The following is a 229,158-nucleotide window of genomic DNA, read 5'->3' on the forward strand; positions in this document are numbered from 1 at the left end:
AGGGCCGCGCGACGCCGACCCGAGCGGAGCAGGAGGCAGCTCGTCGCCGCCCCTGGTCGCCAACACGAAGGAGGCCAAGGCAGCCGCCAAGGCCGACCTCAACGAGCGGCGCGCCCGTGCCCAGGCCGGAATGGCGGCGGGCGAGGAGAAGTACCTCCCGGTGCGCGACAAGGGTCCTCAGCGCCGCTGGGTGCGTGACTACGTCGACGCCGGCTGGCACCCCGCCGAGTTCGTGATGGCGGTCATGGTGCTGGTCATCCTCGCCTCTCTCCTGCCGTCGAACATGATGATCTCGTTCTATGCCTACCTCGTGATGATGGGGTATCTCGTCATCGCCATCGGCGGCATGGTCCTCCTCGCGATGCGGGTCAAGCGCAAGGCGGCCGCGAAGTTCGGCAAGGAACGTCTCGAGCGGGGTCTCGGCTGGTACGCCGCGATGCGCGCCCTGCAGATGCGCTTCATGCGCCTGCCGAAGCCGCAGGTCAAGCGCGGGCAGTACCCCGACTGACCAGCCCCTGTTGATCTCGCGGCCCCAGAACGGGCCGCGGTAGAGGAACGCCGTGTAGCCCTGCACGAGGGTCGCACCGGCATCCAGACGCTCCTGGACGTCGGCCGGTGTCTCGACGCCGCCGACGGCGATCACGCAGAACTCTGCAGGGACGGCCTCGCGCACGACGCGCAGGACCTCGATCGAACGCTTCTTCAGCGGCGCGCCCGACAGTCCGCCGGCACCAGCGGCTTCGACCGTCGAGGCATCCGTCAGCAGGCCCTCTCTACTGATCGTGGTGTTGTGAGCGATGATTCCCGAGAGACCTTCGGCGACGGCCATCCGCGCGATCGCCGTGATCTCCTCGTCAGGAAGGTCCGGCGCGATCTTCACGAGCAGCGGCGTACGACCGGACGCCTCCTTGACGGCCCGCAACAGCGGGGCGAGGGTCTCGACCGCCTGCAGCCCGCGCAGGCCCGGAGTGTTCGGGGAGGACACGTTCACCGCGAGGTAGTCGGCGAGCGGGGCAAGGCGCGTTGCCGAAGCGACGTAGTCCGCCGTCGCATCCTCGACCTCCACCACACGACTCTTGCCGATGTTGACGCCGATCACCGTGTCGGGAGCGCCTCGGCGGAGACGCGCGAGGCGACGCGCCGCAGCGTCGGCGCCTGCATTGTTGAAGCCCATCCGGTTGATGACCGCCCGGTCGGCGATCAGCCGGAACAGACGTGGCTTCGGATTCCCCTCCTGGGGATCGCCGTCACCGTGCCGACTTCCACATGCCCGAACCCGAGCGCCGCCAGACCGCGCACACCGATGGCGTTCTTGTCGAAGCCCGCAGCGACGCCGAACGGCGACGGGAAGGTCAGCCCGAGCGTCTCGACGCGCAGCGAGGATCCGGAGCCGTCAACGCACGCGTCGCCCAGGAGAAAGGCGGCGCACCGAGCACGCGGATCACCGCCATGCCGGCGTGGTGAGCGAACTCGGGGTCGAAGCGCGAGAGGACAGCGCGGAAGAGCAGCGGATACATCACTGCCAGATTACCGGTCGACGGGCTCCTGCTCGGTGTGGTCTGCGCGCAGGTCGGTGATCGCCGCTTCGAAGTCCTCGAGCGAATCGAACGCCTGATACACGCTGGCGAAGCGCAGGAAAGCGACCTCGTCCAGCTCACGCAACGGACCGAGGATGGCAAGACCGATCTCGTTCGCATCGAGCTGAGAGACGCCGGTCTGACGCACGGCCTCCTCCACCCGCTGCGCGAGGATCGCCAGGTCGGCCTCTGTCACCGGTCGCCCCTGACACGCCTTGCGCACACCGGAGATCACCTTCTCGCGACTGAACGGCTCCATCACGCCGGAACGCTTGATGACGTTGAGGCTCGCAGTCTCGGTGGTCGTGAAGCGCCCTCCGCATTCCGGGCACTGACGACGACGCCGGATCGAGAGACCGTCGTCGCTGGTGCGCGAATCGATGACGCGGGAGTCGGGATGACGGCAGAAGGGGCAGTGCATCTGACAGATCCTACGCGGTGAACCGCGCCTCGATCGCCTCGCCGTGCGCGGGGAGCACCTCGGCATTCGCGAGGGCGACCACCCCGTCGCGCACCTCGAGAGCGCGGCGCGGTCGTAGGTGATGACCTGCTGCGGGCGCAGGAACGTATATGCACCGAGGCCCGATGCGTAGCGCGCCTGACCCCGGTCGGCAGCACGTGGTTGCTGCCTGCCATGTAGTCGCCGAGACTGACGGGCGTCTGATCCCCCACGAACACCGCTCCGGCGCTCGTGAAGGCGGAGGCGGCCTCCTCCGCGTCTGACAGGTGCAGCTCGAGGTGCTCCGGCGCATAGGCGTTACTGAACGCCGTGGCCATCTCCCTGTCATCCACGAGCACGATCGCCGACTGCGGTCCGCCCAGAGCTTCGCCCACGCGTGTGCTGTGACGGGTTGCTGCACCCTGCCGCTCGACTTCGACCGCGACACGAGACGCGAGTTCCGGAGAGTCGGTGACCAGCACGGCCGAGGCCTGCTCGTCGTGCTCGGCCTGGCTGATCAGGTCGGCTGCGACCAGCCGCGGGTCCGCGGTCGCGTCGGCGACGATCAGGATCTCGGTCGCTCCCGCCTCCGAGTCCGTGCCGACGACGCCCGCGACAGCGCGCTTGGCGGACGCGACGAAGTTGTTCCCCGGCCCTGAGACCACGTCGACCGGATCGAGACCGATCGACGCCACCCCCAGGCGAGAGCGCCGATCGCCCCGGCTCCTCCCATCGCGTACACCTCGGTCACGCCGAGCAGGCCGGCGGCCGCGAGGATCGTCGGGTGGATCCGGCCGTCGCAGTCCGCCTGCGGCGGAGAGGCCAGCGCGATGCTCTGCACTCCGGCGACTTGCGCGGGGACCACGTTCATCACGACGCTCGATGCGAGCGGTGCCTTCCCACCGGGGATGTAGACCCCCGCACGGGAGACCGGCTGCCACCGCTGCAGAATCCGTGCGCCGGGACCGATCCCGGTGGTCTGAGGAGCCGGCACCTGCGCCTCGGACCCGCGACGAACCCGCTGGATCGCCTCCTCGAGCGCGGCGCGCACGGCGGGGTCGACCGATGCCAGGCCTCGGCGATGTGCGCGGCGGGCACGCGCACATCATGACCTCTGACGCGATCGAACTGCTCGGCCTGCTCACGGAGGGCGGCCTCCCCGTGGACGCGCACGTCCTCGACGATGCGGGTCGCGGTGTCGAGCGCCGCGGCGGCGCCTGCGCGGCGCGCGGAACGGCGGCGAGCATGTCGGCGGGCGAGAGCTCGCGCCCCCGCAGATCGATCGTGCGCATTTCAGCCTTTCGTGATGTCGGAGATGTCGTGGAGGTAGCCGATGCGCCCGTCATCATGTCGAACGACGTACGCCCCTCCACGATCCTCGATCACGAGAGCCCACGCGCTCGGCCCGATACGGAACAGCGGTTCACCGCGCTCGTCGTGCACGTCGCGCTCGGATGGTGCGAGGATCCAGAACGGCTGAGCGGCGACGGCGGCCTCGCGCGGATTCGTGGCATCGAGGTCGGGACCGGCGAGATCCTCCACCACGAGGGGCTCCGAGTCGTCTGCGGCACCGGCGGCCTCGTACGTCGCCGCCGTCTCCAGCAATGACTCGATGCTGCCCGTGTCGGAGACGATCTCGGGTTCCTGCCCCGGGAACGCCGGGAATAGGCGGGCACATACTCCTCGTCGGCCGTCGACGGCTCCGTGCCGAGCCCGCCACCGGACGCGTGCGCCGTGAGGGGCACCTGGTCGGCGAGGTCGAGCCGGGCGATCTCGTCGGTGGCCTGTCGACCGGACGACTCGACGTCGAGGTCGGCGCCGGGGGCGCCGTACCCACCATCGACGATGACGTCGGTCCGTTCGTCTTCTGACTTCTCCGCTTCCTCGGACGAAGACGCGGGAACGGACTCGATGCGCGGGCGCGGAATAACGGGGCGGACCGGATTGGCGTTGCGGTGGGCGAGCGTGACGAGACGCCCGTGGAAGTCTTCTTTCACCCCGGGGATGATGGGCGCGAACACCGTCAGGACGACGAGCGCCACGGAGAGGACGAACATCGCCACGCCGTTCCAGGGCAGCGTCCAAAACCCTGTGGCGATGACGCCGGAGATCGCGAGCCACACGCTCCCCGCCCACACCACCGCCGCGACGGAGAAAGCGACCGAGGCGAACTGATCGATGCCGAGAGAGCCGACGCGACGGATGCCGTCCGGCGAGAACCGACGCAGCACGAGCAGGAACACCGCGACCGTCGGCACGGCGATCGGGAGTATCCACTGGATGCCGAGGCCCCAGAGCGAGACTCCCGCTGTCAGGGGGAAGAAGGAGAGGATGAACGAGACCAGCCACACGCCGACGATGAGGAGTTCACGCAGAGTGAATCCGAGTATCCCGAACTCCGGAGTCACCTCCTCGTCGTAGAGGACGCCGTCTTCGTCGCTGAAGATAGAATCTTCCAACTCCGTGGCGGGAGAATCCGTCTCGGGAAGGTCCGGCTCGGGGATGTCCGTGCTCATGGGAGGTCCTTTCGTCACCGTGCTCGACGGGGGGAGATCGTCGTGCTGCCGACGGCTCACGATCCTACCCGCTCACCCGAGACAGCTGGGGCCGAGCAGCGACTTGAGGTCACCGAAGAGGTCGGCGGAGACCTTGACCGGCATCGGCACCTCGAAGACCTTCGCGGTGCCACCACGATGCACCCGGAGCAGCACCTCGGTGTCACCGTTGTGACGGCGCAGCACCTCGGCGAGTTCCGTCATGACGCGCTCGGTGGCGCGCTGCTCGGGGAGCACCAAGGCAAGCGGACCGGCCGCGTCGAAGGAGCCGATGTCGGGCGCGAACGCGGATTGCGCATGCAGATTGAGTCCGTCGTCGCGCCGGGACACACGGCCGCGCACCGCGAGGATGGCATCCTGCTGCAGTGTGTGCTGGAACTCCGTGTAGGTCTTGCCCATGAACATCACGGTGACCTCGCCGTTGAAGTCCTCGACGGTGATCATGCCGTAAGGATTGCCGCTGGCCTTCGCGACGCGGTGCTGCACGCTCGTCACGAGCCCCGCGACGGTGACCTGGTCGCCGTCCTGCAGGTCCTCGGAGTTGTTGAGGTCATGGATCGAGATCGACGCGTGCTTCGCGAGCGGAACCTCGAGTCCGGCGAGCGGGTGATCGGACACATAGAGGCCGAGCATCTCGCGCTCGAACGCCAGCTTGTCCTTCTTGATCCATTCCGGACGAGCAGGCACCTTCGCCGGCGCCGCCTCCTCCATACCGTCGTAGAGGCTGTCGAAGTCGAACCCGATGGCACCCTGGGCCTCGTTGCGCTTGCGATCCACGGCCGCCTCGACCGCGTCCTCGTGCACCTCCATGAGTGCCCGACGGGTGTCTCCCATCGAGTCGAAGGCGCCGGCCTTGATCAGCGACTCGACGGTGCGCTTGTTCGAGACGTGCAGCGGCACCGTGTCGAGGAAGTGATGGAACGACGTGAAACGCTCATCCTTCCGCGCCTGCACGATGCCCTCGACCACGTTGCTGCCGACGTTGCGCACGGCGCCGAGGCCGAATCGGATGTCGTCGCCGACGGCGGCGAAGAAGTTGATCGAGTCCGAGACGTCGGGCGGAAGCACCTTGATACCCATGCGGCGGCACTCGTTGAGGTACAGCGCCATCTTGTCTTTGGAGTCGCCGACACTGGTCAACAGCGCAGCCATGTACTCGGCCGGGTAGTGCGCCTTGAGGTACGCGGTCCAATAGGACACGAGGCCGTACGCAGCCGAGTGGGCTTTGTTGAACGCGTAGTCGGAGAAGGGCAGCAGGATGTCCCACAGCGCCTTGATCGCCGCCTCGCCGAAGCCACGTTCCTTCATACCGCCCGCGAAGCCCTCGTATTGCTTGTCGAGCTCGGACTTCTTCTTCTTTCCCATCGCTCGACGGAGGATGTCTGCTTGACCGAGGCTGAACCCTGCGACCGCCTGAGCGATCGCCATGACCTGCTCCTGGTAGATGATGAGGCCGTAGGACTCCTGGAGGATCTCGGCCAGCGGTTCGGCGAGTTCGGGGTGGATCGGGGTGATCTCCTGAAGTCCGTTCTTACGGAGCGCATAGTTCGTGTGCGAGTTCGCCCCCATCGGACCCGGGCGGTACAGCGCGATCAGAGCCGAGATGTCACCGAAGTTGTCGGGCTTCATCAGTCGCATGAGCGAGCGCAGCGGCGGGCTGTCGAGCTGGAAGACGCCGAGGGTGTCGCCGCGCGCGAGCAGTTCATACACGCCGGGATCGTCGAGTCCGAGGTGCTCGAGATCGAGCTCTTCGCCACGGTTCGTCCGGATGTTGTCGAGCGCGTCGGAGATGATCGTGAGGTTGCGGAGCCCCAGGAAGTCCATCTTGATCAGCCCGAGCGACTCGCACGACGGATAGTCGAACTGCGTGACGATCTGGCCGTCCTGCTCCCGCTTCATGATGGGGATGATGTCGAGCAGCGGGTCGGACGACATGATCACGCCGGCGGCGTGCACGCCCCATTGACGCTTCAGGCCTTCGAGACCGAGCGCGCGGTCGAAGACCGTCTTGGCCTCGGGATCGGTCTCGATCAGCGCACGGAACTCGCTCGCCTCTTTGTACCGGGGGTGTGCCGAGTCGAACATGCCGTCGAGGGGCATGTCCTTTCCCATGACGGGCGGCGGCATCGCCTTGGTGAGCCGCTCCCCCATGCTGAACGGGAAGCCGAGGACGCGACCGGCGTCTTTGAGCGCCTGCTTCGACTTGATCGTGCCGTAGGTGACGATCTGGGCCACGCGCTCGGAGCCGTACTTCTCCGTGACGTAGTCGATGACCTCGCCGCGGCGCCGGTCGTCGAAGTCGACGTCGAAGTCGGGCATCGAGACGCGGTCGGGGTTCAGGAACCGCTCGAAGATCAGGCCGTGCTCGAGGGGGTCGAGGTCGGTGATCTTCATCGCATACGCGACCATGGATCCTGCTCCGGAACCACGGCCGGGACCGACGCGGATGCCGTTGTCCTTGGCCCAGTTGATGAAGTCGGCGACGACCAGGAAGTACCCGGGGAAGCCCATCTGCAGGATGATGCCGGTCTCGTACTCGGCCTGCTTGCGCACCTTGTCGGGGATGCCACCCGGGTACCGGTAGTGCAGCCCCGTCTCGACCTCTTTGATGAGCCAGCTGTCTTCGGTCTCGCCGTCCGGCACCGGGAACCGCGGCATGTAGTTCGCGGACGTGTCGAACTCGACTTCGCAGCGCTCGGCGATCAAAAGGGTGTTGTCGCAAGCCTCGGGGTGATCGCGGAACAGCTGCCGCATCTCGGCGGCGGTCTTGATGTAGTACCCGTCGCCGTCGAACTTGAAGCGGTTCGGGTCGTCCATGGTGGAGCCCGACTGCACACACAGCAGTGCCTCGTGCGCATCGGCCTCGTGCTGATGTGTGTAGTGCGAGTCGTTGGTCGCGACCAACGGGATGTTCAGGTCTTTCGCGAGCCGGAGCAGATCGGTCATCACCCGGCGCTCGATGGAGAGACCATGATCCATGATCTCCGCGAAGTAGTTCTCTTTGCCGAAGATGTCCTGGAACTCTGCGGCTGCCGCCCGTGCCGCGTCGTACTGCCCCAGTCGGAGCCGCGTCTGCACCTCGCCGGACGGACACCCCGTCGTGGCGATGATCCCCTTGCCGTAGGTCTGGAGCAGCTCGCGGTCCATGCGGGGCTTGAAGTAGTAGCCCTCCATGCTCGACCGGGAGCTGATGCGGAAGAGGTTGTGCATGCCTTCAGTGCTCTGGCTCCACATCGTCATGTGGGTGTAGGCGCCCGAACCCGAGACGTCGTCGCTCTTCTGATCGGGTGATCCCCACTGCACGCGCGTCTTGTCGCTGCGATGGGTGCCCGGGGTCATGTAGGCCTCGAGACCGATGATCGGCTTGACCCCGGCGTTACGCGCCGCGTTGTAGAACTCGAACGCGGCGAACGTGTTGCCGTGATCGGTCACGGCGATGGCAGGCATGCCGTATTCGGCAGCCGCCTGAGTCATCGCGTTGATCTTCGCCGCACCGTCGAGCATCGAATATTCGCTGTGCACGTGCAGGTGGACGAAGGAGTCGGATGCCATGTCTTCGAGTCTAAGGCGGGGCCCCGACACCGGAGGTCGGTGCCGGGAGCCTCGCAGACCTCACCCGCCCTGCGGCGCGGAGTCGACGACCGAGGTCAGCACGGTCGTCACAGAATCCACCGTGTCTCCGGCGGGCCCCCCGTCGCCGTAGTCCTCCGCGATGGAGGAGACGAGCCCCTGTGCGGTGTCCACGGCGATCGTGGTCGTCCGGTGACCGTCGACCACGTACCGCAGCGTCGCCGTCGAGCCGTCGTCTGCGAGCACCTCGAACCCCGGGATCAGAGCAATCGCGAGGAAGAAGGCCGATCGCAGATCCGCCGGCATCAGGTTGATCGCCGAGGGGTCGGAGAGCCCGGCCACGAGCCATCGGTCCGCTTCCTGGCCGGTCATCCCCGACTGCGCACGCAGCCAGTCGAGCAGCTCCTGCGGCTGCCTCGGCATCTCGGCGTAGTACGGACGATATCGGTCGGCCAGATAAGGCATCGGAGGCTCATCCCCTCCGACCGCAAGATACTCCCCACCGGGAAGGACCTCGATCCGGTCACGATCCACACCCTTCGCGCCCGGCCACGAGGACCACTCCTGCGCCGCCTCTTCGCCGCGGGCGCCGAACGAGTCGACGACCTCCGCATGTCCCCAGTCGTAGAACCAGTCGCCCGCCCGATCGGCCGGGACGTAGAGCACGCGGGTGTCGCGCACCCGCACAGCGGCATCGCTGTCGTCGCGAGAGGCGTTGAACGCGAAGGTGTTCTCGTCGTCGTCCTCGGCCCAGTCCGCCCTCCAGTACTGCACGTGTTCGCCGACGGTCTCGATGCGCAGATACTGTCCGGTGACCAGAGTCGTGTCCTGCGCGCCGAATGTGACGGCGGATGCCCGTTCCAGCACCTCGGCCGCCGCGGCATCGGGAACACGCGGAGGCGCCAGCACGGATCCCACCACGATCGCGGTCACCGCCGCTCCCGCGACCAGCCCGCCGAGACCAACCCCGGCCCAGGCCCGGCGTCGCGATCGAGCCGATCGCCGCGACCGCGCGCCCCGCGCCATCTCCCGCGTCAGCGCGTACCTGGCTGCGCGGACGTCGTCGTCATCCACGCGGGACTCGTGTGCCCCGAGCTCACGAACCTGTTCCATAAGCGGCATCGCTCTCCTCCTTCTTCATCCAGGTCAGGCGGGTGGCACCCCGCGAACCGGGCGGCGCGAGTTGTCGACGCACACGATTCAGCCGAGACCGCACCGTTCCCACGGGCACACCGAGGGCATCAGCGATCTGCTCATAGGTGAGGTCGCCCCAGGCGTGCAGCAGCAGCGTGTCTCTGTCCCTGGCGGCGAGTGCAGCGATCCGCGGTGCGAGCGCCCGCAAGGCGGCGTCGGCGTCCATTCGCGCCTCCGACGCGGTCTGCGGCGGTTCCGCCACGACATCGGCCGAGGACGAGGCCTCGAAAGCGCGCCATTGGCGGGCCTCAGCGGCTCGATGGTTCTTGACCACACGCGTCGCGATGCCGAGAAGCCACGGTCGAGCAGAGGCCCAGCTCCGATCGAATGCGGCCCTCCGCCGGAACGCGACGAGGAATGTCTCGCTGAGGACGTCGTCCACGGCGTCCGAGCCGATGCGTCGGCGGATGTATCCGCCGACGGGGCGGACGTGCCGCTCGAAGATCTCGGAGAATGTTCCGGGGTCGTCGATCGACCGCTCGATGATCTCGCTGTCGGTGCTCACACTGAGTATTGGGCGAGGTCGCGGAAACGGTTCACGCTTTTCTCGAAGACTTCTCGGATGCCCGGAGGTCGAGCCGCATCAGCACACGAGGGAATCCGTCGAGGACCGATCCGGTGTCGGCGACCTTCTCGAACCCGACTCCCTCGAACAGCGCCCTCGTGCCGACGTACGCCATGGTCAGATCCACCTTCTTCCCCTCGTTGTCGACCGGATATCCTTCGATCGCCGGCGCCCCGCGCTTCTTCGCATATGACACGGCCCCCGCGATCAGCGCGTGCGAGATCCCCTGCTTCCGGTGCCCCGGCCGTACACGGAGACACCACAGCGACCAGACATCGAGATCGTCGACGTGCGGGATGAGCCGGTTCCGCGCGAAGCTCGTGTCGCGTCGCGGATGCACCGCCGCCCATCCGACCGGCTCATCACCCAGATACGCGATCACACCGGGAGGCGGGTCCTGGTGACACAACTCGCGCACGCGATCGGCACGAGCAGTCCCTCTCAGCGCCACATTCTCCTTGTTGCCGATGCGATAGCTCAGGCAGAAGCACACGTTCGACGTCGGCTTCTTGGGCCCGACGAGCGCCGCGACGTCGTCGAACTCGGTTGCGGGGCGAACCTCGATGTCCATGCGAACAGTGTCGCGCATGTCGCCGACACCGCACGCGGGTGTGCCGGGTCAGTCGCCGCGCAGCACGTCGAGCGCGTGTTGGAAGTCGTCGGGATACGGGGACTCGAACTGCACCAGGTCCCCCGTCGTCGGGTGAGTGAAGGCCAGCTGGTGCGCATGCAACCACTGGCGTGTGAGTCCGAGGCGCGCGGACATCGTGGGGTCGGCGCCGTACAGAGGATCCCCCACGCACGGGTGCCGGTGTGCGGCCATGTGCACCCGGATCTGATGCGTACGTCCGGTCTCGAGGTGGATCTCCAGCAGCGAAGCGCCGGGGAACGCTTCGAGGGTCTCGTAGTGCGTGACCGAGGGCTTCCCGTCGGGGACGACGGCGAACTTCCACGAGTGGTTCGGGTGCCGTCCGATCGGCGCATCGATCGTCCCGGCCAGCGGATCGGGATGCCCCTGCACGACGGCGTGGTAGATCTTCTCGACCGTGCGCTCCTTGAAGGCCTGCTTGAGGACCGTGTACGCGTGCTCGGACTTCGCCACGACCATGAGGCCGCTCGTGCCGACGTCGAGTCGGTGCACCACGCCCTGGCGCTCCGCAGCGCCGCTGGTCGACACGCGGAAGCCTGCCGCGGCGAGGGCGCCGACCACCGTCGGGCCCTCCCATCCGACCGAGGGGTGCGCCGCCACCCCGGTGGGTTTGTCCACCACGATGATGTCGTCGTCGTCATACACGATGCCGAGCTCCGGCACCGCGATCGGGACGATCCTGGGCGCCTCCTTCGGCTGCCATTCGACCTCGAGCCAGCCTCCGCCTCGGAGACGATCCGACTTGTCGAGGGTCACTCCGTCGAGCCGTACTCCCCCGGCGGCCGCCACGTCTGCCGCGAAGGTCCGGGAGAACCCCATGAGCTTCGCCAGCGCGGCATCCACCCGCGTGCCGTCCAAGCCGTCGGGAACCGGCAACGATCGGGACTCCACGTTCAACGGCCTCCTGCTGCGCGTCCCGCACCCTCCGGAGGCGAGTCATCTCCCCCGATGCGGTCGGTCGCGTCGGCCTGGGCATCCGCGAACTCCGCATCGGCCTCGGTGGCGACAACCGCGGCCTCCGCGGCGGCCTCCGCCTCCTCATCCGTCTCGACGACGGCGTGATCGCGTTCGCGCGTGCCGTCGAATCGCAGTCCGAAGACCACGAGCAGCGCCACCGAGATCATGCCGGTGACGATGAAGACGTCTGCCACATTGAAGATCGCCGGCATCATCCACGGCATCGAGATCATGTCGACGACATGGCCCACCGGGAATCCGGGCTCGCGGAGGAGACGATCGGTGAGGTTGCCGAGAACCCCGCCGAGCAGGCAGCCGAGCACGACCGCCCACAGTCGGGACTTCAGACCGAAGGCCTTCCAGATGATCACCGAGGCGACGACGGCCAGAGCGATCGTGAAGATCCAGGTCACCTCGGAGCCGAGCGAGAACGCCGCACCGGGGTTTCGCACGTAGTACAGCTGAAGAAACTCTCCGAGCACGGGAACCGGCACCTGAAGCGGGAGGTTCTCGATCGTGAGGTACTTCACAAACTGATCGGCGGCCAGCACGACCGCTGCGAGAATCGCAACGATCGCACCGGCCGCCGACCGACGAAGGGGACGGCGTCCTGACAAGAGGGCGCCTTACAGACCGATCGCGGAGACGGGTGTGGAGTCCGTGGACGCCGACTTCTCGTCGAGATCACGGAGCTGGCCCTCGATGTAGCCGCGCAGCTGCGAACGGTAGTCGCGCTCGAAGTTGCGAAGCTCGGTGATACGAGCCTCGAGCGTGTTGCGCTCCCGCTCCAGGCGTGCCGACTCCTCGCGCTGCTTGGCCTCGGCCTCGGTGCGGATACGTGCGACCTCGGTCTCGGCCTCGGCGATGAGGGCGTTGCGCTTGGCCTCACCTTCGGCCACGTGCTCGTCGTGAAGACGCTGCGCGAGCCCGATGATGCCGGCGGTCGCGGTGGCGGAGCCGGTCGGAGCGGGCTCGGCGGGCACCTCGGCGACGGGGGCCGGAGCCTCGGTCACGGCGGGTGCGGCCGCAGGTGCTGCAGCCTCGGGCGTCTCGCCGGACTCGTACGCGGCCAGCTTGGCCTTCAGCTCGACGTTCTCTTCGAGAGCCTTGCGCCACTCGATGACGATCTCGTCGAGGAAGTCGTCGACCTCGTCCGGGTCGAAGCCGTCCTTGAACCGGACGTGCTGGAACTGCTTGGTGACGACGTCATCCGGGGTAAGTGCCATGAGTGGCTCCTCTTTCGATGAGTACGAATGCCAGTATCGATGTATGGCGTGGTCGTGATGTGGCGCGAACCCGGGGCGCGCACCTGGGTGCCAGCATAGCCCCCGCGCCTCGGCGTCGCGATGTCACGACACCCAGACTGCGTGAACTCGACCGGTGGATTCCGGGCGTTTCGCCGGGACTTCAGCGGATGAAGAGTCTCGCGACGTTCATGAGGATCAAGACCACCAGCAGTGTGAGCGTGAAGCCGAAGTCGAGCGACAACGAGCCGATCCGCAGCGGAGGGATGATCCGCCGGAAGAACCGGATGGGCGGATCGGTGACCGTGTAGACGGCCTCAGCGGCGACCAGCCCGAATCCCTTCGGACGCCACTCCCGATTGAACATCGGGATGTAGTCGAGGATCAGGCGCGCGAAGAGCACGAAGATGTACAGAAGCAGCACCAGGTGGATGATGCTCGCGATGACCGAGACCAGCTGCACGGCTTACGACTGGTCGAAGCCCGCAGACTCAGCGTCTGCGTGTGCGATGCCCCCATGACCGGACACAGCGATGTTCTCGGGCGAGAGCAGGAAGACCTTCGAGGTCACGCGCTCGATGCGGCCGTACAGCCCGAGGGAGAGACCACTCGCGAAGTCGATGAGTCGGCGCGCGTCGGCGTCGCTCATCTGGGAGAGGTTGATGATGACGGGGACGCCCTCGCGGAAGCTCTCCGCGATCAGCTGCGCGTCGCGGTACTGCTTCGGGTGGACTGTGAGGATCTCGTTCACGGCTCCTGCAGAGGGCTGGCGGACGGCGACGGGGCGACGCAACGGCGTGACGGGGGCCGGTGCCGGCTCCTCACGTTCACGATCGCGCTCGCGGTGGGCGCGGGCCGGAGCCTGCGTCTCTTCTTCGTAGACCTCTTCCTCATCGGCGAGGCCGAGATACACCATGGTCTTCTTCAGCGGGTTACCCATCGTGTCCTCCGGTTCGAACGTTTCGGGCTGGTCTTTTCACAGGTTAACCCCGGTCGGGCCGAGGGCCTGTGATTGCGGAGCCGATCCGCAGGTGTGTCGCGCCGGCGGCGATGGCCTCGGCGAAGTCTCCGGTCATGCCGGCAGAGATCCAGTGTGCGGACGGGTCGATCTCCCTGACCACATCGGCCAGTTCCCGCAGACGCGCGAAGGCGGCGGCAGGTTCCTCATCCAGAGGCGCGACGGCCATCACACCGCGCAGACGCAACGAAGGCAGTGACAGGACGTGTTCGGCGAGGGTGCGCACCTCGGAGGGTTCGGCTCCTCCTCGACCATGATCCTGCGTGAGGTTGACCTGGACGAGCACGTCGAGCACATCGTCGCCGGTAGCCGCTCTGTGCAGCGCATCGGCGAACCGTGCGCGATCGACGGAGTGCACCACATCGGCGCTGCGTCGGATCGCCCCCGCCTTGTTCGTCTGCCCCTGGCCGATGAAGTGCCAGGTCATGTCGAGGGCGGCCAGCTCCGCCTGCTTCGCCGTGAGCTCCTGCTGGCGGTTCTCCCCCACCTCTCGGACCCCGAGCGCGCGCAGATCACGCACGAGCGATGCCGGGTGGAACTTCGTCACCACGATGCGGGTGATCTCCTCCGGTGCCCTGCCCGCGTCCCGCGCGGCGACGGCGATGCGCTCGTCGATCGCCGTCAGCCGCGCGGCGAGATCTATCGACCCCGACCCGCCGACCGTGGAGGTCACTTCAGGAATTCGGGGATGTCGATGTCGTCATCCGCGAAGGCCGGCTCGATGCTCGTGGTCGGCACGCGCTGCTGCACGGGCTCGGCCGGGGCGGTCTCGTTCTTCGCCTCGTCCTCCTCCGGCAGCGCCACCTCGGGAAGGGTCGTCGCGGAAGGGCGCGACACGACCATCGGGTCCAGACGCAGCGAGGGCTCCCCGCCGTCGAATCCTGCCGCGATCACGGTCACACGCACCTCGTCGCCGAGGGTGTCGTCGATGACCGTACCGAAGATGATGTTCGCCTCCGGGTGAGCCGCTTCCTTGACGAGGTCGGCGGCATCGTGGATCTCGAAGATGCCCAGGTTGGATCCACCCTGGATGGAGAGGAGGACTCCGTGCGCGCCCTCGATGGATGCTTCGAGGAGCGGCGACTCCACGGCGAGCTCGGCTGCCTTGATCGCGCGATCGGCACCGCGCGCCGATCCGATGCCCATGAGCGCGGAACCCGCTCCCTGCATGACCGACTTCACGTCGGCGAAGTCGAGGTTGATCAGACCGGGCGTCGTGATGAGATCGGTGATGCCCTGGACACCGGCGAGGAGGACCTGGTCGGCGGTCGCGAAGGCCTCGATCATGGAGATGCCGCGGTCGCTGATCTCGAGGAGACGGTCGTTCGGCACCACGATGAGCGTGTCGACCTCTTCCTTCAGCTTGGCGACGCCGGCTTCCGCCTGGCTCTGGCGACGACGACCTTCGAACGAGAACGGCTTGGTCACGACGCCGATGGTGAGGGCTCCGATGGACTTCGCGATTCGTGCCACGACAGGAGCGCCACCCGTTCCGGTGCCACCACCTTCGCCGGCGGTCACGAAGACCATGTCTGCCCCGGTGAGGGCCTGCTCGATCTCCTCGGCGTGGTCCTCCGCAGCGCGGCGACCCACCTCGGGATCAGCACCGGCTCCGAGGCCGCGAGTGAGCTCCCTGCCCACGTCGAGCTTCACGTCGGCGTCGCTCATGAGCAACGCCTGCGCGTCGGTGTTGACCGCGATGAACTCGACTCCGCGGAGACCGAGATCGATCATGCGGTTCACGGCGTTGACGCCGCCACCGCCGACGCCGACGACCTTGATCACGGCGAGGTAGTTCTGGTTCTGGCTCATGGCCGGCCTCCGATTATTCGAGCCTGAAACGGGTGAACCTTAAACCTCAACTAGAGGTGTAAAGTATTTCCCGGTATTGCGTTCTCTTTGATCGAAGGTAAGCGCCGCCTGCCTGCGCGCGCGCAACCACATGGGCGTGTCGCGCCATTCCCCGAGAAACCCGGCGGCGTCCGTCACCGAAAGGCGTCAGCCGACGACCGCGACGTCGGGTGAGGTCACGTCGATCGATGCCGCATCCGGGTTCTTGACCATCGCAGCAGAGAGCGTGAGCGCCTTGAGCGCCGACTCCTCCGCACTCCCCCAGACCACCGTCATCCCGGTGCTGAGGGTCAACGTGACGTCGTCCGGCGTCGTCGCCCTCACCCCGCTGAGCGTCGCGCGGATGTCATCGGGGAGCGAGCGCACCACGAGTCCGGCACTCTGGAACGCCTTCGAGTCGACACCGCCGTCGATGTCGATCAACGGTTGCCCCGCCGGCTGCTCCGCCGTGGTGGAGAGGGCTACCCCTGCCGCATCCACGAGGGTGTACCCGGCGCTCGAACGGATCACTCCGACCGGGGTGCGCTCGACGATCCGCACCGTCAGGTCGTGGGGCGGACGCGCTTCGAGCGCGTACGTCTCGATGAGCGGGAACGCGAGCAACGAGGCTTTCACCTCGCTGGTGTCGACGAGGGCCAGCGGCGTGCCGAGCTGATCGCTCAGAGCCGCTTCGACCGCGGCGGGATCGAGGCTCGCCGCTCCCACCACCGTGATCTTCTGCACGGCGAACAACGGGCTGTAGGCCGCGGCGACGCTTCCGCCGATCAGGACCACGACGGCCCCGATGCCGCCGAGCCAGACGATCCTCCGTCGGCGGGACCTCTGGGTGAAGCGGCGGATCTCCGAGCGAAGGGCCTTGCGTCTGGCCCGCGCCGCGCGCCAGACGTCCCTGGTCGACGTCGGTTGCGTGCCGTCCGGCGACGCCGCGTCCGTCGACGAGACGTCGGCGCTCGCGTCGTCCTGCAGGGCGCTCTGGAGCGTCGGGACCTCGTCCGCTGCGCCGGCGCCGCGTCGTGGCGGACGCGTCGCCTCCGGCGCGGCCTCCTTCTCCGGGTTGTTCGGAAGCGGTGCAGGCCGACGCATCGACTACGCCCCGTCGGTCCGGCGCAGCGACTCCAGAACCTGCGGGATGATCTGGTAGACGTTCCCGCACCCGAGCGTGACGACGTAGTCCCCCCTCGCGTGCGACGGTGGCCGTGTAGTCGGCCGCGTCCTGCCAGTCGGCGACGTAGTGCACGTGCGACGGGTCGCGGAAAGCACCGCTCACCAGTTCGCCCGTGACGCCGGGGACCGGGTCTTCGCGCGCACCGTAGACGTCGAGCATCACGGTGTGATCCGCGTACTGCTCCAGGACGTCGGCGAACTCCTGGTACATGTGCTGCGTTCGTGAGTACGTGTGCGGCTGCTGGATCGCGATGATCCGACCCGCACCCGCGATGCTGCGCATGGCTTCGAGCGCTGCCCGCACCTCGGTCGGATGATGGGAGTAGTCGTCGTACACCGTCACGCCGCGTTCGATGCCGTGCTGCTCGAGGCGGCGCACCGTCCCGGCGAATCCTTCGACCGCTCGGACGGAGTCGGCGAGCGGGTGACCCAGCGCGAGGAGCACCGCGACCGCTCCCGCGGCATTGATCGCGTTGTGCACCCCGGGCACGGCGAGCTGCATGCGCACCTGCTCCGCCCCATGGCTGATGGTCGCCGCGACAGGGCCGGCCGCGACGACGTCGGTCACCCGTACATCTGCGTCCTCCGCCTCGCCGAACGTCAGCACACGGGGTGGGAGAGCCCGGCGCCGACCCTGAGGGCTCCGGCGTCGTCGCTCGAGATGACGACGGCCTCGGAAGCGGCGTCGGCGAACCGAACGAACGCGTCGTGGAAGGCCTCATCCGAGCCGTAGTGATCGAGGTGGTCGGGGTCGACGTTCGTGATCAGCGCGACCGCGGTGTCGTACAGCAGGAACGTGCCGTCGGACTCGTCGGCCTCGACGACGAACAGGTCATCGGAACCTGTGGCGCTCGAGGTCCCGAGCTGTTCGATGACCCCACCGTTGACGAAGTGCGGGTCGGCACCGAGTTCACGCAGCGCGGTGACGATCATGCCCGTCGAGGTGGTCTTGCCGTGCGCTCCGGCGACCGACACGAGCCGACGTGTGCCGATCAGCCAATGCAGCGCCTGGGAGCGGTGGATCACGTGCAGGCCCTTGGCCTTCGCCGTCACGAATTCGGGGTTCTCGGGCCAGATGGCTCCGGTGTGCACGACCGTGTCGGCATCGCCGAGATACGCCGCGTCATGACCGACGTGCACGGTCGCGCCGGCCGCGGCCAGCGCGCGCAGGTTGTCGCTGTCGGCGCGGTCGCTGCCGGAGACGCGGATGCCCGCATCGAGGAACATCTTGGCGAGACCGCTCATGCCGGAGCCGCCGATGCCGATGAAGTGTGCGGAGGTGATCGTCTCGGGTATGGGGAGGGAGAGGTCGGGTCTGATCATGTCCGCTTCAGTCTACTTTTCGTTCCGTCGAGGCGATCGCACCGGCGGCACCCAACGCGCGGTCGATCAACGAGATCACATTCGCGGTGCCGTTGCGGGTCCCCGCGGTCTCGGCTGCCGCGGCCATCCGATCGATCCGTTCCCGGTCTCCCAGCAGAGGGATCACGATCCGCCGAACGGCATCCCCGTCGAAGGAAGCGTCATCGAGGAGCTGAGCGGCTCCCGCGGCCACCGCAGAGGCCGCGTTCAGACGCTGTTCGCCGTTGCCGACCGAGTACGGCACGTAGAGAGCGGGGATTCCCAGGGCGCTGACCTCACTCACCGTCGCCGACCCCGACCGCGAGACGATGAGGTCTGCGAGCGCGAAAGCGAGGTCCATGCGGTCGACGTAGCGCCGCAGCGCGTATCCCTCCACCCCGGATCGGGCAGGTCGCTGCGCTCGCCGGTCACGTGCAGCAACTGCCATCCGGCTTCCAGAACGTCCCGCCAGGACCCCGCGATGGCGTCGTTGAGTCGTTGCGCGCCGAGCGATCCTCCGAAGACCAGCAGGACGGGGCGATCCGCGTCGAGGCCGAAGTACGCCGCAGCTTCGGCCCGCGTCGCCGCGCGATCGAGCGCGATGACCTCCTGGCGCAACGGCATGCCGACGACCTCGCTGCCACGCAACGGCGTGCCCTCGAACGCGACGCCGACGCCGGCGGCACGGCGGGCGCCCAGGACGTTGGCGAGTCCGGGCTTGGCGTTGGCCTCGTGCACCACGAACGGCACGCCCTCACGACGGGCGGCCACATAAGCGGGCGCCGAGGCGTACCCACCGAAGCCCACCACCACATCGACATCGTGGGCGCGGATGTGCGCACGCACTTGCGATATGGCGCGGCGGAACTTCAGCGGGAAAGCGGCAGCCTGCCTGTTCGGACGGCGGGGGAAGGGGACCTTGTCGACGATGAGCAGTTCGTATCCGCGCGCGGGGACGAGTCGAGACTCCAGTCCCTCTGCCGTGCCGAGCACGAGCACAGCCGCATCGGCATCGCGTTCACGGAGGGCGTCGGCGACGGCGAGCAGGGGGTTCACATGGCCGGCGGTGCCACCGCCGGCGAGGAGATACGAAGTCACCTGGTGACCCTACCCCGGCCGGCTGACTGCTTCTCGGTCACGGGAATCGTGCGCGCGAAGGCGAGCAGGACACCGCACGCGATGAGCACGGCGAGCAGGGCCGTGCCTCCTTGGGACATGAAGGGAAGAGGCACACCCATCACCGGGAACACGCCGATGACGACGCCGATGTTCAAGACGGCCTGACCGACGATCCACACCGTGATACCACCAGCGGCGACGCGGATGAAGGCGTCCGGCGTCTTCCGGATGATGTGGAAGGCGCCGACCGTGAAGAACGTGAACAGCGCGAGCACGACGATGCACCCGATGAGTCCGAGTTCCTCGCCGACGATCGCGAAGATGAAGTCGTTGCCCGCGGCGGGCAGCCAACCGTACTTCTCCTGCGAATTGCCGAGGCCCAGTCCGAAGATGCCCCCGGACGCCATCCCCCAGATGCCGTGGATCGACTGGTAGCAGTCGGTGTCGTACAGGGCCATGTTGTCGCAGGTCGCCGTGATGCGGCGCATACGGTCCTGGCTCGACAGCGCGTAGGCGAGCACCGCGGCGACGCCGAGCACCACCGGGATGATGAACAGTCGGAGCTTGACCCCTGAGAAGAAGAGACACCCGAGCAGGATGAGCACCAGCACCATCGCGGTGCCGAGGTCCTTGCCCGCGAGCACGGTTCCGATCGCCAGAGCACCGACCGGGATCACGGGGATGAAGACGTGGTGCCACGTGCCCAACATCGCCTGCTTGCGCAGCAGCACGGCCGCGATCCACAGGGCGAGGGCGAGCTTGAGGAACTCGGAAGGCTGGAGCGTGAAGCCGGCGATCTGGATCCAGTTCCGGTTTCCGCCGTCCGCGATGCCCAGCGGCGTGAACACGAGCAGTTGCAGCGCGACGGCGCCGAACAGCGCCGGCCACGCCATCTTCTTGAGGAACGCGACCGGCGTGCGGCTGATCAGGAACATGAGCGGGACCCCGAGCAGGGCGAACACCCCCTGGCGGAGGACACCGCCCATCGGGTCGTTGCCGCTTGCCACGGCGGTCGCGCTGGTGGCGGACAGCACCATCACCAGGCCGAAGAGCGTCAACAGCAGGGCGGTGGACGCGATCAGGAGGAACTCGGTCGACACCGGCGTGAACCGGCGGCCGAGCGAGACCCTGGCGGCGAGTCCGCCGGACTCAGAACGCGGAGGGCGGGACACCTGCGTCATCGGCGCTCCCCCGGTCTATCCAATTCCGCACCGCTTCCGCGAAGCGATGCCCTCGATCCGCGTAACCGGTGAACTGGTCGAACGACGCCGCAGCCGGGGCCAGCAGGACTGTGCCCTCGCCTTCGACGATCCTCGACGCGATCTCCACGACCCGGATCATGACCTGATCAGTCTCGCCAGCATCGACCTCGAACACGGGGACCGTCGGCGCGTGTCGCCGGAATGCCGCGACCACTTCGGTGCGCTCGACGCCGATCACGACCGCGGCACGCGCCGTCCCGCCGACATCGGCGACCAGATCGGCGATGTCGACGCCCTTGAGATCTCCGCCCACGACCCACACCGCACCGGGGTAGGCCCGCAACGACGAGGCGGCGGCATGCGGGTTCGTGGCCTTCGAGTCGTCGACCCAGGTGATGCCGCCGAACCGTGCGATGACCTGGATGCGGTGGGCGTCCAGCTGGAACGACTGCAGCGCATCGTGGATCGCCTCCGGCTCCACACCCAGCGATCGTGCGAGAGCGCTCGCGGCGAGGATGTTCTGCACGATGTGCGGAGCCGCGAGCCCCGCCTCGTCCAGAGCAGCGACCGTGGTGAGTTCGAGAGCGCTGCGCGCGCGGTCGTCGAGGAACGCGCGGTCGACCACGAGCCCTTCGACGATGCCGAGGTCGCTCGGGCCGGGGATGCCGAGGTCGAAGCCGATCGCCCTGGCCCCCTCGACGACCTCCGCCTCCTCGACCATGAGCCGTGTGGCCTCATCCGCCTTGTTGTACACGCAGGCGATCCGGGTGTTGCGGTACACGACCGCCTTGGCGTCGCGATAGGCCTGTGCGCTGCCGTGCCAGACCAGATGATCGTCGGCGAGGTTGAGGCACACGGCCGCGTACGGGAACAGCTCCCCCTCGGGCCGCGACTGGCCGAGGTACCAGAGCTGATGGCTCGAGAGCTCGACCGCCAGGACGTCGAAGCCTCCAGGGTCGCGTACGGCGTCGAGCACCGGGACGCCGATGTTCCCGCATGGTGCGGCCCGGAGTCCCCCCTCCACGAGCAGTGCGGCGGTGAGCTGAGTCGTGGTCGTCTTGCCGTTCGTCCCGGTGATGAGCACCCAGTCGGCAGGCGTGCCGTCGGCGCGGAGGACCTTGTCGCGCACCCGCCACGCGAGCTCCACGTCACCCCAGATCGGGACCTCGGACTCCTGGGCCCAACGGATGATCGGATGCGACGGCGAGAAACCGGGAGAGGCGATCACCACCTCGGGGTCGAAGGCCGACAGCGCGGCGGGGACCGCGGCGAGGGGACCGAGTTCGAGCCGGGCACCGATCACGGGGACCAGACGCTCGTACTCCTCTTCGGCGGACTCGCTGAACACGAACACATCGGCCCCGAGCTCTGCGAGCGTGTCAGCCGCGGAGAAGCCGGTCATCGACAGCCCGAGCACCGCGACTCTGAGCCCGCGCCAGTCGGCGTGCCAGCTGGTCAGCCCGGCGATGCGCTCAATCGACACGGGTGAGCCATTCGACGTAGAAGAGACCGACGGCCGAGACCGCCAGCAGGCCGGCGATGATCCACATGCGCACGACGATCGTGACCTCCGACCAGCCGCGCATCTCGAGGTGGTGATGGAAAGGGCTCATGAGGAACAGGCGCTTGCCGCGCGTGATCTTGAAGTACGCCCGCTGCAGGATGACGGACCCGGAGGACAGGACGAACACACCGGCGATCACCAGCAGGAGAAGCTCGGTGCGGGTGAGGATCGCCATCGCCGTGATGACGCCGCCGATCGCCATCGAGCCCACGTCGCCCATGAAGACCTTCGCCTTGGGGGCGTTCCACCACAGGAACCCGATCAGGCTTGCCGCGAACGAGGCGGCGATGATCGCGAGGTTGAACGGGTCGCGCACTTCGTAGCATCCGCCGAGCGCGTCGGGATCGCCGCCGATGCAGGGCTGCTTGAACTGCCAGAAGGCGATCACGCTGTAGGCGCCGACGACGATGACTCCGGCTCCAGCAGCGAGCCCGTCGAGGCCGTCCGTCAGGTTGACGCTGTTCGACGTCGCGACACCGATGATCGAGATCCAGACGAGGTAGAGGATCCACCCGAGCACGATGCCGAAGGCGAACAGGTTGAGCCAGGTGATGTCGCGGAAGAGCGAGATCGACGCACTCGCCGGCAGCTGCCCCCACTTGTTCGGGAAGTTCAGGGCGACGATGCCGAAGGGGATGATGACCACCAACTGGCCGATCACCTTGCGCCAGCCCGACAAGCCGAGGCTGCGCTGGCTGCGGACCTTCATGTAGTCGTCGATGAATCCCACTGCGCCGAAGCCGACCATCAGCCAGATCACCAGGATCGCCGAGAGCGCTGGTACCTCGCCGCTGACGTAGACACCGGTGAAGTAGCCCACGATCGAGCCGACGATGAAGATCACGCCGCCCATCGTGGGGGTGCCGCGCTTCGCCTCGTGGCTCGGGTTGTGGACGGACTCCGGGGTGCGGATGACCTGCCCCCAGCCCCACTTCCGGAAGAGTCGGAGGAAGACGGGAGTCAGGAACAGGGTGAAGGCGAGCGAGATCGCCGCCGCCATGATGAGTGACCTCACGAGAACAATTCTCCCAGACGATCGCCGAGATGCCTGAGGCCCACGGAATTGGATGACTTCACGAGCACGCGGTCGCCGTCGCGGAGTTCGCCGCGGAGGTACTCGTACGCCGCATCCTGATCGGGCAGATGCACGGCCTCGCTGTCCCACGACCCTTCGCCCACCGCCGCAAGATACAGACGACGCGCCTCAGGACCCACGACGACGATGCGCCGGATGTTGAGCCGGACGGCGAGCAGACCGATCCGGTCATGTTCCTCGCCCGCACTCTCTCCGAGCTCGCTCATGGCGCCGAGGACCGCGACCGTGCGCTCCTCGGGGCCGGAGATCTGCGCGAGCGTGCGCAGTGCCGCCGCCATCGAATCGGGGCTCGCGTTGTAGGCGTCGTTGATGATCCGGACGCGGTCGTTGCCGAGGGGCTGCATCCGCCACCGTTCCGCGATCTCCACCGTCTCCAGGCGCGCGACCGCATCGGCGGGCGCGACCCCGAGCACGACCGCGGCGGCGATCGCTGCCAGGGCGTTGGTGACATGATGCGCGCCGAGCACCTGCAGCCGCAGGGGCAACCGCTTATCCGCGACCTCGATGGTGCATGACGTACCGGCCGCCGAGACCGTGACGTCGGAGGCCCGCACCGCGGCGGCGGGGCTCTGTCCGAAGCCGACCACGTTCAGCCCGCGGGCGGTCGCGAGTTCCTGCATCGCAGACACCCGGGGTCGTCGACGTTGAGCACGGCCGTGCCGGGCACGCGTGCAGCCGAGACGAGCTCGGACTTCGCCTTCGCGGTCGCCTCGATTCCTCCGAACCCTCCCGCATGCGCCAGGCCGACCATCAGCACGACGGCGATGTCCGGCTCGACGAGGCCGGCGAGGTGCGCGATGCTCCCCGGACCCGCCGCCCCGAACTCGCTCACGAGGTAGCGGGTGCTCTCGGTGACCCGGAGCATGGTGACGGGAGCGCCGACCTCGTTGTTGTACGACTTCACCGGGGCGACGGTCTCGCCCTCATCCTGCAGGATGCGCGCGAGGAAGTTCTTGGTGGTGGTCTTGCCGTTCGATCCGGTGATGCCGATGATGCGCAGGCCGCCACCGGCCCTGACCCGGGCGACGACTTCACGGGCGAGATCGGCGAGCGCCGCGACGGCATCCGGGACGACGATCTGGCTTACGGGCACGTCGACGACGTGCTCGACGATGGCCAGCACGGCTCCTGCCTCGACAGCGGCGCCGACGAAGCGATGCCCGTCCGTCTCTGCGCCCGGCTTCGCCACGAAGATCGATCCGGGGACCATCGAGCGCGAGTCGGTGTCGACGACACCGTCCACGACGGTCTCGGCCGAATCATCTCCGGCAACGCGCAGATCACCGCCGACAGCGGCGGTGATCTCAGCGAGCGTCAGGGCGATCATTTCATCTCCATGCGCGGCTCTCGCCGACTATCCGAACTTGGGAAGGAGCGCGTCCATCGGGACAGAGGACGGCATCACGCGATAGGTCTTCATCACCTGCGTCATCGCCTTCTGGAAGGCGGATGCGGTGGCCGCGGACGATACAACCTTAGTCGGCTCGTCGAGGGTGACCACGACGACGTACTGCGGGTCATCGACCGGAGCGAACCCCACCATGCTCGTGTAATACACCCCGGCCTTGTAGCCGCCGTTCCCGTCCGACACCTGCGCCGTACCGGTCTTGCTGGTCACGCGGTAGCCGGGAACCTGGATGCGATCGGCGTTGCCACCCTGGACCGCCACGTTCTCGAGCATCCGAGTGAGCTCGGCCGCCGTCTGCTCCTTGATGATCTGCTCGTGCTTCGGCTTCTCGGGCGTCGCGACCGTGCCGTCCTCGGCCGTGCAGGATTCCACGAGCGACAGGTCGATCTTCTCGCCGCCGTTCGCGATCGCCTGGTACGCGCCGGCGAGCTGTGCCGCCGTGACCGAGTAGTACTGGCCGAAGGTCGTGGTGTACAGCGACTGGCTGTCCCACTCGCTGACGGGGTGCAGCAGACCGCCGACCTCCGAGGGGAAGTCGATCGTCTTCTGTCCCACACCGAAGCGCTGCAGGTAGTCGTATCGCACCTCGGGGCTCACCATGGTGCCGAACTTCGACAGCGCGACGTTCGACGAGTCGATCAGTCCGCCGGCGAGGGTGTAGTTGTATGCCGGGTGGCTGAACGCGTCGTTGATGACAGCGCCGTTGGGGAAGGTCTCGCGCGATGCGGCGCTGACCGTGCTGAGCGGGGTCAGCCCGGCGCCTTCGATCGCGGCAGCGGCGGTGATCGCCTTGAAGGTCGATCCGGGTTCGAAATCCTTGTGGAAGATCTGGCTGTATCGCGTCTCGGGTGTGGACGAGTCGAGGTCGTTGGGGTCGAGGGAGGGCCACTCCGCTGCCGCCCTGATCTTGCCCGTCTTCACGTCGACGACCGTCACGGTGCCGCCCTTGGCCCCCTGCTTCTGGGCCTCTTCGCCGATCATCTGCTGCAGGTACCACTGCAGGTCGCTGTTGAGGGTCAGCTGCACCGAACCGCCGTTGACCGCCGGCACCGTGCGCTCGCTGCCCGGGATCACGACGCCGTTGGCACCGGTGCGATAGGACTCCTCGCCGTCGGTCGGTGCGAGGCAGCCCTCGCCCAACTGCTCGATCCCGGCCTGCGCTGCCCCCGAGCTGTCGAGGAATCCGAGGATGTTTCCGGCGACCGCACCGTTCGGGTATACCCGGGTCTCCCGGCCCTCCATGTGCAGGTAGGCGAGGTTGTTCTCTCGCTTCAGGTCGCGCAGCTCGATGTACTGCTCGGTGGTGAGGGACTTCTTGAGCGGGGCGTACTGACTCTGCGAATCCTTCGCGAGTGCGTCGCTGACGAGCGCGCGGACCTCGTCGCCCGTCTGTCCGGTGATGGCCGCGATCTTGTCGGCGGCTTCAGCCCAGGGCAGTCGAGGATCGTTCTCTTCGAGCTGCATGATCACCTTCGGACTGAGCTGCGCGTCGTAGACCATCACGCTCGATGCCAGAACGGTGCCGCCCGAGTCGACGATCGAGCCCCGCTGTCCCGAGATCGTCTCGCCGACGCCGATCTTGGTCAACGATTGCGAGACGTGCTCGTCGGCGCTCACGACCTGGATGTCGACCAGTCGCACCACGAAGGCCGCCAGCACGGAAAGGATGACCGCGAGGGCGACGACGGTGCGTCGCCGCGGACCGCGGGTGGCTCGTGTCGTCATGGGATCTCTCCGTCGATCGTGTTCGGCTCAGTGGGTGGAAGGGCTCGGAAGCCCGTCGGTGATCGCCGGCGGGAGTTCCTGGGTCGTCTGTTTGGTCGCTCCCTCGTCGGTCGTGGTCTCCGCGGGCGGAGGCTCGACGATCAAGGAGTTGCTCACGGCTCCCACGCCGACGGGGTTCACGGTCGACGTCCAGTCCGCACCCGCACCGGTGCCGAACACGGCACCGTCGCTGAGGCGCAGGTACGACGGCGACCCGGCCACCACCATCCCGAGGCCTGCGGCGCTGCTCGCGAGCACCTGCGGCGAACTGAGCCCGGTGAGCTCCTCTTGGAGCGCGTGCGTGCGCAGGTCCAGTTCGCGCTGCTGGGAGGAGAGCCCGGCGAGGGTGAAGGAGTCCTGCGTGATCGCGAGCGACAGCCCGACCTGCGCGGCGCCGATCGCCAGCGCCCCGGCCAGAGCGACGAGGGCGTACGCGAGCTTGGGCTTGCGGCGGACGGCCGGTCGCGTGACGGGCTGCAGACGCCGCTGCGGCTCGCGTGTCGGCGCGATCGGCTGTGTCGGCTTCCGTACGACGGCATTCAGGCTCATGCGCTCTCCCGCAGTTTCTCGGCGGCGCGCAGGCGCACCGGGATCGCGCGCGGGTTGCGCGCGCGCTCGTCGTCATCGGCGAGTTCTGCGCCCTTGGTCAGGATGCGGAAACGCGGAGCGTGCTCGGGGAGCTCGACGGGGAGCCCGGCGGGTGCGGTCGAGGCGGCAGCCGCCGCGAACGCCTGCTTGACCAGACGATCCTCGAGCGACTGGTACGACATCACCACGATGCGCCCGCTCACCGCGAGGGCGTCCATCGCGGAGGGGATCGCGTCGGCGAGAACGTTGAGTTCGGCGTTGACCTCGATGCGGAGCGCCTGGAACACGCGCTTCGCCGGGTGACCGGCGCGCTGAGCGGCGGCGGGCGTCGCGGCGATGAGGATCTCGACCAGCTCGCCCGAGCGTGTGATCGGCTGCTTCTGGCGCGCGTCGATGATGAAGCGCGCGTACCGACCGGCGAGCTTCTCTTCGCCGTAGCGCTCGAAGATGCGTCGCAGATTGCCCTCGCTGTATGTCGCGATCACGTCGGCGGCGGTGACGCCCTTCGTCTGGTCCATCCGCATGTCGAGCGGAGCATCCTTCGAGTAGGCGAATCCCCGCTCGGCCTCGTCGAGCTGAAGGGAGGAGACGCCGAGGTCGAAGAGGACTCCTGCCGCGCCCTGCGCATGCAGCCCGATCTCGTCGTACACGGCGTGGACCAGGGTGATGCGGTCACGGAAGCGGGCGAGCCGCTCCCCCGCGATGCGCAGCGCGTCGGTGTCGCGATCGAGCCCGATCAACCGGATGTTCGGAAAGCGCTCCAGAAGGGCCTCCGAATGTCCGCCCATGCCGAGAGTGGCATCCACGAGCACCGCTCCGTCCGCATGGAGGGCGGGGGCGAGCAGCTCGACGCAGCGGTCGAGCAGGACGGGGGTATGGATGTCGCGGAGGTTCATGATCCTTCTCGGGGTGACCGTGGGCTCTGATCCCCCTCCGCTTCTCGACCCGGCACCGGGGAAGTGTGTCGGGGCGGGAGCGGCGGGGCATCACAGCCACGGTCAGAAGAGTCCCGGAATCACCTCCTGCTCGAGGTCGGAGTAGGTCTCCTCGCCGGCGGCGAGGTAGGCGTTCCAGCTCTCGGCATCCCAGATCTCGGCGTGGGCGCCGACTCCGGTGACGATGAGCTCCTTCTGCAGTCCCGCGTACTGGCGGAGGTGCGCGGGGATGGTGATGCGGTTCTGACTGTCGGGCATCTCCGCACTCGCACCGGAGAGGAACAGACGCATGAAGTCACGCGCTTGCTTGTTCGCGAGCGGCGCCTGACGGATCCGCTCGTGCATCGCCTCGAACTCGGCCGTGCTGAACACGTAGAGGCACCGCTCCTGGCCTCGGGTGACGACGATGCCGCCGCCGAGGTCTTCGCGGAACTTCGCGGGAAGGATGACCCGTCCCTTGTCGTCCAGCTTCGGAGAATGCGTACCCAGCAACATCGGCCATCACCCCCTCTGCGTCCGGCCAACTCGAGGTTGCGCCCCACTTTACTCCACTTTCCTCCACTTACCTACGACCAATCGGCCGCGGACATGTGGGTACGCCGAAGAACACTCCCAAGAACCGCAGAATTCCGCGGTGGAGCGTGGTGGAGGACCAGTGGAGGGAATCCGTGGTCAATGCGACGAAGGGTTAACGACAGAAGCCCGGATGCTCAGCATCCGGGCTTCTGTCGTTAAGTTCTGTGGGGATCAGTGTCCGTCTTGGCGTCGGTCCCATCGGTCGTTCATGCGATCCATGAACGAGGCGGATTCCTGTCGCTTGGTCGTGGAGCGCTCACGGGGCTCCGCCGGGCTCGATCGTCGCACGGGCGTGACGGCGACCATGACACCACCGAGCATCGCCGCGAATCCGATGACGCCGACCACGATGCCCCAGACGCCACCGAGGATCACGCCGGCCACGAGGCCGCCGACCCCGGCGAGCAGGAGCAGAGCACCGTAGACGAGATTTCGGTAGCTCAGTGCGCGATCACCTGACGGCGCGCTGACGACGTCGGCATCATTGTGGAGGAGATGGCGTTCCATCTCATCGAGCAGACGCTGCTCCTGTTCGGAGAGTGGCATTTCGTCCCCCTCGGGTATCGTGCCTTCCAGTGTACGCGCGCCGAGGCGTCCGGGGCTAGCCGTAGGCCCTCCCCATCCTTTACGTATGCTGGGAGTCGTGCCGTCTCCCTCCCCTGTCCCCGGCGCCGTCGCCGCTCGTCTCGACCACTTCCTCGCACGCATGCGAGAGGAATCCTCGGATCACGGACCCGACGCCGCCGCGTTCCTCGACGCCGCCGCCGCGACGCTCGAGGGAGGCAAACGCCTGCGCGCACGCTTCTGCCATGCCGGCTGGCGAGCCGTCTCACGTTTCGACGACCGCCGCGCGACCGAGAACGACGTCCTCTGGGACATCTGCACGTCGCTGGAGATCTTCCAGTCGGCCGCGCTCGTGCACGACGATCTGATCGACAACTCCGACACTCGCCGCGGCCGCCCGGCCGCACACCGTGCCCTCGAGGAGTCGCACCGCTCATCCGGGTGGTCAGGCGATGCCGAAGCCTTCGGCCGCGCCTCGGCTGTCCTGCTCGGCGACCTCCTCGTCGCCTGGAGCGACGACCTGCTGGAGTCGGCGCTGGACGGGCATCCGCACGCGCGAGCGGTGCGGTCCGAGTACGCGAAGATGCGACGGGACGTGACGACGGGGCAGTTCCTCGACATCGCCGAGGAATCCGCATGGAGCGTCAACGATCCGCGCAGCCACGCCGAGCGGGCGCTGCGAGTGGCGTCGCTGAAGTCCGCCAGGTACAGCATCGAGCAGCCGCTCGTGCTCGGAGGCGCACTCGCCGGCGCGGACGCGGATCAGCTCGATGCCCTGCGGCGCTTCGGGCACCCGGTCGGTATGGCGTTCCAACTGCGCGATGACGTCCTCGGCGTGTTCGGCGATGCCGCTCTCACGGGGAAGCCCACCGGCGATGATCTTCGCGAGGGCAAGCGCACCGTGCTCGTCGCCCTCACCCGCCAGGAGCTGGACCCGTCTGCGCGGAATCTCCTGGACGAGATGCTCGGAGATGCGGAGCTGACGCCCGCGCAGGTGTCGTCTCTGCAGGCGACGATCACCGACTCCGGCGCTCTCGACCGGGTGGAGACCATGATCGCGGACTACGCGCGAGAGGCTGACCGTGCCCTCACGGGCACCCGACTCGACAACGCGGCGGTAGGCGAACTGCGCGAGCTCGCCAGAGCAGCCACGGTCCGTTCCGCCTGAGGACCGCTCGCGTCAGGCGAGGGTGCGCGCGAGGCGGCGGACGGCGCTCTTGTGTCCGGCGAGCAGCGAATCGATCGGCGAGCGGCCGAGGCTCTCTTCCTCCGTGAGGAGCCAGTCGATCAGTTCATCGTCGGAGAAGCCCGCGTCCTGGAGCACGATGATGGTTCCCCGCAGCGAGCTGAGCGGATGCCCGTCGACGATGAACACCGCCGGCACCGCGAAGACGCCGCTACGACGGGATCCGACCAGGTAATGCTCATCGATCAGGCGGCGCACGCGACCGAGGGGCTCATCGAGCACCTCGACGAGGTCGGGCATCGTCAGCCACTCGACAGCAGCGGCGGAGGGGGTTCCGGCAACGTTCTCAGACACGATGCCACTATGTCACCTCCTTCCTGTCGTCGCATGTCGACGCTCCAGTCACATCCTTCACTCGCGTCACTTCTGTTGACTTCTGTTTACATCCGTGTCAGCGTGAAGTGCTCGAAAAGGGGGCCAGCCTTGACTACCAAGACCGCCGCACGTCGCACGCGAAGTGTGCAGATCGGCCTGCCAGCGGCCGTGCTCGGCGCCCTCGCGGCGTCTCTCACCGCTGTGCCGGCCACCGCGTCCACCACCGCCACCGACCTCCGTGCGGTCGAACGGGACCTCGCGCCCGTGCGCTTCGTGCCCACACAGACCGCACCATCGAACTATGTCGTGCAGCCCGGAGACACCATCTCGTCGATCGCAGCGAGGTTCGGGTTGCGCACTGCGGACGTCCTCGCCTGGAACGGCCTGTCCTGGCGCTCGGTCATCTATCCCGGCCAGGCCCTGACGCTGAAGACGACGTCGGCACCTGCGCCCGCACCGGCTCAGGCCCCCACAGCGAAGACACACACGGTCGTCGCGGGTGACACCGTCTTCGCGATCGCACAGAAGCACGGCACGACGGTCGACGCCGTGCTCGCGGCGAACGGGCTCACGCGCGCATCGGTGATCTACCCCGGCCAGACCCTCGCCGTATCCGGCTCATCGACCGCACAGGCGGCTGCCCCGGCGGCCCCTGCCGCCGCAGCGGCTCCCTCGCCTGCTGCAGCTCCCGCCGCCGCTGCTGCACACACCGTCGTCGCCGGCGACACGCTCTTCGCCATCGCACAAAAGCACGGCACTTCGACGAAGACGCTCTTCGCGCTGAACGGTCTCGGACCGTCGTCGATCATCTACCCGGGCCAGAAGCTCATCGTCAAGGCGGCGCCGACCCCCGCGGCGGCCTCGTCATCGACCGGGCAGCGTTCGGCCACTCTCTCTGCCGAGCAGGCATCGAACGCCGCTCATCATCCGGGTCGGACGCGAGCTCGGCGTCTCCGATCGCGCCATCGCCATCGCCCTCGCGACCGGCATGGTCGAGTCGGGGCTGCGCAACCTCGACTGGGGTGACCGCGATTCGCTGGGGATCTTCCAGCAGCGCCCCAGCACGGGATGGGGAACGCCCGCGCAGATCATGGACGCGGAGCGCAGCGCGCGAGTGTTCTACGGAGGGCAGGGCGACCCGAACGGACACCTCACTCGAGGACTCCTGGACATCCCCGGCTGGGAGAGCATGCCCTTCACCGCCGCAGCCCAGGCCGTGCAGATCTCGGCCTATCCCGACAAATACGGGCAGTGGGAGACGCAAGCATATGCCTGGCTCGCCGTCTACAGCTGACGACATTCTGAAAACCCGCCGGAGCGAGGGGTGAGCCGCTCCCCTGTCTTTCAGGCAGTTCTCCATAGAATTCTGACGTGACGACCAATCAGCAGGCCGACCCCCTCATCGGGCGGCTTGTCGACGGCCGCTACCGCGTGCGCGCACGTATCGCCCGCGGCGGAATGGCCACGGTCTACGTCGCCACCGACCTCCGCCTCGAACGACGCATCGCCCTCAAAGTGATGCACGCGCATCTCAGCGACGACTCCGCGTTCCAGAGCCGCTTCATCCAAGAGGCCCGCGCGGCAGCCCGCCTCGCCGATCCCCACGTCGTGAACGTGTTCGATCAGGGGCAGGACGGCGAACTCGCCTACCTCGTCATGGAGTACCTGCCCGGCATCACGCTGCGGGAACTGCTGCGCGAGCAGAAGCGACTGACCATCCCGCAGACCATCACGATCATGGACGCCATCCTCGCGGGGCTGTCCGCTGCCCACAGGGCCGGAATCGTGCATCGTGACGTCAAGCCCGAGAACGTGCTCCTCGCCGAAGACGGACGCATCAAGATCGGCGACTTCGGACTCGCGCGCGCCACCACAGCGAACACGGCGACCGGACAGCAGCTGCTGGGCACCATCGCCTATCTCGCCCCCGAGCTCGTGACCCGTGGCACGGCCGATGCCCGCAGCGACATCTACGCGCTCGGCATCATGCTCTACGAGATGCTCGTCGGCGAGCAGCCGTACAAGGGCGAGCAGCCGATGCAGATCGCCTTCCAGCACGCCACGGAGTCGGTGCCACGCCCGAGCGTGCGCAACCCCGCAGTCCCCGAACAACTCGACGAGCTCGTGCTGTGGGCCACCGAGAAGTCACCCGACGAACGTCCGGACGACGCGCAGCAGATGCTCGATCGGCTGCGCGAGATCGAACGCGACCTGGGGATCGCCCCTGTCGCTGCCAGGGCCACCGCCCCGCAGCACAGCTCGTCCGACTCCGGCGACCTCACCAAGGTCATGCCAGGCACCATGGTGATCGCCGACCCTGCTGCTCCGGCGCCTGCCGCGCTCGACAACGCCACGCTTCTCCGTCGACGCGCGGCGAAACGCCGCGCGCGCGGAGCGTTCCTCCTCACTCTCGTCCTGCTGCTGGCCATGCTCGCCGGCGGCGTCGGCTGGTGGTTCGGCTCCGGCCCCGGCTCCCTCGTCGCGGTGCCCGGCGTCTCCGGTTCCACGTACGACGAGGCCGCAGCCGTGCTCGTGGATGCCGGCTTCGTCCCGACACAGAAGGACGAGTCGTCGGTCGACGTCGAAGCCGGTTCGGTGATCGAGACCGACCCGGGAGAAGGCACCCGACTCGACAAGGGGACGACCGTGACGGTCATCGTGTCGTCCGGGCCCGCCGCACACGACATCAGTGCGGTCGCCGGTGTCGCCGTCGAAGACGTGCGAGCATCCCTCGAAGCCGCCAACCTCCAGATCACCGACGACGAGGAGTACTTCGGCGACCTCGACGCCGGCAAGGTCATCAACGTGCGGGTCACCCCGCGCGACGGCGGGGACGCGTTCGCGTGCGCCGAGGGGTGCACGGTGCACGAGCAGGACACCGCGACGATCCAGGTGTCCCTCGGGCCGGTGCCCGATGTCAGCGACCTCAGCGTCGCCCAGGCGACGGACGCCCTCACCGGCAAGCGACTCAAGGTCAATCCGGAGAACCTCTACCAGACCAGCGACAGCATCGGGAAAGATCGCGTCATCGGGATCGCCGACCGATCCGAGGCCGGGGCCTGGCGACCCGGCGAGACCGTCCAGCTCATCGTCTCGCAGGGACCGCCGTTGTTCGACGTGCCCGACGTCTCGGGCATGACCCGCGACGAGGCGACCGGCGCCCTGAACGATGCCGGATTCAAATGGGCGTATACCAGCGGCACAGGCCTCCCGGACTCGGTGTGGGACCTCTTCGCCAACGAGAACACGAAGGTCGAGTCCTACAGCCCGACCGATGCCCAGCGCAAGGGCACCACCATCACCCTGACGATGAGCTTCTCCGGCTGACGGCGGACACACGAAGAGGGGCCGGAACAGTTGTTCCGGCCCCTCTTCGTGTGTCTCTGGGTGTCTCAGCGCTTCTCGAGCTCCTCGGCGACGAGGAAGGCGAGTTCGAGCGACTGCATGTGGTTCAGACGCGGGTCGCACAGACTCTCGTACCGGGTCGCGAGGGCGGCCTCGTCGATCTGCTCGGAGCCGCCGAGGCACTCGGTGACGTCGTCACCGGTGAGTTCGACGTGGATGCCGCCGGGGAACGTGCCAACGGCGCGGTGCGCCTCGAAGAATCCGCGCACCTCGTCGACGACGTCGTCGAACCGCCGTGTCTTGTAACCGGTCGGCGTGGTGATGCCGTTGCCGTGCATCGGGTCCGTGACCCACAGCGGCTGCGCACCTGAGTCGCGGACGGCCTCGAGCAGCGGCGGCAGGGCGTCGCGGATCTTGCCGGCTCCCATGCGGGTGATGAACGTGAGACGGCCGGGTTCGCGCTCCGGATCGAGCTTGTCGATGAGCTCGAGCGCCGTCTCCGGAGTGGTCGTCGGTCCGAGCTTGACGCCGATCGGGTTGCGGATCTTGGAGAAGTAGTCGACGTGCGCGCCGTCGAGCTCACGGGTGCGCTCCCCGATCCACAGGAAGTGCGCCGAAGTGTTGTACGGCGTGTCCGTGCGCGAATCGATACGCGTCATCGGACGCTCGTAGTCCATGAGCAGGCCCTCGTGGCCCGTGAAGAACTCGACGCGCTTGAGTTCGTCGAAGTCGGCTCCCGCGGCCTCCATGAACTTGATGGCGCGGTCGATCTCGGCCGCCATGCGCTCGTAGCGCTGGTTGGCCGGGTTCTGTGCGAAGCCCTTGTTCCAGGAGTGCACCTCGCGGAGGTCGGCGAACCCACCCTGCGTGAACGCGCGGATCAGGTTCAGCGTCGACGCGGCCGTGTGGTACCCCTGGAGCAGCCGGCCGGGGTCCGCTGTGCGGGACCCTTCGGTGAAGTCGTAGCCGTTGACGATGTCGCCTCGGTAGGCCGGCAGCGTCACCTCGCCGCGGGTCTCGGTGTCGCTCGAACGCGGCTTGGCGAACTGCCCGGCCATGCGTCCCATCTTGACGATCGGCATCGAGGCGCCGTACGTCAGCACCACGGCCATCTGCAGCACCGTCTTGATGCGGTTGCGGATCTGCTCGGCGGTCGCACCGGCGAACGTCTCGGCGCAGTCGCCACCCTGGAGGAGGAAGGCCTGGCCTGAGGCGGCGCGCGCGAGGCGGTCGCGGAGGTTGTCGACCTCACCGGCGAACACGAGCGGCGGCAGGGCCGCGATCTGACGGGAGACGTCGGCGACGCGGTCCGCGTCTGGCCACTGCGGCTGCTGCTTGATGGGAAGCGAGCGCCATGCATCAAGGGCGTCGATGTGGTGCGGGAGCATGCGTTCCAGCCTAGTGGTCGCGAGAACCGCGCAGACGCGCGTGCGAGGCTATGTGACGCGGGCGGGGAGGCGGTCTTTCACAGTGGAGGCGTAGACGTCCTCGTAGGTCTGCTCGCCGAGACGCTGCAGAGCGACCATGATCTCATCGGTGACCGATCGCAGGATGTAGCGGTCGTTCTCCATCCCCGCGTACCGGGAGAAGTCGAGCGGCTCTCCGATCACGATGCCGACGCGGACGATGCGGGGCAGTCGCTGACCGATCGGCATCGCCGTGTCGGTGTCGACCATGATCACGGGGATGACCGGGACCTTCGCCTCGAGGGCCATCCGGGCGATGCCGGTGCGGCCGCGATAGAGCTTGCCGTCGGGGCTCCGGGTGCCCTCGGGGTAGATGCCCAGCAGGTCGCCGCCGCCGAGCACCTGGAGCCCGGTATTGAGAGAGGCTTCGGACGCCTTGCCGCCGGAGCGATCGATCGGGATCTGGCCCGTGGCCTTCATGAAGAACTTCGTCGCCCAGCCCTTGACACCTCGGCCGGTGAAGTAGTCGCTCTTCGCCAGGAACGACATGGAACGGTCGATCACCAGCGGCAGGAAGATCGAGTCGGCGAACGACAGGTGATTGCTCGCGAGGATCGCCGCGCCACTCGCGGGCACGTTCTTGCGCCCCACGATCCACGGGCGGAAGACCGCCTTGACCACGGGCCCGATCACCACGTACTTCATCAGCCAGTAGAACATCGAGGTGAAGTCTAGCGCCGCCGCCGTCGTGCGCCTCGGTGCATCCGTCGCCACTCGCATACGAGCGACCCAGTCTCACCCCCGGCGCGACCGGGTTCCATGCCCTAGACTCGAAATCGCACCCCCGCCCGACCGGTACCGAAGGAGCTGCCGTGGTCCAGTTTGAAGTCCCCGCGATCGTCCCCGCCGATCCCGACGCGAACGTCGCCGACCTTCTCGTCAAGCGCGTGGAAGCCACGCCGGATCGCGCGCTGTTCTCCGTGCCCGAAGGAGACGGCTGGCGCGACATCTCCGCCGCCGACTTCCAGACGGCCGTGATCGCGCTCGCGAAGGGCTTCGCCGCCGCAGGCATCCAGCCGGGAGAGAAGGTGGGCTTCCTCGCCCGCACGACCTACGAGTGGACGCTCGTCGACTTCGCCCTCTTCTACGCCGGCGCGGTGATGGTGCCGATCTACGAGACCAGCTCCCCGTCGCAGATCCAGTGGATCCTCGAAGACTCCGGGGCGATCGCGCTGATCGTGGAGTCTCCTGAGCACTTCGCCAGGGTCGACGAGGTGCGCGGAGACCTCCCCCTCATCCGCGAGGTGTGGCAATTGCACCTCGGCGCGATCGACACCCTCACCGCCCAGGGCGCGTCCGTGTCCGACGACGAGATCCAGCGGCGTCGCTCCCTCGCCGTCGGGTCCGACATCGCGACCCTCATCTACACCTCGGGCTCGACCGGCCGCCCGAAGGGCTGCGTACTGACCCACAGCAACTTCGTCGAGCTCTCCCGCAATTCCGCGAAGGCTCTCGACGCGGTCGTCCAGACGCCCGGCGCCTCCACGCTTCTCTTCATCACGACGGCGCACGTGTTCGCCCGGTTCATCTCCATCCTGGACATCCACGCCGGCGTGCGTACCGGGCACCAGCCGGACACCCGTCAGCTCCTGCCGGCACTCGGATCGTTCAAGCCGACCTTCCTGCTCGCGGTCCCCCGCGTGTTCGAGAAGGTCTACAACTCGGCGGAGCAGAAGGCCGAAGCAGGCGGTAAGGGCAAGATCTTCCGCGCCGCCGCAGACGTCGCCATCGAGCACTCCAAGCTCCTCGAGCAGGGCAAGAAGATCCCGTTCGGGACGAAGCTGAAGTTCGCCCTGTTCAACAAGCTCGTCTACAGCAAGCTCCGGGAGGCGATGGGCGGCAACGTCGTGTACGCCGTCTCGGGCTCCGCTCCCCTGGGCTCCCGTCTCGGTCACTTCTTCCACAGCCTCGGCGTGGTCATCCTCGAAGGCTACGGCCTCACCGAGACGACCGCGCCCGCCACCGTGAACCTGGCGGACAAGTCGAAGATCGGCACGGTCGGCCCCGCGCTCCCCGGCGTCGGCGTCCGTCTCGCCGATGACGGCGAGATCGAGGTCCGCGGGATCAACGTGTTCAAGGAGTACTGGAACAACCCCGAAGCCACAGCCGAAGCCTTCAGCGAGGGTGGCTGGTTCCACACCGGCGACATCGGAAGCTTCGACTCCGAGGGGTTCCTCACGATCACCGGCCGCAAGAAGGAGATCATCGTCACCGCCGGCGGCAAGAACGTCGCCCCGGCCGCGCTCGAGGACCCGATCCGCGCCAACCCGATCATCGGTCAGGTCGTCGTGGTCGGAGACCAGCGACCGTTCATCTCGGCCCTCGTCACGCTCGACCCGGAGATGCTGCCGACCTGGCTCGCGAACAACGGCCTCGACGCCAAGATGTCCCTCGTCGACGCCTCGAAGAACGCCGCGGTGCGCGCCGAGGTGCAGCGCGCGGTTGACACCGCGAATGCGCACGTCTCCCGTGCGGAGTCGATCCGCAAGTTCACGATCCTCGACTCCGAGTGGACCGAGGCCTCGGGGCACCTGACGCCGAAGCTGTCGATCAAGCGCAACATCATCATGAACGACTTCGCCGACGAGATCGCCGCGATCTACGACGAGCCCGTCGCCACGACGAACGTCGCCATCGGCGGCTGACCACTCCGAGCATGAGGAAGGGCCCCGCGCGAGCGGGGCCCTTCCTCCTGCGTCCTTCGTGCGCGGGCGTTCAGAACCAGGAGCTCTCCCGCACCTCGCGCATGGCGACCTTGCGGGTCTCCGGATCGAGCCGGGCCAGGAACAGCGTGCCGTCGAGGTGATCGGTCTCGTGCTGCAGAGCCTGAGCGAGCAGGCCCTCGCCTTCGAGCACCACGGCGTTGCCGTCGAGGTCGATGCCCTCGACTCGGGCCCAGGGGTGACGTTGCGCGTCATGCCAGAGCCCTGGAACGGACAGACACCCCTCGCCCGTCGGCTCTGGTTCTCCGCGCACCTCGGTCAGCACCGGGTTGAGCACGTAGCCGATGTCTCCGTCGATGTTGTAGCTGAACGCACGCAGCGCGACACCGATCTGCGGAGCCGCCACCCCGGCTCGACCCGGCAGCTCGACGGTGTCGACGAGGTCTGCCACCAGCGCACGCACGCCCTCGTCGATCTCTTCGATCGGCGCACACACCGTGCGCAGAACCGGGTCGCCGAAGATGCGGATCTCACGCACCGCCATCAGGCGGCCTTGGCCCGCAGGCCTTCGACCAGCAGCGCAGCGAGCTCACGCGCCGCGATACGGGTCTCGGGCAGCAGACTCGCGAACACGATCGTCCCACCGCCCGCGATCTGCGGATCGTAGGGAACACGGACGACGCTGCGCGCACGAGTGGCGAAGTGCGCCTGCAACTCGTTCAGACGCACGAGCGGCGCCCCGGAGTCGACTGGTTCAGCACGACGATGGCCTCGCGCGCCTGCTCCGCATACCCGTTGGTCTCGAGCCACGTGAGCGTCTCGGATGCCAGCCGCGCCTCGTCGACGCTGAGGCCGGAGACGATGACGATCTGGTCTGCGAGATCGAGGGTGGCCGACATCACGGAATGCACGATGCCGGTGCCGGTGTCGGTCAGGACGAGCGAGTAGTAGTGCGCGGCGACGCCGGCGACGTCACGGTAGTCGCTGTCGCTGAAGGCTTCGGCGATGCGCGGGTCCGCGTCAGAGGCGAGCACATCGAGACGGGTCGCATCCCGCGCGACGATCGCGGAGATGTCGTGGTATCCCTTGACATCGTCGTGGATGCGCACGAGGTCGCGCACCGACTTGCTGTGGTGCGGGCGGACGATGCGCTCGGCGAGCGTGCCTCGATCGGGATTGGCGTCGACGGCGATCACTCGATCCTCACGCGCGTCGGCGAGCGCCATGCCGAGCAGAGCGGTGATCGTCGTCTTGCCGACGCCGCCCTTGCGGGACAGCACAGGGACGAAACGCGCCCCGCCGGCGAGTGGGGCGGCGATCCTCGCCGAGAGCGCCTTGCGCTCGCGCGCGCGCCGACCGTCTCCGATGTTGATCCGTCGACCGGACACCGCGTACAGGAAGTGGCTCCACGTACCCTCCGGTTCGGGCTTGGCGAGCCGATTCGGGGCGAGCAGACGATCGGCGGTGAGCAGATCGGCCGATTCCCTCGAGGACTCCCCGAGATCATCCAGGCGCTTGGAGGTGAGCGTCACGTCCGTACGCGCCGCGACGCGAGCGGAGGGGGACACGGCGGACGTCGTCTTGTCGGGAGTGGACACGGGCCGGTTCTCCTTCTCGAGGGGTGCGCGCGTGCGCGCGCGCGGCGGGCGTCGACTCGACATCGGCGTTCGCCCTGGCGAGGAAGCGTGCAGCAGCCTCCGCTTCTTCGGACTTCTCGATGTCGTCGCCGACAGTGGGCGGTTCCGGGTCGTCGACCACCTCGGCATCGACGACCTTCTCCGACGACGCGCCTACGATCGGCGTCTCGACGGATGCCGGCTCCTCGATCACCGTCGCATCGACGATCGTCTCGTCTGTCTCGGATTCGTCGCTCACGGATTCGTCGAGAGCGACATCATCGAGTGCGACATCGTCGATGACGGTCGCGTCGGGGTTCTCTCCCGCTGAGGACGGTGTCGTCTCCGGCTCCTCGACTGCGTGGGCCTCTCCCTCGACCGACTTCTGCCGGATCGGCGCGGCCGATGAGAGGACCGTCGCCGACGGCGCGGACTTCTTCGTCGGTTCGACGACGCCCGGGGGTCGATGACGAGATCGCCGACGACCTCGCCCTCGACGACGCCGTCGTCGGCGAGGTCATCGTCGTCGTCCATCGGCAGCGTCACGCTGACCTGGGCGGTCCCGCCGAGGATGCCTATTCCTGCCGTGTCGAGAGACGCGGCTTCGTCGAGCACCCCCAGCGGGTTGTCGTCGGGGTCGATGGTGTTCTTCGGTGTCACGATGTCGCTCCAAGCCTGTGCGAGCCTCGGGTGCGCACGTCGTGCGCAGGCCTCGCCCGCACAAGGTTAGTGCGCGGGACGGATCACGACCAAAAGATCTCCGGCATCCACCTGCTGGGTCTCGGCGATCGCATGACGTTCGACGACACCGTCGACGGGAGCCGTGATGGCGGCCTCCATCTTCATCGCCTCGATGGAGGCGACGGGTTCGCCTGCGCGGACAGCCGCTCCCACCTCGGCCTTGAGCGTGACCACGCCGGAGAACGGAGCCGCCACCTGACCGGGGACCGATGTGTCCGCCTTCTCGGCCTCGTGCGCATCGACGACGACCGACCTGTCCCGCACGAAGACGGGCCGCAGCTGCCCGTTGAGCGTGGTCATCACGGTGCGCATGCCCTTGTCGTCGGCATCGCCGATCGCCTCGAGTCCGACGTAGAGCTGAACGCCGCGATCGATCTCGATCAGGTGCTCCTGGCCTGCGACCAGACCGTAGAGGTAGTCGTTGGTGTCGAGCACGGAGAGGTCGCCGAACAGCTCACGCCGCTCCGCGAATTCGGCGCTCGGGCCCGGGAACAGGAGCGTGTTGAGCCGCGTCCGTCGTTCGGCGCTGGTGCCGGCGAGTGCCGCCTCGTCCTCGGCGGTGATCTCGGTGAGACCCACCCGGACGGAGCGCCCAGCGAGCACCTTGCTCCGGAAGGGCTCTGGCCACCCGCCCGGAAGGTCTCCGAGCTCACCCGCCATGAACCCGACGACCGAGTCCGGAACATCGTACTTCTCCGGGTTCGCCTCGAAGTCGGCCGGATCGGCCCGCACCGCCGCGAGGTGGAGAGCGAGGTCGCCGACGACCTTCGACGATGGCGTGACCTTCGGCACGCGCCCGAGGATCCGGTCGGCGGCTGCGTACATGTCTTCGATGAGCTCGAAGTCGTCCGCGAGTCCGAGCGCCTTCGCCTGCTGCCGCAGGTTCGACAGCTGACCGCCGGGGATCTCGTGGTGGTAGACGCGCCCTGTGGGTCCCGGAAGCCCGGACTCGAAGGGGGCGTACTGCCGTCGCACCGCCTCCCAGTAGGGCTCGAGGTCGGAGACGGCGTCGAGCGCGATGCCGCTGTCCCGGTCCGTGTGCGCGAGTGCTGCGACGAGGGACGACAGCGACGGCTGACTCGTGGTCCCCGAGAGCGGTGCGGAAGCGGCATCCACCGCGTCGACGCCGACCGCACTCGCCGCAAGGAGCGTCGCCAGCTGTCCGCCCGGCGTGTCATGGGTGTGCAGGTGCACCGGGAGGTCGAATCGCTCACGCAGGGCCGCGACCAGCGTCGCGGCGGCTGCGGGGCGGAGAAGGCCTGCCATGTCCTTGATCGCGATGATGTGCGCGCCGGCCTCGACGATCTGATCCGCGAGGTTCAGGTAGTAGTCGAGCGTGTAGAGGTCTTCCGCAGGATCGAGCAGATCTCCGGTGTAGCAGAGCGCGACCTCCGCGACCGCTGTCCCCGTGTCGCGGACAGCCTGGATCGCAGGGCGCATCTGCTCCACGTCGTTCAGCGCGTCGAAGATCCGGAAGATGTCGACGCCGCTCGCAGCCGCCTCGGCGACGAAAGCCTCGGTGACGGCGGTCGGGTAGGGGGTGTAGCCGACCGTGTTGCGCCCGCGCAGCAGCATCTGGATCGCCACGTTCGGCAGTGCGGCGCGCAACTTGTCGAGACGCTCCCACGGGTCTTCGCCGAGGAAGCGCAGCGCGACGTCGTAGGTCGCCCCGCCCCACGCCTCGACCGAGAGGAGTCCGGGCGTCAGGCGCGCGAGGTACGGGGCCGCCGCGACGAGATCCTTCGTGCGCACCCGTGTCGCCAGGAGCGATTGGTGGGCGTCGCGGAACGTCGTGTCCGTGATGGCGAGGGCCGTCTGCTCCCTGAGGCTGCGAGCGAAGCCTTCGGGGCCCAATTCGAGGAGTCGCTGCCGTGAGCCGGGCAGCGGCACGGTGCCGAGATCGACCGACGGGAGCTTCGAGGCGGGATCCGCCAGGCCGGGGTGGGCCCCGTGCGGCTTGTTGACGGTGACGTCGACGAGCCAGTTCAGGAACTTCGTCCCCCGGTCTTTCGAGACCCGGCCGCGCAGGAGTTCGGGACGCTCATCGATGAAGGAGGTGCTCACGTCCCCGGCGATGAACGCGTCATCCTCGAGGAGAGCCTGCAGGAACGGGATGTTGGTGGACACTCCGCGGATGCGGAACTCGGCCAGCGCCCTGCGCGCGCGTGCGACGGCCGCCGGGAAATCGCGACCACGGCACGTCAGCTTCGCGAGCATGGAGTCGAAATGCGGACTGATCTGCGCACCCTGATGCACCGTCCCGCCGTCGAGGCGGATACCCGCACCTCCGGGGGAACGGTAGGTGGTGATCTTGCCGGTGTCCGGCCGGAACCCCTGCGTCGGATCCTCCGTGGTGATCCGGCACTGCAGCGCGGCTCCGCGCAGGTGCAGATCATCCTGCTGCAGCCCCAGATCGGCGAGGGTCTGGCCCGCTGCGATCCGCATCTGGCTCTGCACCAGATCGACGTCGGTGACCTCTTCGGTGACCGTGTGCTCGACCTGGATGCGCGGGTTCATCTCGATGAAGACGACTTCACCGGTGCGCTCCCCCGCCGTCTCGAGCAGGAACTCGACCGTGCCGGCGTTCTCGTACCCGATCGATCGAGCGAAGGCCACCGCGTAACCGTGCAGAGCGGTGCGGACGCTGTCGTCGAGATTCGGCGCGGGGGCGATCTCGACCACCTTCTGGTGACGCCGCTGCACCGAGCAGTCGCGCTCGAACAGGTGCACGGTCTCGCCGGTCTTGTCGGCGAGGATCTGCACCTCGATGTGCCGAGGGCGCACGACCGCCTGCTCGAGGAACATCCGCGGATCGCCGAAAGCGCTCTCCGCCTCCCTCATGGCCTCGGCCAAAGCGGGTGCGAGCTCACCGAAGGTCTCGACGCGCCGCATACCGCGACCGCCACCACCGGCGACGGCCTTGGCGAACAGAGGGAAGCCGATCTCCTTCGCCTGTGCGACGAGCGCATCGACGTCGCTCGACGCCTCGGTGGACCGGAGCACGGGGACGCCCGCCTCGACCGCATGCCGCTTCGCCTCGACCTTGTTCCCCGCCATCTCGAGAACATTCGATGGGGGGCCGATGAAGACGATTCCGTTGGCCGCCGCCTTCTCCGCCAGCTCGGGATTCTCCGAGAGGAACCCGTATCCGGGGTAGATCGCGTCGGCACCCGACTCGAGCGCGACGCGGATGATCTCGTCGACGTTCAGGTAGGCACGGACGGGATGACCGCGCTCGCCGATCTCGTAGGCCTCATCGGCCTTGAGCCGATGCACCGATCCGCGGTCTTCGTGCGGGAACACCGCGACGGTCCGCGCCCCCACTTCGACTGCGGCACGGAATGCGCGGATCGCGATCTCGCCGCGGTTCGCCACAAGGATCTTCTGGAACATGCACACCTCTGGGAGCTCGATGCGCAGCGTTTTCGATGCGCATGGGGCGGGGCTGAGTGTTCCCCCAGCCTAGGGGAAGGTAACGTGGTGTCCGTGCACGTACTCAGCGTCAGCTCTCTCAAGGGGGGCGTCGGCAAGACGACCGTGACACTCGGGCTGGCCTCAGCGGCTTTCGCCCGAGGCGTCCGGACTCTCGTCGTCGACCTCGACCCGCAGTCCGACGTCTCCACCGGGATGGATATCCAGGTGGCCGGACGACTCAACATCGCCGACGTCCTGGCGAACCCGAAGGAGAAGGTGGTCCGTCAGGCCATCACGTCCAGCGGCTGGGCCAAGGTGCACCCCGGAACGATCGACGTGCTCATCGGCAGCCCGTCGGCGATCAACTTCGACGGCCCGCATCCCAGCGTCCGCGACGTGTGGAAGCTCGAGGAAGCGCTCGCCTCGGTCGAGGCCGACTACGACCTGGTCCTCGTCGACTGCGCCCCTTCGCTGAATGCACTCACCCGCACTGCGTGGGCTGCGAGCGATCGCGTGATGGTCGTCACCGAACCCGGACTCTTCTCGGTCGCAGCCGCCGACCGTGCCCTCCGCGCCATCGAGGAGATCCGCCGCGGTCTCTCGCCCCGACTCCAGCCGCTCGGCATCGTGGTGAACCGCGTGCGGCCGCAATCCATCGAGCACCAGTTCCGCATCAAGGAACTCCGCGACATGTTCGGCCCGCTCGTCCTCTCGCCGCAGCTCCCCGAGCGCACCTCGCTGCAGCAGGCCCAGGGGGCCGCGAAGCCGCTGCACATCTGGCCCGGCGATTCCGCTCAGGAGCTCGCGGCCGACTTCGACTCGCTGCTCGACCGCATCATCCGCACCGGCCGGATCCCGGTTCCGGAGTCCGGTCCGCAGAGCTGACCGCCACGTCGCGCGAAAGGAACGGCCATCCTCGATGAGGATGGCCGTTCTGCGTCTGTGGTCCCGGTCAGGCGGAGCGCTTGGCGCGACGAGCGGAGAGCTCGTCGACGGGGTCGGGAGCGGTCGCGTCGAAGGCGACGAGCGTCGACTCCACTTCGCGGAGGACCTTGCCGACGGCGATGCCGAAGACGCCCTGACCACGGCTGACCAGGTCGATCACCTCATCGTTCGAGGTGCAGAGGTACACGGATGCCCCGTCGCTCATCAGAGTCGTGCCGGCGAGGTCACGGATACCGGCGCGACGCAACTCTTCCACGGCGGTGCGGATCTGCTGCAGGGAGATACCGGTGTCGAGGAGGCTCTTCACGAGCTTCAGGACGAGGATGTCGCGGAAGCCGTAGAGACGCTGCGATCCGGAGCCGTTGGCGCCGCGGACGGTGGGCTCGACCAGTTCGGTGCGCGCCCAGTAGTCCAGTTGGCGGTAGGTGATGCCGGCGGCTCGCGCCGCGACAGCGCCGCGGTAGCCGACCTCGTCATCCATGGCCGGGAGACCATCCGTGAAGAGGAGTTCGGGCACGAACCGCGGGTCGCCTGCGAGCTCATCCGCATTCATCTGAAATCCTCCCTGGAACGGTTATCTTCCACGGTAGAGCAGTGCCGTGGCACCGGCAACGACATCCGCGCGACCGCGAAGGTGTGTCGCAATCAGTTCGTTACGAAAGCACTCGGGAGAGCGCGTCCTTGACGAAGAGAGCGCGCACCTCGTCGATGCGCGACGCCAGCTCGGGGCCGAGTTCGCTCGCCTTCGCCCGGGACGCGGCATCCGTGCGACGCAGCAACGCCGACATCGCTGACTCGATCAGCGCGACCTCCCGCCCGCTCCCTGGCGCAGTGAACGGAGGTGCCGCGGCTCGATGCCGTGCCTGTCGAGCGCGACCAGGCCCCGCAGCAGCTTCACCGTCGCCTCCGGATATGTCTCCTGCGCGGTGATGACACCCGTACTGATGGCGTCGTTGAGCAGTTGCGGTCCGGCGCCGGCCGCGGCGAGCAGTTCGTCGCGGCGGTAACGGCGAACGGCAGGAGCGATCGACGGCGGCGGCGCGAGAGCGGCAGCCTCCCCGCCCGCGGCGGCCTCATCGAGTTGTTCACGGATGACGCTCAACGGCAGATAGTGATCCCGCTGCAGGGTCAGGCCGAGACGCAGCCGCTCGATGTCGGCCGCAGAGAACTTGCGATAGCCGGACTCCGTGCGAGACGGGCTGACGATGCCCTGCACCTCGAGGAAACGCAGCTTGCTGGAGGTCAGATCGGGGAACTCCGGGGTGAGCCGAGCAAGGACCTGGCCGATACTCAGCAAGCCCGCGGACGCGGAACGTTCGCGGGCGGGAGTAGCCGCCATCAGTCGTTCGCCGCCGCGCGATCGCGAGGAGAGGCGAAGAAGTTCAGACGGAACTTTCCGACACGCAGTTCCGAGCCGTCGACCAGCACGCTGCGGTCGACACGTTCGCCGTTGACGTACGTGCCGTTGAGCGAGCGCTGATCGATGATCTCGAAGGTCGACCCGGTGCGGGTGATCTCGGCGTGCCGACGCGAGACGGTCACGTCGTCGAAGAAGATGTCGGCCTCGGGGTGTCGTCCGACCGTGGTGACGTCGGTGTCGAGGAGGTAACGCGCACCGGCGAGGGCTCCTGAACGGACGAGCAGCAGCGCCGATCCCGCCGGCAGGGCGTTGATCGCCGACTGCTCGACATCGGTGAGTTCCACCCCGAACGGCACGAAAGACAGGTCCGAATCGTGTCCGAACGTCTGCGTCACGTCGTGTTTCTGCTCACCGGAACGGTGGATCGCGGCTTCTCCGGCCGGTCGGCTGTCGCTGTCTGTCACTGTGCCCTCCTGATTGTCCAGACTAACGGATGCCGAGCCGGTCGCGGGAGGCCGCTTTCACACTCAGCCGTCACATACCGGGTATTCATAGGCTGGAGTCGTGAAGACCAAAGCTCTGCGCCACCCGGCCGCCCCGATCGCTCTCGCCGCGACACTCCTCGCCGCGTTCTTCGTGCTCCTGTCGCCGCTGCCGGCGTCCGCGCACGACGCCCTGGTGTCGTCATCGCCCTCCGCCGACGAGGTGATCGAGACCGTGCCGACCGACCTGACGCTCACCTTCAGCGCGAAGCTCATCGAGGGCGAGGGAGCGACCGAGGTCGTGGTGACCGCCCCTGACGGCACCTCGGTCGCCGACGGCGCCGCGACCGTCGAGGGCGCGATCGTCACGCAACCGCTCACCGCGAAGGGACCGGCCGGGGAGTACCACGTGATCTGGAAGGTCGTCTCCAGCGACGGACACCCCACCTCCGGCGAGTACTCCTTCACCGTCACGGTCGGCGACAGCGGCACAGCCTCTCCGACCGCCGCGCCGACCAGCGCGGCACCGACGCCGGAGCAGTCCGCGACCACCGAGCCGAGCACCGCGCCGACCGCCACCACGGCGCCCGATCCCGAGGACGCGGACGGCGGCTCCGCGTGGATCTGGATCGTGTCGATCCTCGGTGTCCTGGTCGCGGCGGGAGCGGGGACCTGGCTCGCGCTGCGCGGTCGCGGCGGCCGATCCGCGACCGATTCCGACACCCCATCGGAGCGATAGGCTTAAGGCATGCCACACTACGACGTCGTCATCCTTGGTGCAGGTCCTGGCGGATACGTCGCTGCGGTTCGCAGCGCGCAGCTCGGCCTGTCCACCGCGATCATCGAGGAGAAGTACTGGGGTGGTGTGTGCCTCAACGTCGGCTGCATCCCCTCCAAGGCACTCCTGAAGAACGCGGAGCTCGCGCACACCCTGAACCACAAGGCGGACTTCTTCGGTATCTCCGGCGAGTTCACGATCGACTACGGCAAGGCGTTCGACCGCAGCCGCGTGGTCGCCGACGGCCGCGTCAAGGGCATCCACTTCCTCATGAAGAAGAACAAGGTGACCGAGTACGACGGCCGCGGCACCTTCACCGGCCCGAAGGCGATCTCGGTCGCCAAGGCCGACGGCACGACCGAAGAGGTCACGTTCGACAACGCCATCATCGCGACCGGTTCCAAGGTCCGTCTGCTTCCCGGCGTGCAGCTCAGCGACAACGTGGTGACGTACGAGGAGCAGATCCTTTCCCGCGAGCTCCCCAAGTCGATCGTCATCGTCGGCGCGGGCGCCATCGGCATGGAGTTCGCCTACGTGATGACGAACTACGGCGTGAAGGTCACCATCATCGAGTTCCTCGACCGCGCGCTCCCCAACGAGGACGCCGACGTGTCGAAGGAGATCACCAAGCAGTACAAGAACTACGGCGTCGACATCCTCACCTCGACCAAGGTCGAGTCGGTCGTCGACAACGGCTCCTCCGTCACCGTGTCCTACACCGGCAAGGACGGTCAGCAGTCGTCGATCGAGGCCGACAAGGTGCTCATGTCGGTCGGCTTCGCCCCGAACATCGAGGGCTTCGGACTCGAGAGCACCGGCGTCAAGCTCACCGAGCGCGGCGCGATCGACATCGACGACCACATGCGCACCAACGTCGAGGGCATCTACGCGATCGGCGACGTGACCGCCAAGCTGCAGCTCGCCCACGTGGCGGAGGCGCAGGGCGTCGTCGCAGCCGAGACGATCGGTGGCGCGGAGACCCAGACCCTCGGCGACTACCGGATGATGCCGCGTGCCACCTTCTGCTCGCCGCAGGTCGCCTCGTTCGGACTCACCGAGCAGCAGGCCAAGGACGAGGGGCGCGAGATCAAGGTTGCGACCTTCCCGTTCATGGCCAACGGCAAGGCGCACGGTCTGGGCGAGCCCGTCGGCTTCGTCAAGCTGATCGCCGACGCCGAGCACCTCGAGCTCATCGGCGCCCACATGATCGGCCCGGACGTGTCGGAGCTGCTCCCGGAGCTGACGCTCGCCCAGAAGTGGGATCTCACGGCACTCGAGCTGGCGCGCAACGTGCACACGCACCCGACGCTGTCGGAGGCACTGCAGGAGGGCTTCCACGGCCTCGCCGGCCACATGATCAACTTCTGAGCCGCCGTCTTCTCGAAGGCCCGGTCCCGCACCTCGCGGACCGGGCCTTCGCTCGTCAGAGACCGCGCATCGTGAGGAGCCCGGCGGTCCATCCACGCAGCGGCGCCGCCCCGAGCGTGCGCATGAGCAGCTCCCTTCCCCGCACGACCGGAGCCGATGCCGGGGCCCCCATCGACATGTAGAAAGCCGAGCGACGCTGGGCCTTCGCCGCCGACCTGCGCACCTGGCGATCGAACCCCGACAGGTCGGGAGCTCGTGACGACAGCGCGCGTGCGAGCTCCGCGGCGAGGCGCACGGCGTCCACCCACCCGAGGTTCATCCCCTGTCCGCCGATCGGGCTGACCTCGTGTGCCGCATCGCCCACGAGGACCACCCGCCCCCGGTGCACTCGCGTCGCGCGATGCTGCGCGGCGACGAAGGAGGCCGGCTCCGCTCCCTCGTCCACCTCGAGCACGGTCCCCGTGCGCTGCGCGATCGCCGCGCGGAGACCGGCGGCGGTCCGAAGATCTTCCGCTCCCTCGCGCACGACCCATCGGCGACGCCCGCCCGGAAGCGGGAAGGACTCGACGAGGCCTTCCGGCTCGCAGTGCAGGACGGCGCGGTCACCCGGCATCGCCTCGGCGACGTCGAGCATCGCGTACGAAGCATGCCCCGCACGACGACGCCACCCGATGCCGAGATCGCCACGCAGACGACTCCGCACCCCATCGGCGACCACGACGACGGAGCACGTCAGCTCGCGGAGCCCGTCGGGGTCTCCATCGCGACCCGCACCTCGTCGACGGACTCGTGGACCGAGGTCACGGAGCACCCGGTGACCAGCGCGGCAGCCGAAAGAACCCGCAGACGTGCGCGGAGCAGGGCATCCGTCCGAGGCTGGGGAAGGATCAGGACCTCGCGGTCCGGCGCGAAGGTCAAAGTCGCCAGCGTCCGACGTCGGCTGCGCACCTCGCCGCCGCGGAGAGGCAGAGCCTCCGCTCGAACGGCTGCCCCGACGCCCGCGGCATCCAGGGCGTCCAACCCCGGCCGATGGATCCCGATCGCCCTGGTACGGTCGTCCGCCTCCGCACGACGTTCGCAGACGGCCACCCGCAGCCCCTCCTGGAGCAGCAGGCACGCCAGCAGGAGACCGACCGGGCCCGCGCCCACGATCACCACGTCATGCTCCGGCACGACCTCCCTCCCATCGGAGCTCCAGTCGCGCCGGCACGCCTGCGCGCACTGTCCATCCGGCCGGCACGATCGATGCGAGCTCGGCGACGGTGTAGGAGCGTCGGATGCTGATGAGGCCGTCTTCGCGGATGAAGGAGTCGGCGAGGAGGGTGCGCGAGATCGGCCAGGTCACGGCGGCGAAGAGCGCTCGAGCCGTCACACTCCGGGCGATGTCGTTGTGCGAGACCAGCCCGTCGGGGGCCGTGAGTCGCAGGGAATCGCTGAGCACCGTGTGGAGCTCGGCGTCGTCGAGGTGGTGGAGCACGTGATTGGACACCACGATGTCGTAGGTGTCACCGGCCGCGACCAGATCGGTCGTGAGAGCACGGCGGTAGCGCACGCCGGCGCCGCGATCATGCGCCGACGCCCATCGGATCGCGCGCTCGTCCGCGTCGAGTGCGGTGATCTCGGCGTCGAGTCTGTCGCCACGCAACCGCCACGCCAGCATCCGGCAGAGGTCTCCCCGCCCGCACCGACGTCCAGGATCCGCAGCCTCCCGGCTCGTGCGGCCCGCGGACGGATGTCGCGCCGATAGAGCGTGCCTGGACGGGACACCAGTGCGTTCACGAGTCCGAAGCGTCCGTACGTCCTCGCGAGCTTCCGGGCGTCGGCGTCGGGATCATCCATGAGTTCGCGGGCCCCGGCGTCCCGCGCCGTGAGGGCTGGACTCATGACCCGGTGGGCGCGACGACCGTCATCAGCAGCGCTCTCCGCCGTCAGTCCAGGCCCGAACGCCATCGCGGAGACCCTCTCCCCTGCGCCGGCGCCTTCGACCTCGAGGATCCGCTTCAGCACGAACAGCACCGTCGCGCTCGACATGTTCCCGTTCTCGCGCAGGACCTCCCTCGCCGGGTGCAGCTGGGTGTCGGTCAGATGCATCCGCTCCTGCACCCTGTCGAGGATGCTGCGGCCGCCGGGGTGGATGGCCCAGTGCTGCACGGCGGCCCCCACGGTTCCGGCCTCGAAGGCCGCCGCGAGCCCGTCCTCGGCGGCGTACAGCGGCCGGAGTGCGCCGATGATCGTCTCGCCGATGATCTGCGGAACCGCGGTCGAGAGGATCATCTCGAATCCGCTGTCGCCGATCGTCCACGCCATGTCCTTCTCGCCCTCCGGCGCGATCGCCGTGTGGAATCGATCCAATCGGAGAGCGGGCGTCGAGGAGGGCAGGTCGCGTGCCGTGACGATTCCGGCGGCGGCCCCGTCGGCGAACAGCGAGGAGGCGACGATCGTGTCCGGGTCCTCGGAGGAGCGCAGATGCAGGGTGCACAGTTCGACGCTCACCACCAGGACCACGGCGTTCTCGTCGGCCAGGCAGAACTGACGGGCCGCTCGCAGCGCCGGCATGGAGGCGTAGCAGCCCATGAAGCCGAGATGGAAGCGCTGCACCGCGTCGGACAGACCGAGGGCACGCACGATCTCGTACTCCGGGCCCGGAGCATGGAACCCCGTGCACGAGACCGTGATGACGTGGGTCACATCCTCGGGACCGATCGCGGGATCGGCATCGATGGCACGCCGAGCGACGTCGACGAAGAGCCTGGTCGCCTCTCGGGTGTAGAGCTCGTTGCGCGCCTTGGTGCCCGGGGCCAGCAGCAGCCCCGACCCACGGTCGAAGAAGACGGGGTCTGGTACCTCGGAGTCCAGGGACAGCTCGTCGATCACGGTGTGCCGCGTATCGATGCCCGAGACGTTGAACGAGGTGGTGACGATGCGCTGCGCCAACCTCCCGAGGTCGGGCTGCTGCGCGAAGACGTCGCGCACCTGCTCCTGCACGAGGACGGTGTCGGGGACGATCGTCTGCAGCGATCGAAGCACAGGCGGTCGGCTCATGCAGTCACTCAAGCACTCCCCGCCATGCCGGGGAAGGGGTTGCGCGCGACCGGGTCTCCGGTTAGAAGCCGAGGGCGCGGGCGAGCTTCGACCCGGATGCCGATTCACGGCCGCCGGCAGCCAGCACGGCCTGCTCGACCGCGTCGAAGAAGGCCGCGCGCCCCGCGTCGTCGGCGGGCGCGGCAGGACCGAGCTCCATCTCCCATTCCCGCCACTCGCGGCGCACTCCCCGGCGGAGATCGGTGGCGCGGACCCGATCGTCGACGAACTCGGCCACCACGCCGTCACCGCTCGTGAGCAGGTAGGCGGTGCGGTCGTTCTCGATACGGGCGAGCGGAGTGAGGGGCGCGGTGGTCCAGGCGGACACCGTCTCGGCGACCGCGGGCGGAAGGGCGTCTCCCTCGCCGAGCGGCCAGCCGAGTTCGAGCCTGCCGTCGCCCTGACGAGGCCCCTTCACGTGCCAGCCCTCGTCCGGACCGCCCGTGCGCCGACGCAGAGCCACGCCGGCGCGCGCCAGGGATCCGTCGTCGGTGTCGAAGTACCGGGCGTCGAGAACGCGGATCTCTCCGGCGGTGACGGCATCGACCCCGGGGATCGCGTTCCAGATCGGCAGAGGCGTCTCGATGTCGACGTCGTACTTGCGCTCGACCTCGACAGTACGGGACGGCTCAGTCATCGTCGAGCGTGAGGTCCTCGAGAGACTCTTCGAACCAGTAGTCGACCTCGGTGGGGCCGTCGTCCGCGCCGGTGTTCTGCGGTTCGCCGCGGCGGTTGTACACCACCTGCGTCTCGCTGTAGGGGACGATCAGCTTGTCGTCCGCATCGCCGAGGGGGATGATCTGCCCGTCCAGCGGGCCGCCGTGAAGCCGTGCGAGTGCCATGTGCTTCAGGGTAGCGCCGTCGTCGCGGTATCGGTGCGAGACAGGCGGATTCAGCCGAGGACGACGCCGAGAAGCGCCCCGACGATCATCCACGGTCCGAAGGCGATGCGAGTGGTCCGCTCCGCTCGACGCAGCAGGAGGAGCACCAGCGCATAGAGCGCACCCAGCACGAAGGCCGAGGCCGCACCGATCGCGAGCGACGGCCACCCGTGCCAGGCCAGCACGAGACCGATGACGGCAGCGAGCTTCACGTCTCCGCCGCCCATCCCGGAACTGCGGATCCCCCGCAGCAGTGCGTAGAAGCCACCGAGGATCAGCATGCCGAGAAGCGCGCGGACGCACGACCCGCTCTGCCCTCCTGCGAGGGCATCGAGTCCGATGAGCGCGAGCAGCGAGGCGAGCGTCGGCAGCACGATCCGGTTCGGCAGACGATGCGTGCGGGCGTCGATCACGATCAGCCATGCCCCGATGCCGATCAACGCCATGTGGGCGAGCACGACGAGGACGGACCGGATCTCCATCCCCGCAGAGTAGGAGATCCGCGATGCGCCCTCCGACCCCCTGTGGACAACGTGGCGCGATGTCCGATGTACGAACTATCGTCGTTCACACGAGTTGGTATATTAGAATATATCTTCGAGAAAGGATGCAGGGTGATCGGGCTCGACGCACTCACCTCGCTCTCTCCGGCGGGCGACTCCCGCGCGGGAGAGGTGCTGCGACTGCGCCGAGAGATCAGCCGGATGCAGCGGCGGCGCAGCGATCAGACCCTCCTCCCCCTCGACCCCGCCTTCTCCGCCCTGCTCCCGGAAGAAGGACTGCAGACCGGTACCTCCTACACCGTCTCCCCCTCTCCGAGTCTCGTGCTCGCCCTGCTCGGCGCGGCATCGCAGAAGGGCCTGTGGTGCGCCGTGATCGGCATGCCGACGCTCGGCGTCGAAGCGGCGGCCGCGTTCGGCATCGATCTGGCCCGCCTGATCCTGGTTCCCGACCCCGGAGAGCGCTGGCTCGCCGCGACCTCCGCGCTGGCCGAGGTCGTGCCGCTGATCGCCGTGCACCCTGCCACCAGGGCGCGGGACGCCGACGTCTCCCGGCTGAGCGCCCGGCTGCGCGACCGCGGATGCACCCTGCTGATCGCCGAATCCCCGGCACCGGGCGCTGGCCGCAGAGCGAGGGGACCATCCGTCTGCACGATCCCCACTGGCACGGTCTCGGCGCCGGGTGGGGCCTGCTCTCCGAGTGCACGGTGACGGTGACCGCGCAGACACGGCACAGCCCTCACCCCTCGAGCGTGCGCGTCCAGCTGCCGGGGGCCACGGCGCCGTCGAAACCGTGGCGGCGGAGCTCACCGCCCTGCCCCCGCTCTCCCCGAGGCCGCCGTTCCCGGCGAGCCCGCACCACCAGAACTCCTGCGCTGGGCGGAAGCCGGATGAACAGTCCGATCCGCGTCCTCGTCCTGTGGTTCCCCGACTGGCCCCTGCGAGCCGCTCTCGGCAGCGCACCCCCGCATCCGCCCACCGCGCTCGTCCAGGCGAACACCATCGTCGCCTGCACCGCCTCCGCCAGAGAGCACGGTGTGCGCACGGGTCAACGTCGCCGGGTCGCGCAGGGACACCTCTCGTCGCTGCGGGTGCTCCCCACGACGCCGACCGCGATGAACGTGCCTTCCTGCCCGTGCTGCACCTCATCGAGAAGCACGCGCCAGGGGTCACGCTGCTGCGGCCGGGGCTCGCCATCCTCCGCGCCAGGGGCATCTCCCGCTATCACGGTGGAGAAGCGGAGGCCGCCGACGCTCTCGCTGCCGTCCTCGCCGAAGCCGGCTTCCCCGAAGTGCGCATCGGCGTCGCCGACGGCCCTTTCACGGCCGAGATCGCCGCACGCGGTTCCTCTCCCTGCACGGTCGTCCCCCGGGAGGGGCACGGGACTTCCTGGCGCCGTACCCCGTGCAGGTGCTGCGCGACGAGCAGATCGTCGGCCTCCTCATCCGGCTCGGTGTGCGCACCCTCGGCGACTTCACCGCGCTCGCCCCGATCGACGTTCGCGACCGCTTCGGCGAGCACGGTGCGCGTCTGCACGCACTGGCCGCCGGCGCCGACTCCCGTCCGCTGACACCGCGCGCCCCTGATCCCGAGCTGGTGCGGGCCATCGAGTTCGACTCCCCGCTGGGCGGCGCAGACCAGGTCGCCTTCGCGGTGCGGCAGACAGCGGACGCGGTCATGGTCGCCCTCGGTGACGCCTCGGTCGTCTGCACGGAGGTGCGGATCGATCTGACCGACGACAACGGCGTGGTGTTCTCACGCTCCTGGTTGCACCCCACCTGCTTCGACGCCTCCGACCTGGTCGACAGAGTGCGCTGGCAGCTGGAGGCTCTGGCTGCGCAATCCGCGAAGGACCCGATCGACGAGGCGAGGGCTTTCGGAGGCATCGTCGCGGTGCGCATCGTCCCCGCCGCGGTCGACGATGCCGCCCACCATCAGCCCGGCCTCTTCGGCTCCGGTACCGACGAGCGCCTGCATCATGCGGTCTCTCGCGTGCAGACCATGCTGGGGCATCAAGGCGTGGTCACCGCCGCGGTGTCCGGCGGCCGTTGGCTCGCCGATCGTCAGGTGCTCACCCCTGGGGCGAGCGCGCGGTGCCCCCGCGCGACCCGGAGTCCCCTTGGCCGGGGAGCCTTCCCGATCCGCTGCCCGCCGAGGTGTTCCTGCCTCCGCGCCCCATCGGCCTGCTCGCCGCGAACGAGACCACGGTCGGCGTCGACGACCGCGGGATGCTCTCGGACGACCCTGTCCGCATCGAGGGAGCGGTCGTGCAGGCGTGGGCCGGGCCCTGGCCCGTGCACGAGCGCCGCTGGGCACCGGGCGGGGGAAGCGCGGACACCGACTGCAGATCGTCGACGACCGCGACCGTGCCTGGCTGGTCTTCCACACCGGAGAACGCTGGTGGGCCGAGGGGAGGTATCGCTGATGGGCTGGCACAACCCGCCCCTGTCCTGGAACGACCTGGAGCGCACCCTCAGCGGCGAGGAGTCGCCTCCCGTACCGCCGGGAGCCGAACCGCGGGGTCAGCGGACGGATCCTGGACCCGTGAGCCGTCGTCGCTCACGCACTCCCCCGCCGTGGCACGGCCGGAGGAGGCGGTTCCCTATGCCGAGCTGCACGCCCATTCGTCGTACTCCTTCCTCGACGGCGCCTCCTCTCCCGAGGACCTCCTCGCCGAGGCCGACCGCCTCGGACTGACCGCGCTCGCCCTCACCGACCACGACGGCTTCTACGGCGCCGCACGCTTCGCGGAACTGGCCGACCTCATGGAGAGCCCCCTGCAGACGGTCTTCGGAGCCGAGCTGTCGCTGGAGCTGCCGGCGCCTCAGCGCGGGCACGCGGATCCTGCCGGCGAGCACCTGCTCGTCCTCGCCCGCGGGATGGAGGGTTACCACCGGCTCTCGGGCGCGATCACCGCGGCACAGCTGCGCGGTGGTGAAGGGGCGTCCCGTCTACGACCTCGATGACCTCGCCGCGCGCGCCGGCGGCCACTGGACGATACTCACCGGATGCCGCAAGGGCGCGGTGCGGCGCGGGCTCGAGGCCGGCGACGGTCTCACCCCGCTGCGGTCCCTGATCGACCTCTTCGGCAGCGCGCACGTCGCCGTCGAGCTCTTCGACCACGGAGACCCGCAGGACACCCGTCGCAACGACGCCCTCGCCGAACTCGCCCGCCGGGTGCGGCTGCCGGTGGTGGCGACCAACAACGTGCACTACGCGACCCCGGCGCAAGCCCCCTCGCCGAGGCGGTCGCCGCAGTCCGCGCGGTACGCAGCATGGACGAGCTCGACGGCTGGCTGCCCGCGCACGGAGGCGCGCACCTGCGCAGTGGAGCCGAGATGTCGAGGCGCTTCGCGCGGTACCCCGGCGCGATCTCCCACGGACTCGAGCTGGCGGAGGCATCCGCGTTCCCGTTGCGACTCGCCCGACCGGCACTCCCCCAGCAGAAGGTGCCGGAGGGACATACGCCGATGAGCTGGTTGCGGTACCTGGTCTGGGAGGCCGTGCCGTCGAAGTACCCGAGACTGGACGACGACGGTCACCGGAGGATCGAACGCGAGCTGGACGTGATCGAGGAGAAGGACTTCCCGGGATACTTCCTGATCGTGCACGGCATCGTGGCCGAGGCGCGCAGACGCGGCATCCTCTGCCAGGGCAGAGGCTCGGCCGCGGCGAGCGCGGTCTGCTATCTGCTGGGGATCACCGCGGTGGACCCGATCCTCTACCGTCTCCCGTTCGAGCGGTTCCTGGCGACGACCCGCACGGAGGAGCCGGACATCGACGTGGACTTCGACTCCGACCGCCGCGAGGAGATCATCCAGTGGGTCTACCGGGAGTACGGCAGGGAGCGGGCGGCCCAGGTGGCGAACGTCATCCAGTACCGCCCGAAGAACGCGGTGCGCGACATGGCGAGGGCGCTCGGGCACTCCCCAGGACAACAGGACGCCTGGTCGCGGCAGGTCGACGGCTGGGGAACGGGGCTGGAGCCCGTCGAGGGGCATGACATCCCGGAGAACGTGCTCGCCTATGCGGGCGAACTGCTGAAGGCACCCCGCCATCTCGGCATCCACTCCGGGGGCATGGTCCTCACCGCGCGCCCGGTCGGCGAAGTCGTGCCGGTGGAGCACGCCCGCATGGAGGACCGCACCGTCATCCAGTGGGACAAGGACGACTCCGCCTTCATGGGGCTGGTGAAGTTCGATCTGCTGGGCCTCGGGATGCTCGCCGCCCTCCAGCACTGCTTCGACCTGATTTGGGAGAACACGGGCGAGGAGTGGCGACTCGAGACCATCCCCAAAGAGGAGCCCGCGGTGTACGACATGCTCTGTCGTGCGGACTCGATCGGAGTCTTCCAGGTGGAGTCCCGTGCGCAGATCGGCCTGCTCCCCCGACTGCAACCACGGGCGTTCTACGACCTCGCCATCCAGATCGCCCTCATCCGTCCGGGGCCCATCCAGGGCGGAGCGGTGCACCCGTTCGTCCGACGCAAGATGGCCAAGGACCGTATCGATGAGGAGAACAGGGAGCGGGCGCGGCGCGGCGAGGAACCGGTGGAGTTCCCCATCCCCTATCCGCACAGCGATCTGGAACCGATCCTGAAGCGCACGCTGGGCATCCCGATCTTCCAGGAGCAGCTGATCCAGATGGCGACGGCCATCGGCGACTGCACGGCGGACGAGGCCGATCTGCTGCGGCGCGCCATGGGGTCCAAGCGCGGCCTGGAGAAGATCGAGAAGGTGAGGGACAAGCTGTACGCCGGGATGAAGCGACGCGGGCTCATCGGTGACGCCGCCGACCGCATCTACGCGCAGATCCAGGCGTTCTCGAACTTCGGATTCGCGGAGTCGCATTCGTTGTCGTTCGCCCTGCTCGTCTACGCCAGCTCCTGGGTGAAGCTGCACTATCCCGCGGCCTTCCTCGCCGGGCTGCTGCGCTCGCAGCCGATGGGCTTCTACTCCGCGTCGACGCTCACCGCCGATGCGCGTCGGCATGGCGTGGAGGTCAGACGACCTGACCTGCACGCCTCAGGGGCGATGGAGACCCTGGAGCCGCTCGACGACACGGCGACGAACGGACCGACGGGGCGGGAGGACTGCCTCGACGATCCTCAGCCCCCCACACTCCGCTTCGACAGAGGGGCCACGGACGAGTCGGCGACCCATCGGAGGGACGGTCGTTCTGCGGTGCGACTGGGACTCAGCGGCATCCGCGGGATCGGTGTGCCGATGGCGGAGAAGATCGTCGCCGAGCGCGACGCGAACGGCCCGTACCGGGACCTGAACGACCTGGTGCGCCGGACGGATGCCACCGCCGCGCAGCTGGAGGCCCTCGCCACGGCCGGAGCCTTCGACTGCCTGGGGTTGGAGCGGCGGGAGGCGATCTGGCTCGCCGGCGCGGCGGCGGATGACCGGTCGCGCTTCCTTCCGGGGACCACGGTCGCCGTGCAGCCTCCCCTGTTCGCCGATCAGACCAGCTACGAGCGCCTCTCCGCCGATCTCTGGGCGACCGGGGTGTCGACGGACGACCATCCGATGGCGCACTTCCGTGAGGCGCTGCGTGCACGCGGGGTGCTGACCGCCGCTGACCTGCAGCGTCATGAGGTGGGCCGTCGGATCGAGGTCGCCGGTCTCGTCACCCACCGTCAGCGGCCGGCGACGGCTGCCGGCATCACCTTCGTGAACCTCGAGGACGAGAGCGGGCTGGTGAACATCATCTGCTCGGCCGGGGTCTGGAACCGCTATCGCCGCGTCGCCCGGGAGTCACCGGCGCTCATCATCCGCGGCATCCTGGAGCGGTCGGCGGAGGGGGTGGTGAACATCCTCGCGGATGGTTTCGAGGATCTCCGCACCGGTCTCACGCATCGCTCGAGGGACTTCCGATAGGCGGCGACGGTCTCACCAGAAGCGCTCATGCTCCACCGGCGCGGGGCGATCCGCCCCTCCCCATCGGTCGGCCTCGGCCTTGGCCGCATCCGCTGCCGCATCGGCCCCGCGCAGGGCGACCTTGGCCCCGGTGGCTCCCGGCCCGATCGGATCGACGAGCAGCGCGGTACGGGCACCCGATCCGCCGAGCGTGATCGTGCACTCCAGGACACGTCCGATCCAGCGCGAGACCTCGCCTCCCGGCTCTTCCTTGCGGCGGTACCGGATGCCGGTGTCGAGGTCGACGAGGGTGAGCACCACCGGCTCTTCCGTGAGGGGATCGACCTGCTCCGTCACCTCGACCCGGTGGCCGTGAGCGATGGCGACCTGTGCGGTGAAGACGAGCAATCTGTCCATGAATACACCCTAGGCACCTGCTCCTGGAAGGCAACAGGGCCTGCGCGGGAGTGACATTCGCAAATTTCTTTGTCCCCCAAATGGCGGACAAGCCGATTAAGCGATATTCTGCTCTCCGTAGCGGGGGCTACGAGGCTGAGGACTGGGGCTCAGCCGTGAGAGCAGCGAGATCTTCGCCGCCTCCCCGACCGTCCGGGTAGGACGGTGAGCCCTCTCGACGGCACCGTCTGGGGCGGGCCATCGGGAGGGCGTACCTCCCGCGACGCTCAGCCGGCCGACTCCGCGGAGCGGGGCGATCTCAGGCGTGTCCGTGCGCAGCGGCGACGACGGAGGCGGCGCGGACGTCAGTCCTGATCGCCCACGTGACCGGGCGCGGTGAGAGACAGCACCCGCTCGACGAATGCGGCGTATTCGCTCATGTAGTGCCGGAGGAACTTCTCGGTGCCGTCATCCTTCACCTCGCCGTCGTCGCCGAACACGTCGGGATCGAACGTGATGTACGCCTCCGGCGCATTGAGCTGCGGGGCGTTGAGGAAACTCAGCACGCTGCGCATGGACGACTGCATCACGGCGGTGCCGATGGCGCCGGTCGAGGCCCCGATGATCCCGGTGGGCTTGCGGGCGAAGGAGTTGTGCCCCCACGGTCGGGATCCCCAGTCGATGGCGTTCTTCAACGCGCCGGGGATGGAACGGTTGTACTCGGGCGACACGAGGAGCAGACCCTCGGACTGCTCGATCGCGCGCTTGAAGTCCGTGACCGCCGCCACCGGCTCCAGCTCGTCGTCGCGGTTGTAGAGCGGGAGATCGCGGATCGGGATCTCGACGAGCTCCAGGCTCGAAGGCGCCAGCCGCACGAGTGCTGTCGCCAGGATGCGGTTGATCGAATCGTGCGCGAGACTTCCGATGAGATAGCCGATGCGATGCGTCATGGTCCGTTCCGCGGGGAGGGCCGGTTGCTCGAGTGCCGTCAGCGTGGTCCCCGCGTCCTTCCATTTCCAGGATATCGCCGCCATGGGGGCTTGCCGCAAGGCCCCCTTCCTGGGGCAGAATCGACCCTCGCTCGTGCCATCCGCGCACGCGTGCGAAGGAGAGCAATGCCCATCGACCCCTTCCGTCTGCCCGAGAACCTGAGCGCGAAAGCCGCACCCGAGCTCCTCGACCCCGACCGCACACATCTCGCGCAGATCGCCGATGCGCTGGCGGCGCAGCGCGCCGACGTCACCCGGAGCCTGGTCGAGGCGCGGCACCAGGAGGCGACGTTCGGAGACGCCGCCGTGGACCGCGACCTCCGGATCCGTCGCCTGAGCAGCCGCCTCCGGGTGCTGGAGCGTTTCGGGATCGACATCTGTCTCGGCAGGATGACGAGGGTGGACGGTGAGGCCGTCTACATCGGCCGCGTCGGGCTGGCCGCCGCCGACGGCACCCGGCTCCTCGTGGATTGGCGCGCACCCGCGGCCGAACCGTACTTCGCCGCCACGATGGAGGACCCGCGCGGAATCGTCTCGCGACGACGCTACCGCTGGACATCCGGGCGTATCAGCGACTACTGGGACGAGGCCCTCACGGCGGCGGGGTTCGACGGGGCCGCCTCCCTCGACGACCAGTCCGCGTTCATCGCGAGCCTCGGATCGCACCGCACCTCGAGGATGCGCGACGTGCTCGCGACGATCCAGGCCGACCAGGATGCGATCATCCGCACGCCCTCCCCGGTGCGCTCGTGGTGGACGGAGGTCCGGGCACGGGGAAGACCGTCGTCGCTCTTCACCGTGCGGCCCACCTGCTGTACGCGCCGAGCCGCGCCTCACGCGGAGCGCCGGCGGGATGCTGCTGGTCGGGCCCAACGCGCACTACCTCTCGTACGTCGAGGACGTGTTGCCGAGCCTCGGCGAGGACACCGTGCGCCTGTGCACCCTCCGCGATCTCGTCCCCGAGGGCGCCACCGCCACAGCGGAGCCGGATCCTCGGGTCGCACGTCTGAAGGAGACTCTCGATCCCACCGCGGTGCTCGATGCGGTCGCGAAGCAGTTCGAGCGGCCTCCGCAGCACGCGATGCGCCTGGAATCGCCGTGGGCCGACCTCTGGATGAGCCGTGAGGAGTGGGCCGAGCTCTTCTCCCGCGCCGACCCCGCGGCGTCGCATGACGAGGCTCGCGACGAGGTCTGGGAGGAGATCCTGGAGCTGCTGGTCGATCAGGTGGACGACGAGGAGGTGCCGCCCCACGTCGTCCGGCGGTGGCTGCGCCAGGACGAGGAGCTCACCGGAACCTTCGTCCGGGCGTGGCCGCTGCTCTCCCCGACGTGGGCGGTGGCGCGGCTGTGGAGCTCGCCCGAGCTTCTGCAGCGGTGCGCGCCCGAATTGGGGCCGGACGACATCGCCCTCCTGCAGCGCGACGTCGCGGCGCCGTGGACCGACTCCGACCTGCCGCTGCTGGACGCTGCCTACCGCCGGATCGGCGATCCGGATTCCGTGCGCGCCCGGCATCGCCGCGAGGCCGTGATCGCTGCGGCGCAGGAGCAGATGGCGCACGTCGTGGATCATCTGATCGAAGACGACGACAGCGAGATGAAGGTGATGTCGATCCTCCGCGGTCAGGACGCCAGGAACGTGCTGCTCGGCGTCGACGCCCCGCCCGCCCTCACCCCCGATGAGCTCGCGGGGCCGTTCGGGCACATCGTCGTGGACGAGGCCCAGGAGCTCTCCGACGCGCAGTGGCGGATGCTCCTCGCCCGCTGCTCCTCCCGCAGCTTCACGATCGTGGGCGACCGCGCACAGGCCAGACACGGGTTCACCGAGAGCTGGGAGGCGAGGCTCGCACGGCTCGGCATCCGCGACATCCGGATCGCCCACCTCGGCGTGAACTATCGCACCCCGTCGGAGGTGATGGAGGTCGCCGCGCCTGCCGTGCTCGCGGCGATCCCCGACGCGAACGTGCCGACCTCGGTGCGCGAGAGCGGGGTTCCCGTGCGCCTCGGTGACGCGGCATCCCTCTCCACGGTCGTCGACGACTGGCTCGACGCGCACCCCGAAGGCGTGGCGTGTGTAATCGGCGACCCGGCCTACGTAGGGACGGCACGCGTGCGGTCGCTCACACCGGAAGGCGCCAAGGGGCTCGAGTTCGATCTGGTCGCGCTCGTGAGACCGGAGCAGTTCGGCGACGACGTGACCGGCGCGGTCGATCGGTACGTGGCGATGACGAGGACGACGCGCGAGCTCGTGATCCTCCGCTGAGCATCGGGCGACGACGCTGCTCGCCCCGCGGGACGCTGCAGGCCCCGCTCAATGTTAGTATCTGCGTATGGATGCAGGTAATAAGGTTTGCGGGATGGATCCGGCGTCGGAGTACGTGGACCTCGCGGCTGAGGTTCTCGGGATCCTCGCGGACCCCACGCGCATCAAGATCGTGCTCGCGCTTCGACAGGCCGACGAACTCCCTGTGAACACGCTCGCGGAGATCGTCGGGAAGAAGCCGTCCGGGGTGTCGCAGCACCTCGCGCGGATGCGCATGGTGCGCATGGTGACCACCCGGCACGAGGGCACGAGTGTGCTGTACCGTCTCACCGACGAGCACGCGGTCGCCCTCGTCGTCGAGGCGATCAAGCAGGCCCAACACGCCGTCGCGAACGGGCAGACGCCGCCTCACCACGCCGCGCCGCATCACTGACCTCCTCCTCTCCCCTTCCCCCACGAGCGAGGTGCTCGATGTTCGCCGTCCTCCGCAACCCGACCTACGCGAAGCTGTTCAGCGCGCAGATCGTCGCTCTCCTCGGTACGGGGCTGCTGACCGTCGCCCTCGGCCTCCTCGCCTTCGACATCGCGGGCGGTGATGCCGGCGTCGTGCTGGGAGTCGCCATGACGATCAAGATGGTCGCCTACGTCGCGGTCTCGCCTGTCACCACCGCCCTCGTCGCACGACTGCCGCGCAAGCCCGTGCTCATCGGCGCCGACCTCGTCCGCGCGGGCGTCGCCGTCTCGCTCCCGTTCGTCACCGATGCCTGGCAGATCTTCATCCTGATCTTCGTGCTCCAATCGGCCTCGGCGACGTTCACCCCCACGTTCCAGGCCGTGATCCCCTCCGTGCTGCCCGACGAACGCGAATACACCCGCGCCCTGTCGCTGTCCCGCCTCGCCTACGATCTCGAGTCGCTCCTGAGCCCGCTGCTCGCTGCCGCCTTGCTCACGGCGAGCAGCTTCCACACCCTGTTCGTCGGCACCGTGATCGGGTTCATCGCCTCGGCCGCCCTCGTGGTCTCCTCCCGGTTCCCGCACATCGAGGCTCCCCGGCGGCGCATTTCGTCGACCGCCTCACCCGCGGAGCGCTGGCCTACTGGTCGACGCCGGAGCTGCGCGGGCTCCTGGGCCTGAACCTCGTCGTCGCCACGACCACGGCGATGGTGATCGTGAACAGCGTCGTACTGGTTCAGGGCGACCTCGGCCGCCTGCAGACCGATGTCGCCCTGCTCCTCGGCGCGTACGGAGGCGGCTCGATGCTCGTCGCGCTCGGCGTCCCGCGGCTTCTCGACGCGGTGTCCGACCGTGTGCTCATGCTCGCCGGGGGATCGCTCTCCCGATCCTCCTCGCGGCCGCCGCTGGGGTGATCGCCTGGATGCAGGGCACGGCGCAGTGGGCCGCACTGCTGGTGTCGTGGCTGCTGCTCGGGGCGGCGACCTCCACGATCCTCACACCGTCCGCCCGCCTGCTGCGTCGCAACAGCACGGAGCAGAACCGGTCAGCCGTGTTCGCCGCCCAGTTCTCGCTCTCGCACGCCTGTTTCCTGGTCGCCTATCCCCTCGCGGGGATACTCGGAGCCGCGATCGGACTCCCCCGCCGTGGCGCTGCTCCTGGTCGGCATCGCGGTGCTCGGTGCGGCCTTGACGACCGTCGCCTGGAGGCGACCGGCGGTGCGGGTCGAGGGCGACCTCGACACCGTCCGCTAGCTACGGCCGCTCGATCCCCGGAACGTCTCGAGCACCTGCCGCGCGTGCACCGTGGGGTCGGCGGGCATGTCGCCGATGCCTCGCACCGTGGGGACCGCGGACACCGGCTCCCACAGCGCCGCCGAGTCTCCCGAGGCGAGAGCGAGGAGCGTCGCGGACGACCGTGTCGCGGGTCACCTGCTCGGCCGAGGCGCCGGAACGCTTCTGCCCGACGATGCCGTACATCTCCGTGCCGTGCACCGCGTGTGCGCCGTCGACGGAACCGACCGAGAGCAGGTGCGCCCGACCTCCCGCCGCGGCATGGGCGAGTGCGCCCCGCGTCTGCGGCAGCGTGAAGGAGTAGTCGGTGAGCAGAGCGCCGCGGACCTCGACGGGCGTGCGCCCCTCGATGTCGTATGCCGTGACGATCGCGCGCGCCCGACTTCGCGGAATGCGGTTCCTGGTCGCGAACTCCTCGACCAGGTTCTCGATCGTCCCCGGGTCGAAGTCCTCGGTCCGGTGCAGCACCCACCAGTCGGTCTCGTGCGTGGTGCTGCTGAACAGGATGTCGACGTCGCGGTGCCGTCCTGATTCGAGCACGCGCAGGGGATGGTCGTCGAGGATGCCGCCCGGCTGGTTCCGGTCGTCGACGATGGCGATGACGTCGTTGTCGACGCCGTGGGCGGCCCCGGGATCCGCCGACTGGGTCCTGCTCATCGTCTCCGCGAGCACGTGGGCGTCGATGGTCAGAAGCTGCTCGGGGGCGTCCTGGATCCCGAGCGCCGTGAGGACCGCGATGGCGCGTTCCTCGGCACCCCACGCGGGCACCTGGCGGGACGGCATGCCGGAGAACGCCGCGATGCGGTGGTAGAGCCCGTCGGCAGAGGGCGCGGCCAGCAGGCTGAGAGCGGAGAACGCCCCGGCGCTGTGACCGGTCACGGTGACGCGGGCGGGGTCTCCTCCGAAGCGGGCGATGTTCGCCTGCACCCATCGAAGGGCAGCGATGACGTCCTGCAACCCGAGGTTCGTGGCCTCCGCGAGGGCGCCGCCGTACTGCGAGAGGAAAGCGCGCCGAACGCGCCCAGACGATAGTTGACGGAGACGCCGATCGCGCGTCCGGTCGCGGCGAGCCCCGATGCGTTCGAGGTGGTCTGCGTGTTGGCGCCGAGCATCCATCCGCCGCCGAAGATGTAGACGACGACCGGAAGGGGTTCCGCTCCCGCATCCTCCGGTGCCCAGACATTGAGATTCAGGCAGTCCTCGCTGAATCCGGCATCGGCTTCGAGCCAGCTCGTGTCCCCCGCCTGCAACGGGGCGGGCCCTTTCCGGTCGTATGGCAGGTCAGGGTCGAAGGGCAGCAGGGAGGGGCTGCGGAAGCGTGCGGCGGTGGCGAACGGGATGCCCAGCCAGGAGCGCACCGGGTGTTCGTCGCTGAGAGTGGAGGGGATGTCGGTCATGAGTGAGTCCTCGTCGGGAAGGTCAGGGGTGGGTGGGCGCGGGGAGTCGTCCGTGCCGTCGGAGATCTCGGCGCGGAGGCGTGCCCAGTGGCGCAGGCGCTCGCCGATGGCGCGTTCGTAACCGGCGTCGGTCGGCTCGTAGAACGTCTCCCGGTCCATGTCGTCGGGAAAGTAGTCCGCACCGGAGAAGCCGGTTTCGGTGTCGGGGTCGTATCGGTAGCCCTTGCCGTAGCCGAGGTTCTTCATCAGCCGGGTGGGGGCGTTGAGGATATGCGCCGGCGGCGTCAGGGAACCGGTGCGTTTCGCTGCAGCCGAGGCCCTGCTGAAACCGCGATACACGCCGATCGACTTCGGCGCCGTGGAGAGGTAGAGCACGGCCTGGGCGATGGCGAGCTCACCTTCGGGGGATCCGAGCCGCTCATACACGTCCCACGCGGCGAGCGCCTGCTGGATCGCCTGCGGATCGGCCATGCCGATGTCTTCGTTCGCGAAGCGGGTGATGCGCCGCGCGATGAACAGCGGATCCTCGCCGCCGGCGAGCATCCTGGCCAACCAGTACAGGGCGGCGTCCGGATCGGAGCCGCGCATCGATTTGTGGAGCGCGGAGATGAGGTTGTAGTGGCCCTCCTGCGACTTGTCGTACAGCGGCGCGCGTCTCTGCACGGCCGCGGCGAGGGCCGTCGTGTCGACCGGCGCGGGGAGGTGCTGGATCTGCTCGATCATGTTGAGCAGGTATCGACCGTCGCCGTCGGCCATCGCGATGAGCGACCGTCTGGCGTCGTCGTCGTCGAGCGGGAGCGGGGCGCCGATGAGGTCTTCGGCGCGGCCGATGAGAGTCTCCAAGGCCGTCTCGTCGAGGCGTCTCAGCACGAAGACCTGGCACCGCGACAGGAGGGCGCCGTTGAGCTCGAAGCTGGGGTTCTCCGTCGTCGCACCCACGAGGACGATGGTGCCGTCTTCGACGTAGGGCAGGAACGAGTCCTGCTGCGCGCGGTTGAAACGGTGGATCTCGTCGACGAACAGCAGAGTCCCCTGGCCGATCTCCCGTCGCTGCTTCGCCGCCTGGAAGACCTTGCGGAGATCGGCCACCCCGGAGAACGTCGCGGACAGCGGTTCGAAGGCGAGCTCGGTCTGTGCGGCGAGGAGCCGCGCGATCGTCGTCTTCCCACACCCCGGCGGTCCCCACAGCACCATCGACACGAGCCGCTGCGCGTCGACCATCCGCCCGATCGGTGCATCGGCGGAGAGCAGATGCCCCTGACCGACGACGTCGCTCAAAGAGTGCGGGCGCAGCCGATCGGCCAGCGGGCGCGAGGCGTCGTCCGGCTCGAAGAGGGAGGGCTGTCGATCGTCCATCAGGGCTTCCCCTTCGCCGTCCGGTCGTCGGCGAGCGCGTAGGAGCCGTGCACGAGGTCTTCGATCAGGTCGAGATCGTGATGCGTCATCGGACACTCCTGCCGAAGACGGCGGGATCGACCGGACGCTGCGCCCGCGGCAGGTTCTCGACGACGAGCAGATACGAGTCGGTGACCAGGTCGTCGAGGAGGGGCTTCGGCAGGTCGCCGCCGGGGCGCACCGTGATCCAGTGCTTCTTGTTCATGTGGTAGCCGGGCGTGATGTCGTCGTACTGCTCCCGAAGAGCCTTGCTGTCTTCCGGGTCGGCCTTCAGGATCAGGATCGACTCGTCACCGAGGTCGGTGAGCATCAGGAAGACCTTGCCCCGGACCTTGTACACCTCCCAGTCGGGTCCGAACGGGTGCTCCAGCTCCGCGCCCGGCAGCTCCTGCACACGTGCCCTGGCCTGCTCCTGCAGTTCTTCGCCCTCCATGCGCTGTCCCTCCTCCTGGACTACCCTGAGATCAGGTACGTACCGGTGTACGCACTAAGTTGTGTACCAGTGTACGCACTGGGTCGGACAAAGGAGAAGGACATGCGTCGAGGGAGACCGAACGACCCCGGCCGCCGCGACCGGATCCTCGACGCCACGCTCGCCGTGATCAGAGACGACGGCATCGCGGCAGCCTCGTACCGAGGAATCGCCGCGCGCGCCGGAGTGCCGCTGGGGTCGATGACCTATTACTTCCCCACACTCGAGGGCCTCATCGTGAGCGCACTCGACACGACGCGCAGCGACCTCGAGCCTCGTTACGCGGAACCGCTCCGTCAGGCGCGCACACGCGCTGATGTCGTCGATGCGCTGGTCGATGCGACGATCGGAGCGACGAGCCCGTCCCTCGACGACATCCGTCTCTACGAGGAGATCCGTCACTACGGCGCACGGAACCCCAAGATCGCCGACGTCCTCCAAGCGGTCGAAGACGATGCCATCGTGATGCTCGACCGCGTCGTCCCGACCCGCACCGCGCTCGCGATCAACGCCCTGCTCTGGGGCTGGTGGAGTCACCGGCTGGCGCACGTGGACGGCACGCTCGACGAAGCCACGGTGCGCCCGTCCTACGCCGCGCTCCTGGCGCTGGCCGCCCCCGGTCACCCGTTCCACGAGAAGGAGAAGAACGATGCCTGAAACCATGCGCGCCATCCGGCTCACCGGTCCTGTCGACATCGACGGCCTCGTCGTCAGCGAGGTTCCCGTCCCCGACGTGCGCCCGGGATGGGTGCGCGTCGGCGTGCGGGCGTTCGGAGTGAACGAGTCCGAGGTCACGAGCCGTCGAGGCGAATCCGGTCCCGACTTCTCGTTCCCGCGGATCCTGGGCATCGAAGCGGTCGGTGTCGTCGATGCGGTCGGCGACGGCGTCGAACTCACCCCCGGCCAGAAGGTCGCCACCATGATGGGCGGCCTCGGCCGACGCATCGACGGAAGCTATGCGGAGTACACGGTGGTCGACGCGGCGAACGTGATCCCGTTCGACACCGAGCTGGACTGGGGTGTCGTCGGCGCTCTGCCCGAGATGCTGCAGACCGCACACGGCTCGCTCACCACCGGACTGGGGCTGAGAGCAGGCCAGACCGTCCTCATCCACGGCGGCACCTCGACGGTGGGTCTGACCGCCGTCGCGATCGCGCACGAACTCGGCGCCACGGTCATCGCGACCACGCGGAATCCCGACAGCACAGACCTTCTCGCGAAGGTGGGGGCAGACCACGCCCTCATCGACGACGACACACTGCAGAGCGCGCTCCGCGACATCGCGCCCGACGGTCTCGACGGGGCCCTCGAGTTCGTCGGTGCGACGGCCCTCCCCGCCACGTTGTCGTCGATCCGTCCTGGCGGCACGGTCTGCTTCGTCGGCGCGCTGAACGGCGCCTGGACCATCCCCGACTTCGACCCGTTCACGATCCCCACGGGTGTGCACCTCACCAGCTACGCCGGCGCGGCCGACGACCTCCCCGCCGAAGCGCTGGCCCGGTACCTGGGGGCCATCGAGGCAGGCACCCTGCACGTCGTGGTCGCCGGAGTCCATCGAGGTCTCGACGCCGTGGCCGAGGCGCACCGCGCCCTCGAGTCCCGCCGGCAGCCGGGAAAGCACGTCGTCGTGCTGGCCTGACCCGCGGACCTGCGCCACCGGGGAACCGCGGCACCGCGTCTCCGCGTCACCGGGGCACGGTACGGTGTTGCGCGTGACCGACCGTGAGACTCCCTTCGCCCCCGTCGATGCCGCGGCACCGGAGATCGCCGTGATCGGACCAGGCGCGATCGGCACGACGATCGCCGCCGCCCTGCATGAGGCCGGGCGCACGCCTCTCCTGTACGGACGCACGCCGCGCCCGGAGCTCGAGCTCCTCGCCGGCGACGACCGCATCACCGTGCCGGGGCCGGTGCGGACGGACCCGGATCAGGTGTCGCACCCCGCGGATGTCGTGTTCCTCGCGGTCAAGGCCACCCAGATCGACGGCGCAGCCCCCTGGATGGCGGCGCTCTGCGGGCCGGACACCGTGGTGTGCGTCCTCCAGAACGGCGTCGAGCAGACCGCCATGGTCTCCCCCATGTGCGGCGGGAGACGTCGATCCTCCCGTCCGTGGTCTGGTTCCCTGCACAGGCGCACGCCGACGGATCGGTGCGCCTGCGCGGGAGGCGAGACTCACCCTGCCCGCGGGCCGTGACAGCGAGCGGATCATCGAGGTGCTGCGCGGTACACGGTGCGCCGTCGACCTCTCCTCCGACTTCCTCTCGGTCGCCTGGCGCAAGCTCCTCCAGAACGCCGCCGCCGGCCTGATGGCGCTCACCGGGCGACGCTCCGGCATGTTCGCCCGCGATGATGTCGCCGAGCTGACCCGCGCCTATCTGCGCGAGAGCGTGCTCGTCGCCCGCGCCGAGGGAGCGCAGCTCGGCGACGAGGTCCCCGAGGAGATCCTCGCGCGCTTCCGGTCCTTCCCGGCCGACCTGAGCACATCGATCCTCACCGACCGCGAGGCGGGGCGCCCGCTGGAGTGGGACGTGCGCAACGGCGTCATCTCCCGCCTCGGCCGCGCCCACGGCATCCCGACACCGATCGGCGACATCATCACGTCGCTCCTCGCGGCGACGAGCGACGGGCCGGGCTGAGCCGAGAGAGTGTGCTGCCTTGGCGATTCCAGGCGACGAGAAAGTCCCGGAAACTCGAGAGTTTCCGGGACTTTTTGGTCGGGCTGACAGGATTTGAACCTGCGACCCCTTGACCCCCAGGTAGACGGTTCAACCCGAATCCTTGATTTTCCGGACGTCCCTGCTCCTCAAACGGCGTCATTTCACGTCATGGATGGCATGGTTTGCATGCATCAGGTCCCGGCCAGGTCCCGGCTCTTGATAATCGTCGACGATTTGGTCAGAGGTTTATGGAAGCGCTCGAAGCACCTATGCCTTCTCTATAAGGTGCGCCCAACACACATATCGAAGCAACGTTGTGCGGTGCGTGCAACTGGACGTGGCCGCACCGGGCTGAGGGCTCAGAAACTGTAGTCAGCCAGGTAGTCCATCACGCGGCGCATCGCACGGATCGCCTGTATCGCGTCGGGCTGCTCGACTCGCGTGTCGCCCTCGTGAACGGCGACGTGGCGCTTCCCGTAAAGGGCATCACCAGCGGCCTTGACGTCCGCGGGAGCATCGGCGAGTCGGCGCTTCACATCGGCCCCCCGTCCACCACAAGCCGTCTCGACAGCGAGTCGCGCGGAGAGTATGGCCTCGCGGTACCGGCCCATATCGAAGTGCATCTGCGCAGTACGCCCGTGCGCCTTGGGCGCTGACTCCTCCGTCAGCGCCCGGAACGCGTCCCGGTATGCGGTATCAGGAGTTGGGCCAAGCAAGTAGGTGAGTTCGACGCCATCCGTATACAGCACCACGTCGTACGAATCTGTGGCTGTGCCTCCGGAGACAAGGACGTAGTCGTCGAAGCCATCCTTCTGGTAGAGGTTCGCCATGTGTGTTTGGGCACCAGTGAAGTGCGGGCTGCTAAGGAATGTGAGCAAATAGTCCTGGTTCTTGCCGTACATCTCGATTTTCCGGCCGGTGATCTTCTCCCGAAGACGCAGTCCGAGGCCACCTTCCTCGGCGGTGTACTCCTCGATGTAGGCCCACACGGACGTCGGAGGAGATGCGATGTTCGCGGTTACGATGTCGACATGCACCGATAAGCGCTCGAACGCCACAGCGATCTCCCGAGCATTTTGCGTCACGATCGGCGCGGAGATGGCGATGTGCTCCGCACGACTCCGCGACTCCACGAGGCCGCCTCCATGCTCGTAACAGTCTCGCAGCAGGTTTGACAATGGCGCGAATGACCTGAACATCTCGTTTCTCGTCAGAACCCTCACGAGCCGTTGGGTCGACTTCTCGCGAAGGCGGAGGTCGGGCGCGCCAGCGGCATTCTCGAACCGCTCGATGTAGCACTTGACGATGCCGGAGCTCTGGGCGCTACGAGCTGTCACCTTCGCTGACCGCGCAGCTCGTCGCGTCTTCGAGCTTGATGAGCTCATTGCCATTCCCCACTCTCGGTTTTAGCTGGTTTCAAGAGTGGGCTCGGGAGCAAGCCGCAGTAGTGCGTCCGAAATTGATGAAAAATACTCCGGCGCCGCACCACGGTTTTTTCTAGGGCGCACCAGCGTGTATCCGTCAGTGTCCGAAAGAGAGTGGAAGTCCGTGCTCACCCTGCCTCGGGTGAGCAGGGCGATTTTTGGCCGGTCAATCGTCAGCAGCTTTCCACGAACCTTCTCTTCGAGAATGTGCTTACCGGTCGGATCGATTGCGAAGCACTCACCGTCAACCCACCACAGGAAATCTGGGTAAAAGGTGTTGGAGCTTCCAACCTTGACGGGAAGTAGCACCCCGTATCCGTCGCCGCGTGTCGGGTTCCGCATCCACACACCCCGTCCGAGGGAGTCCAGAGCCTTCGCGAACTCAAGTTCCTCGGTGTTGAATTGGTTCTGGGCGTATCGCGAGTGGATTGCGTTCTCGAACGAGTGGTACTTGTCGACGCTGGGCGTGTGTGCCGCAGGCGTCCAGGTTTCTTCGCCATGGATCTGGTTGATTACGAGCTCCACTGCGTTCTCGAACGCCTCTGCGATCGCGTCCGCACGGTCAGATAGCAGAGACTGCGCTGCGGACCCGGAACAGGCCCACTGATCGAATGCGAGACCAGTGAAGAGCTCGGGCTCGAGCAGGTGAGCGCAGTGGCGAGCGCGAAGCTGAACTCGGCGCCGGAGGTACTCGCCGTTCTTGCGACGCATGCTCGCAGCGATCTGTTCATAGCGTGTGGAATCGTCCTCACCGCGCAAGGAGATCTTCTGAATGCTCTTTCGCCCTCTCGCGAGGAGATCTTCATCTGCGAACGGCTGGCGCGACATTGCTTGGATCTTCTTCTTTTCGTCCTCGAGCTCCGCTTCGCCCAGCACATACTGCGGCAACGAAAGGGCGACCGGCAGGTCCGTCTTCAGAGGCACATCAGGCAACGGTTGCTTGCGTGTCTTAATGCGGATGGACGGGTTTGCGCCTGGATTCGTCTCATCGATGGCATAGAGCGCAAGCTCGGCCTTCAACCCGTCAACAATGCCTTCGAAGGTACGGTTCGGCACGCGGACAAATAGTGTCGAGGTGTTGAGTCGGTCGTCCTCGTAATGACGCGCCCCAGGCTGGCGCAGTGCACGACCGATGACCTGCGCGATACGGATATAGGAGTTGGACTCGTCGTCGAAGTACTCGATGTACGCTTCCGGATCGTCCCAGCCTTCCTGCAGCGCGCGATTACAGATGATGTGCGTGTGGTGAGGCTGGAGCTCTGCCAAGGATGAGACGCGGACAGCATCGTCTGGGACGACCTTCGTCTGCGTATAGATTGCGATCTCTTCGGCCGGAACGCCTCTGGCGCGCAGGTGTTCCCAGATAGCAACCGGGCGGGAGATGATCTCGTCTTTGGTCGGGTTAGAGCGCTCGACTATGTATAGCGCCTTCGGCGTGATGCTTGCGCCTTCAGCTGTGGCGGCCTGAGTAAGTTCCTTGTGCAGCGCCACCGTGGAGTCGAGCAGCTGATCGGGGTCCGAATCGAAGTTCTCGACCATGATCGTGTGCTTGAGTAGCTCGTTCTCAACCACATCGCGTGTACTCACGTGGTAGCGCGCGCGGTCGGCGATTTCCCGAGCACGGTCGTCCCCGTCAACGACCTCGGCGAATCGATCGAACTGTCCGCCACTCGGAGGTGTTGCGGACGCAAGCAGAAAGCCCACAGGTCGCAGTCCGATCAGCTGCTCGAGCTGAGTCGAGGTTTGATTGTGGCTCTCATCGTAGACAATCCAGAGCGGCCGCTGCGGTTCGGTGCGCAGCTGATCCCATGGCGATCGATCACCGCCCCAGTCGGTGTGGGGGCGGTGCATGTTGAGTCGTGCAGTCTCGCTACCTTCGGAGGCTGCGTACTCGACCTCATTCCAAGAGCCCACCGTCGTAACCCAAATCGTCAGGCCCGTCGTCGCCTCGAGGAGTTCTTCCCATTCCGATTTGCTGGGTCGCTCGCGAACAATCCTAGTTCCGGCCGGAAGCAGATGAGCATATTTGCCGTTGAGGTTGCGGTAGGTCTGATCTGCGACGGCACTCGACTTTGAAGTCCAGAGCACGATGCTTGGGCCGAGATCAGCAACAATTTTGGCGAGGATCGGCGTCTTTCCCGCGCCGGTGACTGCTTTCAGATGCCCAATAAAGGGAATCGGGGTCTTACCAAAGTAGAGTGGTCCATCTTCGGCGTAGTACTGAACCCAGTCCGCCGCAGCCTCGACAATCTGATTCGCAGCGTTCTCCTGAAACTCAAACAGGCGCATCGTGTTACTCACGCGTTGCTCGCCTCCAGCTCGGCTTCGATGTCTTCAGGAATCGCGTCCTCGATCTGCAATGCGGCCAGAATCTCATCCGGAATCTGGCAAAAAACGAAGGACTTCGTCTCGCTGATGTTGCATGTCGTGCCGTAGATGCGGATCGGAGTCTTGAGCCCAAGCGCCTTCGTCTCCGAGAGCGCCTCGTTGATGACGTCAGCGTTGACCTGGCTGTTAGTGGCGCCGCGCCAAACAAGGGCGAGAGCCTCGCCCCGCTGATTCGCCCCGATGACCCATTTCCTACCGTCGATCTGGCGGATGCCGGAACGCGTACCAGATCTGTCGGTCTGACAGATCACGGCCGTTATCTTGTCTTTTTCAAGTGTCAGGATGGCTTCGCGATCGAGCTGAGCACCAGTTGTCAGGAATGTGAATCCTGCATCGAAGCCGTCCGTTTCGATGGCGGACCGAAGACGACGCGCTACAAGGGTTCTCGCGTACGGGTCTTCCTCGCTACCTTCCTCAATCATGACGAACCGGCGGCGACCGCCGTCTTTGTCGTTGAGACTCATGACGGCATCGCCGGTCGTACCGCTGCCAGCGAAGGCATCCAGGACCAGAGCATCCTTTGAACCGGCAGCACCTACGAGAAGCTCAATCAGTTCGACCGGTTTCGCGTATCGAAATCCATCGAAGTCCTCACCGAAGAGCTGCTTGAGTCGGTAGCTTCCTGCACGCGCATCAAGGTCGATGACGCTTCGGAGCGTGCCTCGGAAGTCTTTCAGGTAGTCCTTCATCTGGACGATTTGCTCAAGCCGGCGCGGGAAGACGATACGCCCCTCGTCTATGTAACGCTGCATGGTCTGCGCCGGGAAGCGGTAGCCATTTGCCGGCACACGATAGGTACCTCGTGCCTTCACACTGTCGACGACCCCCTTCTTGGTGACCCCGTACTGGTAGCCACCCTTTTTCGGGTTATGCACGCGATACGCAACCTGGTACGGGCCGGCTTCGTCGAGGTGCGTGTAGCGGGCGAGTCGCCCAAGAGAATCTCGCCCGTTGGCTCGAACGAGAGAACCCCACGCCTTCGCGCGTTTGGCAGTGTCAGGCTCGCTCTGGAGGAGCTCTTCGAACTGCTCAAGCAGCGTCTCTTTCATCTCGTCGGCCGGTGTGGTCCAGGCTTTGGCGACCTGAGTTACGTTCTTGGCATAGCAGATGACGTACTCATGCTCGATCTGGATTCGCGAAGGATTGTTGTCGGCCGAGCCGCGCCAGGTGATCACGCCGATACGGTTCTTCTCATCGAAGATTTCATCCATGAGCATGAGTAAGCGGCCGAGCTCGATGTCGTTGATCGACACGAAGATCACGCCGTTTTCCGCCATGAGTGACTTCATTGCGACCAGGCGGGGAGCCATGTAGTTCAGCCACTTGGTGTGTCGCCCGCCATCAACGTTCGAGACATACTCCGAATCGCTTCCGTCTGCGTCTGGGTCTTGGAATCGAGCGTCGCTGTACCGGAAGTCATTGCCGCCGCGGTTGTATGGCGGATCGATGTAGATCACGTCCACGGACTCCGCGTACTGCGTTCGCAGGGAGACCATCACTTGCAGGTTGTCCCCCTCGATCACGAGGTTGCTGCCGCGGTCCGACTGGAACGAGAGTTCATCGTCACGCTCAAGGACGCGAGGCACCGGGATGAGCGACTTGTACGATCGACGCCCCTGCCAATGCAGGTGTAGTCCGGCTTCTTCGCGCACGGACTCGGTCTCCGGCAGGGCGTGGTCAGTCATGCCTCGATTCTCTCAGTCACCACCGACTTTCACGAAGACGCGTGTCGGACAGGCGAGTCGAGCTCAGGTCTCCTGCTCCTCTGGAGGATGAGCCTGCAGCCTGGGGTTTTTCAGGAGCTGACAGCCGAGGCCAGCTTGCGGGTCACGGCGAAGCCCTATTGAAGTGCGTGAAACGGCGGCATCGCCCGAAGCACAGACTGAGAGTGTCCGCTCGATATCGACCGGGGGCGATCGAGGGGCACTTGAGCTCCTCGAGATCAATGACGGTGAGTTCCCCGCGGCATTCCCGGATCAAACGGGCTGGTGCGGGATGACAGCTCAGGATTCATCTGCGTACCCAAGGAGCTCCTCATGTGGCGGCGAATCCTCGCGCCAGTAGGCGTTCGCGCCGTCCGGCTTCGTTCGGTGGCGCGCTGTTGTCAGGACGAGCTCATCCTTCGCCCGCGAGATAGCCACGAAGAACTCGGCCTTTACGTCGGCGTCCTTTTTGCCCCAGAAGAACTGGGGCTCAACGCCGAAAACGATGACCTTCTCGAACTCCATGCCCTTGCATTTGTGCACCGTCAGGATCCGGACGGCATCTTCTTCCGACAGCCGGTCGAGCGCGGCGACCGGCTCACCGTCGACCGCCAGCTCGCGCTTGAACGCACCGGCGGCTTCCTTGATCACGTCATTGAGCCGCGAGCCCTGCTGATACGAAGGCGACAGCGCATTGAGCGCCGGACGCGTTACGAACTTGAGGAACGAGTTGATGAGCGGCTTCCACGAGGCGTAGTCCGACGCGCCAAACCCGGTAGCGCGCACGGTCTGCCGTGCTCCACGCAGGATCGTTCGGAGCTTGCTGTCCAGGACGCCGTCAGCTTCTTCGATTCCGCCGCGCGTCACCACGCGCACCAATTCCGAGTACGCCTCGGGACGGCCGTCATCCGTAACGACCCGAAGGAAGTTGAAGATGAGGGCGGCAGCGGGCTCGGCGGTCAGATCCTGGGACTGCTGCTCGTTGCGGTACGGGATGCCAGCAGCGGTGAGACGCTCCCCCAAGACGCTCGTGATGAGGTGCGGCTGTTGCCGAGCCAGCACCGTGATCTCCCGGGTCGGCACTCCTTCGTCGAGCCACTCGCCGATCATCTCAGTGACCGCAGCTGCTTCTTCCTCGTCGGTGTCGAAGCGGAGCACTTTCAGGATGCCTTCTTCGCCTTCGAGGTCTTCGTCCGGGCTCGCGGCGGACGGGTCCATCTCCAAGATCATGCGGTTCTGCATCCGGCGCAGCCGAGGCTTGGATCGGAAGTTCTGATAGAGCTGCAGATCAGTCGCATCGAAGTCTTCGGCGAAGGTCGCCATGACACCTTCGAGTGCATCCGCGAAGCCCATGATGCGCTGCTTGGTGTCACCGACACCGATGAGGTGCACGCCGGTGCCTGCGAAGGCCTCTTTCAAGAAGGCGTACTGCGCCGTCGTTGCATCCTGAAACTCATCCATGAAGACGTGGCTGTACGTCTGCCGCAACGCGCCGCGTGCGTAGTCGTTCTTCTCGAGGATCTCTAGCGCGAGGGGCACGAGGTCATCGAAGGTGATCTGTTGGTTCTGGATGCGTGTGCGGGCATCGATCCGGTAGTCCGGGTTCAGCGCGTTCTGGCCTGTGAGGGCCGGACGGTAGTTGTCGATGAGGCGTTTGGCAAATGCGTGGAAGGTGAAGCTGTCGAAGCGGGCGGCGTACTGAGACCCGGAGCGTAGGCGAACGCGGGACTGCAGGTTGCGGGCGGCGTCGACCTTGAATGAGATTGCCAGGATGCGCTTCGGGTACGGGCTCGCTCCCGTGCGAAAGAGGAAGTCGGCGCGCTGGGCGAGAAGCTCTGTCTTGCCTGCGCCAGGGCCAGCGGTCACGACGACGTTCGCGTTGGTGTCGCGAACTGCTTTCAGAGCGTTCGGCTCGAGCTCCAGCCCGCCGACCGGTGTCCAGTCCTCTGGCTGAATCACTCGGGAAGCGCCTCGAGTTTGGCCTGCACGTCCGCGACCAAGCGTTGCAAGACTTCGGGTAGTTCCGCCAGGAGTGCCTCGTTAGTCAGCGCCGCCATCGCCTTGAGGTGCGACGCGGGCTTGCTCTTGAGATCGAACAAGCGGTGGTAGTCATCGAAGAGCTCGAAGGCATCCTCGGGCAGGTGGTCCTCGTTCGCGTGAGACTTGCCGAGCACAGCGGCGACTGTCTTCTCGTCGGGCGTTCCAACCGACTCCGCCCCGTATGCGTCGGGGAAGGCCTCGAGCATCATCAGGTCGAGGTCTACCGGGTGCGAGAAGTAGGCGCCCTTCTGCTCCAGCGCATAGATCGGGCCGTGACCGTCCGTGAAGCTCACGTCGTTGTAGACGGGGAAATCGACGACGTCGTCCCACTTCGAAAGCCCGTCAATCTGGGCGTCCGTGAAGTTACCGGGGTTGAGTTTGTTGTACTGCTTAAGCGCGTTGCTCACGCGGCCCCAGCCTCCTTGGTACCGGCCGGAATCCAGATCAAGCAGGGTGACGTGCGGGATCTCCAGTTCGTTCAATAGGCGCCAGAAGTGATTGACGTGGCGCCCACCCAGCGGGACAACGGAGACTGACGCGTCATCTTCCGCAACGCCAGCCGCAGCGAGTACGCGCGGTAGCACGATTTGCTCGCTATCGCCCTCACCGAGAACGACCAAGCGCGAGAAGTAGAGCTCCGGGAACGCCAATACCGCCTCGCGAACGTACTTCGCCGTTTCGTCGTTCTTGGCCGGTAGGACGATCCGACGCACCTGAGACTGACGATCACCGTCAAGACGGAGGAAACAGATGGCCTCGGGATTGACGCGGCGCAGCAGGGCAGGTGAGTGGGTTGCAATCAGGGCCTGCGAGTCTCCATGCTCCGCAGCCTTGCGGAGCTGCCGGACGATGCGACCGAGGTATTGCGGAGCAAGGCTGTTCTCTGGTTCCTCCAGCGCGATGATGGTGTGCACCGGCGGTCGGAGTCGGTGCTGATCGAAGGCAGTCTCCGTGCCGTTCAGCACCTCCCGCGCGAGCGACTGCCAGGCGAGCACGAGCGAAATGTAGAGCAAGGACTTCTGGCCATCGCTGAGCCGATCGAACGGCAGCGACGAACCGGCCGGAGACGGCGCGAACGAGACCGTCAGCTGACGCAGCACACTCTCCAGGTCGCCACTGCCGAACGCGATTGAAGGGTCGGTGAAGAAGGCGCCGGAGTGAAGCCCAGACCATTCCCCCGCAAGCTGCACGCCGATGCTTTTGACCGCTGCGTTCCCTGCAAGCGAGTCGGTGAGATCCTTCGACAGCGTGTCGAGCGTGGTGCGCTCCGCTGCCCAGTCGGCAGCGCGCAGCGCCCGTCCGACGAGCGAAGCGGTGGTGTAGGCGATGTGCTCAGCGGGATCGCGGCGCGCAGGCAGGTAGTGCACTTCGATGTTGGCGCGATCAAATCGGGACATATCAGCGCGCTGCGAAGGCGCCCCATCGATGTCAGCTTCGAGGATGTACTGGAGCTTCTCCTCGATGACATTGTCCGGAGCGATCGTGGCGGTAAGTCGGACGCGGATCCGAGGTACTCCGTCTTCAGTTGCGATGCGCATGTGCGCGAAGTTCGGCGGGACAGTCGGATGGTCGCCGTCCTCGCCCGATTCCGGGACCTCGATGTCGACTTCGATCCAGAGCTCGGGCCCATCTGCGTGCACCTCAGCAGCGGTGCGACCGGCGGCGATGTGGAAGTCGGAGTGTCGGATCTTGCGCTGCGTAGGTAGCGGGCTAAACAGTCGCGACAGCGCCTCGAGCACCGCCGTCTTGCCGGCGCCGTTCGGGCCAAGCACGTAGGTGACATCTCGCAGTACGATCGTGGTCGGCGTCGGACCGAACGACTGGAAGCCGGAAATCCGGAGGTGAGTGAGCTGCATCAGACGTCCTCGTCTCTCTGCACGCGCGTGGAGGGTCCTAGAACCAAGCGGGCAGCGGGTTAGTGCGGAAGCGCTTCATCCGGATGATCACGTCGAGCGCATAAATGGCGTTTCGCTCATTCTCCTTTGTGCCCTCCATGGTGAGGCAACGAACACGCCGTTCTCGCTCCGAGATGAGTCGAAAGCGCACGACCCACCGGAGCAGCTATCTCAGCTCGCCTTCCCGAACGCCTGCTCCAGGAACTCGGCGGTAGCTGGGTTCACGGTTTCGTTGCGGCGGATGTAGTGCTCCCTGGTGATCGCGGGGTCGCTGTGGCCGAGGAGCTCGGAGGCGAGCTGGAGTCCACCGATGTCGTTGATCGCGGTGGCAGCGGTGCGACGGAACCGGTGCGGGGTGACGTCCTCGATACCGGCTTGCTCCATGACGTCACGGAGCTGGCGGCGCACGTTGTTCGTCGTATGTGGTGTCCCGACACGAGTGGCGAATAGCAAAGTCTCCGGGCCGACGAAACGCAGGCTGCGGACCCGAGCACGGACTGCGCGCAGCGCGAACCCCGGGAGCGCGACACGACGGACCGATCGTGCGGTCTTCGGGTGATCCTGTCGATGTGTAGGTTCGCCCTTGCGGCTGACGATCGTCCCCGCAATACGGACCATCGGTACGGGTGCGTCGAGGTCGAGGTCGGTGAGGCGAATCGCGAGGACTTCGCCAATGCGGGCGGATGTGCCAAGCATGGCCTCGACGATCTGGCCGAGCTGCCCGTCGGGGCGGGGTCCGGCGAGGATGGGCCGCTTCTCCCAGTCGCGGATCGCGGTACGGATCGACGTGATCTCGTCCCAGGTGAACACGTCGGGGCTGCGGGTGGGCCTGCGCAGGCGTGAGACGTGGTCCATCGGGTTGCGTGGCAGAATTTCGTGCCGGACGGCGAGTCCGAGGGCGAGGCGAAGAACGACGCGGGCTTGGCGGGCACGGTTGTAACTCTGCTTCGCGAGTTGCTTGAGGAAGTAGTCGCAACGGGCCACGCCAATTTCACGGAGTGTGACGTTCTGAAAGTACGGAAGGACGAGGGTGCGCATGTTCCGCTCGTACAGCAACCGGGTCGTTCGGGAGAGCCGGTCTTCGAGGTCCATGTCATCGAGCCAGTAGGAAACGAGCGAGGGAAAGGAACTGTCGGCACTCATCCCGGAAAACCCCGGATGGAAAAGATCTCGTTCAGCGAGCTTCTTCTTCAACGCCCGGACAGCAGCGGGGCGCGTGTCCGCGGTGGTCTGAACATGGCGGCTCTTGCGGTCCCAGTCCCGGTAGCGGGTCCGCGCGACGTAACGGCTTCCGTTCGTCTGGGCGGTGGTGATCGCGCCGAAAGTACCTATTGGAGTGCGCGGTCTAACCACCAGCCACCGCCGTCACTGTCGTCGTTCCCGAATGGTGCGGGGGATCGAGCTCGCTGGGAAGTTGTATTGCGTGCATCCGTCAAGTCTGGGCTGCTCCCCCGGGCCGTTGCGAAACTGGGATGCTGGCAGACGGACACGCGCATCGTTCTTGTAACCGCGATCGCGAGGAGTACGAGGCTCCACGGTCCGAAGCGGAGGAAGTTGACTACGTTCCACGGGGCGAGGCAGAGCCAATTGCTCTAGTCCGGCTCGAGGAGTCCTCGCGCTAAAGTCGTCCGTCGACGGCGCTAATCCCTCGATCGCCAGTGCACGGCGGACGGACGAGCTCATCGCGATGGAGGAGGGAAGGACGGCGGGAGCTACTGTCGAGAGCGAATCGAGACGGCCGCCCGCCCGCGTGACGAGCGGCCACAATGTCAGACCTATATGAGAACATCTCGCCATGACTGAACTTGCGTACATGGTCCGTGAAGACTGGGGCCAGCACGGAACCGCCATGGTGTCGCAGAGCGCCGTGATTCGTGAGTGGCTTGGTGAAGCGCCCTATCTCTTCGCTGTGACAGATGTGAAGAAGTTCAGCTATGACGACCGGAGCGCCGATGTTGAAGCGGCCGAGTTTATTGCCCCCGCAGCAGGTGATCGCAAGGTCTTCAGCATCAGCGAGCTTTCCCGGCTCGATCGCGAGGACAAGGTCATAGACCATACCGCCGTTGTGTTGCATCCGTTCGAGCAGCGTGAGCTTGAGACCGTGCGCCGCGCTGTGGAAGCGGACTTGGTGGGAAGGTTGTTCGTCTTAATCTGGTCTCGACACGACATGGTGCGGATCTGGCTCGACGGGCTCGGGGCGACGAACCTGCACGCGGGCGAGAGCGTCGCGCCTGCCGATTCCCTAATGCTGGCTGCCGCCGAGATGATGCGGAACGAGGATTACAACGGGCTCAGTTCCAGTCGCGGTAAGGATGCTGTCGTGCAGCTCATTCGTGCGTTCGCAGCCGAAGGGTATCCGGTGGAGCCCGCCCCCTGGCTGCGCGCCTATTTCGCGGTTGGTGGTAGCTTCCGCCACGCCGAGTCGATCGAAAAGCTTGTCAAGGAGATGAAGGCCGGCACGCGGCATCGGGTGAAGCCGCGCTACCGTGACAACATCGTCGAGATCATCCGCGAGCAGGTCACCGCGAAGCGATAGCTTCGCCATGAGTAGACCATCACCGCCAAATCTGACCGTATGGGCGGTCGACGTTGAGGAAGCAGGAGCGATTCACCAATGGCGCTAACTCTCGGACCGCTGCTGCTCGACGCGGGAATCGACCCAGCTCGGGCTCTCGTGATTCGCCATGCCTTTGCGCAGGAGTCTGAGGAGAGCGGCCTGACGGGACTTCACGCGGACTCGACGCATGCGGAGATTCTCGAATACACGCGCAACCAATCCGCGGACACGAAGCGATTCCCGGCCGTACCGCCGGGCATGTGGGTGGTCTTCATCAAGGAAGGCGGCGACCAGGCGCGACTTTGGTCGGTCGTCGAGAACCGCAGTGAAATCGCGAACAATGGGATCATCCGAACGTTCGACGTGGTTGAGTCCGAGTTAATGGCGGACCTGCGAAACCGGCTAGTGATCGGGTGGCGATCCCCCCGCACCTGGCGAATTAACGCGACCACCGCAGCGAGCTATCCCGTCGTAGGAATTGCAGATGCCGAGCCGATCCCCTTCCCAGGTTTCGACCGGCTCGTCCTGAGTCATGCGCGGCTGCAAGCGGTGATGCGTGAGCACCGCTACGCGTCGTGGCGTACGGCGTTGGCTTCGGTCGTCGGCATATACCTCATCACCGACACTGACGACGGGCGTCACTATGTCGGCAAGGCGGATGGTGCAGAGAGCATTCGTCAGCGCTGGAACGCGTACGCGACGAACGGTCACGGAGGGAACGTCGAACTACGCAGGCTGGACCCGTCCAGCTTCCGGTTCTCGCTGCTGCGCGTGTTCGACCCGTCGACGCCCACTCGGGACATCGATGCGGCTGAAAGTCACTTCAAGGACGCTCTCGACAGTCGCCGACACGGCTTGAACCGAAACTAGGCATCACGTCCAACCGAACCGGCCCAGCTAGCTATCGCCGCCGCGGGGCTCCTCGTCAGCGGCCAAATTATCCGGGATCAACTCCGAATATTCCTCACGGATGAATGCCAGGCCCTCGGCGAGCGAGGGGTCGAACTCGAGAGAGCTGGTCACGAAGTCCAAGCGTCTCTTGTTCTCATCGATGATGTCTCGCCAGCGGCGCACGTACGCTCGCACGGTCGGACGGCCGGGCTTTTTGTCGGGTTCGAAGACCAGTCCAAGTTCGCGGTCGGATCCGATGATCGAGTTGTCCATGACACTGTCGTAGTCGGTGACCACGAGGATGACTTCCCAAACCGAGCGGTCGCTCGCGAACGCGGCGTTGTCGGCGACGACGTTGATGTAGTCCTCGATCTGGTTCCGCTCGGTGCGTCCAGCAGTGATGCCCGGCGCCTTCAGTTCGATCACGAGATGACGGATTCGGTCGTGTTCCTTTGCCTTGACGGCGAGGTGGAGATCTATTCGTCCACTCTTGCCGTCCCATCGTTTGACGGGCTCGGCTTTGCCTGTCGGCAAGCCTTCGAGCTTGAGGTGCGTCCGCAGCATCTGTGTGAGCCCTCGCTCACTGTTCATGAAGTGGTATTCCTCGCCGAAGATCCAGAGCTCGTGCTCGAGAATCTTGTGGAGGTGGTCGCGTTCGCCAACCTTCTTCGAGTCGTCTGGGTCGAAGAGCAGGTGCTCGAGCCCGGCGAGAAATTTCGTGCGACTTGTCACGAGGTTGGCGGCTCGGATCACACCTGCGAGCGTTGTCTCGCTGAGCAGCTTGGTGAGTGCCTGTCGATCTTGCTCGGTGAGGGCGACGAACTCGCTGACCAGCAGGGCCAAGTTCTCCGGATCAGTCTTCAACGCATCGCGAAGAAGGTTCAGGGTCAGCTGTGCTCCGTCTTTCCGCTTCGGGATCTGCGGCACGAGGGCACTAGACACGATGTCGAAGACAGCTCGCTCGGCCTTGTCGGCTTCAGTCGTAGGCTCCGCCTCGTACGGGTAGATACCCTTCGACTTCCACTCGTCGATTTGATCCCGACGGCGCGAACGACGCCGAGACGCGAAGTGCTCGCGGACCGCAGTCTTGGTGGCACGCCAAACGGCGCCGGCCGGGTCTGGAGCCATCTCGCCGAGTCCGAGCTCCGACAGCGAGTCGACGTCGAAGCCGTTCCAAGTGACGTAGGCCGAGTAGGCCGTCTGGCTCTCGAGTTCGGCTCCCGACATTTCGACGACGAATCGCTCCGCGTCCTCACCGAAGTAGATCGCGCGATGCTTGCCCGTGCGCCATTCGATGATGCGGATTGAGAGCGCAGCGTCCTGGATGACGTCGAGGCCCACTTCGACAGTGGTGTCATCCAAGATCTCGTCGCTCGGGTTGAGCTTCGAGCCGTCGAAGATCACCGTCAGCGAGTCGTCGTTGAGAAGCACTGGGGCGAAGTGAGACGTGAGCGTCGCGAGGGTCGTGTCGCTGAGGAGGGAGTTGAGGCTGCGGTCCTGTTCGTTCAGAGCTGTCACGACCGTGCCGGTCGTCGCCTCGGTCGAAGGTGAAGCTTCCCAACTGAAGGGCTCTGCCCGCTCCTTGGCACCCTCGATGACGACACGTTCTCTCTCGCCGGTCGTGTTGACGCTCTCGCTCGCCCACGTCACCCGTGAGCCGAGCGCGAAGGCGCGCAGGCGACCCTCGCCCAGCTTCCCGTGCAGGCCGCGCTTGTCGTTCTTGGAGCGGCTGGCGAGCGCCTTCCATGACCCGCCAATACGCCCGAACGTGGCTTGCACCTCGTCCGACGTGATTCCGTGACCGTCGTCCTCGACGGTCACACGCTCGATGGCGTCCATATCGGTTCGCGCCAACTGCACTCGAATAGTGTCGGCCTCGGCGTCGATGGCGTTCCACACAAGCTCGACGACCGCGCGAACGGGATCGCGCTCGCGCGCGAGGCGCGTGACTAGATCGCCGCCTGCTGACAGTGGAAGGTCCCTCACCAGACTCACTGTAGGGCCAACGCTCATGCTGAGCCCGTCGACTCAGTCAGTGAAGGGCGGCTCATCGCCCCACATACCGGAGGCGCCGCGATTTCCTGCACCACTGCCTCCGCGGTTCGCCGATACCGACGGGCTCGCGATCCTCGAGGAGTGCGTGGAGCGATAGACAATGCGCTCCCCCACGATCGTGCCCGCGTAGCGTCCCGAAGGGTCGAATACGTAGTCGCCCTTGATTTTGCCCACGTATGTTCCCGAGCGCGCAAACAACTTGTCACCGCTACGTCGAAGCGGACGGCCATTCTTCGTGTATAGGTCTGCCACGGGATCATTGTGCCCGGGACCTCCGACATTGGCCGACGAAGTGGGGAGTCTCGGTGCCACTAACCGAGGAGCAGAAGGAAGCCCGGGCCGCAAAGCGTCGGATGACGGCTGCGCTGAAGGAGGAAGCGCGAGCGAACGCCTCATCCCCCGTCAGCTCGCTACGAACGGCGCTCTCCATGAGGGCGCGCGGCACCCGGCCGGTAACCTCCTCGCCAGCCAACGCGAGAGCTGCATCGAAGAACGCCAAGCGCTCGGGCGGAGTCGCGCGTGCCTGCGGTACGGCGTCGAGCGAACCAGCTTGCTCCGAAACGGTCGGTAGTGATTTTCGGAACGTGAGAGGTTTCGGCACGGCGTGTCGACGTCGCCGCGCTGTGGACTTGATCGGTAAGTGGCGGTGTTCTGTGATCGCTCATTGGCGTGGTCGGGCGCGAAACCGTCTCGCATCCCATGGCTTTCGAGACGGATAGGTTACGAGACATGTGACCGACACTGTGAATCGCAGCGCTAGATGGCCGCGTTTTCACAGCACTATTTGGCACGCCGACACCTTGGCGGATCGCACCCAGATTGGGTTTACCCGATTCGGATAAACCCGGCTAGACCTCATAAGGCTGATTGGAATCGTGCCCGTAGGCCGATCCTTCAACGGGCACTTGGTTCTGCCCAGCTCCGTTGATGCCCGTATGACCACCGTCTTACGGGCGGTCGGATCGACAAAAAGCATCGTGAAATACGGGACAACGGTCCTACGCCTTTGCTGCTCAGAAATATGGTCGGCCGTCATGCCGCCCTTTTCGTTCTCCGGTCAGATTCAGGTTTCGATCCGGGATGTCTGAAGGGACATAGTGTCGTCATCCGATAGCGGAGTGCAGCTATGCCGGTCCGAGCGGGAATATGCACGTTACGGATGCGCCGGTGCTCGGTTGTTCGATAGTGACTGTACCGCGGTGGCGCTGGACGATTTCCGCGACTATTGCCAATCCGAGTCCGTAGTGGCGTGTGGTGCTGTCGACGTTCCGGCTGCTGACGAAGCGGTCAAAGGCTGTCGACGCGACCTCTGATGAGAATCCCGGCCCGTCGTCCGTCACGCGTACGATTGCATTCCCGTTCGACGCCGAGACGGTGACCGTCACCGCGGTGCGGGCGTGGTCAAGCGCGTTGGTCGACAGGGCGATCACCAGGCGCAGCAGAGCGGCGCGCGACCCGGGGATGATGATGGGTTCCGGGTCGCCCGCGCGGGCGAGGGAGATGCCACGCCGTCCTGCGTCGTCGCGGAGAAGCCCGACCGCATTCTCGGCGACAGTCACGAGGTCAACCGGGGTCGGTTCGACCACGGTTCGCGGGTCGGCGGCGATCAGGAGGTCTTCGAGAATCTCGGTGAGCGTCCGGGTATCGGTGACGATCTCGTCGACGGAGGCGGTGACGTCTGCGGGGAGCTCATCGCCGCCTCGGCGTTTCAATAATTGCGCCCGCGTGCTCAACAGGGTCAGTGGTGTGCGGAGTTCGTGGCTGGCGTCGGCGACGAAGCGGCGCTGCAGGGCGAGCGCCTCGGCCAGGGGCTGATGGCGCGGCGGGCCATCAGGTAGGCGGTGGCGAAGGCGAGCATGGCCGCGACGAGCCCGCCAGCGATCAGCGCGGTCGCGAGCCGGCCCAGCTCTTCGGAGCTCTCGTGCAGGTCGAGCGCGACCTGGACGAACCGGTCGTGGCTGCGGTCCCCGGTGGCCGAGGTGGTGAGGAGGAGGTAGTCGCGCCCGTCGACAGAGCGCTGCTCCTGCACGTCTTCGCCGCCGGCCGCTACCGACTGGATGGCCGCGGTGTCGAGCAATCCCTCCGGTAGGTCATCGGAGGAGATGAGTTGGCCCCCGGTGCGCGTGTCGACCAGGGAGAGGTAGGTGCCGCTCGGCGCATCCTGGGGCGAGTCGAGCCGAGTGGCCGCGACAAGTGCCCGCTGGTTCGATTCGGTCACGCTCGTGCTGACGATCAGGTAGACGAGCGTGCCGACGATCGCCAGGATGATTAACAGGAGGGCGGTGAATTGTGCGGTGAGCCGCAGCGACGCGCCTCTCAGGTCGTCGCCCATGCGCAGCGCTCTCACGGCAGCGGCCCGAGCCGGTACCCGATACCGCGAACCGTCTTGACGCTGTCGCGGCCGAGCTTCTTTCGCAGGTAGTGCACGTAGGTATCGACCACGCCGGGGTCGTCGGCGTCGGGGAACACGCTCGCGAGCAGGCTGTTCCGTTCGAACACCTGGTTCGGCCGGCGGGCGAGCCGTTCGAGAAGCTGCGACTCGCGCTCTGAGAGGGTCACGTTCTCGCCCTCTCGCGTCGTCACGGTACGACTCGCCGTATCGAGCGACCCGCTCACTAGTGCCAGAACCGGCACTGTGCTGCTGTGTCGGCGGAGTAGGGCGCGGATGCGGGCGAGCAGCTCGTCGATGTCGAAGGGTTTGGCGAGGTAGTCCTCCGCGCCCCGGTCGAGGCCCCTCTACGCGGTCGGCCGGGTTGCCGAGCGCCGAGAGCACGAGGGCTGGGGTCAGGATGCCGCGGCTCCGGAGACGGGTCAGCACGTCCAGCCCCTCCATCACCGGCAGCCCCCGGTCGAGCACGAGGGCATCGAACTCGTGCGTCAGGCCTTCGTGCAGGGCGCGCTGGCCGTCTCGGGCGAGCACGGTGTCGTAGCCCTCGGCTGCGAGCAGCTGCTCGAGCATCTGTGCCAGGCGCGCGTCGTCTTCGACGAGCAGAATACGTGCGCGCTCCGGCATGCTCGAAGTATAGGGAGAAGAGGGCGCGATGGTCATGCCGGCGTGAGCCCCTGGGCGCTATGCAGCCCTGGTGTCGCAGTGAGGTGCCCCGCGTAGTCGACGGTGATCGCCTCGATGTCGAAGCGGTTGAGCAGGTCCGGGCAGCGCTCGGGCCCGCCCGCGACGAGGGCGGTGGCGAGCACATCCGCGGTGACGATGTCGCCGGCGAGCACGGTCACCTGTCGGTAGCGCTGCAGCGCGCGGGGGTCGCCGGTGCGCCAGATGTGCTCGCCCCGCTCGGCGGTGCCCGAGGTGGCCAGGGCGATGCGCCTGCCGACGAGCTCGACGGCGCAGAGCAGCGCGCCCCGGTCATCGGGGTCGACGACGCCGGCGCGCCAGGGCAGGCCTTCGAGAGTGCCCCGGGTGAGGATGTCGCCGCCGGTCACGAGCATCCAGTCGGCTTCGCCGGACGAGTCGAGAACCCGTGCCGCCGCTTCCATAGCCTTCGCCTTGACGGTGCCAGAGAGGTCGATCACGCCGTCGGGGCGGTGGGGTGTGAATGCGCCGTCGGTGCTGCGCGACCAGTCAAGGGCCTCAGCGTACGCCTCGCGCAGCTCAGCACCGGTCCGGGTCAACGGCAGCTCCCCGCGGGCCACTCGGCTGATCTCGGAGTCGGGCCGATAGAGACTGAACCGCTCGTCGAAGGCGCGGAACGCCCCCTCGACCCCGTCGAGAACGGATACTGGGGCGGTCGCGCCGGCGAAGCGCAGACTCACCGTCGTGCCCATTGTGTCGAACACGTGCATGCCCACGGTTAGAGTCCGGCCTGGTCGAGGGCCGACTGGAGCGAGCTGAGGTAGGCGTCGCTGGTGTAGGTGGCGCCCGAGACGCCCTGCACATTCGCCGACTGCGCCGCCAGTACCTCTTGGCGCAGCACCGGCGCGGCCCGGTTGCTGATCGACACCGAGCGCTGATCTTTGTCGGTGAGCTGTAGCGCGGTGACATCGGTGATGCTGCCGTTCGCGACGGTGACTTGCACCTGCACGGCGCCGAAACGGGTCTGCACGGAGGTGCCGGTGAACGTGCCCGACGCGCCGTCCGATGCCGGGGCTGCGGCACTCTCGCTGCCGTTGGTGGCGGTTGGGGTGGGCGCCGGGGTGGCTGCCGCGGATGGCGTTGATCCGCCGCGCGGAGTCGCGGTCGTGGTGGGATCCGACGTCACGGAGCTGGCCGTCGTGGGGGCCGCCGCATCGGGAGCCGTCGAGGTCTGGCCCTGGGTGCCGAGCTGCCACCCCACGGTTAGCACGGCCGCCGACGACAGGATGCTGAGGGCCAGTGCGCGCGCCCTCACCAGTCGAACCTCTCGACGTGGATCTGGTCCTCGGGCAGCCCGGCCGCCCGGGCGTCGCGGATTACCAGATCGGCCCACGATTGCGGCCCGCACACGTAAAGGTCGGAGTTCAGCAGCTCAGGGAAAACCGTACCGATCGTGACCCCGTGGGCGAGTGACTCGGCTGACATCCAGGTGGCGAGGCCATGGGGTCGCGGGCCCATCATCGAGAAGACCGTATTGCCGCGCATGCTGCGGAGGGCGCCGACCTCGTTCCACAGGAAGCTCTGCGAGGGGTCGCTGCCGCGCAGCAGCACGGTGGCCTCGCCGGGGCGCAGCGTCGAGTGCTCGAGCATCGAGCGGATCGGCGTGATGCCGATACCCGCCGCGACCACGGACAGCTTCGGGGCCACCCGGTGCGCCTCGGTGAACACGCCGTAGGGGCCCTCGATCGACACCCGGGTGCCGGGGCGCACACGGGAGATCGCCGCGCTGCCGCTGCCGAGGTCGCGCACAGTGAGGCGCGCCGACGACGCCGTAGGAACCGCCGAGAAGGAGATCGGATGGGCGTGCCACCAGGTGGTGCTCGTCCAGAACCGCCAGATCGCGTACTGCCCGCCTGTCGTCTGCAGGCGGTCAAGGTCCCGCCCGGTGAGGTGGATCGAGACGACGCCGGGGGCGACCTGCTCGACACCGGTGACCCGGATTCCGTGGCGGGCACTGCGCAGCGCGGGCACCGCGAAGCGGAACATGGCGATGGCGCCAAACGCAAGGACGTATAGCGCGATCCAATAGACCCGCTGCACGGTGCCGTCGGCGAGCACGCCGCCGGCGCTCAGCTGATGCGGCAGCGCCACGAACACGGCCGCGTAGCTCAGCAGGTGGATGAGGTGCCAGACCTCGTATGAGAAGCGCCGCCGCACCGCGACGACCGAGGTGACCACGACGGTGATGAGCAGTCCCAGCCCGAGGTAGGCGAGCGCCATGTCTGGGCCCTGGAACAGGCTGATGGTCTCGGTGACGACGTTCGACCCGTCGGCCATCGCGGAGCCGACGGTGAGCAGCGCACCGTGGGCGAGGATCAGGTACAGCGCGGGCTTGCCGAGCTGCCGGTGGAACGCCATCGCGGTGTCCTGCCCGACCACCCGGTCGATCGCCGGGATCCGAGCGGCGAGCACGAGCATCACCAGGATGAGATCGGTGCCGACCAGGCCGGTCACGATGCCCGCGGCGGTCAGTGCGGTACCGAGGTCGCTGACGGTGTTCAGGCCGCCGTAGGCGAGCCACAAGGTCACGGCGGCGGCGACCGATGCCCAGACGAGGGCGATCATCGCGTCGGCCGTGCGCATCCGTCGCCGGCCGCGGATGCGCCGGGTGCGGTCGACCGGGTCGATTGTGCGGCGGGTGCGCACGGGGACGGTGGGTGCCGTTCTGAGAGTCATCGTGTTCTCGATTCGGGTGAGTGTCTTCTACCCTCCCTACAATCGTCCTGAATTCTTCCAGATTTCTTAGCCGAAATTCCCCGGGTCGCTTAGCCTCACCAACGTTGAAGTGCCGGGACATCGGTGCTTGAGTGAGCGCATGTCGACCGATGGATACACCGAACCCCCGCTACACGCCAACGAACCTCACCGGGGAGGCATCGCGCAGCGCCTCAACTGGCTGCGCGCCGGCGTACTGGGGGCCAACGACGGTATCGTCTCGGTGGCGGCGATCGTCGTGGGCGTCGCCGGAGCCACGAGCTCGACCGGTCCCATCCTCACCGCGGGCGTGGCGGGCTTGGTCGGCGGCGCAATCTCGATGGCGCTCGGGGAGTATGTGTCAGTCAGCAGCCAGAGCGACAGCGAGAAGGCCCTCATCGCGAAAGAGCGCGCCGAGCTGCGCGACATGCCCGCCGAGGAGCTCGACGAGCTCACAGCCCTGTACCGAGCCAAGGGCCTGAGCGAGAGCACTGCTAGCCAGGTGGCCATTGAGCTCACCGAGCACGACGCCCTAGCGGCGCACCTCTCGATCGAACTCAACATCGACCAAGACGATGTGGTGAGCCCCTGGCATGCGGCGGCGTCGTCGGCGGCGGCTTTCACCATCGGGGCAATCCTGCCAATGCTCGCCATCCTGCTTCCCCCGGCGGACTGGCGCATCCCCGTGACCTTCGTCGCCGTTCTCCTGGCTCTCGCGGTCACCGGCACGCTGTCGGCTACAATCGGCGGCAGCTCACGGCTGCGGGCCACGCTGCGAGTCGTCATCGGAGGAGCGCTGGCACTCGCGGCGACCTACGGGGTGGGGGTGCTCCTAGGAGCATCCGGAGTCGTCTGACTCCTCGGCCGTGAGGTATCGACGGGGCGTGACGGGTAAGCCCCGTCCGCGGCTCATGGCCGCTTCAAAGAATTCTGGAAGAATTCTTGCCCAGCCTTGAATCATGTTCGACACATTCTTTGGGCTTCCCCTGCATCCGTTCATCGTGCACGCGACAGAGGTGATCGTTCCGCTTGCTGCGGTCCTCGTCGTCTTGACGGCAGTCTGGCCCCGATGCCGTCGGTGGGCGGGATATCTGCCGCTCGGCGCCTCGCTGGTCGCGCTCGTTCTCGTTCCCCTCTCAACACAATCGGGCGAGCGACTCGAGGCTCGTGTTGGTGAGAACGATCTCATCGAAACTCACGCCAACCTGGCCGACGGACTCTTACCCTGGGTCATCGGTCTCGTCGTCGTAGCGGCCGCGCTGCTGTGGTGGAACATCCGGGAGAAGCGCGCGCGGCTCACAGCATCCGAGGAGGTTAAACCGTCGGTAGCTTCACGGCCTGGCCCCCGGTGGGCGCCAATCGTGCTGCTCGTTCTCGCCCTAGTGGTCTCGGGAGGAACGACCGTGCAAGCCATTCTCATCGGCCACAGCGGCGCCGCGGCTGTCTGGACCGAAGACATGAGCACGCCGACATCGGGAGGCGATGAATCAGACTGAGGTACCACGGCCTCGGACACAGAAAACCCGTCAGAATTGGTGCCCGATAGACGGTCGGTCACCGCGCGGCCCAAAGGCCAAATGGCGGCCACGCTGTGAATGCCGTCAAAAAGTGGCGGTGTTATCGCGCCGGTAAGTGTCAGCTCCGAGCTGGGGCGAGCTGACCGATGGGTACTGTCTCCTGACCCGAGGGAGGGCGGTTCCGTGGTGGGCTGCCGTAGGCTCCGAGCCATGCATTTGATCGCGTTGGGATGTCTGGCTATGGGCGTGGCGAGCGCGATTATTGGGGCAATGATCGGTGCCGACACCGTGTTCCTCTACATGTTTGTTGCGTTCTTCTGCGCGTCCGTCGCTGGTCAGTTGGCGCATCGGGTTCGCTCAGGACGGCTCTGGCCGGCTATCCCGTGGCGTGAGGTCGTCACCCTGAACTTGGCTACGCTCATGACGTTCGGGGCTTTCTATCTGGCGCTGGTTTGGATCCCTGCTTCCCTCGTTGCAGGGATCGAAGCGGCGTTTGCACCCTTAATCACACTGTTCATCGGCCTACGAGTTCGCAGGCGGGTTCCGGCGCTCACCTGGGTGCTTGCACTCGGTGTTCTCGCATGCTCGATTGCGTTCGGTGCGGCTCAGAATCAGGCCCTGGCCATCCCGGGACCTCAATACATCACGGGAGTAGCCCTGGCGCTGACAGCCGGGGCAGGGATGGCGGTCCTCGCCTTGGTTTCTCATCGGCTCGGGAAGCGTGGCGTGAGTGCGGCGAGCATCCTAGCCGTGCGCTATCACTTGGCCTACGTGGTCGCGCTTCTCCTGGCCCTTCGGGAGAACCCACTCAAAGTTGGTCTTCCAGACCTTCTGGGGTCGCTGGTTTGGATGGTCCCTCTCGGGATCGCGGCGGTTGTGCTGCCGCTCTTTCTCATCCAGTCGGGAATGATGCGCACGGACCCAACGTTGACGACGGTGATGATGGCCGGGCTGCCCGCTATCAGCTTCCTCACCGAGGCCATCCTCTTGGGCTCACGCACGACGGTCGCGTCATGGGCACTGTTGGTGTTGTTGGTCGCGCTCATCGGCACGTACGGGGTCATAGATGTGAGGCGCACTCAACCGCGCCTGTAGGAATTACGGTCGTCGTCGACAGAGCGCGCTGAGACTGGCGCCTAGGTTGCAGGGCCAGAGAGCGCACCGTAGACGAGGTCGATGACGATGTCCGGGTCGAGGGCCGCAGTGCATGGATGTTCACTCACTACTTCGGTTAGGAGTGCCGCTGCGGACGCGCGTCGATCTGCGATGAATCGGTCCCGGAGGGCGGTGGCAAGCTCGGGATCATGCTGGCTCGCCGCAACGAGGGCGACGAAGGGCCTGCGTGCGTTCGGCTCGTTCATCAATGCAGCGACTCGGTGCACCTGGGTGCGGAAGCGCTCTAACGCTGAACCGCTGGACGGGGCCCGGAGCTTCTGGCTGGTGTTCTTGCTCACTCCTGCTCGGATGGCGATCTGGTCGACGGTGAGCGCGGGAAGTCCCCCATCCGTCAGCAGTTCGCGGGCGGCACTCGCGTCAGCCTCGTGCAGTTCGACGTCACACAGTCCGACGAGGTGCAGGCCGGCGTCGACCACGCGGTGTCCTTATTCGGCGGGGTGGATGTGGTTGTCAACAGCGCGGAGCGCGGGTCCTTCGGTTCATCGGAGGAGACGCCGGATGCTGAGGTGAGAGAGCTGTTTGAGGTCAACTTCTTCGGCTCGCTTAACGTGATCCGCGCGGTCCTGCCAGTGTTGCGCCACCAGCGAGGCGGTCACGTGGCGCAGATCTCGTCGTTGGCTAGGGTTGCACCGCCTGCACCTGGCCTGGCGTCCTACTCCGCGTCGAAGTTCGCCGTTGAGGGGTTTGCGGAGGTGCTCGCGAAGGAGGTCGCGCATCTCGGTATCGGCGTGACGATCGTCGAGCCTGGCGACTTCCGTACGGGCTTCGGTGGTGCGCTGCGCGTGACCCCACCGGCGTTGCCGGACTATGCGGCGAGTGTCGGACGACCGGCGCAGGCGTTTGCGCAGATGGAACCGGCCGCCCTGGGCGATCCGGACAGGGCGGCGGTCGCGATCGTGGATGCGATCACCAGCGGTGACGCTCCGCTTCGCCTGCCGCTAGGAAAGGATGCGATCGACGGCATCGGATCCAAGCTCCGCGGCCAGCTTTCCGACCTGCAGGTTTGGGCCGCAGCATGTCGTCACATGTCGTCGTAGTGGGTCGACCGGCCATCGACCGCATGTCAGCGCAGGTCGTACCCCTCGTCCCGAGAGGCGAGAGGCGAGAACGGCCCGTCAGCCGCCATCCGGCGCGACGGCATGTCGGCGACGGTGCAACCGGACGCATCGTCCCTTAAGACTCGTGGACTCTGTCGGGCATGGCATACCGCATGACGAGGATTGCCGAAGACTTTTCGGCAATACCCCGGTACAAGTGAGGGCGATCGCCCTCGAAGCGATGGCTCTCGGTCGATCGGAGGTGCACGGTGTCGCCCTCGACGCCCACTTCGACGTGGCCGGTGATTACGGTCAGGACCTCGACGACGCCCGGAGCGTGGGAAAGCGAGTGACGTGTCTCCTGACTGATCGTCAATCGGTAGACCTCGACGAGCGCGGCGGCGTCGGCCCACCGATCAACGAGCAGCGCGTCGACGCTCTGGCCCGACGCGTGAATAGCGTCGGGTGCCCCCCGGCCAGGTGCATCGTCATCGACAAGCAGCTTGCTCAGGGGCAGGCCCAGACATGTTGCGATGGCGAACAAAGTGTCCAATGTGGGGTTCCTGAGCCCACGTTCGAGCTCTGACAGCGTGCCCTTGCCGAGACCCGTGGCGGACGCCAGCGAGCCGAGCGAGATTCGACGCGCGACGCGCGTGCTGCGGATGCGGGCGCCGACGGCCGCGGCCATCGTCTGACTCGCGCCACCGGGGCTGGGCTCTTGCGCTGAGGGCACGATCCGAGTGTACTGTTCCACAAACAGAACGAAGGAGTCACCGTGCCGGTAAGCCGACTACAGCACATCCCTGGGATCGGCGTGGATGTCATGGGGGACCGAGCGGATGCGTCGGCCGACGGCTCGTTGCTCCGACTAGAGAATCTCGACACCGACATCCGCCCCCCAGCCATCTCGCTGTCGCGCACGATCGAGGCCATTGGAGAGGACAGCGCCAATAGCTACTTGCCATTTCAAGGGGCGGTCGGCCTGCGGGTAGCGGCGGCTGCACACGTCGGACGCGCCGCGGGCCGCTCCTACGAGCCGACCACAGAGTGCGTCGTCACGGCAGGAGGCCTCAACGGCGTCCTCAACACGCTGCTCGCCGTCGTGGAACCGGGCGACGAGGTCGTGATCGTCGATCCCATCTACGCCGGCCTCATCAACCGCATCCGACTCGCTGGGGGCGTCCCGCGCTTCGTGCCCCTTGAAGCGACAAGCATCGGCTGGCGGCTCGACCCCGAGCGCCTGGCAGCAGCAGTCACCGACCGGACGGCTGCAGTTCTCATGATGTCGCCCGCGATGCCGACCGGTTCGGTGCTCGGCCGCGCCCACTGGGTCGCGCTGGCTCGAGCACTCGACCGATCCCGAGCGTGGCTCATTTACGACGCCGCAATGGAGCGCATTCGCTTCGACGATGCAGAGCACGTGCACCCCGCACGAGTGCCGGGACTCGCGCACCGCACAATCACGGTCGGCGCGGCGTCGAAAGAGCTGCGGATGATCGGATGGCGCATCGGCTGGGTAGTTGGCCCTGCCGAGATCGTCCACGACGTTAACCTCGTCGGGCTTAGCAACGTCGTGTGCCCCGTGGGAATTGCCCAGGAGGCCGTCGCCGCAGCCCTCACCGCACCGACGGCCGATGCCGACATGGCCCGCGCAACCTCGATCTGGAAGCGCCGAAGAGATCTGATCCTGCAGGAGCTCGACGGCTACGCAGTCATCCCACCCGACGGCGGGTGGTCCATGCTCATCGACGTCACCGCCCTCGATCTCTCCGCGGACACGGCAGTCAACCGCCTCTTCACGCGCGGTCGCATCGCAGCCACGCCCATGACGGGCTGGGGGCCCGCGGGCGAACGCTACGTGCGATTCGTGTTCGCCAATGAACCCATCGAGCGCCTCGGAGATCTCCGCACCCGCGTCGACGCGGCATGGGTGCGATGACCGCGCTCGCTCGAGTGCCCGGCCAGCTGCCCGCGTTCCCCGGCGCCATCACCCGCGCGGGCGTGATCTACGCCTCCGGCTGCGTCGACCCGGATGCGCTCCGAGGCGAATCGCGCGACGCTGAGCAGCAAGCGACGTGCGCCCTTCGGGTGTTGCTAACGACGATCCAGCAGGCCGGCGGTGATGCCGGCACGGTCCTCAGGGTCCAGGCTTTTCTCTCATCCAGCGTGGGCCTTGCCGCATGGGCGCAGGCGTTCGAAGCATGCTGGCCAGGCGCAGCTCCCACCAGGACGACCCACATCACCAACCTCGCGCTTCCCAGCCTCATGATTGAAGTCCAAGCCATCGCCGCCATCCACGAACCCTCCGATGGTTCAGAGCGGCTGACTAGACGAGGGCGCTTCGTGCACAGGATCCCACCTGTCGGTCCGGACCAGATCATCAGCGGCGACCGCTTGCGTGGCGCTGCATGACCGAACGAGTGTTCCGTTACAGAACCTGGCGGTTGCCATGGAGCAGCACCTGTCGAGCAGCGCCCGCAGGGTGCGCGATGCTCTCACAGCTTCGGCGGGTCGGAAGGGACCAGCATGTGACAAGACGCTTGGTACCGCCGCGTTGTTGCGCCCGCTGGCGACGCACCAGATCGCACCGCTCTAGGCGAGGACTCTGGAGAATCCGAGCCCCGAGGCTTTGCCTAGTCAGAGCCCAATCGGCTCCCTGAGCGACTCCGCGCTGAAGTCGTTCGCGTCGGATGCGGCCTCCTGCAGCAGATCGAGAAACTGGTAAAGGACGGCTGGTTCGAAGGTGGGGCGCGTTGCGACGAAGATCTCTCGGTAGAGCTCTTGCGACCGGGGCACGTCGATGATGCTGATCCGCTCGCCGCGCTGCAGTCCTGCGCGCACTACGGTCGCCGGGAGCAAGCTGACCGCCAATCCACTCGACACCAAGGTCATCGAGCAGTTCGGATCGGAGGTCTCAAACGAGATCCGAGGGTCGAAGCCCTGACCTTCCGCCCATTGCAGCAGCAGCCGCCGGTCACCGAGCGTCCGGTCGCCGATCGACCAGTCGCTCGCCTGGCAGTCGACGAACGAACGCCGCTCGGCGCTGCACGCGACGACCAGCATCGACTCTCGGGCGACCACTCGCGTGGAGAGCGCCTCGGACGGACGGGGGTCGTCGGTCTTGAGGTAGCGGTATCCCAGCAGCATGTCGAGGGCGCCCGAGTGGATAAGCGGCAACGCATCCGGCGTCTCCATCTCGCGCATCGATAGCGTCGGCAGCAGCCCCTCGAGGCGAAGTGCGTCCAGCACCTGGGGCAGTAAGTATTGGATCGCGGTCGCGTACGTGCCTAAGATCAACGTCGGCGCGTCGAGCTGCCCGACGGCGCGGGTGACGTCGCCAAACTCCGCGTGGGCCTGCAGCAGCGGCTTCGCCGCAGCATGGACAGCACGCCCCGCAGCGGTGAGCGCGATCCGGCTGCCAGGCTTCCTGACGAGCAATTGCGTGCCCAGCTGTCCCTCCAGGCCTTTGATTTGCTGGGTCACCGCCGATGCGACATAGCCGAGCTCAGCGGCCGCGGCCGCCATCGAGCCGTGCTCGACGACGGCGACATACGTACGAATCACCTTCGGGTCCCAGGATGGGTTCATCACACGTGAACTCTACCTTCTCGAAAGATCGCGGTGCGGTTACGTGTGCACGACCCAGGATGGAGTGGCAGACCTCTCCCGGGGAGGTGCGAGCGCCAGACGACGCAGCGATGAGGAGCACTCCGATGACCACGGACTCACCCACCTACGACATCGAACGACTGCGAGCGCAGTTCCCATCGCTCGATGCCGGCACCGCCTACTTCGACAGCCCCGGGGGAACCCAGACCCCAGCCAGCGTCGGCGAAGCCCTTCGGGCCACCCTCTCCCGCCCCCTCTCGAACCGCGGACACGTCACGGGGGCAGAGCGCAACGCATCTGCGATCGTCGCGAGCGCACGAGCAGCTATGGGCGACTTTCTCAACGTCGCCGACGACGCGGTCATCTTCGGTCGGAGCGCGACGTCGCTGACGTTCGACCTCGCGCGAACGATCTCGCGATCGTGGGGGCCATCCGACGAGGTCATCGTCACTCGACTCGATCACAACGCGAACGTGGCGCCGTGGCTACTGGCAGCCCGCACATCCGGAGCCATGGTGCGTTGGGTGGACTTCGACCCGTCGTCGGCCGAGCTCGACACCGCCGCGGTGGAGGCGCAGCTCTCGAGCAGCACACGCCTCGTGGCGATCACCGCCGCCTCGAACGTCGTCGGCACGCAACCGGACATCCCGGCGATCGCGAGGGCAGCACACGCGGTCGGAGCACTGGTGTTCGTCGACGGCGTGCATTACGCAGCGCACGCCGTCGTCGACGTCCAGGCGCTCGGAGCCGACTTCTTCACGTGCTCGCCGTACAAGTTCCTCGGCCCCCACCTCGGCGTCGTCGCTGGCCGACCCGAGATCCTCGAGCAGCTGTCGCCCGACAAGCTGCTTGTCTCACCCGACACCATCCCTGAGCGCTTCGAGCTCGGCACGCTGCCCTACGAGCTGCTGAGCGGCTGCACGGCGGCCGTTGACTTCCTGGCGCAGATCGCCCCCAGGGGCGAGACCCGTCGCAAGCAGCTTGAGGCATCGATGAGCGCCATCCACCGCCACGAGTCTGCGCTTCGCGTCGCGCTCGAGGAAGGGCTGCACGCCATGCCGCAGCTGACGATCCACTCTCGCGCTGCGCGCCGCACGCCCACCCTCCTCGTCTCACTGGCCGACGGTCGGGCGCGAGCTATGGCCGAGTTCCTCGCCGCGCAGGACATCAACGCGCCGGCCGGTCACTTCTACGCCGTCGACGCCTCGCGTCGGCTGGGCCTCGGGGACGACGGGGGCCTGAGGATCGGCCTCGCGCCCTACAACCATCGCGGAGACGTCGACCGCCTGCTCAACGCCGCGGCCGACTTCCTCACTGCCGCCTGACCGATCCGAAGGGCTGTCATGACCGACGATCTTCCCGCTTACGCAGAGCAACCGAACGAGTGGGGACGGTGGGGCGCAGAGGACGAGATCGGCAGGGCGAACCTCCTCGACGCCCAGCGCGTGCTGGCCTCCGCTCAGTCGATCGTGACTGGCGAGCGGTTCAGCTTGGCGCTGCCCATCGGCTCCCCGGGTGGCGACCCGCGCCTGCCGGGGCGCGGCGGGGCGCGGCACACCATGACGCAGTCCGCACTCGACTACGTCGACGGTCGCGCGCACCCCCTAGCTGGCGGCATGCAGTATGCGGACGACCGGATCGACGTCGCGTGCCACGGCACCACCCACATGGACGCGCTTGACCACGCGTTCGCCGCTGACACAAGTTGGAACGGCCGCACTGCGGATTCCGATGCGGACGGAGTGCACGGTGCCGACATCGCGGCGCTCTCCAGGAAGGGGATCGTCGGACGTGCCGTGCTCGTCGATCTCGCACGGGCGCGCGGCGTCGACGTCGTGCCGATGCACACCTCGATCACCGTTGCCGACATTCAGCACGCGCTCGCGCTGCAGCGGGTGGCGCTGAAGCCCGGCGACACGCTACTACTCCGCACAGGGATCTTCACCATGTTCTATGACGAGGGTCCTGCGCGCTTCTACGACGACTTCGCAGAACCCGGCCTCGTCTACGAACCCCGAACCGTAGAGTTCTTCCGCGAGCATGACCTCGCTGGTCTCGGAAGCGACACCATCTGCAACGAGGAGGCGCACAGCAGCACGACGCCCGCCGCGTTCCCGCTGCACGTGCTCCTGCAGCGGAATCTGGGCGTCATCTTCCACGAGGCGCTGTGGCTCGAGGACCTTGCCGCCTATTGCGCCTCGGAGCAGCGGTACTCGTCGTTCTACATCGCGGCCCCGCTGCATATCGTCGGCGGCTCTGGCGCACCGATGAACCCCATCGCGATCATGTAAGCGCGTTCCTTGACAGTCAGAAAACGAGGGAGAACACCCATGCAAGGCTCCATTGATCTACGACATCAGGAAACTCCAGCCGATTTTGCAGCGTCCATACGACCAGCAAACAAGGTGGTTGTCATCCTGCTGGAGGAACTTGCCTCGTGGCAAGAGCTGAATGTGACCTCTTTCTTGATCAGTGGGATAGCGACGTGCGACTCGGGCCTCACGGGCCGACCGTACGAGGACCAAGATGGGAACAGATACCTGCCGATGCTGCGCCAACCAGTCATCGTGATGACGTCAAATGCCAACCACTTGGCGACCATCAGATCGAAGGGGCTGCAGAGGGATCTGTCGATCGCTATCTATACCCGCGAGCTCTTCGCGACGAGCACCGACGAAGCAAACCGCGCAGCGGTCGCAAATGAGTGGGCGGAGCAACTCGACTTGGTAGGTGTCGCAATCTACGGGCCCCGCAACGCTGTCGACCGACTAACTAAGGGAGCCGCCCTCCACGATTGACCGACTAGACGGGCCGCAACACGCCCGTACCCAGCTCTATCTGCCGTCGTGCCAGACCACTTGCACTCGGATACCTGACGGAACTACTGTTCTGTTTACAGAACACGGAGGTTGCAATGGATCAGCCACTGTCGAGCAGTGTCCGCAGAGTGCGCGATGCCCTCGCAGCCTTCGGAGCGTCGGGAGAGGTGCGCGAACTGCCCGGGTCGACCAGGACGGCCGCTGACGCCGCAGTCACGTTGGGCGTCGACGTGGGTGCGATCGCAAATAGCCTGATCTTCCTTGCGGACGGCGAATCGCTCTTGGTGATGACGAGTGGTGCGCATCGGGTTGATGTCGAGGCTCTGGCGGCTCGCCTTCGGGTTGCTCGTATCCGGCGCGCATCTGCCCAACAGGTCCACGCAGCTACAGGACAGGCGATCGGCGGTGTGGCACCGGTCGGTCACCCTGCACCGATCCGAACGGTGGTCGACGAGGGTCTGCGCGCGCATCCGCAGCTGTGGGCCGCGGCTGGTACGCCGCATGCTGTCTTCCCAACCACGTTTGATGAGCTCGTCTCGATGACGGCCGGCGCCGTGCATTCGGTAGAAGCATGAGCCCCAAGTGCGACGCTCCGCTAATCGGGCGCCGCGCTCGGCAGCTACCCCTCTTCTAGACTCACTCACCCAGAAAGGCCATCATGTCTGACTCTGCACACAACCTGCAGGACGCTCTCTCGACAATCAACACGCACTGGCAACCCCGCCGGCTAACGAGCATCAACGACTACGAGCTGAAAGTGGTCAAGATGCAGGGAGAGTTCGTCTGGCATACTCACCCCGCGACCGACGAACTCTTCATGGTGGTTTGTGGCGAGTTGATCATCCAGCTTCGAGATCGCGATGTAGTTCTGCGCCCAAACGACGTGTTCGTCGTACCGAAGGGCGTGGAGCACTGCCCGAAGGCAGTCGAAGAGGTGCACGCGATCCTCTTCGAGCCGACTGGAACGGTCAACACCGGCGACGCCGGTGGTGACCGGACGGCGGAGTTCCTAGATATTGAACCCTCCTGACCGCCTGATCCCGTTCTCACCGCCCCCGAGGATGCGATCGCATTGCTAGGGGAACGAAGACGACGTCCACAATCGACCGTTCATGAGTCATCCGGAATTTTGGTCGGCCAGTTCGGCGAGTCGTGTCTCACGACCCGTGTCAGCAATCTATGTAAAACAAGCGGCGTTCACGTTACACTGAGGCATGGCCACGATCGGTTACGCCCGAGTCTCAACCCGAGACCAGAATCCCGACGGCCAAACGGATGCGCTCAATGCGGCGGGCTGCGACAAGATTTTCGTCGAGCACGCATCCGGCACCCTGGCGAAACGGCCGGCACTGACGGAAGCCCTCGGATATCTGCGCGAGGGAGACTCGCTCGTCGTGACGAAACTTGACCGGCTCGGCCGGTCGGTGAGAAACCTCAAACAGGTCGCGGACGAATTGCAACAGCGCGGGGTCGGTTTGAAGGCACTCTCGCAGGGCATCGACACGACGACGCCGGGAGGTCGCCTGTTCTTCCACATGCTCGCTGCGATCGCGGAGTTCGAACACGACCTCATCGTCGAACGCACCCACGACGGCCTCGCGGCCGCCCGCGCCCGGGGCCGAAAGGGCGGCCCGAAGTTCAAGATGACGCCAACGAAGATCCGGCAGGCCCGGGCGATGTACGACGAGGGCGGCCACACCGTCCAAGAGATTGCCGACACGTTCGGAGTGTCCCGGCCCACGATCTACCGGCACCTGGCCGAGCACGTCGAGCGGGCCTAACGAGGAATCATGGCGCACCTCAGCGACCGGCAGAAAGCCGAGCTTGTGCGCCAACACCAGGACGGGGTGCCCTGGACGCTGCTCGCGGCGCACTCCGGTGTCGCGGTGCGGACCTTGCAACGATGGGCCGCTCGGATGGAAACGGGACAGCTCTCACGGGCACCTCGCAGCGATAAGGGTTCGAGGCGCATCGACGCCGAGCTGGTGAAGGCGATTGAGGCGCTTGCTGTGCGGCGACCCGCGCCGACGATCGCGTATATCCACCGCCGCATCGGTGATATCACCAGGGGCCGAGGACTATCCGTCCCGGGGTACACCACGGTCCGCGAAATCGTGCACGCGCTCGACCCGGGCCTGACTGCTCTCGCGGACGGCGGGGACGCGGCCTATCGAGACAAGTTCGAGCTGGTCTACCGCCGCACAACCTCTGCGCCGAATGAACAGTGGCAGATGGACCACACTCTGCTCGATGTGATGATTCTCGATGACCGGCAGCAGGCCGTCCGCCCCTGGCTCACGATCGTGCTCGACGACTACTCACGAGCGATCGCGGGCTACGCGGTCAGCGTCTCAGCACCCACGGCCGAGCATTCCGCATTGGCGTTCCACCAGGCCATTACTCGGAAACGAAACCCGAAGTGGGTGGTGTCGGGCCTCCCGGACATCCTCTACAGCGATCACGGGTCCGACTTCACCTCGACCAGGATCGAACACGTGTGCCTCGACGTGCACGTGCGCTTGATTCATTCACGGATCGGCGTCCCGCAGGGACGCGGCAAGATCGAACGGTTCTACCGAACGATCACGACCGAGCTGCTGCCGCACCTACCCGGCTTCATCCCGCACGGCACCGGTGGATCGCCCATCACCGAACCCAGGTTGACCTTGCACCAGCTCGACGACGTTCTCGAGCGATTCATCGTCGACGAATACAACGAACGCATCCACTCATCGACGGGCGCTGCCCCGCACGAGCGATGGCGCAGCGACAGTTTCATCCCTCGAACACCCGCCCGCCCGGAAGACATCAATCTGCTTCTACTCACCGCAGCGACAACCCGCCGTGTGCAACGCGACGGGATCCGTTTCGCATCCACCCGATACATCTCACCAGTCCTCGCCGCATACGTCGGCGAAGACGTCACGGTGCGATACGACCCCCGCGACCTCGGAGAGATACGAATCTTCCACGACAACGCATTCCTCTGCCGCGCAATTGCCCCCGAGCGCTCCTCGGAAACCGTCTCTTTTGCTGATCTGCAAACCGCGAGGAACGCGCGGCGTCGCGCCCTGAAGCAGCAACTCCGCGAGCTCACCGCTCATGCGGGTTCCCTTCCCGAAGACACGCGCCACCAACCCTTGATCGCAACGATGCTCGACAGCACACCTGACCATCTCGCGACACCTCCCACGCGACACGGATTAAGGACCTACGCCAGTGACTGATCCAGACGCTAAGCCCCAGTCTCTTCTCTTCACGCCTGACGATGACGGACGCCGATTCCTCAACGGTCATTTCGACGAGTTCACCGATGCACCCCCGCCCCGCGCAGATACCTTGCCCACATTCGTGACCACACGTGAGCACCGACGCTTCGCCGAGTTCGCAGACACCGTCCGATCCCACCGCTACATCGGACTCTGCTACGGACCACCCGGCGTCGGCAAGACACGCTCCGCACGCAACTACGCCGGCACCGACGAATGGGAGCAGTGGTACCCGCTCTCCCGCAGCAAAGGCGCACTGCCACCCGTGCCCGAAGCGGTACAACGAAGCCGCACGGCGTTCTTCACACCCACCGTCGCCGCGTCCATCAAACAGATTGATCAAGGCCTGCCCCGGGCATGCCAGCACATCTCCTGGGCCATCGACTACGCCCAGCACGGGCACGTTGATCCTTTCGTGCACGCCGAGTCCCAACACAGCGGGAACACCGAACTGCTCATCATCGACGAAGCCGACCGACTCAAAACCGCCGGCCTCGAACAAGTCCGCGACTTCTACGACCGCCACCGGATGGGCGTCATCCTCATCGGCATGCCCGGCATCGAAAAACGGCTCGCCCGCTACCCCCAGCTATACAGCCGCATCGGGTTCGCTCACGAGTACCGGGCGCTACGCAGTGACGAGCTCACGGCCGTCGTCGCGCAGCGCCTCCCGGACCCCGACCCAGACGACTCCGGTCTCGCACACACCGCAGCTCTCGCCGCAATAGTCCGGGCCACCAACGGAAACTTCCGCCTCGCCGACAGGCTCGTCACCCAGATCAACCGCATACTCGACATCAATAGGCAGACGCACCTCATCCCTGAGGCCGTCGACGCTGCCCAAGAAGCGCTCCTCATCGGACGATAAGCGACGCGGTAAACACGACATTTTCTGGCGCAAGTCACAGGCCACGCAGTTGCTGACACTGTAATGCACGTACAACCCGCCCGATTAAATGCCCGATGATGGGACCATAACTGCAACACTGGTTCCATGACAGGAATAAGGGTCGGCTACGCACGAGTCTCGACCAACGGGCAAGACCTCACCGCTCAGCGCGAAGGACTCATCACCCTCGGCGTCGACCCCGAACACATCCACGTCGACCACGGCCTCTCCGGTACTAACCGGAGTCGGCCAGGGCTCCGCGAGGCGTTAGTTGCAGTCCGCGCCGGCGACACACTCGTGGTCACCAAGCTCGACCGGCTCGCACGGTCACTGCCCGATGCGCGAGACATCGCCGACGAACTCACCCGAAAAGGCGTCGCGCTCAGCCTCGGCGGATCACTTTATGACCCTGCCGACCCGGTGGGCCGGCTCCTCTTCAACGTGCTCGGAATGGTCGCCGAGTTCGAAGCTGATCTGATCCGCGCTAGAACGCGTGAAGGAATGGCGATCGCGAAGGCGGCCGGGAAACTCCGTGGGAAGCAACCCAAGCTCACCGCGACAAAGCGCCGTCATCTTCTTGCTACGCATGCGGCCGGCACGCACACTCAAACAGAGCTGGCGGAGCTGTTCGACGTTTCCCGCGCCACGGTCTACCGCGAGCTCCAACGAGCTCAGCCACCGAAAGCCGCCATTTAGCGCTGTGAGAATGCGGCCATTTATCGCTGCGACTCACAGTCGCCGCGCTGAACCTGGTCGACGTGCCGTAATCGATCGTTTCCGGCACGCCCTACTCCGGCTCGCAGAATCGAAGCTCGTTCCCGAACGGATCAATGATGGTCATCGTCGGCCCACCCGGCGCATCTCGGTCAATGCCCGGCCGAAGCTTGCCCGCAGCGCCCCTCGTTACGTGCGATCGGTAGTCGTCGAGGTTGCGGGTCGGCACCCAAACAACGGACCCAGGTGTGCCGTCCCCGTGGTGCTCGCTGAGGCCCAACGAGGTATCACCGCGACTGACTCCGAGGAAGGTCGGCAGACCAGGTTCGAATTGGTACTCGAAGTCGATCGTGAACCCCAGAACATCGACGTAGAACGAGCGGGCAAGGTCCACGTCGAACACGCGCAGGACCGGCATCGCTGGACCGAATCCTGGTTGCTTGTACTGTGCTGCAAGCTCGTTCCAGTCAGCGAAACCGAGGGTCCGCGACAGGAGGTCGAGACTCTGACCGTGGGACAGGTCGACGCCGTTCGGCAGGGAGTCGCGTAGCGATCGCGCGAGAGTCTTAGCTTCGTCAATGGTGAGAGGGATCACGGTTGCTCCTTGTTATCGAGCGGCCGTCCTGGTGCTCGCATTGCCAGAGTCGCCGTGCTCGAACGAGGATGCACGCGGATCGAATCGAAGCGACGCGTTCACCATGCCGAAGCTGCGAGCGGCGGGTACGTCAACCCACACCAACCCTAGCAAGACCCCTCATCCGAAACGATCAGTTCTGGCCGGATGTGGAGTCCCCAAACGCGGAGACCTCAGCGGCCCGCACGGTAGGCGAGGTAGCTCGACCCGCGCGGTGCAATTTCGTAGCCCTCGGGCAGGCTCCGGGTGAGTCCGAGTTCTTTGAGCTTGCGGACGTTGCGTTTGAAGGTTTCCTTGTCCATGTCGCCGCGCAGCGATTCTGCGTGCTGGCCGGGCCGCTCCTGGATGAGTCGGAGTGTCCGTAGTGCCCATGCGCCGTGAAGGGGGCGCTGATCGAGTCGCCGGAGGCGTCGGTCGATCTCGGTGCAGTCGTCCTCGGTGAGGGCGGCGTCGTTGCCCAGTTCTGTGCGCGGGTCGGGGCCGGCCGCTGCCAGCTCGATCCTGAATACGGGGTCTCCCTCATCGCCGCGAAAGGTTCCGACAAGCGCCTCAACCGAGGCCGCTCCGGCGGCCTCGGCGTCCCGAACGGTTATGTCGTGAGCGGCGACGATCGAGACGTCACCGATGGTCACCACCCCGGCTGTGCTGCGAAAGGTGGAGCCGGGTCGAACGCGGGGCTTCATCCACCGTCGAAAGGCGAGCGTGATGCTGCCGGCGGCGACGCCGGCCGCCACGCGGTCGGTCAGGATCATGCGCCAGGGGCGGCCGCGTACTCAGCCAGCGTGCGTAGGGGCCGGCCGAGTAGGTCGGTGGCGTCGGGCGTGGTGTGTGCGTTCGCGCCGCTCGCGATGACGGAGTAGAGCCCACTGAGAGTGTCGACGTACTCCGGGTGCCATCCCAGCGCCGCGGCAGATCGTCGGAACTCCTCATCGGAAACCGGCTCGTAGGCGGTGACCGGGAGCCCTGCCTGTGCGGTGATCGCTGCCGCCTGGGTGAATGTCAGGGCTTCCTCACCGGTGACGTCGTACTCTCGGTTGCCGTGGGTGCCCCTAAGCGCGGTGACGCTCACGGCGGCAATGTCGTTCGCATCGATGAAGCTCACTGCCGCTTCCCCCGCGGGGATGCGCAAAACTCCGTGGTTCGCCACAGCGAGGTCGCGCAGCGGCCCTTCGGTGAAGTTCTGATGGAACCAATTCGGGCGGACGATCGACCACTCGAAATCGCTCTCCTGCAACCTCAGCTCGACCGCGCGCTGGTCAACCTCGCTCGGAGCGTAATTCATCCCAAGTGCCGTCATGAGCACTACCCGGCGCACCCCGGCCTGGCTCGCGGCCTCGAGAAATGCTTGCGCTTGGTCTCCGATGCGGGCAACGGATCGGTGCCCGTCATCACCACCCGGCAGGACGAAGAACAACGCTTCAACGCCGCTGAGTGCCGGCGTCCACGTGGCCGGGATCGACCAGTCGAGAGGAATGTCACTGCGCCGCGTTCCTGCGCGAGCTGCGCGACCATCCGCGAGGAGCTGAGCGAGGACGCGGCTCCCCACCTTGCCCGTTGCACCCGTCACCAGAACGGTCATGAGCGCACCCCCAGCACCCCACGAAGCTGCGCATGAACCACTCCACGGTGAGCATCCGTCGCCTGGGTGTGCAGGGCTAGAACCGTGGGAACCATGCGACCATCCAGAGTCGCGATCAGAACGTCCACGATCGCATCCACATCGGTCACAGGAACGAAATCACCGGCACGGCTTCCTGCGTTGATCGCGTCAGCGAAAGGTGCCCGGTAGCGTGCGGCCAGCGTCTCGCTGTGACGACGTAGCTCGTCGTCGTGAGCTGCTGCACCCCAGAACTCCATCAACATCCGCCAAGCCCTGACAGGCGTGTTCAACCCGTAGTCAACCAGCGCTGACAACCGCTCCCAGCTCCCATCGGCCACCTGGCTGGCTGATCGCTCCATCGCCTCAACTTCCGAGGCCGTGGATCGCAGAAGCGCCTCGACCAGCATGTCTTCCCGGCTGCCGAAGTAGACCTGCAACGTGCTCACCGCGATACCACTCACCGCCGCAACATCTTTGAATCGCGTGCCCTCATAACCCCGCTCGACCAGCACGGTCACCGCAGCATCAAGAGCTGTCTCCCGCCGACGTCCCGTGCCGGCTCTCCGCTGTCGCGTCTCTACAATCGTCATGCATATACGGTATCACCGTACCGATTTTCGGTAGCAACGAATTTTGGGCTCAATCCTTCCCGTGCCTAAATGAATGCGAGTCGCATACACTTTGAGGATGAGTGCAGTAGAGACAGAGGCCGCGATCGGCCGGTGGCATGACGCGGTGAACAGCAAAGACCTGACGGCCGCCCTCGGCACCGTCACTAACCCAATCGTCATCAATGGCCCGAAGGTGGCCGGGCCGATCACCGATGAGGGTTTCGTCAAGTGGATCACTCGGTCAGGAATCACCCTGCGGCCGCGCTCGTATCACCCGATCACCGATCGGGTGATCGTCGTCGAGCAAGACGCTCAATGGCCGGCGGACGCGGAGCCCACACGGTTAGCGACGTTGTTCCGAGCCACTGGCGATCAGGTGTCGGCCGCGCTGCACTTTCCCGCGCTGCGGGAGGCGTTGGAGTTCGCCTACCTGTACACTGAACTTGCGGCCACAGAATGAGCGAGCCCGGGGCCGGTCGAGCACTGTTCTCGTTCGTGCGGCACTGGTCGCGACGCTGGAACGGAACCGCTGACGGCGAGCGTGCAGCTCGCGGCCGCGACGTTCTCGCGGTCGAGGCCGTCAACGCACTCTCGCACGGCAGCGACCCGACAGTGAATGACGTTGCGGCCGAGCTGGGGCTCGATCAGTCGAACGCTTCGCGGCTGCTGACGCATGCAGCGGAGGCGGGCTACCTGGCTCTCAGTCGCTCAGCGGTCGATCGGCGGCAGCGGACGGTCACCCTCACCGCATCCGGGCACCAGCTCCTCGCCGCGGCGCACGTATGGCAAGACAGCGTGTTTGAAGCACTCACGGCGGAATGGACCGACGGCGAACGCGCAGCGTTCGAACAGGCCATGCGCCGCCTGGTCGAAAAGTCACCCGACCTCAGCAGCTCCTAGACGATCGTTGATGGGTCAGAGCTGTAGATGTGCCTCGCGCACGAACCGGCGTTGCCAGGGAGTTTCGACCGCGTTGTGCCGATAGGCAGCGCGCACCCATGCCACGGCCTCATCGGCCGGCACCCCGTCGTATCGCGCGAGGATGGCCAGAGCGGTTCCCGTTCGCCCCGTACCGCCACCGCAAGCAATTTCCACCCTCTCGGTGGCCGACCGGTCATAAGCCTCTCGTAGGGCGGATAGTGCGCTCGACGGCTCTCTGGGTAGACGAAAGTCCGGCCACGCAATCCACTGCGATTGCCAAGTCTCCTGGTGCAGGCGGGCCGTGAGATACACCCCGAAATCCGGCGCGTTAGCCGCGTCGACCGGGCCGCTTCTCAGCCCGCGCCCGCGCACCAGTCGACCACTCGGCAAGGACACCACACCGCTCAGCCCAGCCGCCCACGGTTCCATCTGTACATCGTCGCATCGTCGATCGTTTGCGGGACGCCGCGGCGGTCCCGTACGATCGAAGGGTGCATTTGTTGTTCCTCTGACGGCTGAGTGAGGCCCACCGCGCTCGTTGAGTAATCCGAGCATGCGGCGGCCACTCGTTCTCGACCCTCCGCGGGTCGCCGTCATCCGCGCACCCTGACCGCCCTCACGTGGGCTGGCTGGTGCGTCGTCTCGAAGGATTCGAATGCTCACCCCGACCAACCATCTACCGGCGCGCCAGCGCGCCCAACTCATCGCCTCCGACGTCTCCGTGATGCGCGGAGCGACCCGTGTCCTCAACCATGTCGACCTCACCGTGACGCCCGCCTCTCGGCTCGCGATCGTCGGGGAGAACGGGCGCGGGAAGTCCACGCTGCTCCATGTGCTCGACGGCACGCTGGCTCCTGATGCCGGCACGGTGCAGCGCACCGGAACGCTCGCGGTCGCGGAACAGGAAATGTCCGCGGACGATGACCGCACCGTGGGCCAGGCCATCGCGGAAGCGATAGCCGAACCTCTCGCGGCCCTGGCATCGCTCGACGAGGCCGCCCGTGCGCTCTCGGCCGGCAGGGCCGGCGCTGATGAGCGTTACGCGGCCGCGTTGGAGCATGCCGAAGTGCTCGATGCCTGGGACGCCGAGCGGCGGGTGCGAATAGCGCTCGACGCCCTGGACGCCGAAACCGATCCGGCCAGGCTGCTCGCTGACCTCTCTGTGGGGCAGCGGTATCGGGTGCGCCTGGCGTGCCTGCTCGGTGCGGATCATGATTTCCTGCTACTCGACGAGCCGACGAACCACCTCGACCGATCCGGCCTCGAGTTTTTGAGCTCGCAGCTCCGAGCTCGTGCCGGCGGGGTCGTCATCGTCACGCACGATCGCGCGCTGCTCTCAGACGTCGCGGAAACTATCCTCGACCTCGACCCCACTCCCGACGACCGAGTGCGTATCTACGGCAACGGGTACGCCGGGTATCGCGAGGGCCGGCAGGCCGAGCGGGAACGGTGGGAACAGGAATTCGACAGGCAACAAGCCGAGCACGCCCGACTGCAGGACAGTCTCAGTTCCGCACAGAACAGGCTCGTTTCCGGGTGGCGGCCGGAGAAGGGCACCAACAAGCACGGCCGAGCGACCCGTGCTGGCGGGCTCGTGCAGAGCGTTCACCGTCGGCAGGAACAGCTCGAAGCGCACGCCGTCACCGTGCCGGAACCGCCGCTGCATTTCCGGTTCCCCGATCTGCCGACCAGGACGGGCGCGGTGCTGCTAAGCGCGGAGCACGTCAGCGTCGCCGGCCGCCTGGCGCATCCGGTGTCGTTCTCGCTCTCGCACCGCGGCCGCCTCGTCGTGACCGGCCCGAACGGGGCCGGCAAATCGACCCTGCTCGCCGTGATCGCGGGCGAGCTGCACCCCGATACCGGCTCGGTGCGGATGCCGCAGAGCGTCCGTCTCGGATTCTTGCGACAGGAGACTGATCTGCCGCTGCAACGGCGAGCGAGCGAGGTTTACGCCGCCCACGTCGACGCTCTCGTGGCGGCGGGGACACTCACTGCCGCCGAAGCGGTCGGGCTCTCGCAGCTCGGCCTCCTGCGCGCTCGGGAGTCGAGCAAACGCATCGGTGAGCTGTCGATGGGACAGCAACGCCGACTCGACCTGGCATTGGTGCTCGCGACGAAACCACACGTCCTGCTGCTGGACGAGCCCACCAACCATCTGTCGATCGCGCTCGTCGACGAACTCACCGACGCCCTCGGAGCGACGCAAGCCGCCGTGGTGCTCTCCACCCATGACCGGCAGCTCCTCCGCGACGTCGACGACTGGCCCCCGCTGCGCCTCGGCGCGATGACTGAGAGTGAGCCACGGGCATGAGCCGGAAGAACCCTGGCGCCCTTCGTGCGCTGCGACCCCTCGCGACCCGCGACTACCGACTGTTGTTCGCCGCCGTCGGGATCGAGGTATTCGGCACCGGCATGTGGACGATCGTCATGGTGTTCCAGGTGCTCGCCCTCAACGACAGCCCGCTGGCGTTGTCCGCCGTCGCCACGGGGATGAGTCTCGGCCTGTTCGCGTCCTCGATCCTCGGCGGAGTCGTCGCTGACCGGTTCTCGAAACGGCGCATCATCATCACCGTGCAGGGATGCACCGCCGTAGTGATGGCCGCCGTCGCGGCCCTGTCCCTCACCGGAACGATCGAGCTGTGGCACGTCGGCGTCGCCTCGTTCGCGATGGGGGCCGGCAGTGCGTTCTTCTACCCCGCCTACAGCGCCTATCTCCCCCAGGTGCTTCCGCCCGAACAGCTCCTCGCCGCAAACGGGCTCGAAGGTGCGTTGCGCCCCTCGATGGGGCAAGGACTCGGACCTGCGCTCGGCGGGATCATCGTCGGCGCGTTCTTCCCCGCGATCGGCGCTGTGATCGTGGCCGCTTCCTACGCGGTCGCCTTCGTCATCGTGCTCTTCCTGAGCCGACGCGACGAGATAGCCGGCCCCGCGACGCCTGCCGAGAAAACGAACGTGTGGGGCGACCTGCGCGCGGGCGTCCGGTACGTCGCCAGCACCCGGTGGCTACTCTGGACGCTCATCTTCGGATCATCGCTCGCCCTCATCATCCAAGGGCCCATCGAAGTTCTCCTGCCGTTCCTCACCCGCGACCGATTCGAGGACGCCGAAGCGACGTTCGGGATTCTCCTGGCAGCATTCGGGATCGGCGGCGCGGTCGGCTCGCTCGTCGTCTCCTCACTGAGACTGCCGCGCCGCTACCTGACGTTCATGATCCTCTGCTGGGGCGGCGGAACCCTCCCCCTCGTCGTGCTGGGCGTGGCCGACAACCTCGGGATCATGCTGGCGGCGCTGTTCGTCGTTGGCGCAGCGACCGGCGCGGGAGTCGTGATCTGGGGCACGCTGCTGCAACGCCTCGTGCCCGTCGACATGATCGGTCGAGTCGCAAGCCTCGACTTCTTCGTCTCGATCGCATTCATGCCCGTCTCAATCGCGATCGCCGGGCCGCTGTCGCTGATCTTCCCCGTGGAAACGATCTTCATCGTCGTTGGCGTCGTGCCGCCAGCATTGGCCGTCATAGCTCTGGCCGCGGGCCGGATGCGCAGCACCGAGCTACAACGCCCGCTCGACGCCTAGATCTAGACGGATTGTCCTGCTGCTCTTGTCCGGTGTAGCGCCCGCTGCGGACTCGCCCCGTGCATTGCGGCGTGAGAAACGACCGCAACGATTGCGGTTTCAGCCAGTCAACGTTTGCAGGCGGATAGTGATGTCGTGATGACCGAGAACTATCCGACGATAAACATGCGTCGAAGCTGGTAGATCATCACCATCCGATCGGTGCGGATCGCGCAACCATGAAAGCACCCGCACAAGTAGCCGTCATTGTCGCGGCCGTTTTCGGCCTACGATCGGCAACTGGTTCTGCGGACGTTGGGGCGTGTTCCGACGAATTCGTTCCAGGCCGCTAACGCTGGACGATGACAGCTGAGCGGGCGCGTCGTTCTTGCGACCGGGATCGCGCAAGGAGCACAAGGCTCCACGGCCCGAAGAGGATGAGCTTCAGCGCGTTCCACAGGGCGAGGAAGAACACGAGGTACAGCCACTTGCTCCACCCTTGTTCGATGAGTCCGGTACAGGTCACAGCGATCAGCAGGTAGATGACGCCGAGGAGCATCGCGGGGATGCCCCATTTGAGGCCGCGACGGGAGCGGAGCACGTCGAGGAGGATGTTGGTAGGCATCCATCTGCGGAGGAAGACGCGGGTGTGGACGCTGGCGTTCCAGAGCCGGTTCAGGAGCATGACGTGGGCCTCACTTTCGCACGCAGGACAACGGTGGTGTGGCCGGTCCTGAGTGGTTGAGTGCCCGAGGTACTTCTCGAACGGTCTGCCGTTCCCTGGTTCTGAGGGGTTGGCGCGTGGTTGCTCCTGCCACCGCCAGGATACCCAAGTGCTCAGCGAGAAGGAAGGGCGAGCACTTTGAGGCGCTCCAGCGCCACAGTGCTTAGAGGGTCGGCCCGTCCCGTCGCTGCGGGGTCTCTTGGGGCTCGCTAGCGTCCTGTTGAAGGCGGGTGAGCGTGGCTCGGGTGCGTTCGTAGTCGATGCGTTGCGCATCGTCGGCGGGTACAGGCCCCAGTGGGCGAGTCGAGGTAATGCCCCATCGGTCACGGTACGCAGCAACCGCACGGACCGCGACGATGCGAGCCTCGGCGTCGAGAACGTCGAGTCCTGCCGTCCAGGGAACAGGCTGTTCGAGCGCTGCTGTGGTGAGAGTGTTAAGGCGTTGGACCATGAGGTGTTCGCGTTCTTCGAGCGCTCGCTGCATCTCGAGATCAGTGATGCCAGTAGCTCGCGGGACAACACCAGCGATGAGCCCTGCGACTCGGCGAGCGCTGGGAGGGTAGGTGCTGGTGAGCTTTTGGATCCGGTACCGCAGCATCGACCCGAGATCATCGACCTCGTCGAGGTTCCCTGCGTGCACGACCCGTGGCATGAGGTTTTCAATGTCGTGGCCGGCGGCTTCGAGACGCCGCAGCTCGGTGGTCAGGACCCCGAATGACTCGGTCTGGACGAGTTCATCGACCGCTTCGGTGGTGAGGCCACCTTGCTCAAGCAGGGCGATCCATCGGTGTTGCTGAGCTTCTTGGGCGATGGTGTCGTATTCGGCAGCCAACTGCGCAAGCGACCCCCACGCTTCGTGCTCAGTGGTGATGGTGTCGTGGGCGGATTGTTCGGCACCGACGTGTTGCAGGATGCCGTAGAGGATGCTCCTGGCGGTCATCTGCAGGTCGTCATGGTGTTGATGTTCTTCGAGGTGATGTTGGTCGGCGGCGATGTAGGCGTGGTTGGATTCCCGGCCGCGAGTCATCGCGACGTAGAAGGACTCGCGGGTCATTTCTGGTGACGAGACGATCGCGTGCGCGGTATCGACCGTGGAACCTTGTGCGCGGTGCGCGGTGATCGCGTACCCCAGCTCGACATGTTCGCTCACGTACGCGGCAGGAAGGGTGATGGTGATGCGCCATTTGGAGTGGGCGCGTCGGACCGTGAGAGATCCGTCATCGTTCGCGCGGGTCACGGTCCACCGGTCGCCGTTCTTCACCCACCCTCGCCCCATCGCGAGTCGTCGGTCGTTGTTTCGGGTGATGACCAGGTCACCGCGGGAGGCTTCGTTCCCGTCATGGAGTCGAACGCCGTCGAGGGCGACGTCGCCTGCAAGGACTCGGTCGGTGCGGGCGCGGGTGTTGAGTTCGGAGACGGTGTCGAGGGCCTCAGCGATCAACACCGACGCTTTCCCTTCGGCTTGGTCGGCACGCCACGCCTGATATGCCTGCTCGAGGATGTCCTCATATCGGCCTGGAGCGATGCGATCGTGGTCGAGGTAGGTGTCGATGACGTCGGTGTCGCCGATGCGCAGTCCGAGGGAGGCTTGTTTCTCCCACTCTTTACGGAACCGCCTCACGTCGGTGAGCTCAGGGGCATCGTCCCGGTGTCGGACGAGCATCCCGAACGCACCACCCGCATCGACCGCCGCGAGCTGCGCCCAGTCGCCGATGAGGAGCACCTTCGCACCAGCCTGCAGGGCGTGGGTGGTGATGGTGTCGAGGGCGAGGGTTCCTGCGAGTGAGGCTTCGTCGATGATGACGAGTTGGCCTGATGTGAGGTTCCAGTTGCCGTGGCGGTGTTCGTGGAGCCACTTCGCCGTGTTCTCCGTCGAGATCCCCAGATCCCCTGCCAGGACATCCGCTGCCGCCGCAGACGGCGCGAGACCGATCACAGAACCGCTGCCGTGGCGTTTCTCCCACGCTCGCCGCAACGCCGACATAGTCGTCGTCTTCCCGGTTCCTGCTGGACCGACCAACACGTCGAGGGTGCGGGCGGAGACGCCGATCTTCGTGATCGCCCGCTCCTGATCCGGTGACAACACATGCCCGTCTCGGTTCCTCTTCCGCGCCGCCTGCTCGACCCACGTAAGCGGCACCGTCGGTGCGCTCCTGTCGTTCGACGCGGTGAGGAGTCTGTCTTCGGCGGCGAGCACCTGTTCGGATGAGAACACAGTTGAGGCTTTCGGGCGGAACACGCTCGATGCGTCCGCGCGGCGGAAGGTCAGCGGGCTCGACGCGAGCTCCGGCGGAGTCAACCGCAGCGATACGCGTTCCGCGGCGTCGACGATCTGTTCGGTGACGTGATCGCGGTCAGTCGCGGACGCGAACCGGAGTCCCATCGTCTGCCGGACAGCCTCCGCGTGAAGGTTCCATCGTTTCCATGTCGCCCGCCGGTCCCCCACCCGCGCCACCACGCCTTCGGCAACCTGATCAAGGTCGCCGAGCGGAATGTCGTCCGCGCGCAGCAACGGCTCCCCCACGCTCTCGGCCACGAGCGTTGTGGCCCACGTCGGAGCATCCTCACCGAGAAGCTCGGTCGCACGATCTCGCCACCCAGCGGTGAGGCTGCTCAGCGAGTGATGCTGCTTCGGGGGTCGAGTCTCCAATGTGGCTTGTTGTCGGAGCTGCCACAACAACTTCGGCGACGGCTGCCGCCCATGCTTCGTCACGTAGTCGGCGACGAGGCCGTCCTTGACCTGCTCGATATCGCGAGTGCGGGAGGAGAAATCGTCCATCAGCTTCTGCGGCACGCCGGCGATCTCCCACGCTGTCGACCGCCCAGCGCCACGCTCCCGCGCTTCCCACCCCACCCCGAGAACCTGGGTGAGGTGGTCGGAGAGGACCGCGTTGTAGTGCTCTGACAGCCCCGTCACCGCAGCATGAATCGCCCGGGAGTCGAGGGTCCGCCATTTTCCGTCATGAACGGCCTGAACACGGTTCGCGACGACGACATGTGTGTGGAGCTGCGGATCCGATGCTCTGGAGTCGTAGTGGTCGTACGCTGTCGCGATCACACCCCGGACTTCGACCTGGGCGACTGCGCCCCGCGGCCCTTTCGCGCCGATCCGGGTCATCGCGGCATCGCGCTCGAACAGCGCGATCACATCTTGGATCGCGACGTGATGCGCCTGGGCAATCAGTGCCTGTATCCCAGCGTCAGCGACCGCCCAGAGCGTCGAGACGGACTTCGGGACTGAGAACGTCAGATCGAACCCCGCCACCGGTGCGCCCGTCGGCTTCGCCGCCTCCTCGGCCTCGATCAGCGCGGTCTGGATCGCGCGCTTCTCGTCGGTGAGAGTGCCGGAGAGTTTCTCGACGCGACGATCGACACGTTCTGCGGTGGTGGCGAATTTCCGGTATGGACGACCCAGTTGCTCGCCGCTGTTCGGGTCCTGCCCGAACCCCATCAGACGCCGCAACTGCTCCTCGCTCACTGCCGTGCCCGCGGCCACGCCCCCGGGGAGCCCGACGAGCCCGGATCCTGTCCATGTGCCCGGTGGTGTCCCCGACTCGAGGTAGTACCTCGTCAGCGCAGAAGCGGCGTCACGATCCCCGTCGCCGGTGACGGCGGAGTTGAGTAGATACCGGTATCCGTCACCGGCGGTCATCACCCTGATGGAGACCGTCATATCCAGCAGGTACGCAACGACCTTCCACCGGACTACGCCGAAGAAGCGGTGCCTTTCTGCGTTTTGCAGCACGTCAGAGTGCCGCCAGTGAGCGATTGCCATGATCCGAGCCAGGCGTCAATTGCCTATCGAACGGTGTTCGGACAATCACCTCCACCGTGAAGGTGTGACGGGCCATGGAGAGCGGTGTCCTGGAAGACTGGTGATGTGGGCGACTACTGGAATCACAACACCGCATACCACGGGTGGATTCTCCGCACCGGCCTACGCGACGACGTGCGTGACGTGCTGGACGTCGGGTGCGGCGACGGATTCCTGCTGCAGCGCCTTGCACCGCACGTCACCACAGCCGTCGGCATCGAACCAGACGCGGAGACCATTGCGCGCGCACGCACCCGACTGCGCGACACCGAGAACGTTTCGCTGCAGTGCACCAGCTTTGCGTCTTTCCATCCCGGTGCTGCACGGTTCGACCTCATCACCTTTGTAGCGACACTCCACCACATGGAGCTTCAGCCGACGCTCGAGAAAGCTGCATCGTTGCTTCGCCCCGGAGGGCACCTGATGGTTGTCGGGCTCGCGGCGAACCACACCCTGGTCGACTGGATCCTCTCGGCAGCGACCCTTCCGCTCGTGAGGATCGGATCCCTCATACACCGCGAGACGGCGGACATCGGAGTCCCCATCGCAGAACCGCAGGAGAACCTCGTGGCAATCCGACAGATGAGCCGGGATATCCTTCCTGGACGCACGGTTCGCAGCGGGCTCTACTACCGGTACCTCCTTGCCTGGAAGAAACCCATCAGCACGTCGCTCACCAGACACGAGTAGCGACGGTCCAGAGGCATTCACGGTCCCATTCGATCGTTGATTGCCGATCGTGTGTGGGAGAAATCTGGCAGTGGGAATCAGCGAGGCCCGGGCACCTCGTGGAACTCTGATCTGGCGCGCGGGCGCTGACTCTCGCGTGGCATCCACGCTGGGGCTGTGTGGGCTCGACTTCGTCGGTGTGGCACGTACCTGCCGGATGAGCTTGTTCGTCGCACACGAGCGCGGACAGGCCCCGAACAGCAGGGAGCCACCGTCATGCCCGACTCCACCCCGACGCCCGCCGCACGCCTGACCGAACTACCCAAGCCGGTGTTCGCCGATGAACGGGCGACGCTCTATCTCGGTGACGCGGTCGAGCTCCTCGCGCTCCTGCCCGAAGGGAGCATCGACGCCCTGGTCACGGACCCGCCCTACGGGTTGAGCTTCAACGGGCAGGCATGGGATGACGCATCCGGGTTCCGGGAATCCCTCCCGCACATCGACACAAGTGCGATGAGTGCACCGGAGGTGTTCGAGACGTGGTGCACCGCGTGGGCTGCAGGAGCATTGCATGCGCTCAAGCCGGGTGCGTATATTGCAGCGTTCGGTGGTGCACGCACCTGGCACCGGATGGTGCGCGGGATCGAGAATGCAGGGTTCGAGATCCGCGACCAGATTGCATGGCTACACACCACCGGAATGCCCAAGAGCATGGACCTCTCGCACGCCATCGACAAGCACCACGGCACGCAACGCACCGACCGGGTCGTGCAGACCACTGATCATGACGGGGTGCTCGGCGCGACCCGCACGGTCCTGTCCAAAGGCACTCCGGTGACCGAGGACGCGCAGCGGTGGGAGGGGTGGGGTACGGCGTTGCGGCCGGCATTCGAGCCGATCATCATCGCCCGCAAACCACCCGAAGGAAACCTCGTCCGCAACGTCCTCAAGCATGGCGTCGGCGGGATCAACATCGACGACGGCAGGTTCGCTGACGGCCGGTGGCCGACGAACGTCGCTTTCGACCCCGGGCAGGCGGATGCGTTGGATGTGTTGACGGGGACGTGGCAGGGCGAATCACTGTCGCGGAAGTTCCCGATCTTCCGCCTCGACAACAAGCCCAACGCCAATGAACGCCCTCGCGCATTCGGAGTCTCGCACGCGACGGTGAAACCGCTAGCCCTGATGCGCTGGCTGATCACGCTCGTCACGCCGAGCGGAGGTGTCGTGCTAGAGCCGTTTGCAGGTTCGGGTACGACGATTGAAGCTGCTGTGCAAGCCGGGCACCGGGTGGTCGGAGCGGAGAAGGACGCATCGTATGTACCGTTGATCAGTTCGCGGATGCAGTGGTGAGCGCATCGGACGAATCCCGCAGCGGGGCGCCTGACGCGGGAGCATCACGCTGAGCCAGACGTTCGTCACCTCGCAAGCGGCGTCGATCATATGCACTTGGTGCACCCAACCATGGTCGCTGCGTGTCAATTCTTGAGCCACTCCGCCGTCCACATATCAGTGGCAACCTCTTGGGCGGTGTAGCTCTCAAGATAGGCCCGCAGTGCAGTGAGTCCGGGGTGCGGGTTGGTGTTAAGCCAGATCAGGGAGTGCGGATACACCGGTGTGGGGTTACGAATCCGGATACGCCGTAGGTCATGCTGCGTTGGCCAGAGGTACCGGTCATGGTCGCCTACCAGCGTCGCAAGGTTCGAAGAAGTGGATAGCTGATCCATGAGTGCTTCGTCTCCGAAGTGCGGACCTAAAGCATCGATTGACAGGCCAAATGCCCTCGCGAGTTGCGCGTAGAAGACGGCCCACTCACTGCCGTCAGTGATTCCTGGAACCCAGATGCGATGCCCGCCAAGCTGGCTGAGTTCGACCTCTTTGAAATTTGCGAGTGGATGGGCCGGGCCGACAAGTAGCTCGAGTGCCGAGTTGAGCGTAGGGCCGACTTCAACACCGATCGGCAGTCGCTTGCTCATATCGCAGGCGCGGAATGTTGCGTCTATCAGGCCATCGCGGACAGCTGCTACGGCACCTTCCGCGGTGTGCGAACCGAGGGTGACGACGTCAAGCGGGATCTCTTTGTTGCTTCGATAGAAGTCCTGAAGAACTACTGCCGGAGCGATACGTCGATGGACGACATCAACCCGGAGCGCTCGCGTCCCCGGCTGCACCGATTCGACCGCCCGAACTGCGATGCGGAGCAGTTCTCGGGCATGAGGCAAGAAGGCTTGTCCGTCGACCGTGAGTTCTGACCCGCGAGCCGCACGGTTGAACAACGAAACACCCAGCTCGCGCTCCAGTGCAGCTATGCGCTTCGAGACCGCTTGCTGGGTCACGTGGAGGTCCACCGCTGCCTCCTGGAACTGTCCCGCGTCGGCAGCTGCTACGAAGGTTCGCACTACTTCAACATCCACCCCCAAAGCATATCAACACAACTATTGGCTGTGGCTCGCCGCCTCCAGCGTTGTTTGCTGAACTCCATTCTTACTTGGTTCCATCGACATGAACAACAAACTGTTGTGGACAGGAGCCAGACCCGATGGCATCACAGGACTCATTCGTCCATTTGCACGTGCATAGCGAGTATTCGATGCTCGACGGCGCAGCGCGGGTGAGTCCATTGATCTCCTCCGCCGCGGAGCAGGGCATGCCTGCGATCGCGATGACCGATCACGGCAACGTGTTCGGTGCGTTCGATTTCTGGCGTGCAGCGACGGCCGCCGGGGTGAAACCGATCATCGGCACTGAGGCTTACATCACGCCGGGGACCGCGAGGCAGGATCGAACGCGAGTTCGGTGGGGTGACGGCACCGATTCGAGGGACGATGTATCCGGCAGCGGTGCATACACGCACATGACGCTCCTCGCGGAGACGACGCCCGGGATGCGCAATCTGTTCCGACTCTCGTCACGGGCGTCGATCGAGGGTTACTACTTCAAACCACGCATGGATCGTGAGCTCCTCAGCGAGCACGGCGCGGGGCTGATCGCGACGACGGGGTGTCCGAGCGGTGAGGTTCAGACTCGGCTGAGGCTTGGCCAGTACGAGGAAGCACGCCAGGCTGCGTCGGACTTCCGTGACATCTTCGGTGCGGAGAACTACTTCTGCGAGATTATGGATCACGGCCTCGGTATCGAACGGCGGATCATGACCGACCTGCTGCGGCTGGCCGATGAGCTGTCGCTCCCGCTGGTCGCGACCAACGACCTTCACTACGTCCATGCCGATGATGCCAAGAGCCACGCCGCCTTGCTGTGTGTCCAGTCCGGAAGCACGGTGGATGATCCAAAGCGGTTCAAGTTCGATGCTGACGAGTTCTACCTGAAGTCGCCGGCGCAGATGCGCGACCTGTTCAAGGACTTCCCCAGCGCATGCGACAACACTCTGCTGATTGCGGAGCGCTGCAACGTCGAGTTCGACACCTCGGCAAACTACATGCCCCGCTTTCCCGTCCCTGTCGGCGAGACCGAGGAGACCTGGCTGGTCAAGGAGATCCAGCGCGGCCTCGCGGAACGCTATCCCGACGGGGCAAGCGCGCAGGTGCGAGAGCGCGCCGAGTACGAGACCGGGATCATCCTCCAGATGGGGTTCGCCGGGTACTTCCTCGTCGTCGCGGACTTCATCGGCTGGGCGAAGGACCACGGCATCCGAGTCGGCCCCGGTCGAGGCTCCGGCGCCGGCTCAATGGTCGCCTACGCACTGCAGATCACCGGGCTCGACCCGCTGGTGCACGACCTGATCTTCGAACGCTTCCTCAACCCCGACCGTGTATCGATGCCCGACTTCGATGTCGACTTTGACGACCGGCGTCGCGGTGAGGTGATTCGCTATGTCACTGAGAAGTACGGCGACGATCGGGTTGCGCAGATCGTCACCTACGGAACCATCAAGTCCAAGCAGGCCCTCAAAGACAGCTCCCGCGTGCTCGGCTACCCGTTCAGCACCGGTGACAAGCTCACCAAAGCGATGCCGCCGACCGTGTCGGGCAAGGACATCTCGCTAGCGGGGATCTTCAACTCCGAAGATCCCCGCTATGCCGAAGCCGCCGAGATCCGCACCCTGATCGAATCTGAGGTCGACGCGAAAGCGGTCTACGAGACCGCGGTCGGGCTGGAAGGCCTGAAACGGCAATGGGGCGTCCATGCGGCCGGAGTCATCATGTCCAGCACCCCGCTGACCGACGTCATCCCGCTCATGAAACGAGAGCAAGACGGGCAGATCGTCACGCAGTTCGACTACCCGGCTTGTGAGTCACTCGGGCTGATCAAGATGGACTTCCTCGGGCTACGCAACCTCACCATCCTCAGCGACGCGGTCGAGAACATCCGAACCAACCGTGCCGAACAAATTTCCCTGGAAGACCTACCCCTCGACGACCCTGCCGTGTTCGAGCTGATGCGCCGAGGTGACACCCTCGGCGTCATTCAATTCGACGGCGACGCAATGCGTTCACTCCTCCGCCTCGCCCAGCCCGACCACTTCGAAGACATCACCGCCGTCGGCGCGCTCTACCGACCGGGGCCGATGGGCGCAAACTCGCACATCAACTACGCACTCCGCAAGACAGGGCAGCAGGAGATCACCCCCATCCATCCCGAGCTCGCGGAACCGCTCGCCGATGTCCTTGGCAAGACCTACGGGCTGATCGTCTACCAAGAGCAAGTCATGACGATCGCGCAGGTACTTGCCGGTTTCACGCTCGGACAAGCCGACCTGCTCCGCCGCGCGATGGGCAAAAAGAAAAAGTCAGAACTCGACAAGCAGTTCGAGGCATTCTCCTCCGGGATGAAAGCCAACGGGTACAGTTTGGAGGCAGTGCGAACGCTCTGGGACATCTTGCTCCCGTTCTCCGACTATGCCTTCAACAAGGCTCACTCCGCCGCCTACGGACTCCTGAGCTACTGGACCGCGTACCTCAAAGCCCATTACCCGGCCGAGTACATGGCCGCCCTGCTCACCAGCGTCGGGGAATCCAAAGACAAGATGGCGCTCTACCTCAACGAGACCCGGCGGATGGGTATCAAGGTTCTCCCACCAGACGTGAACGAGTCCGGTCGCTACTTCGCTGCCATCGGCGAAGATATCCGGTTCGGACTCGAAGCAATCCGCAACGTAGGAGGCAACGTCGTCGCCCAGATCATCAACACTCGTGAAGCCAAAGGACGATACGCCGGCTTCCATGATTTCCTCCGCAAAGCACCCATCGATGTCGCCAACAAACGCACCGTCGAATCGCTGATCAAAGCAGGGGCGTTCGACTCGTTCGAGCATCCTCGGCGTGGACTGCTGAGCATCCACAAAGAAGCCGTCGATGCCGTCGCCGGAATCAAACGACAAGAAGCTCACGGACAGTTCGATCTCTTCGCCGCCCTCGGCGACGACGCGGAAGACTCCTTCGACACTGAGATTCCTGATCTCCCCGAGTGGAACAGGCGCGACAAACTCGCGTTCGAACGAGAAATGCTCGGACTCTACGTGTCTGACCATCCACTTCGTGGACTTGAACAGGTGCTCTCCAAACGCGCAAACACTCAGATCGCTGCGCTCCTGGGGGAAGGTTCCCCGAAGGACGGCAAGTCGGTGACCGTTGCCGGTCTTCTGACCAACGTTCAACATCGCGTCGCCAAAGCGTCCGGCAACCCTTACGCCCTCGTCCGAATCGAGGACCTCGGCGGAGAGGTCAGCACTATGTTCACCGGAAAGACCTATCAGGCCTACTCATCAGCACTTCAGGCTGACTCCGTCGTGCTCGTCAGCGGGCGAGTAAGTCTCCGCGACGACGGGGTGACAATCCACGCCGACGGCCTTGAAGAAATCGAGTCGGCCGACCACATGCAAAATCGCCCCTTTGTAATCGTCATGCCAGAGCGAGCCGCAACGGAGACTCGCATCACAGAACTCCGCGAGATCCTCATCCGACACCCCGGCCAGACTGAGTCACGCCTCAAGCTAGTCAAGACCGACACCGCGTCCCTCTTCTCCTTGACGCCCTACCCTGTCACCGTTACCGCCGACCTATACGCCGAAGTCAAGTCGCTCCTCGGAGCAAAGAGCATCGAGATGTAGTCGAGGCATCGTGAGGGAGCCGTTCACCAAAGTCCTGCTGCCGGACGCTCCAATTACTCGACCTGATCTTTTCCCGGTGGCGGTTCGCCGTGCCACACATTCCGGTCCCACGGGCCGCGTCCTTTTCGCTGCGACGAAAGTAATGATGGTCAACGCGGGTGCGACCACGCTCAGGCACCAGTCCGGCGAGCTCAAGGCCGTCGAAGGCGACGTCATCTTGCTGCGACCTGGTCACTGGTATTCGGGAGACCCCTCCGGGACGGTGGTGACGACGACGGCCTACATCGACACGACCTTCCTTCACGAGCAGGCACGGTGGATACCCAAGTCCGCCGCGCCCGCTCTTCTTGGTTCTCTGAACAAATGCGGGTCGGATCCTGTCACGTTCCGCCTCTCACCCAGGACGCTTCCGCAACTAGAGTCCGCATTCCGAGTGCTGCTCGATATTCAGCAGCACGAGGTTTCGCCGCTCCGAAGCCTCAGTCTTGTTACCGGGCTTCTCGACGTACTTACCCAGTCGGATGCTGCGATCGGGGTCGGCGACGAAGCGGTACGGCGAGCAGTGGCGATCCTCATCGAACGGTTCGACCAGCCGTGGACTCTTGACGCTCTCGCCGTTTCGGCGGCGATGTCTCGATCACAGATCTCACGACTGTTTCGCAAGCACCTCCAGATAAGCCCTGCGGAGTTCCTGCGCCACGAGCGAGCGCGTCGCATGGCCGATCTTCTGCTTTCCAGTGGCCTTAGTGTCGAGGAAGCCGCTCGCCAGGTCGGATGGTTGGACGCCAGTCATGCCTCGCGTGCGTTCCGCCGCGTGTACGGGCTCTCTCCGCAGCAGTACCGACGAGCACACGAGCAATCTTCCTAGGCCGTCTGAGCGCCCACTATCGGGGGCCCACCTGACAGGTACGCCCCCGACGCGACCGCGCGCGGGGAACCTTGAGGGAAGGAATCTCATGAGCAGCATTGACCCTGACGAGGCAGCAGTATCGACGCCTGCTGGCACCACAGCACGCAGAGGTGCGACGAGCCTGCCGGGTGCGCTGTTTCTGGGGGTGATTGTGTGGGCTGATGACCCGGAGATTGATCCGACGGTGGTCGCGGACCGCAATCCGGTCGCCGTGGCGCGGGCGGTTGCAGTCACAATTCACGAGATGCTCGAAGACTCCGAAGCGTATGCCGGGGCGACGGAGTTCCTTCAGTCAAATCCTCCGCCGCAGGATTGGGTACTGCCCGAAAACGTAGATGCATGGTTGGAGGCGCTGCGGCAAGCGACGCCGCACCCGGCGTACTCGTTCCACCGAGTGCCTATGACCGGTGGTGCGGACGGGACGAACCACACGGCCGTGAACCGGTACTTGCAGCATGCTCTGCAGGAACGCGAAGCCGCTCTCACCGCTGACCCGTCACCGAGCACTTACGTCGGCCGGTCGACTGGAGGATATCTCGCCCGCTGACCCGATCGCGGGAGTTTGACGTTTCCACGCGTCTTCTTGATGTTTCGACGCGTCATCTCCCGGACGCCTCGACCTTGACGTGCTCCTGTGCGTACCTCTGGAACAGCACCACCCGTGCCAGCTGAGCGTTCGCGCGCGGTGCGTGTTCTGTCGATCTGTCTGTGAATGGAGGCCTTCATCATGTCCGACACCACGATCCCACCGTTGGGGTATTCGCCTGAGCCGCCCCGCCCGCACCGGGTGGTGGTTGAGTTCGAGGTCCTCGCCCGCACCCAGGCCGAGGCTCAACACATGGTCGATGAGGTGCTGATCGAAGACCTCGCAGGCCCTCCCGGTCAGCCCCGCACAGACGGCGACCGGGTGTTCGGTGAGGACTTCGGCGACGATGTCCCGCACATCCGTTCCTGGATACCCGCACCCGTGGCCTCGCCCGCCGCGCGGGTGCTGCCGCCGGTGGGGTGGGAGGCGTTCGAGGAGTCGGGGATCCCGGAGATTGTGGCGGAGATGTTCCCACCCGAACCGAGCACCGGTGACTTCCGCCTCCCAGACGGCACGCCCGACCGGGAGGGGTTTGAGGACGCGCACGAGCGGTGGCGCGACGAGTGTCTTTCGCTCGCTGTACAGGCCTCCCGCCTCCCGGACACGTTGGAACGGTTGGAGCGGGCCGAACGGGTCCGTGACGGCCTGGCCGATCTTCTGGAGCGGGAGCATCTTCCCGTGGAGCCGGTGAAGGAGGACTATCTCGTCACGGTTTCCCCGTCGTTCGAGGGCGAGTTTGAGGATCTGCGGTTCAGATCCGACCACGCCCAGTGGCGGTCCGAGTTCACCGCAACCGCGCTCCGACGCGAACACGCATTGGAGGGACTGCTCGCTGAGGGCGGGCCGCGGACGATGTTCCTTCCGGAGCGGTTTCACCGTGAGTGGGTGCCGTCGGATCTGATCGCCCTGCAGACCCTCCGCGTCCTCGTGGAACGGGAGAAGGCCGGGGAAGGCAGGCCGTTGTTGGACCGGCGGGAACGGGAAGAACTGGAGGCGATGTTATTCGCCGCCGACCCCGACGTCAGCGTTCCTGATCCGGATGATCCGGTCGGTGTGCCGATCTATGAGGGGCTGGCGTCGGAGGCGCATGCGTGGATCGTCCCCGGCGTCTACGACGCGACCGGGATCGACGGAGAAGGCCAGTTCCGACTCGTCGTGGGCCGCGTATCCGTCGGCGATGGGGCGACGGCATCGTCGGCGTTCCCACCCGTTGAGCATGACAGTGCCGTGGTGAACGAGATCGCCCGCATCCTCGAGCAGGACACCGAACAGCTCAACCCGGCCGTGGTCCTTGATCGGATCAACGCCGCAGTCCTCGCTACCGGTCGCACTGGCACCGCTCCCGGGGACATTCGCCCTCCCGAGCAGGCGCTGACCAGGCTGGAACGCGGGGCACTGCTGAGCGAGTTACTCGCGGAACGAGAGCAGCACCTGAGCACCGATCCTGACGGCCCCGAGCCGCCCTCCCCGGATCGTGATTCTGGCCGAAGCCTGTAGCAGAGGGCCGCCGTTGGCCGGTGGAGGCGGGTGCCGGTGTGTTTGACGATTTGGCGCATGTTCTTGACGAAACGGCGCATCCTGCCCCGGAACGCTCGTGGCGACCATGCGAGTTCGGGTAGGGGTTGAGGTTCAGAAGGGATGCTCAGAGCGGAGATTCTGCGGGCAGCACGGCTGCTGCCCGCACCTTCCCAGTGACACCGCGCACGAGCCCCGGCCCGTGCCGTGTACTGAAGGAGGTGCGCATGGTCATCACCGACCCCGAAGTTTGGCCGATGCCCGCGGAGCTTCCTGGAGTGCTCGCGCACGCTGCCTCCGTCTACACTGCGGCGGGCATCCCGGTGTTCCCGTGCGCGCCCGGTCAGAAGCGCCCGCTCACCGTGCATGGGTTCCGGGACGCCACCACCGACCCCGCGCAAATCGCCGCCTGGTGGGGACGGCATCCGGAAGCGAATATCGGCATCCCCACCGGGACAGTGATCGGCGTGCTGGACGTGGATGTACACGCCACAGGCAGCGGATACCCGATCCTCCGCACCCTGCAACGAGAGGGGCTGATCGGCGGGTGGGGGCAGGCCGTGCGCTCCCCATCGGGTGGACTGCACTTGTACTACCCGACAGCCCCAGACGCTGCTCAACGATCGTGGTCGCGGGGGCGGGCGCATGTGGACTTCCGCGGCACCGGCGGCTACATCATCGCCCCACCCTCCACCATCACCACCGACGACGGAGCCCGCTACTACGAGATCATTGCCCGGGGCCGTCACCCGCGCCCAGTTGACGCGGACACGATCCGTGAGCTGCTGACGCCCCAGCCTGAGCACCCGCCCCGCCGGCTCGATCCGTTAGCGGTGCGGGAGGTGGAGCATCTCGCGGCCTGGGTCGCCGCGCTACCGGAGGGGAACCGGAACGCGGGCCTGTTCTGGGCGGCATGCCGTCTCGCCGAGGCCGGCCTGCCCGAGCCCGACACTCTCGGGGTACTTGAGTCTGCCGCGTCCGCCGCCGGTCTCGAGCCGCGGGAGATCGCGAAAACGATCCGCTCCGCCCACCGCACAGCGATCGTTGAGGTGCCCGACGATCCCGTCGCACAGACTGCTCGCTCTTTGTCGGGGATCGGGAGGTAGCGGTGACCGGCCCGGCAGTGACAGCTCGCGCCCCGCGCGATCTGGACCTGAGCCCGGACGGAGCCCCCGTTGCTGGTGTGTCGCGGTTCGTGATCGTGCTCGCAGTCACCGGGACGATCCTGCTCGCCCTGGGAGCGTTCTGGCTGTCCTTCACCACCCTCCGTGACCTCGCCGTTCTCTCCGGGATTCCCGAGGGGCAAGCGTGGATGTGGCCGCTGATCGTCGATGGCGTCATCCTTGAAGCCACGATCAGTGTCGTCGCCCTGCGGGATTCCGCCCGCACCGCGAGGCGGTTCGCGTGGCTCCTGCTGGGCGCAGGTGCCGGAGTGAGCGTGGCGGCGAACATCACCCACGCGGTCGTCGCCGCCGATACCCGCGTCCCCGCCCTGATCGCCGCGCTGGTCGCGTCGGTGCCACCGCTGGTGCTGCTCGCGATGACGCATCTCACCGTCGAACTCACTCGCAACACCGCACCGTCTCCGACCATTCAGAAGCCGAGCATTCGACCACTGGTCCCTACCGAGAGCACGGTCGCAATGACCGAAACCCTGGATCGCTCCGAGCAGGACGCGATACCCAAGCCGCAGGAGATAACGGTGGCGGCGCCGCCGGAACTGAGCGTCACCGAACAGCCGTCGAGATCCCGTGGAGGAAGTGGGCAGCAGGGAGACGCGCGTGCTCGGGCGCTCGCGCTGAGTGCGGAGGGTGTGTCGAAGCGGCAGATCGCCGCGCAGCTGGGCGTGCACCCGACCACGGTAGGCCGATGGATAAACGCACCTGACCGGCAACAGGACGGAGACCCCCATGACTGACCCCACCACCCCCGACCACCAGCACGTCGACCACCAGCGCCTCGCGGATCACGACCAGCGGACGGGTGCGAGCAAGCACACCGATGCGCCACCGACATCGACGCCAACAGGGGCAGCTGAGGATGCGCGGGCATCGGAGTTCGCTACCCACGGCGATCCCACGCTCGTCCGAGGAGGAGGCGCCAGTCCGGTCTCGCCTCGTCCGGGCGTGCAGTGGGTGCGCCCCACCGATGTCGCCGCCCGCGCCGGGGCCGTCGTTCTGGACCGCGGTGCGGAGCTGAACACGCGCCTGCGTGATGCGGTCCTTGACGGGGTTCGTGAAGGGCGTGCGCAGTTGCAGGAGCGTCTGGTCCGCCGCCAGGAGGCCCTGGACCCAGATTCGAGCAGTCCGACAAATGCGCGGGAGCGTGTGGTCGGGAGAACGGGGGTGAGCCGGTGATCGCTGCCTGTCCCGGCACCACCCGAGTGCCGCACGACACCCACACCCCCTGACCACTCATCCAGCCGCTCCGGCTGCTCACTGTCGCACCGGACAGCACCGCACAGACCCGCGCACACTGGGCGGGTCTGGTGGTCCCCTCATGCCTCCGCACGGCCGTGGTACCTGCGGTGGGCGGTGCTCGGTGACCCCAATGGCGGAGTTCGTCGGGATGGGTGTCGCACCTATCTGTTGACGGATCTCATCACGTTTCAGGAGTCGCTATGAACCACCACCCAACCACACCGGCATCATCGCTGTCGCCGGACTTCACCACGAGCGAGGGGCTGCGCGAGCTGCTCACGGAATTAAACGAGCACAACGCCTGGGCGAACAGCCCGGTCGCGGCCGAGCTCATGGTCTACGCGACACGGAAGTATGCGCCGATCGCGAAGGCCTGGCACCGCACCCCCGACGACGCCGCCTACGAGGCGTTCCTCGCGATGCGGCAACCCACCACCCTGCGCGCGGATGATCCGTGGGCGGTGATCACGCGTGCGGTCGCGCTCGGCATCGCCGCCGAAGTCCACGCCGACCGCAACATGACCTCGCAGGACAAGGCCCGCCGTCCGTCGAAGAGGCCGGCGGAGGAGCCGATGCGGGCCGGGCACTACGAGGAGTTCTTCTACGACGTCCACCCCCACGCCCACACCCTGTACGCCAGGGGCGACGGCGGCGAGGACAGGTCGGTGGATCGGGTGATCCGCGCGACCTGCGTGTTCCTCGTCCTCACCGACTGGCCCGCCCGCCCCGTCGAGCAGGCCGTGGACTACATCGCCCACCGCATCACCGGCCTCTCCTCCGGCACCTCCGCACTGGAAATTGTTGCCAAGGAGCTTCACATCGCGATCCGTCTCGGCTACACCCCCGACGAATGGGCAAGCCTCGTCCGCCTGGTCGTCGGCACCAAGACAGGGAAACGGAAGGCCGGGGACTACGGGCTGTTCGCCCGGGTGCTGCTCGGTGACGATGTCGCCGACCTCCTTCGCGACGAGACCCTCGTGACAACCTCCCGCCGGATGGCGTCCATACCTGCCGGGCAGGAAGGCAACGGAGGTGCGTCATGAGTCGGGGTCATTTGGTGTTGGAGCATGCGACGGATCAGATCATCGATGGTCACTCCTACCGGCGTGATCTCGGCGACTTGGAGGAGTTGACGGAGTCGATCCGCCGGTTCGGGTTGCTGTCGCCGATTGTGATCACTACCGGCAACGTCCTCATCTCCGGCAACCGCCGCCTCGCCGTCATGCGCGCCCTCGGACACCGCACCGTGCCCGTATGGGTTGTGCAGGGAGTCTCCGACAAGCTCTCCACCGTCCTCGCGATCCAGGACGAGAACACCCTCCACAAGATGCTCACCCCCATCGAACAAGCAGAGCTCTACGAGGAACTCAAGCATCTCTACGCCGAAGAAGCTGAACGGCGGGAGACTGCGACCCGGTTCGGTTCCGAGACCCGGGATGAACGGATCGCGCAGGCCCACGATGCCGCACCACAGGGTGGAATGCACGGGGGTGTTGATTCAACACCCCCGCAGCAGACGAGCACCACGGGCGGTGGGAAGACGAGAGTGCAAGCCGCGAAAGCCGTGACCGGGCGGGACTCTCACTCGATGCTCGATCAGGTCGTGGAGCTCAAGCAGATCGCCGCGTCCGACAACGAGCATCCCGAGGTGCGGCAGGGCGCCGCCGAAGCCCTGCTCGAGTTGAACACGGATGGGAAGGTCAACGGCCGCTACCTGCGAGTGAAGCTCCTCCAAGCCCTGAACGCCCTGCAGCGGTGGGCACTCGACCCGGACGAGCCCGACGCAGTCCGAGAGGCGGCCGCAGCGGAGCTCGAGCTGGTGAAGGCGCAGGAGCATCCCAAGGATGCGATGAAGGAAGCTACCCGGGCGATTTCTCGGGTGGGGCAGTTGCGGAGGGATGCCGCCGCTCTCGCGCCGCGAGAGGGGTGGAAGGACGCGGACCCGTTGCTGCGACAGAAACACGCCATCCGCAAGCTCGTCGATCTGCTGCGCCGGGAACACGGCTGGTGGGACCGCTACAACCCCGAAGACTTCGGACGATACGCCGACGCCAAGCAGTGGGAACTCGTCGAGAGCTACATCACCGAAGCGAGCCGGTTCCTCGAGCAGGCCCGCACCGCACGAATGACCACCAGTGAGGACAGCGCTGATGCCGACGTATGAGGACCCGTCCCTGGACGCGGATGAGCTGGCGGAGGCAGCGCGCGGGCTCGCGTATGCGACCCGGCAGATCAGGACCCCGGAGGACACGTATGAAGTGCTCGGGTCATTGCATCTGACGTTGTCGCGGCTCCAGCAGGGGCTGCAGCAGCTCGCGGCCTGGCACGACCGGCATGCCTCGTTCGCTGCTACCGACAACGGTGACCGGGCTGCGGGGCACGATCACGCGGTCAAGGCCGGTGGCTGGTTGACGATCGCCGCTGCCTCCGCGGAGCAGGTGGTCCAGCTCGTGATGAAAGCTCACAGCGAGAACGGGCGGATCGCCTGGCAGCCCGAGGCCGCACCGACACGAACTGTGGGGCTCGCTGAAGCACTCGTGGAACGGGAAGAGGCCCTCGACTCCGAACCCCCAGCAAGCGGACACACCAACCAGAGCAGGGGCCTCTCGCGCTGAGAGCGGAACGGACGGCGGGCGGGCGGCGCACCTATCGGGTGACCCCGCCCGCCCCTCTATTGGAAGGCCCCACTTCATGTCTTCTCCTCACACCGACGACCAGCAGCGTCGTCGTCGCCGTCTGATCATCACCCTCACCGCGACCGGTCTCGTCATCGCGGTGCTCGCCGGTGTCGGCATCTACGGCCTCGTCACCGGCCCCCACGGCAGTGAGGATCCCGGGGAGCGCACACCCACCTCGTCCACGGCACCGCTCGACCCCGTCGACCCGACTGGGCAGCCGGGCGAGGCCGATCTGCCGGCCTTGCCGCGCACGAATAACCCCGAGACCTACGTGCGCGCGGTCGCTGTGGCGTTGTTCGACTGGGATACCTTTACCCTCCTGACTCCTGCTGATCACCGGGGTGTGTTGATCGAGGACGCGGACCCGTCCGGCACGGAGACGCCGGGGCTGATCGCGGACATGGACGGGTACTTCCCGTCGGCGTCGACGTGGCGGGATCTTGCCGAGTACCGCACCCGCCAACACATTGAGATCGACCGGGTATTCGTCCCCGCACAGTGGGAGGAAGCGGTCGCCGCCTCCGGCGGGCACATCACCGACGGCACGGTCGCGTACACGGTCGAAGGCATCAGGCACCGGGACGGCGTCTGGTACGACGACCCCGTCCAGAGCGAGCATGCGGTGGCGTTCACGGTGTTCATGTCCTGCCAGCCGGTGTTCAACCGGTGCCATCTGCTGCGCCTATCCGAACTCGACAACCCCCTCCGATAGGCCGGGGCACGGGATGAAGAAGCTCCTTGCTGCCGCAGCCACGTTTATGCTGCTCGCCCCGATGCTGGGGCTGCTCAGCATTGGTCTGCTCGTGAACCCGGCCGTCCTCAACCAGGGGAACTGCATCGCCAGCGGTGTGACCCTCGGGCCGATCCCGGACTCGCTCCAGGTGACGATGAAAGACGGGTACACGTTCACTCTCAACAAGCAGCAGCTCACCCACGCCGGGACGATGATCACCGTCGGAGCGAATACTCCTGGGGTGGGGCGGGACGGGATTTTGATCGCGTTGATGGCGGCGCTGACGGAGTCGACGCTGCGGCAGCTCGCCAATACCGGCACCTACCCCGAATCCGGGAGCTACCCGAACGACGGGAACGGCTCCGATCACGACAGCTTGGGTCTGTTCCAGATGCGCCCGCAGTCCGGGTGGGGCACCGTTGCCGAGCTCATGGACACCACGTATCAGGCGCGGGCGTTCTATGGCGGACCCGACGGACCGAACCATCCCTCACCGCGGGGGCTGCTCGATATTCCGGGGTGGCAGCAGATGGACAAGGGCGAGGCCGCCCAAGCCGTCGAAGTGTCCGCCTACCCGGACCGGTACCAGAACTACGAGCCCGTCGCCCGCACCATCCTCGACACCCTCACCCGCAACAACAGCGGCGGGAGCGGTGTGCCCGGGGACACGAACATTCCCGAGACGAGCCGGCTGGTGTTCCCACTGCCGACAGGCAGCTATGTGCACACGTCGTCGTTCGGGCCGCGGATTGACCCCATCACTGGTGAGGCGCGCGTGCACGCCGGAACTGACTGGGCTGCCGCTGATGGGACGCCGATCTTTGCCCTCGCCGACGGCATGGTCACCTATGCGGGGATGGTCGATGGGTATTCGGGGCAGATCACTATCGAGCACACCATCGGCGGCGAAAAGGTCGCGACGAAGTACATCCACATGTGGGCACACGGCATCCACGTCACCACTGGCGACAGGGTCACCGCCGGCCAACACATCGGCGACGTCGGCAGCAGCGGCCACTCGACCGGCCCGCACCTGCACTTCCAAGTCCACCCCGGCGGCGCGAACGCCCCCGCCGTCGACGCAGAACCGTGGCTCGCAGAACGCGGTGTCGAGGGCATCGACGCCCCGGTCGGTGGCGGGCCAGGCTGCACCAGCTGAGCTGAGCGGGGCCTGGCGGGGTGGGTGGCGCACCTGACCGGTGCCCACCCACCCCCGTTGTCGTGAGGAGAACCGTATGCCTGCCATCACCTTGGCCCTGCTACAGGCTGAGAACGTCTACCCCGATCTCTCCAGTGTCGGAGGCCGCTCCACCCTCATCGAGATCGTCGGCGCGCTGCTCACGATCGTGTTGATCGTCTCGGTGCTCATGCTCGTCGTCTCCGGGATCGTGTGGGCGGTGTCCTCCTCCGCCGGGAACCCGCAGACCGCCGCGAAAGGGAAAGTCGGTGTGTTCGTCGCCCTCGGAGCCGCCGCCCTCGCAGGTGCCGGAGTGGCATGGATGAACTTCCTCCTGAACCTCGGAGACACCCTCTGAGCCTGGTCGCACGTTCCGGCATCGCACCTGTCCCAGTGACCCCGCACGACCGGGTACGGGGCGATCGCTTGTGAAGGAGCCCATTCATGCTTGCCGTTCTCGACACTCTCACCACTCTCGCCGCGGTGTTGCCCGCGAATGTGGACATCACCCCGAACGACTCCGGGCTGCCCGGCATCGCCGCTCTGCGCACGGTCGTGGGCGCGGTGATGACGATCGGGCTGATCCTGTCCGTCCTCGCCCTCATCGTCTCCGCCGTCGTGTGGGGCTTCGGCGCCAACAGCAGCAACCCGCATCTGGCGTCGCGGGGGAAGGTCGGGGTGCTGATCTCCTGCGGGGCGGCGATCATTACCGGCGCATCGGTGACGCTGATCAACTTCTTCTGGAACGTCGGCCAGGCCGTCTCCTAACCACCACCATCTCGACCCGTAGAAGGGAGGGGTGTTGTGGCTGGTATCTGTGACGTCCCCATCATCAGCAACGTCTGCGACGCCGTCGGCGAAGGTGCAGCCACCCTCGTCGCTGCACCATTCGACTGGCTCGCCCAAGCGATCGGAGCGGCCGCGTCCTGGATCTTCCAAGGCGTGTGGGCGCTGTTCGACTCGACCACCCTGGTCGACATCACCGGGGCCGGCTACATCGGCGTGTACAACGTGATCTTCGGGATTGCGATCTTCGTCATGCTGATCTTCTTCTGCCTGCAACTCATCACCGGCCTCATCAGACGCGATCCCACCGCCCTCTCCCGCGCCGCCCTCGGATTAGCGAAGTCGGTGCTCGGGTCGTTCCTGGTCATCACATTGACCGCGACACTGCTCGAGATCGTCGACCAACTCTCGATCGGGATCATCCAGGCGACCGGGACGACGTTGGAGGAGATGGGCGGGAAGATCGGGGTCCTCGTCGCAGGTCTCACCGCGATCACCCTCACCGCACCCGGAGCCGGCGCGATCATCACCATCTTCCTCAGCTTCCTCGCGATCTGCGCGGCAGCAATCGTCTGGTTCAGCCTCCTGATCCGGAAGGCGCTGATCCTGGTCGCCGTCGTGATGGCACCGATCGCGCTATCGGGAGCGTCGTGGGATGCGACGAAGGGGTGGTTCGGGAAGTGGGCGTCGTTTGTGCTTGCGCTGATCTTCTCCAAACTCGTGATCGTCGTGGTGTTCCTGGTGGCGATCAATCAGGTCAACGCGCCGATCGATATGGACCTCAGTTCGATTGCAGATCCGATCGCGGGGATTGTGCTGATGTTCATCGCCGCGTTCGCGCCCTACATGGTCTACAAGTTCATCTCCTTCGTCGGCTTCGACATGTACCACGTCATGAGTGCGGAGCAAGAGTCGAAGCAGGCCATGAACCGGCCCATGCCCCTCCCCGGCAAGCCCGACGGTGGCGGGCCACAGAAGATCCTCGACGGCGGGGGCGACAGCAAGAACGATGGTGGTGGAGGGAATCCGCCGCCCCCGCCAGGGGGTGGGCCCAAACCCTCGCCGGGCGGCGGAGGTGGTGCCGGAGCGGCGGGGAGCAGCGTAGGTGGTGGCGCTGCCGGAGGCGGTGCAGGAGCGGGAGCCGGGGCGGGTGCTGCAGCGGCAGGTCCGGTCGGGATCGCCGCAGTCGCCGGGGCGAAGATCGCCAAGGGCGCAGCGGAGGCCGGCCCGAAGCTCGGCGACGCGATCGGCCGCACCGCCGACAGCCACGCCGGAGCCGCCAGCGAGGGGCAGGCCACGCCACCACCACCTGACCGGTCAGTGCCGCCCGCGCACCCCACCACGCCGGCGCCGAGCGCGCCTGCATCGAAGCCGCAGACCCCGCCCGCGAACAACAGCGGTGGTGGGCAGGCTCCGCCGCCGCCGAAGCCCTGACCGGAGAGATCCGCCACTGAAAGGAGGTGACGTTCCGTCATCTGGGCGGTGGCCAGTGAACAGCACACCCCGTGTGGTCAGAAACGACCTGACCCCAGGGGTGGTTCACGGGTCACCGCCCGCTGTGCTGTCCGTACCTGACCGGCGACCCCAATCCGTTCGCCTATTCAGGAGCACCTTATGGCCAGCACTGCGTCCACCCGCACCGAGTTCGAGCTGTCAGCGGTGAAGTTCTCCCGCCTCACCAAACGCGGGATCATCCTCGGCCTCTCCCTCCCACAAGTCATCGCCCTCTCCGTCGCGGTCGCCGTGTTCATCGCCTCCCTCTACACCGGAGGCCCCGCCGCGCTCTACACGTCCCCGATCTGGGGCACCGGCGCTGCCCTCGCCTGGGTACCGGTCGGTGGGCGGAAGCTCGTCGAATGGGTACCGATCACCCTGCACTGGGTGCTCCGGCAAGCCCTCCAGCAGACGAGGTATCGACGTCGGATTGTGAAGCCACGCCCTGCGGGAACCCTCGCGCTGCCTGGAGATGCGGCGCCGTTGCGTCAGTACGAGGATCCCGAGAGCGGGGCGGTGATGGTGCATGACCCGCACGGGCAGACCCTGACGGCGCTGGTGGAGGTGACCCATCCCTCGTTCATTCTGTTGGATCCGGGTGAGCAGGAGCACCGCGTTCACGCCTGGGGTCGGGTGCTGTCCGTTGCGTGCCGGTCCACCCGGATCGCCCGCCTCCAAGTCCTCGAACGCACCGTCCCTGACTCCGGGTCGGGGCTCGCGCAGTGGTGGGCGGAGCACGGCAACGACGACGATTCCTGGGTCGCGCGCACTTACCGGGAGCTCATCGACCGGGCAGGCCCTGCCGGGGAACGCCACATCTCCACCATCTCCCTCAGCCTGGACATGCGGGCCGCATCCCGCACTATCCGCACCGCGGGCGGTGGCCTCAAGGGTGCCGCGGTGGTGCTCAAGCAAGAAATGGAGACCCTCACCACCGCGCTCCGCACCGCAGACCTGAAACCCTCCGACTGGTACACACCAGGACAGCTCGCAATCATGCTCCGCAGTGCGTACGACCCCGCGATCGCCGCAACCCTGGAGCGCTCCGGGGAGATCGGGCAGGACCTCGCCATGGCTGGCCCGGTCGCGGTCGAAGAGACCTGGGACCAGCTGCGCTCTGACAGCGCGCATCACGCGGTGTTGTGGATCAGTGAGTGGCCGCGCTCACTCGTCTACCCAGGCTTCCTCGCACCCGTACTCCTGACCAGCGGGATCCGTCGAGCGTTCACGCTGCTGTGCGACCCGATCCGCAGTGATCAGGCGGCGCGGGATATTCGGAAGAAGAAGACCGAGTACATCAGTGATGCGGCGCAGCGGCAGAAGGTCGGGCAGATCGAAGACGCGCAGCAATCCGCCGAATACCAAGACGTGCTGCAGCAGGAAGCCGACCTCACCAGCGGCCACGGCGTCCTGCGCTACACCGGACTCCTCGCCGTCTCCGCACCCACCGCCGATGAGCTGGAAGCTGCAGTGTCGGCGATAGAGCAGGCAGCGATCCAGGCGTCGTGCGAAACCCGTCGCCTGGTCGGGCAGCAGGCACAGGCGTTCGTCGCGGCAGCCCTGCCGCTCTGCCGAGGAATCTGAGACATGAGGCGTACCTGACGGGTGTCACTGCACACTCCGTCGGAAGGCCACCCCTCATGGGACAGCACACCAGCCCGAAGAAGCTCCACTCCACCGTCCTCGTCGAAGACGGTACCGGCCGGAAGAACCGCAAGACCCGGGAACGTGCCGCCCGGCAAGTCATCGCCCGCGAGCACGCCGAGCAACGCGCCGCAGAGAAGGCGAAGCTCGCCGCGGAACGGGCAGAAGCGCGCTCGACGAACTACCTCCCCAGGGGTGGCGAGCCAGGTCCCGCGGGATTGCGGTCGTATCGGGGGTTTCGGGTTCCCTCGCATCAGGACACCTCGGCCGCGCTGCAGGGCGCGTACCCGTTCCTCGCCGAAGGCGGCCTCGGCTCCCAGGGCGTATTCGTGGGGCAGGACATGTACTCCGGCGGATCGTTCGTGTACGACCCGTGGGTGCTGTACCAGCGCGGCATCATCACCGCCCCAAACCTCGTCCTCGCCGGCATCGTCGGCAGTGGGAAGTCGTCGCTGGCCAAGTCGCTCTACACCCGCAGCATCCCGTTCGGGCGTCGCGTGTACGTCCCCGGCGATCCAAAGGGTGAGCACACGGCGGTTGCGGAGGCAGTGGGTGGGAAAGCGATCGTCCTCGGGCATGGCCTCTCGAACCGTCTCAATCCGCTCGACGAGGGCTACCGGCCCGGCGGGCTCACCGACGCCGAATGGGCGTCCACGGTTGCGTCGCGTCGCCGTGACCTGATCGGCGCCCTCGCCGAGACCGTGCTCGAGCGGTCGTTGTCGCCGCTGGAACACACGGTCATCGATATCGCCCTCCAGGCCGTGGTCGCCAGTAACGATGTGCCGATCCTGCCGATGGTCGTTGACCGCATCCTCACTCCCGACCCCACAGATGACGACCGCCTTGCCGAGGACGGCCGCATGGTCGGGCACGCCCTGCGCCGTCTCGTCTCCGGCGACCTCCAAGGCCTGTTCGACGGACCCTCCACGGTGACCTTTGATCCGACGTTGCCGATGATCACCCTCGACCTATCCCGCGTCGTCGAAAACTCCACCCTCATCAGCGTGCTGATGACCTGCTCGTCGGCATGGATGGAATCCGCACTGCTGGACCCGAACGGTGGGCAACGTTGGGTTGTCTACGACGAAGCGTGGCGGCTCATATCCCACCCGGCGTTGTTGAAGCGGATGGACGCGCACTGGCGGCTCGCCCGCCATTACGGGATCGCGAACCTGCTCATCTTCCACAAGCTCACCGACCTCGACAACGTCGGCGACCACGGCTCCGCCATGCGATCCCTCGCCAACAGCCTGCTGGCCAATGCGGAGTCGCGGATCATCTACCGACAAGAATCCGACCAGATCGGCACCACCGGGAAGACCCTCGGCCTCACCGGCACCGAGCAGAAACTCCTGCCGTCCCTGGGGACCGGGCAGGGGTTGTGGCGGATCAAAGAGTCGTCATACGTCGTCCAGCATCAGTTGCACCCTGATGAGCTGCGGGCCTTCGACACCACCCAGCGGATGACTCAGAATCCCCGCGAGTTCACGAATCCTGAGCGCTCCGGAGAGCTGTCTTGAGCGTAGACGGCCCCGCCTCGGAGCACCAGGGCTCGGACGATACGAGCAGCGTGTCAGAGGAGGAGCTGGTGCGGAACATGATGGCCCTCGATGACGGGTTGCATCGGATCGAGCAGCAATCCCAGGATCAGTTGATCCTGTTGTATGAGGATCCGGAGACGTTCGGAGCTGGGCATTTCGTGCTATATCCCCTGCACGGGTCTTCGCCGCGGTTCGCGATCGAGGAGCAGTACCCGCCCGGGGTCGACTGGTCCGATGAAGACCGTGTCCCGGTGTCCTGGACGTGGGCATCCGAAGCGCGGCTTCCACAGCCGGATGGGAGCTGGCCGTGGGTGACGCTCTCCGAGGGTGAAGTCGCCTCCGCCGACTACGAGACGCTGCTGCACATCACCGGTGGGTGGGCGGATGCGCTGTGCGAGCTCATTGCCCGGGAGGAAGCCCTCACCACCGCCCCCGTCGCAGACGACGGGGTGGGGCGTTCGGGGCCGGGTCGCACCTTCCTGGCATGACCCTTCGACGCCGTCGCCAGAACAGCAACCAGACACACCCCGTGGCCCCGAAATCGAGGTTGGTGGTGCCTGCGGTGCTGCCGCAGATTCTCCTCGAAGCCGTGAACGCGGACACTCTCGTCGTGACCGTGAACGGTAACCGCCTTGCCGCTACCCCGATCCGCCGAGACGAGATCACAGCCACGGTGACGGAGCTCGTCGGGCGCTTCGGATCACCAACCCGGGTGGAGGTGCGAGAGATGGACGGCAGCGTCCACGCAGACATCCTCACGCCACCTGCGCCGGAGCCGCGGTCGCCGTTCGCTCCACCAGAAGACGCCGCACCCGCACTGGTAGCACTGCCGAGCCTTCTGGAGTTCACCGCGGACGGGTTCGTCCCCGGTGAAGACGTCGCCCTCGCCCTGATCCTCCGCCACAGCTCGGCCGACCCAACCGGTGCCGCCCGCGCCCTCGTCGACCGCGGCGAGATCCCTCGCGTGAGGGGTGAGGTGATCTTGCTGGGGCGAATCTCTGGCACCGCCTCGGTGCAGCGCATCGACTGACCGCCCGCTTATCCGCTCGTCGTCGTACCTGTTGTCCTGACCCCGCGCGTGTGCCTTCTGCGGGATCAGAAAGGTGCCGACATGTCTGGTCCTGTGCAGGCGAAACCCGCCAACGACCTCTTCATCAACCTCACCCTCGGAGCCCTCATCACCGCCGCCGTGTTCACCGGGATACTAAGGGTCGCGGGCTCCGTGACCGCATTCCTCACCGGCCTGCCCGAACCGTCCGGCAGTTTCACCTCTTGGATCAGTGTCCTTGCCACCCCAACGGACCCCGGGACGGCGCTTGGCGCGGAAGGCTTGAACCCGTTCGTCTACTGGGCAGTCGTCGCCGTGGTTCTTGGCGTGCTCGGAACATCAGGCCTCTTCGTGGTTCGGGCGGTTCACCGTTCCCGGTCGAAATCGGACCCACACCGGCTCGCCGGGACCGCCACCGCCGCCGAGGTCGCCCGGGCCGCCTCCCCGAAGACCCTGGTGAAGAAGGCTGCGACGTTGCGGCCCTCGCTCACCGGAACACCCGCCCCGGAAGACGTGGGGTATCTGCTCGGTACCGGGAAAGGCGGGCAGATCTGGGCGACCGTCGAAGACTCGATCCTACTGATCGGCCCGCCCCGCTCGGGGAAAGGGCTGCATGTAGTGATCAACGCGATCCTCGACGCCCCCGGAGCCGTCATCACCACCAGCACCCGTCCGGACAACCTCACCGCGACCTTGAAAGCGCGCGCGAAGAAGGGGAAGGTCGCGGTGTTCGACCCCCAGCAGCTCGCCCCAGGGCTCCCGGCGGGGATGCGGTGGTCACCCGTGCGCGGCTGCCAGGACCCGCTCACGGCGATGATCCGCGCGAAAGGCCTCGCCACCGCCACAGGGTTCGGTGGCGTCCAGGACGCGGGGTTTTGGGAAGGGAAGACGACCGCCGCGATCCAAGCCCTTCTCCATGCCGCCGCTCTCGACGGTAGGAACGCGAAGACCCTGTACCAGTGGGCGCTGAACCCGACCCTCGCCGCCGACGCCGTAAGGGTGCTGTCGTCCCATCCGGGAGCGGCGGAAGGGTGGGCGGACTCCTTGGATGCGATGGTGCAGGCAGACCCGCGGACGAGGGATTCGATCTGGCAGGGTGTCTCCCTCGCGTTCTCTGCTCTTGCCGATCCCCGCGTCCTGGACGCGGTTTCCCCGGGGCCGGGTGAGGAGTTCGACCCTGAGGAGTTTCTCCTCGGCAACGGGACCCTCTACCTCCTCGCCACCGGTGCCGGCGCCGGCGCGTCGTCGGCGCTGGTGGCGGCGTTCATTGAAGACCTCGTCGAGTCCGCCCGGAAGATCGCCGCACGGTCACCTGGCGCACGCATGGACCCGCCTTTGTTGCTGGCGTTGGATGAGATTGGGAACCTTGCCCCGCTGCCGTCGCTGCCGACGTTGATGGCGGAAGGTGGCGGCACCGGCATCACCCCACTCCCGGTGTTGCAGTCCCTTGCCCAGGCGCGGGAGAAGTGGGGTGAGAACCAGGCGAACGCGATCTGGGACGCATCCATCGTGAAAATCATCCTCGGCGGAGCCTCCAACAGCCGAGACCTCCAAGACCTCTCCACCCTCATCGGCGACCGCGACGAAACCACCGACAGCATGACGACGGATGCCTATGGGGCGCACTCATCGCAACGGTCGATCCGCCGCGTCCCGATCCTCCCACCCGACGTCCTCCGCACCCTCCCGTTCGGCACGGGCGTGGTGATGCTCCGCACCGCCCGCCCCATCATCACGAACCTGCGCCCGTGGCCAACCCGCGCGGATGCCAAACAGCTCCGCACGGACCGGGGCGAGGTCGAGCAGGCGCTCCAAGGCGGTGCCCGATAGTACCGCCGGGGTGTTGGTCGTACCTGTCTGGTGAGCCCGCGGCTGCGGGATTGACATGGACATGTTGGGAGACATCACGATGACTATTCGCACGAAGGAATCCCTGTCGGGGTTCGTCGCGTCCGACCCGGAGCTGACGTTCACCAGCAAGGGCGATGCCCGCCTCTACGCCCGGATCGGGCAGCCCCAGGCACGGGTCGAAGACGACGGGACGTTCACCCCGTTGGAGCCGACGTTCACGGACCTGGTGATGTTCCGGCGCTCCGCGGAGCTCGCGCATGAGCAGTTCCAGAAGGGTGACAACTTCCTCGCCGAGGGCGAGACCCGCACCTACACCGGCAGCGACGGCACCGAACGAGAGCAGTTCGTAGCGTCCCGGATCGGACACGACAACAACATCACCCGCTACACCGTCGACCGCACCCCACCCGAACGAGACACCCCACAACAGGAGACCCCGATACGCGGTCAGATGCAGCAGGCCCTCGCCGACCGCGAAGGACAGCTCGACCCGGAACCACCCACCGCGACCAGCGCTGCGTCCGCGCAGCGCGACGCGGTCGCCCGATAAGCCGCGGGTGCGGCGACCAGCCACCCCACCACCACCACCGTGTGGTCGCCGCACCCGCCTCCTTCCTGCGCCGCATCCTTCGCGGCTCTCCTTCTTCGCCTCGCCACGTTCCGGGAGTTTTCTGATGACCACCAACAACCCCGCCCCACCCGACACCGAACCGCAGAGCTCGAGGCCGGCCGTGCCGGGGCCTGACTTCGATGGGATTGACCTGTCCGAGCTCCCCGCAGACGTCGCTGAGAAAGCGAAGCAGTTCGCGAAGCAAACGTTCCAGGCGGACCTGGCGAAGTCACTCACCGCGGTGGCACGCCCGATCAACTGGCGCACCCTCCCACCCGCCGACCTCGAGCACGAGCTTCTCGAGCTGAACGGATGGGTCGACTGGCTCCGCCACACCTACGGCCTCCCCGCACAAGTTGTCCCGCCGATGTGGCACCGCCACCCCGAACTCATCTGGGAACTGTCCGCCCTGCGCCAGCACTGGCTGTTCTGCTTCGACCCACAAGCCAAAGGCAACCAGGCCCTCGCCTGGCACCACGACTTCAGCGTCGCCCGCGAACGGCTACGGGACTGGGTCACGATCTCCGGCACCCGCCTTGACCGCGACCGCCCCACCCGCATCACAGTGTGGCCCGGCGGCGAAGCCGAAGACTGGACAGAACCCGACACCACCGAACGCCCCGTCGCGAAGCGCACGGACGATTTCCTCGCGTTCGTCGAGGAGCAGGTCAAGGCCCGGATTGCGGAGCAGGACGCGACGATCCGGGAAATCGTGAACATCGATTGGAGCGAGCAGTCATGACCGAACAGACCGGTGACGTCCTCGTTTCACCGTTGCGGGACAGCCGCGAAATCGCGGCGTTCCTGCGGGTGTCGGAATCGACGCTGTCGAGGTGGCGGGCCGAGAAGAAAGGGCCCCCGTTCATCCGGATCGGTGGGGTGACCAGGTACCGCATCGAACAGGTCGAGCACTGGCTCGCCTCCCTCGGCACCGATGAGCACGCCTGAACCGACCGCACCTCTGCCGGTGCCGCCGATCGGGGTGAAGGTCACCACCGACCTTGAACACCGCGCCTCGGGGATCCGTGCTCGCGCCCGCTGGATCGACCCCCACACCCGCAAACGGGTCACCCGCGCGCTCGTCGTCCCCGACGAGGACGCCGCCGAAGAGTTCTTTCAATACCTGCAGGCCTCCGCCGAACTCGGGATCGACAAACGCATCCTGTTCTCCGACTACGTCGAGATGATCGGCGACCGGTGGCAGCGGGGCCTGGACCCGACGTCCACCGTCGACGGCTACAAACTCGGACTCCGCCTCCGCGTCCTCCCCGCCCTCGGACATTTGCCACTGTCACAGATCACGGCCGGGATGATCGACCGCACCATCGACCAGTGGGAAACACTGCACTCCGCGTCGACCATCAAGAACACCATCGCGCCCCTCGTCCGCGTCCTCGACGAAGCCGTCCGCGACGACCTCCTGCCCAGCAACCCCGCCCGCAACCGGTCTAGACGCTCCCTCGGGAAATCAGCACTCAACCTGAAAGAGAACGAGCTGTCACCGCGCGTCCACGCGCTCAAAGACCTCGCGGAGCTCACGGCGCTGGCGGATCGGTGTGGGGAGGTGCATCAAAGCTATTCCGACTTCGTAATGCTCTGCGCTCTCCTCGCCGCCCGCGGCTCCGAGATCTCAGGCCTTCAAGTCGGCGACATCGACTGGGATCAACGGATCGTCACGGTCCGCCGCCAAACCTACCCAGGCGCAGGCGGGCTCGTCACCAAACAGACCAAGGGACGAGACATCCGACAAGTCCCCATCCTGCAAGCGCTCACCCCCGTACTTGAGCGCCTCACCGCCGACCGTGAACCCGAGGAACGACTACTGACCGGACCCCGCGGCGGCGTGCTCACTACCGCCTCCGTACGGGACGCAACGAAATGGGATCAGCTCGTCACCGACCTTGAACTGACGAGCCTCACCCGGCACGGCCTCCGTCACACCGGAGCCACCTGGCTCGCCGACGCCGGCATCCCCCTCCACGTCCTCCAAGGCATCCTCGGACACAAGTCCATCGAGACCACCCGCGGCTACCTGCACCCCGACACCAGACACCTCACCGACGCCGCTGCCCGCGCGAACGCGTTCCTCGACGGACAGGAAACCCCCACCCGCGAACCTCCTGCCAAGACCCATCGGACAGCCGCACCCGGGCGATGAAAACGGTCGCGGATCGACACGAAATCGGGCTCCAGGTCCCGGCCAGGTCCCGGCTCGTCACAACAGCCGCAGCTGGGGGTCTCGAAGGGCATCAGCCTTCACTGGTGTGATGCTTCCATAAACACCTCCGAAGAGGATTACGGAAACGACGAAGCCCAGGCGAGAAACATGCTCTCACCTGGGCTTTTCTGTCGGGATGACAGGATTTGAACCTGCGACCCCCTGACCCCCAGTCAGGTGCGCTACCAAGCTGCGCCACATCCCGTTGTTCACTTTTCAGGCTGAACCAGCCGCTACCGCACTTGACCCCCAGTCAAGTGCGCTACCAAGCTGCGCCACAGCCCGTTGTCCTTCGCTCTCGCGCAGGCAACTCCCCTATCTTAGCCGCATGTCGCACCCCTCCGCGAACCGAGCCGTTGCGGGTGTCGGACGCCGCGCGTACCGTCGCGTGCATGGTGACGATCACGACCGCGTTGGCGACGTCCGCTCGTTGGGATGACGTGCAGCATGCGCTCACGGGTGGCGGCGACGGCGCGAGCTGTCAGTGCATCTGGCCGGTGCTGAGCAACAAGGACTGGAATGCGACGACCACGGCGCAACGCACCGAGATGTTCCGCGAAGAGATCGCCGAGGGCCCGTCGCCCGGAGTCGTCGCCTATGTCGACGGCGAGGCAGCCGGATGGATCCGGATCGGCCCGCGCACCCGGCAGGCACGGGTCCCCCGCACGCGGATCATCGCCGCCGCATCGACCGAACCCTTCGACGACGACTCGGTCTGGGCGGTGACCTGCTTCGTCGTCCGCCGGGAGCACCGCGGAGCCGGGCTGAACCTCGACCTGCTCAAAGCCGCTGTCGAATATGCCAGAGGGTCGGGGGCGCGGCTCATCGAGGGGTACCCGGTCGACACGGCAGGCGAGAAACGGCGGACGAACGACCTCTTCCACGGGACGCTCGGCACGTTCCTCGCCGCCGGCTTCCTCGAGAAGACAGAGCTCAAGCCGGGGCGGAAGCTCGTGGCGCTCGACCTCTCCGCGTGAGCGGGTCGAGCACCCCACCCACTAGCGTGAGACCATGAGCGACACCCCTGCGACCATCGACGATCCCGAACTCGGAACCTTCTCCCGCGCCACCACCGAGCTCACCGACGGCACGGTGCTCACGCACGACTGGTTCGTCGGCACCTTCTCGGTCGAGGGGTCCGAACTGGAGCTCATGCTCGAGGGCGCGAATGCCGACGAGGTGGCGCCGCTGCTGCCCCGTCTGCGCGATGTCGTCTCTCGACTCGACATCCTCCGCCGGATCGCGACGGATGCCGTGGTCGCGAACTTCACGACGGGTGAGCCCGCGCCCCATGACCTCGACGACGGCGCGTCCGACCTCGCTGTCGAGACGATCGAGATCGCTCCGGACGGCACCGCGATCCTGCACCTGAACGACGAGTGCGGCGAGCACTTCCCTGAGGGATATTGGCCGGCGGCGCACCTGAACCTCGATGACACCGTCGACCAGGTCACCGTCGAGTCCTGAGCCCCTGACGACCGAGCCCGCATCCAGACCCGCCTCTCCCCCGACGCATGCCGAACCCGCCGACAGCCACCGCGAGCGACCGACCATACGATGAGGGGATGCCGCGCCGCACCACTCCCTCGCTGATCGCGTGGGCCTTCCTCCCGTATGTCGCGGCCTCCGTGCTGCACGTCGTCCTCCTCGCGGAGGGAAGCCCTCTCGCGGGTCCGACGAAGAAGTTGCTGCTGATGCCTCTCCTGGCTCTTCCGATCGTGCTGTCGGCCCGACGCCTGGGCTCCCGCGCCGCGCTGGTGCTGCTCCTCGCGGCGGTGCTCTTCTCCTGGCTCGGCGACGGCGCTGGCGCCTTCTTCCCCTCCGCTCCCGAGCTTCCCCTGATGCTGTTGTTCTTCGGCGTCGCCCATGTGGCCTACATCCTGCTGTTCGCCCGCCATCTCGCACGACGACGGATGCCGTGGTGGGCTCTGGTCTACGCGGTCTGGTGGGTCGCGATGATCGCCATCCTCGGCCCGCACACGGGCGGCCTGCTCATCGCCGTTGCTCTGTACGGTGTGGTCCTGGGGGGAACGGCAGCGTTCTCCGCACGGTGCACACCGCTGATCGCCGTCGGCGGGGCGTTCTTCCTCGCCAGCGACACGTTGCTCGCCTTCCGACTATTCCTGCCAGGCGGACTCCCGGCATGGAGCAGCCCCGCCGTCATGCTCACCTACACCCTCGGTCAGGGGCTCATCGTCGCGGGAGCCCTGATCGCCCTGCGCAGGAAGGCCGCCTGATGGATGCCGCCCGCGTCGACAGCTGGCTCTGGGCCATCCGCATCTACAAGACGCGATCCGCCGCGACCACCGCATGCCGTGCGGGGCATGTTCGGGTGAACGGCGACAGAGTGAAGGCCGCGCAGCAGGTCCGCATCGGCGACGAGCTGCGCGTCCGCATCGCCGGCTTCGACCGGATCCTCATCGTTCGTCAGCTCCTGGTCAAGCGCGTCGGCGCGCCACTCGCCGCTCTCGCCTATGACGACCGCACACCCGAGCGAGAGCCGCAGGCCGCACTCGGGCTCCGCGACCGCGGCGCCGGTCGCCCCACCAAACGAGAACGGCGCGACATCGACAAGCTACGCGGCCGCGACGATCCTTCGTACTAATATACCTATATGATTGGCCATTTTCAGAGGTAGGTTCGTAATTACGTTCTATCCTCGAGATATGGCCACGCGCACCGATCTCGACCTCGAATCCGAGGAGCGGCGACGCGTGCTGGGCGAATGGGCCGAGACGAGGCGGCAGATCGCCGTGCTCGAGGCTGAAGCGGCGGAGCTCCTGATCCGTCAGATCGCGATCCACGATGCCGACGTCGCGGCGAGTCCCTCGCACCGCGACGCGATCTACCGCTCGATGGTCGCCGAGTACTCCGCAGCGGGGCGCCTCTCGACAGGGTCGATGGACTTCGCCTTCGCCGACGCACGCGCTCTCGACGCCTATCTCCCCGCCGTCAGGGCTGCGTATGCGCAGGGCGCGATCAGCGTGGCGCATGTCCGAGAGATCGCCAGAGCGAGTGCGATCGTCAGCGAGGCCGTCAGGAACAAGGCCGTAGACGCGGCGGCGCTCACGTTGTTCGAGACCGCTGTTCTCGTGGTCGCCGAACAGGAGAACCCTGCGCGCACACGGGCGCACGCGCGACAGGTCGCCGCAGCCCTGGTGGGCGACACCCTGGTGCAGCGGCACCGTCGTGCCGCCGGGGAGCGCAGCGTGACGGTGAAGTCCCTCGACGACGGACTCGCCCTGCTCACCGCGGTGCTTCCCGAATGGATCGCGACCGCGATCGCCGACCGGCTGAGCAGGATGACGCGCGAGGTCATCCGCGCCAGAGCCGACCGCGAGATCGTGCCCCTGCCCTGGTGGGCGGACCATGACCACGACACCCTCGACCTCGCAGATTTCGCGCTCGACGATCCGTCGTTCGACCCGTACTCCGAAGCGGTGATCGCGAGCGTGGACGGCGACACGTTCACGACCGACCCGCACGTGGAGAACTATCCTGCCGATCAGCGCACATGGGCACAGGTGCAGGCAGACCTCTTCAGCGATCTCCTGCTCACGGCAGACCCGAGCGCGGTGCACGGCACTGACCTCGAGCATGTGCAGGCCCGCGTTCAGGTCACCGTCGCCGCGACCACGCTCGCCGGCGTCGACGATCGACCCGCCCAGCTCGACGGACACGGCCCCCTGCACCCCGACGTCGCCCGCGACCTTGCAGGACGCAACACCGGCTGGACGCGGCTCTTCCTCGATCCGAACGGCATGCTGATCGAGACCGACACCTACACCCCCACCGAGGGGATGCGTCGGTTCCTCCGTGCTCGTGATCAGCACTGTCGCTTCCCCGGGTGTCGGATGCCGGTGCACCGCTGCGACGTCGACCACACCCACGACCATGCCAAAGGCGGACGAACCCGCGTCGACAACCTCGGCCACCTGTGCCGCGCCCACCACACACTCAAGCACCCCGACGTCCCGGATCCGTACCGGTGGACGGCTCAACAGGAGCGAGACGGCAGCATCACGTGGCACAGTCCGCTCGGCCGCGCCTACACCGACCCGCCACCGCGCCGCGTGATGTTCGTCTGACCGACGCCACCGACGCGTGAGCCGTGATGACTCAGCCGCGATGATGACTCGGCCGTGGAGATGACTCGGCCGTGGAGATGACTCAGCCGTGGAGATGACTCAGCCGTGATGATGACTCAGCCGTGATGCCTCAGTGGTGCTGCTCGAGCAGGTCCCGCAGCCACCCGGCGGAGCGCACCTGTGCCGCGCCCGCGTCCGCGAGTCGCGCCTGAAGCTCACGATCGCTCGTGACGGCCACCACCGTTCGTCCGACCTGACTCTGGCGCGAGACCTCGGCGACGATGGCATCGTCCCCTCCGGCGTCGGCTCGGATGATCGACACGGGACTCGACTCAGCATCGATGCGGCGTGCCTGCCCCTCGACCACCATCGACACCTCGGGGAACCAGACGTCGCCCGCGAGGTCGAGCGCGTCCGCGGGAACCGCGAGCCCCGCCAGCCGCTCCCGCAGGCGAGAGGCCGCACCCGCACGGTCCTTCCACCAGCCGTCCGGCACCGAGCCGACGACATTCGCGGCATCGACCACGATGAGCGGTCGCACCTCGAGCTGCGTGCGCAGTGCCGGCCAAGCCGCACCGAATCCGGGGTGCAGCGGCCGGGCGTCGACCTCATCCACAGGCACCCACTCCAGCGCGACGCTCTCCGGGTCGCTGATCACCGGGTCGAAGCCCCTCTGCACGTCCGCGATGACGGTCGTGTACGACCAGATGCCGAGGTCGAGCACGCTCGTGAACCGCGCGCGCACCGCGCCGTCCGGCACGCCTGCCTCCTCCTGCGCCTCGCGGATGGCTCCGGCGATCGCACTCGCCCTCATGCAGAGCACCGCCGGGCAGACCCCACGTGCCGCCGAAGTGGCTCCACGACACCCGGTGCTGCAGCAGGATGCCGCGTGCGGGGTCGACGGCGAGAAGTCCGGCGGCGCCGAAGCGTCCCCAGTACTTCTCCCCGACGCGGCGACGACCCAGGCATCGCCCGGATTCCGCGGCCCGTCAGGGCGACGCGGCTCACCGGGGGCAGGAGGTACGACAGTCACCCCCACAGCCTTTCACAGCATCGGGGTCACGGCACCTCGGCGCGACATGTGCGGGAACAGGTCAGCGCTGGCGCTTCTCACGAACCCGCATGTTGATGACGATCGGCGTCCCCTCGAACGAGTACAGCTCGCGCAGGCGGCGCTGGATGAACCGGCGGTACCCGGGGTCGAGGAACCCGGTCGTGAACAGCACGAACGTCGGCGGGCGGGTCGACGCCTGGGTGCCGAACAGGATGCGCGGCTGCTTGCCACCGCGCAGCGGGTGCGGGTGCTCGGCGACGAGCTCGGCGAGGAACGCGTTGAACTTGCCCGTGGGAATGCGACGGTCCCAGTTCTCCAACGCGGTCTCCAGCGCCGGGACGAGCTTGTCGAGGTGACGGCCGGTCTTCGCCGAGATGTTCACGCGCGGCGCCCAGGCGACGTGCGCGAGGTCCTGCTCGATCTCGCGCTCGAGGTAGCGGCGACGGTCGGCGTTCTCGAGGTCGTCGTCGTTCAGACGGTCCCACTTGTTGAACGCGAGCACGAGCGCGCGGCCCGACTCCAGCACGAGGTCGATGATGCGCACGTCCTGCTCGCTGATCGTCTCCGACACGTCGAGCACGACCACGGCGACCTCTGCCTTCTCCAGCGCTGCGGAGGTACGCAGCGATGCATAGAAGTCCGCGCCCTGCGCCATGTGAACGCGCCGACGGATGCCGGCCGTGTCGACCAGACGCCACATCTTGCCGCCGAGCTCCACGACCTCGTCGACCGGGTCACGAGTGGTGCCGGCCAGATCGTTGACGACCACCCGCTCCTCGCCGGCTGCCTTGTTCAGCAGCGACGACTTGCCCACGTTCGGACGACCGAGGATCGCGACGCGCCGCGGTCCTCCGATCTCCTGCTTCGCGACGGCCGAGACCTCGGGGAGCTTCTTCAGCACCTCATCGAGCAGATCGGCGACACCGCGGCCGTGGATCGCCGACACAGGGTGCGGCTCGCCGAGTCCGAGGTTCCACAGAGCGGCTGCTTCGGGCTCCTGCCGGGCGTCGTCGATCTTGTTGGCGACGAGGAACACGGGCTTGCCGCTCTTGCGCAGCAGCTTGACGACGTGCTCGTCGGTCGATGTCGCACCGACCATCGCGTCCACCACGAAGAGCACCATGTCGGCGAGGTCGATCGCGACCTCCGCCTGGGCAGCGACCGAACGGTCGATGCCGCGCGCGTCGGGCTCCCATCCGCCGGTGTCGACGAGCGAGAAGCGCCGGTCGGCCCACTCCGCCTTGTACGTCACGCGGTCGCGGGTGACGCCGGGGTGTCTTCCACGACGGCCTCGCGGCGGCCGAGGATGCGGTTCACGAGCGCGGACTTGCCCACGTTCGGTCGTCCGACGATCGCCACCACGGGCAGAGCAGGGCTGTACTGGATGCCGTCCTCGCCGAGGGTGATCCCGGCGAGGAGCGCCGCATCCTCATCGTCGAGCTCGTAGTCGGCGAGGCCGGCGCGCAGGGTCTCCGCGCGCTGCTCGGCGAGCTGCTCGTCGATGTTCTCCATCTTCTCGGCGAGCTGGTCGGGGCCGCCTTCGTATTCGTCGTCAGCCACGGTGTGCTCCTTGGAGTCGTTCGATCACCGTGAGCACGGCGTCGATGGTCTGGGGGAAATCGAGTTCCGTCGAGTCGACGACCTCCACGCCTTCCGCGGCGTTGAGGAAATCGACGACGGCGCTGTCGGAGGCATCGCGCTTGTGAAGCGCTGCGGCGACGGCATCCGCGTTCTCACCGGCGAGTTCGCCGGCACGGCGGGCAGCCCGCACCTCGGGCGCCGCGGTGAGCAGGATCCGTACGGGGGCATCAGGGGCGACGACGGTCGTGATGTCGCGGCCCTCGACGACCACAGCGGGATAGGTCGCCTCGGCCACGAGCGTGCGGAACAGCTCGTTCACCTGCGCCCGCACTTCGGGCACGCGTGCCACGCCGCTCACCGCGCCGGACACCCGCGGGTCGCGGATGTCCTCCGTGATGTCGGTGTCGCCCACCCGTACGGTGCGGTCGTCGGGATCGAGGCCGAGACGCACCGGGAAGTCGGATGCCGCGGCGAGAACCGCATCGGCGTCAGCGGTGTCGGCACCGCGGTCGAGGACGTGCCAGGCCAGGGCACGGTAGGCGGAGCCGGTGTCGAGGTATCCGAAGCCGAGCGTGCGGGCGACGGCCTTGGACACACTGGACTTTCCGGACCCGGCAGGGCCGTCGATGGCGATGAACTTCGCCGCATCGGTCCCGTGACTCGGTGCGCTGGACGAGGTGGAGGTATCAGTCATTCGTGTTCCCTGCGATTCGCCAGCCGCGTTCCTGGAGCCCGGTGATCGCACCGTGCAGCGCTGCGGGATCGACGCTGATCTCTGCGAGACCGAACTGGGCGCCGGGCGAGTGCTCCAGACGGAGATCTTCGACGTTGACGCCGAGCTCACCGAGTTCGCCGAACAGGCGCCCCAGCTGGCCCGCGGTGTCGTCGACCATGACCACGAGCGTCTCGAACCGCTGGTTCTGACCGTGCTTGCCGGGAAGGCGCTCGACACCGTCGTTGCCCTGACGGATCGTCTCGGCCACGATGCGGCGCGCACCCGGGGCACTCGGCTCCCGCAACGCGGCTGCGACGTCGCCGAGGTCGGACGCGAGGGCGTCGAGGATCTCGACGACGGGGCCGGCATTGGCGCCGAGGATCTGCACCCAGAGCTCCGGGGCGGAGGCGGCGATGCGCGTCGTGTCGCGCACCCCCTGTCCGGCGAGCCGGAGCGCGCTCTCCTCGGCACCCGCGAGGCGGCCGGCGAGGAGGCTCGCGACCACCTGGGGCACGTGCGAGGTGAGGGCGACCGAACGGTCGTGCTCCTCGGGCGTCATCTCCAGCGGCATCGCGCCCACGTCGAGCGCGAGCGCCTCGACCAGAGCGAGGTCGGCGGCCTTCGTGTCTTCATCGCGGCAGACCACCCACGGCCGTCCGACGAACAGGTCTGCGCGGGCGGAGATCGCCCCTCCCCGTTCGCGACCGGCGAGGGGATGCGAGCCGATGTAGCGGGTCAGATCGACACCACGCGACTGCAGCGTGCGGAACGGCTCGAGCTTCACGCTGGCGACGTCGGTGACGACGGCCTCGGGGAAGCGTTCGAGCTCTGCCTGGATCACGTCGGCGGTGACATCCGGCGGCACGGCGACGACGATGAGCGAAGGCCGGTCGTCATCCGCGGCGATGCGCCCTGCCCCGTAGTCCACGGCGAGGCGCAGCTGCGCGGGTGAGGCATCCGTCAGCACGACGTCGATGCCCTTGGATCGGAGCGCGTGCCCGACACTCGCCCCGAGCAGACCGGCGCCGACGACGCGGACGGTGCCGGAGAGACGCGGCGCGACGGCGCCTGCTCTCCGCACCGTGGGCGCACTCGTCGTATCGGTCATTCGTTCTCCTGCTCGCCTGGCGCCTCGGCGACACCGGAATCACGGCGCGACAAGGTAAGAAGCGCGCCGAGTTCGATTTTACTCAGTTCCCGCGTCTTCCCCGCCGGGAGGGTTCCCAGGTGGAGCGGGCCGAACTGGCGGCGGACGAGTTCGGTGACAGGGTGGCCGACCGCGGCGAGCATCCGACGCACGATCCGGTTGCGCCCGGAGTGCAGCGTCACCTCGACCAGGCTCGACCCGCGCGAGGTGTCGAGCAGGCGCGCCTTGTCCGCGGCGATCGGTCCGTCCTCCAGGTCGATGCCCTTGGTGAGCTTCGAGATCGTCTGGGGCAGCACGGTCCCCTCGACCTTGGCGATGTACACCTTCGTGACCCCGAACGACGGGTGCGCGAGCACGTGGGCGAGCGCGCCGTCGTTGGTGAGGATCAGCAGACCGCTGGTCTCGGCGTCGAGGCGTCCGACGTTGTAGAGCCGTTCCTCGAACTGCTCCGTGAAGCGGCGAAGGTCGGGACGACCGTTCTCGTCCTTCATGCTGCTGACGACGCCGGTGGGCTTGTTGAGCATCACGTAGCGCTTGGAGACGTCCAGCTGCACGGCGGTGCCGTCGACGTCGACGAGGTCGTGCTCCGGATCGATCCGCCGCCCGAGCTCCGAGACCACGACGCCGTTGACACGGATACGCCCTTCGGTGATGTACTGCTCGACGACGCGGCGGGAGGCCACACCGGCAGCGGCGAGCACCTTCTGCAGGCGCACGCCCTCCGGTGCGTCGGCGGCGTCGTTCCCGTGCGGGGCGTTCATCGGATGGTCCCTTCGTCGAAGCCGTCTGCACCGTCGTCGAGCAGAGGCGAGATCGGGGGCAGCTCGTCGAGCGAGTTGATGCCCAGGTGCTGCAGGAGCGCGTCGGTCGTACCGTAGTTGATCGCGCCGGTCTCGGAGTCGGCGAACAGCTCGGTGATCAGACCACGCGCGAGGAGCGTGCGCACGACGGAGTCGACGTTCACCGCGCGGATGGACGCGACCTGGCTGCGTGTCACCGGTTGCTTGTAGGCGATCACGGCCAGTGTCTCGAGCGCGGCCTGCGACAGGCGCGCGGGGGCCTGCCCGCCGATGAACGCAGCGACGACGTCGTCGAGCTCTTCCCTGACGTACAGGCGCCATCCGCCGCCGACCTCGCGAAGCTCGAACCCTCGACGCGGGCCCTTGCCTCTACCGTCGTAGTCGTCGACGAGCATCTCGAGCGTCTGCCTGACGGCGGGCACCGGGGAGCCGACCGCAGCAGCCAGCGCCACCAGGCCGAGTGGTTCGTCGATGATGAGCAGGATGGCCTCGATGCGCTCGGCGAGAGGGATCTCGGTGGCCTCCTCGTCCGGGGTCGCCGCGTCCGGCGTCTCCTCGGCGGAAGTGCCCGTCATCTCATCGGTCATAGTCGGCCCCCAGGGTCGCGAGTGTCTCGTCCGACCAGGAGTCGGCTGCCCAGCGCAGCGTCAGCTCGCCGAGCGGTTCCAGTTGTTCGAAGGACAGCGCCGCGTGCCGATACAGCTCGAGCACCGAGATGAAGCGCGCCACGACGATGCCGGGCTCGGCGACGCCGGCGACCAACTCACGGAAGCTCAGCGACTCGGTGCCACGAAGCAGTGTGACGACGATCGCGGCCTGCTCGCGGATGCTGACCAGCGGCGCATGCAGATGATCGAGCCCGACGTGCGGGATCTCCTTGGGCGCGAAGGCCAGCAGCGCGAGCGCCGCGAAATCGTCTGCGGTCAGCGACCACACGAGCTCGGGCGTCTGACGGCGGTGCTTCTCGTCGAGCCGCACCGCTCGGACATGCCGCCGATCCTCACGCTGGAGGCAACGGGAGAACCACGCCGACACCTCTTTGAACGCACGGTACTGCAGGAGTCGGGCGAACAGCAGGTCGCGCGCCTCCAACAGCGCAACGGCCTCCGCATCGACCAGCTCGCCTTGCGGGAGCAGGCCTGCCACCTTCATGTCGAGGAGCGTCGCCGCGACCACGAGGAACTCGGATGCCTGATCCAGTTCTTCGTCGTCCTCGAGCTGTCCGAGGTAGGCGATGAACTCGTTGGTGACCGCGCTCAACGAGACCTCGGTGATGTCCATCTCGTGCTTCGAGATGAGGTTCAGCAGCAGATCGAACGGGCCGTCGAAGTTCGACAGGGAGACCCGGAAACCTGCGCTCTCCGCGGACGCAGCCTCGCCCGCGCTCTCCTCGAGCGTCGCGTCGACAGGACCCTCGCTAGGCGACGGCGCCACGGGCGACCAGCTCCCGCGCCAGCCGCAGGTATGCCTGAGCGGCCGCGTGCTCGGGGGCGAACTCGGTGATGGGTACACCCGACACCGAGGCGTCGGGGAACTTCACGGTACGACCGATCACCGTCTCGAGCACGTCGTCTCCGAAGGCTTCGACGACACGCTCGAGGACTTCGCGGGAGTGCAGCGTGCGCGGGTCGTACATCGTCGCCAGCAGACCGTCCATCGTGATGGAGGGGTTCAGCCGGTCGCGGACCTTGTCGATCGTCTCGATGAGCAGCGCCACGCCGCGGAGCGCGAAGAACTCGCACTCGAGCGGGATGATCACGCCGTGCGCCGCGGTCAGGGCGTTCACGGTGAGGATGCCGAGCGACGGCTGGCAGTCGATCAGGATGACGTCGTACTCCCCGCGACCTGCCGCAGCACGCGGGCGAGGATGGTCTCGCGGGCGACCTCGTTGACCAGGTGCACCTCGGCGGCGGAGAGGTCGATGTTGGCCGGCATCACGTCGAGACCCTCGACGCTGGAGTGCACGATGGCGTCGTGTGCGTCGCGCTTCGTGTCGAGCAGCAGGTCGTAGATCGTCGGCACGTCGTGCGTGGGGATCCCGAGGCCGGCGGACAGGGCGCCCTGCGGGTCGAAGTCGACCGCGAGCACCTTGCGACCGTACTCCGCGAGCGCAGCGGCCAGGTTGATGGACGTCGTGGTCTTGCCCACACCGCCCTTCTGGTTGCACAGCGCGATGATGCGCGCAGGCCCGTGGGACTTCAGCGGTTCGGGGATCGGGAACCCGTGATACGGGCGGCCGGTGGGTCCCATGGGGGTCTCGTCGGCCTTCTGCGCCTTCGCCCTGGACTTCGCCACTTTCTTAGCCACCGGTTCTCCTGCTCCTTCGTGCTTGGTCGATTGTACCGGGCAGCCCGTTCGGCGGCCGCCTCGGCGCGCGGCAGCCGGTCGCTCGGAGATCCGGATTCAGCGTGCGCGGGGGTGCGAGGTGGCGTAGATGTCACGCAACGTGTCGACGGAGACATGCGTGTAGATCTGGGTGGTCGCGACCGAGGAGTGCCCGAGCAGCTCCTGGACGACCCGGACGTCTGCGCCGCCCTGCAGGAGGTGCGTCGCGAACGAATGCCGCAGCGTATGGGGTGACACCTCAGCGGTGATCTGCGCCTTCTCCGCGGCTGCCCGGATCACCAGCCAGGCGCTCTGCCGCGACAGGGGCGCACCGCGCGCGCCGAGGAACAGCCGCGCCGATGCCCGCCCCTTCGCCGCGAGTGCCGGACGCACCCGGGTGAGGTAGGCGTCGACCGCGGCCCTGGCGTACGACCCGATCGGTACGATCCGCTCCTGGAGCCCTTGCCCCGCAGGCGCAGCACGTCTCCGTGGGCCACGTCGTCGACATCGAGTCCGATGGCCTCAGAGACGCGCGCGCCCGTGGCGTACAGGAGCTCGAGGAGTGCGCGGTCGCGGACGCCGAGCGGATCCTCCGGCGAGGGGGCTGCCAGGAGGCGCTCGACCTGGTCGATGGTCAGCGCCTTGGGGAGCCGACGCGGTGCCTTGGGTGGGCGCAGCCTCCCGCTGGGGTCGTCGTCCTCGATCCCCTCACGCGCCAGGAAGCGGTGCCACCCGCGGACGGACGACTGCAGTCGTGCCAGGCTCGTCGAGGCCGGAGCCGGGTCGGCCGAAGCGCGGTCGGCGACGAACCGGTCGATCACCGCCGGGGTCACGTCCGAAGTGTCGACGACGCCCTCGGCCGTCAGCCATTCGACATAACCGCCGAGGTCGCGTCGGTAGGCCGCGATCGTGTGCTCGCTCAGACCGCGCTCGATCGTCACATGACGCAGGTACGCGTCGAGAGCGCGGTCGAGCAGCATCCTCAACCCCGATCGCGCAGCCTCTGCGACGCCGCCAGCACGCCGATCGTGAGGATGCCGTTGCGCATCCGCCCGGCGAGGACCGCATCGACCGCGTCAGCGAGCGGGACCCACTCCACACGGATGTCGGCTTCTTCGTCCTCGCGGTCGTGCGCGGTCTCGGCCGCCGCGATACCGGTCGCGAGGAAGATGTGGATCATCTCGTCGTTGCCGCCAGGGGTCGTCCACGACGAGACCAGGGGCTCCCAGTGCGCGGCTGTGAGATCCGCCTCCTCCGCGAGTTCGCGGCGTGCGGCGGCCAGCGGCTCCTCCCCCTCCACGTCGAGCAGCCCTGCGGGCAGCTCCCAGTCGCGGTGGCGGATCGGATGCCGGTACTGCTGGATCAACAGGACGCGGCCCTCGTCATCGAGCGCGAGGATGGCCACGGCACCCGTATGGTCGACGTACTGCCTGACCATCTCGCCGTCCCGGTAACGCACACGATCCGAGCGCACGTCCCAGACCCTGCCCTCGTAGACGAGGTCGCTCTGCAGCACCTCAGGCTCGAACGGCTCGTCCCGGAGGCCGTCGGCCTGCTCAGGCATCGGCGACGACGTCTTCGCTCACGTCGAACAGCTCGCTGGCACGGTGCCGCTCGATCGCGGCGCCGACGAGCCCGCGGAACAACGGGTGCGGCGCGGTCGGACGTGAACGCAGCTCGGGGTGTGCCTGCGTGGCGATGTAGTACGGGTGCACGTCGCGCGGCAGCTCGACGTACTCGACCAGATCGAGCTCGGGGTTCAGACCGGAGAAGACCAGCCCCGCCTCGGTCAGGCGATCGCGGTAGGCGTTGTTGACCTCGTAGCGGTGTCGGTGACGCTCGGCAGCCTCCGGCGTACCGTACAGCTCGCGGGCGAGCGATCCTTCGGCGAGAGCGGCCTGGTACAGCCCCAGACGCATCGTGCCGCCGAGGTCGCCGCCGTCGAGGATCTCGATCTGCTCCGCCATGGTCGCGATGACCGGCTCCGATGTCTCCGGGTCGAACTCGCTCGACGACGCCCCGGCGATGCCTGCGACGTCGCGGGCGTACTCGATCACCATGCACTGCAGGCCGAGGCACAGGCCCAACGTCGGGATGCCCTGCTCGCGGGCGAACTTGAGCGCGCCGAGCTTGCCCTCGATGCCGCGGATGCCGAAGCCGCCGGGCACGCAGATGCCGTCGAGTTCCGCGAGCTGCTCCTGCGCACCTTCGGGCGTCTCGCACAGGTCGGAGGGGATCCAGCGGATGTTGACCTTGGTCTCCTGCGCGAAGCCGCCGGCCTTGAGAGCCTCGGTCACGGAGAGGTACGCGTCGGGCAGGTCGATGTACTTGCCGACCAGGCCGATCGTGACCTCGTGCTTCGGGTTGTGCACGGCGTGCAGCACCTTGTTCCAGCGTGTCCAGTCGACGTCGGCGGCCTTCTGGTCGAGACCGAGGCGGCGCACGATGTACGAATCGAGGCCCTGCTCGTTGAGCGTCGACGGGATGTCATAGATGCTCGGCAGGTCGACCGTGTTGATGACACCCTCGACGTCGACGTCGCACATGAGCGCGATCTTGTTGCGGTTGCTCTCGCTCACCGGGCGGTCGCTGCGGAGCACGAGCGCGTCGGGCTGGATGCCGACCTGGCGCAGGGCCGCGACCGAGTGCTGGGTCGGCTTGGTCTTCTGCTCCCCCGACGCGCCCATGAACGGCACGAGCGAGACGTGCACGAAGAACACGCTGTCGCGGCCGAGCTCGTGACGGAGCTGGCGTGCCGACTCGAGGAACGGCTGCGACTCGATGTCACCGACGGTGCCGCCCACCTCGGTGATGATCACGTCGGGACGCGGGTCCTCAGACGCCTGCAGACGCATGCGGCGCTTGATCTCGTCGGTGATGTGCGGGATGACCTGCACGGTGTCGCCGAGGTACTCGCCGCGGCGCTCGCGCGCGATGACCTGCGAATAGATCTGTCCGGTGGTGACGTTCGCGGCCTCGGACAGGTTGATGTCCAGGAAGCGCTCGTAGTGGCCGATGTCGAGGTCGGTCTCTGCACCGTCGTCGGTGACGAACACCTCGCCGTGCTGGAACGGGTTCATCGTGCCCGGATCGACGTTCAGGTACGGATCGAGCTTCTGCATCACGACGCGGAGTCCGCGGGCCGTGAGGAGGTTGCCGAGGCTGGCTGCGGTGAGGCCCTTACCCAAAGACGAAACGACACCACCGGTCACGAAGATGTGCTTGGTCGTGTCGTTCTTGGGTCCCGCGGAAGAAGAGTTCATCACGGGCTTCGATCCTATCAGGCGGCGGGGACGCGGAGGCTGAGAAGTTCGCGAGCGTGGGTCAGAGCGGCGTCGGAATCGGTGAGTCCGGAGAGGAGACGGGCCATCTCGGCTTCGCGTTCTCCCCCTTCCAGACGCCGTACGTCCGAGGCGGTGACCGCACCATCGTGGGCTTTCACGACGGAGAGGTGATTGTTCGCGAATGCGGCAACCTGCGCCAGATGGGTCACGGCGATGACTTGCGACTTCTCGGCGAGCCGGGCGAGTCGTCGTCCCACTTCGATGGCTGCCGCCCCTCCGATACCTGCGTCGACCTCATCGAAGACGAAGGTCGGCACCGGATCGGTCGCCGAGATGACGACCTCGATGGCCAGCATCACGCGAGACAGTTCGCCGCCCGACGCCCCCTTCGAGACCGAGCGGGGCTCCGCGCCGGGGTGCGGGGCGAGGAGGATGGCGACGTCGTCGCGACCGTGGGTGCTCTCCGTCCCCTCGGAGACGACGACCTCGAGTCGCGCATCCGGCATCGCGAGGGCATGCAACTCCTCTGTCACCGCCTCGCCGAGGCGCGCTGCAGCTTCCGTGCGTGCTGCGGTGAGGGCTGCGGCTCGCGCGTCGAGTTCGGCCCGTGCCGACTCACGCTCGGCGATCAGCCGTTCGATGCGGTCGCCGTCGTCGTCGAGCTCGGCGAGCCGCGTGGATCCGGTCTGCCAGAGGGACAGGGCCTCGTCGAGGGACCCGTGGGCCCTGATCAGCGTCCCCAACGCGGCTCGACGTTCTTCGACGGCTGCGAGTTCGTGCGGCCCCGTCTCGTCGAGGTCGGCCAGGTAGGCGGACAGCTGTCCGGCGACATCCGCGATCCGATAGCCGATGTCGGCGACGCTCTCGCCGATCTCGGTCAGTACGACGTCCCCTGCACGCTCGAGAACGCGACGCGCCTCGGCGACGAGCGCCGAGGCATCCGGCTCGCCCTCTTCGTTCGACAGTGCTCCGTGGGCGAGCGATGCCGCCAGCCGAAGCTCCTCCGCGTTCGCGAGGCGCTCAGCCCGACCGGCGAGCTCCTGGTCCTCCCCGGCTCCGGCGCCGTCGCCTCGATCAGCGCGAGCGCCTCCCTGAGACGCGAAGCCTCTTCCGCCCGGCGGTCACGGTTCTCGGTGATCTCGGTGATCTCGGCGTCGAGAGTCCGCCAGCGTGCGAAGGACTCCGCATACTGCGCGAGAGCGTCGGTGATCCGGCTGCCTCCGAAGCGGTCGAGCGCATCGCGTTGCGCCGCAGCGGATCGCAAGCGCAGCTGTTCGGACTGCCCGTGCACCACGACGAGCTCCTCAGCGAGGGCCGAGAGCACGCCGGCGGGTGCGGCGCGGCCGCCCACGCTCGCTCGGCTGCGTCCCTCCGCGCTCAGCGTGCGCGAGACGTACAGCTCGGCTGTTCCGGAGCCCGCAGGCTCGAGCTCGCCACCGGCATCCGCCACGATCTCGGCGATGTCCCCCTCTTCGGGGACGATCCACACCCCGCGACCGACGCCTGGGCGGCGCCCGCGCGAACGGCGCCGGAGTCGGCGCGCTGGCCGAGGAGCAGGCCAAGCCCCGTCACCACCATCGTCTTGCCCGCACCGGTCTCGCCCGTGATCGCCGTGAAGCCGGGCCCCAGCGGCAGCACGGCATCGGCGATCACGCCGAGCCCCTGCATCCGCATCTCCTCGATCATGACGGCGTCCCCAGAGCCTGGCCGCGCCATCCTTCGACGGGCAGTTGGAACTTGCGGACGAGTCTGTCGGTGAACGCGGTGGGGTGCAGACGCGCGAGTCGCACGGGTCGCGACGAGCGGCGCACCACGACGCGTGCACCCGGCGGCAGATCATGAGATCGTCGCCCATCGCACCAGAGGATGCCCGAGCCGTCGGTGCGCTCGAGCATCTCGATCGCGACCGCCGCGTCGGGACTCACGACGAGTGGCTTGGCGAACAGCGCATGCGCTGAGAGGGGGACGACCGCGATCGCCTCCACGCTGGGCCAGATCACGGGTCCTCCCGCCGAGAAGTTGTAGGCGGTCGATCCTGTCGGGGTGGAGATGACCATGCCGTCGCATCCGAAGCTCGACAACGGACGACCGTCGATCTCGAGCACCACCTCGATCATCCGCTCGCGGCTGGCCTTCTCGACGGTCGCCTCGTTGAGCGCCCAGGTCTCGTACACGACGTCGCCCGCCGCATCCTTCACCCGCACCGACAGCGCGAGCCGTTCCTCGACCTCGTAGTCGCGATCGATCACGCGACGCACGGCCTTGTCCATGTCGTCGCGATCGATCTCGGCGAGGAACCCGACATGACCCATGTTGATGCCGAGCACAGGAGCACCGGCGTCGCGGACGAGTTCCGCCGCGCGCAGGATCGTCCCGTCGCCGCCGAGCACGATCGCGAGTTCGAGTTCGGCGGGATCGACTGAGGCGCCGAGCACGTCGGTCGCGGCGAAGAACCCGTCGACTGCCACGAGCGCTTCATGGTCGTCGGCGGCGAGCACGGGTCGTGCACCGGCTTCGCGCAGCGCATCGATCACGCGACGGGCCGCTTCGACGGTGTCCACACGGCCGGCATGCGCGACGACCAGGATGTTGCGCTCGTTCATCGTCCTCCTGCCAGTCGGTTGATGCTGTCCAACCATTCTGTCGGATTGCTCCCCCGCCCCGGCGCGAGGTGCACCAGATACTCGGCATTGCCATGCGTGCCGAGCAGTGGGGAGGGAAGGATGCCGAGCATTCCGAGTCCCACGTCCCACGCGCTCCAGACCGTGCGGGCGACCGCATCCGCGCGGGTTGCGGGATCGGTCACGAGTCCGCCCCGCACCGCGGTGCGGCCCACCTCGAACTGGGGCTTCACGAGCAGCAGCACATCGGAGTCCGGTCGCGCGATCCCTGCGACGGCCGGCAGCACGAGTTCGAGGGAGATGAAGGAGAGGTCGCCGACGACGAGGTCGGGGACATCCGTCTCACCCGTGGCCTCGGCGAGGTTCTCCGGGGTCATGTGCCGCACGTTGTACCCCTCGACGGAGGCGACGCCCGGATCCGCGGCGATCGACGCCGCCAGTTGGCCGTGCCCGACGTCGACGGCGAGCACTCTCCTGGCACCTCGTTCGCGCAGCACCTGGGTGAATCCACCGGTGGACGCGCCCATGTCGAGAGCGAGCCGGCCCTGGACGGGGATGCCGAAGCCGTCGAGACCGGCGATCAGCTTGTGCGCCGCACGCCCGACGTAGTGGTCCGAGCCTGCGATCGTGATCTCCGCGGTGTCGGCGACCGCGGTGGACGCCTTCACGACAGGCCGTCCATCCACGCTCACGAGCCCCTCGGAGATGAGTGTGGCTGCGTGGCTACGCGAACGGGCGAGTCCTCGGGCGGCGAGGGCGGCGTCGAGTCGCGTCATCGGGATCCCGGAGTCTCCCGCTGGTCGAGCTTCGCACCGCTATCCAGACGTCGCGAGAGCTCGTCGTGCAGCGCCGAGTAGGCGTCTGCACGCGAAGCGAGCGGTTGGCCCTCGATCAGCCGCAGGCGACTCCACAGACCATCGGTCGGCGCACTCGTCGTCTCTTCGCTCACCCTTCCACTGTACGCGGGACGTGCGACAGGCGACGGAGCCCACGCGAGATCGCTCAGGGGCGGTGGAAGGGATCCAGGTAGAGGCGTTCGGGGACCCGGAGCACGAACACGGGTGTGCCCGACGCCCAGATGGCGGCTGCCCCCGCGCGCAGCAAATCGATCTGCTGGTCCGACTCGGCCACGATCACGACATCGGCTCCCTCGACCCGCACAGCAGCGCCGTTGACGTGGAACACCCCGTCTCGTTCGGTGACCTCGGGGTACGGCAGGTGCAGTTCGCGAAGGTCACCGAGGATGTACGTGGGACGGGAGCCCTCCGGTGCCGCCAGCACGTGCTTGGGGCGGTCGATTCCGGTGAGCACGAGCACCGAGTCGATTCCGACACGGCTCGCACCCATGATGTCGGTGTCGAGCCGGTCGCCGATGAACAGAGCCTTCTGCGCCCCGAAGCGGGCCAGGGCCTCTTCGAAGATCGGTGCTTCAGGCTTGCCCGCGACGGTCGCCAATCGACCCACCGCCGTATGGACGGCGGACACGAGGGTGCCGTTTCCCGGCGCCACCCCGCGCTCGCGCGGAATCGTCCAGTCCGTGTTCGTGGCGATCCACGGGATGCCGCCCTCGTCCTCGGGGAGCTTGAGCGCGAACGCGGCTTCCGCGAGGTCGGTCCAGGCGACCTCGGGTGCGAAGCCCTGCACCACTGCGCTCGGCGAGTCTTCGGCGCTGCGTGTCACCGTGTAGCCGGCCTTGCGCACCTCGTCGACGAGCCCGTCGCCGCCCACGACGAGGATCGTCGCGGGCGCGGGCACGATCCGCGCCATCAGCCGCATCGCCGCCTGGGGGCTCGTGACGACGTCGGATGCGTCCACCCGGAGCCCGAGGCTGCTCAGATGCGCCGCGACGGAGGCATCGGTCCGGGCGGCATTGTTGGTGATGTATCCGAGCCGAACCGTCTTCGCGGCCTCGTTGAGGCTGTCCACGGCGAAGGGCAACGCCCCGGGGCCGGCGTAGACGACGCCGTCCAGGTCGGCCAAGACCGTGTCGACACCGTCGAGCGGCGTGCGCAGACCGCGCTTACGAGAGAACAGCGCCACTACGCCTCCGGATCCGCGTCATCGGCCTCGTCTTCACCGAGGAGCTCGCGCACCTCATCCTCGACGGTGGGCTCTGCAGGCTCAGCGTCGGACTCGACGCGCTCCGTCTCCGTACCCTGGCGCCGCGAAGCGGCATCCTCATCGTCAGAGACACCGTCACTGCCAGTGACAACATCACCGTCAGAGACAACATCACCGTCAGAGACAACATCACCGTCAGAGACAACATCACCGTCAGAGACAACATCACCGTCAGAGACAACATCACCGTCAGAGACAACATCACCGTCAGAGACAACATCACCGTCAGAGACAACATCACCGTCAGAGACAACATCACCGTCAGAGACAACATCACCGTCAGAGACAACATCACCGTCAGAGACAACATCACCGTCAGAGACAACATCAGAGACGAGCTCATCGTCGTCGAAGTCACCCTCGATCAGGCCGTCCTCGATGTAGATCTCCTCGTCGCCGGCCTCGTCGATACCGAGTGCTTGTGCGGCGACTTCTGCACGCTCGGCCCAGAATTCAGCCTCCTCGGTACGCCCGAGGTCCTCGAGCACCGCAGCGCGAGCGGCGAACAGCGCCGGGCTCCACTCGAAAGCACGATCCGGGTCGAGCTCAGGAATCTCGAGCTCGCCGAGCGCAAGCTCGAGATCGCCCTGGTCGAGTCGGGCGCCCGACATCGCTATCGCCAATGCGACGCGCACGGGAGTCTCGAGCGTCGAACGGTCGACGGCACGCCCCGTCTCCAGGGCACGATCTGAACGTCCGATGCCGCGCTCGCTGTCGACCATGAGGGCGATCTGATCGTCCTTGCCCGAGATACGGCGATAGGTGCGCAGCTCGCGGAGAGCGAGCGCGAAGTCCTCGGTGGCGTAAGCCGTGATGCCGAGGGTCTCTCGAACGATCGCGATACGGCCGGCGCGACGAGATGCAGCCAGCGCATGCTCGTGTGCGAGCGCCGGGTCTTCGTCGATCAGCCGGGACGCCATCGCCAGGTGGCGAGCGACGTGCTCGGCGTTCTCCTTGCTCAGGGTCTTGAGCTCGTTTCGAGCAGACGCATGCAGGTCGCGTGCGGTGACATCATCGGGGATCTGCGGCTCATCGAACCGGGGCCGCTCGTTCGCAGCCTGGGTCGGACGCTCCCGACCCGTCCCCCGCGCTGCGGGAAGGAACGCGAACGATCGCGGTCACCGCCCTCGCGACGCGGGGCACCACCATCACGGTTGTAGCCGCCTTCGCGACGAGGGGCACCACCATCACGGTTGTAGCCGCCTTCGCGACGCGGGGCACCACCATCACGGTTGTACCCACCTTCACGGCGGGGGGCGCTACCGGAGTCGCGGTTGTAGCCGCCTTCGCGACGCGGGGCACCACCATCACGGTTGTACCCACCTTCACGGCGGGGGGCGCTACCGGAGTCGCGGTTGTAGCCGCCTTCGCGACGAGGAGCACCACCATCACGGTTGTACCCGCCTTCACGACGCGGGGCACCACCATCGCGGTTATAGCCGCCTTCACGACGCGGGGCACCACCGGAGTCGCGGTTGTACCCACCCTCACGACGAGGGGCACCACCATCACGGCTATAGCCGCCTTCACGACGCGGGGCACCACCATCACGGTTGTACCCACCTTCGCGACGAGGGGCACCACCGTCACGGTTGTACCCACCCTCACGACGAGGGGCACCACCATCACGGTTGTACCCACCCTCACGACGAGGGGCACCACCATCACGGTTATAGCCGCCTTCACGACGAGGGGCACCACCATCACGGTTGTACCCACCTTCACGACGCGGGGCGCCACCGGAGTCGCGGTTGTAGCCACCCTCACGACGCGGGGCACCACCATCGCGGTTGTAGCCGCCTTCACGACGCGGGGCACCACCATCGCGGTTATAGCCGCCTTCACGACGAGGGGCACCACCGTCGCGGTTGTAGCCGCCTTCGCGACGCGGGGCGCCACCGGAGTCGCGGTTGTACCCACCCTCACGACGAGGAGCACCACCATCACGGTTATACCCACCCTCACGACGAGGGGCGTTGCCATCGCGACTGCGCTCGGGGCGACCGCCAGAAGGTCGGTTACCGCGCGATCCACTGTCGTCGTTGCGACGCGGACGGCGCTCTTCCTCTTCCGGCATGATGCTCCCTGTTCTTTTCGTAAAACGCAAAATGGCCACCCAGCGTTGGGTGGCCATTTTGTTTAAAAGGAGTCCGGCGGTGTCCTACTCTCCCACAGGGTCCCCCCTGCAGTACCATCGGCGCTGTGAGGCTTAGCTTCCGGGTTCGGAATGTAACCGGGCGTTTCCCTCACGCTATGGCCGCCGAAACACTATTGATGTTTCAATCAAACACATAACAAAGTCATTGTTGTTATGCGGTTCTCGACCGTACATCGAGAACCACTCAGTGGACGCGTAGCACCAACAAACGGTGTGTTATCAAGTCATCGGCTTATTAGTACCAGTCAGCTGCATGCATTACTGCACTTCCACATCTGGCCTATCAACCCAGTAGTCTGGCTGGGAGCCTCTCACCCGAAGGTATGGAAGTCTCATCTTGAGGCCGGCTTCCCGCTTAGATGCTTTCAGCGGTTATCCATCCCGAACGTAGCTAATCAGCGGTGCTCCTGGCGGAACAACTGACACACCAGAGGTTCGTCCAACCCGGTCCTCTCGTACTAGGGTCAGATCCTCTCAAACTTCCTACGCGCGCAGCGGATAGGGACCGAACTGTCTCACGACGTTCTAAACCCAGCTCGCGTACCGCTTTAATGGGCGAACAGCCCAACCCTTGGGACCTACTCCAGCCCCAGGATGCGACGAGCCGACATCGAGGTGCCAAACCATGCCGTCGATATGGACTCTTGGGCAAGATCAGCCTGTTATCCCCGAGGTACCTTTTATCCGTTGAGCGACAGCGCTTCCACAAGCCACTGCCGGATCACTAGTCCCGACTTTCGTCCCTGCTCGACCTGTCAGTCTCACAGTCAAGCTCCCTTGTGCACTTACACTCGACACCTGATTGCCAACCAGGTTGAGGGAACCTTTGGGCGCCTCCGTTACTTTTTGGGAGGCAACCGCCCCAGTTAAACTACCCACCAGGCACTGTCCCTGAACCGGATTACGGTTCGAAGTTAGATATCCAGAGTGACCAGAGTGGTATTTCAACAATGACTCCACACGAACTGGCGTCCATGCTTCAAAGTCTCCCACCTATCCTACACAAGCCACACCGAACACCAATACCAAGCTGTAGTAAAGGTCACGGGGTCTTTCCGTCCTGCTGCGCGTAACGAGCATCTTTACTCGTAATGCAATTTCGCCGAGTTCGCGGTTGAGACAGTTGGGAAGTCGTTACGCCATTCGTGCAGGTCGGAACTTACCCGACAAGGAATTTCGCTACCTTAGGATGGTTATAGTTACCACCGCCGTTTACTGGGGCTTAAATTCTCAGCTTCGCCTTGCGGCTAACCGGTCCTCTTAACCTTCCAGCACCGGGCAGGCGTCAGTCCGTATACATCGTCTTGCGACTTGGCACGGACCTGTGTTTTTAGTAAACAGTCGCTACCCACTAGTCTCTGCGGCCTCCAAACGCTTTCGGGAGTAAATCCCTATACGCCGAAGGCCCCCCTTCTCCCGAAGTTACGGGGGCATTTTGCCGAGTTCCTTAACCACGATTCTCTCGATCTCCTTGGTATTCTCTACCTGACCACCTGAGTCGGTTTGGGGTACGGGCGGCTAGAACCTCGCGTCGATGCTTTTCTTGGCAGCATAGGATCACCCACTTTTTATCCGCATCGTGTCTCAGCCTCAATGAATCGCGGATTTGCCTACGACTCGGCCTACGCACTTGCACCAGGACAACCATCGCCTGGCTTGGGCTACCTTCCTGCGTCACACCTGTTAATACGCTAACCGCACCAGAATGGGGTCGTGCGCTAGGCCCAGAGCGTCACCCCGAAGGGATCAGTCACTGGGATTCAGACACTTAGCACTACTGGATTAGCTTGGGCGGTTCTTCGCCGGTACGGGAATATCAACCCGTTGTCCATCGACTACGCCTGTCGGCCTCGCCTTAGGTCCCGACTTACCCAGGGAAGATTAGCTTGACCCTGGAACCCTTGGTCTTTCGGAGGACGTGTTTCTCACACGTCATTCGCTACTCATGCCTGCATTCTCACTCGTGTAGCCTCCACGGCTGGTTTACACCGCCGCTTCGCTGGCCACACGACGCTCTCCTACCCATCAACACGGCTGGACCACGAAGGCCTACCAATAATGTCAATGCCACAACTTCGGTGGCGTGCTTGAGCCCCGTTACATTGTCGGCGCGGAATCACTTGACCAGTGAGCTATTACGCACTCTTTCAAGGGTGGCTGCTTCTAAGCCAACCTCCTGGTTGTCACAGCAACTCCACATCCTTTCCCACTTAGCACGCGCTTTGGGACCTTAGTTGGTGGTCTGGGTTGTTTCCCTCTCGACTATGAAGCTTATCCCCCACAGTCTCACTGCTGCGCTCTCACTTACCGGCATTCGGAGTTTGGCTGACGTCAGTAACCTTGTAGGGCCCATCGGCCATCCAGTAGCTCTACCTCCGGCAAGAAACACGCAACGCTGCACCTAAATGCATTTCGGAGAGAACCAGCTATCACGAAGTTTGATTGGCCTTTCACCCCTATCCACAGCTCATCCCCTCAGTTTTCAACCTAAGTGGGTTCGGTCCTCCACGACGTCTTACCGTCGCTTCAACCTGGCCATGGATAGATCACTTCGCTTCGGGTCTAGGACATGCGACTGAATCGCCCTATTCAGACTCGCTTTCGCTACGGCTACCCCACACGGGTTAACCTCGCCACATATCGCTAACTCGCAGGCTCATTCTTCAAAAGGCACGCTGTCACCCCTACTAAGGAGGCTCCAACGGTTTGTAAGCAAACGGTTTCAGGTACTATTTCACTCCCCTCCCGGGGTACTTTTCACCTTTCCCTCACGGTACTTGTCCGCTATCGGTCATCTGGGAGTATTTAGGCTTATCAGGTGGTCCTGACAGATTCACACGGGATTTCACGGGCCCCGTGCTACTTGGGATACTCTTCGCGCCAAGAGAAGCATTTCGACTACGGGGTTGGCACCCTCTATGACCGGCCTTTCAAGACCGTTCGTCTATACCTTCTTGTAACGCCGCCACCTCGGCAGAGATGACTGAAAAGTCCCACAACCCCCAACGTGCAACGCCTGCCGGCTATCACACACGCTAGGTTTAGCCTGATCCGGTTTCGCTCGCCACTACTAACGGAATCGCGGTTGCTTTCTCTTCCTGTGGGTACTGAGATGTTTCACTTCCCCACGTTCCCTCTACCCGCCCTATATATTCAGGCGGGAGTCACTAGGTCGGCACGCCGCCCAGCGGGGTTTCCCCATTCGGACACCCTCGGATCAAAACTTGCTTATCAGTTCCCCGAGGCTTATCGCAGATTGCTACGTCCTTCTTCGGCTCCAGATGCCAAGGCATCCACCGTTTGCTCTTAAAGACTTGAAATCACATGAGTTTGAATCAGAATCGACTCCAGACTCGAAAGCCTGGAATGAAATTGACTAATGATCTTTAAGATCATCTTGTGCAACAACCCGAAGGCTGTTGCAAGATGCTCGCGTCCACTGTGTAGTTCTCAAAGTACGGGCGGTACCCCTCACCGCTTCCCCACCGGGGAAACAACGAAAGGCCCAGAGCAACCGACTGTGCACTCGACCCGAAGGCCAGTGCGCATCCGGTCCCTCAGGACCCAACAGCGTGCAAGTGCGACATCCGCCACCCTCCCCGTTCCAACCACCGAAGCGGCGTACTGGAGAAGAACAACATCCTTCACACCATGTCAAATGTTCCACCCATGAGCTCCCAGCGAAGAACATGTGCCTTCGATCTGGGTTCTGGACACCCGAAAGTGTCAGATGCTCCTTAGAAAGGAGGTGATCCAGCCGCACCTTCCGGTACGGCTACCTTGTTACGACTTAGTCCTAATTACCGATCCCACCTTCGACGGCTCCCTCCACAAGGGTTAGGCCACCGGCTTCAGGTGTTACCGACTTTCATGACTTGACGGGCGGTGTGTACAAGACCCGGGAACGTATTCACCGCAGCGTTGCTGATCTGCGATTACTAGCGACTCCGACTTCATGAGGTCGAGTTGCAGACCTCAATCCGAACTGGGACCGGCTTTTTGGGATTCGCTCCACCTCGCGGTATTGCAGCCCTTTGTACCGGCCATTGTAGCATGCGTGAAGCCCAAGACATAAGGGGCATGATGATTTGACGTCATCCCCACCTTCCTCCGAGTTGACCCCGGCAGTATCCCATGAGTTCCCACCATTACGTGCTGGCAACATAGAACGAGGGTTGCGCTCGTTGCGGGACTTAACCCAACATCTCACGACACGAGCTGACGACAACCATGCACCACCTGTTTACGAGTGTCCAAAGAGTTGACCATTTCTGGCCCGTTCTCGTATATGTCAAGCCTTGGTAAGGTTCTTCGCGTTGCATCGAATTAATCCGCATGCTCCGCCGCTTGTGCGGGTCCCCGTCAATTCCTTTGAGTTTTAGCCTTGCGGCCGTACTCCCCAGGCGGGGAACTTAATGCGTTAGCTGCGTCACGGAATCCGTGGAATGGACCCCACAACTAGTTCCCAACGTTTACGGGGTGGACTACCAGGGTATCTAAGCCTGTTTGCTCCCCACCCTTTCGCTCCTCAGCGTCAGTTACGGCCCAGAGATCTGCCTTCGCCATCGGTGTTCCTCCTGATATCTGCGCATTCCACCGCTACACCAGGAATTCCAATCTCCCCTACCGCACTCTAGTCTGCCCGTACCCACTGCAGGCCCGAGGTTGAGCCTCGGGATTTCACAGCAGACGCGACAAACCGCCTACGAGCTCTTTACGCCCAATAATTCCGGATAACGCTTGCGCCCTACGTATTACCGCGGCTGCTGGCACGTAGTTAGCCGGCGCTTTTTCTGCAGGTACCGTCACTTTCGCTTCTTCCCTGCTAAAAGAGGTTTACAACCCGAAGGCCGTCATCCCTCACGCGGCGTTGCTGCATCAGGCTTGCGCCCATTGTGCAATATTCCCCACTGCTGCCTCCCGTAGGAGTCTGGGCCGTGTCTCAGTCCCAGTGTGGCCGGTCACCCTCTCAGGCCGGCTACCCGTCGACGCCTTGGTGAGCCATTACCTCACCAACAAGCTGATAGGCCGCGAGCCCATCCCCAACCGAAATTCTTTCCAGACGCAGACCATGCGATCACGTCACATATCCAGTATTAGACGCCGTTTCCAGCGCTTATCCCAGAGTCAGGGGCAGGTTGCTCACGTGTTACTCACCCGTTCGCCACTGATCCCACAGAGCAAGCTCCGTGTTCACCGTTCGACTTGCATGTGTTAAGCACGCCGCCAGCGTTCATCCTGAGCCAGGATCAAACTCTCCGTAAAAAAGAAATGCATACCCCACCGGGAAAACGGTGACGCAGCGAGTTTGATGCTGACCAAAGAGACAAATTCATTGCTGACTTCATCCAATGCCAACCCCCCGAAAGGGATTGGTCTTTGATCCAAAGGAATTCTCACCCCCACCGAAGTGGAGACGAGGATAATTTGGCATTTGACAAGTGCACGCTGTTGAGTTCTCAAGGATCGGATGCTCCCACGACCCAGCCATCACAGCCAGGCCCGCAGGGCAACTTCTCTATCTTAGCCACCCTGTCTCGCTTGTCAAATCGACGCGCCCGGCGAATCAGTGATCCGCTGCGCAGCCTTTGACAGCCGCAGAAGGGGTGGATCTCCCATCCTAGACGCAAGCGTCTGATCTCTCAAGAGAGAAGGATGTGTGGGAGTGGTTCTCCGCTTGAGGGGGGTGAAGCTCTCGGCTCCTCCGCTTCCCTGTGGGGCGAACAAGTAATAAGTTACGTGGATTCCAGGGTTCTGGCAAATCGGGCCACACCCCCCGGGCGTGTCGCGCCCGACCTGCTTGCGGTTTCGGCCGGATCAGCGCAGGTTTCCGGCGGAGTCACGGCGCGGAGTACGATCGCGCCATGCCGTCGATCCCCCGCGCACCCTCCCCGCTCGACGACCGGGCGCATCCGTGCTCGCTCGTGTCCTCGGCGAGATCGGACTCCCGGTCCAGGGGCGACCGCGGACCGCGGGCACCGCGTCCCCTCCCCTCACGCCTCGCCACCGGTGAGCTGGCCTGGGCCTGCGTCACGTCCGCACAGGTCGCCGCTGGCCGGACGCCCGACACGATCGACCCGCATCGCGTCGCCGTCGCCTACCGCAGCGACAGGTATCTCCAGATCGGTGGTGCCGCTCCCCGGTGTGGTCGCCCTACTCGGGGTTCTGGCGCACGGACGACGGTTGGATCCGCACCCACGGCAACTACCCTCACCACGCAGCGGCTCTGCTCCGTGGTCTGCAGCTCGCCCCCGACGCCGATGCCGACGCCGTACGCGCCGCGCTCGAGCAACGGACCGAGTCGGATGCCCTCTCCGCGATCACGACGGCCGGTGGACTCGCGGTCGCCGTTCGGGCCGAGCGTCCGGATGAGGACCGCGCGCTGAGGGACACTCCGGTCCTCGACATCGTCCGGTTCCCCGGCCGGGTTCGTCCGCCACGGCGCATTCCCGAGGACCAGCCCCACCTCCCCTGCGGGGCGTGCGTGTTCTCGATCTGACGAGGGTCATCGCCGGACCGGTCTGCACACGCACTCTCGCCCTCCTTGGCGCGGACGTGCTGCGCATCGACCCCCCGCGACTGCCGGAGCCGGAGTGGCAGCATCTCGACACAGGACAGGGAAAGCGCTCCGCGGTGCTCGATGCCCATGCTTCGCGGATCCACGAATTGCTCGGCGAGGCCGACGCTGTCGTGCTCGGGTATCGTCCCGCCGCACTCGCTCGGCTCGGACTGGATCCGGATGACCTCGCTCTCCGATACCCCGGCATGGTGATCGCACAGCTCAGCGCGTGGGGCGCGGAGCACCCCGATCGGGCGGGCTTCGACAGCCTCGTGCAGGCGGAGTCCGGCATCGCGCTCATCGAATTGCGGGACGCGGAGACACCCGGCGTCCTTCCCGCGCAGGCACTCGACCACAGTGCCGGGTATCTCCTCGCCGCGGCTGTCACGGCGCTCCTACAGCGCCGCGCCGTCGAGGGCGGAACGTGGCGTGTCCGCACCTCGCTGCGCCGGGTCGCGGCGGAGCTCCTGGGCATGCCTCGCATCCGGGAGCCCGAACCTGAGACCGCGTTCGATGCGCGCCCCCACCTCGTGCACTTCGTCGTCGACGGGCGCGAGGTCGTCACCGCGAAGCCGGCGCTGAGCGGCTTCGACTTCGCCGCGCCGCGTTCATGGGGCCGGGATCAGCCCGTCTGGTGACGTCCGCCGCGCACCGATACCACGACGCACAGCACGAGAGTCAACGCACCCCAGAGCGCGCACGCCGGGGAAGCACGCGGTAGGCGAGGTGTTGGACGGTGAACTGCGCATCCAGCGGTCCGAGCACCACGAGTCCCCAGACCCAGGCGCCGACGAGGATCACCGGCAGCGACACCCACCACGCCACGCGCACGACGCCGGGGAGCGATTGCTCGATGTCGGTCCGCGCGGGTCGGCCGCGCAGCCAGATCAGCGAGTACACGCCGATCACGGCGAGGCCGATGACGCTCGATCCGTGCTGGAGCCACTTGAATCCGGGCACCGGGCCCCACATCGCGTCGAGTCCGGGGAAAAGCTCCACCCCCCACCGGCCCTCATGCGTGAAGAGGTCCCAGACGATGTGCGAGAGCACTCCGAGCAGCAGCGATACCGCGAGGAGAACCGGGTACGAGCGCTTCGCCCCCACCCCGACAGCTTTTCCGGCCGCGATCATCCCCCGGTCGTCCCATTCCGTGGGCAGCAGGCGCGCGAGCCACGCCGGCGACAGGTCGGGGACGGCAGGGCGCAGCACGACGCGCCACAGCACGAACAGCACGAACGCCCCCAGCGCGGTCCAGACGACGTTGCCGAAGGTGTGGGTGAACGCGTAGTTCAGACCCACCCCGCGGAGGAACAGAGGCAGGTCCGGCGTCATGGCTCCGATCGCGATCGCCGCAGGCACCAGGGGTGTGCGGACGAACGGCAGCGCGACGACCGCGTGGCTCGGAGTGAAGGGCATGCCGCTGACGACTCAGGCGAGGAAGACGCCGGCGAGGGTCTTCTTGCCTCGACGGAGTACAGAGACTCCGCCCGGCAGGGTCCCTCGGATCGTGGCGGAATCGTCTTCGACGCGTTCTCCGTCGAGAGTGACGCCGCCCTGGCCGATCGCGCGTCGGGCTTCGGACAGGCTCGCCACGAGACCCGTGGCGACGAGCGCCTCGACCACCGGAGCATCGGCCGCGACCGTCGCGTTCGGCAACTCCTCCAGCGCCGTGCGGAGCGTGTCCGCATCGAGTGCCGTGAGGTCTCCCTGACCGAACAGCGCCTCGGACGCCGCGATCACGGCCGCCGTCGCCTCGATACCGTGCACCGTCGCGACGACCTCGAGCGCGAGGCGCTTCTGGGCTGCACGACGGAACGGCTCGGTCTCTACGAGCTGGGCGTACTCCTCGATCTCGGCGCGACTCAGGAAGGTGAAGACCTTCAAGCGCTCGATCACGTCGTTGTCTGCCGTGCTGAGCCAGAACTGGTACATCCGGTACGGGCTGCACATCTCGGCGTCGAGCCAGATCGCGTTGCCTTCGCTCTTGCCGAACTTCGTCCCATCGCTGTTGGTGATCAACGGCGTGCCGATCGCATGCACCGAGGCGCCCTCCGCACGTCGGATGAGGTCCGTGCCGCTGGTGAGGTTGCCCCACTGATCGGAGCCCCCGGTCTGCAGCACGCAGTCGTACTGGCGGTACAGCTCGAGGTAGTCCATGCCTTGCAGGATCTGGTAGCTGAACTCGGTGTAGCTGATGCCCTCGTCGGAGTTCAGCCGCGCCGCCACCGCGTCTTTCTTGAGCATCGTGCCGACCCGGAAGTACTTGCCGATGTCCCGCAGGAAGTCAATCGCGCTGAGGGGCGCCGTCCAGTCGAGGTTGTTGACGATGCGGGCCGCGTTCTCGCCCTCGAAGCTGAGGTAGCGCTCGACCTGGCCGCGTAGCCGGTCGACCCACTCCGCGACCGTCTCGCGGGTGTTCAGCGTGCGTTCCGCCGTGGGGCGAGGATCGCCGATGAGTCCCGTGGAGCCGCCGACCAGGCCGAGCGGCTTGTGCCCGGCCAGCTGGATGCGGCGCAACGTCAGCAGCTGCACCAGGTTCCCCAGATGCAGGCTCGGCGCCGTCGGGTCGAACCCGCAGTAATACGTGATGGGGTCTCCCGCGAGCAGGGCGCGCAGCGCCTCCTGGTCGGTGGACACGTGGACGAGGCCGCGCCATACGAGTTCGTCCCACACGTTCTCGAACGTGGGGTCGATCGCCGGGGTCGCGGTCGTCAGAGCGGGAGTTGACACGCGCTCCAGGCTATCAGCGCGCGAACGCCGCTCCCGCCTCACGCTGGTGCGTCGAGCTCGTCCCGTTCCTCGGCGGTGAGCTCGATATTCGCCGTGTCGAGGGCGAGGTCCAGCTGGGCGAGCGTGCTGCCGCCGAGGATAGGACGGATGCCTTGCGCGAGCAGCCATGCCAGAACGATCTGACCGCGCTGCACACCACGCCGATCGGCGACCCGAGTGAGTGCCGCGAGTCGCTGTTCCGTTCCCGGGTGCTCGTACACGTCGGGGACGGACTTGGCCGCGTTGTCGTACGCACCGGACAGCAGGGGCGTGTACGCCCAGGTCTCCATCCCGTTCGCGGCGGCGAAGTCGCGCTGCTCGTCGCTCAGCACCCCGAACGGGTGGATCACCCCGGGCGGCCGCGTGCCGGGGCGGACCCGCAGATACGTGCTGTTCAGCTGGAAGGCGTCGATCGGGATGCTGCGGATCGACGCGGCATGCGCGCGTGCCCGCTCGATCCGCCACGCCGGGTGGTTGGATGCGCCGACGCGTCGGACGGCCCCGCTCGAGGTCAGCGCCGCGAGGCCGTCGACCGTCTGCTCGATCGGCACGGCGCGGTTCTCCTGGTGGAGCCAGAGGAGATCGACGGCGTCGACGCCGAGACGTTCGAGGCTGCCCTCGACCGCCTGACGGATCGCGCGCGGCGAGAGTCCGGTGCGGTGCTCGGGCCACGAGCCGGGCCACAGCGGCTCCGCGCCGACCTTGGTGGAGAGGCGCACGTGGCTGCGGATGCCGGGACGCGCGGCGAGCCAGCGACCGATCACCGCCTCTGACGCCCCTCCGTGCCCGGTGTCACTCGCCCAGAAGCTGTAGCAATCCGCGGTGTCGATCCACACGCCGCCGCGTTCGACGAAACGATCCAGCAGGGCGAACGAGACGTCTTCGTCGACCAGCGTCCCGAAGGACATGGCGCCGAGGACGATGGGGGAAACAGAGGTGTTCTGAACGGTCATGGGTTCAGCCTGCAACCTGGAGCGCACTCCAGGTCAAGACCTAGGATCGACGCCATGACCACCTACACCCCCGCGGAGACGGCGGCACGCTCCGGATTCAGCATCGACACACTGCGCTACTACGAGCGCGAGGGAATCCTTCCGGCGGTTCCGCGCACGGCGGGCGGGCATCGCGCCTATACAGACGCCGAGCTCGGTCTGCTGGAGTTCCTCAAGTGCCTGCGGGAGACGGGCATGCCGGTGGAACGACTGCGCCGCTACGGTCAGCTCTGCCGGAGTGAAGACACGATCCCCGAGCGGATCGCCCTGTTGGAGGAGCACGCCGAGACCGTGGAGCGTCAGCTGGCCGAGGTGCTCGCGCAGCAGCGCCGGCTCGCGGAGAAGCTGACCTGGTACCGCGAGCAGCTCGACTGATTCAGCTGTGCGCGGCCCACCACACGAGGAAGGCGGCGCCGAGCGCGATCACCCAGCTCACGAGACTCCCGACGAGGAAGTACTCGGCTCTGGCACCCGTCTCGCCGTCTCGGGAGATCTCCGGGAACCGCACGATGCCCTTCGCCGCGAGCATCGCGGCCAGCACGGGATACGCGGCGGCGAGCGTGAGGATCATGACCAGTATGCGCTCCAACGGTCCGATGAGGCGGCCTCCCTTGAATCCGTTCCGAGGGTCGGCCCGCGGCGTGCTGGCGGCGTCCGTCGGTGCGGTGTCGAGCCCGGCAGCAGGCTCGGCAGGTGCGGGATCGGTGGACGGCTGCGCGGCGGGCTGCGCGGGATCGGCAGGACGCCAGGTGTGCTCGCCGTCGAGCGCGGCGCGCACGACGAGGTTCGACGACTCCAGGAGGAACACCGCTGCACCGAGCGCGAGTACGGCGAGGTCGAACTCCACCACGCCGAACGGTGAGCGCAGGCTCCACAGTTCGCCGATGAGCCCGGCTTCCGGCCGAGCTCCGGCCCACAGGACGGACCCGACGCTCACCGCCGCGAGGACGACCGCCGGCCAGAATCCGGCACGCGACGGTCCCTCGTCCGGCATGCTCCAGACCCAGAGGACACCGACCGCGAGCCCGAGGAGCGCCGCGAGCAACGCGTCGCCGCCGATGCCGAGGAGGATGACGACGGCCGCGGCTGCGACATACCCGATCCATCGTCGGGGGACGAACTGACGCACGAGGTCGGCGGCTCCGATGGCGAGCAGGATGAATCCGGCGACGATCATGCCTTCTGCCCCCTCAGCGCGTCGAGGCCCTCGAGGAGGGCGGCGGCTCCGGCGCTGCGCAGGGACTTCGAGACACTCGGCTGAGAGATCTGCTCCTGCGCAGCGAGCCCTGCTGAGACCGACCGACCGCTCGACCGTAGGTGAGGCGCCGCTCGCGGGCGCTCATCGCGCCGACCAGCTCGTCTCGGACGAGCAGATAGGCGTTGGATGCGGCGACGGTGGTCTCCATGACCTCATCCTGCCCCGGAGCACCGACAATCCAGGTGCGGGTCCGCGGAACGGCGCGTTGCTCGCGGGAGTGGACGGTCTCGATCGCCGCCCGTGCGGCATACCAGCCGGGTCCGTCGGCGAGTTCGCCGTGCACCGACTCGACCGCGGTGACCTTCCCGATGCCGAGACCGAATCGGAAGGCGATCCCGTCCGGCAGCCGCAGCTGGATCATCAGGAGCGAGGTGAGTGCGTCAGGGAGGGCACGGTAGACGGCCTGCTGCTCGTCTCCTACCGTGGGCGTGAGCGGGTGCACCGCGAGGGGGAGGTCGTGCTCGACCTGCGCGATGGTCTCGTCGAGGATCCGTTGAGCTGCTCCGCGATCGCTCAGTTCGCGGGATCCGACGATGTCGGCGATGACGGCGATGACCATGCGATAACCTTATCACGAATATCGCTGAGTTATGCCGTATATGGTTATGGATAGGAAATATGCCTGAATCGCGCATGATCCCGTGGGCAGACGGGACCTGGACCCACGCCCCCGCAGCCGTCACCGTCGCCCAACACCTGGATGCGACCGCGGCCGAAGGAAGCGACGCCTGGCGACACACCGCCTACGGGTTCGTGCACGACTCCGCACACGCGCTCCTCGCGACGCTCCGGGTGGGCGAGGCGATGGAGGTGTCGTTCCGCGCCCCTGGGACGGTCAGTTCGACCAGGCGGGCGTCTTCGTCCGCATCGACGACGAGCACTGGGTGAAGACCGGTCTGGAGTACGCCGACGACCACCTCGGACTCGGCGCCGTGGTGACCGCCGGAAACTCGGACTGGTCGGTCGGCCAGGTCGACGAGTGGCGTGACAGCGAGATCACCGTGCGGGTGAGCCGGTGGTCGGACGCCCTGATCGTGAGGGCGCGCGCGGACGACGGCGCCTGGAGGCTGGTCAGGGTCGCCCCGTTCGACGGCCAGGCAGCCGCCTCCGCCGGACCGTTCCTGGCCGCACCGACCCGAGCCGGATTGACCGTGCGCTTCACGCGGTGGGAGCGATCCACGGCGGACACCGACCTGCACTGATCCCCGGACCCGGTCGGACGACGATCCCCCGGTCGGACGACGATCCCCGGTCGGACGACGATCCCCCGGTCGGACGACGATCCCCCGGTCGGACGACGATCCCCCGGTCGGACGACGATCCCCCGGTCGGACGACGATCCCCCGGTCGGACGACGATCCCCCGGGCGGACGACGATCCCCCGAGGAATCTATGGAGATTGTTCGGCGGACCGTCAGGACCTCGGCCAATCGAGCGGGCGAGGACGATTCGCCGAGGGGACGACGACTCGCCGACGGGACGACAGTTCGCCGACGGGACGACAGTCCGCCGACGGGACGACAGTTCGCCGAGAGGACGACAGTTCGCCGAGGAATCCGTGGAGATTCCACGGCGAATCGTCGGGTGGTCCGGGAATCGGCGCCGACGGCTATTGCTGCACAGGGCCGAGCGATCGCCGGGCTGTGCACATGCCCCGGGTCAGAGGTCCGAAGCGGGGTCGGCCGGCTGGCACGGTGGACGGATGCTCTCGCCAACAGACACCATCAGGAGCCTCGGCGGACTCGCCCGAGGCACGCAACTGCGATCTCTCGGATTCACCCGGCAGGCTCTCGCTGGAATGGTGCGACGGGGAGAGATCGATCGCGTCCGGCACGGGGTCTTCGCGGCCGGCCCTCTCGACGAGCAGGTGCGTGCAGCGACGGCACACGGCGGCGCGCTCACGTGCGCGAGCGTATTGCGATCCGCAGGGATCTGGGTGCTCCCTGCAGACGACGGTCCGCATGTCTGGCTCGGACCCGACAACCACGCCCTCGCTCACCCCGGGTGCACCTACCGTTCGCACTATTACCGCGGCCGTCCGCCGCTCGGCTCCGCGACGATCGAGACGGCCCTGCTCCATCTCCGCCGGTGCTGCGGAGACGAAGCCTTCTTCGCCGCGTACGAATCGGCCTGGAGACTGCAGAAACTCTCCACAGCGGCGCGGGCGCGCATCAGGAAGGCTCTGCCCCGCAGCGCGCATTGGTTGGTGGAGCTGGCCAGAGCGGACGCAGACAGCGGCCTGGAGTCGCTTCTCCGCCTACGGCTCCATGTACTGGGCATCCGTCTGCGATGCCAGGTGAGGATCGACGGCGTCGGGAGGGTCGACTTCGTCCTCGGCGATCGCCTGATCCTCGAGGCGGACGGCGAAGAGAACCACGGTTCGACGACACGCAGGCACATCGACCGCATTCGCGACGCCGCGGCCTCACGTCTCGGCTACGAGACCCTCCGGTTCGACTACGCGCAGATCGTCCACGACTGGCCGACAGTGCAGGGTGCTGTGCTGGGCGCCCTGCACAGACTCTCGCGGCCGGCGGCATGACAATCCCCCGACCCGACGACAATCCGCTGACCCGACGACAATCCCCCGACCCGACGACATTCCCCCGACCCGACGACATTCCCCCGACCCGACGACAATCCCCCGACCCGACGACAATCCGCTGACCCGACGACAATCCCCCGAGGAATCCGTGGAGATTCCTCGGGGGATCGTCGGGGCGTCGGCGGATCGTCAGCGCGGAGGTTACAGTCCGAGCGCGTGGGCGGCGGCCTGCGCGCGCGCGACGAGTTCGGCGCGCTGCTCCGCGACGCGGACCGGAGCGGTCCCGCCGACCCCGGTCCGCGAAGCCACGGACCCCTCGATCGTGAGGACTTCGCGCACCTCGGGCACGAGATGCGGCGACACGGACAGCAACAGCTCATCGGAGGCGTCCTCCAGACCGATGCCCTGCTCTTCGCAGGCACGCACGAGCGCGCCCGAGATCTCGTGCGCATCGCGGAACGGCACCCGCCGCTTGACCAACCACTCGGCGACGTCCGTCGCGAGCGAGAAGCCCTGCGGGGCGAGCTCCGCCATCCGCGCCGTGTCGAAACGGAGCGTCGCGATCATCCCGGCGAACGCGGGAAGCACGACCTCGAGGGTCTGCACCGAGTCGAAGACCGGCTCCTTGTCCTCCTGCAGATCACGGTTGTACGCGAGCGGGAGCCCCTTGAGCGTGGCCAGCAGTCCTGAGAGGTTGCCGATCAGGCGCCCCGACTTGCCGCGGGCGAGCTCCGCGATGTCGGGGTTCTTCTTCTGGGGCATGATGCTGGACCCCGTGGAGTAGCCGTCGTCGAGCGTCACGAAGCCGAACTCCCGAGTGTTCCAGAGGATGATCTCCTCGGAGAGCCGCGAGATGTCGACACCGGTCATCGCCGTGATGAACGCGAACTCGGCGACGACATCACGGGCGGCTGTGCCGTCGAGCGAGTTCTCGGCCGGGCGATCGAGGCCCAGCTCGGTCGCGACGAGCGCGGGGTCGAGACCGAGAGTCGAGCCGGCGAGGGCTCCCCCACCGTACGGCGAGACACCGGCGCGGCGACGCCAGTCCACGAGACGTTCGAGCTCGCGCACCAGCGGCCAGCCGTGGGCCTGAAGATGGTGAGCGAGGAGCACGGGCTGCGCGTGCTGCAAGTGGGTGCGGCCGGGCAGGATCGCCTCGGGATGCGCCTCGGCCTGGGCGACCAGCGCATCGATCACGCGCAGGATGTCGCGCGCGATCACCCGAGCGTGGTCGATCAGGTACATCCGCACCAGCGTGGCGATCTGGTCGTTGCGGCTGCGCCCGGCGCGGAGGCGCCCTCCCAGTTCCGGCCCGAGCTCGGCGATCAGCGCCTGCTCCAACGCACCGTGCACATCCTCATCGGTCGGCACGGGGCGCAGGGTTCCGTCCGCCACCGCGGGCGACGGCGTCGAGTCCCTCGTGCATCCGCCGCGCCTCATCGGGTTCGAGGTACCCCGCGGCCTCGAGCGCCGTGGCGTGTGCGTGGGAGCCGGCGATGTCGTACGGCGCCAGGATCCAGTCGAAGTGCGTCGACCGGCTGAGCTCGACCAGCTCGGGTGCCGGACCGGTGGCGAAGCGGGCACCCCAGAGCGCGCCCTCGTTCGTGCCTTCGTGGGTCGAGTCGGCCATCACGCGTCCTTCTTGCCGAGGAGCCAGACCAGCAGGGCCTTCTGCGCGTGCAGGCGGTTCTCGGCCTCGTCCCATACGACGCTCTGCGGACCGTCGATGACGCTGGAGTCGACCTCGTAGCCGCGATCCGCGGGCAGGCAGTGGATGAAGATCGCCTCAGGATCGGCGAGAGTCATGGTCTCTGGCGTGACCTTGTAGCCGCCGAGATCGCGGATGCGCGCGATCTTCTCCTCCTCCTTGCCCATCGAGACCCAGGTGTCCGTGACGATCACATCCGCGCCGGCCGCTGCCTCGACCGCGTCGGTGAAGAGCGTGATCGAGCCTCCCGTCTCCGCCGCGCGACGGTCTGCCGCCTCGATCACGTCGGCGCGCGGTGCGTAGTCCTCCGGGGAGGCGATGCGCACATGCATGCCGGCGGTCACACCCGCGAGCGCGTACGAGTGCGCCATATTGCTCTGGCCGTCGCCGAAGAACGTGAGCGTGAGGCCCTTCAGCTCGCCCTTGTGCTCGCGGATCGTGAGCAGGTCGGCCAGCAGCTGACACGGGTGGAAGTCATCGGACAGCGCGTTGACGACCGGGACACGCGTGCCCCGGGCCATCTCCTCGAGCCCGGACTGCGCGTACGTGCGCCACACGATGGCGGCGACCTGGCGCTCCAGCACCCTCGCAGTGTCGGAGGGCGTCTCCTTGCCTCCGAGCTGACTGCTCGCGGTCGAGATGATGAGGGGCGATCCCCCGAGGTCGGCGATGCCCACCGCGAACGACACACGGGTGCGCGTGGAGGACTTGTCGAAGATCACCGCGACCGTCTGCGGACCGGCGAGGCTCTTGTCGGCCCAGCGGTCCTTCTTCAGCTCGAGGGCGAGATCGAGGATCTCCGCCTGTTCGGCGGGGGTGAGGTCGTCGTCACGCAGCAGGTGGCGGGTCATGCGGATACCTTTCCGGCGACAGAGGCCTGGACGTCGGCGAGTGCGGCGGTGAACAGCTCGCGGAACTCGGCGAGCTCGGCGTCGCCGATCGTGAGAGCCGGTGCGATGCGCACGGTCTCGGGGTTGGCGGCGTTGACGATGAGTCCGCGCTCCTGCGCGGCGGCGACGACCGCACCCGCGACGGGCTGCGCGAGCGCGACGCCGACGAGGAGTCCACGCCCGCGCACGCCCTCGATCAGCGGAGAGTCGATGCCGAGCAGGATCTCGCGCAGTTCTGCACCGCGGCGCGCGGCGTTCTCGACGAGTCCTGCGCTCTCGATCTCGGCGAGCACGGCGTCGGCGACGGCCGTGGCCAGCGGGTTGCCGCCGAAGGTCGAACCGTGCGAACCCGGGGTGAAGAGCGCACTGGCCGCTCCGTAGGTGACCAGCGCCCCGATCGGGAAGCCTCCGCCGATGCCCTTCGCGAGGGTGATGGCGTCGGGCGTGATGCCCTCGTGGCTGAAACCGAACCACTGACCCGTGCGCCCGGCTCCGGTCTGGATCTCGTCGACGATCAGCAGCGCCCCGTTCGCGAGGGTGAGCGACCGCGCGGCGGCGAGGTACCCCTCCGGCAGTTCGACGACGCCGGCCTCGCCCTGGATGGGCTCCACGATGACCGCCGCGACGCTGTCGTCGATCGCGGCCTCGAGCGCTTCGATGGTCGCGGGGATGTGCTCGACGCCGCCCGGCATCGGCGCGAACGGCGCGCGCATCGACTCCTTCGCGGTGAGGGCGAGCGAGCCCATGGTGCGTCCGTGGAAGCCGTTCTCCAGCGCGAGGATGCGCGGACGCTCGGAGCCGCCATGCAGACGGGCCAGCTTGAAGGCGGCCTCGTTCGCCTCGGCGCCCGAGTTCGAGAAGAACACACGTCCGTCGATGCCCGCTCCCGCCAGACGCTTGAGCCGCGCGGCGAGCGCGAGCTGAGGGGGCGTCGCGAAGTAGTTCGACACGTGCGCGAGCGTGGCCGCCTGCGTCGACACCGCGGCGACGAAGGCCGGGTGGGCGTGACCGAGCGAGGTGACGGCGATACCGGCGAGGAAGTCGAGGTGGCGTCGGCCGTCGGCATCCCACAGGTACGAGCCCTCACCGCGGACCAGCAGCGCGAGCCGCTCCCCCGCGTTGAGCACGAGATCACGTGCCGCGTCGTCCTGCCAGACGGTCATGCCGTCGCTCCCTTCGCTCCCAGGACCACTTCGGTCCCGATTCCCTTGCTGGTGAACAATTCGACGAGCACCGAGTGCGGCACCCGCCCGTCGATGATGGCGGCCGCGTCGACGCCGCCCTCGACCGCGTCGAGGCACGCGCGCATCTTCGGGATCATTCCCGACTCGAGCGTCGGCAGCATCTCGACGAGCGCCTCCGACGTGAGATGCGACACGAGCGAGTCGCGGTTGGGCCAGTCGGCGTAGAGCCCAGGCACGTCCGTGAGGATCACGAGCTTGCGGGCGTTCAGGGCGACGGCGAGTGCCGCAGCGGCAGCGTCGGCGTTGACGTTCAACGACTGGCCGGGATGGTCGAGGTCCGGCGCGATGCTCGACACCACGGGGATGCGGCCGGAGGCGAGGTGGTCGAGCACGGGTGTCGGATCGACCTCGACGACATCGCCGACCCGGCCGAGATCGACCTCCTCGCCATCGATCATGACTCCGCGACGGCGTCCGCCGAAGAGCCCGGCGTCCTCCCCGCTGAGCCCCGTGGCGATGGGCCCGTGCGAGTTGATCTTCGATACGAGCTGCGGGTTGACCTGTCCGGTGAGCACCATGCGCACGACGCTGATCGCCTCGGTGTTGGTGACGCGGTAGCCGCCCTTGAACTCGCTGGGGATCTCGAGGCGCTCGAGCATGTTCGAGATCTGCGGGCCGCCGCCGTGCACCACCACAGGCTGGACGCCGACGTAGCGGAGGTACGCGATGTCCTGAGCGAACGCCTCCTGCAGCTCGTCCGAGACCATGGCATTCCCGCCGTACTTGACGACGACGATCTGGTCGCGGAACTTCTTCAGCCACGGCAGAGACTCGATCAGCGTCGTCGCCTTCTGCGCGGCGATGTCCGGGGTGGTGTCCTGGATGTCGGTCATGAGGCGTAGGCGCTGTTCTCGTGCACGTAGTCGTGCGTGAGATCGTTCGTGAGGACGGTCGCGGTCGCGTCTCCCGCCCTCAGGTCGATCACCAGGTGCATGGCGCGGGGGGTCAGATCGACCTCTTCGCGCGGACGGTCGGGCCCGCCTCCCGTGCACACACGCACGCCGTTCATCCACACGTCGACGTCGTAGGGGTCGAACTGCGCGTTCGTGGTGCCGATCGCGGCGAGCACTCGCCCCCAGTTCGGGTCGTTGCCGAAGACGGCGGCCTTGAACAGGTTGTTGCGGGCGACCGAGCGTCCGACCTCGACGGCTTCCTGCTCCGACACCGCCTGCTGCACCTCGATCGTGATGTCGTGGCTCGCGCCCTCCGCATCACCCTGCAGTTTCACGGCCAGCTCCTGGCACACCTCGGTGAGGGCCGCGGCGAAGTCGTCCAGATCGGGCACGACCTCGGATGCGCCGTTCGCGAGCAGGGTCACCTGATCGTTCGTGGACATGCAGCCGTCGGAGTCGAGCCGGTCGAAGGTCTTCCCGGTCGCGCGGCGCAGCGCCTCGTCGGCCTGGAGGGGCTCGAGCACGGCGTCGGTCGTGATCACGACGAGCATGGTCGCGAGACCGGGCGCGAGCATCCCCGCGCCCTTGGCCATCCCGCCGATGGTCCAGCCGTCCCGCTGCACGACCGCGGTCTTGGCGACGGTGTCCGTGGTCATGATCGCGTGAGCTGCCGTGTCTCCGCCGTCCGGGCTGAGCTCGGCGATCGCCTGCGCCGTCCCGTCCAGAACCTTGGCGCGGAAGACCTCATCGCCGGTGCCGATGAGTCCCGTGGAGCAGACCAGGACATCGCCCGCGCTGACCCCGAGGAGCTCGGCCGCCTTCTCGGCGGTCTGATGCGTCGTCTGGAACCCGAAGCTCCCGGTGAAGCAGTTCGCACCCCCGGAGTTGAGGACGACGGCCTCGACCACGCGGTCGGCGACGGCCTGCTGCGACCAGATGATCGGGTTCGCCTTGGCGCGGTTGCTCGTGAACACGGCGGCACCGACCTTGCGCGGGCCGCGGTTGACGACGACGGCCACGTCGGGCTTGCCGGTGGACTTGAGTCCTGCGGCCACACCGGCCGCCTCGAATCCTGCGGGGGCGGTGACGCTCACGGGGCGACTCCGTTCACTGAGAGGGCGCGGGTCTCGGGAAGGCCCAGCGCGATGTTCATGGATTGATGGCAGCGCCGGCGGTGCCCTTGACGAGGTTGTCGACGGCGGTGACGACCGTCACGCGGTTCGCGGCCCGATCGATCGCGAGGCCGATCAAGGCGGTGTTCGCCCCGAGCACGTCGGCCGTGCGGGGGAAGCGCCCTTCGGGCAGAATCTGCACGAAGGTCTCGTCGCCGTACGCGGTCTGCCACGCGGCGCGGATCTGTTCATCCGTCGCACCGTCGACGATCGGCGCGCTCGAGGTGGCGAGGATACCCCGCGACATCGGGACCAGCACCGGGGTGAACGAGATGCGGATGCCGTCGGCGTCCGCACCGGATGCCGCGGCGAGCGCTTGGCGGATCTCGGGGATGTGCCGGTGCGTGCCGCCGACCGCGTAGGGGTTGGCCGAGCCGAGGATCTCGCTCGCGAGGAGGTTGGTCTTGAGGCTCTTGCCTGCACCGGAAGGTCCGACAGCCAGGACAGACACGATGTCGGAGGCGTCGATCACCCCGGCGGCGACGCCGGGAGCCAGGCTCAGGCTCACGGTGGACGCGTTGCAGCCCGGTGCTGCGATGCGGGTGGCCGTACGGAGATGCTCGCGCTGCTTCGTCCCTGCCACGAGGAGCTCGGGGACGCCGTAGGTCCACGGCTCATGGAACGCCCCGCCGTAGAACGCCTCCCAGGCGGCGGACGACGTGAGCCGGTGGTCGGCGCCAGCGTCGATCACCAGGGACGTGGCGCCGAGCGCGTCGGTGTACTGCCCGGACTGGCCGTGCGGGAGGGCGAGGAACACGATGTCGTGGCCGGAGAGGGTTTCCGGGGTGGTGTCCTGCAGGGTGAGGTGGGCGAGTGAGCGCAGATGCGGCTGGTGCTCGATGAGCGGCTGACCGGCGTTCGAGTGCGCCGTCACGGTGCGGATCTCGATGTCGGGGTGATCGGCCAGGAGACGGAGGATCTCGCCTCCCGCATAGCCGGATGCGCCGGAGACGGCGACGGAATACGTCATGCTTCTACCTTAACGGTCGGGTCCTTCCGCGAAGGGAGGACCGAGGGCGGGGCCGGAGGCGGCGACACCGGCACTCGACCGCCGCGCATGCGCAGGCAGAAGGGCGGGGTCGCCTAGAGTCGGCGGCCGCGGCGTCGGCGCACAGCGATGACGCTCGGGCGAGCGTCGAAGGAGCAGTGGCGGCCGAAGGCATGTCGCGACAGTAGCGCGGGCTCGGCCGCCACCGCAAATCCAGAGCGTCATGCGAGGCGATGCGGCTCCATCGGCGCGGCGAAGAAGGCACGCTCGTGCGCGCTCGACGTCGTGAAGGCCCGACGCATGCGCTCCGCGGTGTCGGCACCGCTCGACGACGCGGCCGCTCCCGCATAGGCGATCGCGGTGCGGGTCGCGTCCTCGAAGGCGGGATCCGCGTAGGTCGCGAACCAGGACGCGAAGGGATGCTCCGGATCCCGGGCATACTCTCCGAACTCCCCGGCGTGCAGGCGTCGCCCCAGGTCGGTGTAGACCCAGAAGCACGGGAGGACCGCGGCGACGATCTCCGCATAGTCGCCGCCGAACGCGACGGAGCGGAGATGATCGAGGTACGCCGTCGTCGTCGCATCCGGTTCCGCGGTGAAGGTCGCCGGACCCACGCCCTCCGCCGGCGTCAGCCAGGACGCGTGCAGTTCCAGCTCGCCCGCGATCGAGCCGCGCGCGGACTCGGCCCAGAAGGCCTGCTCCGCCGAGGAGGGGCGCCAGGCGCGACGCCTCGGCGAGGACACGCGCGTACCCCCGCAGATAGAGCGCATCCTGCGCGAGGTACGACACGAACGGTCGGCGCTCCAGGGTACCGTCGGCGAGTGCGCGGATGAACGGCAGATCGTCGATGTCTGCGCGGATCTCCGCCGTGTCCTGCCACCAGGACGCGACGATGTCGACGGCATCCCCGGTGTCTCCGTGCCGCCGCGTCGCCACAGCCCCGCGAAATGGCTGATCGGTCCGTTGCCTTCGCCGACACGCAGCGACTCCCCTGCCTGGAGCGACTCACGCAGCCAGGACCTGGCGGCGCGGACGGCTTCTTCCGGGGCGTCTCCGCGAGCGAGCCGGGTCGCGACAGCGGACGACAGCGAGCAGCCGGTGCCGTGTGTGTTCCGACTCGGGATGCGGGAGCCCGTGAACTCCCGGCGCAGTCCCCTGCGGGCATCCAGCAGTGCGTCCGGGGCATGCTCCCCGCCGAGGTGGCCGCCCTTGACGAGGACCGCGACCCCGACCTCGTCCGACAGCTGCTCCGCGGCGGACACGGCCTCGGCCCAGTCATCGGTCGCGCGGCCCGACAGCATCGCGAGCTCGGCGAGGTTCGGGGTGATGAGGGTCGCCCGGCTCAACAGCGCTCGCAGTCCCCGCTCGGCATCCGGATCCAGGAGGCGGTCGCCCGAGGTCGCGACCATGACGGGGTCGAGCACGACGACGGGCGGGCGGACGGCATCGAGCCAGGCCGTGACCGTCCGGACCACCGAGGCGTCGGCGAGCATCCCGATCTTCACGGCATCGATCACGACGTCGTCCGACACCGCATCGAGCTGCGAGCGGAGGAAGTCCACCGGTGGCACATGCACCGCCCGCACACCACGGGTGTTCTGCGCGGTGAGCGCCGTCAGGACAGCCATCCCGTATCCGCCGTTCGCCGCGATCGACTTCAGGTCGGCCTGGATGCCCGCACCTCCGGAGGGGTCGCTACCGGCGATGCTCAGCACCCGCGGCACCGACGCGGCGAGCCACCGCTTCCGGAACTCGGCCGCTGCAGCTGCCGGATCCTCGGCGGTGCACAGCGCGGAGACCACGGCGAGCCCGGCGGCTCCGGCAGCGCGGAGAGGCTCCGTGTCGTCGATGTCGACGCCGCCGATGGCCACGCACGGCAGCGGCGAGCGGGCGGCGAACTCCCGGAATCCCTCGACGCCGAGCGGCGCTGGATGGTCCGGCTTGGTGGCTGTGGGGCGGATGACACCGACGCCGAGGTAGTCGATCGTGCCTGCCGGCAGCGCGCGGACCGCCTCGAGGTGGGCGGTGGTGTTCGCGGTGAGACCGATCAGCGCATCCGGCCCCAGAACCTCGCGCGCGGAGCGCAGACGCATCGCTCTGCCCGACGTGGACTCCGTCGACCCTGGCGCCGCGTGCGCGGGCGGCGACGGCGGCATCGAGACGGTCGTTCACCACGAGGAGCGCCCGATCGTCGATGACCTCGGAGAGCGAGAGCAGCTGCTCGACGGTCTCGGCATCCGTCGCGGTCTTGTCCCGCAACTGCACGATGCGCACGCCGCCGTCGACCGCGCGCCGGACGGTCTCGATCACCCTCGCGCACCGCAGAGGGCGGGATCCGTGACGAGGTAGAGCGACAGGTCGGCGATCACAGCGCGACGACCTCGACGCGCGCGGCCGCCCTGATGTCGTCCGCGGTCACCGCGGCGAGCGCGTCCAACAGTGCGACAGCGAAGCTGCCAGGCCCGGAGGAGGTCGCGGCGGCCCGTTCGGCCGCGATCGTGTAGACGAGACCGGCGGCGGCGACGGCCGTGAGGTCGTCGTGCTCGGTGGCCCTGGCGGCCCCGAGGAAAGCGGCCATGACGGCGCCGAGAGCGCACCCTCCGCCCGTGACCCGCGTCAGGAGCTCATGCCCGTTCGCCACACGCAACGTCCGCGCTCCGTCGGTGATGAGGTCGATCGGCCCCGACACCGCGACCACGGCACCCGTGCGGCGCGCGAGGGCGGCAGCGGCATCGGCTGCGGCCTCCGTGCTGTCCGTGGAGTCCACCCCGCGACCACCGGTGCTGAGTCCCGCGAGGGCGAGGATCTCGGAGGCGTTGCCCCTGACCGCGGCCGGGCGCTGTTCCACGAGCTCGTGCGCGAGCGCCGTGCGCACCGGGAGGGCGCCGATGGCGACGGGGTCGAGCACCCACGGCGTGCCGGATGCCGTGGCACCGGCGACCGCCTCCCGACTCGCGGCGCGCTGTTCCGGGGTGGGCGTCCCCAGATTGATCAACAACCCGGAGGCGACACCCGCGAACGTGCCTGCCTCGTCGACGATGTCGACCATGGCGGGGGCGGCTCCCAGAGCCAGCAGCACGTTGGCGGTGAAGCCCGTGACGACCGTGTTCGTGATGCAGTGGGTCAACGGGGGCGCCGCGCGCAGCACCTCCAACAGTGCGGCAGCCCCGTCGGCGAGGTCGATGGTGGTTTCAGGACGCAGAAGATCGCTCATCGCGACATCCCTTCGCTAGTACGAACTAGATCAGGTTCGACGGGTCTGTTCTCAGCCGCAGGTCGCGGCACCCCGTGTCACTGCTGGCAGTCTAGCGATGAGCCAGGACCGACCGGTCGCGACGCTCAGCCGAAGGCGTCGAGCAGCGCGCGCTCCTCCGCCCTGGTGAGCCCCGCGCGCCGACCGCGGTCGACACCGCGCTCGCGCTCGTCCGCCACGACCCGCTCGACCGTGTCGGCGAGCGAGCGGAGGGTGCCACCGTTGTGTCGGTAGCGCGTGTTCGAGCGGGTCATGAACCCGGTCATCTCGGGCGGCAGCCACAGCGGCAGCGATCGCGGCCCTGACCAGTGGGCGACGCCCTCGGCGACGAGACGCTCCTCCACACCGACGACCATCGGACCCGTGTGGCCCGCGGCATCGCGCACGGTCCGGATCACGTCGGCCAGACCGTGCACGTCGCCGATCGCGTTCACGGCTCCGGTGACCTCGGCCGACACGATGAAGGCGGCGGCATCATCCACGTCGACGACCTGCGCCGTACGAGACTCGAGAGGCGGAACCAGCACGGGCTCATCTGGCGCTCTCAGGAACGCCGCCGCCCAGTAGCCGAAGCGATCGCTCGGGTCGCCGTCTCCGACGATGAGTCCCGGTCGCACGATCAGCGACCGGTCGCCGAGACCCGCCAGCACCGCGTCCTCCGCCGCGACCTTCTGGAGGCCGTAATCGTCGTCCTCCTGCTGTGCCGCGGGGAGCCGCGGAGCCGACTCATCCGCGCCGACGACCTCGTCGTCTCGGTACACCGACATCGACGAGACATAGGTCCATCGGGCCGCGCGGTCGCGGAGCGCGCGCACCGCCGCGGAGACGTGGTCGGCCCTGGACGAGACATCGACGACGTGATCCCAGTCCGTCCGCGACACGACGTCGTAGGCGTCTTCGTCCTCGCGGTCGGCGAGGACGAGGCTCGCCCCCGACGGCGCCGGCCGGTCGCCGCGGGCCAGGCACGTGACCGTCGCCCCTGCCCCGAGGGCGTGCGCAGCGACCCGCCCCGACAGCCATCCGGTCCCTCCGAGGATCAGCACATCCGTCATGACCTCATACCACCAGCGACGAGGCGTCAGGGGAAGGGGCTCCGCTCAGAGCGGAGCCCCCGCCACGCGAGTGCGCGGCACCCGTCTGGGGCGCCGCGCACTCTGTGCCGGGTTCAGTCGCGCAGGGCGGCCCCGAAGCGCTGCGCAGCAACCTCGACACCGGCGAGCTTGGCCGCTGTCGCTTCGGCCGCGGTGAGCGTGCGATCGTCGGCGCGGAAGCGCAGGGCGAAGGTCAGGCTCTTCGACCCCTCCGGCACGCCGTCGCCACGGTAGTCGTCGACGAGTCGCACGGCTTCCAGCAGCGCACCGGCGCCCTCGGCGAGCGCCGCCTGGACATCCGCGGCGGCCACGTCGGCCGGGAGCGTGAGAGAGACGTCCTGCGTCGCCGCAGGGAAGGTCGACAGCGAGGCGGCGACGACCCGACCGCTCGCGAGCGTGAGCACCCGATCCAGGTCGAGCTCGAAGACGGTCGCGCGTCCGGGGAGATCTGCGTCCTCTGCGACCGCGGGGTGGAGTTCGCCGACGTAGCCGACCTCTTCGCCGGCGACCAGGAGCGAGCCCGTCCGACCGGGGTGGAGGGCGGCACGCTCGGACTGCACCACGTCGATGTCGACACCCGCTGCGGCAGCGATCACCCGCACCGCGTCCAATGCCTCGACGATCCCCGCAGGCTCGGCGGGGCGGCCGGGCTGGCGCGGCGCGATGTGTCCGGTCAGGACCGCCGCGATGTGTCGATGTTGCGGCGGGATCGATGCGTTCAGCGCCGCGAGGGTCTCGTCCGACGGACGTGCCCCCAGCGGAGGAACGTCGTCGGTGCCGTACTCGACGCCGGGCTCGGGGAGGAACACCACGCCGGTCTCGAAGATCGCGAGGTCGATGAGTCCGCGCGAGATGTTGCGGTGCGCGGTCTGCAGCAGGCCGGGGATCAGCGAGCGACGCAGATACGGCGCCTGCCCGTCGAGCGGGTTCGCCAGACGGATGCTCGGCAGGTGCGCGCCCGTCGCGGAGCCGTGGAGGTCGTTCTGCGCCTCGGTCGTGAACGGGAACGCCGGGGTCTCCACGAGTCCCGCAGCGGCCAAGGCGTCGGCCACTCGGCGTCGGCCCTGCTGGTGCGCGGTGAGGCCACGTCCGGACGGCGGGGTCGGCAGCACCGACGGGATGCGGTCGAGGCCGTGGATGCGGGCGACCTCCTCGGCGAGCGTCCACTTGTCGGTCAGGTCGGGTCGCCAGGTCGGCGGGATCACGGTCCAGCCGCCGTCGGCGTCCGAGACCTCTGCTCCGATCGTCGTCAGCGCACGAACGATCTCCTCGTCGGTGTAGTCGACACCGATGAGCCCCGGCACGAAATCGGCCGGCAGTTCGATCTCGGGGACGAAGACCTCGGCGAACAGCGCGCCGCCCTCGTCCGTGAGCGTCCCGCCGGCGAGTTCGACCATGAGGTCGGCGGCACGGCGAGCGGCCACGAACGGATGAGCGGGTCGACCCCGCGCTCGAACCGCTTGGAGGCCTCGCTGGGCAGTTTGTGTCGGCGCGCGGTGCGGGCGATGGTCGTCGGATCGAAGGTCGCCGCCTCGATGAGCACGTTCTTCGTCGTGTCGCTCATCTCCGTGGTGCCGCCGCCCATGACGCCGGCGAGACCGATCGGGCCGGACCCGTCGGTGATGAGCAGGTCTTCGACGTGCAAGGCGCGCTCCACCCCGTCGAGCGTGGTCATCTTCTCGCCCGGGGTGGCGCGGCGAACCGTGATGCCTCCCGCGAGCTTGTCGAGATCGTAGCCGTGCAGCGGCTGCCCCAGTTCGAGCATGACGTAGTTGGTGATGTCGATCAGCACGCCCAACGAGCGCATGCCCGCGAGGCTGAGCCGCGCGATCATCCACGGCGGAGTCGGGCGCGAGGGATCCACGTCCCGCACGACGCGCGTCACGAACTCGCTCGCGCCGACGCGGCCGCGCACGGGGGCGACGTCGTCGACGACGGTCGTGCCCGCTTCCGGGCTGCAGCTCGGCGAAGTCGCGCTCCGCGGGGTCGCGGAAGGCTGCCCCCGTGGCGTGCGCGTACTCACGGGCGACGCCGCGCAGCGAGAAGGCGTAGCCACGGTCGGGCGTGACGTTGATCTCGACCGCCACGTCGTCCAGGCCCAGCAGGGCGATCGCGTCGGTGCCGACGGGCGCGTCGATGCCGAGGTCCGACAGCACGACGATGCCGTTGTGCTCGTCGCCGAGGCCCAGCTCACGTGCCGAGGCGATCATGCCGTCGGACACGTGACCGTAGGTCTTGCGCGCGGCGATCGGGAACGGACCGGGCAGCACCGCACCGGGGAGGGTCACGACGACCTTGTCGCCGGCGACGAAGTTGTGGGCGCCGCAGACGATCCCGCGGACACCGCCGTGCGCCTCGCCCACATCGACCTGGCACCAGTTGATGGTCTTGCCGTTGGACTGCGGCTCGGCCTCGAGTGAGACGACCTGACCGACGACGACGGGACCGGTGATGTCGAAGCGGTGCACGTCCTCCTCTTCGAAGCCGACGGTCACCAGCGCCGCGAGGACATCCTCGGGGGTGGCGTCCGTCGCCACGTCGACGTACTCACGCAACCACGAAAGCGGGACGCGCATCACACCACCATCCCGTACTGCTCGCTGAACCGAACGTCACCCTCTGCCATGTCGCGCATGTCCTGCACGTCGCTGCGGAACATGAGCCCTCGCTCGATGCCCATGCCGAACGCGAAGCCGCTGTACTCCTCGGGGTCGATCCCCGCCGCACGCAGCACGTTCGGGTTGACCATGCCGCAGCCGCCCCACTCGATCCAGCGGGCGCCGCCCTTGAAGGTCGGGTGCCACAGGTCGAGTTCGGCGGACGGCTCGGTGAAGGGGAAGTAGTTCGTGCGGAAGCGCATCTTCGCCTCCGGTCCGAACAGTTGGCGCGCGAAGTGGTCGAGCGTGCCCTTGAGGTGCGCCATCGTGATGCCCTTGTCGATCACGAGGCCTTCGAACTGCGTGAACACCGGCAGGTGCGTCGCATCGAACTCGTCGGTGCGGTAGACACGTCCGGGGCACAGCACGTAGATGGGCACATCGCGGTCGAGCATCGAGCGCACCTGCACCGGGCTCGTGTGCGTGCGCATCACGAGGTGCCGCGAGGTGGGGTCGACGTAGAACGTGTCCTGCTCCTGACGCGCAGGGTGGTCGACGTCGAAGTTCAGGGCGTCGAAGTTGAACCACTCGTGCTCGAGCTCCGGTCCCTCTGCGATCTCCCAGCCCATCCCGACGAAGATGTCGCACACCTGGTCCTGGAGCAGCGTGAGCGGGTGACGGGCGCCGACGCGGGTGCGCGACGGGAGGGCGGTGATGTCGACGCGCTCCGCCTCGAGCCGCGCGGCGACCTCTCTGGCGGCGAGCTCGGCCTCTTTGGCGGCGAGCGCCTGGGTGACCTGTCCACGCCCCTGGCCGACGAGCTTGCCGAACGCGGCCTTGTTCTCGGGCGCGACCTGGCGCATCGAGGCGTTGAGGACCGCGAGCGGCGATCCCTCGGCCACGTGGGCGGCACGCGCCGCTTTCAGCTCGGCGGTGTCGGCTGCGGCGGCGATCGCCGCGAGGGCGTCGGCGACGGCGGCTTCGACCGCTTCCGGGGTGATTTCAGGAGACTCTGACACGAGAATCGAGTCTACCGGGGGCGCGCGGGTGCCTTTCGCGGATCAGCGCGGCGCCTCAGACCCGTCGCCCTGCAGCACGATGAGCGAGGTGTTGGTCTCGCCTCCGTGCTGACGGGGATCCGGCACCGCAGGTCCTGCCTTCGGCGAGCGCTTGGCTCGGCGCTGCAGACGGTACGCGATGTAGGAGAGCAGGAGACACACGGCCACGTACATCGATCCGCCGACGATCGCCGCCGGGATCAGCGGGGAGCCGTAGGGCGCCTGGTTGCCGATCTGGTTGATGACGTAGAGCAGCTCCTGGTACGTGATGATGAATCCGAGCGCGGTGTCCTTCAGCGCGACGACGAGCTGCGCGATGATCACGGGCATCATGGCCCGGACCGCCTGCGGGATCAGGATGAAGTACATCACTCCTGTCTTGCGCAGTCCGATCGCGTATCCGGCTTCCTTCTGTCCCCGTGGCAGCGACTCGATCCCCGCGCGCAGCACCTCGGCGAGCACGGAGCCGTTGTAGACGATCAGCGCGATGACGACCGCCCAGTACGGCGGCATCTTCACACCGATCACGGGAAGGCCGTAATACAGCAGCATCATGAGGATGAGGACGGGCACGGCCCGAAGCACCTCGATGATCCAGCGGACGGGTTCGCGCACCCAGGCGTGCTCGGAGAGGCGTCCGACGCCGAGGAGGAAGCCGAGGACGATGGATCCGACACCGGCGACGGCGAAAGCGGCCAGCGTGGCCAGGAGTCCTTCGCCGAACCGAACCCAGACGGCCGAGAAGGTGAAGATGTTCCACTTCTCCGCGGTGAACTGTCCGGTGGCGAACAGGCGCCACACGACCCAGCCGAGCACGGCCAGGACGACCAGCACCGTGAGCGCGCCGATGAGGCGGTTCCGGACGACGGCACGGGGACCCGGGACGTCGAAGAGGACGGAAGTCATCGTGCGATCCTCCACTTGTTCTCGAGTACGCGCTGCAGCCAGCCGAGCAGCAGCACCAGGACCACGAAGACGACCATGACCCACAGCAGGACAGCCAGCGCGTTCTCACCCCGCTCGCTCAGCGACGCCCGGATGGTGCCGAGGTTGACGACGGAGAAGCCCGCGGCCACCGTGGTGTTCTTCATCAGGGCGATGAGGACGCTCATCATCGGAGGAACCACCGAGCGTGTCGCCTGCGGTAGCACGACGTAGCGCATGACCTGACCGAAGTTCAGGCCGATCGCCCGTGCCGCCTCGGCCTGCCCCACCGGCACCGTGTTGATGCCGGCGCGCAGCGCCTCCGCGACGTAGGTCGCGGTGTAGATGCCGAGGGCGCTGACCGCCAACATCAGCGGGTTCACGCGCTCCCCCAAGAGGAGCGGCAGGCAGAACGCGAAGAAGAACATGACGAGTGTGAGCGGCGTGTTGCGGATCCAATTGACGTAGACGCCGCCGACCGCCCGGGCGATCGGCACGGGGGACACCCTGGCCGCGCCGACGATCAGTCCGAGTACCAGGGCGATGAGCCCGCCGCCCAGGAACAGCACGATCGTGCCCCACAGTGCTTCACCCCAGAGGTCGAGGTGGTCGCTGATGACTCCCACAGCTGCTCCTGTCGATTCGTGTTCTCGCGATGGCCCTGCCGATGAAGGGGCGGCCGATGGTGTCGGCCGCCCCCTTGAATCAACCGACCGGGTCGACCTCGGGCTGCTTCGCCTCGACGCCGGACGCGCCGAGGTTGTTGTCGAAGATCTGCTGCCAGATGTCTCCGCCGTCGGTCAGCTGCGTGTTGAAGTACTCGACAAGCGCGTCATCGCCCTTGGCCACGCCGATGCCGTAGCGCTCCTCGCTGAAGGGCTCTCCGACGACCTTGAGCTTGTCGGGGTCCTGGGCCGCGTAGCCGATGAGGATCGCCTCGTCGGTGGTGACGGCGTCGACCTGGCCGCTCTTGAGGTCCTCGACGCACTTCGAGTAGGTGTCGTACTCCTTGGTCTTCACCTCGGGGTAGTTCTCCTTGATGTTCTGGATCGGCGTGGAGCCGGTGGCCGAGCAGACGATGGTCGACGCGTCCAGGTCGTCCACGCTCTCGATGTCGCTGTCGGCGCCGACGAGGAGGCCCTGTCCGGTGACGAAGTAGGGGCCGGCGAAGGAGATCTGCTCCTTGCGCTTGTCCGTGATCGAGTAGGTCCCGACGTAGTAGTCGATGTCGCCGTTCACGATCGCCTGCTCGCGGTTCGCCGAGGCGATCGCCGTGAACTCGATCTTCTCCGGGTCGACCCCGAGCGAGGCCGCCATCCAGCGGGCGATGTCGACGTCGAAGCCGGTGCGGTCGCCGGTGACCGGGTCGAGGTAGCCCAGACCCGGCTGGTCCTCCTTGACGCCGACCTTGACCGTGCCCGACGACGAGATCCGGTCGAACGTCGGACTCCCGTCGATGCTGACGTCCGTCAACACCGTCCAGGGCGTGGCGCTGGACGCGTCGTCGTCGCCGCCGTCCTCCGGCGCTCCCGTGCTCGACGGGGTTCCGCTGTTGCAGGCCGTCAGGGCGAGCAGCGCCGCCGCTGCGATTCCGATGCCTGCCAGTGTCCGTGTGCGTCGCATGTGCGTCTCCTTCGTGTGCTGTGTGTGCAGGGTCTGTGGGGTACGAGGGGCTGAGGTCAGGCGCTCAGTGCGTGAGGAGCTTCGAGAGGAAGTCCTTGGCACGGTCGCTCTTCGGGTTCGTGAAGAACTCCTCGGGAGTCGCCTCCTCCACGATCCGACCATCGGCCATGAAGACGACGCGGTCGGCCGCCTTGCGTGCGAAGCCCATCTCATGGGTGACCACGATCATGGTCATGCCCTCATGGGCGAGCTCGACCATCACGTCGAGGACCTCGTTGATCATCTCGGGGTCGAGCGCGCTGGTCGGCTCGTCGAACAGCATCACCTTCGGCTGCATCGCGAGCGCACGGGCGATCGCGACGCGCTGCTGCTGCCCGCCGGACAGCTGTGCCGGCAGCTTCGAGGCCTGCTGGTCCACGCCGACGCGCTTGAGGAGCAGCATCGCCTCGGCCTCGGCATCCGCCTTCTTGAGGCCGCGGACCTTGATCGGACCGAGGGTCACGTTCTCGAGGATCGTGAGGTGGGCGAAGAGATTGAACGATTGGAAGACCATGCCGACGTCCGCACGGAGCGTGGCGAGGCCCTTGCCCTCGGCAGGCAGTTCCTTGCCGTCGATGAGGATGGATCCGCTCGTGATGGTCTCGAGCCGGTTGATGGTGCGGCACAGGGTCGATTTGCCGGAACCGGACGGGCCGATCACGACGACGACCTCGCCGGAGTTGACCGTCAGATCGATGTCGGCGAGCGCCTGGAAGTCGCCGTAGTGCTTCTGAACGTTCTCGACAACGACGAGGGGTGTACCAGAGGTCATCATTTCTCCAAACTAGCCACGTCGTACGCGTGGTTCCAGGCACTCCGGTGAGATTTACACGTTCGTAATCACCTGATCGCGGTGCCAATGCTGCCTTGCATGGGCACCCCACGGCCCGCCCCCTCGGGCCGCGGGATCATCCCGCTGCTGCACTCCCAGCGACAGTGAAGCGGCAGGCCTCCGATCGTGTGCGATCGCCCTCACACTGGCAGAAGGCGGCCCCCGTGTCAGACTTCTTGAGGATTTCTTGAGCCGTCAGCCGCGAAGATCCCGGTAGTAGTCGATCGCCCCCGGATGCAGGGGAACAGGGCCGGTGAAAATCGCCGAGCGGCGGTCCAGCAGTGCCGCGGTCGGCACCTGACCGGCCATCCGCAGCCGGGCGTCGAACAGGCCTGTCAGGATGTCGCGGACCACGCCGTCGGGGGTGGAGGACGCAGTGACGAGATAGTTCGGAACCGCCATCGTGGTCGCAGCGTCCGTCAGGCCGTAGGTGCCGGCCGGCACATCGGCGGGGCGATACGCATCGGAGTATCGCTCGTTGACACGGTCGACCCATTCCTGTTCGATCGGCAGCAGGCGCACCGCCGTCACCTGGGCGAGTTCCGAGACGCCGGGGGTGGGGAGCCCGCCGACCCAGAAGAATCCGTCGATCTCCCCCTGTTCCATCGCGCGGATCGACTCTCCGAGGTCGAACCTCGGGTTGCGGACCGACGCGAGGTCGACACCGGCCGCATCGAGGACGCGCGCAGCGATCACGTTCACCCCGGAGTTCTCGGCGCCGAGCGAGATCGTGCGCCCGGCGAGATGACCGATGTCCGCGATCTCCGAGTCGCCGCGCACCACGACCTGCACGTACTCGTCGTACAGACGAGCCACGGCCTGCACCTCCAGCGGATGCTCGAACGCCCCGGCCCCTGCCACGGCATCTGCGGCGGCGTCTCCCTGTGCGAAACCGACCAGCGCTTCTCCCGAACTCACGCGCAGCAGGTTGTCCACCGAACCGGCCGTCTCGAGGGCGGTCATCCGGACATCCAGCTCGCCGGAGAGCACGGCCGCGAGATGGCTTCCGTAGTCGTAGTAGACGCCCGTCGATCCGCCGCTGGCGATCGCGTACTCCGCGTCGGTCCATTCGCTCGCCCGCTGGGTGCACGCCGCCAAGGCCCCCAGCAGCGCGAGAGCCATGGCCCCGGCGATCACCCGCCGCACCCCGACGTTCACGGGGTGGTCCTGTCGTGCAGTTGCAGGGCGACGACGAGTCCACCGTCCGCAGCCGCCGCGACCGTCAGTTCGCCACCGACCGTCTCCAGCAGATCGCTCGCTATGGCGAGCCCGAGCCCCGTGCCGGGCGTGTCCTCGCTCTCGGCACTTCGCCAGAACCGGCCGGTCGCCGCCGCCGCCTGCTCTTCGCTGAGCCCAGGGCCGTGATCGCGGACCGTGATGCGGCAGACCCCGCCCTCCCGCTGCGCGCCGATCTCGATCGGCGCGCCATCCGGGGAGAACTTCACGGCGTTGTCGATCACCGCGTCGAGGGCGCTCTCGACGATCGTCCTGTCGGTCACGCTCATCACAGAGGCCTCCCCCGACCCCACCAGGGTGATGCCACGGTTCCCGGCGACATCGCGCCAGGCATCGCGGCGACGAGCCGCCAGGGTCGACAGATCGACCGCGGACATCGGCGAATCACCCCTGCTTCCTCTGGCGAGTCCGAGGAGCGTCTCGAGGATGCGCGTCATCCGTCGGCCTTCCTCCCTCGTCTCCTCCACATCCTCACGCCATTCCGTGCCCAGTCCCGTGGCCAGATGCTCGACCCGCAGGAGCAGGGCGTTGAGCGGATTGCGCAGTTCGTGTGACGCGTTCAGCGCGAACTCCTGCTGCCGCGTCATCACCCTCTCGATCTCGTCGGCCATGCCGTTGAAGACACGCGCCATCCGTCGCAGCTCTGGCGGACCGGCATCCTCCGCGACCCGCGCGTCCATCTCGCCGCGCTCGATCGCCACCATCGCCTCGTCGAGTCGTCCGACCGGCGACAGCACCCAGCGGGCGAGGCGGAACACCAGCAGCACCCCGAGCGCGATCAGGACGAGCGCGATCGCGGAGATCACCAGGATCTGCTGCAGGATGGCGGCACGGGGAGCATCGACATCGCCCGCGACCATCACCGCACCGATCACGTCGCCATCGTCGAACACCGGTTCGGCGAGAGCGGCGTCGGCGACCGACCAGGGGTACACCGCTGCAGGCTGCTCCGCTCGACGCCCGGAGAGAGCGAGCCTGACCCGCTCCGCGTCCTCGTCCGTGAGCGCCGCCGCGTCCTGATCGCCGGAGGCCCAGACGCCACCGCCCAGGTCGAACACGGTGACGTCGATGCCGTACACCTCTCGGAACCGCCTCACCTCGGCGTCTATCACCGTCGCGCTCCCCGACCGCAGCGCCTGGCGGGCGCTCGTGACGAAGTACCCGAGGTCACCGAGCTGCTGCGTGTAGAACGACTGCTGCACGCTCCCGGCCGCACTCCAGCCTGCCGCGCCGCCGAGGGCGACGAGGATCGCCACGAGGGGGACGAGGAACACGATGACCAGACGGCGACGCATGGCTCAGGATCCTGCGAGCCGGTAGCCGACGCCGCGGACCGTCTCGATTACGCCGCGGGCGCCGGTCTTCTTGCGGATCGCCCCGACGTGCACCTCGAGGGAGTGCCCGAATCCGCGCCAATCCGTGTTCCATACCTCGCGGATCAGGCGCTCCTTCGGAACCGCCACACCGGGATACCGTGCAAGGACGGCGACGATGTCGAATTCCTTGCGGGTGAGGTCGACCGGTACGCCGTCCGACAGCACCTGACGCGACACGAGGTCGATCTCGAGCGCGCCGTCGAGAAGCCGCACCCGCGCGTCGGACTCGGGACGCATCGGCCGCGAGCGTCGCGTCACCGCCTCGATCCTGGCGAGCAGCTCGTGCACGTCGTAGGGCTTCACCACGAAGTCGTCGGCACCGGCGCGCAGCCCCTTGATGCGCTCGGCGACCTGGTTGCGTGCCGTGACGATCACGATCGGAACCTCGGAACGTCCGCGGATCCGACGGCAGAGGTCGACGCCGTCGATGTCGGGCAGCCCGAGGTCGAGGAGGACGACCTCGGTGTCCGCGCCGAGGAGCTCCAACGCGGCTGCCCCGTCGGCGGCCCGCACCGTGGCATAGCCGGATCGCGCGAGGAAGGCCTCCAGCGCACCGGCGACCCGGTCGTCGTCCTCGACGATCAGAATCCTCATCGACCCCGCTTCCCGCTTCCTTCGTCGGTCGGAACGTCAGTCGAGCGACAGCGCCCGCTGCGCGAACGCGCTCTCGTACAGGCACACGCTCGCTGCCGTCGCCAGGTTGAGGGACTCGGCCTTGCCGAAGATGGGCAGACGCAGCACCTGGTCGGCGAGTGCGAGAGCGTCGTCCTCGAGCCCTCGTGCCTCGTTGCCGAAGAGCCAACCCGTGGGTTCCGCCAGCACGCCGTCGGCCCGCGCCTTCAACAGGTCGTCGCCCTTGACGTCGGCCGCGAGGATGCGCAGCCCCGCCGCGTGCGCACGATCGACGACGTCGGACAGGTCTCCCCGATCGAGACCGGGAGGTGGAACAGCGAACCTGTCGTGGCCCGCACCACCTTCGGGTTGTAGGGGTCGACGGTACGACCGGTCAGCACCACGGCGTCGGCGCCTGCGGCATCCGCGGCACGGATGATCGTGCCGAGGTTCCCTGGGTCCCGCACCTCCTCGCAGATCGCCACCAATCGCGGCGACGCATCGAAGATGTCACGCACCGACGTCGGCGTCTGCTGCACCACCGCCACGAGCCCCTGCGGAGTGACCGTGTCGGCCATCGCATTGAGCACGTACTCGGTCACGAACTCGACGTCGACGTCCGCCTCGGCCGCGCGCGCACGGATGTCGGGATGCTTCTCCCAGCCGTTCGGCGTCGCGAACAGCTCGACGATCGCCTCCGGACGATAGACGAGCGCCTCGCGGACCGACTGCGGGCCTTCCAGAAGGAACAGTCCGGTCTCGGTTCGCGCACTGCGCTTGGTCAGCTTCGCGACGGCACGGACTCGGGGTGAGCGGGGGTTCTCCAGCACGATCACAGTCTAGGGAACCGACGACGGGTTCCCGCACCATCGAGATAGCATGCCCCCATGAGAGCGGATGCCGTGACGCCGATCGCTCGACGGCGGATCGTCCTCCTCGTCCTCGCCGCCGTCACCGTCGCGGCCGGACTGATCGTGCATCGCACCGTGACCGGCGTCCCGGGCGATATTGCGGGAGATGCGCTCTACGCGGTGCTGATCTCGTTGCTCGTCGCGCTCGTCGCGCCACGGGCTCATCCCGCTGCGGTGGCGGTCATCGCGTTCGCCGTGTGCGCCGCCGTCGAGCTGTTGCAGCTCACGGGTCTCCCCCGCGAGCTGGCGTCGGTCTTCCTCCCGACCACGCTCGTCCTCGGCTCCGGCTTCGATGCGCGCGACATCGTCGTGTACGCCGTGGCCGTCGCGGCGACGGCTCTCACCGACGGCGCCGTCAGCCGGGCGATGGCCGGCGCGGAGCCGAGAGACGCCACAGGGCGCCCTCCCGAAGGAGAGCGCCCTGTGTGAAGAGGTGCTTACGCAGCCGACTTCGGTGCGTTGACGTCGGAGGGCAGAGCCTTCTTCGCCGTCTCGACCAGGGTCGTGAACGTGGCAGCGTCGTTGACCGCGAGGTCGGCGAGCATACGACGGTCGACCGTGACACCCGCGAGGCCGAGGCCCTGGATGAAGCGGTTGTAGGTCATGCCGTTCTGGCGGGCAGCGGCGTTGATGCGCTGGATCCAGAGACGACGGAAGTCGCCCTTGCGCTTGCGACGGTCCCGGTACGAGTAGACCAGGGAGTGGATGACCTGCTCCTTGGCCTTCCGGTAGAGGCGCGAACGCTGTCCGCGGTATCCGGAGGCGCGCTCGAGGATGACGCGACGCTTCTTGTGGGCGTTTACCGCCCGCTTGACTCTTGCCATTTTCCTGTGTTCCTATTCGTGCGTCGGACGCGTCAGCGACCGAGAAGCTTCTTCGCGACCTTGGTGTCGGCCTTCGAGAGCACCTGGTCCTGGTTGAGGCGACGGGTGCGACGGCTCGACTTGTGCTCGAGGTTGTGGCGCATCCCGGCCTGCTGCTTCTTCAGCTTTCCGCTGCCGGTGATCTTGAAGCGCTTCTTAGCACCCGAGTGGGTCTTCTGCTTCGGCATCTTCTCTTCCTTCGTATGGCGCCTTCTCAGGCGACGGTGTCAACCCGCGGTGCGGGAGTTCTGGGGGCGGGGTTACTCCGCCGGTGCGGAAGCTGCGGACTCGCTCTTCGCCTCGCGCGCGGCCTGCTTCTTGTCGGCACGCTGCGCGTCACGGACGGCGTTCTGCTCCTGCTTGGCCTCGGACTTGCTCTTCAGCGGAGCGACGACCATGACCATGTTGCGACCGTCGATGGTCGGGTTCGACTCGACGGTGCCGAACTCGGCGACGTCCTCGGCGAACTTGCGCAGCAGACGCACACCCTGCTCGGGGCGCGACTGCTCGCGGCCGCGGAACAGGATCATGGCCTTGACCTTGTCGCCGGCCTTGAGGAAGCCTTCTGCACGCTTCAGCTTGGTCGTGTAGTCGTGAGCCTCGATCTTCAGACGGAAGCGGACTTCCTTGAGGATCGTGTTCGCCTGGTTGCGGCGCGCTTCCTTTTCCTTCTGGGCGGCCTCGTACTTGAACTTGCCGTAGTCCATGATCTTGACGACGGGCGGCTTCGAGTTGGGGGCGACCTCGACGAGGTCGAGATCGGCTTCCTGCGCGAGGCGCAGTGCAGCCTCGATGCGGACGACGCCGATCTGCTCACCCGCGGGGCCGACGAGGCGGACCTCGGGGACGCGGATGCGCTCATTGGTACGGGGATCGCTGATGCGGAGCTCCTTAGACGATGTGATCTCGGCCACCGCGATGCTGTCTGCATCACGGGCGAAATCGGAATCGTCCCCCACCCACCGGCATTCAGACGCCGGCTCCACACCCTGTCTGCCGGTTTCGTCGCAGGGACGGAACCGGTGGAGTGCAAGACCCGGTAGCCTTGAACGGCAAGCGCGGGTGGGAAATGAATCCTCTTTCGATTCGGAGCGTGACGCCCCGAAGCCCGCCAAAGTCTAACAGAAAGCAAGGCACGTGACGAACCAGGCACCGGACGAGGCTGCACGCGAGCGCGAAGAGCGCTGGGCACGTCAGGAGGAGGCCGCATCGTCGGCCACCCGAGACATCGCCGATGTCCCCGCGGTCGAGGTGATCACCACTGCCGCCGTGCACCTCATGAGCGCGGCCGCCGTCAAGCTCGGCCTCGCCGACGATCCGGATGCCGCGGCACAGCTCGACCTCGATGAGGCCCGCAAGCTCATCAACGCGCTGGCCGGCCTCATCACCGCCGGCGCACCGGAGATCAGCGACATGCATGCACGGTCGCTGCGAGACGGGCTCCGGTCGCTGCAGCTCGCGTTCCGCGAAGCATCCGCGATCCCCGACCCGATCGGCAAGGGCCCGGGCGAGAAGTGGACCGGCCCGGTCACATGAGACGGCGCGCGGGCGCCGGAGGTTGGCGAGAAGCTGCGGTCAGGCGCTGCGGCGGAGCTTGACGGTGAGGGAGTCCGCGAGCACGGCGATCCGGTCGTCGGATGCCCAGCGCTGAGCCAGACGAGACATCACCGCGTCGAGCACTTCGCGTTCGAGGCCGTCCACGAGCTCCAGGATCACGATCAGCTCGGGGCCGCGCAGGCGGGCATCGGGGTCACCGGATGCCACAGCGACGTCGATCACCGCCAACTCGTGCGCCACGCTCTCCTGGAGCGCGGTGTACACCTCGGTGGAGAGGAAGCTCGGCTCCCAGGGGTGCTCCTGGGCGATCGCCCACACCGCGGGCCGCCGGATCACGAACTCCGTGTCGGAGGTCGGGTCGAGCACGATCAGATCGGTGTCTTCGGCCGACGCGGCCAGCGCGGCACGCAGCGCCTCGACCGGGATGGGCCGCGCGGCGGGGTCCCACTTCTGCATCGCGTCGACCGAGGAGAACACCGGCTGCACGCGGCGCCCATCCGGAGCGGCCACCGTCACGATCGACAGCTCCTGCGTCTTGTCGACGGCGAGCCCGTTCGGCGCGACGCCCTCTTCGCCCTTCTCGGCGATCAGCGGGATCAGCACGCGAGCGGAACGGAAGGCGTCGACGACCTCGACCTGACTGCCCTCCCCGCGCGGAAACGCAGGAGCGCGGAGAGCAGCGCGGGATCGGCGGAGCCGTCATCCGCCGCGTGCGGGTTCGACTCGAAGCTGCGTCCCTCCCACGGGACTCCGGCCGAGTCGCCGTGGTTGTGCGACTCCGGCCCGCAGGCGTGCCCGTCAGTCTCCGGCGACATCCAGTGCCTCAGCCAGGGTGAACGCGCCGGCATAGAGAGCCTTGCCGACGATCGCACCTTCCACACCGAGGGGTACGAGATCGCGGAGGGCCGCGATGTCGTCGAGGTTCGAGATGCCGCCGGACGCGACGACCGGCTTCGGCGTGCGCGAGGTGACCTCCTCAGCAGCTCGAGGTTGGGGCCGCGGAGCGTGCCGTCCTTGGTGACGTCGGTGACCACGTAGCGGCTGCAGCCGGCATCCTCCAGGCGCTCGAGCACCTCCCAGAGGTCGCCGCCCTCCTTGGTCCAGCCGCGGGCGGCGAGCGTCGTGCCCCGCACATCCAGGCCGACCGCGATCGCCTCGCCGAAACGGCCGATGACATCGGCCGCCCACTCGGGGTTCTCCAGCGCTGCCGTGCCCAGGTTGATCCGGGTGGCGCCGCTCTCGAGTGCCGCCTCCAGCGTCGCGTCGTCGCGGATGCCGCCGGAGAGCTCGATGTTCACGCCCTTGAACTGCTTGATCACCTTGCGCAGGATCGGTGCATTGCTGCCACGCCCGAATGCCGCGTCGAGGTCGACGAGATGGATCCACTTCGCGCCCTGCGCTGCCCACTCCCCTGCGGCGTCGAGCGGGTCGCCGTAGCTCGTCTCGGACCCGGCCTCACCCTGGGTGAGGCGGACGGCCTTTCCCCCGGCGACATCGACCGCGGGAAGGAGCGTGAGCGAGGGGGACTGCGCGAAGTCGTTCATGGGGTCCTTGCATCGGGAAGGTCAGCGGCCCGGACCGGGCACGAGAACCGAGGGTAGTCCGCCGACGGGCGGCTGACAAAACGGATGACGTCGACGGTCGGGGTCAGAGACTCCCGACCCAGTTGCGCAGCAGTTGGATGCCCGCTTCACCCGACTTCTCCGGGTGGAACTGCGTCGCCGACAACGGCCCGTTCTCGACGGCAGCGAGGAACGGATCGCCATACGTCGTCCAGGTGAGGACAGGCTCGGGGAACGGAGGGATGACATCGAGCTCCCACGACTGCGCCGCGTAGGAGTGCACGAAGTAGAAGCGCTCCTCCTCGAGTCCACGGAACAGGACGCTGTCGGCTCCGGGCTCGACCGTGTTCCAGCCCATGTGGGGAAGCACCGGCGCATTGAGCTCGGTGACGGCTCCCGGCCACTCGCCCAAGCCCTCGGTGTCGTGCCCTCGCTCGACGCCGTGCGCGAAGAGCACCTGCATGCCGACGCAGATGCCCATCACCGGGCGGCCTCCGGCCAATCGCCGATCGATGATCTCGTCGCCGCCGTGCGCGTGCAGCGCATCGCGGACGGCTTGGAACGCACCGACGCCCGGAACCAGGAGCCCATCGGCCTCGAGCGCCGCCGTGCGGTCGCGCGTCAGCACCGCATCCGCTCCGGCCGCGGCCAGCGCCTTGACCGCCGAGTGGACATTGCCCGACTCGTAGTCGAAGACCGCGACCCGGGGCGTCCTGCTCACAGTGCCCCTTGGTGGAGGGGATGCCCTCGACCAGCGGATCCAGCGCCTTGGCCTGGCGGAACGCCCGGGCGAAGGCCTTGTACTCCGCCTCGGCGATGTGATGCGGGTCGCGTCCGCCCAGCACGCGCACGTGCACCGTCAACGCCGCGTTGAACGTGATGGCCTCGAACGAGTGACGCACCAGCGATCCCGTGAAGTGGCCCCCGATGAGGTGGTGCTCGAATCCCGCGGGCTCGCCGCTGTGCACGAGGTACGGCCGACCGGAGATGTCGACGACCGCCTGCGCGAGGGCCTCGTCGAGCGGCACGAGCGCGTCACCGTAGCGGGAGATCCCGGACTTGTCGCCGAGAGCTTCCAGGATCGCCTGGCCGAGCACGATGGAGACGTCTTCCACCGTGTGGTGCGCGTCGATGTCGGTGTCGCCCGAAGCGCGCACGGTGAGGTCGGTGAGCGAGTGCTTCGCGAAGGCCGTGAGCATGTGGTCGAAGAAGGGCACCGAGGTGTCGATGCGGCTCGCACCCGTGCCGTCGAGGTTCAGTTCGAGCTCGACGGTGGACTCCGACGTGCTGCGGACACGGCTCGCGGTGCGCGGCGTCGTTACGGGGTGCTCATGATGCCGATCCTATCGAGGCCAGCGCATCGAGGAACGCCGTGGTCTCGGCCTCGGTGCCCGCGCTCACCCTGAGGTGTCCGGGGATCCCGACATCGCGCACCAGCACGCCGCGGTCGTACAGCTGCTGCCATGTCGTGTGCGGGTCCGCCACCCCGCCGAAGAGGACGAAGTTCGACCACGATTCGTGCGGTGCATAGCCGAGCGCTTCGAGAGTCGCGGTGATCCGGTCGCGCTGCTCGACGATCTCCTCGACCATCCCGAGCATCACGTCGGCATTGCGCAGTGCCGCGACCGCGGCCGCCTGCGTGAGCGCACTCAGGTGATACGGCAGGCGCACCAGACGCAGCGCATCGATGAACGCGGGGTCGGCCGCCAGGTATCCGACCCGCGCCCCGGCGAAGGCGAACGCCTTGCTCATGGTGCGGGACACCGCGAGGCGAGGACGCCCGTCGAGGAGCGTCAGGGCCGAGGGGCGTCGTGGGGCGCGAACTCCTGGTAGGCCTCATCGACGATCACGATCCCTCGAGCGGCCTCGTACACGGCCTCGACGACATCGAGTCCGAGCGGAGTGCCCGTGGGGTTGTTGGGCGTGCACAGGATGATCACGTCGGGGTCGGCGGCGCGCACCTGCTCCGCGGCTTCCTCGGGGTGATCGTGTAGTCGGGCTGCCGCGTGCCGGCGATCCAACGGGCCCCGGTCCCCTGCGTGATGAGCGGATACATCGAGTACGTGGGTGCGAAGCCGAACGCGGTGCGCCCCGGCCCTCCGAAGGCCTGCAGGATGTGCTGGAGCACCTCGTTCGATCCGTTGCCCGCCCAGATCTGGTCCGCGGAGAGGCCGTGCCCCAGATACTCGGCGAAGGCCTCCCGGAGTGCCGTGAACTCCCGGTCGGGGTACCGGTTGACCTCGTGGATCGCCACCGCGATGTCGTCGAGGATGTCGCTCGCGACGGCATCCGGGATCGGATGCGTGTTCTCGTTCACGTTCAACGCGATCGGGAGGGGCGCCTGCGGTGCACCGTAGGGCGTCAGACCGCGAAGATCATCACGAAGAGGAAGATCATTGAGGGAGAAGGTCACCCTCCCCATGTTAAGCGGCTGGTCGTGCGGATGACGAAACGTCGCGTCGCCTCCCGCGAGGCTTCAGTTCGTGTACTCCGCCGGGATCGCGAGCTCCTGGCCGACCTGGAGTCCACCGCTGCGCAGCAGGTTCATGCGGCTGATCTCGCCGATGACGTCTCGGGGGTCGGAGTTCGGAGCGACAGCGGTGGCGATCGACCAGAGGGTGTCTCCCGGCATGACCGTCACGGTCTCGACCGCGGCGACCGCCGTATCCGCCCCGGAGGCGGCGGCGCTGCCCCCGCTGAGTGCCGCGAACGCGATGCCGGCGGCCAGAGGAAGGGAGGCGAGAGCGAGCAGCACGCCACGTCCACGCGCCGTCAGTCGGAGTCGCGTGGCCGGTCGGGCCTGCGCCGGGATGACCGCTGCGGTGCTGAAGCTGATGCTGCTCATGTCGTGCTCCTTAGCCTGTCCCTCGGCCGGAGCCTCGGGGAAGTTGGCGTAGCGTTCGCATTCCCGACTCGGCCGGGAGCCGTGAATGCGAAGCTACGTACCGAAGATATCTTCGAGTTCGAACATCTGTCAAGTATTCTTCGAAACCACCTCCGCTTTTCGGGCGACACGCTCGAACAGATCTTCCAGATCGCGCCGATTCTCGGATACGGTTTCGACAAGAACACCCCACCACGGGCCTCCGACATTCGAAGAGCGACGTCGGATCACCGCACTTAAGGAGCACCATGAGCGAGAACTCGGCCCCCGAGTCGGAGGCACCGCGGACGCGCCGTCGCAAGAGCCTGAGCCCGAAGCAGATGGCGATCCTCGAGGTCATCCAGAACTCCATCGCGCACCACGGCTATCCGCCGAGCATGCGCGAGATCGGCGACGCCGTCGGCCTCAAGTCCCTCTCGAGCGTCACGCACCAGCTCGGGCAGCTCGAGTTGAGCGGCTACCTGCGCCGCGACCCCGGCAAGACGCGGGCCATGGAGGTCCTGATCGACCTCCCAGGGGCGAGCGGTGAGAACCCGGCCGATGTGGCGACTCCCGTCGGAGACGCCGCCCTCGTCCCCCTGGTCGGCCGGATCGCGGCCGGCGTGCCGATCACGGCGGACCAGCAGGTCGAGGAGATCTTCCCCTCCCGCGCCAGCTCGTCGGCAAGGGAGACCTGTTCATGCTCAAGGTGTCGGGCGAGTCCATGATCGATGCCGCGATCTGCGACGGCGACTGGGTGGTCGTTCGGTCGCAGAACAATGCGGAGAACGGCGAGATCGTCGCCGCCATGCTCGACGGCGAGGCCACGGTCAAGGTGCTCCGCCGTCGCGACGGCCACACCTGGCTCCTCCCCCGCAACTCCTCCTTCGAACCGATCCTCGGCGACGAATCCGTGGTGCTGGGCAAGGTCGTGGCCGTGCTCCGCGCCGTCTGACGCTCCGCCGCTTCACGACGAAGGCCCTCCCGGAATCCGGGAGGGCCTTCGCGCGGTACGGGCGGATCAGGCCGTGACGTTCACGTCCTCACGCACGCGACGGGTCGCCTCAACGATGTTGCGCAGAGACGCGGTCGTCTCGTCGTATCCACGGGTCTTCAGGCCGCAGTCCGGGTTCACCCAGAGCTGACGGGTCGGGATCTCCTCGACCGCCCGGCGCAGGAGTGACTCGACCTCCTCGACAGTAGGCACCCGCGGCGAGTGGATGTCGTACACGCCGGGCCCGATGCCGTGGTCGAAGCCGACCTCCGCGATGTCGGCGACGACCTCCATCCGGCTGCGTGCCGCCTCGATCGAGGTCACGTCGGCATCCAGGGCGCGGATCGCATCGATCACGACGCCGAACTCGGAGTAACACAGGTGGGTGTGCACCTGTGTGCCGGCGGCAGCACCGCCCGTGGCGAGGCGGAACGATGCCACCGACCAGTCGAGGTACGCCGGCTGGTCTGCCTTCTTCAGGGGCAGGAGCTCGCGCAACGCGGGCTCGTCGACCTGGATGATCGCGATGCCGGCCCTCTCGAGATCGGTGATCTCGTCGCGCAGCGCCAAGGCCACCTGGTTCGCGGTCTCGCCCAGCGGCTGGTCATCGCGCACGAACGACCACGCGAGGATCGTCACGGGTCCCGTGAGCATGCCCTTCATGTGCTTCGTCGTCAACGACTGCGCATAGGTCGACCAGTCGACCGTGATCGGCGCCGGCCGCGAGACGTCGCCCCACAGGATGGAGGGACGCGTGGCACGGGAGCCGTAGGACTGCACCCAGCCGTTCTCCGTGACTGCGAAACCGTCGAGGTTCTCGGCGAAGTACTGCACCATGTCGTTGCGCTCGGGCTCGCCGTGCACCAGCACGTCGAGACCGAGGTCCTCCTGCAGCGAGACGACACTGGCGACCTCGCGGCGCAGGAAGTCGTCATAGTCCTCTGCCGGGATCTCCCCGCGTGAAGCGCGCGCGGCCCGACGGATGTCGCCGGTCTGCGGGAACGAGCCGATCGTCGTCAGGGGCAGCGCGGGAAGACCCAGCGCCTCCTGCGCGACCTCGCGCTCCTCGTACGAGACGCGGGAGAAGTCAGCTTCCCCAGCGCGCGCTGACGCACGGCACCGTCACGGACGCCAGGGGCGGTGAGGCGGTCCGCGAGTGCTGCGGACGCCGCATCGAGCTCTGCGGCGATCGCGCCTCGTCCCGCCACGAGGCCACGGGCGAGAACACCGACCTGCTCGACCTTCTGATCGGCGAAGGCCAGCCAGGAGACCAATCGGGCGTCGAGCTGCGACTCGTCCGCGACATCGTGGGGCACGTGCAGCAGCGAGGTCGATGTGGCTGCCGCGACGGGCGCACCGAGCGCGCGGAGTTCTTCGAGCGCACCGAAGGCCTTCGCGAGGTCACCGCGCCAGATGTTGTGTCCGTCGACGACGCCGCCGACGAGGGTCTTGCCCTCGAGGCCGGCCGCCGCGGCGGGAACGCCCCCGCGCACGAGGTCGACGGCGATGGCTTCGACCGGCGCTGCCGCGAGCACCGGGAACACCGCGCCGAGCTCGGCGTACGGAGCGGCGACCAGGATCGACGGGCGATCGCTCGCACCGCCGAGCACAGCCAGCGCTCGCGCGGCCGCCTCCGACAGCTGCGCGACGTCCGCGGGAAGGGACTCGCTCACGAGCGCCGGCTCGTCCAGCTGCACCCACCCGCGCCTGCGGCGCGGAGCTTCGCGAGCAGTTCGACGTACACGGGGAGCACATCCTCGAGACGCGAGAGCGGGTCGAAGCCCTCCGGGGCATCGTCGGACGCCTTCGCGAGCGCGAGCAGCGTCACCGGACCGACGACCACCGGGCGGGTCACGAAGCCGGCGGCGATGCCCTCGGCGACCTCCCCGACAAGCCGTTCGCTGGAGAGCGAGAACACGGTCTCCGGACCGATCTCGGGCACCAGGTAGTGGTAGTTCGAGTCGAACCACTTCGTCATCTCGAGCGGCGCGCGGTCCCCTCGCCGCGGGCGATCGTGAAGTACGCGGCGAGACCGACGGTGCCGTCTGCAGCACGCAGGCTCTCGAAGCGCGCAGGGATCGCGCCGACGGTGACGGCGGCGTCGAGCACCTGGTCGTAGTACGAGAACGACTCCGGGATGGCCGAGTCGTCGCGTCCGAGCCCGAGGGCAGCGAGACGGTCGCGTGTCGCCGCACGCAGCTCGGCGGAGGTGCGCTCCAACTCCTGCTCGTCGATGCGACCCGCCCAGAACGCCTCGACGGCCTTCTTGAGCTCGCGGCGACGGCCGATACGGGGGTAACCGAGGACGGTGCCCTCAGGGAATGCGGTCATGGTGTTTCCTTTCGGCGGGGCTCAGTGGCGCAGAGCCGGGAGGATGCCGGCTTCTGCGAGGACGGTGAGGACGGTCTCGTGCTGGTTGAACGCGTAGAGATGCACGCCCGGCGCGCCTCCGGCCACGACGTCGCGGGCGAGCCGGGCGGCCCATTCGATCCCGATCTCGCGACGGCCCTGCGCCGTCGGCTCGACGTCGAGCGCGATCGCGAGTTCGCTCGGGAGGTCTTCTCCGGTGAGTTCGAGCACGCGCTTCAGACGGGCGGGCGAGGTGATCGGCATGATGCCGGGCAGGATCGGGATCGACACCCCGGCGGCACGAGCGCGCTCGACGAATGCGAGGTAGTCGTCGGGGTGGAAGAACAGCTGCGTGATCGCGAAGGTCGCACCCGCGGCCTGCTTGGCGAGGAGGGCCTCGACATCCTGCGTCCGGTGCGTCGCGCGCGGGTGCCCCTTGGGGAACGCGGCGACCGCGATGTTCACCTTGCGCCGCGGATCGACGCGCGCCGCACGGGGAAGCCCGGCACCGGGGACTCCTCGTAGGGAGCCCGCTCCGCCTGCACGCGGTCGATCAGCTGCACGAGTTGAGCCGCGCTCTCGAGGTCGCCGAGGTACCCCCTCGGTCTGGCCGACCGGCGGATCGCCGCGCAGGGCGAGGAAGCTGAGGATGCCGGCGTCGAGGAACTCGCGGATGAGCGTCGCCGCGCCCGCATAGGTGTTGCCGACGCAGGTCAGGTGCGCGAGCGGTTCGACATCCGTGCGCTCCCTGATGAAGCGCAGCACGTCGAGCGAGCGGCCGCCCGTCGAACCGCCGGCGCCGTAGGTGACGGAGAGGAAGTCGGGTCCTGCTGCGGCGAGGCGCAGCACGGTCTCGTGCAGCGCCTCCTCGCTCGACTCCGAACGCGGAGGGTAGAGCTCGAAGGAGAAGGGCACTCGAGGGGTGCCTGAGGTCTCAGTCTCGGAAGACATCTTCTCTCCTGGGGACAAGGCGGGCCGGGGACCGCGCACGACACAGATGGCGTCGTTCGCGGGCGGGTGCCGGGCTCGGCTGTCGCTCCACGCTCCGGGGCGAACCGGTGCGTTTCCAGAAACCTAGAACACGGCGGAGGGTCCGTGCACGTGTGTGACGTCGTGTGTCATCGCCGCATAGGCTCGAGGCATGTCGTCCCCGTACGGTTCCTGGTCCTCGCCCTTCTCCGCCGCGTCCGTCGCCGCCTCCTCCCCTCGGATCGACGGCGCCCGCTTCGTCGGTTCCGAGATCTGGTGGGGCGAGTCCGTCCCGTCCGAGAAGGGTCGGGTCACGGTGCGGAGCTCGTCCGGTGCGGAGATCCTCCCCGCACCGTGGAGCGCGCGATCCCGGGTGCATGAGTACGGAGGCGGCGCCTGGACGAGCGATGCGGTCGGCGGCCTGTACTTCGTGGATGCGGGCGATCAGCGCGTGTGGCGGCTCACGCCGGGGCAGAGCCCGTTCCGCTCACATCTCCCGGCCCCTCGCACGGGGGCTGCGCCTTCAGGGCGGCCACCTCCTCGCCGTGCGCGAAGACCTGTCGACAGAGCCGCACACTCGCGCGATCGTCGAGATCCCGCTCGACGGCTCGGCCGCCGAAGACGCTTCGGCGATCCGTGTGGTCTCCGAGGGCGACGGGTTCTTCGCCCACCCCGCTCTCCCCCCGACGGCGAGCGGGTCGCGTGGGTGGCCTGGGATCGCGGTCGCATGCCGTGGGAATCCGCCCAGGTGCGCGTCGCGGCACTCGCAGGCGGAGAAGCCCGCACGATCCCCTCGCACGCGGCACTGCAGCCCGAGTGGCGGACGGATGCGGAGCTTCTGTTCGCCGACGACCCGAGTGGCCGGTGGGCCCTGCACCGCGTCGCGATCGACGGGAACGGAGCGACGGCGGATCCTGAGCCGTTCGCGGCTGTCGACGCCGACACCGGCTACGGGCTCTGGGTCCTCGGGAACCGCTGGTACCAGCTGCTGGACGACGGACGGATCGTCGCCGTCCGCACGAACGGCCGCGACGCGGTGGTCGTGATCGATCCCGATGGTGCGGCCCGTCCTCTCGATGTCCCCGCCGACGGCCACGTGAGCGTGGACGACGTCGACGGCACGCGCGTCCTCCTCTCCGGCAACGGCTCCGTCGTCGCGCCAGGTCTCTGGTGCGTCGACGTCGACTCCGGGGAGGTCGTCGCAGTGCGCGGCGGTGAGCCCGTCGAGCCGGAGTGGATGCCCCGCGCCCTGCCGATCGAGGTCGAGGGCCCGCACGGCACCGTGCATGCCTTCGCCTATCCACCCGCGAACCCCGGGGCCCAAGCGCCGGATGACGAGCTGCCCCCGTACGTCGTGCTGGTGCACGGCGGACCGACCGCGCACGTCACCGGCGCATCCTCGACGACCATCGCCTTCTACACGAGCCGCGGCGTCGGGGTGCTCGACGTGAACTACGGCGGTTCGACCGGCTACGGCCGCGACTACCGAGAGCGGTTGGACGGGCAGTGGGGCGTCGTCGACGTCGACGACGTGATCGCCGCCGCCCGCGGGCTCGCGGATGCGGGGCTCGCCGACGCCGCACGCATCGCCATCCGCGGTGGCTCAGCCGGCGGATGGACCGTGCTGTCGGCCTTGGTGCGCGGCGGCGCATTCGCTGCCGGGATGAGCCGCTACGGCGTGGCAGACCTGCGGATGCTGGCGGCGGAGACCCACGACTTCGAAGCGTCGTACCTCGACGGCCTGGTCGGACCGCTGCCCTCGTACGAGCACGTGTACATCGAGAGATCGCCACTGACCCACGTCGACCGGATCGCCGTGCCGGTGCTCCTGCTGCAGGGCGGAGAAGACCGCGTGGTGCCGCCGACGCAGTCCGAGGCCATCCGCGACGCCCTCGTCGCCCGTGGCATCGATCACGAGTACGTCCTGTATCCGACCGAGGGTCACGGCTTCCGCAGCGCCGAGAACATCATCGATGCGCTCGAACGGGAACTGACCTTCCTCGGACGCGTGTTCGGCTTCGAACCGCGCCTGTGACGACCTCGCGCTACTCCCCCACGCGGTTGCGCAGGCGCATGGCGCGCTCGGCCTCGCGGGTGTCCTGACGCTCACGCAGGGTCTGGCGCTTGTCGTACTCGCGCTTGCCCTTGGCGAGGGCGATCTCGACCTTCGCGCGGCCGTCGGAGAAGTAGAGCTTCATCGGGATGAGCGTGTATCCGCCCGCCGAGACGGCGTGCGCGATCTTCGCGATCTCCTCGCGGTGCAGCAGGAGCTTGCGGATGCGCTTGGCCGAGTGGTTCGTCCAGTGTCCCTGGGAGTACTCCGGGATGTGCACGGCGTCGAGGAAGACCTCGTTGCCCTTGACGAACGCGTACCCGTCGCTGAGGTTCGCGCGGCCCTGGCGCAGCGACTTGACCTCGGTGCCGGTGAGTACCATCCCCGCCTCGTACGACTTCTCGATCGTGTAGTCGTGACGTGCGCGACGATTGGTCGCGACGACCTTCTCTCCGCGTTCCCTGGGCATGATGCTCTCCTGTTGCCGTGACGAGCTCGGCCGATCTTTCCGGTCGAGCAGCCTTTCAGGCTATCAGGTGCGGAGCCAGCGCCGGATCGCGAACCCGGCGGACAGCGCGGCGAGCACGACGCCGATGCCGATCAGCACGGGCACGACGAGCACCGCGTCCTGCATCGTCACCCAGGTCGTGATGAACGGGACCCGTCCCCTCAGGTAGCCGTCGACCCCGAAGTGCATGCCGGCCACGACCGCGGCACTGGCGAGAGCCGATCCGAGGAATGCGGCGAACACGCCCTCGAGGACGAACGGCGTCTGGATGAAGCGGTTCGATGCGCCGACCAGGCGCATGATGCCGATCTCCTTGCGTCTCGCATACGCCGACAATCGGATGGTCGTGCCGATGAGCAGTGTGGCGGCGATGAGCATGAGCACCGCGATTCCGACCGCGATATAGGTCGCCACGGTGAGCGCAGAGAACAGGGGCTCGAGATACTGCAGCTGGTCCTTGACCTGCTCGACGCCCGCCTGTCCGCTGAAGGCCTCCGCGAGCACCTGCGACTGACCGGGGTCCTTCATCGTGACGAAGAACACCTCGAACGCCTGATCCGGGGTGAGCACGCTCGCCTGGTCCTCGCCGAGCTGGGCGACGAGCTTGGCGTACGTCTCCTCCTTCGTGTCGAAGGTCATGGAGCTGATGAGGGGCGCGAGGGCATCGCCTTCGAGCTGTGCGCGGACGGCGGCGACCTGTTCCTCGCTGGCCGCGCCGTCGATGCAGGTGTCGGATTCGGACACCGACGAGCACATGTACACGGCGACCTGCGCGCGCTCCGCCCAGTACCCGCGCATCACGCCGATCTGCGCCTGCATCAGGATCGCCGCACCGACGAACGTCAGCGACACGAAGGTGACGAGGATGACGGAGATCACCATCGAGATGTTGCGCCGGAGCCCGCCGAGGGCCTCGGTCAGGATGAGACCGAATCTCATGAGGTCGGGCCCACTTCCTCGTCGTCTTCGTCGGAGAGGCCGAGACGGTCCGCGACCCCGAGCTCTGCGACGTCGATGGTCGGCAGCGTGATGGGGTGGGTGCGGGGGCGGACCACAGCCGGAGGTGTCGCCTCGGGCGGTTCCACGACGTTCGCGGGCGAGGCGCCGTCTGTCGCCGGCGACTGCTCGGGCGGTTCGACGGTCTGCGAAGGAGCGGAGTCGGCGCGGTGCCCGGGTCGTCGGTCGCGCGCTCACCGGCCGCAGCAGCCTTGCGCTGCATGCTGAGTTCCTCGGCGAGGGCGGCGCGGACGACCGAGAGGTCGGCGGTCTGGCGCTGCACCTCCTGGACGGCGGTGAGAGCGGCGGCCGCGGCGGCCCCGCGCACCTCCTCCGGCACGAGCCGCGGGATGTTGGAGGTGTCTCCGTACCCGCCGTGCACCTCGTCGCGCACCATCTCGCCGTCGCGCAGCTCGATCACGCGACGCTGCATCTGGTCGACGAAGCCTGCCTCGTGGGTCGCCATCAACACCGTCGTCCCTCCCGCGTTGATGCGCGCGAGCAGCTGCATGATGTCGACGGAGGTCGCGGGGTCGAGGTTGCCGGTCGGCTCGTCGGCGAGGAGCACCTGCGGACGGTTCACCAGCGCGCGGGCGATCGCGACGCGCTGCTGCTCGCCGCCGGAGAGTTCGTGCGGCATGCGCTTCTGCTTGCCGTCGAGGCCCACGAGAGCGAGAGCCTCGGGCACCGCCTGCTGGATGAAGCCGCGGGAGGAGCCGGTGACCTGCAGCGTGAACGCGACGTTCTGGAAGACGGTCTTGGACGGGAGCAGCCGGAAGTCCTGGAACACCGAGCCGATGTGGCGCCGGAAGTACGGCACCTTGCGGTTCGCCAGCGCGCGCAGGTCCCGACCGAGGACGGCGACGCGACCCGATGTGGGCACGTCTTCGCGCAGGATGAGGCGCAGACAGGAGGATTTGCCGGAGCCGGACGCTCCGACGAGGAAGACGAACTCCCCGCGCTGCACCTCGAAGTCGACGCCGGAGAGGGCGGGCTTCGACGTCCCGCGGTAGCGCTTCGTGACGTTCTCGAACCGAATCATGGCGCTTCGAGCCTAAGCGCGGCCCTCCGGCTCACCGCGAGCGACACCCCGCACGGCTCGTCCGCGTCGAGGATTCCGCAGCGCGTGATCGTCGCCGCACGCCCCCTGTCTCGTCACATCCCACTGCTATACATGATGGTGCGGGCGCACCAGTGTGCGGCCGGACATCTTCGACGGGGGAATCATGACCACGACACCTGCAGGTTGGTACGACGACGGCTCCGGACGCCAGCGGTGGTGGGACGGCCAGCAGTGGACCGAGCACTTCGCACCGGACGCTGCAGCGCCCGCAGACCAGACCCCGGCGGCCGCCTCGGAGACGCACGCGATCGACGACACCGTGATCCGTCCTTCCGAGGAGTCCGCGACCGCAGCGACGACCCCGCTCGGAGACGACTTCGGCGCGTACGCGCCCCCGCGGCGTCGACCACGGACCCTGCCGCCCAGCCCCAGAGCGTCGCCCCCGGTTACCCCGGCGCCTACTCGGGTGCTGCGACCGGCTACCCGGGCGCTGCGCCGGTCGGACCGACCGGACCGGCCGGGCCTGACGCTCCCGTGAAGATCTCGGTCCTGGGACTCGTCGGGCTCGGGCTCGCCGCGCTCGGAACGATCCTGGTGTTCATCCCCGTGATCGGCGTCGTCGGGTTCTTCCTGCTCGCCGCGGGCTTCATCGTGTCCCTGATCTCGCTGTTCCTCAAGGGCAAGAAGTGGCCCGGGATCACCGGCCTCGTCCTCTCGGTCGTCGGCACGATCATCGGTGTCATCGTGTCGTTGGTGTTCCTCTTCGCGGTGGCGCAGGGAGTGAGCGACGAGATCGACGACCTGCCCAGCTCCTCGCCCTCCGTCGAGGCCACCGAGCCCAGCGACACGGGCGACGCCGACGGTACCGACCAGGGCGTGCGCCCGACCTCGGCCGAGGTGGCCGTCGGCCTGGCGGCGATCCTGGCCGCAGAAGACACCGACATCTACACCGAGGAGCAGATCACCTGCCTCGCCGACCTCCTCGTCGCATCCGAGCTCGACAACGATGCTCTGCGCGCGATCGCCGAGAGCGACGGAACCCTGACCGACGTCGATGCCGCGTACGGTTTCGCCGAGGTCCTCGGAGACACCGAGGCGCTCACGGCGTGCTTCGTCCCCTGATCCGACTCTCGAGCAGGACGACCGCATGACCACGCCAGCCGGATGGTACGACGACGGCTCGGGCAGTCTGCGCTGGTGGGACGGCGCCCGGTGGACCGCGCACGTGCGGGCCGCGGCGCCTCCCGCGGCCGCGCCGTCCGATCCCGCACCTGAGGCGGCGCCGTCCGTCTCGGCGGCTGTTCCCGGCGACCGCTCCCCCGGGATCGAGGCGTTCACCCCGCCCTACGTGATGCCGTCGGTCGAGCCGGCGATCGGGGCCGGCGGCACGCGAGGATACCCTCCCGCCGCGGGCTACCCCGGCCTGTACGGCAGCACCCCGGCCGCGACACCGGAACCCGCCAGGAGCTCGCCCCTCGGCATCGTCGCCGTGATCGTCGTGGTCGTCGGCGTGGTGTGCGCGTGCGTCCCGGTGATCGCGATCGCCGGCTGGGCGATCCTGGCGATCGGACTCGTGCTCTCGACCGTGTCCCTGTTCCTGCGCGGACGGAAGTGGCCGGGGATCACGGGACTCGCAGTCGGTGCGGTCGGCTCACTCCTCGCGATCGCCGTCTCCCTGATCACGCTCGTGGCGACGTCACCGCCGGCCGCGACCGACGATCCACCGCCGCTCGCGGTGCCGACCGAGCAGCCCGAGACGGATGGGGGCGCCGGTCCCGGCGACATCGAGGGTGCGGAGATGGTGCCCTTCGCCGAGCTCGAGGTGGGTGACTGCCTCCCCTTCGTCGACGACGGGGACGCGGAGCAGATCTACGAGCTGCCGGTCGTCCCGTGCGATAGCCCGCACACCGACGAGGTCTTCTTCATCTTCGAGGTGGAGGACGGCGCGTTCCCAGGCGACGATGCTCTCGGCGAGACCGCGTGGGACGGCTGCCTCGCCCAGTTCGACGATTACGTCGGCATCCCCTATGACGATTCGACGATCGATTTCTACACGTATCAGCCCACGAAGGGTTCCTGGGCTCGCGCGGACGACCGCACCGTGCAGTGCATCCTCTTCAGCTACGACGACGTCACCGGCACTCTCCGGAACGCCGGCTACTGAGCGACGTCCGCAGACACGGAACGGGCCCCTGATCGATCAGGGGCCCGTCTCGTGCGATCAGTCGTCGTCGTCCCTGCGCTTGCGCCAGCGGATGCCGGCCGAGATGAAGTCGTCGAGGTCGCCGTCGAACACGGCCGCAGGGTTTCCCGACTCCTGGCCCGTGCGGAGATCCTTCACGAGCTGCTGGCCGTAGAGGAAGTACGAGCGCATCTGGTCGCCCCAGCTCGCGGTGATATTCCCCGCCAGCTCCTTCTTCTTCGCGGCCTCCTGCTCCTTCTGCAGCAGCAGCAGTCGGGTCTGCAGCACGCGCATCGCGGCGGCACGGTTCTGGATCTGCGACTTCTCGTTCTGCATCGACACGACGATCCCGGTCGGGAGGTGCGTGAGGCGTACGGCGGAGTCGGTCGTGTTGACGGACTGTCCACCAGGGCCGGAGGAGCGGAAGACGTCGACGCGGATGTCGCTCTCGGGGATGTCGACTTCGGTGGCCTCCTCCATCAGGGGGATCACCTCGACGGCGGCGAACGACGTCTGCCTCTTGTCGGCCGAGCCGAAGGGGCTGATGCGGGCGAGGCGGTGCGTGCCTGCCTCGACCGAGATGGTGCCGAACGCGTAAGGGGCGTCGATCTCGAAGGTCGCGGACTTGATCCCCGCTCCTTCCGCGTAGGACGTGTCCATGACCTTGACCGGATACTTGTGCCGCTCCGCCCAGCGCAGGTACATCCGCATCAGCATCTCGGCGAAGTCGGTGGCGTCGTCGCCCCCCGCGCCGGAGCGGATCGTGATGATCGCGCTCCGCTCGTCGTATTCGCCGTCGAGGAGGGTCTGCACCTCGAGCTGGTTGATCACGTCGGTCAGAGCGGCGAGCTCGGTGCGCGCCTCCTGAGCGGACTCCTCGTCACCCATCTCGTTGGCGAGACCGACGAGGACTTCGAGGTCGTCGAGACGCTGAGCGATACCGGTGATGCGGGCGAGCTCGGACTGACGGTGGCTGAGCGCGCTGGTCACCTTCTGCGCGTTCTCGGTGTCGTCCCAGAGGTCGGGAGCGCCGGCCTCCTCGCTGAGACGCGCGATGTCGTCGCGGAGACGGGAGACATCGACGACCTCGCTGATGTCGCCGAAGGTGTGCCTGAGCGCCTGGATTTCGGCGGAGAGATCTAGTTCGAGCATGACACCTCAGCCTAACGTGCCGCCCGCCCACGCGGGGACCCGTCGTCCGGGGCGCTGGATCAGCGGGAGTAGCGTGAAGGTGTGAGCAGTGCATCGACGGTCCTCCGGCAGTTCGGGCCCATGGTGTATCTGCCGACGATCCTCTTCGCACTCGGCGAGGGGGCCGTCATCCCCCTCATCCCCGTCATCGCCGCATCCATGGGCGCCGACGTGGCGTTCGCCGCGCTCGTGGCGTCAGCGCTCGTCATCGGCCAACTGTGCGGCAACCTGCCGGCCGGATGGGCGGTGGGCAGGATCGGCGAGCGCTTCACGATGGTGATCGCCGGGGTGATCGCTATCGTCGCCGGGGTCGGCATGGTGTTCGCGCCGTCGCTCGGGGTGCTGGCGGCCTCGGTCTTCCTCCTCGGAATCTGCGCGGCGGCTTTCGGACTCGCACGGCACGCGTTCATGACCACCCGAGTGCCGGTCGCGTTCCGGGCGCGCTCCCTCTCGCTGCTCGGCGGGAGCTTCCGGCTCGGCATCTTCATCGGGCCTTTCGTCGCCGCGGGACTTCTGCAGCTCTTCGGCAGTGAGAATGCGGCGATCTGGTTCTTCCTCGGCTGCCTCGTGGTCATGGTCGTGCTGGTCCTGTTCGGTCCCGATCCGGAGAAGACGATCCCCCCTGCCGCGTCGACCACCCACGAGCGCTTCCTGGAGGACTCCGGCGAGGCCGTCAGCGGGTCGATCCCCACGGTCGAGCGCGTGGGGATCTTCCAGACCATGTGGCGCCAGCGCGCGGTGCTCGGGCGCCTGGGGCTCGCCGCCGCGTCGCTGTCCGCCGTCCGCTCCGCCCGGCAGGTCGTGCTCCCGCTGTGGGGGCTGTCGCTGGGGTTGGACGCCTCGACGATCGCCCTGGTCGTCGGCGTCTCCGGTGCCATCGACTTCGCCCTGTTCTATGCGAGCGGCCAGGTGATGGACCGATTCGGCAGGCTCTGGGCGGCGATGCCCGCGATGGTGCTCATGGGTGCAGGATTCCTCGCCCTGTCTTTCACGCACGATCTCGACGCGGCGGTGTTGTGGTTCGGCATGTTCGCCGCGGTCCTCGGGGTGGGCAACGGGCTCTCGAGCGGGATCCTCCTGACACTCGGCGCGGACGTCGCCCCGAAGCGTGAACCCGCGGCGTTCCTCGGATCGTGGCGGACCCTGACGGATGCCGGCGGTGCGGTGGCCCCACTGCTCGTGTCGGCGATCACCGCGATCGCCGCACTCCCCTTCGCCGCTGCGGCGATGGGCGTGATCGGCCTCGTCGGTGCGGTGGGATTCCTGCGATGGATCCCGCAGTTCGTCCCCCGGCAGCGGACCGACGACGGCCCGACCGCGGAGGACCCGCGATGACGCCACGCTCGCGACGGCTGCCCTCCATCTGACCGCGCATCATCGCAGCGCAGTGCGACTCGTCGCCGTGGACTCGAGGGGCACGCCGTCCGGGACGAACGGGGAGAGCAGGGGCGGATGCCATTCCACGGCGACCGTGACGCGTGCCGAGACCCCGTCCGGCGTGCCCGCCGTCACGAGGGCAGCCTCGCCCCGGAGCTCACCGACGAGGGCGGATGCCTGTTCCTCGACACCGTCGTCGGTGAGCTGCGCCCTCGCGTGGTCGGCGCCCTCCACCACGATCGTGAAGCCGTCGGCCCCGGCGAGCGCGGCGGCATCGGCGAGCGCATCCAACCGCTTCTGCGCGATGTAGAGGTCGGTCGCGCAGACGCACACGAAGATCACCGCCAGGGCGAGCACGACATACCCGAGCGTCAACAGCATCACGCTCCCGTCGTCCTGTGCGGCGTCTCGCGGAGTGCGCGTACGGTTTCCCCTCACCGCTCGCCCCACAGCCGCGACACCTTCTGCACCGCCTCGGCGTGAACCGGAACGGCAGCCGAATGCGCGAGCCCGAATACGTCGGGCACGAGAGGAAGTCGCACCCGCGTGTCGACATCCACGGTCAACACCGCTCCCGGTGACGGGCACGTGACGCCCGAAGGGGTGCACGAGAACGACAGGTCGACCGCATCGGCGTCGAGGCCGTACTCGTCGACGAGTCCGGCGAGCACCGCGTCGCCGTACGCGGCGGCCGCAGCCGCGTCCGGAGCCTGCGCTACCGCCCGCGCCACGTGTCTGGCAGCCGCCTCCACTCCCAGCGTCTGCTCCTGGATGCCCGCGAGCGCGATGACGAGATAGGTCAGAGGCACGAGGAGGATCACCCCGACCGCGATGAACTCGAGTGCAGCCGACCCGTCCTCATCCATCGCCGAACGCCTCCACGGGTGCATGCGCCTCCACCTCCATCGCGAACGGGACACCGATCAGGCCGATCAACGGAAACGTCGAGCGCACGCGCACGGCGACCGTCGCCTGCCGCCCAGTGCCGGAGGTGGCGATCCGGATATCCTCCGCGTAGTCCGCACCGACAGCGCGCGTGATCACCTCTCGCGTGCGCTCGGCCCCCTCTTCTTCGCTCGTGTCAGCGAGCGCCGCGTGATATGCCCCTTCCACCGCGGCGTCGTGCACGACATTGCGCACGTACACTGCGAGAGCGAGTTGCAGGACCGCGAGAGTCAACGCCGTGAGGAGCGTTCCGACCAGCAGGAACTCCACCGCGCTGGAACCGCGGTCGTCGACGAATCGGCGCTCCCTGCGCATGTCAGAGCCCTGAGACCCGCTGGATCGCCTGCTCGAAAAGCGAGGTCAGGGCAGGGCCGGCGACGGCCCAGATCAGCACCACCAGCCCAGCCGTCATGAGTGTGACGAGCACCCAGCCCGGAACATCCCCGTCCTCGTCGTGGAACAGGCCGAGAAGGCGTGCGCGCGCCGTGGCCCAAGGGATCTTCCAGGAGGCGAGCGATCGTGGTGTCATGGTCGTCCTTTCGTGGGGATCAGCCGATACCGAGGCGGAGGATGAACAGTCCCGGATACACGGCGAACAGCACCGACAACGGGAGGATGAGGAAGACGAGCGGGAGGAGCATCAGGATCTCTTTGCGGCCTGCCTGCTCGATGAGGGTGCGCTTCGCGCCTTCCCTCGCATCGCCCGCCTGTGCGTGCAGGACAGCGGCAAGAGGCGCCCCCTGCTCGAGCGCGGCGATGACCTGATCGATCGCGCGCGACAACCCGGGCAGTTCGAGACGCCGCGACACTTCGCCGAGCGCGTCGGCCACAGGCGATCCGGTGCCGACCGCGAGCACCACCTGTCGGAGTTCTGCGGTCAGCTCGCCGGAACCGACCCCAGCGACGCGGCGCAGCGATTCGAGGAACCCTTCGCCCGCGGACAGACACAGAGCGAGGAATTCCAGGGTCGTGGGAAGTTCATCAGTGAGTCTGGTGCGGCGGGACCTGGCGCGCGGAGAGCTGCATGTCGTAGGAGACGGCGGCGAGCGCACCGCACAGCAGCGGCAGGCCACTCGTCGGGAGGGTCAGCCGCCCGATCACGGCCAGCACGACCAGCACAGCGGCGCCCGCGCCGATGCCGGCGACCACCCATCCGAGCTGCCTGCCCCGGAATGCCGCGGGGTCCAGGGCCACGCCCGCCTGAGCGAGGCGTCGCCGCAACACCTCTCCCCGCCCATCATCCGCTCGAAGCCGTCTCGGATCACGGCCCAGACCGTCCGGCTGCTCGCGGGGAGCGCGCCCGCGGTGGGCAGCGCCCCGCGCGGAAGGTCCGCGTCCGACACCACGTCGCGGACATAGGGTCCGACGCGGACCAGCAGAGAGGCAGCTCGCCAGCGCGGCAGCACGCAGAGCAGGCTGATGACACCTCCCGCGAAGGCTCCGCCGATGAGGATCGCGGCGGCGAAAGAGGAGACCCCGGTCAACCGAACCACCTCCGCGGTTCGGGGAGCCGACCGATGCGGACCATGATCTGGAAAGCGACCAGCGAGATCGCGGCGCCGACGCAGATCACGAGCACCCCTCCGGCGTCCCGTACGCCGATGCCCCTTCCGGTCGCAGGACGAGCAGGGTCAGGATGACCCACGGCGCGACCGCGCCGAGCACAGCGGCACCGCGGATCCACGACTGTCGCGCCTCGACCTCGCCACGCAGCGCGGCATCCGCCCGTACCGAAGTCGAGAGCGCGCGGAGCACACCTATCAGCTCGGTTCCGCCCACCTGCCGGGCCATCCGCAGCGTCTCGATGATCCGGTCGGCGATGGGGTCGGCCAGAGACGTCTTCAGACGGTCGACGCTCGTCTCGAATCTGCCGCTCGCGCGAAGGTCTCTCGCGAACACGGCGAAAGCCGGTCGGAGCATCGTGGGTGCGGACTCCGCCAGAGTCGCGACCGCATCGGGGAGCGAGAGACCGACACGAATGGATGCGATGAGCAGATCGCACACGTCGGGCCAGAGCTGACGTCGCAGTCTCCGCAGGCGCATTCGTCGACCGCGGAGGAACATGACCGGCGCCGCCGCCCCCGCCGTTCCGGCGAGCAGCGCGAGTACGGCCAGGTCTGTGATGAGCCAGACCACGGATGCGGCGATGGCTCCCGCCCCGACGATCGCCGTGACGAGGGTGCGTGAGGACAGCGCTCCAAGCCCGGCCTCTTCGATCAGCCGGGTGAGGCGTCCTGTCCTCGAGGCGACGGTGTCGTCGGCACGGCGCGGCCACATCCACGGGGAGATGCACAGCAGCACGCCGGCGGCGAGCGCGGCCCCGAGCAGGAGCGTCACGAGGCGACCTCGGTCGTGCGTCGCCGCCGAGAGGCGAGATCATCGGCAGAGGAGGCGGAGCGGTACACACTGCTGGTCCGGATGGTGCCGCCGTCCACGGCGCCGGTGGGAGCGATGAGCTCCTGCACTCTGCGGTGTCCGTCGCGATCGCGATCGCAGTGGACGACCAGGTCGACCGACACGGCGATGGCCGGCGCGATGAACGCGCGGTCGATGTTCCGGCCGGCGAGGAGGGGCAGGAGGCTGAGCTTCTCGAGCGCCTCCTTCGCGGAGTTCGCGTGTACCGTGCAGGCGCCGGGGACACCGGTGTTGAGCGCCAGCACGAGATCGAGCGCCTCGGCGTCGCGCACCTCGCCGACGACCAGCCGATCCGGCCGCATGCGCAGCGCCTCCTTCACCAGCCGACGGAGGGTGATCTCGCCCGTGCCCTCCAGACTCGGCTGGCGCCCCTGGAGCGCGACCAGGTCTGGTCCGACGACCGCCAGCTCGAAGGTCTCCTCGACCGTGACGATGCGTTGCGTGGCCGCGCATGACGCAAGCAACGCACCCAGCAGGGTGGTCTTCCCGGCGTGTGTCGCCCCGGAGACGATCACGGTGCGGCCGTCGTCCATCGCATCGCGGAGCATCTCCGCCACGGAGGACGGCAGCATCCCCTGCTCCACGAGCGCCTTCAGCGACCGGTACTTCGGCAGGAACTTCCGGATGTTGACCGCCCAACCCCCGCGCACGACATCCGCGATCGCCACGTGGAGCCGCGAGCCGTCGGGGAGAGAGGCGTCGACGAACGGCTGACTGATGTCGACGCGTCGGCCCGTCGACTGGAGCATCCGCTCGACGAGGTCGCGCACCGCGGTGTCGTCGAGGCGCACAGCGGTCCGCTCGCCCTTCCGTCTCGCGCAACGTGCACGTGCCCCGCGCCGTTGAGCCAGATCTCCTCGATGTCGGGATCGTCGAGGAGCGGTTGCAGGGCGCCGAACCCGCTGAGAGAAGCCAGCACATCGCG

The 229,158-nt window shown here is 67.2% G+C and carries 201 protein-coding genes, 1 tRNA gene, 3 rRNA genes, 29 pseudogenes and 1 riboswitch (1 of these 235 running past the window's edge); of the genes and pseudogenes, 86 read left to right on the forward strand and 148 right to left on the reverse strand.

What is annotated here, in order from left to right:
• Nucleotides 1-508 carry the 3' portion of a DUF3043 domain-containing protein gene (locus G4G29_RS12010; protein WP_244632592.1) on the forward strand. Its footprint begins 62 nt before the window's first position, so 508 of the gene's 570 nt are visible here — the last part of the coding sequence; its start codon lies off the left edge, out of view; its stop codon occupies nucleotides 506-508.
• A gap of 3 nt (nucleotides 509-511) precedes the next feature.
• Here the strand turns inward: G4G29_RS12010 and G4G29_RS12015 are convergent.
• The 27 genes and pseudogenes from G4G29_RS12015 to G4G29_RS12145 form a co-directional block, all read right to left on the reverse strand.
• Nucleotides 512-1,517: pseudogene (locus tag G4G29_RS12015) on the reverse strand (quinone-dependent dihydroorotate dehydrogenase); the annotation flags it as partial.
• A gap of 10 nt (nucleotides 1,518-1,527) precedes the next feature.
• A complete protein-coding gene (nrdR, locus tag G4G29_RS12020) occupies nucleotides 1,528-1,998 on the reverse strand; it encodes a transcriptional regulator NrdR (RefSeq protein WP_183150287.1) in 471 nt (156 codons plus the stop codon).
• 10 nt (nucleotides 1,999-2,008) lie between these two features.
• Nucleotides 2,009-3,308, reverse strand: a pseudogene (gene hisD, locus G4G29_RS12025) (histidinol dehydrogenase).
• A gap of 90 nt (nucleotides 3,309-3,398) precedes the next feature.
• Complete coding sequence (locus tag G4G29_RS12030) at nucleotides 3,399-4,532, reverse strand: hypothetical protein (RefSeq protein ID WP_244631967.1); 1,134 nt, start codon at nucleotides 4,530-4,532, stop codon at nucleotides 3,399-3,401.
• Nucleotides 4,533-4,604: 72 nt separating this feature from the next.
• Entirely contained in the window at nucleotides 4,605-8,123 is a 3,519-nt protein-coding gene (gene dnaE, locus G4G29_RS12035; protein ID WP_183150288.1) for a DNA polymerase III subunit alpha, read from the reverse strand.
• A 60-nt stretch (nucleotides 8,124-8,183) separates the two neighbouring features.
• Nucleotides 8,184-9,215, reverse strand: a complete 1,032-nt coding sequence (locus G4G29_RS12040) for a hypothetical protein (protein ID WP_210274172.1) — start codon at nucleotides 9,213-9,215, stop codon at nucleotides 8,184-8,186.
• A 22-nt stretch (nucleotides 9,216-9,237) separates the two neighbouring features.
• Nucleotides 9,238-9,840 (reverse strand): RNA polymerase sigma factor, encoded by a 603-nt coding sequence (locus tag G4G29_RS12045; RefSeq protein WP_183150290.1) that lies wholly within the window; start codon nucleotides 9,838-9,840, stop codon nucleotides 9,238-9,240.
• A 31-nt stretch (nucleotides 9,841-9,871) separates the two neighbouring features.
• Nucleotides 9,872-10,471: a GNAT family N-acetyltransferase gene (locus tag G4G29_RS12050; protein WP_183152822.1), complete on the reverse strand. Its 600-nt coding sequence runs from the start codon at nucleotides 10,469-10,471 to the stop codon at nucleotides 9,872-9,874.
• Between the two features lie 48 nt (nucleotides 10,472-10,519).
• The gene (locus tag G4G29_RS12055; protein ID WP_183152823.1) at nucleotides 10,520-11,440 is read right to left on the reverse strand and encodes an RluA family pseudouridine synthase; all 921 of its coding nucleotides are present in this window, start codon (nucleotides 11,438-11,440) and stop codon (nucleotides 10,520-10,522) included.
• 2 nt (nucleotides 11,441-11,442) lie between these two features.
• On the reverse strand, nucleotides 11,443-12,123 hold the full coding sequence (gene lspA / locus G4G29_RS12060) for a signal peptidase II (protein WP_258566828.1): 681 nt from the start codon (nucleotides 12,121-12,123) through the stop codon (nucleotides 11,443-11,445).
• Nucleotides 12,124-12,132: 9 nt separating this feature from the next.
• Nucleotides 12,133-12,732 carry a DivIVA domain-containing protein gene (locus tag G4G29_RS12065; RefSeq protein ID WP_183150291.1) on the reverse strand — a complete coding sequence of 200 codons (600 nt, stop codon included), beginning with the start codon at nucleotides 12,730-12,732 and terminating at the stop codon, nucleotides 12,133-12,135.
• A gap of 181 nt (nucleotides 12,733-12,913) precedes the next feature.
• Nucleotides 12,914-13,213 carry a YggT family protein gene (locus G4G29_RS12070; RefSeq protein ID WP_183150292.1) on the reverse strand — a complete coding sequence of 100 codons (300 nt, stop codon included), beginning with the start codon at nucleotides 13,211-13,213 and terminating at the stop codon, nucleotides 12,914-12,916.
• 3 nt (nucleotides 13,214-13,216) lie between these two features.
• Nucleotides 13,217-13,690, reverse strand: a complete 474-nt coding sequence (sepF, locus tag G4G29_RS12075; RefSeq protein WP_131491280.1) for a cell division protein SepF — start codon at nucleotides 13,688-13,690, stop codon at nucleotides 13,217-13,219.
• Nucleotides 13,691-13,733: 43 nt separating this feature from the next.
• Nucleotides 13,734-14,411, reverse strand: a complete 678-nt coding sequence (locus G4G29_RS12080; protein ID WP_183152825.1) for a YggS family pyridoxal phosphate-dependent enzyme — start codon at nucleotides 14,409-14,411, stop codon at nucleotides 13,734-13,736.
• A gap of 26 nt (nucleotides 14,412-14,437) precedes the next feature.
• A complete protein-coding gene (ftsZ, locus tag G4G29_RS12085; RefSeq protein ID WP_183150293.1) occupies nucleotides 14,438-15,580 on the reverse strand; it encodes a cell division protein FtsZ in 1,143 nt (380 codons plus the stop codon).
• Nucleotides 15,581-15,766: 186 nt separating this feature from the next.
• Entirely contained in the window at nucleotides 15,767-16,702 is a 936-nt protein-coding gene (locus tag G4G29_RS12090; RefSeq protein ID WP_183150294.1) for an FtsQ-type POTRA domain-containing protein, read from the reverse strand.
• A gap of 3 nt (nucleotides 16,703-16,705) precedes the next feature.
• Nucleotides 16,706-18,106, reverse strand: a pseudogene (gene murC / locus G4G29_RS12095) (UDP-N-acetylmuramate--L-alanine ligase).
• 7 nt (nucleotides 18,107-18,113) lie between these two features.
• Nucleotides 18,114-19,222: pseudogene (locus tag G4G29_RS12100) on the reverse strand (UDP-N-acetylglucosamine--N-acetylmuramyl-(pentapeptide) pyrophosphoryl-undecaprenol N-acetylglucosamine transferase).
• Entirely contained in the window at nucleotides 19,219-20,424 is a 1,206-nt protein-coding gene (gene ftsW, locus G4G29_RS12105) for a putative lipid II flippase FtsW (protein ID WP_183150295.1), read from the reverse strand. The pseudogene G4G29_RS12100 and the gene ftsW overlap by 4 nt, the downstream one beginning before the upstream one ends.
• On the reverse strand, nucleotides 20,393-21,928 hold the full coding sequence (gene murD / locus G4G29_RS12110; protein ID WP_183150296.1) for a UDP-N-acetylmuramoyl-L-alanine--D-glutamate ligase: 1,536 nt from the start codon (nucleotides 21,926-21,928) through the stop codon (nucleotides 20,393-20,395). The genes ftsW and murD overlap by 32 nt, the downstream gene beginning before the upstream one ends.
• Nucleotides 21,918-23,024: a phospho-N-acetylmuramoyl-pentapeptide-transferase gene (mraY, locus tag G4G29_RS12115; RefSeq protein ID WP_183150297.1), complete on the reverse strand. Its 1,107-nt coding sequence runs from the start codon at nucleotides 23,022-23,024 to the stop codon at nucleotides 21,918-21,920. Before mraY ends, murD begins: the two co-directional genes overlap by 11 nt.
• Nucleotides 23,021-24,432 (reverse strand): annotated as a pseudogene (gene murF, locus G4G29_RS12120) (UDP-N-acetylmuramoyl-tripeptide--D-alanyl-D-alanine ligase). Before murF ends, mraY begins: the two are co-directional and overlap by 4 nt.
• 27 nt (nucleotides 24,433-24,459) lie before the next feature.
• Complete coding sequence (locus tag G4G29_RS12125) at nucleotides 24,460-26,238, reverse strand: penicillin-binding protein 2 (RefSeq protein WP_183150298.1); 1,779 nt, start codon at nucleotides 26,236-26,238, stop codon at nucleotides 24,460-24,462.
• Nucleotides 26,239-26,265: 27 nt separating this feature from the next.
• Nucleotides 26,266-26,826, reverse strand: a complete 561-nt coding sequence (locus G4G29_RS12130) for a hypothetical protein (protein WP_183150299.1) — start codon at nucleotides 26,824-26,826, stop codon at nucleotides 26,266-26,268.
• Nucleotides 26,823-27,761 carry a 16S rRNA (cytosine(1402)-N(4))-methyltransferase RsmH gene (gene rsmH / locus G4G29_RS12135; protein ID WP_183150300.1) on the reverse strand — a complete coding sequence of 313 codons (939 nt, stop codon included), beginning with the start codon at nucleotides 27,759-27,761 and terminating at the stop codon, nucleotides 26,823-26,825. Before rsmH ends, G4G29_RS12130 begins: the two co-directional genes overlap by 4 nt.
• Nucleotides 27,762-27,863: 102 nt before the next feature.
• Nucleotides 27,864-28,295: a division/cell wall cluster transcriptional repressor MraZ gene (gene mraZ / locus G4G29_RS12140; protein WP_017830220.1), complete on the reverse strand. Its 432-nt coding sequence runs from the start codon at nucleotides 28,293-28,295 to the stop codon at nucleotides 27,864-27,866.
• Between the two features lie 252 nt (nucleotides 28,296-28,547).
• A complete protein-coding gene (locus tag G4G29_RS12145) occupies nucleotides 28,548-28,922 on the reverse strand; it encodes a DUF3040 domain-containing protein (protein ID WP_183150301.1) in 375 nt (124 codons plus the stop codon).
• An 85-nt stretch (nucleotides 28,923-29,007) separates the two neighbouring features.
• Here G4G29_RS12145 and G4G29_RS12150 point away from each other — a divergent pair, with 85 nt between their 5' ends.
• Nucleotides 29,008-30,108, forward strand: a complete 1,101-nt coding sequence (locus G4G29_RS12150) for a polyprenyl synthetase family protein (RefSeq protein WP_183150302.1) — start codon at nucleotides 29,008-29,010, stop codon at nucleotides 30,106-30,108.
• 12 nt (nucleotides 30,109-30,120) lie between these two features.
• Here G4G29_RS12150 and G4G29_RS12155 read toward each other — a convergent pair whose 3' ends face one another.
• Complete coding sequence (locus tag G4G29_RS12155) at nucleotides 30,121-30,480, reverse strand: Rv2175c family DNA-binding protein (RefSeq protein ID WP_345941066.1); 360 nt, start codon at nucleotides 30,478-30,480, stop codon at nucleotides 30,121-30,123.
• Nucleotides 30,481-30,609: 129 nt separating this feature from the next.
• On the opposite strand from G4G29_RS12155, the gene G4G29_RS12160 reads away from it, so the two are divergent.
• From G4G29_RS12160 to pknB, 3 genes are all read left to right on the forward strand, one after another.
• Nucleotides 30,610-31,527 carry a LysM peptidoglycan-binding domain-containing protein gene (locus tag G4G29_RS12160; RefSeq protein WP_244631971.1) on the forward strand — a complete coding sequence of 306 codons (918 nt, stop codon included), beginning with the start codon at nucleotides 30,610-30,612 and terminating at the stop codon, nucleotides 31,525-31,527.
• Entirely contained in the window at nucleotides 31,490-31,795 is a 306-nt protein-coding gene (locus G4G29_RS22120; RefSeq protein WP_244631973.1) for a hypothetical protein, read from the forward strand. The genes G4G29_RS12160 and G4G29_RS22120 overlap by 38 nt, the downstream gene beginning before the upstream one ends.
• Before the next feature lie 77 nt (nucleotides 31,796-31,872).
• Complete coding sequence (gene pknB, locus G4G29_RS12165; protein WP_183150303.1) at nucleotides 31,873-33,828, forward strand: Stk1 family PASTA domain-containing Ser/Thr kinase; 1,956 nt, start codon at nucleotides 31,873-31,875, stop codon at nucleotides 33,826-33,828.
• 65 nt (nucleotides 33,829-33,893) lie between these two features.
• On the opposite strand, the gene G4G29_RS12170 is transcribed toward pknB, so the two are convergent.
• Together G4G29_RS12170 and G4G29_RS12175 are read right to left on the reverse strand one after the other, a co-directional pair.
• Nucleotides 33,894-35,234 carry a 3-deoxy-7-phosphoheptulonate synthase class II gene (locus G4G29_RS12170; RefSeq protein WP_183150304.1) on the reverse strand — a complete coding sequence of 447 codons (1,341 nt, stop codon included), beginning with the start codon at nucleotides 35,232-35,234 and terminating at the stop codon, nucleotides 33,894-33,896.
• Nucleotides 35,235-35,282: 48 nt separating this feature from the next.
• Nucleotides 35,283-35,972 carry a lysophospholipid acyltransferase family protein gene (locus tag G4G29_RS12175; protein WP_183152827.1) on the reverse strand — a complete coding sequence of 230 codons (690 nt, stop codon included), beginning with the start codon at nucleotides 35,970-35,972 and terminating at the stop codon, nucleotides 35,283-35,285.
• Nucleotides 35,973-36,124: 152 nt separating this feature from the next.
• Here G4G29_RS12175 and G4G29_RS12180 point away from each other — a divergent pair, with 152 nt between their 5' ends.
• Nucleotides 36,125-37,957 (forward strand): AMP-dependent synthetase/ligase, encoded by a 1,833-nt coding sequence (locus G4G29_RS12180; protein ID WP_183150305.1) that lies wholly within the window; start codon nucleotides 36,125-36,127, stop codon nucleotides 37,955-37,957.
• 70 nt (nucleotides 37,958-38,027) lie between these two features.
• Here G4G29_RS12180 and def read toward each other — a convergent pair whose 3' ends face one another.
• From def to G4G29_RS12205, 6 genes are all read right to left on the reverse strand, one after another.
• Nucleotides 38,028-38,519, reverse strand: coding sequence for a peptide deformylase (gene def / locus G4G29_RS12185; protein ID WP_183150306.1), 492 nt, complete (start codon nucleotides 38,517-38,519; stop codon nucleotides 38,028-38,030).
• Complete coding sequence (locus G4G29_RS22125) at nucleotides 38,519-38,704, reverse strand: hypothetical protein (protein WP_244631974.1); 186 nt, start codon at nucleotides 38,702-38,704, stop codon at nucleotides 38,519-38,521. Before G4G29_RS22125 ends, def begins: the two co-directional genes overlap by 1 nt.
• Complete coding sequence (locus G4G29_RS12190) at nucleotides 38,695-39,507, reverse strand: MinD/ParA family protein (RefSeq protein ID WP_244631976.1); 813 nt, start codon at nucleotides 39,505-39,507, stop codon at nucleotides 38,695-38,697. The genes G4G29_RS22125 and G4G29_RS12190 overlap by 10 nt, the downstream gene beginning before the upstream one ends.
• On the reverse strand, nucleotides 39,479-39,850 hold the full coding sequence (locus G4G29_RS12195; RefSeq protein WP_183150307.1) for a hypothetical protein: 372 nt from the start codon (nucleotides 39,848-39,850) through the stop codon (nucleotides 39,479-39,481). Before G4G29_RS12195 ends, G4G29_RS12190 begins: the two co-directional genes overlap by 29 nt.
• Nucleotides 39,847-40,251, reverse strand: coding sequence for a hypothetical protein (locus tag G4G29_RS12200; RefSeq protein WP_183150308.1), 405 nt, complete (start codon nucleotides 40,249-40,251; stop codon nucleotides 39,847-39,849). The genes G4G29_RS12195 and G4G29_RS12200 overlap by 4 nt, the downstream gene beginning before the upstream one ends.
• A 66-nt stretch (nucleotides 40,252-40,317) precedes the next feature.
• Nucleotides 40,318-43,725, reverse strand: coding sequence for a pyruvate carboxylase (locus G4G29_RS12205; RefSeq protein WP_183150309.1), 3,408 nt, complete (start codon nucleotides 43,723-43,725; stop codon nucleotides 40,318-40,320).
• A gap of 93 nt (nucleotides 43,726-43,818) precedes the next feature.
• On the opposite strand from G4G29_RS12205, the gene G4G29_RS12210 reads away from it, so the two are divergent.
• Nucleotides 43,819-44,631, forward strand: a complete 813-nt coding sequence (locus G4G29_RS12210) for a ParA family protein (protein WP_026049812.1) — start codon at nucleotides 43,819-43,821, stop codon at nucleotides 44,629-44,631.
• Nucleotides 44,632-44,698: 67 nt separating this feature from the next.
• Here G4G29_RS12210 and G4G29_RS12215 read toward each other — a convergent pair whose 3' ends face one another.
• The 3 genes and pseudogenes from G4G29_RS12215 to G4G29_RS12225 all read right to left on the reverse strand — a co-directional run bounded on the left by G4G29_RS12215 (nucleotide 44,699) and on the right by G4G29_RS12225 (nucleotide 46,515).
• Complete coding sequence (locus tag G4G29_RS12215; RefSeq protein WP_183150310.1) at nucleotides 44,699-45,244, reverse strand: MerR family transcriptional regulator; 546 nt, start codon at nucleotides 45,242-45,244, stop codon at nucleotides 44,699-44,701.
• A gap of 100 nt (nucleotides 45,245-45,344) precedes the next feature.
• A pseudogene (locus G4G29_RS12220) lies at nucleotides 45,345-46,030 on the reverse strand (MerR family transcriptional regulator).
• Nucleotides 46,030-46,515 carry an FHA domain-containing protein gene (locus G4G29_RS12225; protein WP_183150311.1) on the reverse strand — a complete coding sequence of 162 codons (486 nt, stop codon included), beginning with the start codon at nucleotides 46,513-46,515 and terminating at the stop codon, nucleotides 46,030-46,032. Before G4G29_RS12225 ends, G4G29_RS12220 begins: the two are co-directional and overlap by 1 nt.
• 100 nt (nucleotides 46,516-46,615) lie before the next feature.
• Between G4G29_RS12225 and G4G29_RS12230 the strand changes: the two genes are divergently transcribed.
• On the forward strand, nucleotides 46,616-47,272 hold the full coding sequence (locus tag G4G29_RS12230; protein WP_183150312.1) for a copper resistance CopC family protein: 657 nt from the start codon (nucleotides 46,616-46,618) through the stop codon (nucleotides 47,270-47,272).
• A gap of 9 nt (nucleotides 47,273-47,281) precedes the next feature.
• On the forward strand, nucleotides 47,282-48,679 hold the full coding sequence (gene lpdA / locus G4G29_RS12235) for a dihydrolipoyl dehydrogenase (protein ID WP_183150313.1): 1,398 nt from the start codon (nucleotides 47,282-47,284) through the stop codon (nucleotides 48,677-48,679).
• 55 nt (nucleotides 48,680-48,734) lie between these two features.
• Here lpdA and G4G29_RS12240 read toward each other — a convergent pair.
• The 7 genes and pseudogenes from G4G29_RS12240 to G4G29_RS12270 form a co-directional block, all read right to left on the reverse strand.
• A pseudogene (locus tag G4G29_RS12240) lies at nucleotides 48,735-49,852 on the reverse strand (NAD(P)/FAD-dependent oxidoreductase).
• The gene (locus tag G4G29_RS22130) at nucleotides 49,839-50,051 is read right to left on the reverse strand and encodes a hypothetical protein (protein ID WP_244632660.1); all 213 of its coding nucleotides are present in this window, start codon (nucleotides 50,049-50,051) and stop codon (nucleotides 49,839-49,841) included. The pseudogene G4G29_RS12240 and the gene G4G29_RS22130 overlap by 14 nt, the downstream one beginning before the upstream one ends.
• Nucleotides 50,052-50,063: 12 nt before the next feature.
• Nucleotides 50,064-50,339: pseudogene (locus tag G4G29_RS22135) on the reverse strand (methyltransferase domain-containing protein); the annotation flags it as partial.
• A 220-nt stretch (nucleotides 50,340-50,559) separates the two neighbouring features.
• Nucleotides 50,560-51,721: pseudogene (locus G4G29_RS12255) on the reverse strand (type III polyketide synthase).
• Between the two features lie 61 nt (nucleotides 51,722-51,782).
• Nucleotides 51,783-52,397: a CYTH domain-containing protein gene (locus G4G29_RS12260; RefSeq protein ID WP_183150316.1), complete on the reverse strand. Its 615-nt coding sequence runs from the start codon at nucleotides 52,395-52,397 to the stop codon at nucleotides 51,783-51,785.
• On the reverse strand, nucleotides 52,390-52,602 hold the full coding sequence (locus tag G4G29_RS12265) for a response regulator (protein WP_183150317.1): 213 nt from the start codon (nucleotides 52,600-52,602) through the stop codon (nucleotides 52,390-52,392). The genes G4G29_RS12260 and G4G29_RS12265 overlap by 8 nt, the downstream gene beginning before the upstream one ends.
• Before the next feature lie 50 nt (nucleotides 52,603-52,652).
• Entirely contained in the window at nucleotides 52,653-53,123 is a 471-nt protein-coding gene (locus tag G4G29_RS12270) for an A24 family peptidase (RefSeq protein ID WP_183150318.1), read from the reverse strand.
• Nucleotides 53,124-53,255: 132 nt separating this feature from the next.
• On the opposite strand from G4G29_RS12270, the gene G4G29_RS12275 reads away from it, so the two are divergent.
• Nucleotides 53,256-53,852: a hypothetical protein gene (locus G4G29_RS12275; protein ID WP_183150319.1), complete on the forward strand. Its 597-nt coding sequence runs from the start codon at nucleotides 53,256-53,258 to the stop codon at nucleotides 53,850-53,852.
• A gap of 424 nt (nucleotides 53,853-54,276) precedes the next feature.
• Nucleotides 54,277-54,711 (forward strand): hypothetical protein, encoded by a 435-nt coding sequence (locus G4G29_RS22140; RefSeq protein ID WP_244632661.1) that lies wholly within the window; start codon nucleotides 54,277-54,279, stop codon nucleotides 54,709-54,711.
• A 185-nt stretch (nucleotides 54,712-54,896) separates the two neighbouring features.
• Here the strand turns inward: G4G29_RS22140 and G4G29_RS22145 are convergent, their stop codons facing one another.
• Entirely contained in the window at nucleotides 54,897-55,121 is a 225-nt protein-coding gene (locus G4G29_RS22145) for a hypothetical protein (RefSeq protein ID WP_244632662.1), read from the reverse strand.
• 444 nt (nucleotides 55,122-55,565) lie between these two features.
• Here G4G29_RS22145 and G4G29_RS12285 point away from each other — a divergent pair.
• Nucleotides 55,566-59,023 (forward strand): annotated as a pseudogene (locus G4G29_RS12285) (error-prone DNA polymerase).
• Nucleotides 59,024-59,035: 12 nt separating this feature from the next.
• On the opposite strand, the gene G4G29_RS12290 reads toward G4G29_RS12285, so the two are convergent.
• A complete protein-coding gene (locus G4G29_RS12290) occupies nucleotides 59,036-59,419 on the reverse strand; it encodes a hypothetical protein (RefSeq protein ID WP_183150320.1) in 384 nt (127 codons plus the stop codon).
• A 344-nt stretch (nucleotides 59,420-59,763) separates the two neighbouring features.
• On the reverse strand, nucleotides 59,764-60,348 hold the full coding sequence (locus G4G29_RS12295) for an NADPH-dependent FMN reductase (RefSeq protein ID WP_183150321.1): 585 nt from the start codon (nucleotides 60,346-60,348) through the stop codon (nucleotides 59,764-59,766).
• A 165-nt stretch (nucleotides 60,349-60,513) separates the two neighbouring features.
• On the opposite strand from G4G29_RS12295, the gene G4G29_RS24050 reads away from it, so the two are divergent.
• From G4G29_RS24050 to G4G29_RS22155, 5 genes are all read left to right on the forward strand, one after another.
• A complete protein-coding gene (locus tag G4G29_RS24050; RefSeq protein WP_345941067.1) occupies nucleotides 60,514-61,512 on the forward strand; it encodes a hypothetical protein in 999 nt (332 codons plus the stop codon).
• Complete coding sequence (locus G4G29_RS24055) at nucleotides 61,421-62,647, forward strand: hypothetical protein (protein WP_345941068.1); 1,227 nt, start codon at nucleotides 61,421-61,423, stop codon at nucleotides 62,645-62,647. Before G4G29_RS24050 ends, G4G29_RS24055 begins: the two co-directional genes overlap by 92 nt.
• A gap of 94 nt (nucleotides 62,648-62,741) precedes the next feature.
• Entirely contained in the window at nucleotides 62,742-63,080 is a 339-nt protein-coding gene (locus G4G29_RS12305) for a metalloregulator ArsR/SmtB family transcription factor (RefSeq protein WP_183150322.1), read from the forward strand.
• 38 nt (nucleotides 63,081-63,118) lie between these two features.
• Nucleotides 63,119-63,781, forward strand: coding sequence for an MFS transporter (locus G4G29_RS22150; protein ID WP_244631978.1), 663 nt, complete (start codon nucleotides 63,119-63,121; stop codon nucleotides 63,779-63,781).
• A gap of 26 nt (nucleotides 63,782-63,807) precedes the next feature.
• Complete coding sequence (locus tag G4G29_RS22155) at nucleotides 63,808-64,014, forward strand: hypothetical protein (protein ID WP_244631980.1); 207 nt, start codon at nucleotides 63,808-63,810, stop codon at nucleotides 64,012-64,014.
• Nucleotides 64,015-64,353: 339 nt separating this feature from the next.
• On the opposite strand, the gene G4G29_RS12315 is transcribed toward G4G29_RS22155, so the two are convergent.
• The 3 genes and pseudogenes from G4G29_RS12315 to G4G29_RS12325 form a co-directional block, all read right to left on the reverse strand.
• Complete coding sequence (locus G4G29_RS12315) at nucleotides 64,354-65,469, reverse strand: carboxylesterase family protein (RefSeq protein WP_345941179.1); 1,116 nt, start codon at nucleotides 65,467-65,469, stop codon at nucleotides 64,354-64,356.
• Nucleotides 65,388-67,145: pseudogene (locus G4G29_RS12320) on the reverse strand (carboxylesterase family protein); the annotation flags it as partial. The gene G4G29_RS12315 and the pseudogene G4G29_RS12320, both read right to left, overlap by 82 nt.
• Before the next feature lie 85 nt (nucleotides 67,146-67,230).
• Nucleotides 67,231-67,617, reverse strand: a complete 387-nt coding sequence (locus G4G29_RS12325; protein ID WP_183150323.1) for an MmcQ/YjbR family DNA-binding protein — start codon at nucleotides 67,615-67,617, stop codon at nucleotides 67,231-67,233.
• 102 nt (nucleotides 67,618-67,719) lie between these two features.
• Between G4G29_RS12325 and G4G29_RS12330 the strand changes: the two genes are divergently transcribed.
• The 4 genes from G4G29_RS12330 to G4G29_RS22165 all read left to right on the forward strand — a co-directional run bounded on the left by G4G29_RS12330 (nucleotide 67,720) and on the right by G4G29_RS22165 (nucleotide 70,293).
• Nucleotides 67,720-68,313 (forward strand): TetR family transcriptional regulator, encoded by a 594-nt coding sequence (locus G4G29_RS12330; protein ID WP_183150324.1) that lies wholly within the window; start codon nucleotides 67,720-67,722, stop codon nucleotides 68,311-68,313.
• Entirely contained in the window at nucleotides 68,306-69,295 is a 990-nt protein-coding gene (locus G4G29_RS12335; protein ID WP_202045241.1) for a zinc-binding dehydrogenase, read from the forward strand. The genes G4G29_RS12330 and G4G29_RS12335 overlap by 8 nt, the downstream gene beginning before the upstream one ends.
• Nucleotides 69,296-69,368: 73 nt before the next feature.
• Nucleotides 69,369-69,851, forward strand: coding sequence for a 2-dehydropantoate 2-reductase N-terminal domain-containing protein (locus tag G4G29_RS22160; protein WP_244631982.1), 483 nt, complete (start codon nucleotides 69,369-69,371; stop codon nucleotides 69,849-69,851).
• 19 nt (nucleotides 69,852-69,870) lie between these two features.
• Nucleotides 69,871-70,293, forward strand: a complete 423-nt coding sequence (locus tag G4G29_RS22165) for a ketopantoate reductase C-terminal domain-containing protein (RefSeq protein WP_244631984.1) — start codon at nucleotides 69,871-69,873, stop codon at nucleotides 70,291-70,293.
• 380 nt (nucleotides 70,294-70,673) lie between these two features.
• Here the strand turns inward: G4G29_RS22165 and G4G29_RS12345 are convergent, their stop codons facing one another.
• From G4G29_RS12345 to G4G29_RS12370, 6 genes are all read right to left on the reverse strand, one after another.
• Nucleotides 70,674-71,705 (reverse strand): hypothetical protein, encoded by a 1,032-nt coding sequence (locus G4G29_RS12345; RefSeq protein ID WP_183150325.1) that lies wholly within the window; start codon nucleotides 71,703-71,705, stop codon nucleotides 70,674-70,676.
• 15 nt (nucleotides 71,706-71,720) lie between these two features.
• The gene (locus G4G29_RS12350) at nucleotides 71,721-74,039 is read right to left on the reverse strand and encodes a hypothetical protein (protein WP_183150326.1); all 2,319 of its coding nucleotides are present in this window, start codon (nucleotides 74,037-74,039) and stop codon (nucleotides 71,721-71,723) included.
• Nucleotides 74,036-75,811, reverse strand: coding sequence for a site-specific DNA-methyltransferase (locus G4G29_RS12355; RefSeq protein ID WP_183150327.1), 1,776 nt, complete (start codon nucleotides 75,809-75,811; stop codon nucleotides 74,036-74,038). Before G4G29_RS12355 ends, G4G29_RS12350 begins: the two co-directional genes overlap by 4 nt.
• Before the next feature lie 318 nt (nucleotides 75,812-76,129).
• The gene (locus G4G29_RS12360; RefSeq protein ID WP_183150328.1) at nucleotides 76,130-77,788 is read right to left on the reverse strand and encodes an ATP-dependent helicase; all 1,659 of its coding nucleotides are present in this window, start codon (nucleotides 77,786-77,788) and stop codon (nucleotides 76,130-76,132) included.
• Nucleotides 77,785-79,725 carry an AAA family ATPase gene (locus tag G4G29_RS12365; RefSeq protein ID WP_183150329.1) on the reverse strand — a complete coding sequence of 647 codons (1,941 nt, stop codon included), beginning with the start codon at nucleotides 79,723-79,725 and terminating at the stop codon, nucleotides 77,785-77,787. The genes G4G29_RS12360 and G4G29_RS12365 overlap by 4 nt, the downstream gene beginning before the upstream one ends.
• A 210-nt stretch (nucleotides 79,726-79,935) precedes the next feature.
• Complete coding sequence (locus G4G29_RS12370) at nucleotides 79,936-81,117, reverse strand: tyrosine-type recombinase/integrase (protein WP_183150330.1); 1,182 nt, start codon at nucleotides 81,115-81,117, stop codon at nucleotides 79,936-79,938.
• Between the two features lie 442 nt (nucleotides 81,118-81,559).
• Between G4G29_RS12370 and G4G29_RS12375 the strand changes: the two genes are divergently transcribed.
• Both G4G29_RS12375 and G4G29_RS12380 read left to right on the forward strand, forming a co-directional pair.
• A complete protein-coding gene (locus G4G29_RS12375; RefSeq protein WP_183150331.1) occupies nucleotides 81,560-82,300 on the forward strand; it encodes a hypothetical protein in 741 nt (246 codons plus the stop codon).
• A gap of 78 nt (nucleotides 82,301-82,378) precedes the next feature.
• The gene (locus tag G4G29_RS12380; protein ID WP_183150332.1) at nucleotides 82,379-83,191 is read left to right on the forward strand and encodes a GIY-YIG nuclease family protein; all 813 of its coding nucleotides are present in this window, start codon (nucleotides 82,379-82,381) and stop codon (nucleotides 83,189-83,191) included.
• Between the two features lie 27 nt (nucleotides 83,192-83,218).
• On the opposite strand, the gene G4G29_RS12385 is transcribed toward G4G29_RS12380, so the two are convergent.
• The 8 genes and pseudogenes from G4G29_RS12385 to G4G29_RS12415 all read right to left on the reverse strand — a co-directional run bounded on the left by G4G29_RS12385 (nucleotide 83,219) and on the right by G4G29_RS12415 (nucleotide 91,031).
• On the reverse strand, nucleotides 83,219-85,198 hold the full coding sequence (locus G4G29_RS12385) for an ATP-binding protein (RefSeq protein ID WP_244631986.1): 1,980 nt from the start codon (nucleotides 85,196-85,198) through the stop codon (nucleotides 83,219-83,221).
• A 1,193-nt stretch (nucleotides 85,199-86,391) separates the two neighbouring features.
• Nucleotides 86,392-87,000 carry a HAMP domain-containing sensor histidine kinase gene (locus G4G29_RS12390; RefSeq protein WP_183150334.1) on the reverse strand — a complete coding sequence of 203 codons (609 nt, stop codon included), beginning with the start codon at nucleotides 86,998-87,000 and terminating at the stop codon, nucleotides 86,392-86,394.
• A 5-nt stretch (nucleotides 87,001-87,005) separates the two neighbouring features.
• Nucleotides 87,006-87,599: a hypothetical protein gene (locus tag G4G29_RS12395; RefSeq protein WP_183150335.1), complete on the reverse strand. Its 594-nt coding sequence runs from the start codon at nucleotides 87,597-87,599 to the stop codon at nucleotides 87,006-87,008.
• A gap of 11 nt (nucleotides 87,600-87,610) precedes the next feature.
• Nucleotides 87,611-87,826: a winged helix-turn-helix domain-containing protein gene (locus tag G4G29_RS22170; protein ID WP_244632594.1), complete on the reverse strand. Its 216-nt coding sequence runs from the start codon at nucleotides 87,824-87,826 to the stop codon at nucleotides 87,611-87,613.
• Between the two features lie 232 nt (nucleotides 87,827-88,058).
• A pseudogene (locus G4G29_RS24060) lies at nucleotides 88,059-88,316 on the reverse strand (response regulator); the annotation flags it as partial.
• Entirely contained in the window at nucleotides 88,313-89,059 is a 747-nt protein-coding gene (locus G4G29_RS12405; RefSeq protein WP_210274173.1) for an FAD:protein FMN transferase, read from the reverse strand. The gene G4G29_RS12405 and the pseudogene G4G29_RS24060, both read right to left, overlap by 4 nt.
• Nucleotides 89,060-89,073: 14 nt before the next feature.
• Nucleotides 89,074-89,610, reverse strand: a complete 537-nt coding sequence (locus G4G29_RS12410) for an FMN-binding protein (protein ID WP_183150337.1) — start codon at nucleotides 89,608-89,610, stop codon at nucleotides 89,074-89,076.
• The gene (locus G4G29_RS12415; protein WP_244631988.1) at nucleotides 89,607-91,031 is read right to left on the reverse strand and encodes a ferredoxin reductase family protein; all 1,425 of its coding nucleotides are present in this window, start codon (nucleotides 91,029-91,031) and stop codon (nucleotides 89,607-89,609) included. The genes G4G29_RS12410 and G4G29_RS12415 overlap by 4 nt, the downstream gene beginning before the upstream one ends.
• A 139-nt stretch (nucleotides 91,032-91,170) precedes the next feature.
• On the opposite strand from G4G29_RS12415, the gene G4G29_RS12420 reads away from it, so the two are divergent.
• The 3 genes from G4G29_RS12420 (at nucleotide 91,171) to G4G29_RS12430 (ending at nucleotide 93,661) form a co-directional block, all read left to right on the forward strand.
• Nucleotides 91,171-91,905, forward strand: coding sequence for a VIT family protein (locus G4G29_RS12420; protein WP_183150338.1), 735 nt, complete (start codon nucleotides 91,171-91,173; stop codon nucleotides 91,903-91,905).
• A gap of 103 nt (nucleotides 91,906-92,008) precedes the next feature.
• Nucleotides 92,009-92,545, forward strand: coding sequence for a DUF2231 domain-containing protein (locus G4G29_RS12425; RefSeq protein WP_183150339.1), 537 nt, complete (start codon nucleotides 92,009-92,011; stop codon nucleotides 92,543-92,545).
• A gap of 231 nt (nucleotides 92,546-92,776) precedes the next feature.
• On the forward strand, nucleotides 92,777-93,661 hold the full coding sequence (locus tag G4G29_RS12430; protein WP_183150340.1) for a DMT family transporter: 885 nt from the start codon (nucleotides 92,777-92,779) through the stop codon (nucleotides 93,659-93,661).
• Nucleotides 93,662-93,702: 41 nt separating this feature from the next.
• Here the strand turns inward: G4G29_RS12430 and G4G29_RS12435 are convergent, their stop codons facing one another.
• Complete coding sequence (locus tag G4G29_RS12435; protein WP_183150341.1) at nucleotides 93,703-94,158, reverse strand: TetR/AcrR family transcriptional regulator; 456 nt, start codon at nucleotides 94,156-94,158, stop codon at nucleotides 93,703-93,705.
• On the opposite strand from G4G29_RS12435, the gene G4G29_RS12440 reads away from it, so the two are divergent.
• Nucleotides 94,108-94,779, forward strand: coding sequence for an SDR family NAD(P)-dependent oxidoreductase (locus G4G29_RS12440; protein WP_183150342.1), 672 nt, complete (start codon nucleotides 94,108-94,110; stop codon nucleotides 94,777-94,779). The genes G4G29_RS12435 and G4G29_RS12440 overlap by 51 nt on opposite strands.
• A 136-nt stretch (nucleotides 94,780-94,915) precedes the next feature.
• Here G4G29_RS12440 and G4G29_RS12445 read toward each other — a convergent pair whose 3' ends face one another.
• A complete protein-coding gene (locus G4G29_RS12445; protein ID WP_183150343.1) occupies nucleotides 94,916-95,467 on the reverse strand; it encodes an XRE family transcriptional regulator in 552 nt (183 codons plus the stop codon).
• Nucleotides 95,468-95,602: 135 nt separating this feature from the next.
• On the opposite strand from G4G29_RS12445, the gene G4G29_RS12450 reads away from it, so the two are divergent.
• Nucleotides 95,603-96,718, forward strand: coding sequence for a pyridoxal phosphate-dependent aminotransferase (locus G4G29_RS12450; protein ID WP_244632595.1), 1,116 nt, complete (start codon nucleotides 95,603-95,605; stop codon nucleotides 96,716-96,718).
• Entirely contained in the window at nucleotides 96,715-97,191 is a 477-nt protein-coding gene (locus tag G4G29_RS12455) for a RidA family protein (protein ID WP_183150345.1), read from the forward strand. Before G4G29_RS12450 ends, G4G29_RS12455 begins: the two co-directional genes overlap by 4 nt.
• A 225-nt stretch (nucleotides 97,192-97,416) precedes the next feature.
• Here G4G29_RS12455 and G4G29_RS12460 read toward each other — a convergent pair whose 3' ends face one another.
• Nucleotides 97,417-98,367 carry a LysR family transcriptional regulator gene (locus G4G29_RS12460; protein ID WP_244632596.1) on the reverse strand — a complete coding sequence of 317 codons (951 nt, stop codon included), beginning with the start codon at nucleotides 98,365-98,367 and terminating at the stop codon, nucleotides 97,417-97,419.
• A 125-nt stretch (nucleotides 98,368-98,492) separates the two neighbouring features.
• On the opposite strand from G4G29_RS12460, the gene G4G29_RS12465 reads away from it, so the two are divergent.
• The 9 genes from G4G29_RS12465 to G4G29_RS12505 all read left to right on the forward strand — a co-directional run bounded on the left by G4G29_RS12465 (nucleotide 98,493) and on the right by G4G29_RS12505 (nucleotide 106,061).
• Nucleotides 98,493-99,713 carry a cysteine desulfurase-like protein gene (locus tag G4G29_RS12465; protein WP_183150347.1) on the forward strand — a complete coding sequence of 407 codons (1,221 nt, stop codon included), beginning with the start codon at nucleotides 98,493-98,495 and terminating at the stop codon, nucleotides 99,711-99,713.
• 18 nt (nucleotides 99,714-99,731) lie between these two features.
• Nucleotides 99,732-100,679, forward strand: coding sequence for a cyclase family protein (locus G4G29_RS12470; protein ID WP_183150348.1), 948 nt, complete (start codon nucleotides 99,732-99,734; stop codon nucleotides 100,677-100,679).
• Nucleotides 100,680-100,793: 114 nt separating this feature from the next.
• The gene (locus tag G4G29_RS12475) at nucleotides 100,794-101,186 is read left to right on the forward strand and encodes a DUF2000 domain-containing protein (RefSeq protein ID WP_244631990.1); all 393 of its coding nucleotides are present in this window, start codon (nucleotides 100,794-100,796) and stop codon (nucleotides 101,184-101,186) included.
• A gap of 116 nt (nucleotides 101,187-101,302) precedes the next feature.
• A complete protein-coding gene (locus tag G4G29_RS12480; RefSeq protein ID WP_183150350.1) occupies nucleotides 101,303-101,782 on the forward strand; it encodes a YbaK/EbsC family protein in 480 nt (159 codons plus the stop codon).
• Between the two features lie 83 nt (nucleotides 101,783-101,865).
• The gene (locus tag G4G29_RS12485) at nucleotides 101,866-102,237 is read left to right on the forward strand and encodes a cupin domain-containing protein (protein ID WP_183150351.1); all 372 of its coding nucleotides are present in this window, start codon (nucleotides 101,866-101,868) and stop codon (nucleotides 102,235-102,237) included.
• A 184-nt stretch (nucleotides 102,238-102,421) separates the two neighbouring features.
• Nucleotides 102,422-102,988, forward strand: a complete 567-nt coding sequence (locus G4G29_RS12490; RefSeq protein ID WP_047253623.1) for a recombinase family protein — start codon at nucleotides 102,422-102,424, stop codon at nucleotides 102,986-102,988.
• Nucleotides 102,989-102,997: 9 nt separating this feature from the next.
• Complete coding sequence (locus tag G4G29_RS12495) at nucleotides 102,998-104,434, forward strand: Mu transposase C-terminal domain-containing protein (protein WP_153244274.1); 1,437 nt, start codon at nucleotides 102,998-103,000, stop codon at nucleotides 104,432-104,434.
• A gap of 124 nt (nucleotides 104,435-104,558) precedes the next feature.
• Complete coding sequence (locus G4G29_RS12500) at nucleotides 104,559-105,344, forward strand: AAA family ATPase (RefSeq protein ID WP_227991656.1); 786 nt, start codon at nucleotides 104,559-104,561, stop codon at nucleotides 105,342-105,344.
• Nucleotides 105,345-105,470: 126 nt separating this feature from the next.
• A complete protein-coding gene (locus G4G29_RS12505; RefSeq protein WP_183150352.1) occupies nucleotides 105,471-106,061 on the forward strand; it encodes a recombinase family protein in 591 nt (196 codons plus the stop codon).
• A 91-nt stretch (nucleotides 106,062-106,152) separates the two neighbouring features.
• On the opposite strand, the gene G4G29_RS22180 is transcribed toward G4G29_RS12505, so the two are convergent.
• From G4G29_RS22180 to G4G29_RS12525, 4 genes are all read right to left on the reverse strand, one after another.
• On the reverse strand, nucleotides 106,153-106,674 hold the full coding sequence (locus G4G29_RS22180; RefSeq protein WP_220173451.1) for a glyoxalase superfamily protein: 522 nt from the start codon (nucleotides 106,672-106,674) through the stop codon (nucleotides 106,153-106,155).
• A gap of 212 nt (nucleotides 106,675-106,886) precedes the next feature.
• The gene (locus G4G29_RS12515; protein ID WP_183150353.1) at nucleotides 106,887-107,465 is read right to left on the reverse strand and encodes a hypothetical protein; all 579 of its coding nucleotides are present in this window, start codon (nucleotides 107,463-107,465) and stop codon (nucleotides 106,887-106,889) included.
• Entirely contained in the window at nucleotides 107,462-108,292 is an 831-nt protein-coding gene (locus G4G29_RS12520) for an NAD(P)H-binding protein (protein ID WP_183150354.1), read from the reverse strand. Before G4G29_RS12520 ends, G4G29_RS12515 begins: the two co-directional genes overlap by 4 nt.
• Nucleotides 108,289-108,831 carry a TetR/AcrR family transcriptional regulator gene (locus G4G29_RS12525; RefSeq protein WP_202045244.1) on the reverse strand — a complete coding sequence of 181 codons (543 nt, stop codon included), beginning with the start codon at nucleotides 108,829-108,831 and terminating at the stop codon, nucleotides 108,289-108,291. Before G4G29_RS12525 ends, G4G29_RS12520 begins: the two co-directional genes overlap by 4 nt.
• Before the next feature lie 169 nt (nucleotides 108,832-109,000).
• On the opposite strand from G4G29_RS12525, the gene G4G29_RS12530 reads away from it, so the two are divergent.
• Together G4G29_RS12530 and G4G29_RS12535 are read left to right on the forward strand one after the other, a co-directional pair.
• On the forward strand, nucleotides 109,001-109,384 hold the full coding sequence (locus tag G4G29_RS12530) for a hypothetical protein (RefSeq protein ID WP_183150356.1): 384 nt from the start codon (nucleotides 109,001-109,003) through the stop codon (nucleotides 109,382-109,384).
• Nucleotides 109,381-109,824, forward strand: a complete 444-nt coding sequence (locus tag G4G29_RS12535) for a MarR family winged helix-turn-helix transcriptional regulator (RefSeq protein ID WP_183150357.1) — start codon at nucleotides 109,381-109,383, stop codon at nucleotides 109,822-109,824. The genes G4G29_RS12530 and G4G29_RS12535 overlap by 4 nt, the downstream gene beginning before the upstream one ends.
• A 15-nt stretch (nucleotides 109,825-109,839) precedes the next feature.
• Here G4G29_RS12535 and G4G29_RS24065 read toward each other — a convergent pair whose 3' ends face one another.
• Complete coding sequence (locus G4G29_RS24065) at nucleotides 109,840-110,550, reverse strand: protein-tyrosine phosphatase family protein (protein WP_309491577.1); 711 nt, start codon at nucleotides 110,548-110,550, stop codon at nucleotides 109,840-109,842.
• Between G4G29_RS24065 and G4G29_RS12545 the strand changes: the two genes are divergently transcribed.
• Together G4G29_RS12545 and G4G29_RS12550 are read left to right on the forward strand one after the other, a co-directional pair.
• Nucleotides 110,501-112,156 carry an ABC-F family ATP-binding cassette domain-containing protein gene (locus G4G29_RS12545; protein WP_183150359.1) on the forward strand — a complete coding sequence of 552 codons (1,656 nt, stop codon included), beginning with the start codon at nucleotides 110,501-110,503 and terminating at the stop codon, nucleotides 112,154-112,156. The genes G4G29_RS24065 and G4G29_RS12545 overlap by 50 nt on opposite strands.
• Nucleotides 112,153-113,418, forward strand: a complete 1,266-nt coding sequence (locus G4G29_RS12550) for an MFS transporter (protein WP_183150360.1) — start codon at nucleotides 112,153-112,155, stop codon at nucleotides 113,416-113,418. Before G4G29_RS12545 ends, G4G29_RS12550 begins: the two co-directional genes overlap by 4 nt.
• A 328-nt stretch (nucleotides 113,419-113,746) precedes the next feature.
• Here G4G29_RS12550 and G4G29_RS12555 read toward each other — a convergent pair whose 3' ends face one another.
• Both G4G29_RS12555 and mobF read right to left on the reverse strand, forming a co-directional pair.
• Nucleotides 113,747-114,082: a hypothetical protein gene (locus G4G29_RS12555; RefSeq protein ID WP_183150361.1), complete on the reverse strand. Its 336-nt coding sequence runs from the start codon at nucleotides 114,080-114,082 to the stop codon at nucleotides 113,747-113,749.
• A 202-nt stretch (nucleotides 114,083-114,284) separates the two neighbouring features.
• Complete coding sequence (gene mobF, locus G4G29_RS12560; protein ID WP_183150362.1) at nucleotides 114,285-117,794, reverse strand: MobF family relaxase; 3,510 nt, start codon at nucleotides 117,792-117,794, stop codon at nucleotides 114,285-114,287.
• A 186-nt stretch (nucleotides 117,795-117,980) separates the two neighbouring features.
• On the opposite strand from mobF, the gene G4G29_RS12565 reads away from it, so the two are divergent.
• Both G4G29_RS12565 and G4G29_RS12570 read left to right on the forward strand, forming a co-directional pair.
• A complete protein-coding gene (locus tag G4G29_RS12565) occupies nucleotides 117,981-118,625 on the forward strand; it encodes a class I SAM-dependent methyltransferase (RefSeq protein ID WP_220173453.1) in 645 nt (214 codons plus the stop codon).
• Between the two features lie 255 nt (nucleotides 118,626-118,880).
• Entirely contained in the window at nucleotides 118,881-119,957 is a 1,077-nt protein-coding gene (locus G4G29_RS12570) for a site-specific DNA-methyltransferase (protein ID WP_183150363.1), read from the forward strand.
• 125 nt (nucleotides 119,958-120,082) lie between these two features.
• Here G4G29_RS12570 and G4G29_RS12575 read toward each other — a convergent pair whose 3' ends face one another.
• Nucleotides 120,083-121,018, reverse strand: coding sequence for a LysR family transcriptional regulator (locus G4G29_RS12575; RefSeq protein WP_183150364.1), 936 nt, complete (start codon nucleotides 121,016-121,018; stop codon nucleotides 120,083-120,085).
• 125 nt (nucleotides 121,019-121,143) lie between these two features.
• On the opposite strand from G4G29_RS12575, the gene dnaE (G4G29_RS12580) reads away from it, so the two are divergent.
• From dnaE (G4G29_RS12580) to G4G29_RS12695, 24 genes are all read left to right on the forward strand, one after another.
• Complete coding sequence (gene dnaE, locus G4G29_RS12580; RefSeq protein ID WP_183150365.1) at nucleotides 121,144-124,671, forward strand: DNA polymerase III subunit alpha; 3,528 nt, start codon at nucleotides 121,144-121,146, stop codon at nucleotides 124,669-124,671.
• Nucleotides 124,672-124,813: 142 nt separating this feature from the next.
• Nucleotides 124,814-125,539, forward strand: a complete 726-nt coding sequence (locus G4G29_RS12585; RefSeq protein WP_210274175.1) for a helix-turn-helix domain-containing protein — start codon at nucleotides 124,814-124,816, stop codon at nucleotides 125,537-125,539.
• A gap of 88 nt (nucleotides 125,540-125,627) precedes the next feature.
• Nucleotides 125,628-126,128: a hypothetical protein gene (locus G4G29_RS12590; RefSeq protein ID WP_183150367.1), complete on the forward strand. Its 501-nt coding sequence runs from the start codon at nucleotides 125,628-125,630 to the stop codon at nucleotides 126,126-126,128.
• Between the two features lie 441 nt (nucleotides 126,129-126,569).
• Nucleotides 126,570-127,664, forward strand: coding sequence for a hypothetical protein (locus G4G29_RS12595; RefSeq protein WP_183150368.1), 1,095 nt, complete (start codon nucleotides 126,570-126,572; stop codon nucleotides 127,662-127,664).
• Between the two features lie 245 nt (nucleotides 127,665-127,909).
• Nucleotides 127,910-128,788 (forward strand): bifunctional DNA primase/polymerase, encoded by an 879-nt coding sequence (locus tag G4G29_RS12600; RefSeq protein WP_183150369.1) that lies wholly within the window; start codon nucleotides 127,910-127,912, stop codon nucleotides 128,786-128,788.
• A 95-nt stretch (nucleotides 128,789-128,883) separates the two neighbouring features.
• Nucleotides 128,884-129,600, forward strand: a complete 717-nt coding sequence (locus G4G29_RS12605) for a DUF2637 domain-containing protein (RefSeq protein WP_244632597.1) — start codon at nucleotides 128,884-128,886, stop codon at nucleotides 129,598-129,600.
• The gene (locus G4G29_RS12610) at nucleotides 129,593-130,039 is read left to right on the forward strand and encodes a hypothetical protein (RefSeq protein ID WP_183150370.1); all 447 of its coding nucleotides are present in this window, start codon (nucleotides 129,593-129,595) and stop codon (nucleotides 130,037-130,039) included. Before G4G29_RS12605 ends, G4G29_RS12610 begins: the two co-directional genes overlap by 8 nt.
• 263 nt (nucleotides 130,040-130,302) lie before the next feature.
• Nucleotides 130,303-131,145 (forward strand): hypothetical protein, encoded by an 843-nt coding sequence (locus tag G4G29_RS12615; protein WP_183150371.1) that lies wholly within the window; start codon nucleotides 130,303-130,305, stop codon nucleotides 131,143-131,145.
• A complete protein-coding gene (locus G4G29_RS12620; protein ID WP_183150372.1) occupies nucleotides 131,142-132,266 on the forward strand; it encodes a ParB N-terminal domain-containing protein in 1,125 nt (374 codons plus the stop codon). The genes G4G29_RS12615 and G4G29_RS12620 overlap by 4 nt, the downstream gene beginning before the upstream one ends.
• Nucleotides 132,253-132,717 (forward strand): hypothetical protein, encoded by a 465-nt coding sequence (locus G4G29_RS12625; protein ID WP_183150373.1) that lies wholly within the window; start codon nucleotides 132,253-132,255, stop codon nucleotides 132,715-132,717. Before G4G29_RS12620 ends, G4G29_RS12625 begins: the two co-directional genes overlap by 14 nt.
• Nucleotides 132,718-132,793: 76 nt before the next feature.
• Nucleotides 132,794-133,492, forward strand: a complete 699-nt coding sequence (locus G4G29_RS12630) for a hypothetical protein (RefSeq protein WP_183150374.1) — start codon at nucleotides 132,794-132,796, stop codon at nucleotides 133,490-133,492.
• Between the two features lie 13 nt (nucleotides 133,493-133,505).
• On the forward strand, nucleotides 133,506-134,672 hold the full coding sequence (locus tag G4G29_RS12635) for a M23 family metallopeptidase (RefSeq protein ID WP_183150375.1): 1,167 nt from the start codon (nucleotides 133,506-133,508) through the stop codon (nucleotides 134,670-134,672).
• Between the two features lie 76 nt (nucleotides 134,673-134,748).
• A complete protein-coding gene (locus G4G29_RS12640) occupies nucleotides 134,749-135,048 on the forward strand; it encodes a DUF6112 family protein (protein ID WP_183150376.1) in 300 nt (99 codons plus the stop codon).
• Nucleotides 135,049-135,134: 86 nt separating this feature from the next.
• On the forward strand, nucleotides 135,135-135,458 hold the full coding sequence (locus G4G29_RS12645) for a DUF6112 family protein (RefSeq protein WP_183150377.1): 324 nt from the start codon (nucleotides 135,135-135,137) through the stop codon (nucleotides 135,456-135,458).
• Between the two features lie 36 nt (nucleotides 135,459-135,494).
• Complete coding sequence (locus G4G29_RS12650; RefSeq protein WP_183150378.1) at nucleotides 135,495-136,910, forward strand: conjugal transfer protein TrbL; 1,416 nt, start codon at nucleotides 135,495-135,497, stop codon at nucleotides 136,908-136,910.
• A gap of 180 nt (nucleotides 136,911-137,090) precedes the next feature.
• Complete coding sequence (locus G4G29_RS12655) at nucleotides 137,091-138,554, forward strand: SCO6880 family protein (RefSeq protein WP_183150379.1); 1,464 nt, start codon at nucleotides 137,091-137,093, stop codon at nucleotides 138,552-138,554.
• Nucleotides 138,555-138,610: 56 nt separating this feature from the next.
• Nucleotides 138,611-140,134, forward strand: coding sequence for an ATP-binding protein (locus G4G29_RS12660; protein ID WP_183150380.1), 1,524 nt, complete (start codon nucleotides 138,611-138,613; stop codon nucleotides 140,132-140,134).
• Between the two features lie 50 nt (nucleotides 140,135-140,184).
• A complete protein-coding gene (locus tag G4G29_RS12665; RefSeq protein WP_183150381.1) occupies nucleotides 140,185-140,643 on the forward strand; it encodes a hypothetical protein in 459 nt (152 codons plus the stop codon).
• A 65-nt stretch (nucleotides 140,644-140,708) separates the two neighbouring features.
• On the forward strand, nucleotides 140,709-141,185 hold the full coding sequence (locus G4G29_RS12670; RefSeq protein WP_210274176.1) for a hypothetical protein: 477 nt from the start codon (nucleotides 140,709-140,711) through the stop codon (nucleotides 141,183-141,185).
• Between the two features lie 81 nt (nucleotides 141,186-141,266).
• The gene (locus G4G29_RS12675) at nucleotides 141,267-143,033 is read left to right on the forward strand and encodes a TraM recognition domain-containing protein (RefSeq protein ID WP_183150383.1); all 1,767 of its coding nucleotides are present in this window, start codon (nucleotides 141,267-141,269) and stop codon (nucleotides 143,031-143,033) included.
• A 79-nt stretch (nucleotides 143,034-143,112) separates the two neighbouring features.
• Nucleotides 143,113-143,604: a single-stranded DNA-binding protein gene (locus tag G4G29_RS12680; protein ID WP_183150384.1), complete on the forward strand. Its 492-nt coding sequence runs from the start codon at nucleotides 143,113-143,115 to the stop codon at nucleotides 143,602-143,604.
• A 124-nt stretch (nucleotides 143,605-143,728) separates the two neighbouring features.
• The gene (locus tag G4G29_RS12685; RefSeq protein ID WP_202045248.1) at nucleotides 143,729-144,406 is read left to right on the forward strand and encodes a hypothetical protein; all 678 of its coding nucleotides are present in this window, start codon (nucleotides 143,729-143,731) and stop codon (nucleotides 144,404-144,406) included.
• Entirely contained in the window at nucleotides 144,403-144,612 is a 210-nt protein-coding gene (locus G4G29_RS12690; protein ID WP_120776674.1) for a helix-turn-helix domain-containing protein, read from the forward strand. The genes G4G29_RS12685 and G4G29_RS12690 overlap by 4 nt, the downstream gene beginning before the upstream one ends.
• Before the next feature lie 34 nt (nucleotides 144,613-144,646).
• Nucleotides 144,647-145,822, forward strand: a complete 1,176-nt coding sequence (locus tag G4G29_RS12695; protein ID WP_244631992.1) for a site-specific integrase — start codon at nucleotides 144,647-144,649, stop codon at nucleotides 145,820-145,822.
• A 191-nt stretch (nucleotides 145,823-146,013) separates the two neighbouring features.
• Here the strand turns inward: G4G29_RS12695 and G4G29_RS12700 are convergent.
• Nucleotides 146,014-146,087 (reverse strand) — tRNA-Pro (locus G4G29_RS12700).
• Between the two features lie 187 nt (nucleotides 146,088-146,274).
• Here G4G29_RS12700 and G4G29_RS12705 point away from each other — a divergent pair.
• From G4G29_RS12705 to G4G29_RS12725, 5 genes are all read left to right on the forward strand, one after another.
• Nucleotides 146,275-146,859, forward strand: coding sequence for a GNAT family N-acetyltransferase (locus tag G4G29_RS12705; RefSeq protein ID WP_183150386.1), 585 nt, complete (start codon nucleotides 146,275-146,277; stop codon nucleotides 146,857-146,859).
• 34 nt (nucleotides 146,860-146,893) lie between these two features.
• On the forward strand, nucleotides 146,894-147,349 hold the full coding sequence (locus tag G4G29_RS12710; protein ID WP_183150387.1) for a hypothetical protein: 456 nt from the start codon (nucleotides 146,894-146,896) through the stop codon (nucleotides 147,347-147,349).
• 98 nt (nucleotides 147,350-147,447) lie between these two features.
• Nucleotides 147,448-148,119, forward strand: coding sequence for a lysoplasmalogenase family protein (locus G4G29_RS12715; RefSeq protein ID WP_244631994.1), 672 nt, complete (start codon nucleotides 147,448-147,450; stop codon nucleotides 148,117-148,119).
• Complete coding sequence (locus G4G29_RS12720) at nucleotides 148,119-148,487, forward strand: RNA-binding S4 domain-containing protein (protein WP_183150389.1); 369 nt, start codon at nucleotides 148,119-148,121, stop codon at nucleotides 148,485-148,487. Before G4G29_RS12715 ends, G4G29_RS12720 begins: the two co-directional genes overlap by 1 nt.
• 61 nt (nucleotides 148,488-148,548) lie before the next feature.
• Nucleotides 148,549-149,970, forward strand: a complete 1,422-nt coding sequence (locus G4G29_RS12725; RefSeq protein WP_183150390.1) for an HNH endonuclease signature motif containing protein — start codon at nucleotides 148,549-148,551, stop codon at nucleotides 149,968-149,970.
• A 130-nt stretch (nucleotides 149,971-150,100) separates the two neighbouring features.
• On the opposite strand, the gene G4G29_RS12730 is transcribed toward G4G29_RS12725, so the two are convergent.
• The 21 genes and pseudogenes from G4G29_RS12730 to G4G29_RS12830 all read right to left on the reverse strand — a co-directional run bounded on the left by G4G29_RS12730 (nucleotide 150,101) and on the right by G4G29_RS12830 (nucleotide 173,041).
• Nucleotides 150,101-150,784 carry an NUDIX hydrolase gene (locus G4G29_RS12730; protein WP_345941070.1) on the reverse strand — a complete coding sequence of 228 codons (684 nt, stop codon included), beginning with the start codon at nucleotides 150,782-150,784 and terminating at the stop codon, nucleotides 150,101-150,103.
• A gap of 280 nt (nucleotides 150,785-151,064) precedes the next feature.
• Nucleotides 151,065-152,536: pseudogene (gene der / locus G4G29_RS12735) on the reverse strand (ribosome biogenesis GTPase Der).
• A 40-nt stretch (nucleotides 152,537-152,576) separates the two neighbouring features.
• Nucleotides 152,577-153,299: a (d)CMP kinase gene (gene cmk, locus G4G29_RS12740; RefSeq protein WP_183150391.1), complete on the reverse strand. Its 723-nt coding sequence runs from the start codon at nucleotides 153,297-153,299 to the stop codon at nucleotides 152,577-152,579.
• Entirely contained in the window at nucleotides 153,292-154,428 is a 1,137-nt protein-coding gene (locus G4G29_RS12745; RefSeq protein ID WP_183150392.1) for a prephenate dehydrogenase, read from the reverse strand. Before G4G29_RS12745 ends, cmk begins: the two co-directional genes overlap by 8 nt.
• The gene (locus tag G4G29_RS12750) at nucleotides 154,425-155,228 is read right to left on the reverse strand and encodes a pseudouridine synthase (protein ID WP_183150393.1); all 804 of its coding nucleotides are present in this window, start codon (nucleotides 155,226-155,228) and stop codon (nucleotides 154,425-154,427) included. The genes G4G29_RS12745 and G4G29_RS12750 overlap by 4 nt, the downstream gene beginning before the upstream one ends.
• Nucleotides 155,225-155,854, reverse strand: coding sequence for an SMC-Scp complex subunit ScpB (gene scpB / locus G4G29_RS12755; RefSeq protein WP_183150394.1), 630 nt, complete (start codon nucleotides 155,852-155,854; stop codon nucleotides 155,225-155,227). Before scpB ends, G4G29_RS12750 begins: the two co-directional genes overlap by 4 nt.
• Nucleotides 155,844-156,605, reverse strand: coding sequence for a ScpA family protein (locus G4G29_RS12760; RefSeq protein ID WP_244632598.1), 762 nt, complete (start codon nucleotides 156,603-156,605; stop codon nucleotides 155,844-155,846). Before G4G29_RS12760 ends, scpB begins: the two co-directional genes overlap by 11 nt.
• Before the next feature lie 79 nt (nucleotides 156,606-156,684).
• A pseudogene (locus G4G29_RS12765) lies at nucleotides 156,685-157,517 on the reverse strand (ParA family protein).
• Nucleotides 157,518-157,670: 153 nt separating this feature from the next.
• Nucleotides 157,671-158,572 (reverse strand): annotated as a pseudogene (xerD, locus tag G4G29_RS12770) (site-specific tyrosine recombinase XerD).
• A 2-nt stretch (nucleotides 158,573-158,574) separates the two neighbouring features.
• Nucleotides 158,575-159,156, reverse strand: coding sequence for an NUDIX hydrolase (locus G4G29_RS12775; RefSeq protein WP_183150396.1), 582 nt, complete (start codon nucleotides 159,154-159,156; stop codon nucleotides 158,575-158,577).
• Nucleotides 159,149-160,855 carry a CTP synthase gene (locus tag G4G29_RS12780; RefSeq protein ID WP_183150397.1) on the reverse strand — a complete coding sequence of 569 codons (1,707 nt, stop codon included), beginning with the start codon at nucleotides 160,853-160,855 and terminating at the stop codon, nucleotides 159,149-159,151. Before G4G29_RS12780 ends, G4G29_RS12775 begins: the two co-directional genes overlap by 8 nt.
• A gap of 17 nt (nucleotides 160,856-160,872) precedes the next feature.
• Nucleotides 160,873-162,562, reverse strand: a pseudogene (recN, locus tag G4G29_RS12785) (DNA repair protein RecN).
• Nucleotides 162,559-163,479 (reverse strand): NAD kinase, encoded by a 921-nt coding sequence (locus tag G4G29_RS12790; protein WP_183150398.1) that lies wholly within the window; start codon nucleotides 163,477-163,479, stop codon nucleotides 162,559-162,561. Before G4G29_RS12790 ends, recN begins: the two are co-directional and overlap by 4 nt.
• Complete coding sequence (locus G4G29_RS12795) at nucleotides 163,476-164,273, reverse strand: TlyA family RNA methyltransferase (RefSeq protein ID WP_183150399.1); 798 nt, start codon at nucleotides 164,271-164,273, stop codon at nucleotides 163,476-163,478. The genes G4G29_RS12790 and G4G29_RS12795 overlap by 4 nt, the downstream gene beginning before the upstream one ends.
• On the reverse strand, nucleotides 164,270-164,446 hold the full coding sequence (locus tag G4G29_RS12800) for a hypothetical protein (protein WP_183150400.1): 177 nt from the start codon (nucleotides 164,444-164,446) through the stop codon (nucleotides 164,270-164,272). Before G4G29_RS12800 ends, G4G29_RS12795 begins: the two co-directional genes overlap by 4 nt.
• Nucleotides 164,447-164,499: 53 nt before the next feature.
• Nucleotides 164,500-165,537: an HAD-IIA family hydrolase gene (locus tag G4G29_RS12805; RefSeq protein ID WP_183150401.1), complete on the reverse strand. Its 1,038-nt coding sequence runs from the start codon at nucleotides 165,535-165,537 to the stop codon at nucleotides 164,500-164,502.
• On the reverse strand, nucleotides 165,537-166,340 hold the full coding sequence (locus G4G29_RS22185; RefSeq protein WP_244631995.1) for a polymer-forming cytoskeletal protein: 804 nt from the start codon (nucleotides 166,338-166,340) through the stop codon (nucleotides 165,537-165,539). The genes G4G29_RS12805 and G4G29_RS22185 overlap by 1 nt, the downstream gene beginning before the upstream one ends.
• 307 nt (nucleotides 166,341-166,647) lie before the next feature.
• A complete protein-coding gene (locus G4G29_RS12815; RefSeq protein WP_183150402.1) occupies nucleotides 166,648-167,601 on the reverse strand; it encodes a hypothetical protein in 954 nt (317 codons plus the stop codon).
• 165 nt (nucleotides 167,602-167,766) lie between these two features.
• Nucleotides 167,767-167,883: ribosomal RNA gene (rrf, locus tag G4G29_RS12820) — 5S ribosomal RNA — on the reverse strand.
• Between the two features lie 108 nt (nucleotides 167,884-167,991).
• Nucleotides 167,992-171,096 (reverse strand): 23S ribosomal RNA (locus G4G29_RS12825).
• Between the two features lie 421 nt (nucleotides 171,097-171,517).
• Nucleotides 171,518-173,041: ribosomal RNA gene (locus tag G4G29_RS12830) — 16S ribosomal RNA — on the reverse strand.
• The 16S, 23S and 5S rRNA genes sit together here, the layout of an rRNA operon.
• Before the next feature lie 877 nt (nucleotides 173,042-173,918).
• Between G4G29_RS12830 and G4G29_RS22190 the strand changes: the two genes are divergently transcribed.
• Both G4G29_RS22190 and G4G29_RS22195 read left to right on the forward strand, forming a co-directional pair.
• Nucleotides 173,919-174,275 (forward strand): hypothetical protein, encoded by a 357-nt coding sequence (locus G4G29_RS22190; RefSeq protein WP_244631996.1) that lies wholly within the window; start codon nucleotides 173,919-173,921, stop codon nucleotides 174,273-174,275.
• The gene (locus tag G4G29_RS22195) at nucleotides 174,257-174,973 is read left to right on the forward strand and encodes a CoA transferase (RefSeq protein WP_244631997.1); all 717 of its coding nucleotides are present in this window, start codon (nucleotides 174,257-174,259) and stop codon (nucleotides 174,971-174,973) included. The genes G4G29_RS22190 and G4G29_RS22195 overlap by 19 nt, the downstream gene beginning before the upstream one ends.
• A 40-nt stretch (nucleotides 174,974-175,013) precedes the next feature.
• Here G4G29_RS22195 and G4G29_RS12840 read toward each other — a convergent pair whose 3' ends face one another.
• Genes G4G29_RS12840 through G4G29_RS12850 form a run of 3 tightly spaced genes read right to left on the reverse strand, consistent with a single transcriptional unit; the run spans nucleotide 175,014 to nucleotide 178,057 of the window.
• Nucleotides 175,014-175,751: a DUF4184 family protein gene (locus tag G4G29_RS12840; RefSeq protein ID WP_244631998.1), complete on the reverse strand. Its 738-nt coding sequence runs from the start codon at nucleotides 175,749-175,751 to the stop codon at nucleotides 175,014-175,016.
• A 12-nt stretch (nucleotides 175,752-175,763) separates the two neighbouring features.
• Nucleotides 175,764-177,065, reverse strand: a complete 1,302-nt coding sequence (tyrS, locus tag G4G29_RS12845; RefSeq protein ID WP_183150403.1) for a tyrosine--tRNA ligase — start codon at nucleotides 177,063-177,065, stop codon at nucleotides 175,764-175,766.
• A gap of 38 nt (nucleotides 177,066-177,103) precedes the next feature.
• Nucleotides 177,104-178,057: an aldo/keto reductase gene (locus G4G29_RS12850; protein ID WP_183150404.1), complete on the reverse strand. Its 954-nt coding sequence runs from the start codon at nucleotides 178,055-178,057 to the stop codon at nucleotides 177,104-177,106.
• A gap of 54 nt (nucleotides 178,058-178,111) precedes the next feature.
• On the opposite strand from G4G29_RS12850, the gene G4G29_RS12855 reads away from it, so the two are divergent.
• Nucleotides 178,112-178,471: a MerR family transcriptional regulator gene (locus G4G29_RS12855; RefSeq protein WP_183150405.1), complete on the forward strand. Its 360-nt coding sequence runs from the start codon at nucleotides 178,112-178,114 to the stop codon at nucleotides 178,469-178,471.
• Between the two features lies 1 nt (nucleotide 178,472).
• Here G4G29_RS12855 and G4G29_RS12860 read toward each other — a convergent pair whose 3' ends face one another.
• Together G4G29_RS12860 and G4G29_RS12865 are read right to left on the reverse strand one after the other, a co-directional pair.
• Nucleotides 178,473-179,273: a hypothetical protein gene (locus tag G4G29_RS12860; protein WP_183150406.1), complete on the reverse strand. Its 801-nt coding sequence runs from the start codon at nucleotides 179,271-179,273 to the stop codon at nucleotides 178,473-178,475.
• Between the two features lie 13 nt (nucleotides 179,274-179,286).
• Nucleotides 179,287-179,913, reverse strand: a complete 627-nt coding sequence (locus tag G4G29_RS12865; protein ID WP_345941072.1) for a SatD family protein — start codon at nucleotides 179,911-179,913, stop codon at nucleotides 179,287-179,289.
• A gap of 59 nt (nucleotides 179,914-179,972) precedes the next feature.
• Between G4G29_RS12865 and G4G29_RS12870 the strand changes: the two are divergent.
• Both G4G29_RS12870 and G4G29_RS12875 read left to right on the forward strand, forming a co-directional pair.
• Nucleotides 179,973-180,556: pseudogene (locus tag G4G29_RS12870) on the forward strand (DUF1349 domain-containing protein).
• A 500-nt stretch (nucleotides 180,557-181,056) separates the two neighbouring features.
• Nucleotides 181,057-181,896 carry a DUF559 domain-containing protein gene (locus tag G4G29_RS12875; protein ID WP_183150407.1) on the forward strand — a complete coding sequence of 280 codons (840 nt, stop codon included), beginning with the start codon at nucleotides 181,057-181,059 and terminating at the stop codon, nucleotides 181,894-181,896.
• A gap of 204 nt (nucleotides 181,897-182,100) precedes the next feature.
• Here the strand turns inward: G4G29_RS12875 and argH are convergent.
• From argH to G4G29_RS12975, 20 genes and pseudogenes are all read right to left on the reverse strand, one after another.
• Nucleotides 182,101-183,529: pseudogene (gene argH / locus G4G29_RS12880) on the reverse strand (argininosuccinate lyase).
• Nucleotides 183,529-184,458, reverse strand: a complete 930-nt coding sequence (gene argF / locus G4G29_RS12885) for an ornithine carbamoyltransferase (RefSeq protein WP_183150408.1) — start codon at nucleotides 184,456-184,458, stop codon at nucleotides 183,529-183,531. Before argF ends, argH begins: the two are co-directional and overlap by 1 nt.
• Entirely contained in the window at nucleotides 184,455-185,660 is a 1,206-nt protein-coding gene (locus tag G4G29_RS12890) for an acetylornithine transaminase (protein WP_183150409.1), read from the reverse strand. The genes argF and G4G29_RS12890 overlap by 4 nt, the downstream gene beginning before the upstream one ends.
• Entirely contained in the window at nucleotides 185,657-186,574 is a 918-nt protein-coding gene (argB, locus tag G4G29_RS12895) for an acetylglutamate kinase (protein WP_183150410.1), read from the reverse strand. Before argB ends, G4G29_RS12890 begins: the two co-directional genes overlap by 4 nt.
• A complete protein-coding gene (gene argJ, locus G4G29_RS12900) occupies nucleotides 186,571-187,728 on the reverse strand; it encodes a bifunctional glutamate N-acetyltransferase/amino-acid acetyltransferase ArgJ (protein ID WP_183150411.1) in 1,158 nt (385 codons plus the stop codon). The genes argB and argJ overlap by 4 nt, the downstream gene beginning before the upstream one ends.
• Nucleotides 187,725-188,776 (reverse strand): annotated as a pseudogene (argC, locus tag G4G29_RS12905) (N-acetyl-gamma-glutamyl-phosphate reductase). The gene argJ and the pseudogene argC overlap by 4 nt, the downstream one beginning before the upstream one ends.
• A 239-nt stretch (nucleotides 188,777-189,015) precedes the next feature.
• Entirely contained in the window at nucleotides 189,016-190,887 is a 1,872-nt protein-coding gene (gene thiD / locus G4G29_RS12910) for a bifunctional hydroxymethylpyrimidine kinase/phosphomethylpyrimidine kinase (protein ID WP_244631999.1), read from the reverse strand.
• A 37-nt stretch (nucleotides 190,888-190,924) separates the two neighbouring features.
• Nucleotides 190,925-191,104: pseudogene (locus G4G29_RS22200) on the reverse strand (thiamine phosphate synthase); the annotation flags it as partial.
• 55 nt (nucleotides 191,105-191,159) lie between these two features.
• A complete protein-coding gene (thiM, locus tag G4G29_RS12920) occupies nucleotides 191,160-192,008 on the reverse strand; it encodes a hydroxyethylthiazole kinase (protein WP_183150412.1) in 849 nt (282 codons plus the stop codon).
• A riboswitch (TPP riboswitch) is annotated at nucleotides 191,999-192,093 on the reverse strand. Its footprint overlaps the gene before it by 10 nt.
• A gap of 40 nt (nucleotides 192,094-192,133) precedes the next feature.
• Nucleotides 192,134-193,099: an NAD-dependent epimerase/dehydratase family protein gene (locus G4G29_RS12925; protein ID WP_183150413.1), complete on the reverse strand. Its 966-nt coding sequence runs from the start codon at nucleotides 193,097-193,099 to the stop codon at nucleotides 192,134-192,136.
• 113 nt (nucleotides 193,100-193,212) lie between these two features.
• Nucleotides 193,213-195,714, reverse strand: a pseudogene (gene pheT / locus G4G29_RS12930) (phenylalanine--tRNA ligase subunit beta).
• Nucleotides 195,714-196,754 carry a phenylalanine--tRNA ligase subunit alpha gene (gene pheS / locus G4G29_RS12935; RefSeq protein ID WP_183150414.1) on the reverse strand — a complete coding sequence of 347 codons (1,041 nt, stop codon included), beginning with the start codon at nucleotides 196,752-196,754 and terminating at the stop codon, nucleotides 195,714-195,716. Before pheS ends, pheT begins: the two are co-directional and overlap by 1 nt.
• Before the next feature lie 42 nt (nucleotides 196,755-196,796).
• The gene (locus G4G29_RS12940; RefSeq protein ID WP_183150415.1) at nucleotides 196,797-197,699 is read right to left on the reverse strand and encodes an amino acid ABC transporter permease; all 903 of its coding nucleotides are present in this window, start codon (nucleotides 197,697-197,699) and stop codon (nucleotides 196,797-196,799) included.
• Entirely contained in the window at nucleotides 197,696-198,343 is a 648-nt protein-coding gene (locus G4G29_RS12945) for an amino acid ABC transporter permease (RefSeq protein WP_183150416.1), read from the reverse strand. Before G4G29_RS12945 ends, G4G29_RS12940 begins: the two co-directional genes overlap by 4 nt.
• A gap of 79 nt (nucleotides 198,344-198,422) precedes the next feature.
• Nucleotides 198,423-199,340, reverse strand: a complete 918-nt coding sequence (locus tag G4G29_RS12950) for a glutamate ABC transporter substrate-binding protein (RefSeq protein WP_183150417.1) — start codon at nucleotides 199,338-199,340, stop codon at nucleotides 198,423-198,425.
• A 64-nt stretch (nucleotides 199,341-199,404) separates the two neighbouring features.
• Entirely contained in the window at nucleotides 199,405-200,151 is a 747-nt protein-coding gene (locus tag G4G29_RS12955; protein WP_183150418.1) for an amino acid ABC transporter ATP-binding protein, read from the reverse strand.
• Between the two features lie 255 nt (nucleotides 200,152-200,406).
• The gene (locus G4G29_RS12960) at nucleotides 200,407-201,369 is read right to left on the reverse strand and encodes a TAXI family TRAP transporter solute-binding subunit (protein ID WP_244632000.1); all 963 of its coding nucleotides are present in this window, start codon (nucleotides 201,367-201,369) and stop codon (nucleotides 200,407-200,409) included.
• Entirely contained in the window at nucleotides 201,366-202,742 is a 1,377-nt protein-coding gene (locus tag G4G29_RS12965; RefSeq protein WP_183150419.1) for a HAMP domain-containing sensor histidine kinase, read from the reverse strand. The genes G4G29_RS12960 and G4G29_RS12965 overlap by 4 nt, the downstream gene beginning before the upstream one ends.
• Before the next feature lie 3 nt (nucleotides 202,743-202,745).
• The gene (locus G4G29_RS12970; protein WP_183150420.1) at nucleotides 202,746-203,417 is read right to left on the reverse strand and encodes a response regulator transcription factor; all 672 of its coding nucleotides are present in this window, start codon (nucleotides 203,415-203,417) and stop codon (nucleotides 202,746-202,748) included.
• Nucleotides 203,418-203,453: 36 nt separating this feature from the next.
• Nucleotides 203,454-204,265 (reverse strand): annotated as a pseudogene (locus tag G4G29_RS12975) (RNA methyltransferase).
• Nucleotides 204,266-204,322: 57 nt separating this feature from the next.
• Here G4G29_RS12975 and G4G29_RS12980 point away from each other — a divergent pair.
• Complete coding sequence (locus tag G4G29_RS12980) at nucleotides 204,323-204,775, forward strand: DUF2809 domain-containing protein (protein ID WP_183150421.1); 453 nt, start codon at nucleotides 204,323-204,325, stop codon at nucleotides 204,773-204,775.
• A gap of 8 nt (nucleotides 204,776-204,783) precedes the next feature.
• On the opposite strand, the gene rplT is transcribed toward G4G29_RS12980, so the two are convergent.
• The 3 genes from rplT to infC all read right to left on the reverse strand — a co-directional run bounded on the left by rplT (nucleotide 204,784) and on the right by infC (nucleotide 206,123).
• A complete protein-coding gene (rplT, locus tag G4G29_RS12985; protein WP_017202428.1) occupies nucleotides 204,784-205,170 on the reverse strand; it encodes a 50S ribosomal protein L20 in 387 nt (128 codons plus the stop codon).
• 32 nt (nucleotides 205,171-205,202) lie between these two features.
• Nucleotides 205,203-205,397: a 50S ribosomal protein L35 gene (gene rpmI, locus G4G29_RS12990; protein WP_017828564.1), complete on the reverse strand. Its 195-nt coding sequence runs from the start codon at nucleotides 205,395-205,397 to the stop codon at nucleotides 205,203-205,205.
• 72 nt (nucleotides 205,398-205,469) lie between these two features.
• Complete coding sequence (gene infC, locus G4G29_RS12995; RefSeq protein ID WP_183150422.1) at nucleotides 205,470-206,123, reverse strand: translation initiation factor IF-3; 654 nt, start codon at nucleotides 206,121-206,123, stop codon at nucleotides 205,470-205,472.
• A 223-nt stretch (nucleotides 206,124-206,346) separates the two neighbouring features.
• Between infC and G4G29_RS13000 the strand changes: the two genes are divergently transcribed.
• On the forward strand, nucleotides 206,347-206,745 hold the full coding sequence (locus G4G29_RS13000; RefSeq protein ID WP_183150423.1) for a DUF1844 domain-containing protein: 399 nt from the start codon (nucleotides 206,347-206,349) through the stop codon (nucleotides 206,743-206,745).
• Between the two features lie 39 nt (nucleotides 206,746-206,784).
• Here G4G29_RS13000 and G4G29_RS13005 read toward each other — a convergent pair.
• The 6 genes and pseudogenes from G4G29_RS13005 to G4G29_RS13030 form a co-directional block, all read right to left on the reverse strand.
• Nucleotides 206,785-207,581 (reverse strand): annotated as a pseudogene (locus G4G29_RS13005) (SseB family protein).
• Nucleotides 207,565-208,310 (reverse strand): annotated as a pseudogene (gene priA, locus G4G29_RS13010) (bifunctional 1-(5-phosphoribosyl)-5-((5-phosphoribosylamino)methylideneamino)imidazole-4-carboxamide isomerase/phosphoribosylanthranilate isomerase PriA). The pseudogenes G4G29_RS13005 and priA overlap by 17 nt, the downstream one beginning before the upstream one ends.
• A 103-nt stretch (nucleotides 208,311-208,413) precedes the next feature.
• Nucleotides 208,414-209,049, reverse strand: coding sequence for an imidazole glycerol phosphate synthase subunit HisH (hisH, locus tag G4G29_RS13015; RefSeq protein WP_183150424.1), 636 nt, complete (start codon nucleotides 209,047-209,049; stop codon nucleotides 208,414-208,416).
• A 4-nt stretch (nucleotides 209,050-209,053) separates the two neighbouring features.
• A pseudogene (hisB, locus tag G4G29_RS13020) lies at nucleotides 209,054-209,587 on the reverse strand (imidazoleglycerol-phosphate dehydratase HisB); the annotation flags it as partial.
• 70 nt (nucleotides 209,588-209,657) lie between these two features.
• A pseudogene (locus G4G29_RS13025) lies at nucleotides 209,658-210,750 on the reverse strand (histidinol-phosphate transaminase).
• A 54-nt stretch (nucleotides 210,751-210,804) separates the two neighbouring features.
• A complete protein-coding gene (locus tag G4G29_RS13030; protein ID WP_183150425.1) occupies nucleotides 210,805-211,173 on the reverse strand; it encodes a LysM peptidoglycan-binding domain-containing protein in 369 nt (122 codons plus the stop codon).
• A gap of 287 nt (nucleotides 211,174-211,460) precedes the next feature.
• On the opposite strand from G4G29_RS13030, the pseudogene lexA reads away from it, so the two are divergent.
• A pseudogene (gene lexA, locus G4G29_RS13035) lies at nucleotides 211,461-212,146 on the forward strand (transcriptional repressor LexA).
• 66 nt (nucleotides 212,147-212,212) lie between these two features.
• On the opposite strand, the pseudogene metE reads toward lexA, so the two are convergent.
• Nucleotides 212,213-214,516: pseudogene (metE, locus tag G4G29_RS13040) on the reverse strand (5-methyltetrahydropteroyltriglutamate--homocysteine S-methyltransferase).
• A 21-nt stretch (nucleotides 214,517-214,537) separates the two neighbouring features.
• Entirely contained in the window at nucleotides 214,538-215,485 is a 948-nt protein-coding gene (locus tag G4G29_RS13045; protein WP_183150426.1) for a methylenetetrahydrofolate reductase, read from the reverse strand.
• 745 nt (nucleotides 215,486-216,230) lie between these two features.
• Between G4G29_RS13045 and G4G29_RS13050 the strand changes: the two genes are divergently transcribed.
• Entirely contained in the window at nucleotides 216,231-217,538 is a 1,308-nt protein-coding gene (locus G4G29_RS13050) for a prolyl oligopeptidase family serine peptidase (RefSeq protein ID WP_244632001.1), read from the forward strand.
• Nucleotides 217,539-217,548: 10 nt separating this feature from the next.
• Here the strand turns inward: G4G29_RS13050 and smpB are convergent, their stop codons facing one another.
• From smpB to ftsE, 4 genes and pseudogenes are all read right to left on the reverse strand, one after another.
• On the reverse strand, nucleotides 217,549-218,025 hold the full coding sequence (gene smpB, locus G4G29_RS13055; RefSeq protein WP_183150427.1) for an SsrA-binding protein SmpB: 477 nt from the start codon (nucleotides 218,023-218,025) through the stop codon (nucleotides 217,549-217,551).
• 63 nt (nucleotides 218,026-218,088) lie between these two features.
• On the reverse strand, nucleotides 218,089-219,003 hold the full coding sequence (ftsX, locus tag G4G29_RS13060; protein WP_183150428.1) for a permease-like cell division protein FtsX: 915 nt from the start codon (nucleotides 219,001-219,003) through the stop codon (nucleotides 218,089-218,091).
• Nucleotides 219,000-219,149 (reverse strand): hypothetical protein, encoded by a 150-nt coding sequence (locus tag G4G29_RS22205; protein WP_244632002.1) that lies wholly within the window; start codon nucleotides 219,147-219,149, stop codon nucleotides 219,000-219,002. Before G4G29_RS22205 ends, ftsX begins: the two co-directional genes overlap by 4 nt.
• A gap of 257 nt (nucleotides 219,150-219,406) precedes the next feature.
• Nucleotides 219,407-220,102, reverse strand: a pseudogene (ftsE, locus tag G4G29_RS22210) (cell division ATP-binding protein FtsE); the annotation flags it as partial.
• Between the two features lie 184 nt (nucleotides 220,103-220,286).
• Here ftsE and G4G29_RS13070 point away from each other — a divergent pair.
• Genes G4G29_RS13070 through G4G29_RS13080 form a run of 3 tightly spaced genes read left to right on the forward strand, consistent with a single transcriptional unit; the run spans nucleotide 220,287 to nucleotide 222,287 of the window.
• Nucleotides 220,287-220,661, forward strand: a complete 375-nt coding sequence (locus G4G29_RS13070; RefSeq protein ID WP_183150429.1) for a DUF2510 domain-containing protein — start codon at nucleotides 220,287-220,289, stop codon at nucleotides 220,659-220,661.
• The gene (locus tag G4G29_RS13075; RefSeq protein WP_183150430.1) at nucleotides 220,658-221,245 is read left to right on the forward strand and encodes a hypothetical protein; all 588 of its coding nucleotides are present in this window, start codon (nucleotides 220,658-220,660) and stop codon (nucleotides 221,243-221,245) included. Before G4G29_RS13070 ends, G4G29_RS13075 begins: the two co-directional genes overlap by 4 nt.
• Nucleotides 221,246-221,270: 25 nt before the next feature.
• Nucleotides 221,271-222,287: a DUF2510 domain-containing protein gene (locus tag G4G29_RS13080; RefSeq protein ID WP_183150431.1), complete on the forward strand. Its 1,017-nt coding sequence runs from the start codon at nucleotides 221,271-221,273 to the stop codon at nucleotides 222,285-222,287.
• Between the two features lie 57 nt (nucleotides 222,288-222,344).
• Here the strand turns inward: G4G29_RS13080 and prfB are convergent, their stop codons facing one another.
• Nucleotides 222,345-223,457: a peptide chain release factor 2 gene (gene prfB, locus G4G29_RS13085; RefSeq protein WP_183150432.1), complete on the reverse strand. Its 1,113-nt coding sequence runs from the start codon at nucleotides 223,455-223,457 to the stop codon at nucleotides 222,345-222,347.
• A 120-nt stretch (nucleotides 223,458-223,577) separates the two neighbouring features.
• Here prfB and G4G29_RS13090 point away from each other — a divergent pair, with 120 nt between their 5' ends.
• Nucleotides 223,578-224,831, forward strand: a complete 1,254-nt coding sequence (locus G4G29_RS13090; protein WP_183152835.1) for an MFS transporter — start codon at nucleotides 223,578-223,580, stop codon at nucleotides 224,829-224,831.
• Nucleotides 224,832-224,870: 39 nt separating this feature from the next.
• On the opposite strand, the gene G4G29_RS13095 is transcribed toward G4G29_RS13090, so the two are convergent.
• The 8 genes from G4G29_RS13095 to G4G29_RS13125 form a co-directional block, all read right to left on the reverse strand.
• Nucleotides 224,871-225,254, reverse strand: a complete 384-nt coding sequence (locus G4G29_RS13095) for a hypothetical protein (RefSeq protein WP_183150433.1) — start codon at nucleotides 225,252-225,254, stop codon at nucleotides 224,871-224,873.
• 53 nt (nucleotides 225,255-225,307) lie between these two features.
• Complete coding sequence (locus G4G29_RS13100) at nucleotides 225,308-225,739, reverse strand: TadE family protein (RefSeq protein WP_244632003.1); 432 nt, start codon at nucleotides 225,737-225,739, stop codon at nucleotides 225,308-225,310.
• Nucleotides 225,732-226,133 (reverse strand): TadE/TadG family type IV pilus assembly protein, encoded by a 402-nt coding sequence (locus tag G4G29_RS13105; protein WP_183150435.1) that lies wholly within the window; start codon nucleotides 226,131-226,133, stop codon nucleotides 225,732-225,734. Before G4G29_RS13105 ends, G4G29_RS13100 begins: the two co-directional genes overlap by 8 nt.
• A 1-nt stretch (nucleotide 226,134) precedes the next feature.
• Nucleotides 226,135-226,347: a hypothetical protein gene (locus G4G29_RS13110; RefSeq protein WP_244632004.1), complete on the reverse strand. Its 213-nt coding sequence runs from the start codon at nucleotides 226,345-226,347 to the stop codon at nucleotides 226,135-226,137.
• 19 nt (nucleotides 226,348-226,366) lie between these two features.
• Entirely contained in the window at nucleotides 226,367-226,891 is a 525-nt protein-coding gene (locus G4G29_RS22215; RefSeq protein WP_345941074.1) for a type II secretion system F family protein, read from the reverse strand.
• Nucleotides 226,892-226,915: 24 nt separating this feature from the next.
• Nucleotides 226,916-227,302, reverse strand: coding sequence for a hypothetical protein (locus G4G29_RS24070; protein ID WP_345941075.1), 387 nt, complete (start codon nucleotides 227,300-227,302; stop codon nucleotides 226,916-226,918).
• Nucleotides 227,303-227,387: 85 nt separating this feature from the next.
• Nucleotides 227,388-228,155 (reverse strand): type II secretion system F family protein, encoded by a 768-nt coding sequence (locus G4G29_RS13120; RefSeq protein WP_244632007.1) that lies wholly within the window; start codon nucleotides 228,153-228,155, stop codon nucleotides 227,388-227,390.
• Complete coding sequence (locus tag G4G29_RS13125) at nucleotides 228,152-229,024, reverse strand: ATPase, T2SS/T4P/T4SS family (RefSeq protein ID WP_244632008.1); 873 nt, start codon at nucleotides 229,022-229,024, stop codon at nucleotides 228,152-228,154. Before G4G29_RS13125 ends, G4G29_RS13120 begins: the two co-directional genes overlap by 4 nt.
• Nucleotides 229,025-229,158: the final 134 nt, after the last annotated feature.

Source organism: Microbacterium sp. Se63.02b, from assembly GCF_014171575.1.
In the GTDB taxonomy this organism is placed as follows: Bacteria; Actinomycetota; Actinomycetes; order Actinomycetales; family Microbacteriaceae; genus Microbacterium.

Excerpts from the sequence above, each read along its gene's own strand:
- nrdR (WP_183150287.1), bottom strand. The coding sequence starts at position 1,998 with ATGCACTGCCCCTTCTGCCGTCATCCCGACTCCCGCGTCATCGATTCG.
- G4G29_RS12030 (WP_244631967.1), bottom strand. The coding sequence starts at position 4,532 with ATGAGCACGGACATCCCCGAGCCGGACCTTCCCGAGACGGATTCTCCC.
- dnaE (WP_183150288.1), bottom strand. The coding sequence starts at position 8,123 with ATGGCATCCGACTCCTTCGTCCACCTGCACGTGCACAGCGAATATTCG.
- G4G29_RS12050 (WP_183152822.1), bottom strand. The coding sequence starts at position 10,471 with ATGGACATCGAGGTTCGCCCCGCAACCGAGTTCGACGACGTCGCGGCG.
- G4G29_RS12065 (WP_183150291.1), bottom strand. The coding sequence starts at position 12,732 with ATGGCACTTACCCCGGATGACGTCGTCACCAAGCAGTTCCAGCACGTC.
- sepF (WP_131491280.1), bottom strand. The coding sequence starts at position 13,690 with ATGGGTAACCCGCTGAAGAAGACCATGGTGTATCTCGGCCTCGCCGAT.
- ftsZ (WP_183150293.1), bottom strand. The coding sequence starts at position 15,580 with ATGAGCCAGAACCAGAACTACCTCGCCGTGATCAAGGTCGTCGGCGTC.
- G4G29_RS12090 (WP_183150294.1), bottom strand. The coding sequence starts at position 16,702 with ATGCGTCGGCCTGCACCGCTTCCGAACAACCCGGAGAAGGAGGCCGCG.
- ftsW (WP_183150295.1), bottom strand. The coding sequence starts at position 20,424 with ATGACGCAGGTGTCCCGCCCTCCGCGTTCTGAGTCCGGCGGACTCGCC.
- G4G29_RS12125 (WP_183150298.1), bottom strand. The coding sequence starts at position 26,238 with ATGACGACACGAGCCACCCGCGGTCCGCGGCGACGCACCGTCGTCGCC.
- G4G29_RS12130 (WP_183150299.1), bottom strand. The coding sequence starts at position 26,826 with ATGAGCCTGAATGCCGTCGTACGGAAGCCGACACAGCCGATCGCGCCG.
- rsmH (WP_183150300.1), bottom strand. The coding sequence starts at position 27,761 with ATGAACCTCCGCGACATCCATACCCCCGTCCTGCTCGACCGCTGCGTC.
- mraZ (WP_017830220.1), bottom strand. The coding sequence starts at position 28,295 with ATGTTGCTGGGTACGCATTCTCCGAAGCTGGACGACAAGGGACGGGTC.
- G4G29_RS12145 (WP_183150301.1), bottom strand. The coding sequence starts at position 28,922 with ATGCCACTCTCCGAACAGGAGCAGCGTCTGCTCGATGAGATGGAACGC.
- G4G29_RS12150 (WP_183150302.1), top strand. The coding sequence starts at position 29,008 with ATGCTGGGAGTCGTGCCGTCTCCCTCCCCTGTCCCCGGCGCCGTCGCC.
- G4G29_RS22120 (WP_244631973.1), top strand. The coding sequence starts at position 31,490 with ATGGTCGAGTCGGGGCTGCGCAACCTCGACTGGGGTGACCGCGATTCG.
- G4G29_RS12170 (WP_183150304.1), bottom strand. The coding sequence starts at position 35,234 with ATGCTCCCGCACCACATCGACGCCCTTGATGCATGGCGCTCGCTTCCC.
- G4G29_RS12175 (WP_183152827.1), bottom strand. The coding sequence starts at position 35,972 with ATGTTCTACTGGCTGATGAAGTACGTGGTGATCGGGCCCGTGGTCAAG.
- def (WP_183150306.1), bottom strand. The coding sequence starts at position 38,519 with ATGGCGGTGCGTGAGATCCGCATCTTCGGCGACCCGGTTCTGCGCACG.
- G4G29_RS12205 (WP_183150309.1), bottom strand. The coding sequence starts at position 43,725 with ATGTTCCAGAAGATCCTTGTGGCGAACCGCGGCGAGATCGCGATCCGC.
- G4G29_RS12215 (WP_183150310.1), bottom strand. The coding sequence starts at position 45,244 with ATGAATGCGGATGAGCTCGCAGGCGACCCGCGGTTCGTGCCCGAACTC.
- lpdA (WP_183150313.1), top strand. The coding sequence starts at position 47,282 with ATGCCACACTACGACGTCGTCATCCTTGGTGCAGGTCCTGGCGGATAC.
- G4G29_RS12260 (WP_183150316.1), bottom strand. The coding sequence starts at position 52,397 with ATGACTGAGCCGTCCCGTACTGTCGAGGTCGAGCGCAAGTACGACGTC.
- G4G29_RS12265 (WP_183150317.1), bottom strand. The coding sequence starts at position 52,602 with ATGGCACTCGCACGGCTTCACGGCGGCCCGCTGGACGGGCAGATCATC.
- G4G29_RS12270 (WP_183150318.1), bottom strand. The coding sequence starts at position 53,123 with ATGGAGATCCGGTCCGTCCTCGTCGTGCTCGCCCACATGGCGTTGATC.
- G4G29_RS22145 (WP_244632662.1), bottom strand. The coding sequence starts at position 55,121 with ATGATGCAGGCGCTCGTCGGTACCGGAGCCGAAGAGGCCGGGCTGATG.
- G4G29_RS12290 (WP_183150320.1), bottom strand. The coding sequence starts at position 59,419 with ATGGACAGATTGCTCGTCTTCACCGCACAGGTCGCCATCGCTCACGGC.
- G4G29_RS12295 (WP_183150321.1), bottom strand. The coding sequence starts at position 60,348 with ATGACGCATCGCATCGGCTATCTCATCGGAAGTCTCGCGCACGATTCG.
- G4G29_RS24050 (WP_345941067.1), top strand. The coding sequence starts at position 60,514 with ATGCCCATCGACCCCTTCCGTCTGCCCGAGAACCTGAGCGCGAAAGCC.
- G4G29_RS12305 (WP_183150322.1), top strand. The coding sequence starts at position 62,742 with ATGGATCCGGCGTCGGAGTACGTGGACCTCGCGGCTGAGGTTCTCGGG.
- G4G29_RS22150 (WP_244631978.1), top strand. The coding sequence starts at position 63,119 with ATGTTCGCCGTCCTCCGCAACCCGACCTACGCGAAGCTGTTCAGCGCG.
- G4G29_RS22155 (WP_244631980.1), top strand. The coding sequence starts at position 63,808 with ATGGTGATCGTGAACAGCGTCGTACTGGTTCAGGGCGACCTCGGCCGC.
- G4G29_RS12325 (WP_183150323.1), bottom strand. The coding sequence starts at position 67,617 with ATGGAGGGCGAAGAACTGCAGGAGCAGGCCAGGGCACGTGTGCAGGAG.
- G4G29_RS12330 (WP_183150324.1), top strand. The coding sequence starts at position 67,720 with ATGCGTCGAGGGAGACCGAACGACCCCGGCCGCCGCGACCGGATCCTC.
- G4G29_RS12335 (WP_202045241.1), top strand. The coding sequence starts at position 68,306 with ATGCCTGAAACCATGCGCGCCATCCGGCTCACCGGTCCTGTCGACATC.
- G4G29_RS12345 (WP_183150325.1), bottom strand. The coding sequence starts at position 71,705 with ATGGCAATGAGCTCATCAAGCTCGAAGACGCGACGAGCTGCGCGGTCA.
- G4G29_RS12355 (WP_183150327.1), bottom strand. The coding sequence starts at position 75,811 with ATGACTGACCACGCCCTGCCGGAGACCGAGTCCGTGCGCGAAGAAGCC.
- G4G29_RS12365 (WP_183150329.1), bottom strand. The coding sequence starts at position 79,725 with ATGCAGCTCACTCACCTCCGGATTTCCGGCTTCCAGTCGTTCGGTCCG.
- G4G29_RS12375 (WP_183150331.1), top strand. The coding sequence starts at position 81,560 with ATGACTGAACTTGCGTACATGGTCCGTGAAGACTGGGGCCAGCACGGA.
- G4G29_RS12380 (WP_183150332.1), top strand. The coding sequence starts at position 82,379 with ATGGCGCTAACTCTCGGACCGCTGCTGCTCGACGCGGGAATCGACCCA.
- G4G29_RS12395 (WP_183150335.1), bottom strand. The coding sequence starts at position 87,599 with ATGGGCGACGACCTGAGAGGCGCGTCGCTGCGGCTCACCGCACAATTC.
- G4G29_RS12415 (WP_244631988.1), bottom strand. The coding sequence starts at position 91,031 with ATGACTCTCAGAACGGCACCCACCGTCCCCGTGCGCACCCGCCGCACA.
- G4G29_RS12420 (WP_183150338.1), top strand. The coding sequence starts at position 91,171 with ATGTCGACCGATGGATACACCGAACCCCCGCTACACGCCAACGAACCT.
- G4G29_RS12425 (WP_183150339.1), top strand. The coding sequence starts at position 92,009 with ATGTTCGACACATTCTTTGGGCTTCCCCTGCATCCGTTCATCGTGCAC.
- G4G29_RS12430 (WP_183150340.1), top strand. The coding sequence starts at position 92,777 with ATGCATTTGATCGCGTTGGGATGTCTGGCTATGGGCGTGGCGAGCGCG.
- G4G29_RS12445 (WP_183150343.1), bottom strand. The coding sequence starts at position 95,467 with ATGGCCGCGGCCGTCGGCGCCCGCATCCGCAGCACGCGCGTCGCGCGT.
- G4G29_RS12450 (WP_244632595.1), top strand. The coding sequence starts at position 95,603 with ATGGGGGACCGAGCGGATGCGTCGGCCGACGGCTCGTTGCTCCGACTA.
- G4G29_RS12455 (WP_183150345.1), top strand. The coding sequence starts at position 96,715 with ATGACCGCGCTCGCTCGAGTGCCCGGCCAGCTGCCCGCGTTCCCCGGC.
- G4G29_RS12460 (WP_244632596.1), bottom strand. The coding sequence starts at position 98,367 with ATGAACCCATCCTGGGACCCGAAGGTGATTCGTACGTATGTCGCCGTC.
- G4G29_RS12465 (WP_183150347.1), top strand. The coding sequence starts at position 98,493 with ATGACCACGGACTCACCCACCTACGACATCGAACGACTGCGAGCGCAG.
- G4G29_RS12470 (WP_183150348.1), top strand. The coding sequence starts at position 99,732 with ATGACCGACGATCTTCCCGCTTACGCAGAGCAACCGAACGAGTGGGGA.
- G4G29_RS12480 (WP_183150350.1), top strand. The coding sequence starts at position 101,303 with ATGGATCAGCCACTGTCGAGCAGTGTCCGCAGAGTGCGCGATGCCCTC.
- G4G29_RS12485 (WP_183150351.1), top strand. The coding sequence starts at position 101,866 with ATGTCTGACTCTGCACACAACCTGCAGGACGCTCTCTCGACAATCAAC.
- G4G29_RS12490 (WP_047253623.1), top strand. The coding sequence starts at position 102,422 with ATGGCCACGATCGGTTACGCCCGAGTCTCAACCCGAGACCAGAATCCC.
- G4G29_RS12495 (WP_153244274.1), top strand. The coding sequence starts at position 102,998 with ATGGCGCACCTCAGCGACCGGCAGAAAGCCGAGCTTGTGCGCCAACAC.
- G4G29_RS12505 (WP_183150352.1), top strand. The coding sequence starts at position 105,471 with ATGACAGGAATAAGGGTCGGCTACGCACGAGTCTCGACCAACGGGCAA.
- G4G29_RS12515 (WP_183150353.1), bottom strand. The coding sequence starts at position 107,465 with ATGATCCTGACCGACCGCGTGGCGGCCGGCGTCGCCGCCGGCAGCATC.
- G4G29_RS12520 (WP_183150354.1), bottom strand. The coding sequence starts at position 108,292 with ATGACCGTTCTGGTGACGGGTGCAACGGGCAAGGTGGGGAGCCGCGTC.
- G4G29_RS12530 (WP_183150356.1), top strand. The coding sequence starts at position 109,001 with ATGAGTGCAGTAGAGACAGAGGCCGCGATCGGCCGGTGGCATGACGCG.
- G4G29_RS12535 (WP_183150357.1), top strand. The coding sequence starts at position 109,381 with ATGAGCGAGCCCGGGGCCGGTCGAGCACTGTTCTCGTTCGTGCGGCAC.
- G4G29_RS12545 (WP_183150359.1), top strand. The coding sequence starts at position 110,501 with ATGCTCACCCCGACCAACCATCTACCGGCGCGCCAGCGCGCCCAACTC.
- G4G29_RS24065 (WP_309491577.1), bottom strand. The coding sequence starts at position 110,550 with ATGAGTTGGGCGCGCTGGCGCGCCGGTAGATGGTTGGTCGGGGTGAGC.
- G4G29_RS12550 (WP_183150360.1), top strand. The coding sequence starts at position 112,153 with ATGAGCCGGAAGAACCCTGGCGCCCTTCGTGCGCTGCGACCCCTCGCG.
- G4G29_RS12555 (WP_183150361.1), bottom strand. The coding sequence starts at position 114,082 with ATGCTCCTGAACCGGCTCTGGAACGCCAGCGTCCACACCCGCGTCTTC.
- mobF (WP_183150362.1), bottom strand. The coding sequence starts at position 117,794 with ATGACGGTCTCCATCAGGGTGATGACCGCCGGTGACGGATACCGGTAT.
- G4G29_RS12570 (WP_183150363.1), top strand. The coding sequence starts at position 118,881 with ATGCCCGACTCCACCCCGACGCCCGCCGCACGCCTGACCGAACTACCC.
- dnaE (WP_183150365.1), top strand. The coding sequence starts at position 121,144 with ATGGCATCACAGGACTCATTCGTCCATTTGCACGTGCATAGCGAGTAT.
- G4G29_RS12585 (WP_210274175.1), top strand. The coding sequence starts at position 124,814 with ATGATGGTCAACGCGGGTGCGACCACGCTCAGGCACCAGTCCGGCGAG.
- G4G29_RS12590 (WP_183150367.1), top strand. The coding sequence starts at position 125,628 with ATGAGCAGCATTGACCCTGACGAGGCAGCAGTATCGACGCCTGCTGGC.
- G4G29_RS12600 (WP_183150369.1), top strand. The coding sequence starts at position 127,910 with ATGGTCATCACCGACCCCGAAGTTTGGCCGATGCCCGCGGAGCTTCCT.
- G4G29_RS12610 (WP_183150370.1), top strand. The coding sequence starts at position 129,593 with ATGACTGACCCCACCACCCCCGACCACCAGCACGTCGACCACCAGCGC.
- G4G29_RS12615 (WP_183150371.1), top strand. The coding sequence starts at position 130,303 with ATGAACCACCACCCAACCACACCGGCATCATCGCTGTCGCCGGACTTC.
- G4G29_RS12620 (WP_183150372.1), top strand. The coding sequence starts at position 131,142 with ATGAGTCGGGGTCATTTGGTGTTGGAGCATGCGACGGATCAGATCATC.
- G4G29_RS12625 (WP_183150373.1), top strand. The coding sequence starts at position 132,253 with ATGCCGACGTATGAGGACCCGTCCCTGGACGCGGATGAGCTGGCGGAG.
- G4G29_RS12630 (WP_183150374.1), top strand. The coding sequence starts at position 132,794 with ATGTCTTCTCCTCACACCGACGACCAGCAGCGTCGTCGTCGCCGTCTG.
- G4G29_RS12635 (WP_183150375.1), top strand. The coding sequence starts at position 133,506 with ATGAAGAAGCTCCTTGCTGCCGCAGCCACGTTTATGCTGCTCGCCCCG.
- G4G29_RS12640 (WP_183150376.1), top strand. The coding sequence starts at position 134,749 with ATGCCTGCCATCACCTTGGCCCTGCTACAGGCTGAGAACGTCTACCCC.
- G4G29_RS12645 (WP_183150377.1), top strand. The coding sequence starts at position 135,135 with ATGCTTGCCGTTCTCGACACTCTCACCACTCTCGCCGCGGTGTTGCCC.
- G4G29_RS12655 (WP_183150379.1), top strand. The coding sequence starts at position 137,091 with ATGGCCAGCACTGCGTCCACCCGCACCGAGTTCGAGCTGTCAGCGGTG.
- G4G29_RS12660 (WP_183150380.1), top strand. The coding sequence starts at position 138,611 with ATGGGACAGCACACCAGCCCGAAGAAGCTCCACTCCACCGTCCTCGTC.
- G4G29_RS12675 (WP_183150383.1), top strand. The coding sequence starts at position 141,267 with ATGTCTGGTCCTGTGCAGGCGAAACCCGCCAACGACCTCTTCATCAAC.
- G4G29_RS12680 (WP_183150384.1), top strand. The coding sequence starts at position 143,113 with ATGACTATTCGCACGAAGGAATCCCTGTCGGGGTTCGTCGCGTCCGAC.
- G4G29_RS12685 (WP_202045248.1), top strand. The coding sequence starts at position 143,729 with ATGACCACCAACAACCCCGCCCCACCCGACACCGAACCGCAGAGCTCG.
- G4G29_RS12690 (WP_120776674.1), top strand. The coding sequence starts at position 144,403 with ATGACCGAACAGACCGGTGACGTCCTCGTTTCACCGTTGCGGGACAGC.
- G4G29_RS12705 (WP_183150386.1), top strand. The coding sequence starts at position 146,275 with ATGGTGACGATCACGACCGCGTTGGCGACGTCCGCTCGTTGGGATGAC.
- G4G29_RS12710 (WP_183150387.1), top strand. The coding sequence starts at position 146,894 with ATGAGCGACACCCCTGCGACCATCGACGATCCCGAACTCGGAACCTTC.
- G4G29_RS12715 (WP_244631994.1), top strand. The coding sequence starts at position 147,448 with ATGCCGCGCCGCACCACTCCCTCGCTGATCGCGTGGGCCTTCCTCCCG.
- G4G29_RS12720 (WP_183150389.1), top strand. The coding sequence starts at position 148,119 with ATGGATGCCGCCCGCGTCGACAGCTGGCTCTGGGCCATCCGCATCTAC.
- G4G29_RS12725 (WP_183150390.1), top strand. The coding sequence starts at position 148,549 with ATGGCCACGCGCACCGATCTCGACCTCGAATCCGAGGAGCGGCGACGC.
- G4G29_RS12730 (WP_345941070.1), bottom strand. The coding sequence starts at position 150,784 with ATGAGGGCGAGTGCGATCGCCGGAGCCATCCGCGAGGCGCAGGAGGAG.
- cmk (WP_183150391.1), bottom strand. The coding sequence starts at position 153,299 with ATGACTGATACCTCCACCTCGTCCAGCGCACCGAGTCACGGGACCGAT.
- G4G29_RS12745 (WP_183150392.1), bottom strand. The coding sequence starts at position 154,428 with ATGACCGATACGACGAGTGCGCCCACGGTGCGGAGAGCAGGCGCCGTC.
- G4G29_RS12750 (WP_183150393.1), bottom strand. The coding sequence starts at position 155,228 with ATGAACGCCCCGCACGGGAACGACGCCGCCGACGCACCGGAGGGCGTG.
- scpB (WP_183150394.1), bottom strand. The coding sequence starts at position 155,854 with ATGACCGATGAGATGACGGGCACTTCCGCCGAGGAGACGCCGGACGCG.
- G4G29_RS12775 (WP_183150396.1), bottom strand. The coding sequence starts at position 159,156 with ATGCCTGAGCAGGCCGACGGCCTCCGGGACGAGCCGTTCGAGCCTGAG.
- G4G29_RS12780 (WP_183150397.1), bottom strand. The coding sequence starts at position 160,855 with ATGAACTCTTCTTCCGCGGGACCCAAGAACGACACGACCAAGCACATC.
- G4G29_RS12790 (WP_183150398.1), bottom strand. The coding sequence starts at position 163,479 with ATGAACGAGCGCAACATCCTGGTCGTCGCGCATGCCGGCCGTGTGGAC.
- G4G29_RS12795 (WP_183150399.1), bottom strand. The coding sequence starts at position 164,273 with ATGACGCGACTCGACGCCGCCCTCGCCGCCCGAGGACTCGCCCGTTCG.
- G4G29_RS22185 (WP_244631995.1), bottom strand. The coding sequence starts at position 166,340 with ATGGTCGACAGCGAGCGCGGCATCGGACGTTCAGATCGTGCCCTGGAG.
- G4G29_RS12815 (WP_183150402.1), bottom strand. The coding sequence starts at position 167,601 with ATGGCAACGCCCCTCGTCGTGAGGGTGGGTATAACCGTGATGGTGGTG.
- G4G29_RS12840 (WP_244631998.1), bottom strand. The coding sequence starts at position 175,751 with ATGCCCTTCACTCCGAGCCACGCGGTCGTCGCGCTGCCGTTCGTCCGC.
- G4G29_RS12850 (WP_183150404.1), bottom strand. The coding sequence starts at position 178,057 with ATGACCGTTCAGAACACCTCTGTTTCCCCCATCGTCCTCGGCGCCATG.
- G4G29_RS12855 (WP_183150405.1), top strand. The coding sequence starts at position 178,112 with ATGACCACCTACACCCCCGCGGAGACGGCGGCACGCTCCGGATTCAGC.
- G4G29_RS12860 (WP_183150406.1), bottom strand. The coding sequence starts at position 179,273 with ATGATCGTCGCCGGATTCATCCTGCTCGCCATCGGAGCCGCCGACCTC.
- G4G29_RS12865 (WP_345941072.1), bottom strand. The coding sequence starts at position 179,913 with ATGGTCATCGCCGTCATCGCCGACATCGTCGGATCCCGCGAACTGAGC.
- G4G29_RS12875 (WP_183150407.1), top strand. The coding sequence starts at position 181,057 with ATGCTCTCGCCAACAGACACCATCAGGAGCCTCGGCGGACTCGCCCGA.
- argF (WP_183150408.1), bottom strand. The coding sequence starts at position 184,458 with ATGACCCGCCACCTGCTGCGTGACGACGACCTCACCCCCGCCGAACAG.
- G4G29_RS12890 (WP_183150409.1), bottom strand. The coding sequence starts at position 185,660 with ATGACCGTCTGGCAGGACGACGCGGCACGTGATCTCGTGCTCAACGCG.
- argB (WP_183150410.1), bottom strand. The coding sequence starts at position 186,574 with ATGACCGACATCCAGGACACCACCCCGGACATCGCCGCGCAGAAGGCG.
- thiD (WP_244631999.1), bottom strand. The coding sequence starts at position 190,887 with ATGCGTCTGCGCTCCGCGCGCGAGGTTCTGGGGCCGGATGCGCTGATC.
- thiM (WP_183150412.1), bottom strand. The coding sequence starts at position 192,008 with ATGAGCGATCTTCTGCGTCCTGAAACCACCATCGACCTCGCCGACGGG.
- G4G29_RS12925 (WP_183150413.1), bottom strand. The coding sequence starts at position 193,099 with ATGACGGATGTGCTGATCCTCGGAGGGACCGGATGGCTGTCGGGGCGG.
- G4G29_RS12940 (WP_183150415.1), bottom strand. The coding sequence starts at position 197,699 with ATGACTTCCGTCCTCTTCGACGTCCCGGGTCCCCGTGCCGTCGTCCGG.
- G4G29_RS12950 (WP_183150417.1), bottom strand. The coding sequence starts at position 199,340 with ATGCGACGCACACGGACACTGGCAGGCATCGGAATCGCAGCGGCGGCG.
- G4G29_RS12955 (WP_183150418.1), bottom strand. The coding sequence starts at position 200,151 with ATGACCTCTGGTACACCCCTCGTCGTTGTCGAGAACGTTCAGAAGCAC.
- G4G29_RS12965 (WP_183150419.1), bottom strand. The coding sequence starts at position 202,742 with ATGCGTCGCCGTCTGGTCATCGTGTTCCTCGTCCCCCTCGTGGCGATC.
- G4G29_RS12970 (WP_183150420.1), bottom strand. The coding sequence starts at position 203,417 with ATGAGGATTCTGATCGTCGAGGACGACGACCGGGTCGCCGGTGCGCTG.
- G4G29_RS12980 (WP_183150421.1), top strand. The coding sequence starts at position 204,323 with ATGAGAGCGGATGCCGTGACGCCGATCGCTCGACGGCGGATCGTCCTC.
- rplT (WP_017202428.1), bottom strand. The coding sequence starts at position 205,170 with ATGGCAAGAGTCAAGCGGGCGGTAAACGCCCACAAGAAGCGTCGCGTC.
- rpmI (WP_017828564.1), bottom strand. The coding sequence starts at position 205,397 with ATGCCGAAGCAGAAGACCCACTCGGGTGCTAAGAAGCGCTTCAAGATC.
- G4G29_RS13030 (WP_183150425.1), bottom strand. The coding sequence starts at position 211,173 with ATGAGCAGCATCAGCTTCAGCACCGCAGCGGTCATCCCGGCGCAGGCC.
- G4G29_RS13045 (WP_183150426.1), bottom strand. The coding sequence starts at position 215,485 with ATGTCTTCCGAGACTGAGACCTCAGGCACCCCTCGAGTGCCCTTCTCC.
- G4G29_RS13050 (WP_244632001.1), top strand. The coding sequence starts at position 216,231 with ATGCCGTGGGAATCCGCCCAGGTGCGCGTCGCGGCACTCGCAGGCGGA.
- smpB (WP_183150427.1), bottom strand. The coding sequence starts at position 218,025 with ATGCCCAGGGAACGCGGAGAGAAGGTCGTCGCGACCAATCGTCGCGCA.
- ftsX (WP_183150428.1), bottom strand. The coding sequence starts at position 219,003 with ATGAGATTCGGTCTCATCCTGACCGAGGCCCTCGGCGGGCTCCGGCGC.
- G4G29_RS13070 (WP_183150429.1), top strand. The coding sequence starts at position 220,287 with ATGACCACGACACCTGCAGGTTGGTACGACGACGGCTCCGGACGCCAG.
- G4G29_RS13080 (WP_183150431.1), top strand. The coding sequence starts at position 221,271 with ATGACCACGCCAGCCGGATGGTACGACGACGGCTCGGGCAGTCTGCGC.
- prfB (WP_183150432.1), bottom strand. The coding sequence starts at position 223,457 with ATGCTCGAACTAGATCTCTCCGCCGAAATCCAGGCGCTCAGGCACACC.
- G4G29_RS13090 (WP_183152835.1), top strand. The coding sequence starts at position 223,578 with ATGGTGTATCTGCCGACGATCCTCTTCGCACTCGGCGAGGGGGCCGTC.
- G4G29_RS13095 (WP_183150433.1), bottom strand. The coding sequence starts at position 225,254 with ATGCTGTTGACGCTCGGGTATGTCGTGCTCGCCCTGGCGGTGATCTTC.
- G4G29_RS13100 (WP_244632003.1), bottom strand. The coding sequence starts at position 225,739 with ATGGATGAGGACGGGTCGGCTGCACTCGAGTTCATCGCGGTCGGGGTG.
- G4G29_RS13105 (WP_183150435.1), bottom strand. The coding sequence starts at position 226,133 with ATGCGCAGGGAGCGCCGATTCGTCGACGACCGCGGTTCCAGCGCGGTG.
- G4G29_RS13110 (WP_244632004.1), bottom strand. The coding sequence starts at position 226,347 with ATGACACCACGATCGCTCGCCTCCTGGAAGATCCCTTGGGCCACGGCG.